General features: G+C 43.0%; 234 protein-coding genes, 7 tRNA genes and 1 pseudogene (1 of these 242 cut by a window edge). 197 read left to right on the top strand and 45 right to left on the bottom strand.

Going from position 1 to position 230,686, the window contains the following annotated elements:
- The 19 genes from MAHAU_RS01785 to MAHAU_RS01875 form a co-directional block, all read left to right on the top strand.
- Positions 1–410: the end of a DegT/DnrJ/EryC1/StrS family aminotransferase gene (locus MAHAU_RS01785; protein WP_013780010.1), read on the top strand. It extends 709 nt beyond the left edge of the window; only the last 410 of its 1,119 coding nucleotides appear in the window; the start codon falls outside the window, past its left edge; it ends in the stop codon at positions 408–410.
- A gap of 2 nt (positions 411–412) precedes the next feature.
- Positions 413–1,246, top strand: coding sequence for a diaminopimelate epimerase (gene dapF, locus MAHAU_RS01790; protein ID WP_013780011.1), 834 nt, complete (start codon positions 413–415; stop codon positions 1,244–1,246).
- Between the two features lie 14 nt (positions 1,247–1,260).
- Positions 1,261–2,499, top strand: a complete 1,239-nt coding sequence (locus MAHAU_RS01795; protein WP_013780012.1) for an LL-diaminopimelate aminotransferase — start codon at positions 1,261–1,263, stop codon at positions 2,497–2,499.
- Entirely contained in the window at positions 2,480–3,946 is a 1,467-nt protein-coding gene (locus MAHAU_RS16000) for an aminotransferase class I/II-fold pyridoxal phosphate-dependent enzyme (RefSeq protein WP_041643771.1), read from the top strand. The genes MAHAU_RS01795 and MAHAU_RS16000 overlap by 20 nt, the downstream gene beginning before the upstream one ends.
- Positions 3,939–4,577, top strand: coding sequence for a dTMP kinase (tmk, locus tag MAHAU_RS01805; protein ID WP_013780014.1), 639 nt, complete (start codon positions 3,939–3,941; stop codon positions 4,575–4,577). The genes MAHAU_RS16000 and tmk overlap by 8 nt, the downstream gene beginning before the upstream one ends.
- A gap of 29 nt (positions 4,578–4,606) precedes the next feature.
- The gene (locus MAHAU_RS01810; protein ID WP_013780015.1) at positions 4,607–5,830 is read left to right on the top strand and encodes an O-antigen ligase family protein; all 1,224 of its coding nucleotides are present in this window, start codon (positions 4,607–4,609) and stop codon (positions 5,828–5,830) included.
- 24 nt (positions 5,831–5,854) lie between these two features.
- Positions 5,855–6,184, top strand: a complete 330-nt coding sequence (locus MAHAU_RS01815) for a cyclic-di-AMP receptor (RefSeq protein WP_013780016.1) — start codon at positions 5,855–5,857, stop codon at positions 6,182–6,184.
- 3 nt (positions 6,185–6,187) lie between these two features.
- Complete coding sequence (locus tag MAHAU_RS01820) at positions 6,188–6,637, top strand: YaaR family protein (protein ID WP_013780017.1); 450 nt, start codon at positions 6,188–6,190, stop codon at positions 6,635–6,637.
- Positions 6,638–6,642: 5 nt separating this feature from the next.
- Positions 6,643–7,602, top strand: a complete 960-nt coding sequence (holB, locus tag MAHAU_RS01825) for a DNA polymerase III subunit delta' (protein ID WP_049783321.1) — start codon at positions 6,643–6,645, stop codon at positions 7,600–7,602.
- The gene (locus MAHAU_RS01830) at positions 7,574–8,425 is read left to right on the top strand and encodes a PSP1 domain-containing protein (RefSeq protein ID WP_049783382.1); all 852 of its coding nucleotides are present in this window, start codon (positions 7,574–7,576) and stop codon (positions 8,423–8,425) included. The genes holB and MAHAU_RS01830 overlap by 29 nt, the downstream gene beginning before the upstream one ends.
- 103 nt (positions 8,426–8,528) lie before the next feature.
- The gene (locus MAHAU_RS01835) at positions 8,529–8,699 is read left to right on the top strand and encodes a 4Fe-4S binding protein (RefSeq protein WP_013780020.1); all 171 of its coding nucleotides are present in this window, start codon (positions 8,529–8,531) and stop codon (positions 8,697–8,699) included.
- Positions 8,700–8,769: 70 nt separating this feature from the next.
- On the top strand, positions 8,770–9,789 hold the full coding sequence (locus tag MAHAU_RS01840; protein WP_013780021.1) for a zinc-dependent alcohol dehydrogenase family protein: 1,020 nt from the start codon (positions 8,770–8,772) through the stop codon (positions 9,787–9,789).
- A 72-nt stretch (positions 9,790–9,861) separates the two neighbouring features.
- Positions 9,862–12,090 carry a SpoIID/LytB domain-containing protein gene (locus MAHAU_RS01845; protein WP_013780022.1) on the top strand — a complete coding sequence of 743 codons (2,229 nt, stop codon included), beginning with the start codon at positions 9,862–9,864 and terminating at the stop codon, positions 12,088–12,090.
- 222 nt (positions 12,091–12,312) lie between these two features.
- Positions 12,313–12,969 carry a redox-sensing transcriptional repressor Rex gene (locus MAHAU_RS01850; protein ID WP_013780023.1) on the top strand — a complete coding sequence of 219 codons (657 nt, stop codon included), beginning with the start codon at positions 12,313–12,315 and terminating at the stop codon, positions 12,967–12,969.
- Complete coding sequence (locus MAHAU_RS01855) at positions 12,966–13,700, top strand: PRC-barrel domain-containing protein (protein WP_013780024.1); 735 nt, start codon at positions 12,966–12,968, stop codon at positions 13,698–13,700. Before MAHAU_RS01850 ends, MAHAU_RS01855 begins: the two co-directional genes overlap by 4 nt.
- A gap of 122 nt (positions 13,701–13,822) precedes the next feature.
- Positions 13,823–15,262 (top strand): VanW family protein, encoded by a 1,440-nt coding sequence (locus MAHAU_RS01860; protein ID WP_013780025.1) that lies wholly within the window; start codon positions 13,823–13,825, stop codon positions 15,260–15,262.
- A gap of 123 nt (positions 15,263–15,385) precedes the next feature.
- On the top strand, positions 15,386–15,877 hold the full coding sequence (locus tag MAHAU_RS01865; RefSeq protein ID WP_013780026.1) for an Lrp/AsnC family transcriptional regulator: 492 nt from the start codon (positions 15,386–15,388) through the stop codon (positions 15,875–15,877).
- Positions 15,874–17,058, top strand: coding sequence for an aminotransferase class I/II-fold pyridoxal phosphate-dependent enzyme (locus MAHAU_RS01870; RefSeq protein WP_013780027.1), 1,185 nt, complete (start codon positions 15,874–15,876; stop codon positions 17,056–17,058). The genes MAHAU_RS01865 and MAHAU_RS01870 overlap by 4 nt, the downstream gene beginning before the upstream one ends.
- A gap of 431 nt (positions 17,059–17,489) precedes the next feature.
- The gene (locus MAHAU_RS01875; protein ID WP_013780028.1) at positions 17,490–18,602 is read left to right on the top strand and encodes an NAD(P)H-dependent flavin oxidoreductase; all 1,113 of its coding nucleotides are present in this window, start codon (positions 17,490–17,492) and stop codon (positions 18,600–18,602) included.
- A gap of 42 nt (positions 18,603–18,644) precedes the next feature.
- Here MAHAU_RS01875 and MAHAU_RS01880 read toward each other — a convergent pair whose 3' ends face one another.
- Positions 18,645–20,144 carry an L-fucose/L-arabinose isomerase family protein gene (locus MAHAU_RS01880; RefSeq protein WP_013780029.1) on the bottom strand — a complete coding sequence of 500 codons (1,500 nt, stop codon included), beginning with the start codon at positions 20,142–20,144 and terminating at the stop codon, positions 18,645–18,647.
- 465 nt (positions 20,145–20,609) lie between these two features.
- On the opposite strand from MAHAU_RS01880, the gene MAHAU_RS01885 reads away from it, so the two are divergent.
- The 4 genes from MAHAU_RS01885 (at position 20,610) to MAHAU_RS01900 (ending at position 24,051) form a co-directional block, all read left to right on the top strand.
- The gene (locus MAHAU_RS01885) at positions 20,610–21,251 is read left to right on the top strand and encodes a V-type ATP synthase subunit I domain-containing protein (RefSeq protein ID WP_013780031.1); all 642 of its coding nucleotides are present in this window, start codon (positions 20,610–20,612) and stop codon (positions 21,249–21,251) included.
- A 74-nt stretch (positions 21,252–21,325) separates the two neighbouring features.
- On the top strand, positions 21,326–21,739 hold the full coding sequence (locus tag MAHAU_RS01890; protein WP_013780032.1) for a hypothetical protein: 414 nt from the start codon (positions 21,326–21,328) through the stop codon (positions 21,737–21,739).
- A 42-nt stretch (positions 21,740–21,781) separates the two neighbouring features.
- A complete protein-coding gene (locus MAHAU_RS01895) occupies positions 21,782–23,161 on the top strand; it encodes an ATP-binding protein (protein ID WP_013780033.1) in 1,380 nt (459 codons plus the stop codon).
- Positions 23,162–23,331: 170 nt separating this feature from the next.
- Positions 23,332–24,051, top strand: coding sequence for a hypothetical protein (locus MAHAU_RS01900; protein ID WP_013780034.1), 720 nt, complete (start codon positions 23,332–23,334; stop codon positions 24,049–24,051).
- A 5-nt stretch (positions 24,052–24,056) separates the two neighbouring features.
- Here the strand turns inward: MAHAU_RS01900 and atpC are convergent, their stop codons facing one another.
- From atpC to MAHAU_RS01945, 9 genes are read right to left on the bottom strand one after another with little or no spacing between them, the layout of a single operon-like run.
- Positions 24,057–24,476 carry an ATP synthase F1 subunit epsilon gene (gene atpC / locus MAHAU_RS01905; RefSeq protein WP_013780035.1) on the bottom strand — a complete coding sequence of 140 codons (420 nt, stop codon included), beginning with the start codon at positions 24,474–24,476 and terminating at the stop codon, positions 24,057–24,059.
- A gap of 1 nt (position 24,477) precedes the next feature.
- Entirely contained in the window at positions 24,478–25,896 is a 1,419-nt protein-coding gene (atpD, locus tag MAHAU_RS01910; RefSeq protein ID WP_013780036.1) for a F0F1 ATP synthase subunit beta, read from the bottom strand.
- Positions 25,896–26,774, bottom strand: coding sequence for an ATP synthase F1 subunit gamma (gene atpG / locus MAHAU_RS01915; protein WP_013780037.1), 879 nt, complete (start codon positions 26,772–26,774; stop codon positions 25,896–25,898). The genes atpD and atpG overlap by 1 nt, the downstream gene beginning before the upstream one ends.
- The gene (atpA, locus tag MAHAU_RS01920) at positions 26,758–28,296 is read right to left on the bottom strand and encodes a F0F1 ATP synthase subunit alpha (RefSeq protein WP_013780038.1); all 1,539 of its coding nucleotides are present in this window, start codon (positions 28,294–28,296) and stop codon (positions 26,758–26,760) included. The genes atpG and atpA overlap by 17 nt, the downstream gene beginning before the upstream one ends.
- Positions 28,297–28,312: 16 nt before the next feature.
- Positions 28,313–28,867, bottom strand: coding sequence for an ATP synthase F1 subunit delta (atpH, locus tag MAHAU_RS01925; protein ID WP_013780039.1), 555 nt, complete (start codon positions 28,865–28,867; stop codon positions 28,313–28,315).
- Positions 28,868–28,871: 4 nt separating this feature from the next.
- Positions 28,872–29,354 carry a F0F1 ATP synthase subunit B gene (gene atpF, locus MAHAU_RS01930; RefSeq protein WP_013780040.1) on the bottom strand — a complete coding sequence of 161 codons (483 nt, stop codon included), beginning with the start codon at positions 29,352–29,354 and terminating at the stop codon, positions 28,872–28,874.
- Between the two features lie 21 nt (positions 29,355–29,375).
- Positions 29,376–29,591 (bottom strand): ATP synthase F0 subunit C, encoded by a 216-nt coding sequence (gene atpE / locus MAHAU_RS01935; protein WP_013780041.1) that lies wholly within the window; start codon positions 29,589–29,591, stop codon positions 29,376–29,378.
- Between the two features lie 16 nt (positions 29,592–29,607).
- Positions 29,608–30,276: a F0F1 ATP synthase subunit A gene (locus MAHAU_RS01940; RefSeq protein ID WP_013780042.1), complete on the bottom strand. Its 669-nt coding sequence runs from the start codon at positions 30,274–30,276 to the stop codon at positions 29,608–29,610.
- Positions 30,254–30,667, bottom strand: coding sequence for a hypothetical protein (locus MAHAU_RS01945; protein WP_013780043.1), 414 nt, complete (start codon positions 30,665–30,667; stop codon positions 30,254–30,256). Before MAHAU_RS01945 ends, MAHAU_RS01940 begins: the two co-directional genes overlap by 23 nt.
- Positions 30,668–30,912: 245 nt before the next feature.
- Here MAHAU_RS01945 and MAHAU_RS01950 point away from each other — a divergent pair, with 245 nt between their 5' ends.
- From MAHAU_RS01950 to ychF, 3 genes are all read left to right on the top strand, one after another.
- On the top strand, positions 30,913–32,250 hold the full coding sequence (locus tag MAHAU_RS01950) for an ISNCY family transposase (protein ID WP_013779793.1): 1,338 nt from the start codon (positions 30,913–30,915) through the stop codon (positions 32,248–32,250).
- 456 nt (positions 32,251–32,706) lie between these two features.
- Positions 32,707–33,600 carry a beta-1,2-mannobiose phosphorylase gene (locus MAHAU_RS01955; protein WP_013780045.1) on the top strand — a complete coding sequence of 298 codons (894 nt, stop codon included), beginning with the start codon at positions 32,707–32,709 and terminating at the stop codon, positions 33,598–33,600.
- Positions 33,601–33,672: 72 nt separating this feature from the next.
- A complete protein-coding gene (ychF, locus tag MAHAU_RS01960) occupies positions 33,673–34,767 on the top strand; it encodes a redox-regulated ATPase YchF (RefSeq protein WP_013780046.1) in 1,095 nt (364 codons plus the stop codon).
- Here ychF and MAHAU_RS14815 read toward each other — a convergent pair.
- Complete coding sequence (locus tag MAHAU_RS14815; RefSeq protein ID WP_083809810.1) at positions 34,764–37,928, bottom strand: DEAD/DEAH box helicase; 3,165 nt, start codon at positions 37,926–37,928, stop codon at positions 34,764–34,766. The two genes, ychF and MAHAU_RS14815, sit on opposite strands and share 4 nt — an antisense overlap.
- 152 nt (positions 37,929–38,080) lie before the next feature.
- Between MAHAU_RS14815 and MAHAU_RS01970 the strand changes: the two genes are divergently transcribed.
- The 7 genes from MAHAU_RS01970 to sigF all read left to right on the top strand — a co-directional run bounded on the left by MAHAU_RS01970 (position 38,081) and on the right by sigF (position 42,123).
- Positions 38,081–38,317, top strand: coding sequence for an alpha/beta-type small acid-soluble spore protein (locus MAHAU_RS01970; RefSeq protein WP_013780048.1), 237 nt, complete (start codon positions 38,081–38,083; stop codon positions 38,315–38,317).
- 124 nt (positions 38,318–38,441) lie between these two features.
- Positions 38,442–38,966: a DUF4364 family protein gene (locus MAHAU_RS01975; RefSeq protein WP_013780049.1), complete on the top strand. Its 525-nt coding sequence runs from the start codon at positions 38,442–38,444 to the stop codon at positions 38,964–38,966.
- A gap of 10 nt (positions 38,967–38,976) precedes the next feature.
- Entirely contained in the window at positions 38,977–40,125 is a 1,149-nt protein-coding gene (locus MAHAU_RS01980; protein ID WP_013780050.1) for a glycerate kinase, read from the top strand.
- A 74-nt stretch (positions 40,126–40,199) separates the two neighbouring features.
- Entirely contained in the window at positions 40,200–40,424 is a 225-nt protein-coding gene (locus MAHAU_RS01985; protein ID WP_013780051.1) for a hypothetical protein, read from the top strand.
- A 106-nt stretch (positions 40,425–40,530) separates the two neighbouring features.
- Entirely contained in the window at positions 40,531–40,899 is a 369-nt protein-coding gene (gene spoIIAA, locus MAHAU_RS01990; RefSeq protein WP_049783322.1) for an anti-sigma F factor antagonist, read from the top strand.
- The gene (gene spoIIAB, locus MAHAU_RS01995; RefSeq protein ID WP_013780053.1) at positions 40,899–41,384 is read left to right on the top strand and encodes an anti-sigma F factor; all 486 of its coding nucleotides are present in this window, start codon (positions 40,899–40,901) and stop codon (positions 41,382–41,384) included. The genes spoIIAA and spoIIAB overlap by 1 nt, the downstream gene beginning before the upstream one ends.
- Positions 41,353–42,123 carry an RNA polymerase sporulation sigma factor SigF gene (gene sigF / locus MAHAU_RS02000; RefSeq protein WP_013780054.1) on the top strand — a complete coding sequence of 257 codons (771 nt, stop codon included), beginning with the start codon at positions 41,353–41,355 and terminating at the stop codon, positions 42,121–42,123. Before spoIIAB ends, sigF begins: the two co-directional genes overlap by 32 nt.
- A 56-nt stretch (positions 42,124–42,179) precedes the next feature.
- Here sigF and MAHAU_RS02005 read toward each other — a convergent pair whose 3' ends face one another.
- Positions 42,180–42,605 (bottom strand): FMN-binding protein, encoded by a 426-nt coding sequence (locus MAHAU_RS02005; protein WP_245543933.1) that lies wholly within the window; start codon positions 42,603–42,605, stop codon positions 42,180–42,182.
- A gap of 188 nt (positions 42,606–42,793) precedes the next feature.
- On the opposite strand from MAHAU_RS02005, the gene cysK reads away from it, so the two are divergent.
- Positions 42,794–43,717, top strand: a complete 924-nt coding sequence (cysK, locus tag MAHAU_RS02010) for a cysteine synthase A (RefSeq protein WP_013780056.1) — start codon at positions 42,794–42,796, stop codon at positions 43,715–43,717.
- 99 nt (positions 43,718–43,816) lie between these two features.
- Here cysK and MAHAU_RS02015 read toward each other — a convergent pair whose 3' ends face one another.
- Genes MAHAU_RS02015 through MAHAU_RS02035 form a run of 5 tightly spaced genes read right to left on the bottom strand, consistent with a single transcriptional unit; the run spans position 43,817 to position 50,090 of the window.
- Positions 43,817–45,025: a Gfo/Idh/MocA family protein gene (locus tag MAHAU_RS02015; protein WP_013780057.1), complete on the bottom strand. Its 1,209-nt coding sequence runs from the start codon at positions 45,023–45,025 to the stop codon at positions 43,817–43,819.
- A gap of 13 nt (positions 45,026–45,038) precedes the next feature.
- Positions 45,039–46,127, bottom strand: coding sequence for a zinc-binding dehydrogenase (locus MAHAU_RS02020; RefSeq protein ID WP_013780058.1), 1,089 nt, complete (start codon positions 46,125–46,127; stop codon positions 45,039–45,041).
- A gap of 31 nt (positions 46,128–46,158) precedes the next feature.
- Positions 46,159–47,145, bottom strand: a complete 987-nt coding sequence (locus MAHAU_RS02025; RefSeq protein ID WP_013780059.1) for a LacI family DNA-binding transcriptional regulator — start codon at positions 47,143–47,145, stop codon at positions 46,159–46,161.
- A gap of 3 nt (positions 47,146–47,148) precedes the next feature.
- On the bottom strand, positions 47,149–48,930 hold the full coding sequence (locus MAHAU_RS02030) for an FAD-binding protein (RefSeq protein ID WP_013780060.1): 1,782 nt from the start codon (positions 48,928–48,930) through the stop codon (positions 47,149–47,151).
- 2 nt (positions 48,931–48,932) lie between these two features.
- On the bottom strand, positions 48,933–50,090 hold the full coding sequence (locus tag MAHAU_RS02035; RefSeq protein WP_013780061.1) for a 4Fe-4S binding protein: 1,158 nt from the start codon (positions 50,088–50,090) through the stop codon (positions 48,933–48,935).
- 133 nt (positions 50,091–50,223) lie between these two features.
- Between MAHAU_RS02035 and MAHAU_RS02040 the strand changes: the two genes are divergently transcribed.
- The 9 genes from MAHAU_RS02040 to MAHAU_RS02080 all read left to right on the top strand — a co-directional run bounded on the left by MAHAU_RS02040 (position 50,224) and on the right by MAHAU_RS02080 (position 60,700).
- The gene (locus MAHAU_RS02040) at positions 50,224–51,093 is read left to right on the top strand and encodes a nucleoside hydrolase (RefSeq protein ID WP_013780062.1); all 870 of its coding nucleotides are present in this window, start codon (positions 50,224–50,226) and stop codon (positions 51,091–51,093) included.
- A gap of 350 nt (positions 51,094–51,443) precedes the next feature.
- Positions 51,444–52,337: an aldo/keto reductase gene (locus tag MAHAU_RS02045; protein ID WP_013780063.1), complete on the top strand. Its 894-nt coding sequence runs from the start codon at positions 51,444–51,446 to the stop codon at positions 52,335–52,337.
- 9 nt (positions 52,338–52,346) lie between these two features.
- Positions 52,347–52,763, top strand: a complete 417-nt coding sequence (locus MAHAU_RS02050; RefSeq protein ID WP_013780064.1) for a DUF3842 family protein — start codon at positions 52,347–52,349, stop codon at positions 52,761–52,763.
- Positions 52,760–52,954 (top strand): CooT family nickel-binding protein, encoded by a 195-nt coding sequence (locus MAHAU_RS02055; protein WP_013780065.1) that lies wholly within the window; start codon positions 52,760–52,762, stop codon positions 52,952–52,954. The genes MAHAU_RS02050 and MAHAU_RS02055 overlap by 4 nt, the downstream gene beginning before the upstream one ends.
- Before the next feature lie 239 nt (positions 52,955–53,193).
- Entirely contained in the window at positions 53,194–54,591 is a 1,398-nt protein-coding gene (locus MAHAU_RS02060) for an NAD(P)/FAD-dependent oxidoreductase (protein ID WP_041643775.1), read from the top strand.
- 17 nt (positions 54,592–54,608) lie between these two features.
- On the top strand, positions 54,609–55,892 hold the full coding sequence (locus MAHAU_RS02065; RefSeq protein WP_013780067.1) for an adenylosuccinate synthase: 1,284 nt from the start codon (positions 54,609–54,611) through the stop codon (positions 55,890–55,892).
- A gap of 87 nt (positions 55,893–55,979) precedes the next feature.
- The gene (locus MAHAU_RS02070; protein WP_171804953.1) at positions 55,980–57,254 is read left to right on the top strand and encodes a sensor histidine kinase; all 1,275 of its coding nucleotides are present in this window, start codon (positions 55,980–55,982) and stop codon (positions 57,252–57,254) included.
- Positions 57,255–57,359: 105 nt separating this feature from the next.
- Positions 57,360–58,934, top strand: a complete 1,575-nt coding sequence (locus tag MAHAU_RS02075; protein ID WP_013780069.1) for a M1 family metallopeptidase — start codon at positions 57,360–57,362, stop codon at positions 58,932–58,934.
- A gap of 164 nt (positions 58,935–59,098) precedes the next feature.
- On the top strand, positions 59,099–60,700 hold the full coding sequence (locus MAHAU_RS02080; RefSeq protein WP_013780070.1) for a M23 family metallopeptidase: 1,602 nt from the start codon (positions 59,099–59,101) through the stop codon (positions 60,698–60,700).
- Here the strand turns inward: MAHAU_RS02080 and MAHAU_RS16005 are convergent, their stop codons facing one another.
- Positions 60,701–61,171 (bottom strand): methylated-DNA--[protein]-cysteine S-methyltransferase, encoded by a 471-nt coding sequence (locus MAHAU_RS16005; RefSeq protein WP_013780071.1) that lies wholly within the window; start codon positions 61,169–61,171, stop codon positions 60,701–60,703.
- Between the two features lie 151 nt (positions 61,172–61,322).
- Between MAHAU_RS16005 and MAHAU_RS02090 the strand changes: the two genes are divergently transcribed.
- From MAHAU_RS02090 to MAHAU_RS02145, 12 genes are all read left to right on the top strand, one after another.
- Positions 61,323–61,398, top strand: a tRNA-Val gene (locus MAHAU_RS02090).
- Positions 61,399–61,404: 6 nt separating this feature from the next.
- Positions 61,405–61,482: transfer RNA gene (locus tag MAHAU_RS02095), tRNA-Asp, on the top strand.
- A 9-nt stretch (positions 61,483–61,491) separates the two neighbouring features.
- Positions 61,492–61,567, top strand: a tRNA-Phe gene (locus MAHAU_RS02100).
- Positions 61,568–61,585: 18 nt separating this feature from the next.
- Positions 61,586–61,660: transfer RNA gene (locus MAHAU_RS02105), tRNA-Gly, on the top strand.
- A 45-nt stretch (positions 61,661–61,705) separates the two neighbouring features.
- Positions 61,706–61,780, top strand: a tRNA-Cys gene (locus tag MAHAU_RS02110).
- 64 nt (positions 61,781–61,844) lie between these two features.
- Positions 61,845–62,627, top strand: coding sequence for a DUF6873 family GME fold protein (locus MAHAU_RS02115; protein WP_013780072.1), 783 nt, complete (start codon positions 61,845–61,847; stop codon positions 62,625–62,627).
- Between the two features lie 47 nt (positions 62,628–62,674).
- Positions 62,675–63,496 carry a putative sporulation protein YtxC gene (gene ytxC, locus MAHAU_RS02120; protein ID WP_013780073.1) on the top strand — a complete coding sequence of 274 codons (822 nt, stop codon included), beginning with the start codon at positions 62,675–62,677 and terminating at the stop codon, positions 63,494–63,496.
- Positions 63,497–63,561: 65 nt separating this feature from the next.
- A complete protein-coding gene (locus tag MAHAU_RS02125) occupies positions 63,562–64,122 on the top strand; it encodes a glycerol-3-phosphate responsive antiterminator (protein ID WP_013780074.1) in 561 nt (186 codons plus the stop codon).
- A gap of 117 nt (positions 64,123–64,239) precedes the next feature.
- Positions 64,240–65,694, top strand: coding sequence for an NAD(P)/FAD-dependent oxidoreductase (locus tag MAHAU_RS02130; protein ID WP_013780075.1), 1,455 nt, complete (start codon positions 64,240–64,242; stop codon positions 65,692–65,694).
- On the top strand, positions 65,681–66,949 hold the full coding sequence (locus MAHAU_RS02135; protein WP_013780076.1) for an NAD(P)/FAD-dependent oxidoreductase: 1,269 nt from the start codon (positions 65,681–65,683) through the stop codon (positions 66,947–66,949). Before MAHAU_RS02130 ends, MAHAU_RS02135 begins: the two co-directional genes overlap by 14 nt.
- Complete coding sequence (locus MAHAU_RS02140) at positions 66,946–67,338, top strand: DUF1667 domain-containing protein (RefSeq protein ID WP_013780077.1); 393 nt, start codon at positions 66,946–66,948, stop codon at positions 67,336–67,338. The genes MAHAU_RS02135 and MAHAU_RS02140 overlap by 4 nt, the downstream gene beginning before the upstream one ends.
- Entirely contained in the window at positions 67,329–67,760 is a 432-nt protein-coding gene (locus MAHAU_RS02145; RefSeq protein ID WP_013780078.1) for a 2-thiouracil desulfurase family protein, read from the top strand. The genes MAHAU_RS02140 and MAHAU_RS02145 overlap by 10 nt, the downstream gene beginning before the upstream one ends.
- Positions 67,761–67,969: 209 nt before the next feature.
- Here MAHAU_RS02145 and MAHAU_RS02150 read toward each other — a convergent pair.
- Positions 67,970–68,046 (bottom strand) — tRNA-Pro (locus MAHAU_RS02150).
- Positions 68,047–68,184: 138 nt separating this feature from the next.
- On the opposite strand from MAHAU_RS02150, the gene MAHAU_RS02155 reads away from it, so the two are divergent.
- Both MAHAU_RS02155 and MAHAU_RS02160 read left to right on the top strand, forming a co-directional pair.
- Positions 68,185–69,216: an efflux RND transporter periplasmic adaptor subunit gene (locus MAHAU_RS02155; RefSeq protein WP_013780079.1), complete on the top strand. Its 1,032-nt coding sequence runs from the start codon at positions 68,185–68,187 to the stop codon at positions 69,214–69,216.
- A gap of 12 nt (positions 69,217–69,228) precedes the next feature.
- Positions 69,229–72,105: an ABC transporter permease gene (locus MAHAU_RS02160; protein WP_013780080.1), complete on the top strand. Its 2,877-nt coding sequence runs from the start codon at positions 69,229–69,231 to the stop codon at positions 72,103–72,105.
- Between the two features lie 3 nt (positions 72,106–72,108).
- Here MAHAU_RS02160 and spoVB read toward each other — a convergent pair whose 3' ends face one another.
- Complete coding sequence (spoVB, locus tag MAHAU_RS02165) at positions 72,109–73,674, bottom strand: stage V sporulation protein B (RefSeq protein WP_013780081.1); 1,566 nt, start codon at positions 73,672–73,674, stop codon at positions 72,109–72,111.
- A 175-nt stretch (positions 73,675–73,849) separates the two neighbouring features.
- On the opposite strand from spoVB, the gene hydE reads away from it, so the two are divergent.
- The 7 genes from hydE to radA all read left to right on the top strand — a co-directional run bounded on the left by hydE (position 73,850) and on the right by radA (position 81,517).
- Positions 73,850–74,881 (top strand): [FeFe] hydrogenase H-cluster radical SAM maturase HydE, encoded by a 1,032-nt coding sequence (gene hydE, locus MAHAU_RS02170; RefSeq protein ID WP_013780082.1) that lies wholly within the window; start codon positions 73,850–73,852, stop codon positions 74,879–74,881.
- Entirely contained in the window at positions 74,874–75,479 is a 606-nt protein-coding gene (locus MAHAU_RS02175; RefSeq protein WP_013780083.1) for a class I SAM-dependent methyltransferase, read from the top strand. Before hydE ends, MAHAU_RS02175 begins: the two co-directional genes overlap by 8 nt.
- A 163-nt stretch (positions 75,480–75,642) precedes the next feature.
- The gene (locus tag MAHAU_RS02180) at positions 75,643–76,104 is read left to right on the top strand and encodes a CtsR family transcriptional regulator (RefSeq protein ID WP_013780084.1); all 462 of its coding nucleotides are present in this window, start codon (positions 75,643–75,645) and stop codon (positions 76,102–76,104) included.
- A gap of 17 nt (positions 76,105–76,121) precedes the next feature.
- Positions 76,122–76,658, top strand: a complete 537-nt coding sequence (locus MAHAU_RS02185) for a UvrB/UvrC motif-containing protein (protein ID WP_013780085.1) — start codon at positions 76,122–76,124, stop codon at positions 76,656–76,658.
- Positions 76,659–76,679: 21 nt separating this feature from the next.
- Entirely contained in the window at positions 76,680–77,708 is a 1,029-nt protein-coding gene (locus MAHAU_RS02190) for a protein arginine kinase (protein WP_013780086.1), read from the top strand.
- A gap of 5 nt (positions 77,709–77,713) precedes the next feature.
- Positions 77,714–80,161, top strand: a complete 2,448-nt coding sequence (locus MAHAU_RS02195) for an ATP-dependent Clp protease ATP-binding subunit (protein WP_013780087.1) — start codon at positions 77,714–77,716, stop codon at positions 80,159–80,161.
- Positions 80,162–80,164: 3 nt separating this feature from the next.
- Positions 80,165–81,517 carry a DNA repair protein RadA gene (gene radA, locus MAHAU_RS02200; protein WP_013780088.1) on the top strand — a complete coding sequence of 451 codons (1,353 nt, stop codon included), beginning with the start codon at positions 80,165–80,167 and terminating at the stop codon, positions 81,515–81,517.
- A 3-nt stretch (positions 81,518–81,520) separates the two neighbouring features.
- Here radA and MAHAU_RS02205 read toward each other — a convergent pair whose 3' ends face one another.
- Positions 81,521–81,916, bottom strand: coding sequence for a nucleoside triphosphate pyrophosphohydrolase family protein (locus MAHAU_RS02205; protein WP_041644262.1), 396 nt, complete (start codon positions 81,914–81,916; stop codon positions 81,521–81,523).
- A gap of 660 nt (positions 81,917–82,576) precedes the next feature.
- Here MAHAU_RS02205 and MAHAU_RS16115 point away from each other — a divergent pair.
- From MAHAU_RS16115 to MAHAU_RS14820, 7 genes are all read left to right on the top strand, one after another.
- The gene (locus MAHAU_RS16115) at positions 82,577–82,771 is read left to right on the top strand and encodes a DUF6431 domain-containing protein (protein WP_425357402.1); all 195 of its coding nucleotides are present in this window, start codon (positions 82,577–82,579) and stop codon (positions 82,769–82,771) included.
- Between the two features lie 560 nt (positions 82,772–83,331).
- Entirely contained in the window at positions 83,332–84,207 is an 876-nt protein-coding gene (locus MAHAU_RS02215; RefSeq protein WP_216086252.1) for a DDE-type integrase/transposase/recombinase, read from the top strand.
- Between the two features lie 287 nt (positions 84,208–84,494).
- Entirely contained in the window at positions 84,495–84,641 is a 147-nt protein-coding gene (locus MAHAU_RS15820; RefSeq protein ID WP_216086253.1) for a hypothetical protein, read from the top strand.
- Between the two features lie 15 nt (positions 84,642–84,656).
- Positions 84,657–85,448, top strand: a complete 792-nt coding sequence (locus MAHAU_RS02220; RefSeq protein WP_013780090.1) for an ExeA family protein — start codon at positions 84,657–84,659, stop codon at positions 85,446–85,448.
- A gap of 338 nt (positions 85,449–85,786) precedes the next feature.
- A complete protein-coding gene (gene ltrA / locus MAHAU_RS02225) occupies positions 85,787–86,974 on the top strand; it encodes a group II intron reverse transcriptase/maturase (protein ID WP_013780091.1) in 1,188 nt (395 codons plus the stop codon).
- 651 nt (positions 86,975–87,625) lie between these two features.
- A complete protein-coding gene (locus tag MAHAU_RS02235; RefSeq protein ID WP_013780093.1) occupies positions 87,626–89,302 on the top strand; it encodes an ABC transporter ATP-binding protein in 1,677 nt (558 codons plus the stop codon).
- 135 nt (positions 89,303–89,437) lie between these two features.
- Complete coding sequence (locus MAHAU_RS14820) at positions 89,438–90,067, top strand: helix-turn-helix domain-containing protein (protein WP_013780094.1); 630 nt, start codon at positions 89,438–89,440, stop codon at positions 90,065–90,067.
- A gap of 318 nt (positions 90,068–90,385) precedes the next feature.
- Here MAHAU_RS14820 and MAHAU_RS02245 read toward each other — a convergent pair whose 3' ends face one another.
- The 3 genes from MAHAU_RS02245 to MAHAU_RS02255 all read right to left on the bottom strand — a co-directional run bounded on the left by MAHAU_RS02245 (position 90,386) and on the right by MAHAU_RS02255 (position 93,828).
- Entirely contained in the window at positions 90,386–90,964 is a 579-nt protein-coding gene (locus MAHAU_RS02245) for a nitroreductase family protein (RefSeq protein WP_013780095.1), read from the bottom strand.
- Positions 90,965–90,977: 13 nt separating this feature from the next.
- Complete coding sequence (locus MAHAU_RS02250) at positions 90,978–92,624, bottom strand: NAD+ synthase (protein ID WP_013780096.1); 1,647 nt, start codon at positions 92,622–92,624, stop codon at positions 90,978–90,980.
- Positions 92,625–92,691: 67 nt separating this feature from the next.
- Positions 92,692–93,828: an aldo/keto reductase gene (locus MAHAU_RS02255; protein ID WP_013780097.1), complete on the bottom strand. Its 1,137-nt coding sequence runs from the start codon at positions 93,826–93,828 to the stop codon at positions 92,692–92,694.
- Between the two features lie 174 nt (positions 93,829–94,002).
- On the opposite strand from MAHAU_RS02255, the gene MAHAU_RS02260 reads away from it, so the two are divergent.
- The 9 genes from MAHAU_RS02260 (at position 94,003) to MAHAU_RS02300 (ending at position 106,476) form a co-directional block, all read left to right on the top strand.
- Positions 94,003–94,701, top strand: coding sequence for an L-ribulose-5-phosphate 4-epimerase (locus tag MAHAU_RS02260; RefSeq protein WP_013780098.1), 699 nt, complete (start codon positions 94,003–94,005; stop codon positions 94,699–94,701).
- Between the two features lie 90 nt (positions 94,702–94,791).
- A complete protein-coding gene (locus MAHAU_RS02265) occupies positions 94,792–96,462 on the top strand; it encodes an ABC transporter substrate-binding protein (protein ID WP_013780099.1) in 1,671 nt (556 codons plus the stop codon).
- Between the two features lie 19 nt (positions 96,463–96,481).
- Positions 96,482–98,266 carry a sensor histidine kinase gene (locus MAHAU_RS02270; RefSeq protein WP_013780100.1) on the top strand — a complete coding sequence of 595 codons (1,785 nt, stop codon included), beginning with the start codon at positions 96,482–96,484 and terminating at the stop codon, positions 98,264–98,266.
- The gene (locus MAHAU_RS02275; RefSeq protein ID WP_013780101.1) at positions 98,259–99,023 is read left to right on the top strand and encodes a response regulator transcription factor; all 765 of its coding nucleotides are present in this window, start codon (positions 98,259–98,261) and stop codon (positions 99,021–99,023) included. The genes MAHAU_RS02270 and MAHAU_RS02275 overlap by 8 nt, the downstream gene beginning before the upstream one ends.
- A gap of 125 nt (positions 99,024–99,148) precedes the next feature.
- Positions 99,149–102,061, top strand: a complete 2,913-nt coding sequence (locus MAHAU_RS02280) for an extracellular solute-binding protein (RefSeq protein ID WP_013780102.1) — start codon at positions 99,149–99,151, stop codon at positions 102,059–102,061.
- A 4-nt stretch (positions 102,062–102,065) separates the two neighbouring features.
- The gene (locus tag MAHAU_RS02285; protein ID WP_013780103.1) at positions 102,066–103,007 is read left to right on the top strand and encodes a carbohydrate ABC transporter permease; all 942 of its coding nucleotides are present in this window, start codon (positions 102,066–102,068) and stop codon (positions 103,005–103,007) included.
- 1 nt (position 103,008) lies between these two features.
- On the top strand, positions 103,009–103,878 hold the full coding sequence (locus MAHAU_RS02290; RefSeq protein WP_013780104.1) for a carbohydrate ABC transporter permease: 870 nt from the start codon (positions 103,009–103,011) through the stop codon (positions 103,876–103,878).
- A gap of 15 nt (positions 103,879–103,893) precedes the next feature.
- On the top strand, positions 103,894–106,005 hold the full coding sequence (locus MAHAU_RS02295) for a YIP1 family protein (RefSeq protein ID WP_013780105.1): 2,112 nt from the start codon (positions 103,894–103,896) through the stop codon (positions 106,003–106,005).
- 18 nt (positions 106,006–106,023) lie between these two features.
- A complete protein-coding gene (locus MAHAU_RS02300; RefSeq protein ID WP_013780106.1) occupies positions 106,024–106,476 on the top strand; it encodes a hypothetical protein in 453 nt (150 codons plus the stop codon).
- A gap of 418 nt (positions 106,477–106,894) precedes the next feature.
- Here MAHAU_RS02300 and istB read toward each other — a convergent pair whose 3' ends face one another.
- Together istB and istA are read right to left on the bottom strand one after the other, a co-directional pair.
- Entirely contained in the window at positions 106,895–107,653 is a 759-nt protein-coding gene (gene istB, locus MAHAU_RS02305; protein WP_013780107.1) for an IS21-like element helper ATPase IstB, read from the bottom strand.
- Positions 107,646–109,142: an IS21 family transposase gene (istA, locus tag MAHAU_RS02310; RefSeq protein ID WP_013780108.1), complete on the bottom strand. Its 1,497-nt coding sequence runs from the start codon at positions 109,140–109,142 to the stop codon at positions 107,646–107,648. The genes istB and istA overlap by 8 nt, the downstream gene beginning before the upstream one ends.
- 152 nt (positions 109,143–109,294) lie before the next feature.
- On the opposite strand from istA, the gene MAHAU_RS02315 reads away from it, so the two are divergent.
- From MAHAU_RS02315 to MAHAU_RS02430, 25 genes are all read left to right on the top strand, one after another.
- Positions 109,295–111,421 carry a DUF5696 domain-containing protein gene (locus tag MAHAU_RS02315; RefSeq protein WP_013780109.1) on the top strand — a complete coding sequence of 709 codons (2,127 nt, stop codon included), beginning with the start codon at positions 109,295–109,297 and terminating at the stop codon, positions 111,419–111,421.
- Entirely contained in the window at positions 111,418–112,341 is a 924-nt protein-coding gene (locus MAHAU_RS02320; RefSeq protein WP_013780110.1) for a carbohydrate ABC transporter permease, read from the top strand. Before MAHAU_RS02315 ends, MAHAU_RS02320 begins: the two co-directional genes overlap by 4 nt.
- Positions 112,342–112,358: 17 nt before the next feature.
- Positions 112,359–113,363, top strand: a complete 1,005-nt coding sequence (locus tag MAHAU_RS02325) for a carbohydrate ABC transporter permease (protein ID WP_013780111.1) — start codon at positions 112,359–112,361, stop codon at positions 113,361–113,363.
- 110 nt (positions 113,364–113,473) lie between these two features.
- Entirely contained in the window at positions 113,474–114,913 is a 1,440-nt protein-coding gene (locus MAHAU_RS02330) for an ABC transporter substrate-binding protein (RefSeq protein ID WP_013780112.1), read from the top strand.
- A gap of 61 nt (positions 114,914–114,974) precedes the next feature.
- The gene (locus MAHAU_RS02335; RefSeq protein WP_013780113.1) at positions 114,975–115,976 is read left to right on the top strand and encodes a glycoside hydrolase family 5 protein; all 1,002 of its coding nucleotides are present in this window, start codon (positions 114,975–114,977) and stop codon (positions 115,974–115,976) included.
- Positions 115,976–116,209, top strand: coding sequence for a glycoside hydrolase family 9 protein (locus MAHAU_RS02340; protein ID WP_041643785.1), 234 nt, complete (start codon positions 115,976–115,978; stop codon positions 116,207–116,209). The genes MAHAU_RS02335 and MAHAU_RS02340 overlap by 1 nt, the downstream gene beginning before the upstream one ends.
- A gap of 9 nt (positions 116,210–116,218) precedes the next feature.
- Positions 116,219–117,361 carry an endo-1,4-beta-xylanase gene (locus MAHAU_RS02345; RefSeq protein ID WP_013780114.1) on the top strand — a complete coding sequence of 381 codons (1,143 nt, stop codon included), beginning with the start codon at positions 116,219–116,221 and terminating at the stop codon, positions 117,359–117,361.
- 31 nt (positions 117,362–117,392) lie between these two features.
- Complete coding sequence (locus MAHAU_RS16010; RefSeq protein WP_281004390.1) at positions 117,393–117,527, top strand: hypothetical protein; 135 nt, start codon at positions 117,393–117,395, stop codon at positions 117,525–117,527.
- 168 nt (positions 117,528–117,695) lie between these two features.
- Positions 117,696–119,483, top strand: coding sequence for an ABC transporter ATP-binding protein (locus tag MAHAU_RS02350; protein WP_013780115.1), 1,788 nt, complete (start codon positions 117,696–117,698; stop codon positions 119,481–119,483).
- Positions 119,484–119,576: 93 nt separating this feature from the next.
- Positions 119,577–120,395, top strand: a complete 819-nt coding sequence (locus MAHAU_RS02355) for an AraC family transcriptional regulator (protein ID WP_013780116.1) — start codon at positions 119,577–119,579, stop codon at positions 120,393–120,395.
- 90 nt (positions 120,396–120,485) lie between these two features.
- The gene (locus MAHAU_RS02360; protein ID WP_013780117.1) at positions 120,486–121,481 is read left to right on the top strand and encodes a uroporphyrinogen decarboxylase family protein; all 996 of its coding nucleotides are present in this window, start codon (positions 120,486–120,488) and stop codon (positions 121,479–121,481) included.
- Between the two features lie 135 nt (positions 121,482–121,616).
- Positions 121,617–122,426 carry an SDR family NAD(P)-dependent oxidoreductase gene (locus tag MAHAU_RS02365; RefSeq protein ID WP_013780118.1) on the top strand — a complete coding sequence of 270 codons (810 nt, stop codon included), beginning with the start codon at positions 121,617–121,619 and terminating at the stop codon, positions 122,424–122,426.
- Positions 122,427–122,452: 26 nt separating this feature from the next.
- The gene (locus MAHAU_RS02370) at positions 122,453–123,151 is read left to right on the top strand and encodes a FadR/GntR family transcriptional regulator (protein WP_013780119.1); all 699 of its coding nucleotides are present in this window, start codon (positions 122,453–122,455) and stop codon (positions 123,149–123,151) included.
- Positions 123,152–123,255: 104 nt separating this feature from the next.
- Positions 123,256–124,290: a zinc-dependent alcohol dehydrogenase gene (locus MAHAU_RS02375; protein WP_013780120.1), complete on the top strand. Its 1,035-nt coding sequence runs from the start codon at positions 123,256–123,258 to the stop codon at positions 124,288–124,290.
- Positions 124,291–124,314: 24 nt separating this feature from the next.
- Complete coding sequence (locus tag MAHAU_RS02380) at positions 124,315–125,139, top strand: transketolase (RefSeq protein WP_013780121.1); 825 nt, start codon at positions 124,315–124,317, stop codon at positions 125,137–125,139.
- A 17-nt stretch (positions 125,140–125,156) separates the two neighbouring features.
- A complete protein-coding gene (locus tag MAHAU_RS02385) occupies positions 125,157–126,083 on the top strand; it encodes a transketolase family protein (RefSeq protein ID WP_013780122.1) in 927 nt (308 codons plus the stop codon).
- 29 nt (positions 126,084–126,112) lie between these two features.
- Complete coding sequence (gene garR, locus MAHAU_RS02390) at positions 126,113–127,000, top strand: 2-hydroxy-3-oxopropionate reductase (RefSeq protein ID WP_013780123.1); 888 nt, start codon at positions 126,113–126,115, stop codon at positions 126,998–127,000.
- A gap of 140 nt (positions 127,001–127,140) precedes the next feature.
- Positions 127,141–128,481, top strand: a complete 1,341-nt coding sequence (locus MAHAU_RS02395; RefSeq protein ID WP_013780124.1) for a GntP family permease — start codon at positions 127,141–127,143, stop codon at positions 128,479–128,481.
- Between the two features lie 51 nt (positions 128,482–128,532).
- A complete protein-coding gene (locus MAHAU_RS02400; protein ID WP_013780125.1) occupies positions 128,533–129,951 on the top strand; it encodes a GntP family permease in 1,419 nt (472 codons plus the stop codon).
- 325 nt (positions 129,952–130,276) lie between these two features.
- Positions 130,277–132,610 carry an AraC family transcriptional regulator gene (locus MAHAU_RS02405; protein ID WP_041643789.1) on the top strand — a complete coding sequence of 778 codons (2,334 nt, stop codon included), beginning with the start codon at positions 130,277–130,279 and terminating at the stop codon, positions 132,608–132,610.
- A 142-nt stretch (positions 132,611–132,752) separates the two neighbouring features.
- A complete protein-coding gene (locus tag MAHAU_RS02410; RefSeq protein WP_013780127.1) occupies positions 132,753–133,697 on the top strand; it encodes an ABC transporter permease in 945 nt (314 codons plus the stop codon).
- 15 nt (positions 133,698–133,712) lie between these two features.
- Positions 133,713–134,588, top strand: a complete 876-nt coding sequence (locus MAHAU_RS02415; RefSeq protein ID WP_013780128.1) for a carbohydrate ABC transporter permease — start codon at positions 133,713–133,715, stop codon at positions 134,586–134,588.
- A 46-nt stretch (positions 134,589–134,634) separates the two neighbouring features.
- Positions 134,635–136,218, top strand: a complete 1,584-nt coding sequence (locus MAHAU_RS02420) for an extracellular solute-binding protein (RefSeq protein ID WP_013780129.1) — start codon at positions 134,635–134,637, stop codon at positions 136,216–136,218.
- A gap of 141 nt (positions 136,219–136,359) precedes the next feature.
- Positions 136,360–138,447, top strand: coding sequence for an AMP-binding protein (locus tag MAHAU_RS02425; protein ID WP_013780130.1), 2,088 nt, complete (start codon positions 136,360–136,362; stop codon positions 138,445–138,447).
- Positions 138,448–138,471: 24 nt separating this feature from the next.
- On the top strand, positions 138,472–140,868 hold the full coding sequence (locus tag MAHAU_RS02430) for a Lon protease family protein (RefSeq protein ID WP_013780131.1): 2,397 nt from the start codon (positions 138,472–138,474) through the stop codon (positions 140,866–140,868).
- 82 nt (positions 140,869–140,950) lie between these two features.
- Here the strand turns inward: MAHAU_RS02430 and MAHAU_RS02435 are convergent, their stop codons facing one another.
- On the bottom strand, positions 140,951–141,613 hold the full coding sequence (locus MAHAU_RS02435; RefSeq protein WP_013780132.1) for a peroxiredoxin: 663 nt from the start codon (positions 141,611–141,613) through the stop codon (positions 140,951–140,953).
- A 306-nt stretch (positions 141,614–141,919) separates the two neighbouring features.
- On the opposite strand from MAHAU_RS02435, the gene MAHAU_RS02440 reads away from it, so the two are divergent.
- Genes MAHAU_RS02440 through MAHAU_RS02450 form a run of 3 tightly spaced genes read left to right on the top strand, consistent with a single transcriptional unit; the run spans position 141,920 to position 144,243 of the window.
- Positions 141,920–142,765, top strand: a complete 846-nt coding sequence (locus MAHAU_RS02440; protein ID WP_281004399.1) for a DUF5685 family protein — start codon at positions 141,920–141,922, stop codon at positions 142,763–142,765.
- Between the two features lie 15 nt (positions 142,766–142,780).
- Positions 142,781–143,719, top strand: coding sequence for an L-lactate dehydrogenase (locus tag MAHAU_RS02445; RefSeq protein ID WP_013780134.1), 939 nt, complete (start codon positions 142,781–142,783; stop codon positions 143,717–143,719).
- The gene (locus MAHAU_RS02450) at positions 143,716–144,243 is read left to right on the top strand and encodes a hypothetical protein (RefSeq protein WP_013780135.1); all 528 of its coding nucleotides are present in this window, start codon (positions 143,716–143,718) and stop codon (positions 144,241–144,243) included. The genes MAHAU_RS02445 and MAHAU_RS02450 overlap by 4 nt, the downstream gene beginning before the upstream one ends.
- Here the strand turns inward: MAHAU_RS02450 and MAHAU_RS02455 are convergent.
- The 8 genes from MAHAU_RS02455 to MAHAU_RS02485 all read right to left on the bottom strand — a co-directional run bounded on the left by MAHAU_RS02455 (position 144,191) and on the right by MAHAU_RS02485 (position 150,202).
- Positions 144,191–144,895 (bottom strand): ABC transporter ATP-binding protein, encoded by a 705-nt coding sequence (locus MAHAU_RS02455; RefSeq protein ID WP_041644270.1) that lies wholly within the window; start codon positions 144,893–144,895, stop codon positions 144,191–144,193. The genes MAHAU_RS02450 and MAHAU_RS02455 overlap by 53 nt on opposite strands.
- Positions 144,896–144,906: 11 nt before the next feature.
- The gene (locus MAHAU_RS02460) at positions 144,907–145,680 is read right to left on the bottom strand and encodes an ABC transporter ATP-binding protein (protein WP_013780137.1); all 774 of its coding nucleotides are present in this window, start codon (positions 145,678–145,680) and stop codon (positions 144,907–144,909) included.
- The gene (locus MAHAU_RS02465; RefSeq protein WP_013780138.1) at positions 145,655–146,611 is read right to left on the bottom strand and encodes a branched-chain amino acid ABC transporter permease; all 957 of its coding nucleotides are present in this window, start codon (positions 146,609–146,611) and stop codon (positions 145,655–145,657) included. The genes MAHAU_RS02460 and MAHAU_RS02465 overlap by 26 nt, the downstream gene beginning before the upstream one ends.
- Positions 146,612–146,614: 3 nt before the next feature.
- Positions 146,615–147,499 carry a branched-chain amino acid ABC transporter permease gene (locus tag MAHAU_RS02470; protein WP_013780139.1) on the bottom strand — a complete coding sequence of 295 codons (885 nt, stop codon included), beginning with the start codon at positions 147,497–147,499 and terminating at the stop codon, positions 146,615–146,617.
- A gap of 84 nt (positions 147,500–147,583) precedes the next feature.
- Entirely contained in the window at positions 147,584–148,780 is a 1,197-nt protein-coding gene (locus tag MAHAU_RS02475) for an ABC transporter substrate-binding protein (RefSeq protein WP_013780140.1), read from the bottom strand.
- A gap of 138 nt (positions 148,781–148,918) precedes the next feature.
- On the bottom strand, positions 148,919–149,056 hold the full coding sequence (locus tag MAHAU_RS15500) for a cyclic lactone autoinducer peptide (RefSeq protein ID WP_013780141.1): 138 nt from the start codon (positions 149,054–149,056) through the stop codon (positions 148,919–148,921).
- Between the two features lie 29 nt (positions 149,057–149,085).
- The gene (locus MAHAU_RS02480; RefSeq protein WP_013780142.1) at positions 149,086–149,706 is read right to left on the bottom strand and encodes an accessory gene regulator ArgB-like protein; all 621 of its coding nucleotides are present in this window, start codon (positions 149,704–149,706) and stop codon (positions 149,086–149,088) included.
- Positions 149,707–149,710: 4 nt separating this feature from the next.
- Entirely contained in the window at positions 149,711–150,202 is a 492-nt protein-coding gene (locus MAHAU_RS02485; RefSeq protein ID WP_013780143.1) for a hypothetical protein, read from the bottom strand.
- Between the two features lie 152 nt (positions 150,203–150,354).
- Here MAHAU_RS02485 and MAHAU_RS02490 point away from each other — a divergent pair, with 152 nt between their 5' ends.
- Together MAHAU_RS02490 and MAHAU_RS02495 are read left to right on the top strand one after the other, a co-directional pair.
- A complete protein-coding gene (locus MAHAU_RS02490; protein ID WP_013780144.1) occupies positions 150,355–150,945 on the top strand; it encodes a TatD family nuclease-associated radical SAM protein in 591 nt (196 codons plus the stop codon).
- Positions 150,946–150,950: 5 nt separating this feature from the next.
- Positions 150,951–151,430: a COG2426 family protein gene (locus tag MAHAU_RS02495; RefSeq protein WP_013780145.1), complete on the top strand. Its 480-nt coding sequence runs from the start codon at positions 150,951–150,953 to the stop codon at positions 151,428–151,430.
- A 3-nt stretch (positions 151,431–151,433) separates the two neighbouring features.
- Here MAHAU_RS02495 and MAHAU_RS02500 read toward each other — a convergent pair whose 3' ends face one another.
- Positions 151,434–152,300 (bottom strand): cation diffusion facilitator family transporter, encoded by an 867-nt coding sequence (locus tag MAHAU_RS02500; RefSeq protein WP_013780146.1) that lies wholly within the window; start codon positions 152,298–152,300, stop codon positions 151,434–151,436.
- Positions 152,301–152,520: 220 nt separating this feature from the next.
- Here MAHAU_RS02500 and MAHAU_RS02505 point away from each other — a divergent pair, with 220 nt between their 5' ends.
- The 6 genes from MAHAU_RS02505 (at position 152,521) to MAHAU_RS02530 (ending at position 162,261) form a co-directional block, all read left to right on the top strand.
- Positions 152,521–155,085 (top strand): PD-(D/E)XK nuclease family protein, encoded by a 2,565-nt coding sequence (locus tag MAHAU_RS02505; protein ID WP_013780147.1) that lies wholly within the window; start codon positions 152,521–152,523, stop codon positions 155,083–155,085.
- 16 nt (positions 155,086–155,101) lie between these two features.
- Positions 155,102–158,083 carry a UvrD-helicase domain-containing protein gene (locus MAHAU_RS02510; protein ID WP_013780148.1) on the top strand — a complete coding sequence of 994 codons (2,982 nt, stop codon included), beginning with the start codon at positions 155,102–155,104 and terminating at the stop codon, positions 158,081–158,083.
- A gap of 605 nt (positions 158,084–158,688) precedes the next feature.
- Complete coding sequence (locus tag MAHAU_RS02515; RefSeq protein WP_013780149.1) at positions 158,689–159,453, top strand: ABC transporter ATP-binding protein; 765 nt, start codon at positions 158,689–158,691, stop codon at positions 159,451–159,453.
- Entirely contained in the window at positions 159,422–160,189 is a 768-nt protein-coding gene (locus tag MAHAU_RS02520; RefSeq protein WP_013780150.1) for an ABC transporter permease, read from the top strand. Before MAHAU_RS02515 ends, MAHAU_RS02520 begins: the two co-directional genes overlap by 32 nt.
- Positions 160,190–160,212: 23 nt before the next feature.
- Complete coding sequence (locus MAHAU_RS02525) at positions 160,213–161,370, top strand: tetratricopeptide repeat protein (protein WP_013780151.1); 1,158 nt, start codon at positions 160,213–160,215, stop codon at positions 161,368–161,370.
- A 303-nt stretch (positions 161,371–161,673) separates the two neighbouring features.
- A complete protein-coding gene (locus tag MAHAU_RS02530; RefSeq protein ID WP_013780152.1) occupies positions 161,674–162,261 on the top strand; it encodes a hypothetical protein in 588 nt (195 codons plus the stop codon).
- A 171-nt stretch (positions 162,262–162,432) separates the two neighbouring features.
- On the opposite strand, the gene MAHAU_RS16120 is transcribed toward MAHAU_RS02530, so the two are convergent.
- On the bottom strand, positions 162,433–162,570 hold the full coding sequence (locus tag MAHAU_RS16120; RefSeq protein WP_083809817.1) for an AraC family transcriptional regulator: 138 nt from the start codon (positions 162,568–162,570) through the stop codon (positions 162,433–162,435).
- On the opposite strand from MAHAU_RS16120, the gene MAHAU_RS15675 reads away from it, so the two are divergent.
- The 14 genes and pseudogenes from MAHAU_RS15675 to MAHAU_RS02605 all read left to right on the top strand — a co-directional run bounded on the left by MAHAU_RS15675 (position 162,570) and on the right by MAHAU_RS02605 (position 175,756).
- A complete protein-coding gene (locus MAHAU_RS15675) occupies positions 162,570–162,785 on the top strand; it encodes an MBL fold metallo-hydrolase (RefSeq protein WP_049783324.1) in 216 nt (71 codons plus the stop codon). The genes MAHAU_RS16120 and MAHAU_RS15675 overlap by 1 nt on opposite strands.
- 67 nt (positions 162,786–162,852) lie before the next feature.
- The gene (locus MAHAU_RS15680; protein ID WP_083809818.1) at positions 162,853–163,110 is read left to right on the top strand and encodes a ComEA family DNA-binding protein; all 258 of its coding nucleotides are present in this window, start codon (positions 162,853–162,855) and stop codon (positions 163,108–163,110) included.
- Positions 163,111–164,452: 1,342 nt separating this feature from the next.
- Positions 164,453–165,088, top strand: a complete 636-nt coding sequence (locus MAHAU_RS02545) for a zinc metalloprotease (RefSeq protein WP_013780153.1) — start codon at positions 164,453–164,455, stop codon at positions 165,086–165,088.
- A 166-nt stretch (positions 165,089–165,254) separates the two neighbouring features.
- Positions 165,255–165,941, top strand: coding sequence for a hypothetical protein (locus MAHAU_RS02550; protein WP_013780154.1), 687 nt, complete (start codon positions 165,255–165,257; stop codon positions 165,939–165,941).
- A gap of 98 nt (positions 165,942–166,039) precedes the next feature.
- Positions 166,040–166,390, top strand: coding sequence for a hypothetical protein (locus MAHAU_RS02555; RefSeq protein ID WP_041643795.1), 351 nt, complete (start codon positions 166,040–166,042; stop codon positions 166,388–166,390).
- Between the two features lie 128 nt (positions 166,391–166,518).
- Positions 166,519–167,043: a S8 family serine peptidase gene (locus tag MAHAU_RS02560; RefSeq protein WP_049783326.1), complete on the top strand. Its 525-nt coding sequence runs from the start codon at positions 166,519–166,521 to the stop codon at positions 167,041–167,043.
- A gap of 234 nt (positions 167,044–167,277) precedes the next feature.
- On the top strand, positions 167,278–167,889 hold the full coding sequence (locus MAHAU_RS02565) for a hypothetical protein (protein ID WP_013780155.1): 612 nt from the start codon (positions 167,278–167,280) through the stop codon (positions 167,887–167,889).
- 835 nt (positions 167,890–168,724) lie between these two features.
- A complete protein-coding gene (locus MAHAU_RS02575) occupies positions 168,725–169,558 on the top strand; it encodes a hypothetical protein (protein ID WP_013780156.1) in 834 nt (277 codons plus the stop codon).
- 563 nt (positions 169,559–170,121) lie between these two features.
- Positions 170,122–171,162: a hypothetical protein gene (locus MAHAU_RS02580; protein ID WP_013780158.1), complete on the top strand. Its 1,041-nt coding sequence runs from the start codon at positions 170,122–170,124 to the stop codon at positions 171,160–171,162.
- 126 nt (positions 171,163–171,288) lie between these two features.
- On the top strand, positions 171,289–171,807 hold the full coding sequence (locus MAHAU_RS02585; protein ID WP_013780159.1) for a type 1 glutamine amidotransferase domain-containing protein: 519 nt from the start codon (positions 171,289–171,291) through the stop codon (positions 171,805–171,807).
- A gap of 201 nt (positions 171,808–172,008) precedes the next feature.
- Positions 172,009–173,541 (top strand): annotated as a pseudogene (gene metG, locus MAHAU_RS02590) (methionine--tRNA ligase); the annotation flags it as partial.
- Positions 173,542–173,559: 18 nt separating this feature from the next.
- On the top strand, positions 173,560–174,348 hold the full coding sequence (locus tag MAHAU_RS02595) for a TatD family hydrolase (protein ID WP_013780161.1): 789 nt from the start codon (positions 173,560–173,562) through the stop codon (positions 174,346–174,348).
- Positions 174,341–175,471 (top strand): anaerobic sulfatase maturase, encoded by a 1,131-nt coding sequence (locus MAHAU_RS02600; protein WP_013780162.1) that lies wholly within the window; start codon positions 174,341–174,343, stop codon positions 175,469–175,471. Before MAHAU_RS02595 ends, MAHAU_RS02600 begins: the two co-directional genes overlap by 8 nt.
- A gap of 6 nt (positions 175,472–175,477) precedes the next feature.
- Positions 175,478–175,756 (top strand): DUF503 domain-containing protein, encoded by a 279-nt coding sequence (locus MAHAU_RS02605; RefSeq protein ID WP_245543949.1) that lies wholly within the window; start codon positions 175,478–175,480, stop codon positions 175,754–175,756.
- Here MAHAU_RS02605 and MAHAU_RS02610 read toward each other — a convergent pair whose 3' ends face one another.
- Positions 175,757–176,251, bottom strand: coding sequence for an acyl-CoA thioesterase (locus tag MAHAU_RS02610; RefSeq protein WP_013780164.1), 495 nt, complete (start codon positions 176,249–176,251; stop codon positions 175,757–175,759).
- 289 nt (positions 176,252–176,540) lie between these two features.
- Between MAHAU_RS02610 and trpE the strand changes: the two genes are divergently transcribed.
- From trpE to MAHAU_RS02675, 12 genes are all read left to right on the top strand, one after another.
- On the top strand, positions 176,541–178,013 hold the full coding sequence (gene trpE / locus MAHAU_RS02615; RefSeq protein WP_013780165.1) for an anthranilate synthase component I: 1,473 nt from the start codon (positions 176,541–176,543) through the stop codon (positions 178,011–178,013).
- The gene (trpD, locus tag MAHAU_RS02620; protein WP_013780166.1) at positions 178,010–179,047 is read left to right on the top strand and encodes an anthranilate phosphoribosyltransferase; all 1,038 of its coding nucleotides are present in this window, start codon (positions 178,010–178,012) and stop codon (positions 179,045–179,047) included. Before trpE ends, trpD begins: the two co-directional genes overlap by 4 nt.
- Before the next feature lie 8 nt (positions 179,048–179,055).
- Positions 179,056–179,865, top strand: coding sequence for an indole-3-glycerol phosphate synthase TrpC (gene trpC / locus MAHAU_RS02625; RefSeq protein ID WP_013780167.1), 810 nt, complete (start codon positions 179,056–179,058; stop codon positions 179,863–179,865).
- Positions 179,858–180,469: a phosphoribosylanthranilate isomerase gene (locus tag MAHAU_RS02630; protein ID WP_013780168.1), complete on the top strand. Its 612-nt coding sequence runs from the start codon at positions 179,858–179,860 to the stop codon at positions 180,467–180,469. The genes trpC and MAHAU_RS02630 overlap by 8 nt, the downstream gene beginning before the upstream one ends.
- Positions 180,462–181,646 carry a tryptophan synthase subunit beta gene (trpB, locus tag MAHAU_RS02635; RefSeq protein ID WP_013780169.1) on the top strand — a complete coding sequence of 395 codons (1,185 nt, stop codon included), beginning with the start codon at positions 180,462–180,464 and terminating at the stop codon, positions 181,644–181,646. The genes MAHAU_RS02630 and trpB overlap by 8 nt, the downstream gene beginning before the upstream one ends.
- Complete coding sequence (trpA, locus tag MAHAU_RS02640) at positions 181,639–182,451, top strand: tryptophan synthase subunit alpha (protein WP_013780170.1); 813 nt, start codon at positions 181,639–181,641, stop codon at positions 182,449–182,451. Before trpB ends, trpA begins: the two co-directional genes overlap by 8 nt.
- A complete protein-coding gene (locus tag MAHAU_RS02645) occupies positions 182,414–182,917 on the top strand; it encodes a hypothetical protein (RefSeq protein ID WP_013780171.1) in 504 nt (167 codons plus the stop codon). Before trpA ends, MAHAU_RS02645 begins: the two co-directional genes overlap by 38 nt.
- A gap of 85 nt (positions 182,918–183,002) precedes the next feature.
- The gene (locus tag MAHAU_RS02650; protein ID WP_013780172.1) at positions 183,003–183,704 is read left to right on the top strand and encodes an ABC transporter ATP-binding protein; all 702 of its coding nucleotides are present in this window, start codon (positions 183,003–183,005) and stop codon (positions 183,702–183,704) included.
- Positions 183,640–184,929, top strand: a complete 1,290-nt coding sequence (locus MAHAU_RS14835) for an efflux RND transporter periplasmic adaptor subunit (protein ID WP_049783327.1) — start codon at positions 183,640–183,642, stop codon at positions 184,927–184,929. Before MAHAU_RS02650 ends, MAHAU_RS14835 begins: the two co-directional genes overlap by 65 nt.
- A 12-nt stretch (positions 184,930–184,941) precedes the next feature.
- On the top strand, positions 184,942–187,854 hold the full coding sequence (locus MAHAU_RS02665) for an ABC transporter permease (protein WP_013780174.1): 2,913 nt from the start codon (positions 184,942–184,944) through the stop codon (positions 187,852–187,854).
- A 12-nt stretch (positions 187,855–187,866) separates the two neighbouring features.
- Entirely contained in the window at positions 187,867–188,772 is a 906-nt protein-coding gene (locus MAHAU_RS02670) for an ABC transporter ATP-binding protein (protein ID WP_041644277.1), read from the top strand.
- 39 nt (positions 188,773–188,811) lie between these two features.
- Positions 188,812–188,887, top strand: a tRNA-Thr gene (locus MAHAU_RS02675).
- Positions 188,888–188,957: 70 nt separating this feature from the next.
- Here MAHAU_RS02675 and MAHAU_RS02680 read toward each other — a convergent pair.
- The 3 genes from MAHAU_RS02680 to MAHAU_RS14840 are packed head-to-tail and all read right to left on the bottom strand — an operon-like array spanning position 188,958 to position 190,941.
- On the bottom strand, positions 188,958–190,082 hold the full coding sequence (locus MAHAU_RS02680; RefSeq protein WP_013780176.1) for a site-specific integrase: 1,125 nt from the start codon (positions 190,080–190,082) through the stop codon (positions 188,958–188,960).
- A gap of 51 nt (positions 190,083–190,133) precedes the next feature.
- Positions 190,134–190,559, bottom strand: coding sequence for an ImmA/IrrE family metallo-endopeptidase (locus MAHAU_RS02685; RefSeq protein ID WP_013780177.1), 426 nt, complete (start codon positions 190,557–190,559; stop codon positions 190,134–190,136).
- A gap of 16 nt (positions 190,560–190,575) precedes the next feature.
- Entirely contained in the window at positions 190,576–190,941 is a 366-nt protein-coding gene (locus tag MAHAU_RS14840) for a helix-turn-helix domain-containing protein (protein WP_013780178.1), read from the bottom strand.
- A 231-nt stretch (positions 190,942–191,172) separates the two neighbouring features.
- Here MAHAU_RS14840 and MAHAU_RS02695 point away from each other — a divergent pair, with 231 nt between their 5' ends.
- From MAHAU_RS02695 to MAHAU_RS02935, 54 genes are all read left to right on the top strand, one after another.
- The gene (locus tag MAHAU_RS02695; RefSeq protein ID WP_013780179.1) at positions 191,173–191,397 is read left to right on the top strand and encodes a helix-turn-helix domain-containing protein; all 225 of its coding nucleotides are present in this window, start codon (positions 191,173–191,175) and stop codon (positions 191,395–191,397) included.
- Positions 191,398–191,411: 14 nt separating this feature from the next.
- Positions 191,412–192,092 (top strand): helix-turn-helix domain-containing protein, encoded by a 681-nt coding sequence (locus tag MAHAU_RS02700; RefSeq protein WP_013780180.1) that lies wholly within the window; start codon positions 191,412–191,414, stop codon positions 192,090–192,092.
- Positions 192,093–192,104: 12 nt separating this feature from the next.
- Positions 192,105–192,503, top strand: coding sequence for a helix-turn-helix domain-containing protein (locus tag MAHAU_RS15295; RefSeq protein ID WP_013780181.1), 399 nt, complete (start codon positions 192,105–192,107; stop codon positions 192,501–192,503).
- Between the two features lie 4 nt (positions 192,504–192,507).
- Positions 192,508–192,681, top strand: a complete 174-nt coding sequence (locus MAHAU_RS15685) for a hypothetical protein (RefSeq protein WP_013780182.1) — start codon at positions 192,508–192,510, stop codon at positions 192,679–192,681.
- Positions 192,682–192,750: 69 nt separating this feature from the next.
- The gene (locus MAHAU_RS02710; RefSeq protein ID WP_013780183.1) at positions 192,751–192,996 is read left to right on the top strand and encodes a hypothetical protein; all 246 of its coding nucleotides are present in this window, start codon (positions 192,751–192,753) and stop codon (positions 192,994–192,996) included.
- A 15-nt stretch (positions 192,997–193,011) separates the two neighbouring features.
- Positions 193,012–193,263 carry a hypothetical protein gene (locus tag MAHAU_RS02715; protein WP_013780184.1) on the top strand — a complete coding sequence of 84 codons (252 nt, stop codon included), beginning with the start codon at positions 193,012–193,014 and terminating at the stop codon, positions 193,261–193,263.
- Between the two features lie 155 nt (positions 193,264–193,418).
- On the top strand, positions 193,419–193,637 hold the full coding sequence (locus tag MAHAU_RS02720; protein WP_013780186.1) for a hypothetical protein: 219 nt from the start codon (positions 193,419–193,421) through the stop codon (positions 193,635–193,637).
- 13 nt (positions 193,638–193,650) lie between these two features.
- A complete protein-coding gene (locus MAHAU_RS02725; protein WP_013780187.1) occupies positions 193,651–194,205 on the top strand; it encodes a host-nuclease inhibitor Gam family protein in 555 nt (184 codons plus the stop codon).
- Between the two features lie 19 nt (positions 194,206–194,224).
- Entirely contained in the window at positions 194,225–194,968 is a 744-nt protein-coding gene (locus tag MAHAU_RS14845; protein WP_013780188.1) for a hypothetical protein, read from the top strand.
- Between the two features lie 203 nt (positions 194,969–195,171).
- Positions 195,172–195,474, top strand: coding sequence for a hypothetical protein (locus MAHAU_RS02735; RefSeq protein ID WP_013780190.1), 303 nt, complete (start codon positions 195,172–195,174; stop codon positions 195,472–195,474).
- A 4-nt stretch (positions 195,475–195,478) separates the two neighbouring features.
- Complete coding sequence (locus MAHAU_RS14850; protein ID WP_013780191.1) at positions 195,479–196,420, top strand: DnaD domain-containing protein; 942 nt, start codon at positions 195,479–195,481, stop codon at positions 196,418–196,420.
- Positions 196,417–197,754 carry a replicative DNA helicase gene (locus tag MAHAU_RS02745; RefSeq protein WP_013780192.1) on the top strand — a complete coding sequence of 446 codons (1,338 nt, stop codon included), beginning with the start codon at positions 196,417–196,419 and terminating at the stop codon, positions 197,752–197,754. Before MAHAU_RS14850 ends, MAHAU_RS02745 begins: the two co-directional genes overlap by 4 nt.
- Complete coding sequence (locus MAHAU_RS15520; protein ID WP_013780193.1) at positions 197,693–197,890, top strand: hypothetical protein; 198 nt, start codon at positions 197,693–197,695, stop codon at positions 197,888–197,890. Before MAHAU_RS02745 ends, MAHAU_RS15520 begins: the two co-directional genes overlap by 62 nt.
- A gap of 102 nt (positions 197,891–197,992) precedes the next feature.
- On the top strand, positions 197,993–198,364 hold the full coding sequence (locus MAHAU_RS02750; protein WP_013780195.1) for a RusA family crossover junction endodeoxyribonuclease: 372 nt from the start codon (positions 197,993–197,995) through the stop codon (positions 198,362–198,364).
- 1 nt (position 198,365) lies between these two features.
- Entirely contained in the window at positions 198,366–198,569 is a 204-nt protein-coding gene (locus tag MAHAU_RS02755) for a hypothetical protein (protein WP_013780196.1), read from the top strand.
- Complete coding sequence (locus tag MAHAU_RS15690) at positions 198,559–198,708, top strand: hypothetical protein (RefSeq protein WP_013780197.1); 150 nt, start codon at positions 198,559–198,561, stop codon at positions 198,706–198,708. Before MAHAU_RS02755 ends, MAHAU_RS15690 begins: the two co-directional genes overlap by 11 nt.
- Positions 198,698–198,982: a hypothetical protein gene (locus MAHAU_RS02760; protein ID WP_013780198.1), complete on the top strand. Its 285-nt coding sequence runs from the start codon at positions 198,698–198,700 to the stop codon at positions 198,980–198,982. Before MAHAU_RS15690 ends, MAHAU_RS02760 begins: the two co-directional genes overlap by 11 nt.
- On the top strand, positions 198,982–199,176 hold the full coding sequence (locus MAHAU_RS02765) for a hypothetical protein (RefSeq protein ID WP_013780199.1): 195 nt from the start codon (positions 198,982–198,984) through the stop codon (positions 199,174–199,176). Before MAHAU_RS02760 ends, MAHAU_RS02765 begins: the two co-directional genes overlap by 1 nt.
- Positions 199,173–199,349 carry a nucleoside triphosphate pyrophosphohydrolase family protein gene (locus tag MAHAU_RS15695; protein WP_171804955.1) on the top strand — a complete coding sequence of 59 codons (177 nt, stop codon included), beginning with the start codon at positions 199,173–199,175 and terminating at the stop codon, positions 199,347–199,349. The genes MAHAU_RS02765 and MAHAU_RS15695 overlap by 4 nt, the downstream gene beginning before the upstream one ends.
- Positions 199,321–199,767 (top strand): DUF1492 domain-containing protein, encoded by a 447-nt coding sequence (locus tag MAHAU_RS02770; RefSeq protein ID WP_013780200.1) that lies wholly within the window; start codon positions 199,321–199,323, stop codon positions 199,765–199,767. The genes MAHAU_RS15695 and MAHAU_RS02770 overlap by 29 nt, the downstream gene beginning before the upstream one ends.
- A 362-nt stretch (positions 199,768–200,129) precedes the next feature.
- Positions 200,130–200,642 (top strand): terminase small subunit, encoded by a 513-nt coding sequence (locus MAHAU_RS02775; RefSeq protein WP_013780202.1) that lies wholly within the window; start codon positions 200,130–200,132, stop codon positions 200,640–200,642.
- Positions 200,635–202,020, top strand: a complete 1,386-nt coding sequence (locus MAHAU_RS02780) for a DEAD/DEAH box helicase family protein (protein WP_013780203.1) — start codon at positions 200,635–200,637, stop codon at positions 202,018–202,020. Before MAHAU_RS02775 ends, MAHAU_RS02780 begins: the two co-directional genes overlap by 8 nt.
- A complete protein-coding gene (locus MAHAU_RS02785; protein WP_013780204.1) occupies positions 202,013–203,524 on the top strand; it encodes a phage portal protein in 1,512 nt (503 codons plus the stop codon). Before MAHAU_RS02780 ends, MAHAU_RS02785 begins: the two co-directional genes overlap by 8 nt.
- Positions 203,525–203,527: 3 nt before the next feature.
- Positions 203,528–205,207 (top strand): toxin glutamine deamidase domain-containing protein, encoded by a 1,680-nt coding sequence (locus tag MAHAU_RS15300; protein WP_013780205.1) that lies wholly within the window; start codon positions 203,528–203,530, stop codon positions 205,205–205,207.
- A complete protein-coding gene (locus MAHAU_RS02800) occupies positions 205,208–205,432 on the top strand; it encodes a hypothetical protein (protein ID WP_013780206.1) in 225 nt (74 codons plus the stop codon).
- Positions 205,433–205,445: 13 nt separating this feature from the next.
- The gene (locus tag MAHAU_RS02805; protein ID WP_013780207.1) at positions 205,446–206,894 is read left to right on the top strand and encodes a hypothetical protein; all 1,449 of its coding nucleotides are present in this window, start codon (positions 205,446–205,448) and stop codon (positions 206,892–206,894) included.
- Positions 206,891–207,076: a hypothetical protein gene (locus MAHAU_RS02810; protein WP_013780208.1), complete on the top strand. Its 186-nt coding sequence runs from the start codon at positions 206,891–206,893 to the stop codon at positions 207,074–207,076. Before MAHAU_RS02805 ends, MAHAU_RS02810 begins: the two co-directional genes overlap by 4 nt.
- Positions 207,077–207,090: 14 nt before the next feature.
- The gene (locus MAHAU_RS02815) at positions 207,091–207,474 is read left to right on the top strand and encodes a DUF2190 family protein (RefSeq protein ID WP_013780209.1); all 384 of its coding nucleotides are present in this window, start codon (positions 207,091–207,093) and stop codon (positions 207,472–207,474) included.
- Between the two features lie 19 nt (positions 207,475–207,493).
- Positions 207,494–208,537 (top strand): phage major capsid protein, encoded by a 1,044-nt coding sequence (locus tag MAHAU_RS02820; protein WP_013780210.1) that lies wholly within the window; start codon positions 207,494–207,496, stop codon positions 208,535–208,537.
- 177 nt (positions 208,538–208,714) lie between these two features.
- Entirely contained in the window at positions 208,715–209,059 is a 345-nt protein-coding gene (locus MAHAU_RS02825) for a hypothetical protein (RefSeq protein WP_013780212.1), read from the top strand.
- Positions 209,060–209,061: 2 nt separating this feature from the next.
- Positions 209,062–209,442 (top strand): hypothetical protein, encoded by a 381-nt coding sequence (locus tag MAHAU_RS02830; protein ID WP_013780213.1) that lies wholly within the window; start codon positions 209,062–209,064, stop codon positions 209,440–209,442.
- 1 nt (position 209,443) lies between these two features.
- On the top strand, positions 209,444–209,770 hold the full coding sequence (locus MAHAU_RS02835) for a hypothetical protein (RefSeq protein WP_013780214.1): 327 nt from the start codon (positions 209,444–209,446) through the stop codon (positions 209,768–209,770).
- Between the two features lie 2 nt (positions 209,771–209,772).
- Positions 209,773–210,603, top strand: a complete 831-nt coding sequence (locus tag MAHAU_RS02840) for a hypothetical protein (protein WP_013780215.1) — start codon at positions 209,773–209,775, stop codon at positions 210,601–210,603.
- 4 nt (positions 210,604–210,607) lie between these two features.
- Complete coding sequence (locus tag MAHAU_RS02845; RefSeq protein WP_013780216.1) at positions 210,608–210,835, top strand: YqzN/YkzM domain-containing protein; 228 nt, start codon at positions 210,608–210,610, stop codon at positions 210,833–210,835.
- Entirely contained in the window at positions 210,835–212,286 is a 1,452-nt protein-coding gene (locus MAHAU_RS02850) for a phage tail sheath family protein (protein WP_013780217.1), read from the top strand. Before MAHAU_RS02845 ends, MAHAU_RS02850 begins: the two co-directional genes overlap by 1 nt.
- Before the next feature lie 13 nt (positions 212,287–212,299).
- Positions 212,300–212,719, top strand: a complete 420-nt coding sequence (locus tag MAHAU_RS02855; protein ID WP_013780218.1) for a phage tail tube protein — start codon at positions 212,300–212,302, stop codon at positions 212,717–212,719.
- Positions 212,720–212,722: 3 nt separating this feature from the next.
- Positions 212,723–213,148: a phage tail assembly chaperone gene (locus MAHAU_RS02860; protein ID WP_013780219.1), complete on the top strand. Its 426-nt coding sequence runs from the start codon at positions 212,723–212,725 to the stop codon at positions 213,146–213,148.
- 17 nt (positions 213,149–213,165) lie between these two features.
- Positions 213,166–213,324, top strand: a complete 159-nt coding sequence (locus MAHAU_RS15700; protein ID WP_013780220.1) for a hypothetical protein — start codon at positions 213,166–213,168, stop codon at positions 213,322–213,324.
- Entirely contained in the window at positions 213,314–216,691 is a 3,378-nt protein-coding gene (locus MAHAU_RS14855) for a tape measure protein (protein WP_013780221.1), read from the top strand. Before MAHAU_RS15700 ends, MAHAU_RS14855 begins: the two co-directional genes overlap by 11 nt.
- Before the next feature lie 70 nt (positions 216,692–216,761).
- Positions 216,762–218,039, top strand: coding sequence for a DUF4190 domain-containing protein (locus MAHAU_RS14860; protein WP_013780222.1), 1,278 nt, complete (start codon positions 216,762–216,764; stop codon positions 218,037–218,039).
- A 70-nt stretch (positions 218,040–218,109) separates the two neighbouring features.
- Positions 218,110–218,745: a LysM peptidoglycan-binding domain-containing protein gene (locus tag MAHAU_RS02875; protein ID WP_013780223.1), complete on the top strand. Its 636-nt coding sequence runs from the start codon at positions 218,110–218,112 to the stop codon at positions 218,743–218,745.
- On the top strand, positions 218,742–219,716 hold the full coding sequence (locus MAHAU_RS02880) for an XkdQ/YqbQ family protein (RefSeq protein ID WP_013780224.1): 975 nt from the start codon (positions 218,742–218,744) through the stop codon (positions 219,714–219,716). Before MAHAU_RS02875 ends, MAHAU_RS02880 begins: the two co-directional genes overlap by 4 nt.
- Positions 219,706–220,041: a hypothetical protein gene (locus MAHAU_RS02885; protein ID WP_013780225.1), complete on the top strand. Its 336-nt coding sequence runs from the start codon at positions 219,706–219,708 to the stop codon at positions 220,039–220,041. Before MAHAU_RS02880 ends, MAHAU_RS02885 begins: the two co-directional genes overlap by 11 nt.
- A gap of 1 nt (position 220,042) precedes the next feature.
- Complete coding sequence (locus MAHAU_RS02890; protein ID WP_013780226.1) at positions 220,043–220,492, top strand: DUF2634 domain-containing protein; 450 nt, start codon at positions 220,043–220,045, stop codon at positions 220,490–220,492.
- On the top strand, positions 220,492–222,060 hold the full coding sequence (locus MAHAU_RS14865; protein WP_013780227.1) for a baseplate J/gp47 family protein: 1,569 nt from the start codon (positions 220,492–220,494) through the stop codon (positions 222,058–222,060). The genes MAHAU_RS02890 and MAHAU_RS14865 overlap by 1 nt, the downstream gene beginning before the upstream one ends.
- Positions 222,057–222,626, top strand: coding sequence for a putative phage tail protein (locus MAHAU_RS02900; RefSeq protein ID WP_013780228.1), 570 nt, complete (start codon positions 222,057–222,059; stop codon positions 222,624–222,626). The genes MAHAU_RS14865 and MAHAU_RS02900 overlap by 4 nt, the downstream gene beginning before the upstream one ends.
- On the top strand, positions 222,626–223,687 hold the full coding sequence (locus MAHAU_RS02905) for a hypothetical protein (RefSeq protein ID WP_013780229.1): 1,062 nt from the start codon (positions 222,626–222,628) through the stop codon (positions 223,685–223,687). The genes MAHAU_RS02900 and MAHAU_RS02905 overlap by 1 nt, the downstream gene beginning before the upstream one ends.
- Positions 223,671–224,837: a Kelch repeat-containing protein gene (locus tag MAHAU_RS02910; protein ID WP_013780230.1), complete on the top strand. Its 1,167-nt coding sequence runs from the start codon at positions 223,671–223,673 to the stop codon at positions 224,835–224,837. Before MAHAU_RS02905 ends, MAHAU_RS02910 begins: the two co-directional genes overlap by 17 nt.
- Before the next feature lie 12 nt (positions 224,838–224,849).
- Positions 224,850–225,182, top strand: a complete 333-nt coding sequence (locus tag MAHAU_RS02915; RefSeq protein ID WP_013780231.1) for a hypothetical protein — start codon at positions 224,850–224,852, stop codon at positions 225,180–225,182.
- 2 nt (positions 225,183–225,184) lie between these two features.
- Complete coding sequence (locus tag MAHAU_RS15305) at positions 225,185–225,319, top strand: XkdX family protein (RefSeq protein WP_013780232.1); 135 nt, start codon at positions 225,185–225,187, stop codon at positions 225,317–225,319.
- 14 nt (positions 225,320–225,333) lie between these two features.
- Positions 225,334–225,570 (top strand): hypothetical protein, encoded by a 237-nt coding sequence (locus MAHAU_RS02920; protein ID WP_013780233.1) that lies wholly within the window; start codon positions 225,334–225,336, stop codon positions 225,568–225,570.
- Positions 225,571–225,576: 6 nt separating this feature from the next.
- Entirely contained in the window at positions 225,577–226,341 is a 765-nt protein-coding gene (locus tag MAHAU_RS02925; protein ID WP_013780234.1) for an N-acetylmuramoyl-L-alanine amidase family protein, read from the top strand.
- 15 nt (positions 226,342–226,356) lie between these two features.
- Positions 226,357–226,557 (top strand): hypothetical protein, encoded by a 201-nt coding sequence (locus MAHAU_RS02930; protein ID WP_013780235.1) that lies wholly within the window; start codon positions 226,357–226,359, stop codon positions 226,555–226,557.
- A 14-nt stretch (positions 226,558–226,571) separates the two neighbouring features.
- Entirely contained in the window at positions 226,572–226,817 is a 246-nt protein-coding gene (locus tag MAHAU_RS02935) for a hypothetical protein (protein WP_013780236.1), read from the top strand.
- Between the two features lie 620 nt (positions 226,818–227,437).
- Here MAHAU_RS02935 and MAHAU_RS02940 read toward each other — a convergent pair.
- The 4 genes from MAHAU_RS02940 to MAHAU_RS15525 all read right to left on the bottom strand — a co-directional run bounded on the left by MAHAU_RS02940 (position 227,438) and on the right by MAHAU_RS15525 (position 229,493).
- Entirely contained in the window at positions 227,438–227,797 is a 360-nt protein-coding gene (locus tag MAHAU_RS02940) for a hypothetical protein (protein ID WP_245543934.1), read from the bottom strand.
- Positions 227,798–227,946: 149 nt separating this feature from the next.
- Positions 227,947–228,276 carry a hypothetical protein gene (locus MAHAU_RS02945; RefSeq protein WP_013780238.1) on the bottom strand — a complete coding sequence of 110 codons (330 nt, stop codon included), beginning with the start codon at positions 228,274–228,276 and terminating at the stop codon, positions 227,947–227,949.
- Positions 228,277–228,367: 91 nt separating this feature from the next.
- Positions 228,368–228,862, bottom strand: coding sequence for a hypothetical protein (locus MAHAU_RS02950; protein WP_013780239.1), 495 nt, complete (start codon positions 228,860–228,862; stop codon positions 228,368–228,370).
- A gap of 319 nt (positions 228,863–229,181) precedes the next feature.
- Entirely contained in the window at positions 229,182–229,493 is a 312-nt protein-coding gene (locus MAHAU_RS15525) for a hypothetical protein (RefSeq protein WP_171804956.1), read from the bottom strand.
- A gap of 255 nt (positions 229,494–229,748) precedes the next feature.
- Here MAHAU_RS15525 and MAHAU_RS02955 point away from each other — a divergent pair, with 255 nt between their 5' ends.
- A complete protein-coding gene (locus MAHAU_RS02955) occupies positions 229,749–230,375 on the top strand; it encodes a hypothetical protein (protein ID WP_148258372.1) in 627 nt (208 codons plus the stop codon).
- Positions 230,376–230,686 lie beyond the last annotated feature (311 nt).

The following is a 230,686-nucleotide window of genomic DNA, read 5'->3' on the forward strand; positions in this document are numbered from 1 at the left end:
GCGTGCAAATAGAGCGCATAGAAGAGATAATAGATAAAAGAAACAGAGTGGCTCAGCGTTACAATAACAGGCTTAAGGGTATAGAAGGTCTTACGCTACCATATATTTCTCAAGACGTAAATAAGATGAGCTGGTTTATATATGTTGTAAGGCTGGATAAGAGGATAGATCGGAATGCCGTGATGCAGTATCTTTTGGATAACGGTATAGGTTGCCGACCGTATTTTACACCTATACACCTTCAGCCTTATTTTAGAGATATGTTTGGCTATAAAGAGGGGGATTTTCCCATAACGGAGGGTGTAGCCGAGTCTACCGTCGCCTTGCCGTTTTTCAATAATCTAAGCGATGAGCAAATGGATTACACTGTATATAATCTGAAAAGAGCTATAGAGCGTTTTGGGAGGTAAAGATGCATTTTGTGAAGATGCACGGTTTGGGCAATGATTTTATCGTTGTAGACGAGTTCAATGCCCAATCCGACAGGGATTATAATAAACTGGCGCCGATGCTTTGCGACAGGCATTTTGGCATAGGCGCCGATGGCATAATAATAGTATTACCGTCCGATATAGCTGATGCGCGTATGCGCATAGTCAATGCTGATGGCAGCGAAGCCGAGATGTGTGGTAATGGCATACGTTGCTTTGCTAAATATGTGTATGAAAGCGGCATAATAAAAAAACAGGTATTGTCAGTTGAAACATTAGCTGGTATAATGAAGCCGGAACTTTTTGTAGAGGGGGATGAGGTGCAAAAAGTAAAAGTAGATATGGGCAAACCTGATTTTGAGCCAGGCGCTATACCAGCATTTATGCCGGGCACAAGGATAGTAGAGAGGCCACTTGAGGTGGACAGCCAGCCGTATGCTATAACGTCTATGTCCATGGGAGTGCCGCACACTGTGATATTTGTCGATGATGTAGACGAGGTGGATATAATAGGATTAGGGCCTAAGATAGAGAAGCACCCTATATTTCCCAAAAAAACAAATGTGAATTTTGTAGAGGTATTAAACGATCATGAGATAAAGGTGCGCACGTGGGAGAGAGGTGCCGGGGCCACATTAGCCTGTGGTACCGGTAGTTGTGCATCGGCGGTGGCCGCAGCTATAACGGGACGCACAGGGCGTGCGGTGACAGTACATTTGATAGCGGGACAGCTTGAAATACGGTGGGCTGAGGACGATACGGTCTTTATGACCGGTCCAGCCGCAAAGGTGTTTCAAGGAGACATAGAATTTTAGAGAGGAGCTAAAATATGTCCGAAGAGAGTTATATACAACAATTATTTGCTGATAGGATAGGCGGTGCTAATTTCGGCAAAGAAACCGTGTTATATAAATTCGAGAAAATAAAGCGCGCTAAAGCTGCCGCTATAAAGGCTCATCCGGATATGGAGGTCATAGACTTGGGCGTGGGTGAGCCCGATCAGATGGCCGATATGAAAGTAGTGAATGTGCTGGCTGAAGAGGCGGCGCGTCCGGAAAACCGTGGCTATGCTGATAACGGCATACAGGAGTACAAGGATGCGGCGGCCAGATACTTAAAAACGGTGTATGGCGTTGACATAGACCCTGTAAATGAGGTGAATCACGCTATAGGTTCCAAGTCGGCATTGGCTTTGCTGCCCTATGCGTTTATAAATCCCGGCGACGTAACGCTTATGACAGTGCCAGGGTATGGAGTGTTGGGCACTATTACCCAGTGGCTGGGCGGCGAAGTGGTAAATCTGCCGCTATATGAGGAAAATGGTTTTTTACCTGACCTCGATGCCGTACCTGAAGATGTGTGCAAGCATGCTAAACTGATGTATTTGAATTATCCGAACAACCCTACCGGAGCGGTGGCTACGATAGATTTCCTGGAGAGAGTGGTAGACTTTGCCAAGAAAAATCATATATTAGTAGTGTATGATGCCGCATACGCTGCATTGGTGTATGACGGGGAAAGGCCGTTGAGTTTTTTATCGGTACCGGGAGCGAAGGAGGTAGGGGTGGAGATCCATTCCATGTCCAAGGCTTTCAATATGACCGGCTGGCGCCTCGGTTTTGTTGCCGGCAACGAACGTGCGGTGAGGGCGTTTGCTACGGTGAAGGATAACAACGATTCAGGCCAATTCAAGGCCATACAGAAGGCCTCGATTTATGCACTGGATCATCCCGAGATAACCGAGCGCATATGCCAAAAATATTCCCGACGTCATGATATGCTCTCTCAAGCCCTTGCCGGATTGGGGTTTAAGGCCAAGAAACCGCGGGGTACCTTTTATGAATATATGCCGATACCCAAAGGCATCGAGGGTGGTCCGCAATTCAAAACCGCGGAGGACTTCTCGCAATGGCTGCTCACAGAAAGGCTTATATCCACAGTGCCATGGGATGATGCAGGGCATTTTATCCGTCTTTCGGTTACCTTCCAAGCCAACGGAGAGGATGACGACCGCCGCGTAGTAGGCGAGATAGTGCGGCGTTTATCTGATGTCAGGTTTGAGTTCTGATCAAAACCGTACGCCTATATATGACATGCTGAGGCGCTACGTCGAAGAACATACAGTGAGATTTCATATGCCCGGCCACAAAGGCCGACTGTGTGGCGATGATGCTGCTGGTCTGACGCAGGATATGTGGCAGATGGATATCACAGAACTGCCCGATACGGATAACCTGCACATGCCGCAAGGTCCGATTGTGGAGGCTCAACGACTCATGGCTGAGGCGTACGGTGCCGATCAAAGCTTTTTGATGGTGAATGGCAGCACTGGAGGTTTATATGCCATGATGCTGGCGGCATGCAAGCCAGGAGACAGCATCGTGGTAGCACGCAATTGCCATAAATCGGTTATAAATGGGTTGATATTGGCAGGTTTGAGTCCCATATACATATGGCCGCTGGTGCTGCAGGATTGGCATATTGCTGGCCAAATAAGGCTGGAACAGGTCAGAGAGGCTTTAGAACAACATCCCGAAGCCGCTGCTGTGCTTATAACCAGCCCGGACTATTATGGCTTATGTGCCGATGTGGCAGGGATAGCCGATGCATGTCACCAACGCGGCGTGCCGTTGTTGGTCGATGAAGCACATGGCGCGCATTTTGTCTTTCATGAAGGCCTGCCGCCGTCGGCAGGGTATTGCGGGGCCGATATATGGGTAAACAGCATGCATAAAACACTGCCGGCTTTGACACAGACGGCGGTTTTGCACGTCAAGAGCTGCCTGGTCAATATGGATAGGATTCGAGATGGATTGCAGATGGTGCAGACGACCAGCCCGTCTTATATATTGATGGCTTCTATGGACATAGCCAGGCGTTATATGACCAACGAAGGATGGAACGATTTGGATGACTTGTTGGGGCACATCCTGGATTTAAGCCAATGGGTATACGGTATAGGCGGCGTGAAGATGATGGATGAATCGATAAAGGGTAGATGCGGCGTAGCTTTTAAGGACCCAACTCGTCTGTGCTTCGATGTAAGCGGTTTGGGGATAGGAGCAATTCGAGCAGAAGAATTGTTAAGAGCCGAGGGCGTGCAGGTAGAGATGGCTGACTTATATAATGTTTTGCTCATAACCACTGCAATGGATGACGCAGAGGATTTTGTTGCTCTAAAGGAGGCGTTTGGTCAACTTGCGGCATCGGGGCGCAACGCAAAAGCCGTATGCTATCCACTTTTTATGACATTGCCGCGCCCGGTACAATCCTTGCTGCCCAGGGAAGCCGCACTTAGCGCAACAGAACGTATACCTCTCAAAAATACGGCAGGTAGGATAGCGGCTCAGCCGATAGGTTTGTATCCGCCGGGCGTACCGCTCGTATGCCCTGGTGAGATCATAGATGAAAATACAGTAGAAGTATTTCTGGAAATGTCGGCACTGGGTTGCCGAGTTTTTAATATAGGAGAGGACAAAATGATAGCGGTGGTACGGGAGAAGTCATATGAGTAGAGGTCTTTTCATAACGATAGAAGGGATAGACGGCAGCGGTAAGAGCACGCATGCGTCTATGCTGGCCGATTATTTGAACGAACGTGGTATACCGTCGGTGTTGACAAGAGAGCCGGGAGGTACGCGCATAGGCGAGCAAGTGCGCTCTATACTGCTGGATAATGTCAACAGCGATATGGCGGCTATGACTGAGGTTTTGCTCTATGCTGCTTCCCGCGCGCAGCATGTGGCGCAGGTTATAAAGCCTGCTTTAGAACAAGGCAAGGTAGTGCTGTGCGACAGGTTTGTGGATTCCAGCCTGGCATATCAAGGTTATGCCAGAGGACTCGGCCTAGATACCGTAAAGACTATAAATGAACATGCCCTAGGTGGCGTATGGCCTGATATAACTTTGCTTTTGGATATATCCCCTGAAATAGCGTGGAAAAGGATATTAAAAGATGGATTTAAAGATCGGTTAGAATCAGAAGGCCTAGAATTATTGAAAGTTGTTTACGAGGGGTACAGGAATATTGCGCGCCTGTACAGCGATAGGTTTTATATCATAAGCGCCGCAGATGGGGTAAATGATATACATAAAAAAATATTATCTATAATTGAACCGAAATTGAAAAAATATCGTCTAATATAAAGGAGGAGTTTAAGGAGGCAGGATTACAAATGAGTATTGAAATAGGAAAACGGCCGTTAAATACGGCTGTTGCGATGTCGGGATTCAGCAGTAAGACTGATATATACGACAAATATATGTATTACAACATAATAGTACTGATGCTTGGGATATTATCGCCATATACGGCACCATTTATGGTACTCTTTATATCAGTTCAGTACATAATAAGCAAGATAAAAAGCAGGGATATAGACTTAAGAGCGATTCCATTGGGGCAGCCGTATATACTCATGTTTATAGCTGCGCTTATAAGCGATATCTACTCACCTGACTTTATTGAAATAATAGCGACTATAGGGTTTATGCTGCCTTATGTTATCTATGGCATGTATACCGAAGAGGTATTCGATAAACGTTTTGCTACGCGTATGGTCAGCCTTATAGTGTGGACCAGTTTGCCGATATCCTTGTTCGGCATATTACAGAAAATTTTAAGCGATAACAGTATATTGTTTCACTTATCGGGAGGAAGGGTGGAATCCACATTTGCCAATCCCAATCTATATGCGCTCTATCTTGCGGTTGTCATATTCGTGACGCTTGGATACACGTTTTATACGACTGGTGACAAAAAGCGCCGTGCATTAATGATAGTGCTATGTTTAAATGCTTTGAACCTGTATCTTACCAATTCACGCACAGCACTGTTCTCGGTACTGATAGCCGCTATATTTTTCTTTATACTTTGCGGCAAGCGTCATGTGGCACACATACTGTTTATGTCGGCGTTTATAATAATGATGGCCATTCTGGTATATCCTCAACTTATACCGCGTTATGCTGTTTTGGACAAAAATTTGGAGACGCGAATGGAAATATGGCAAACAGCCCTTATAGGTATAAGCTATAGTCCTATTATAGGCAGAGGGTTCCTGTCCTTTATGGATTTTTCGGCCATGTTTGGCGTAGGGCAGCTCCATGCTCATAATATACTGTTGAATACATGGTTTGAATGGGGTATATTGGGGGTTATATCGATCGTATGGTATGTGGTGGTGTTGTTTAAGAGAGGGCTATCAGCATTGAAAGATTCGCCGCACAGGCCTATAATAGCAGGTATACTGGCTGCTGTTATAGCAGCCTTTATACAGAGCATGACCGATAACCCAGTGATAAATATACAGACCGGGCTTATATTTATCATGCTGGCTTCGATATTAGTAGCGCTGACGCCAAATAACGCTTGCCCGGCCGCTCAAGAAAAGGTATAATAAAAGAAAAAAGGGGGCTTGACTATGAAACTTATTATAGCCATAGTGCAGGATGAAGATGCCAACAAGCTTATAGCCACGCTTATGGATGCGGGCTTTAGCGTTACCAAGCTTGCCACCACTGGTGGTTTTCTGCGCTCAGGGAATACGACACTATTGCTCGGTATCGATGACGATAGGGTACCTGCAGCCATGGCGTGTATAGAAAAGGTGTGCAAGAGCCGTAAACAGGTGGTAACTTCTCCTATGCCAATGGGTGGGGCCGGCGAGGTCTATATGCCTTACCCGGTCGAAGTGGTGGTTGGAGGAGCTACGGTATTCGTATTGAATGTAGAGGAATTCCGCAAGCTGTAGCCTATGAAGGTAAATGATATAAGAGGCGGATATGCCTATAATAGCCAACCTTCCGATGCGGTGCATATAGATAAAAATGCCCCGGGGGGCGCATTCTCGCAAGCATTTGGCAATGCTGCAGGCCGCGATGCTAAAGAGTGGCTAAACGGTATGCTGTCGGATATCAAGGTTCAGGGCCAAAGATTAGAAAAAAACACCGATTTGGCCGGGCTTTTGCACTATAGGCGCACTATAGCCATATTTTTAAATGCTGTGACATCATCCATGTTGCAGTTCTCAACGTCTGAGGTAGTGGATAAACGCGGCCGACGCAAGAGATATACTATCATAAAGCGGATCGATGAACAGCTTGAGCTTCTTACCGAGCAGGTCATGATGGATGAGACGGATCATATAGCTATATTAAAACTTATAGGCGAAATAGAAGGTCTATTGGTAGACCTTCTAGCGTGATTAGTATGTTTACATTTGACGATATTATCGGACAAGATTCTATAATAAAAGAGCTTAAAGAGGCGCTCGTTCGCCAAACTATATCTCACGCCTATATATTCGAAGGTCCGGACGGTGCAGGCAAAAGTACATTGGCCAACGTATTTTGCCAGGCCGTCGTTTGTGAAGACAATCAACATAAGCCGTGCGGCGTATGCGGTGCATGCAGACGCTTTGAGGCGGGCACACACCCGGATTATAAGGTCATAGCGCCCGAAAAGAATACGATAGGAGTGGATAGGATAAGGGAGCTCATAGACGATATATATATAAATCCATATATGGCAGACCGAAAGGTATATGTTATAGATCAAGCGCAGTCTATGACTGTACAGGCCCAGAATGCGCTGCTCAAAACGCTGGAAAATCCGCCGCCTTATGCAGTCATTATACTGCTTACAACCAGTGCTGATAATCTTTTACCCACAGTGGTATCGCGTTGTCTTATCTATAAATTAAAACCTGTATCCCTCCATCATATTGAAGATATCCTAATATGCCGATTCAATGTCAGTGCCGATGATGCCAAAAAAGCTGCTGCTGCTTCGGACGGTATAGTAGGCAAAGCAATATCCATAGCAAATGATACAGCGTGGCAGGCGCTGTGGCAGAGCGCGCTGAATAATTTGCAAAATTTAATTAGGGATAGATGGAATGCTTTCTTTGCGGTAGAGGAATTTTTGGTCCAATATAAAGATGATATAGATGTTATACTGGATTGCTGGGCAGACTATATAAGGGGCAGGTTGTTGAATATGGAGGTATCGGACTTTACATTGTTTCGATGGAGTAGTATCATGGAATATGTGGATGCGGCACGCAAAGCTTTGGCATCCAACGCTAATTATCAATTAACCGTAGACGTTTTGTTGCTTAATATATTGGAGGTAGTAGATGATGCCCATAGTAGTGGGAGTGCGTTTTAAAAGAGCCGGTAAGATGTATTATTTTGCTCCCGATATTTGGGATTTAAATATAGGAGACTGTGTTATAGTGGAGACGGCTAAAGGTCTGGAGTATGGCCAAGTGGTATCTGGCCCTAAAGAGGTATCGGATACCGATATCGTTGCGCCATTAAAAAAGGTTATAAGGATAGCCACCGATGAGGATAGGCAGATGATGAAGGAAAATGAAATCAAGACGCGTGAGGCTTTTGAAAAATGCTGCCAGAAGATAGCCGAGCATGATATCCATATGAAACTCATAGATGCCGAATACACATTTGATAGAAATAAATTGATCTTTTATTTTACAGCTGAAGAACGCGTGGATTTCAGAGATTTGGTTAAAGAATTGGCAGGTATCTTTAAGACGCGCATAGAGTTGCGGCAGATAGGCGTAAGGGACGAGGCCAAGATGCTGGGAGGCTTGGGTCCTTGTGGGCGCCCGGTATGCTGCAATGGTTTTTTGGGTGAATTTGAGCCGGTATCTATAAAGATGGCCAAGGAACAGGATCTGGCGCTTAATCCGTCAAAGATATCGGGTATGTGCGGGCGCCTTATGTGTTGTTTAAAATATGAAGAGTCGTTTTATGAACAGCAGCTGAGAAAATTGCCAAAATGCAATGCTAGTGTGATTACCCCAAAAGGTACGGGCATAGTAACCGAAGTTAATGTGATCCTCGATAAAGTGAAAGTGAAATTGGAGCGGCCGGATGATAGTTTTGAATTGGAAGTTTTTGATGCATCTGATGTAAAGCTTGTACCGGGATGTGGCAAAACGCATTGCCCTCGCATAGCGTCAAAATAGTCGGAAAATTATTTCTTTAACGAAAGTATTTGCATATAACACAATCCATGTTACAATGGAAACGGACATCTTTAAGATGTACGAGGTACGAGGGGGTGAATATATGCCTTATAGAATTACAGATGATTGCATAAGCTGTGGCGCCTGTGAGCCGGATTGCGAAGGAGGTGCCATATCTGCCGGCGATGATATATACGTAGTGGATCCAGCGCTGTGCACCGAGTGCGGTAACTGCGCGGATGTGTGCCCGGTAGATGCTTGTGTTTTGGAATAGTAATACAATAGAGGATCAGGATACTTTCTGGTCCTCTATTTTTTAAATGCACAATTATGGAGGCGATATTATGAAAGCAGCTGTATTTTATGGTACAGGTGATATACGGGTAGAAGAAGTGGAAAAACCTAAGATAAAAGAAGGACATGTATTAGTCGAGGTTAAAGCGTGCGGTATATGCGGTACCGATATGCATATATATTCGGGAGGCATGGGACCGTCAGCGGTTGAACCGCCTACTATACTGGGCCATGAATTCGCCGGCCGAGTGGTGGAGATAGGCGATGGCGTGTCTGATATAGACGTTGGCGATAACGTGGCCATAGATCCAAATATATACTGCGGGCATTGCCATTACTGCAGAATGGGTAAAGTGCATCTGTGCGAGAATCTGAAAAATATCGGCGTAATATTAAACGGAGGGTTTGCCGAATATTGCTTGGTACCTCAAAGCCAGGCCTATAAACTGCCGCCTAATATGCCATATGAGGTAGGAGCTATGGTGGAGCCATTAGCATGTTGTCTTCATGGCACAGATTTGGCCCAAATAAAGCCGGGTGACAGCGTAGTGATACTCGGTGGAGGGGCTATAGGACTGATACATGCTCAGTTGGCTCGTTTGGCCGGAGCTTCATCGATTATAATAAGCGAACCTTCGCAAGGGCGGAGGCAATTGGCTGAAAGACTGGGCTTTGACATGCTCATAGACCCGACTGGTTGCGATGTAAAAGCCCGTGTGGAGACCCTGATGCGTTACGGCGCCGACGTCGTAATAGAGGCGGCAGGCCTTGCAAAGACTGCCAGGCAGGCATTTGGTCTTGTAAAAAACGGCGGAACCGTATTGCAGTTCGGCGTGGTGGATGAAACAGCCGAGATACAGTTGAAGCCCTTTGAGATATATCAAAAAGAGATAAAGTGGATAGGCTCATTCATAAATCCGTATACGCATGCCAGAGCCCTGGAGTTGCTGGCTAAAGGTCGCATAGAGGTATTGCCGCTTATAACCCACCGGTACTCACTGGATAATATGGAAGTAGGTTTAAAGCCCGATAAACGTGGTGATAGAGTAAAGGCTATGGTAATAATATAGTAAAATTAAAGGGAAAATGATTTTTTTGTCGAATATAAATAATATAGGGCAATGAAAGGGGGTGAGAACCAAATGAGACGTATAACAGCAGTGCTTTTATCAATTTTGCTGGCGTTTACACTGTTGTTACCGTTAGCCGATCAGGCAGAAGCGGCCAAAAGTGAACCCGCTGTGATAAGGGTGCAATTGCGCAATTACATAAGCAACAGATCGCAGATATCAGTGAAAATAGATAAAGGCAGTTACAGCGTGGCGGGTAATCCGTTGTTAATATTGCGGCCTGGTCATAACTATGAGGTGAAGATGGTAAGTGGGCAGTTGAGCCTTTATGACGGCAGTACGCTTATGGGCTGCTATGGTACGGCATTTGAGCTTATACCCGCGCGCTACGGTACCGACAATGTTATTAATATTAACGGTAAAGCGTATATAGGTGCTATGACGTTTAGTATCGACGGCGCATATGTGAGGCCCATAAACAAGCTCATGCTGGAGGATTACCTGAAAGGAGTCGTACCGTATGAGATGCCCGCGTCATGGGGTAAAGAGGCACTGAAGGCTCAAGCTATAGCGGCCAGGACGTATGCCATGCGCTGTCTTAAACCGTCTAACAGCTACGATGTGCTTGATACCACTGCTAATCAGGTTTATGGAGGCTATATATGGAACAGTTCATCATATAGCAACAGTAATGCGGCAGTGGAGGAAACGCGCGGCATAGTGCTAGAGTACGATGGTAGCCCTGCTTTGACGGAGTATTCGTCCAGCAACGGCGGATGGGTTGAACAGAGCGCATATTCTGCGGCCAGACAGGATCCGTATGATCTTTGGAATCCGCAAGGAAAGCTGTGGACGGAGTGTCCGTGGGCGGTGACATATAGTAAGGCACAAATAGATCCGGCACAGATCAATGTGGCCAATGTATATCTGGCTCAAAACAATACCGCTGCGCTCGATGCATGGTGGAACAGCATAGAAAATACTACATATGCATCCAGAGCTGATGAGAAGGCTATGATAGCTGGTCTAAAATCATTGCTGGCATCAAAGTGTCCCGGCAAAGATATACGCATAACCGAGATAACCGATATGACCATGGATCTAAGCAAGCGTACGGCGGGCCAGCGATTAGAGGCGAACAGCTCTGTTACGATGACTGTGAAATTTCTTGCGAGAGATGCTAAAACAAAAGCATACGATTTAGAAACTGTTGTGCCGCCACAGGATCCAAATAATCCGTTGCCAGAAGGACAGATACCTCAGCCGGTGACTGTGTTAAAAGTAAGCAAGGAAACGCTTAGCTTTACAGTGACACAAATGCGCACGGCTTTTGGAGCAAACAGAATAAAGAGCTATCTTATAAGTAGCTTTACCAAAGACGGCAATGGCTATATTATCGCGGGCAAGGGTTATGGCCATGGCAGGGGTATGAGTCAGTATGGCGCTATGCATAGAGCCAAGGCCGGGGAGAAGTATACCGATATACTGAATTTCTATTATCCGGTAGTCGGTCGTGTTACTTATTCTATACCTGTACAACCGATATCTATAAGCGGTGTATCGGATATACCCGATCCTTATAACGCCAATGCCGGGGATTTGATAATATCATACAGTATTAGCCGTGATGCCAACGTTACGGTTAAAATATGGGACAGCGCCAAACGGCAGGTTGCTGTGGCTGCGAACGGTGTATCACAGAAAGCTGGTACCAACAACGTGCGCTGGGATGGTGCGTCGATGAACGAAGGCAATTACTATTATACCGTAGAGGTTGCAGATAGCGCAGGGAATAAAGCGAATGCATGCGGGAGCTTTCAACTGGTTAAAAACGGTACACCGGGTCGCGGTGAGGATAGACCCACGCCAACGCCGACTACACAGACAGGTACGGTGAAGGTAGGTTCGACGCTGAATGTACGCAGCGGTGCTGGCACCCAGTACAAAGTGGTAGGCAGCTTGAAGAATGGCACCAAAGTAGAAGTATTGGGTGAAAGCGGTAGCTGGTACAAGATAAAGTATGGAAGCATAACAGGTTATGTCAGCGGGCAGTACCTGGTGGTTAGCGGTACAAACCCTGCACCGACACCGACGCCACCATCTACACCGAGCAGTCAGACAGGTACGGTGAAGGTAGGCTCGATGCTGAATGTACGCAGCGGTGCTGGCACCCAGTACAAAGTGGTAGGCAGCTTGAAGAATGGCACCAAAGTAGAAGTATTGGGTGAAAGCGGTAGCTGGTACAAGATAAAGTATGGAAGCATAACAGGTTATGTCAGCGGGCAATACCTGGTGGTATAATAAAGTTCGATAAAGAAGACTACAGAAAATGCTTATTCTGTGGTCTTCTTTTTGTGCGGGCAAGTATATTTAAAAGTCAGCTATGATGTACAGAACTATGGATTACCCTATACCCTGCTTTCGTGGCATTTTTCGTTGACATAGCGGTATATTATATATATAATAGAAGCAAATATACTCTAAATATTTACATATATTAGTGATAAATTAGCAAAGGCAGGGATGCGTATCGTGGCTAAGGAGGAAGGTAAGGTTTCCGATGCGGTCGTCAGGCGCTTGCCCAGGTACTACAGATATGTACGCGAGCTTATGCGCAACGGGGTAACTCGCGTATCGTCTGCAGAGTTGAGCAAAAGGATGGGGCTGACTGCCTCGCAAATACGCCAGGATTTTAATTGCTTTGGCGGTTTTGGGCAGCAGGGCTACGGTTATAACGTCGAGGAACTCTACGAGCAGTTGACAAGAATATTGGGGCTAGATGAGCAATATAATACTATAATAATAGGAGCTGGGAATATAGGCCAGGCTATAGCCAATTATACCGATTTCGAGAAGGATGGTTTTATATTGCAAGCGTTATTTGATATAAACCCGCGGTTAATAGGGCTGGCTATAAGGGGTATTGAAATCCGCGATATAGATGAGCTTGGAGCATTTGTGCAGCAACATCCAATAGATATAGCCATAATAGCTACGCCCAGGGCGAAGGCGCAGGAAGTGGCCGATATGGTGGTTAGATACGGTATAAAAGCTATATGGAACTTCGCTCCTGTGGATATAGTGGTGCCGTCCGATGTAGTAATAGAGAATGTCCATCTCAGCGATAGCTTATATACGCTTTCGTATAAGATAAAAGAATTGAGGAGTGATCCAGATTGAAAGCGAGCCATCAGATTATAGGGTTGCCGGTTATATCAGCTCAAGAGGGTATTGAAGCTGGCAATATAAAAGAGCTCCTAATAGATCCTCAAAAGAGGGCGGTGCGTTTTGCAGTGGTAGATGATGGACAATGGTACTTTGGTGCAAATATAGTGGATATAAGCGATATACTTGGTATAGGAGATGATGCCATTGTTATAAAAAGCCGCGATGCTATAAAGAAGATAACTGAGGTAGAAGAAGCGGTTCGACTGGTTAAAGTTGAGCCGCCCTTATTAGGTCAGATTGTAATGACGCATAAGGGCAAAATCGTAGGTACTGTAGAAGAATATTTCGTACATGAGGATAACGGCCATTTATTGGGCTGCCGGATTCAATCATCATCGGAAACTGAGGATGCAGATTTTGTGCCTGATGACAACATATTGACGTATGGAACCAAGGCTGTGGTTATAAAGTTGCCGCACGAAGAAGAGAGTGCTGCTGAAGAAAGGCAGCCGGAGGTTGAAATCGGGCAGGAAGCCGCTGCTTCTGATGGGAAAGAACAATATAAAAATGTCTTTATAGAGCGTCAGAAAGCTTTTTTAATAGGTAGACGCGTTACAAAAGATATAAATGATATGGATGGCAAGATAATAATATCCAAGGATACGATGCTGGATGAAGAAATTATAGAGATTGCTGCCCAAGCGGGCAAACTAGTAGAACTTACCATGAATAGCAGGCCATGAAATGTTAAGCTTTTTTTACAGATGTTATAAATGTATTAAATTTCACATATTTTCTTTACTTTTTCTATTCTATAAATTATCATTTATATATGAACCATGAAACATAGGTGGGAGGAAACTATATGTCCGTACAGGCTTCGAGTGTTCCCGTTCACAAGAAAAAAACGTGGATAATATGGTGGATTATAGTATTTGTTTTGCTTGTAATTGCCGGTGCCGCGGCCGGCATAGGTATGGCCAATATAAAGGGAATACTGGATGCTCAAACGTTTTATTGGAATGTCAGCGTAGATGGGATAGACCTGACGGGTATGACAAAGGATCAAGCTATGGCGATCATAGGTCAGGCAAGACAAGCTGACTTAGACAAGATAAAGCTTCAATTACAATATCAGGATAAATCATGGGGGTTTGATTATAAAGATATAGCGGCCAGTTATGATGTGGAACAACAGATCGAAAAGGCTTATGCTGTAGGCCGACAAGGCAATGCTATTGAAAGATTAAAGGAAATATACACTGTAAAGCAACAAGGGGCAGCATTTCATACTACATTTACCTATGATATTTCTTTGCTTAAAGATGATGTAGAGGCAATAGCCAAAGAACTCGAGATAAAGCCGGTGGACGCTACCGTGAAGTTTACGCCGAATGTATCAGCGGCTAATCGTTTTAAGTTTACCGAAGAACGGATCGGACGCAAAATGGATGTTGATAAAGCTATGGAGGCTTTATCGGCGGCAGTAAAGAATAACCGATATGAGCCTATAGAATTGGTAGTTAACAAAGTACAGCCAAAGGTTTTCGTGAATGACTTAAAAAAGGCTACATCGCTTGTGGCAGAGTTCTCTACTCCACTTGGTAACAGCACTCCAGACAGGGTGACCAATATAAGGCTTGCATCGGGTGCTTTTAACGGAGAGGTAGTTCAACCCGGAGAGGTTTTCTCGATAAATGAGGCAACCGGTGAGCGTACTCGAGCCAAAGGATACAGGGATGCTAAAGTGTTTAAGGAGGGCGGTAAAGTAATCGAGGATGATCTTGCCGGTGGAGTATGTCAGGTCTCATCTACGCTATACAATGCCGTGCTTATGTCGGGTTTGGAGATAGTAGAACGCTATCATCATTCTCGTCAAACATCCTATATAGATCTGGGCCGCGATGCTACTATAAGCTACGGAGCAGCTGATTTTAAGTTTAAGAACAACCGCAAAACACCGGTGTTTCTTGAGCGTACGGTGGCTAATGGTAAATTAACGGTTAGAATATACGGAGAACCGTTACCTAACGGGCAACGCATAGCTATACGCTCGGAGATCTACGATGTAGTGCCGGCGCCGGCGCCCAAGATGATAGTCGATAAGACGCTAAAGCCAGGCGAGAAGGTAGAAGAGGTGGTGGGCACCGATGGGTATCGCACACGGACATACAAGATAGTGTATGATAAAAATGGAAGGAGATTATCATCTACTGTTATAACTAAAGATTATTATAAGCCTATACAGGGTGTTATACGATATAATCCTGAAAAACCGCAACCTCAACCGGAAACGGATCAATAACAAGATTTATTGTGCCTTCCGATTAGTGGAAGGCATTTTTTAATTGCTAGCGTAAGCGATAAGGCATATAATTATATAGAAAGCTATCATTCAGAAAGGTGGTGCAGGCATTTCGCCGCATATATGACTGAATTAGAAAATAATATCTTGGAAATTCTATCTGATGATCATAGGGTTACTGCTGAGCAAATATCAGCTATGCTCGATGTTGATGTAAAAGATGTAGAGGCTACTATAAAAGCATTGGAAGATCGAGGCGTGATAGTGAAATATAATACTATCATAAATTGGGAGAAAACCGATAGGGAGTTCGTTACGGCACTTATAGAGGTTAAGGTAGTGCCTCAGAGGGATCAAGGATTTGACGTGATAGCCGAACGCATCTATCGTTTTCCCGAAGTGCAATCAGTATATTTGATGTCTGGCGATTACGATTTGGCAGTTACGGTAGAAGGTAAGACCATGAAGGATATTGCCTATTTTGTAGCTGAGAGATTATCGCCGCTGGAGTCGGTGCTGAGTACAGCAACACACTTTATATTGAAGAAATATAAAGTTGAAGGTATCATACTGGAAGATCACGAACAGGATCACAGACTGGCGGTGAGTCCGTGAATATAAAGGATATGATATCTCCGGTTATCAGAGATATGCCACCTTCAGGTATAAGGCGTTTTTTCGATTTGGTAGACGAGATCGAAGGAGCAGTATCCTTGGGTGTAGGTGAACCGGACTTTATAACGCCATGGCATATAAGAGAGGCCAGCATACATTCTTTGGAAGAGGGTTACACGCATTATACATCCAACTGGGGATTACCTAGCCTGCGCAGAGAGATCGCGCGTTACCTATCCCATCGCTTTAACGTCACTTATAGCCCTGAGGACCAGATAATCGTTACTGTAGGGGCCAGCGAGGCTATAGACCTGGCATTGAGAGCGATAGTGACCACAGACGATGAGGTATTGGTTCCTGAGCCCTCCTATGTGTCTTATATGCCTTGTGTGGAGATGGCGGGCGGTCGCGTGGTGCCCATAGTGACCAAGGCTGAGGATGAGTTCCGTCTTACAGCACAGGCATTGCGGGAGACTATAACGCCCCGTACCAAAGCGCTTATACTGCCTTATCCTAATAATCCTACCGGGGGAATAATGCTGCGTTCCGATCTTGAGGCTATAGCTGATGCATTGAAGGATACTGATATACTCGTATTATCGGATGAGATATATGCAGAACTTACATATGGCGATACAACGCATGTCAGCATAGCGTCTTTGCCGGGTATGGAAGAAAGAACGGTAGTTATAAGTGGATTTTCCAAGGCTTTTGCTATGACGGGATGGCGTGTCGGCTATGCGGCCGGGCATAAGGATATAATAGCAGCTATGGTCAAGATACATCAATACACCATGCTCTGCGCACCTATTATGAGCCAAATAGCCGCAACAGAAGCGCTGCGGGCCGGTTATAATGATGGCTATGAAGATATAAAACGCATGCATAGGGAGTATGACAGGCGGCGGAGACTTATGGTTAAAAGCTTTAATGATATGGGGTTAGAGTGCTTTGAGCCCAGAGGCGCGTTTTACGTGTTTCCGTCTATACAGCGTACTGGTATGAGCAGCGATGAATTTTGCGAAAGGCTGTTGCAGGAACAAAAGGTGGCTGTTGTACCGGGTAATGCTTTCGGTGCTAGTGGAGAAGGTTTCATACGTTGTTCCTATGCTTATTCTATAGATGCGTTGACAGAAGCGTTAAAGCGCATCAAAGCATTTGCTGAAAAATATGTGCGTTAAATTTGAAAACATATATTGTATAAAATACTATCATTCGTATGTGACATGACTGTTCAGTTATCCCACAGGCGTGGTAACTGATTAGCCTCCGGCTCATGTGTTCCGGATATCTGGTGAAACTAAAGCTCGTTTCGGGAATTTCCAAAGCGCCGATAATCCCTCGTTATCTTGTTATTCTAGGGCGGGATCGTCTTTAGCATTGTTTAGATATTTCGTTGCGCTGGGAAATTCTTATCCTACACTTCGCTAAGTTTCACCAGATATCCTTCACAAAATCGTCTTGAGGCTAATAGTTACCTTCCCCTATGCAAATAACACTGAATAATCACTATGTAATATGCGAGGTGTGGAAAGCTTCATAATTGCTATTGCTAGGTGTATAACCACATGGTATAATGTACAAAAGTTTATTTTTTGAAAAGGAAATGTTTATGAAATTACCCAAACTGAGGATAGGAAATTTAATAGCCAGGATACCGATTATACAGGGTGGAATGGGCGTTGGTATATCGCTGTCAGGATTGGCGTCGGCTGTAGCTAATGAGGGCGGCATAGGCGTCATATCGGGTACTGCAGTAGGATTTCGTGAGCCCGATTTTAGGTTGCATTATCGTGCTTCATCGATAAAAGGCCTTAAAGAAGAGATACGCAAGGCGCGAGAGTACAGCCCTGATGGAATAATAGGGTTAAATCTTTTGTCTGCTATGACCAACTTTGCTGAACTGGCTAAAGCTGCAGTGGAAGAGGGTATAGACATAATATTTGCGGGAGCAGGTCTGCCAATGCGCCTGCCCGAGGTCACAAAAGGCACTGATACCAAGGCTGTTCCTATAGTATCATCGGCCAGAGCTGCGGTACTTATATGTAAAAATTGGGATAATAAATATAGCGTTGTACCTGACGCTATAGTTGTCGAGGGTCCTTTAGCAGGTGGACATCTTGGTTATTCTGCCAAACAGCTGGATAATATTGATGATATTGATGTGGAAGATATTGCATTGGACGTAAAGAAAAACCTTGTGCCATTTGAACAAAAATATGATAAGCATATACCGGTAGTGGTGGCTGGTGGTATATATGACGGAAATGATATAGCACGAGTGCTGGCTAAAGGATTGGATGGCGTGCAGATGGCCACGCGTTTTGTGGCGACTGATGAATGTGATGCTGATGAACGATTTAAGATGGCTTATGTAAATGCAAAAAAAGAGGACATAATATATATACAAAGTCCAGTGGGGCTTGTGGGCAGGGCTATTAGGAATAAATTTCTGGATGATGTGGCTATGGGCATAAAGAAACCCATACGCTGCCAGTACAATTGTTTAAAGACATGTGATCCAAAAGCGTCGCCATATTGCATAGCCGATGCATTATTAAATGCCAGGCAGGGTGATTTGGATAATGGTTTTGCTTTTGCGGGGGCCAATGTATATAGGATAGACCGCATAGTATCGGTAAAAGAGCTCATAAACGAGCTGGTGGAATCGGCGGAGGCAGCGCTGGATGAAATGGCAAAGCTTATCGAGAGCAATACAGTATAAAATCTGAGTAAATTAATAAAGCCGGGCCTGGGCCCGGCTTTATTAATTCATCATCTCCCATATAGGCTTTAAACGTTGCTGGCCTTCCGGTCCAAGTATTATAGACGGAATGCCTATGATCTCGCATAGATAGTTTAAGGCGCGTACATAGTTGCCTTTTACACCCAGAACATGATTAGCGGGGAATACATTCAAAAATTCCTGGAAATTGCCGTGCACACGTGCATGGACGTGCGGCCAGGTGGGATCAGTTTGAGCATTTATAGCTTTGCGTTGCTCGGCAGGAAGTTCTACATTCTCTCCAGCCATTATAACCATAAATGGTTTGTCATCCCATAAGCCCAATCGCGCAAATGTCATCTGAGCGGGTCCGGCGTCGAATGCCACAGATGCTCCGCCGGCTTTGAAGTAGAACTCAAGCGCCGGATGCAATGTCAGCTTCTTAAAGTTATCAGCGGCATTCATGCTGTAGTTGGCATAATAGCTAGAGTGATTGCCTGAATTACACCAATCCCAAATATCCAATTCAGGATGATATAAACGCACATCCATGAATAATGTGGGCAGGCCACCGCTTATATATTTTAAAAGCTGCATTGTCATAGCTGCATATGAATCCCCCTCAGTGGCACATACCATAGGCTCTTTCGAGCCGTTCCAATCGTACGGATCGTTCATCAGCATCTCGGCTATATCGCCCAGGCATACGTTTTCAGTAAGCTCTCTTTGGCCTTTAAGCCCGCAAAAATCGAAACCTTCCTCTTCATTCACCAGCTTCATGGCCAGGTAAAGGCGTATCTGTGTTTTCAATGTTTCCGGCGTCAGCATATGGCCATCATACAATATACGATCGCCTAAGAGGTCGTTAAACCATTTGAAGCCCTTCTCAACCTCAGCCTCATCGACCTCTTTCTCCATCTTTTTAAGCAACAGCAATTGATCCACGAAAAATACATTAGTGCCAAATGTCTTGACGTTGGGGACAAGGTGAAAATAGCCTGTATCCATGCCCATAGACGGACCGCCGTATATGCCGTATACCTCATTATGCATCGTGGTATAAGCTTCACTGGCGCGCAGCCAATCTAGTACCTGATCTTGAGTGCTTTGATCATTCATATCACCTACTATCCGGTGGGTGCGTATACCAGCCTGGCGCAAAGCGCCATCGGTAGCCAAAAGGCCGACATTTCCCGGATACTGGCCATTGTTGTTAGAAAGGCTTAATATCGGTACATCTCTACCCAGAGAATTGATGAAGGGCCATACCAGATACGGGAAATCCCATACATTGTAGCACATGATTACCTGGCGACAATTGGCTCGGCGTAATTCCTCGCCTATTTTCTGTGCAACCCGCACGCCGGTGATGGTTTCCGAAGCAGTTATTACTTCCGGTGAGGATCCATCGACGTTTTTAAAACGCTGGCGAATTACATCGGCCCAGCCATGCACAACAGCCATATTTTCGGCGTTGTTGAGATTATATACATGTGGGCGCGCGTCGTTCATCATTACTATGCCAATGGGTGTGGAACGCATAAAACAACATCTCCTTTTATGTAGTAACATTATTTGCACTGTATGTAATCGTATTCAGAAAACACATAAACATACAGCGTAACGTTTATAGGATATATATAAATTATACCACGATTTTGCGGTGATGCAACGGTAAAATAATATTTCTTCGATTTGTGATATGTGACTGAAATATGTGATATAAAGCGGAGCAAGTGATATAAAGCCGGAGAACGCCTTAAAATATTGCGTAGCGAATTGCCGGCGTTAACTTGCTCAAGCGAAACGAGTTGTAAGTACGCAATCATTACGTGGAATAAGGCTTGACATATATGTTAAGCCGTAACAAAATCGTCTTGAGGCTAATCGTTACCGTCGCCTACGTGCAACAGCGCCTGTTTGCTACATTTATACCATACTTGCCTAAGTCTAATTTAAGTGATATAATACAAAAAAACGGTAGCATAAAAGAGGGGAAAATATATTATGGATAAGAAATCTATGTCGGCAGTGGAAGAGGTAATTGAATTTGCCAAAGCGAAATTGGAGGAGAGCAAGCAAAATGTTGGAGAAACTTTAGAAGATGAAAGCAAGCGCATGGAAGAGGTAATAAACTTCGCCAAATCTAAGCTTGATGAGGCCGCTGAAGATTCAAAAGCTCAACTTAATGATATAATAAAGTATTCAGAATCAAAACTTGAAGAATTACGCCAAGAAGCTGAAAAAACGAAAAATAAAGTGGAAGATCAGGTGGGAGAAAGTGGTATAGGCGATACTATTACATCGGCAGCCAAATCCTTAAGCGGGGTAATCACTAACTTTGCTAAAAAATTTGGTAAGGAAACGAGTAAGGTTTCTAGAATAATCAGTATAAAATCCGAAGTTGGAACCCTTACTAATACAAGGAAAGATAAGATTGTGGAGCTTGGTGAGGCTTGCCTAAAGATCTATAAGCTCAAGTCATATGATGTGGTATTGCCTTATGAGCTAGAGCATATTATAGATGAAATACAGGATATAGAAAGTCAAATAGAAAATAAAAATGCTGAATTGGAGAAGATACGAAAGGAAGAGGATCTGACGCCTGATGAAATGAGCGAGATAGAGAAAGAAATAGAGAAGAAATAAGCGAATGTTTTTATAAGTTTACTTTTGTACTGGCGTGTATGTTCCCTAAATTTTTTTAAAGGCGGTGAATAATTATGGCGACAAAAAAGCAGGTCGAAGCAGCAAAGGAGAATATTAAGAAAGCTCAGGAAGCGTGGAAAGAAATGTCCCATCGTGAGCGAGCTGTTGCTCAACCTGAGGGTAAAGACAGGGCAGAGCCAGGGGAAGGCGGCGAGGGCGATTATTACCGTATTATTGTGAGACCCAAAGAAGACTTTGTTACCTTCCGTAATCATGATGTGGGTGAACCGGGGCATATTATTCGTTTGGCCGGGAAACGCCGTAATGGTTCATGGGATACACATGCTTGGTTGATCAGTAAAAAAGATGCTCGCATTGAAGGAGAATCGCTTATCCCTGTTACTCAAGATGCTAAGGAAGTAATTGAAGCTCTAGCATCAAAACCCAAACGCATTGAAGGAGACATATTTGAAGCTAAAGAGTCATAACGGTGCTGTAATATATGAAATGGTAATAAGTAAAGGGAGACTATGAACAACGAATATATATATGATGTACGCAATGCCAGGCTGGCAGCGGCGGGATTAACGGTCTATAAAAGCATAACGGAAGATGAAACGGTCAGAAGTTTTCTTGATTTATTGGAGATGATAGATGACGAGTCGTCTATGCCGTATGATATAGTCAACGCTTATCATTGGCTGGTTCACGATTTATTGTCCATTCAAAGCGGTGACGGCGTCAATCCGTGGAAAGACCATATACTAGATCTTGTGCTAAATGATGAAAATGCTTTCAGTAAATATTGCCAGAGCATGGAGGATAATGCCGATATACCATACGCAATACAGCAGGCGGTTAAGAGCGATATGCAATACTTGCAGACATTATGCAGTATAGACAGCGATGTATTAAAGCAAAATATAGGCATGAGGACGGGCATGGTGGCACAGCATTGGCCTGGGTGGGATATACTATATAATCCAGGCTATTCACGTAAAGATGAGCAGCCAAATCAAGCAGATGACAGCTTACAGTGGCTGCAAAACCAACGCATATCGATAAAACGGCGCATAGCGGATAGCGCTTGTTGGTCCGATATGATAGATGCTCTAGCTGAGTTTTATAAAAAGATGGGGATAAGCATTCTCAATAAATATCTCACATTCAGATGGGTTGGAAGTCGCGCAGGATATGCGGGTTATTTAACAGGCGTGGCCAAGCCCGATCCCATACGATTGGATAACCTTATAGGGTATGATGTACAGCGCAAGCAGGTCATAGATAATACCGAAAGATTTGTGGCCGGTTACCCTGCCAATAATATGTTATTGTATGGTGACAGAGGTACAGGCAAGTCTTCCACTGTAAAAGCGCTTATACATCGTTATGGCAAAGATGGTTTACGGCTTATAGAGGTATCGCGCGATAACCTGAATGATTTTTATGATATACTTGATACTGTCAGGCCGTTCAAGCAACGGTTTATACTGTTTGTCGATGATTTGGCATTTGACGCTGATGAATCGGCTTATACAGGGTTAAAGGCCGTATTGGAAGGCGGCATAGAGGCTAGACCGGATAATGTTGTTATATTTGCCACATCCAACCGCCGTCATCTGGTAAAGGAATACTTCAGCGACAGGATAGGTAGCGACGAGCTGCATGAGGGCGATACCAGGCAGGAGAAATTGTCTTTGGCCGACCGCTTCGGCATTGTGGTGACATTTCTACAGCCGGATCAGGAGGAATATCTTGAGATAGTGGATGGCTTGGCTCGTCAACATGGCATTGAGATGAATATCGGTGAATTGCACAGCATGGCGCTGCAGTGGCAGGCCAAACATAATGGACGTTCCGGACGTACGGCTGCTCAGTTTATAACGTATCTGTTGGCACATAAGGCATAACGTTGCATAGCAGGGCACATATATTAAGCTATGTCCTCCGTAAAATTGCCTTGAGGCTAATCGTTGCCTTCGCCTATGCAAACTGCACTGAACAATCACCCCCGAATAGTCACGATAATAGGTGCTGAAAGCGGGTTAAGATAAAGAAAATTAAAGGGGGAGCGTATGATTTGAAGTCGAAAGAACGTGTGGTGCTAATAATACTTTTGTCGGTATCCTGTTTTATCCCAATGGTTGCTTATGCCAATTCAGCCGAGCCGCCAACATTGATAGTAATTATGAAAAATGCTCCTGAAGATGTTTCCGTTTCAGCAATTTCTGCAGGGAGAATAACGGAAGGCGAGAAAATTGAGAGAGCATGGGAGACGTATTATGTTTTTTATAATGAAGACATCATGGATGATAAAGAAATCACGCTTAGAGTATGCGGAAACGGCACAAGTTATGATCAAGTTATAGAGCAGCAATACTTGACCGGTTACAATAACATCGTTACGTTGGATTTTTCCAAGCGGACCATAACAGAGGGGAAACTACTGTCCCGCTCCATAGTCCTTGTAACGTTACGAGTATCTTTGACTTTGGTCATCGAAGGCATTATATTCTTTTTGTTCGGATTTCGCGATAAGAATAGCTGGATAGCCTTTTTGATTATTAACTTGCTGACACAAGGTGCCTTAAACATTGTTATTAACAGTGTTGCCCCTATCGCTGGCTATATGATTTTAAGCCTTCTTTTTATAGAATTCTTTGTATTTATAGCCGAAATTATAGGAGTACTTGCTTTTATAAAAGAGTATGGAATACTCCGCCGAGTTTCTTTTGTGGTAGTCGCAAATTTGGCAAGCCTTGTTTTAGGCGGCTATTTGATTACTGTTTTGCCCATTTGAACATGCTATACCTTTCTATTTGATATGCGCAAACGGGTCAGAGCGCGGGCAAGGGCCGCCTGTGAGCGGAGGTATTCCTCTTGGCTTAGGCGCTGGCGCAAACGCTCCTCGGCTCGGCGCCGGGCGGCTTCGGCGCGCCGAGCGTCGATCTCTTCTGGCCATTCTACTGTGTCGGATAGTATCGTTACCTTTTGAGGGCGTATCTCTATAAATCCGCCCGATATAGCAGCATCCCTCCATTGACCGCTTTGCTTTATGCGCAGCACGCCTATGCCTATAGGGCATACCAGCGGCTCGTGGCCGGCGAGCACGCCCATATACCCGTCGCTGGTGTAACCGTTGGAAACAGGAAATATTATTTCTTCTACGTCGCCGTCGAAGAACTCGCGATCGGGCGACACTATGTCCAAGTGAAAGGTCAGCATATCAGTGCCCTCCTTGTTTCAGTCTTTCGGCTTTTTGATACACTTCTTCTATATTGCCTACCATTAAAAATGCTTCTTCAGGGACATCGTCCATATGACCGTCGACTATCTCCTTAAAACCCCTTATAGTTTCGTTGAGTGGTACATATTTACCCGGTATGCCGGTGAAACTCTCGGCTACAGAGAACGGCTGCGATAAAAAGCGCTGTATTTTCCTGGCGCGATAAACGGTCAATTTATCATTGTCGCTCAGCTCCTCTATACCGAGTATCGCTATTATATCCTGGAGCTCTTTATAGCGCTCCAGTATCTCTTGTACGTGCCGAGCCGTATTATAATGCTCTTCTCCGAGTATGCGGGCGTCTAATATGCGGGATGTGGAAGACAGCGGGTCGACAGCTGGATATATGCCCATTTCCACTATGTCTCTCGACAGCACGGTCATAGCATCCAGATGGGCGAATATAGCGGCCGGAGCAGGGTCGGTCAAATCGTCGGCCGGCACATATACGGCTTGGACAGATGTAATAGAGCCGCTTTTTGTTGAGGTTATGCGCTCCTCAAGAGAGCCTACGTCTTGAGCTAATGTGGGCTGATAACCCACTGCCGATGGCATCCTGCCCAAAAGAGCCGATACTTCCGAACCCGCCTGTACATATCGAAATATGTTGTCTATGAACATTAGGACATCCTGGTGCTCTACATCGCGAAAATATTCGGCCAACGTAAGGCCCGTCAAAGCCACGCGCATGCGCGCACCGGGCGGTTCATTCATTTGACCGAATACCATGGCGGTTTTATCCAACACGCCGGATTCTTTCATTTCGTTCCATAGTTCATTGCCCTCGCGCGTGCGCTCACCGACTCCGGTGAATATCGAAAACCCCCCGTGCTCAGTAGCTATATTGTGTATAAGTTCCATTATGAGGACGGTTTTACCCACACCAGCACCACCGAATAAGCCTATTTTGCCACCTCTGGGATATGGTGCTAACAGGTCTACTACCTTTATACCGGTTTCAAATACCTGACTGACCGGTTGCTGTTCTGAAAATGCAGGGGCCTCCCTATGTATGGGCATGTAATCAGTAGCTTCTACATCGCCGCTGTCATCTATGGGCTGTCCCAATACATTAAATAGGCGGCCCAGCACACCTCGCCCTACCGGTACTTTTATTGGTCCGCCTGTATCAGCGGCTTCCATGCCGCGCTGTAAACCGTCAGTGGAGGCCAAGGCTATGCAGCGGACTACGTCGCTGCCGAGATATTGTGCTGTTTCTACTACTACCTTCCTGTTATCAGCGCTGATCTCTAAAGCATTATTCAGATTGGGCAGATATCCGTTATTGAACCGTATATCCACTACCGGTCCTATAATCGATATCACATGCCCTATATTATTGTTCGTACTCAATGTCATTACTCCTTTGCAATAGCGTTGGCGCCGCCTATAATTTCGGCCATTTCCTGTGTGATGGCCCCCTGGCGTACGGTGTTGTAGGTCAATGTAAGGTCTTTTAACAATTCATCTGCATTATCTGTAGCAGTCTGCATGGCTAACATGCGGGCACTGTGCTCGCTGGTGAAAGACTCTACCAATGCGCCGTATATGAGGCCTTTTATATATTCAGGCACCAGTACCCTGAATACCGCATGGCGCGACGGTTCATATTTTATAAATTCTCTTATGCCGTTATTATCCTCATCCAACTTTAGGCGTTCGGTCTCCAGCGGCAGCAGACGCAAAGTCCTTGGTTCTTGCCGGGTACCGCTTACCAATTCAGTATATATTATATATATCTCATCCAGCAACTGCTGATTATATAGTCTTACCATCATATCGGCTATATCCCTGGCATTATATATACTCGGGTCTTGCGCCGTGTATAAGAATTCAACATCTATAGTATAACCGTGGCTTACAAAGTAACGCCTGCCAACTTCACCTACGACGAATAGTGAGCGCTTAGGCTTATCATTCATCTGAGCCACCGCTTCTTTTATAACATTGTGATTGTATGCTCCGCATAAGCCCCGGTCTCCAGTGATTACTATATATCCTATTCTTTTTGGACGGTCACCTATGTCGCGCCATATAAAATGACTGGTTACATCGGGCGAATGCTGGAGGATATCGGTCATGGTTTCGCGTATCTTATGGTAGTAGGGCAGAGTTGCATTTAGTTGTGCACGCGCCCGCCTCACCTTTGTGGTGGATATGAGATACATGGCCTTGGTTATTTGCTGTGTTTCTCCGACACTCTTTATATGCTCCAGCAACTCACTTCTGCTCGGCATTTTTGTCACTCAGCCTTTGCTTATATTCTTCTATAAAATCATGCAATGCTTGTTTTATACTTGCTTCGGTATCATCATCTATTGTACCTGTTTGTTGTATAAACTGCATGGCTTGTGCCGCATGGAGCTCCATGTACTCGATTAATGACGGTTTTAGGTCATTTATAGCCTCCACAGGAATACCTTCGAGATAGTTGTTTATAGCTGCATAGAGCAGTACCACTTGATGGCTGACCGGCAGGGGTTTATATTGTTCCTGCTTTAACATCTCCGTGATTCTTTCGCCGCGTGCCAGGCGCCGGCGCGTGTTATCGTCCAGCTCGGCTCCAAATTGAGCAAAGGCGGCCAGCTCGCGGTATTGTGCCAGCTCCAGACGGAGTGTACCGGCGATTTTTTTCATCGCTTTGGTCTGAGCGGCGCCGCCTACCCTGGATACCGACAGGCCGACATTTACGGCCGGTTTGACACCAGCTAGGAACAATTCGTTTTCAAGATATATCTGACCGTCGGTTATGGATATAACATTGGTCGGTATGTAAGCCGATATGTCGCCGGCCAACGTTTCTATAATAGGCAGAGCGGTCATAGATCCGCCTCCTAATCTTTCATCCAAACGCGCCGACCTTTCCAGCAGCCGTGAATGCAGATAAAATACATCTCCAGGGAATGCCTCACGGCCTGGTGGACGGCGTAATAACAGGGAAAGGGTACGGTAGGCTACGGCGTGCTTGGACAGGTCATCGTATATTATCAGCACATCCTTACCATTATACATGAATTCTTCAGCTATGGCACAGGCTGCATATGGGCATACATATTGCAGTGCTGCGGATTCGCTTGCCGATGCTAGTACCATGACGGTATAATCCATAGCGCCAAATTCGTCAAGCGTATGTGCTAATTGTGCCGTAGATGACGCTTTCTGGCCTATGCCCACGTATATACATATGACATCCTGATCTTTTTGGTTCAATATGGTATCCAATGCTATGGCGGTTTTGCCGGTTTGTCGGTCCCCTATGATGAGTTCGCGTTGACCGCGGCCTATAGGTATCATCGAGTCTATGGATACGATGCCGGTCTGCAGTGGTACCGATACAGGTTGCCGATCTATAATGGGCGGCGCGGGATTTTCTATGGGTCTGCTTTTATCGGACAGTATTGGGCCTTTGCCATCTATAGGGCGGCATAGTGCATCTACTGTTCGTCCTATTAGAGCATTACCGACCGGCACGGACATAACGCGGCCGGTGCGCTTTACCCGTGTTCCTTCTTTTATATCCGATGACATATCCAAAAGCACGGCTCCTACGCTATCCTCATTCAGATTCATAGCCAGACCATATACATCGTTTCCGAAATCCAGCATTTCATTGCTCATGCAATGTTCCAAGCCGTATATTATGGCTATGCCATCATTGTATTGGGTAACATAGCCGGTATCTTCAACATGAGTCTTTTGTTCAAAGCCCTCTATCTCCTGACGGAGGATAGAGGCTATTTCATTTGCTTTTATGGGCATTTAAACACCTCGCTTTCTAAATGGAAATATTGGCTGCAAGCCTTCTGGCGGCCGATTTTATGGCGCTTAAGCGCGAAGCGATGGAGCGATCTATCGTACGATCGTCTATTTCCAATCTTAAGCCTCCTATTATGGATGGGTCTATGATATTTTCGATATATGCCGATTTGTCATACGTTTTTTCCAATTGCTCCTTTAACATAGCCATTATATCAGGGTTCAACGGGCGAGCAGTGATGGCTCGTACCTCGAGTATACCTGCATGGCGGTGATACAGATGAGCATATTGCTTTACTATGTCATCCAGCCGATTCAAGCGGCGGTTCTTTATTATTATATCGATAAAGTTTATTATCTCTTCATCGCATATATCGGAAAATATCCTTCTTATGACACGCTTTTTTTCATCCATGGATATTACAGGACTCATCAGCGCCTTGATGAGATCAGAGCTAATGCTTATAGTTTCCATAAAGGCTTGTAGTTGCTGCATATATGTCTCTGTGCGATTTTTATCCACAGCGGTTTCGAACAATGCAGTGGCATAGTTTTCAGCCACGGAATCGGGCATATTTCTACCCCCTTATGCCTTGCTGTATAATGGACTTTACAAGCTGTTCGTCGGTTTCAGCATCCAGCTCGCGCTGCAGTATTTCAGATACCGCTGTCAATGCAAGCGCGGCGATCTGTTCTTTGGCCTGCTCTATGGTTAGCTCTTTTTGCTTTTGTGCCTCAATTTGGGCCTTGGTCAATATGGATTCGGCTTGAGCTTTGGCATCGTTTAGGATGGCGTCCATCTGCTGCTTGGCTTTATCCCTTGTTTCTTTTAACAATTGATCGGAACGCTGCTTTATGTCATTTAATTGTTGCATATACTGCTCATGAAGCTCTTTGGCTTGCTGTTCCCGCTTTTTAGCCTCATCCAACTGGCTCTGAATGCTTTTGCTGCGGTTTTCCATAAAGTTCATAAGAGGCTTATAGAGCAGCTTTTTCAATATATAGTAGAGTATGAACAGGTTTATGACCACGAATAAAGGCGTGGACAGTATCTGCCACATAGCATCATTTCCTTTCGTGTATCATTTTCCAAGTATTAGTATAAGTATAGCTGTCAGCAGACCGTATATGGCGGTAGCTTCGGATAATGCCGCGCCTATAAGAAGGTTGCGGAATATAGCATCTGCTGCTTCGGGCTGACGCGCTACGGCATCCACAGCTTTACCTGTGGCCATGCTTATACCTATACCTGCTCCTATACCCGTTAATGCTGCTATTGCAGCGCCTATTGCTGTCATAATATATGTCTCCTTTCTATTCCAATGCTTCTCTTAGATATATCATGCTTAAAAATAGGAATATCACTGTTTGAATGAGGCCATCGAATAAATCGAAATACAGGCTCAGTATCGGCGGTAACCCTATGGGTATGAACGAGAATACCAGATCCATTATTATCATGGATGCCAGTATATTACCGAATAGTCGAGCAGCCAACGATAACGGCCGTATAAAATAATCCATGAGATTAAAAGGTACCATTATTGCTATCGGTTCGGCTATGCTATGCAGCCATCCGCTCACGCCCTTGTATTTTATTGAACCGACTATAATCATCACCATGGTCATTATGGCAAGCGTAGCTGTGAGCGTTATATCGCTTGTAGGCGGGCGTAAGCCCAATAAGCCCAGCATATTGGCTATACTAAGGAATAATGCTACAGTAGTAAGATAAGGGATAAACGGATCAGCTTTATCACCGAGGTTTTGCCTTATAAAGGATGATATCATATCCCAAAGGGCTTCTACAGCGTTTTGTATTCCATGGGGCACAGTCTCCCACTTGATCGTAAGACGTATGGCCAACGCCGCGGCTATCAATATGGCCATTACTATCCACATATTTACCACCGTTTGAGTGACCGGTATACCGCCCAATATCGGTATGGTAAAGACGGTTTTAGCCGTTATCTCGATGTCCATCTGGTTTTGTCACCTCCTTTCGCATATATATTATTACTGTAACAGGCATGACAATACCATACACGCCAAGGCCTATTACAAAACCAAAGGTGGCGGCGGGCTTTAAAAGATAAACCATACCGGCAGCCACTATTAAAAGCAATATATTCCATAGCGGATATATCATGGCCTTAGATATTATATTTGCCATAGATGTGGGTTTTATGTACCCGCTTATGAGCGATAAGAATGCGCCGAAACGCCATATCGCGAGGGCGGTGCCTATAACTATGCCCAGCGGTATATATATATTGCGATTTACAATATATATTATTAGTGCGACCAGTGCAGCGACAATTATTGTTGCATTAGCGGCTTTACGGCGTATTTTCGTTGTATCATTCGTATGCATCGCCTCTTTTCCTTAGCCATTTTATACTAATGATAATACTTTTCCAGAACAATTTCAATAGCAATTTCAATGCCAAATAAAAAACCGAAACACATGGGCCAGAGGCTAACCGTTATTATTTGCATGCGCTGAATTTGTCATATTACGAATCGCAGTTATTTTTATTTCTGTTATTATTCTATGATATTGTCATAGTAAAATTATTCTGCGATAATGTCATTATGAGGAGAGAGGAACAGTATTGTATGACAGAGAGCGAAATGCAAAAACTTGTTGTTATTAATAAAGTCATCGATGGGACGTTAACCGCAAGTGAAGCTGCGCAGGTTTTAGACCTCAGTGTTCGTCAAATATTTAGACTTAAGAAGGGGGTTAAAGAACAAGGTGCGTCTTTCGTTATTCATAAGAACAGAGGCCGTAAACCTGCTAATGCTTTAAGCGATGAGCTAGTAAACCATATCCTCACTTTGAGGAAGGAAAAGTATTTTGATACGAATTTCTCTCATTTTAGAGATTTGCTTGAGGATGATAAGGGTATTATTCTTAGTAATTCCTCGGTTTATAGAATCCTTGATAATGCCGGTATTCAAAGCCCTAGAAAGCATAGACGCCCTCGTAAGATTCATGCTAGAAGGGAACGTATGCCTCAGGCTGGCATGTTGGTGCAAATCGATTGCACCTCTTTTGAATGGATTCCTTCTGTAGGTAATATGGCTCTCCACGGTGCCATAGACGATGCCACCGGTCAGGTCCTCGCGCTCTATTTTACTGAAAACGAGTGCATGAATGGCTATTTTGAGCTCATGCGTACCATCATTGGCCAATATGGTATCCCTATATCTCTATATGCCGATAAGCATACTATATTTGCTTCTCCTAATAAGGGTAAAATCTCTATCGAGGAGCAGCTTGAGGGTAAAGTGGTAAATGAAACCCAGTTCCAAATGGCTATGAGTACATTGGGTATATCTATCATTAATGCCAGGTCCCCTCAGGCTAAGGGCCGCGTAGAGAGGCTATGGAATACTTTGCAGGATAGGCTCAGGGCAGAATTGAGGATTTATGGCATTGATTCTATGGAAAAGGCCAATGAGTTTTTGCCTAAGTTCCTGGAGAGATATAATAAAAGGTTCGCCATAGAGCCTCAAGATCCCGAGCCTGCTTTTAGAGAATTACCGCCGGATATCGACTTAGATAATATACTTTGTGTTAAGTTATCTAGAAAAGTTGATAATGGCGGCGTATTTTCTCTACACAGCCAATATTATCAAGTTGTATGTGATGATGGCAAAACCGTTGCACCTATCGTTCCTAGAGCTAAGATAACGGTTCTTACCAGCCCTAGGATAGGTATACGGGTGCAGTATGGCAATAATATATATGCTGTGAAAAAGCTCGATGAACCGCCTAAGAAAGCTCAGAAAGCTAATAAGGCAAGTTCATCGAGCACAGCTAAGCCTTATAAGCCTTCTCCCACTCATCCTTGGAAACAAGGTTGGCAGAAGGCGCCATCATATTGGTATGAGGAATCAGACAGAGAGATTTTAGAGGCTCTGTATAATTCCTCACGCGCCTGGCACTAGCCAGTATTAAGGCTTACAGCCTAATTATATAATAGCTGCGAAATGAACGTGCGTCAAGGGCAAGCGGAGCTTGTTTATTTTACCCTTTACGCACGGGAATGGAGCAGCTAGAATTTAGCAAAGCAGTAAGCCTTAAGATAGTATTATCTTTTTTGCTCATCTGGTGGTAATATATGTTCTCATATCATATTAATGTAAGTTGCTAAAGTTATATAACCAGCTTACTGTAATATAATCTATATTTAATGTTCCAATTATAGTAAATCCATACATCGCTATGAAATTTTCGTTGAATAAATATCAGCCATTTACTATGACATTTTCGCTGACTATTGACATTATTTTTATTTGATACTTGACAAACGCGTGGACTATGAGTAAAATTCATATCGAGAAACAAAATATATTACCCGGTTTATGCTGTAATGACCGGGCAACGGGTGGGAGAAGAGATATATGATAAAGCTTGAAAGGCTTACTGATCAGCCCATACTTAGGCCGAGACAAGAATATGAATGGGAAAGATCCGCGGTATTTAACGCTGCTGCTATATACCACGACGGTCTGTTCCATTTGCTTTACCGCACTACCGATAATCCGCCGCATGCCAAGTATGGCACATATATCTCGCGTATAGGCTATGCGGTGTCCTCTGACGGCATAAACTTTTACAGAGGGGAAAGGCCTATATTTGAGGGAGAACATGTGCAGGAACAAAGAGGCGTAGAAGATCCTCGTGTGGTGAAGATAGATGATATGTTTTATATGACATATACCGGCTTTGGCGGTAGATTTGAAGGCGATTACAGGATAATGATGGCTTATTCCAAAAACCTGGTACAGTGGGAGCGTATGGGTGTCGTTATGGACGAGCCTAACAAAGATGCCGCGTTATTTCCTGAGAAGATCGGTGGCCGTTATGTGATGTTTCATAGAAGGTATCCGAATATATGGGTGGCTTTCTCCGATGACCTTATACACTGGACAGACCATCATGAGGTCATAAAGATATGTCCTGATACATGGGAAAGTGCCAGAGTAGGCATAGCGGGTCCGCCGATAAAGACGGATGAGGGGTGGCTGGTCATATATCATGCTGCAGATGATAATAACGTATACAGGCTTGGAGCAGCATTGCTGGATTTGGAGGATCCTACTAAGGTGCTTTACAGGCAACCGGAACCTATATTGGAACCGGAGCTGCCTTGGGAGATTGAAGGCTATATACCAAATGTCGTTTTTAGCTGTGGACAGGCCGAAGTAGGCGATGATATATGGTTGTATTATGGAGGCGCCGATACTGTAATAGGCGTCACCAAAACAAATAAACAAAAGCTTAAATTCGCTTGATGTCTATTACGGAAGCGATCTTAGGGCATAAGGCATCTAAGGTCGCTTATTTTATGAATGGAGGTATTACTGTTGAAATTGGGTATAGTGGGCTTACCAAACGTGGGTAAGAGCACACTTTTTAACGCCATAACTAAAGCAGGAGCCGAAGTCGCAAACTATCCTTTTTGTACCATTGAGCCGAATATGGGTGTTGTGCCGGTACCGGATGAGCGCTTGGATAAACTGGCTGAAATATTTCATCCGGAAAAAGTTACGCCGGCGGTAGTAGAGTTTTTCGATATAGCCGGCTTGGTAAAAGGGGCCAGCAAAGGCGAAGGATTAGGCAATAAATTTCTATCCCATATACGGGAGGTAGATGCCATAGTACATGTGGTGCGCTGTTTTGAGAACCCTGACGTTGTGCATGTTGAAGGCACGGTAGATCCCATACGCGATATAGAAACTATAAATATAGAGCTGATATTGGCCGATATAGAAGTACTGGAAAGACGTATGGAACGGACCCATAAGGCGGCGCGTGGCGGCGATAAACAAGCACAGTGGGAACTGGATATTCTGGAAAGGATAAAGCACGTGCTGGATGAGGGCCAGCCGGCTAAAATGTGCCAATTGGACGGCGACGAACAGGAATTTGCGCGCCAGCTTCAACTATTGACATATAAACCGGTCTTATATGTGGCTAATATAGATGAGGATAGTATAACCCAGCCGGAATCTAATCCTTACGTGAAAAAAGTTATGGATTATGCTAAAAATGAGGGTTCGGAGGTTATACCGTTATGCGCCAAGCTTGAGGAGGAAATCGTACAGTTAGATAATGAAGAAAAGAAACTTTTCATGGAAGAGATGGGTTTGAAACAATCCGGATTAGAGAGACTGATAAAGGCCAGTTATGAATTACTCGGGCTCATGAGCTTTCTTACGGCAGGACCTAAAGAAGTACGCGCATGGACTATAAAGCGTGGTACCAAGGCTCCCCAGGCAGCAGGCGTTATACATTCGGATTTTGAAAGAGGATTTATAAGGGCTGAGATAGTTTCGTACGAGGATATGCTGGCATGCGGTTCGCTGGCAGCAGCCAGAGAAAAGGGGCTTATGCGCTCTGAAGGCAAGGATTACGTAATGCAGGATGGCGATGTGGTGTTGTTCAGGTTCAACGTCTAGGCAAACACCTCGCGTATATCATCCCAGGTCAGCTTTTTGATAAGGTCGTTATTTTCATCGACGACATTATCGAAAAGCGCTTTTTTCTTTTCCTGCAGTTTCAGTATTTTTTCTTCTATGGTGCCCCGCGTTATCAAACGGTACACATTGACCGGATGAGTCTGTCCTATACGGTAAGCCCTATCCGTGGCTTGCATTTCCACCATTGGATTCCACCATGGATCGAATATTATGACTGTATCGGCAGCCGTAAGGTTTAAACCAAAGCCGCCGGCCTTTATGCTTATAAGGAACACCTTTATATTCTCGTCGTTGTTAAATCGTTCTATCACGGCCTGTCTATTGCGCGTCTGGCCGTCCAGATAACAATATGGTACGCCTTTTTTGTCTAGATGATTGGACAATATCCCAAGCATTTGTACGAATTGGCTGAATACCAATACTTTATGGTCGCCTTCCAACGCTTCGTCCAATAACTCATCGAATTGATCAAGCTTGCCAGATGATAGCTTTTTGGTCGTCGCTGGTGTATTTATTGTCAATAAAGCTGGATGATTGCATATCTGCCTTAAACGCGTTAAGGCTGCAAGTATCTCTATCTGCGAATGTTCAAACCCTTTTTGCTCAACAATGGCGAAGACATTGCTTTTTACTTGTTCAAGTACAGAGGTGTACAGTGCCAACTGATCGGGTGTGAGGTGAGCATAGCTTACCTGCTCCATTTTTGGCGGCAATTCTTTTAGCATCTCCTTTTTGGTCCTGCGCAATACGAATGGACGTATACGACCCAATAGCGAATTCAACGCCGATATATCGTTATTTTTCATTATGGGCGTATCATAGCGCGCTTTGAACTCGCTGTCGCTGCCGAGGAACCCTGGCATAAGGAAATCAAATATGGACCATAGTTCCATAAGGTTGTTTTCTATAGGGGTACCGGTAAGCGCTAAGCGATACTTGGCGCGTATAGCCTTGATGCTTTTGGCTGTTTTGGTCTTGTGGTTTTTTATATATTGTGCCTCATCGATGATGCAGTATTCGAACGTTTTATCAGCAAGATACTCGATATCCTTCTGTATGACAGGGTATGAAGTTATAATAAGGTCATAGTGCTTTATATCATTTATCAACTGGATGCGTTCTGCACCCTGACCTTCTACTATAAGCGTTTTTAATTGCGGTGTAAATTTTTGGACTTCATTGTACCAATTATATACAAGAGTTTTCGGGCATATCACAAGCGATGGCCTATCGCTGTTGCTTGCGGATATGAGCACCAGCGCCTGGATGGTCTTTCCTAGCCCCATATCATCGGCCAATATGCCTCCGAAGCCATATTTTCTCAGGAAGTGCATCCAATTTATGCCTTCTTTTTGGTATTGCCTTAATATATTGTCAAAAGGCTGAGGCAAAGGGATATCCTCTATAGGCTTTGCACTTCTTATCTCGTCTTTAAATTGCAAAAACTTGTTATTACCCTTTGCGTTCCAGGCCCTGTTTTTTTCTATCAACCTATCCAGCTCCGGGAAATTGAATAATTTGCTGCGAAAATGGCCTTCCCCTTCGGCGGGTAGGTGTAACAGAGCATCGAAGAGCTCCTTTAGTTCATTTTTATTGGATATCTCGATGAATTTTCCGTTTGCCTCTATAAAGCGCTGATCTTCCCTTATATATTGTTCCAATTGTTGGCGGGTTATATTAAGATTCTGGCAATGAAAGTCGACGTCAAATTCTAGAAAATCATAACCGTCATCCAGGGAAAAATCGAAATCCACCGCGACTTTAGCCTTTTCTAATTTAAGATTTTGCAATCCGTCCTCATAATGTATCTTCCATTCCGGTAGTATTGCATTGTCAAAATCTTTTATAAAACGGTAAATACGTTCTTGACCGCTGAATTCCATGTAGCCGTGTTCTGGGTCGATGCCGTACCATAGATAGCGCATAAGCCTTTCGTTTACCGTGGTTTCAAGCTCGTATTGTCGGGGTATGACCAATACCTTTTGCCCATCTTTTACCTTATATGACTCATGGGCCGTACTTGCATCATAGTAGTTATAATTCAAAAGCCTTTGGGATACATAGTTTTCATATTCAAGATAGGCTTCTAATATTATACTGGATTCCGTATTTCCGCGGTGTACGTATAGATGCACCTCGGGCTGTATAGGCCGCTGTTCAACTTCTGGCAAAGCAGGCGCGGTAACCGGAAGTTGCTGCTTTAAATGAGGAAATACAGCCTCAATAAATGAAGGAACGTCCCGCTGTGCTATGTTTATATGCCCTTTATTGTCGTACAATGCTTTGTAAAATGACAAAGGTATATGCGGCCATAGGCGCATTATAGTATCATCTTGTATGGTATAAGCGCTCTTTCTACCGAAAAATACTGGATTATTGGAACGTACAGTTATTATCATATTTTCATTCTGTGCCTGCTTTATATCCAGCATGGGCTTAAAATAATCATCGGAAAATTTTATAGCGGTCTGCCCGTCAAAGGCAAATACATTATCAAAGGATGATAGAAGATCCAACACCTTGTCGAGTATGGTGCCGCTTAAATCAAAGCTACCATCGGAATACCTATAAGCCTTTGCCAGATATGAATTTAAAGTGGTATAACGCCACGGAAGCATAGCTGGATCCATTTGTTCAAGTTCTTTGGATACATAAAGCAGCAGATGATTTTGTGAGCCGTCTATAACGCGCAGCTTTATTGCATATGTTTGATTTTCCAAAGGCTGTGCGTTGGTTGATTGCTCAAAATCCTTTATTAGTTTATTGAGGCTTATGCTCGAATCCTGTTCCGCGGCGGCTTTATGAGATTTAGCCATGTGATCCATGAAGGCAAGGCCAGTGGCCACTATATGCTTGCATATCCCTCCATAATTATAAGGACAGGTGCATACAGCGTTTGCTATGCTATCATCTTTTATATTTATATCCATCGCAACGCGATAGTGTTCACTGCCTTCCACGATACTCTTGACGGTATAGATATAAGGCTTTATCTTCTGCACTTCTATATCATGGACAGCTTTACCTCTATAGTATGCTATACCCCTTGAATAAGAAGCTGAGGTAGAAGCGTCCTTCAAAGCCTGCCTTGTAAACATGATTTTTGTATTTCCACTCCTATTACCAGTATTACCTTTCATTATACACTATAATCACCAATATTTAAACATGGAAAATTGCAATATTGCAATATTGCATTTGTGTACATACTTAAAACAAATGTATAATTTAATGCTTTTGAGGTAAATTATATTATGTAAATACGATTTCTGTTTTGGAGGTGATATGCGATATGGCAAAAGGAAGCGCTAATATAGGGCCTAAGGTAGTGCCTGAGGCTCATGCGGCTTTGGACAATATGAAATATGAAATAGCATCTGAGTTAGGATTACCGGTTAAACAAGGTTCAGAGGATTATTGGGGTAATTTATCAGCTCGCGATTGCGGTGCTGTGGGTGGTCATATGGTGCAGAGGATGATAAAATTTGCTGAGCAAAATATGACACAAGGGACTATGCCTAGCAAATAATAAATAATGACTGACAAAGGAGCATCGCCTGATGCTCCTTTTTAATTGACACTTGCTATTATATACATGCGATGATACAATTTAAATGTAAAAATTCTTGATGATAAAGAGTTGAAGTAATTGTATGTATATAAATGAATCCCAAGCAGATGTTAATAGGTTAGCTATATTATACTTTATAGATAAGATGCATATACCGATACCCAACGCCCAGATAACCCATTTCATGGTCGGGGCCAATGTAATGAATTACTTTGATTTGCAGCAGTTGCTGAGCCAATTGGTGCGCGATGGCCTCGTAGATTATATGGAATCACAGGGAAGGTACTTTTACTCCATAAATGATAAAGGGAAAAGCATAGTGGTTCGGTTATATGATGATATTCCCCAGTGGATGGTCAACCTTATAGATGATTATGCCAAGGGCAAACATATAGATTTGCCTGGTGAAAGCGAGATGCCGGCTTTCTATGAGAAAAAGAACGAAGAAGAATATATAGTGCATTGCAAGGTTATAGAAAACGGTATGATGCTTATGGATCTGCGCATCAATGTACCTAATAGTGAACTGGCGCAGATCATTTGCGATGGCTGGCCTGCTAAGGCAGCCGACGTATATAAAGCGGTAGTGGAGAATATATCGAGTTAGGAGGCACATCATGAAAATTTTGATAGCTCCGGATTCATTTAAAGGAAGCTTGAGCGCTGTAGCTGTGGCCGACGCTATTGAACAAGGGCTGAGAAAGGTTGTCTTAACGGCCGATATAAAGAAGATACCTATGGCAGATGGAGGAGAGGGAACGGTAGAGGCCATTATAACGGCTGTGGGAGGGAATATACGCTGTCAAAATGTTATAGGCCCATTGGGAGAAGAGGTAAAGGCATTCTTCGGAGTGCTAGACGATGGAACAACGGCTGTTATAGAAATGGCTGCGACATCAGGCCTTCCGCTTGTACCAGAGGATAAACGTAATCCCATGAATACTACTACATATGGAACCGGTCAGCTCATTAAGGCTGCCATTGATAAGGGCTGTAATCACATTATAATAGGTATAGGCGGTAGTGCTACCAACGATGGCGGCGTAGGTATGGCACAAGCTCTGGGAGTTAAGTTTTATGATGCCGAGGGACGCATTATAGATGGATTTGGAGGGAAAATCCTAGAGCACATAGCACGTATAGATATGAGCGACATAGATAAGCGCGTAAAAGATATGGATATAACGGTGGCTTGCGATGTAACAAATCCTTTGTGTGGCCCAAACGGTGCGGCAGCGGTATATGGTCCGCAAAAAGGCGCCACGCCTGAAATGGTGGAAGAGTTGGACCATGGTCTAGCTAATCTGGCGATGGTTATAAAGAAAGATCTGGGTATAGATATAAAGGATATGCCTGGAGCAGGGGCTGCCGGGGGCTTGGGAGCAGGTCTTGTGGCCTTTTTAGGAGCTTCACTCAAACCCGGTATGGATATAATGATCGATGTTACACATATGGATGAGCTCGTAAGCCGATGTGACTTGGTCATAACAGGCGAGGGGAGGACCGACGAACAGACGGTCTTTGGCAAGGTACCTGTTGGGGTGGCAGGCGTAGCTAAGCGCCATGGTAAACCCGTGGTTTGCCTGTCTGGTAGCCTGGGAGATGGTGCTGAAAAGGTGTACGAGCATGGTGTGGATGCGTTATTTAGTATAATCGACAAGCCTATGACTTTAGCTGATGCTATGAGCCATACCTCGGAATTGCTGGAACGTTCGGCCATATCAATCTTGCGTTTGTTCTTAGCGGCAAGAAGTATTAATAGTTGACAAAAATCTTGAAATTTCTCCAGCACGGTATTAAACTATATATGTAAATGAGCGAGCAAGAGGAGGAATGGCAATTGAAGTATGTATACGGCGTGCTTACCGTATTGGATAATAAACCTATTATGCAAATGCTGGTCAGCGATGCGCGTTTAACCGGCAGAGATGTATTGGATAGGGTTATATTGACTGAGGATGAGCGTAAAAAGTACACAACATGGCAAGATGAAAAGGCAATAGTGAATGATTTGAATAAGAAGATTCCTATAAAGGTGGAGATTCAAGAAGTGGAGATAAGCTGACCGCATTTTTAATGCGGTTTTTTTATATTCGACAAAAAACAATTTTTTTCTATGCAGGAGATTTTTGAAAATCAGCGAATATAGATAATATAACTGCGAAGGAGGTATGGCCGCTTTGAACGTTGAACTGGAAACAAAAAATAATGTCTTGATCGTGCATATGGATGGTGAGCTGGATCACCATAGCGTCGATTATGTAAGACAGCAGATAGAAGACGCTATAAATGGCGATGTTTTTATAAAGCACCTGTTGATCGATGTTAAAAATCTTGTATTCATGGACAGTTCGGGTGTGGGCATGCTTATAGGGAGGTATAAGACCATTTCGGCACGCGGTGGTAAAGTAGCGGTTATAGGGATCTCACCGCATACTAAGCGCATATTTGAAATATCCGGTCTGTTCAATATATTCAGTGTATATGAAGACCAGCGAGAGGCTATCAAAAATCTGACGCAACAAAAGGGGAGTTTATGATGGAATTGCTCAATGAGATGCATATGGAGTTCTTAAGCCGTTCACAGAATGAATCTTTTGCAAGGGCGGCGGTGGCCGCTTTTGCATCGCAGTTGGACCCTACATTGGAAGATATAGCTGATATAAAAACCGCTGTTTCAGAGGCCGTGACCAATGCTATCATACACGGTTATGAAAACGGACAAGGGTATGTCAAGATAAATGTTAGGTTGTACGGCGATAGGGTGGAAATAGATGTTATGGATAATGGTAAAGGAATAGAGGATATAGAAAAGGCACGCCAGCCGCTTTATACTTCCCGGCCGGACTTGGAGCGTTCAGGTATGGGCTTTACTGTTATGGAGACTTTTATGGATGAAGTGCATGTTGATTCGGCATATGGTAAGGGCACTAAGGTGACGTTAATAAAGTATATTGCCTCTGCTTCGAGCCGGATGCAGGAGGGGAATGCCGATGGCGGAGCCGACGACTACACCAGCCAATGACAAAAACAGAGGTCTTTTGACGCAACAGGAAATAGAAGATCTCATAGTTAAAGTGCGCCAAGGCAATAAACAGGCAGCAGAGATATTAGCTGAGCGCAACCTGGGCTTGGTACATAATGTTGTAAGAAAATTCATGAACAGGGGTTATGAGTATGACGACCTATTTCAAGTAGGAAGCATGGGTTTGGTTAAGGCGATAAATAATTATGATTTATCGTATAATGTAAAATTTTCTACGTATGCTGTGCCCATGATAATGGGAGAGATAAAGCGTTTCTTGCGCGACGACGGCAGCATAAAGGTAAGCCGATCGGTTAAGATAGCGGCATATAAGATCCATAATGCTCAGGATCGCATAAAAAAAGAGTTGGGTAGAGAGCCAAGCGTGCAGGAGTTAGCTACGGCATTGGATATGGAGCCGGCCGATGTGGTATATGCTATGGAGGCTGATACTGTACCAGTATCATTATATGATAGTGCCTATGAGGACGGTGAAAGCTCTATATCTCTTATAGACAGAATATCCGATGGTGATGAACTGGATACAGATGTTATAGACAGGGTAGCGCTTAAAGAGTGTATAGCGCAGTTGGACGCCAAGGGCCGTCAAGTCATATTGCTAAGGTATTTTAAGGATAAAACCCAGTCCGAGGTTGCACAGATGCTGGGCATAACCCAAGTACAGGTATGCAGAATCGAAAAAAAAGTCTTAGAGTTCATGCGCCAATATATAAAATAGAGAGGGGTAATCCCCTCTCTAAATTTTTAACAATCTTAGTCTTTTTATTAACGAGATTATTTGGCCTGTTCTAAAGCGTTTTTGGCTGCCTCTTTGAACATATCGGTAGTGCCGGTAGCTTTGCTTATGGTGTCTACCTTGTCAGGATCCTGTACCTCTATAAGCTTCTGTGGCAGTGCTTTTATGGCGTCTATAGCTTCTTTGTAATTATTGTCGTTTTCCAAAGTTTTTTCGCTGCCGTCTTCCATGATTTCCTTGTATTTCACATCGGTTATTTTGCCATCTTTTATGGTTATCTCTATATCGCCGTACTGCCCATGTTCGTTCTTGGACGATTGCCCTTTGTAAGTACCATCCTTATAAGTAATAGTTTCCGACGACGTATCGCCACTCGATTGAGTGCCCTCATTAGAAGAACAAGCAGCCAATACGAATAGAGCCATTACTGCTACTAAGGTCAACGCTAATACCTTTTTCATCATCTCACCTCCCCGCTTTTATCTGTTAATATATTAACAGATGCTATCATAAAAATCAAGAGTTTTGCAAAAATCAACAATATAACGATTATGACTGCAATTTAGGAAAAATGCTTGACAAGTGTATCTGATACAAATATAATATACATATAAACAGATAAGTTTACTTGGAATATGAAAGGAGAATAAATATGAAAGCGGTTGATAACGTGTTGGAATTAATAGGCGGCACGCCCATAGTTAAGTTACATAGGCTAGTAGAGCCAAACTATGCTGACGTATATGTGAAGCTTGAGTCGTTTAATCCTGGCGGCAGTGTTAAGGACAGAATAGCTTATAGTATGATACAAGCGGCCGAAGAACAGGGGTTACTCAAGGCGGGTTCTGTTATAGTAGAGCCCACGAGCGGTAATACCGGCATAGGTTTGGCTATGATAGGAGCTGCCAAAGGCTATAAGGTTATATTGGTTATGCCCGAAACCATGAGTTTAGAGAGGCGAAGTCTTCTTAAAGCATACGGTGCGGAGCTTGTGCTGACTCCGGGTACTGAGGGTATGTCGGGAGCTATAAGAAAGGCGGAGGAGTTAAAACAGCAACACCCTGAGTATTTCATACCGCAGCAATTTGAGAATCCGGCCAATCCCGATATTCACAGGAAAACCACGGCTATAGAAATATTTGAGCAAATGGACGGGCATATAGATGCCTTTGTAGCAGGTGTTGGTACCGGTGGTACCATAACCGGCGTTGGCGAAGCGCTTAAACAGCGTATACCCAGTATCAAAATCATAGCGGTAGAGCCTGCAAAATCACCGGTTTTATCTGGCGGGAAACCGGGTCCTCACGGTATACAGGGCATAGGAGCCGGTTTTGTGCCTAAAGTATTGGACAGAGATATAATAGATGATATAGTGGCCGTCAAGGATGAGGACGCTATGAATACTGCACGCCGTATGGCGCATGAAGAAGGCATATTGGTAGGCATATCATCGGGAGCTGCGGTATTTGCTGCACTGCAACAGGCTAAGGCTTTGGGCAGTGGGCATAGTGTAGTGGCGGTGGCTCCGGATACCGGGGAAAGATACCTTAGCACACCGCTCTTTAGAGAAGAATGAAGGTGGTAGGTCGGGCGTTTACGCCCGACCTACGCTTGCTCTAGGCTGCACTCGTTGAGTACGCCTACGCAATATTTCAAGGCGTTCTCTATCTTTATATCATTCGAAGCGGTCGTAACCTGCAAGCGATACCGGCTTACCGGATTTAGCCCAGGGTATGCCTGTTTCAGAAGGGAGTTTGTTTTCGTTGAAGCATTGCATCATAATATTCTCCAACGCTTTTACGTGGGTTATCGCAGGTTGTCCCTCTTTTATAATCAATTCGCTTGGGAAATCAACGATGTTCGGCATGGATTGATGAGCACCATTTATGCACAGCGTGTGCGGCAGCGCTGCTTCGGGCGGACAGGGTACCGGTGTGCCGTTGCGTATGGCATCTATGACTGTCCACAGCTTATACATGCCCTGATGATCAGGACGACCATAATCTTTTATACGGTTATTTCTAAAGACAGCTATAATATGATCAATGCTCTTAAGAAAGGACGGATGGTTATAATAGACCGATGCATTTTCAAATTCATAACAAAACATGGGGCCTATGCTCTCTTTTACCGCATGGCTGGCATAGAACAATATTTCAGCACCATTATCTGCAAAAATACGCATAGCGGATGTATCGAAATTTTCTATCGCGTTGGCTCTATATAATTCAGCCGTTATCTCTGCCGGTTGCACGCTTTGGCAAAGCTCTTTTCCTAAGACAAAGAGCATATTATGCAAATAGTGAGCTGTGGCATTGTTGGCCACGCTATCCAGTACCCATCGTCCTTTTTGGTCTTTCTTTTTGCCTGCCCATCCGCGGCTATAATAATCAGCATCTCTTGGCCAAAGCACCAGCGTCTTTAAACGTTTAGGCCGTTCTAAGCATCCAGCTATTATATCTTTTTTTAAGCTCTGATATACAGGATCATATGCCCATTGGAAACCGATGGCTAAAATGCGTTTAGCCTTGTCGCGAGCCTCTATCATTTGACACGCTTCTTGAACCGTAGCTGCTATAGGCTTTTCGCATAATACATGGCTGCCGTGGGCTAGAGCCAAGCACGTTTGTTCGCAATGAAACTGTATGGGCGATGATATAATGGCCAAATCGGCTTTATGTTCGGCATAGAATGATTCTGCACTTTCATATATAGGTATGCTGTTAGCCTTTAATTCATCCAGACAGCTACAACTTTCAGGGTGAGGGTCTGCCACACCTTCTATATATACGTCGTTTTGAGTACCGTTTTTTAGCAATTCCTTTACGTAGTTATTGCCGTATCCTCCGATTCCGGACAGAAAAACCGATATATTATTCTGCATTTTTATACACCTCTCAATTCGTTAATACTACTTTAAGGGCTTTTTTGGAAGCCATGAGCTCTAGGGCTTGATTAGCGTTGTCCAATGGCATTGTATGTGTTACCATATTACTAAATAAAGGGGGATTCTTGGATATAAGGTGTACGGCGTCGTATAAGTGCGATGTATCGCTGACCCATACGCCTTTTATGATAGCATTTTTCCTTACTATTTGACTAAAAAAATCTATCTGAGCGTAGCCAGTAAACTGCGCAAAGCCCGTAGAAAGATATGTTCCCCCCATGGCCAGGATATCCAATCCCTCCTTAGCGGCATCCGGATATCCTGCAGCTTCTATTACTATATCGGCTCCGCGGCCACCAGTGACCTGCATGATCGTATCGAACCTGTCCTTCTTGGATACCGATTTTCTATCCAGCACCATATCCGCGCCGAATTTTTTACACATATCCAATCGGCTGGCCGTGCCTCCTATAACGATTATAGTACCAGCTCCCAAAGCGCGGGCGAAAGCCACTGCAAATAAACCCAACGGCCCAGGCCCCTGCACAGCTACAGTGGATCCCGGCTTTATCCGACACATATCAAAGGCATGGGCTATCGTAGCGCCCGAACACGATGCTGATACCATGGTTACAGGGTCTGTGCTGTCGTCCAACTTGATTATGTCTGTGTCGGCTGTCAATATTATATGATGAGCATAACAACCGTTAAGATATGGAGGCGTGTCACATGGGTTATTTATGCCGTATGTGATCCGCTCTTGACACAGTGACGGCTGTTTAAGCACCTGACATGCATAGCATCGACCACAGCTTATGCCGCGGTTCCATATTATTAGGTCGCCGGGATGAAGTATTTGGCCATCTACGCTACAATGCTGGCCTTTAATATCCTCAATATATCCGACACCTTCGTGCCCCGGTATCAGCGGTAATTTAACCCTTTTATCCTCCCCATGCCATATATGCACATCGGAGCCGCACACACCAGACGCGGCCAACCTGACCAATACTTGGCCATTTTCTAAATGCGGCACCTCGATTTCTGTTAGCTCCAGCGATTTATTGAAATCTGTCATCACCATAGCTTGAGTTTTCATTAAAGTTTGCTGCTTGGCAGCTTCCCCCTTTCTATCTTACCGATTGCCTTACTACCAGATGTGTATCCAACACGATTGGCTTGGCGTTTTGATGTCCGTCTATCAACCTTATAAGCGTATCCATCGCAGTGGTACCTATATCATAGGCTGGTTGCGCTATGGTTGTCAGCGAGGGTTCGACTATAGTAGCTATATCTAGGTCATCGAAACCTATGACCGATATATCGCCGGGCACCGATAGCCCTCTGCTTTTTATAGCCTTTATGGCATTTACGGCTTTTGGGTCACTGGCGGCGAATACGGCATCCATCTTTATGCCTTTATCCAACAGGTTTAACATGGCATGATAGCCGTTGTCCTGATCGTTTACATCGTTTACTATCAAGCGGTCATCTATGGGAATGCCATGTTCCTTTAAGGCATTTTTATAGCCGTCGAGACGCTGCCTGTATAAGTCTATATCGAGAGGGCCGTTTATGAAGGCGATCCTCGTGCATCCGCGGCTTATCAGATAATCTACAGCTTTATAAGCACCACCTCGGTTATCGACTGTCACAGTGTCCGAGTGGTTGTCGATGCTCCTTATCATAAATACCACCGGTATACCCTGTGATTTTAGCTCCATGATGTGGCTGCTGTCATCTCGTGCTGTAGCGAAGATAAAACCATCTACCCAGCGGTTGGTCAATTTATCTATATAATCTTTTTCTACCGAGAGATCTTCATCTGTATTGCACAATATCAACGTAAAACCATTTTTGCGTGCGGTATCTTCTGCGCCGCGCGTGACGGCAGGAAAAATCGGGTTGCGTATATTGGGAATTATGAGGGCGACGGTGTTCGTGCGCCCTTCTTTAAGGCTTTTGGCCAATATATTTGGCTTATATTTCAATTCTTTTATGGCTGCCCATACTTTTTGCTGGGTTTGTTCATCTACATGGATATTGCCGCTTAACGTACGCGATACTGTGCTGGCAGATACGCCGGCCAGTCTGGCCACATCCTTTAGTGTAGCCATAATTCATCGCCCCTTTCCTACATGCCATCCGTTTTGACCGTAGCTTACCGTAAAATAATGCTGATATTCAGGCAAAGAAGGCAAGGGTATTAAGTCATCCATACTATTGAAGTAGAGATGAGGCCCCCTGCTTTCTTTACGTGCTGAGGCTGATAGTAGCACAGCGATAGCTGTCATTATGCTGTTTTTGACTTCAAAATAGCCGTAAAGCGATTGACCTTTCATATCCGGTTTTATATCAGTTAGCTTATTTATTTTGGAAAGAGCATCGGCCAGTCCATCGCCCGTCCGCATAACCGATGCCTGACGGTTCATAATTTGCTGTACTGCATCGAGTTGTTCCGAGAGCGAAATATCGCTGCGCATCTCTTTCAGCGCTTTTGTGTGTAACTGTTGTCGTTCCAGCCATGATGAGCCAAGGGCCGGAGGCTTTATGGTTTGGCTGCGTGCGGCGGCGGCTTCGCCAGCTATCTTGCCGAATACCTGACCATCGAGGAGTGAATTGCCGCCGGGGCGGTTGGCTCCATGCTGGCCTCCGGCGCACTCTCCGGCAGCAAATAGACCGGCTATAGGTGTATCGGCGTTTGTACGTATTTTTATACCGCCTTGGAAATGCTGCGCAGCGGGCATTATTTCCAACTTTTGCCCGCTTTCGAGATCAATGCCCCGGCTTTTGAGCCACTGTACGGCATTTGGGTTTATTTCCTTCAGGCGCGCTAAAGGATTGTCGTTCCTGTTGCCTTTCATACCAGGTATTTGTATCTCGTCGTCGTAGCGCTTACGATTATCGGGCGATAAGTGGCTAAAATCAAATCCCACGGGATTCTTGGAAAAATCGAGATATACCTTATGGCCCGCATTTATCTCCTTAAAGACGGCTATATCTATAACGTGAGATGGATGTTCATACGAGAGCGGCCAACTGGCCCCTTTTTGGAATACTATATCGTAAATATCATCGTCCGGAATATAATCCGGTAAAAATTCGTGCCCTTCTTCATCTATAAACCTTGGCACTGCACGCATCATGCTGCCTGAACACGCGAGCTTTGTAGTACGCGAACATAGTCCTATCTGTATGAACTCCATATTTACCAAAGGAGCTCCACATTCCAGTGCCAGTGCATAACCGTCGCCTGTGGCACCTTTGGGGAATACATTATCTTTATAGATACGGCCGGCGCCACCGGTAACCATGACTATCGACGATGTATTTACGGCAAAAACATCGTCATCTTCGGTAACGCCGAATGCACCGCATATGCCGTGCCTATTTACCGCCAGCTTATATATCATGCTATGGTCCTTAAACGGCATGCCCAGTTCCAAGAAACGGTTTAACAAGGCTTTTTCTATATCTATTGCAGTATCTGGTCCAGTATAACAAGCTCTCGGGTATATAGAGCCATCGGTTAAGAATTGAACGGGCAATCCGTTCTTTTTGACAAACGGCACGCCCAGCCTGTCGAGGTAATAAAATGCCTCGGCCGAATTTTTAGCCAGTATCTCGGCCAGATCATAGTCCGATACCATGCCGCCTATACGGTATATATCATCCGCATGGTATTTCCATGCATCCGGTCCGCCCGGTAGCGTATGCTCAAGCGTTGCGTGAAATGCCATCCTGTCCGAGCGGGCGTTGGCTGTAGTGCCGCTTTTGCCCAAAGTACCTTTGGTAATCAACAGGACGGAGGTTTCCGGATATCTTTCCTTAGCGGCTATAGCGGCCCTCAGAGCGGCACCTCCGCCGCCTATTACCAACACATCGCAATTGAATACTTTCATGTTCATACCTCGCGCATTTCTACGGCACTTATCGGGCATACCTCGGCACATAGGCCGCAGCCGTCACATATATCCTGCACGATGCGATACGGTTCTGTACTGCTATCTATGGCGTCGAATATGCATAGCGGCGCACATATGCCACATGATGTGCATTTGTCTAATATATGAGCCTTTTTATAGTGACGGCGATCGACGTCTTTAGTGCCCTTTATTGCACCGTTGCTGACCTTGCCGCGGAATTGGTCGACAGCATTATAGCCTTTTTTATTCATCCATGCAGCTAAACCATTGTTCATCTCGTCGATAACACCAGAGCCCTTTAGCATAATGGCCGTGCATACTTGCACCGTTTTAGCACCTGCCAGTATGTATTTTACTACATCGTCGGCGGTCACCGCGCCGCCGCTGGCCGATATATCGACGTGCAATTGCGGATAGGCTTCGCTGATCCATCTTAATGCGTAATATATCGCCCATGGCCCGCCATGGCCTGCGTATCCTCCATGCAGTATTGGAGATTCGACATCGATGTCTATATCCAGGCCGGTAAGACGGTTAAACATAACCACGCCTTTGGCGCCGGCATCCTCTACGGCTTTGGCTATTTGTAAGGGTGCGGTAAGTTGCGGGCTAAGTTTTACTATGACGGGTATATCAATCTCGTTTAAAACCAGCTCGGTTACGCGGATTATCTCACTGGCGACATCGGTACCGCCGCGAAATACTATCGAGCCGTGAGGGCATGATACGTTGAGTTCCAGCGCTGGTGCCCCGGCTTGCTGCATTAAGGCGGCGTAACGTTTCCAACCGTCATCGGTTATGCAGTTGATGCTCGGTATAATAGGAATACTTAGCTCGTTTACCGCTTTTTTTACTTCCTGGGCATATCGATCAGGTCCCCATACGCTGGCCTGCTCATAAGAATAGAATGAAAAAGTTCTATATTTGCCGCCCATATCATGGCGCAATACCTTGTAGCGCGGAGTAGGGGCCTGGCGGCAAATTTCTTCCTCGAAGAGAGATTTCATCACTATGGCTCCTATGCCATGCTGCTCAAGGTTTTTCATAAGCTCCACCGTTTCGGTGATACCTGATGATGCAGCTATGATCGGTGTTTTTAACCTCAATCCTGCGTATTCTACTGAAAGGTCTATCATTGTTAGCACCCCTTTGCAATCGATTGCAACCATTATATCACCGCGCCTAATCAAATGCAAGAGTGAAAAACACTTGCTCTCGGCGGTAGTATGATATATTATTGTCTTATAAAATTATGAGGAGTGAATTGTTATGGGACGTCTTATTATAGATACCGACATAGGGGATGATATAGACGATGCTTTAGCTATTGCTTTAGCGTTGAATTCATCTGAGGTGGAGCTGATAGGTATAACAACTGTGTTTCGCAATGTGAGAGAACGGGCGCGTTTAGCTATAACTGAGCTTAAGGTGTACAATAAAATGAATATTCCTGTACATATGGGTATGGGTCACCCTCTGATAAATGATGTTGATGAAGATGCCATACCGTGCCAATGTGCAGCTGCTGATGATAGTATAGAAGTATTTGATGATAAAAATGCAGTGGATTTTATAATAGATACCTGCATGACCAGTAACGATCCTATAACCTTAGTACCAATAGGGCCGCTGACCAATATAGGCATGGCGCTTCGCATGGAACCGAAATTAGCGCATAAGGTAAAGATAGTGCTTATGGGAGGTTGTATAGGCAAACCTCAGCCTGAATGGAATATAATGTGTGACCCTGAGGCTGCCCATATAGTAATGTCCAGCGGGGCTGATATCACTATGGTAGGCCTGGATGTTACTACAAAATGCCAGATGACGTTGAAGCAGTTGGAGGCTTTTGAACAGAGCTCCAGGGCCGAAGTAAAGTTTCTCTTTGAGTTGATAAAACTATGGGATAAGGCTTTTAATTTTCATATGCCGGTGTTGCATGATCCCTTGGCTGTGGCAGTTGCGTTGGATCCATCGTTGGTAACGGTGCAGCCCATGGATATTGGGATAGAGCTTGGCGGCATATATACGCGCGGTATGACGGTACCGAGAGAGGGCACATCTGTAAAAGCGGCAGTAGATGTAGATGTGGAACGCTTTATGGAGCTCTTTATGACCCGTGTTGCAAAGGACATATAGGTTAACTGTAATTCGTAATATGACAAATTCAGCGTGTGCAATGATATAAATCCTACGCCCGCTACAGGCTTGACATATATACCTCGCTACGGCTGTGAAGCTGGACCACTACGCAATCAAAGATTGCTGTGGTCCTACGCTTCAAAAGCCCGCTCAGTATATATGTCAAGCCTTATGCCACGTAATGATTGCATACTTACAATTCGTTTCGCTTGAGCAAGCTAACGCCGGCAATTCGCTACGCAATATTTTAAGGCGTTCTCCGGCTTTATATCATTTGCATCGCTTTATATCGCCTGTTTCAGTCATATATTACGAATTACAGATAGGTTAAAAAAAGAGGTGTGATTATGTATAGAGGGTTGGAAAAACGAAAGTTGGGTAATACAGGCAATGGGGTTACGTTTATAGGATTCGGCGCCTTGGAAATAGGACGCGACTGGGGATTGGGAGATGATGCCGAAAGGAGCCGTCCCGATGAGCCAAGCGCCTGCATCGTATTAAACGGCATATTGGATCTGGGTATAAATCTCATCGATACAGCTCGGGCTTATCATAAAAGCGAGGAACGAATAGGCAAGTGCATATCGAACAGGAGGGCTGAGTATTTTCTGGCATCCAAATGCGGAGAACATAGCGATGAACCAGGCACGTATTACGATTTTAGCTATAAGGCAGTTAAGGATTCTATAGATTATAGCCTAAAAATGCTCAAAACCGATTGCATAGACCTTATGCAGGTACATTTTGGTCCCAATCCCCAGAAGGTACTAGATGACGGAGAAACGGTGGCAGCTATGAAAGATGCGCAAAGAGAGGGTAAGATACGTTTTTTGGGAGCCTCAGCCGGCGGCGATATAGCGCGTCAATGCATAGAATCTGGCGATTTTGATGTGATGCAGATGGAATATAATCTTATTAATAGAAGCGACGAGAAACTTATAGAATTGTGCGGCCAAAAAGGGATAGGTGTATTGGTAAGAGGAGGACTGGCAGCAGGGAGGCTTACATCGCGGGTTATACCTCATCTTTCGGAGGACATAAGCGATAAACAAGAGATAATGCGCTTACTGGCTTTAGTGGATAACGATGGCGATAAACTGGCCGCTATGGCACTTGCGTTTCTATATAGCAATCCTAATATAAGCTCGGTTATTCTAGGGTCCAAAAATCTTGACCATATACGCCGCAATTTTGATCTGCTGGAACAAGGCATAGATCAAAATCTGCTGGCGAGGTTGTGAGATGGTTTTATGCGTATAGCCGTTGTGGATGGGCAAGGTGGTGGCATAGGCAGGCATATAGTAGATAAGCTGCGGCGGGAGTTGCCTGATGAAACAGAGATATTGGCACTGGGCACAAATGCATGGGCTACTGCACAGATGCTAAAGGCCGGGGCCAATGATGGTGCTACCGGCGAAGCTGCTATAATATGGAATGTCGATAAGGTCGATGTTATAACGGGCACTGTAGGTATATTGATGGCACATGCCATGATGGGCGAGCTTACACCTGCCATAGCGTGTGCTGTTGCTGCCTCCTCAGCCCGGAAGATATTGTTGCCAGTAAATCGTTGCGGTGTGGATATAGTAGGCGTGGAGGCTAAGCCTCTTCCTCATTTGATAGATGATATGGTCGAGATGATAAAAGCCGTGGCGGAGGTGAGATGATCGTGTGCGAAGCCGATGTGTATATACTGGAAGATGGTGAGGAAATGCTGTTTATAAAAAGTGCCGATACCATTACGCCTTATGATGACCGCCTTATAATAAAGGATATATTCGGTCACAAGGAGATCATAAAGGCGCGCATAAAAGAGCTGCGATTGGTAGATCATCAGATTATCATAGAGAAAATTTAAAAAACCAAAGGAATATAGTTAATACGCCCTTGATTTCTTTATCAAAAAACAGCACTGTGGCGATGTGATATTTCATCGTCACAGTGCTGTTTTTTGCTGAACCATTCATGATGGATAATCAATAATATTCGTATTTCGATTGACGAAAACACATCGAGATGATATTATATACAAGGATAATTTTGTGCATTATCCCCGAACGTATTATACTCCGTGCCTTAAAGAAAGGGGATAAAGACATGGATAACAGATATGATGTTATCATAATAGGTGCCGGTCCAGCCGGCATATTCGCTGCTATAGAGCTTGTAGAACGCAGGCCCGGCATTAGGGTGCTCATGCTGGAAAAAGGTAAGCCTATAGCCGACAGACAATGCCCCAGCGGCAATAAAAGTTTGCAATGCGCTCAATGTCGTCCTTGCTCCATAGTGAGCGGATGGGGTGGAGCAGGTGCTTTTAGTGATGGCAAGCTTACACTTACTACTGAATTTGGCGGCATGCTGAATGAGTATATATCAGAACAGGAACTGCGAGATCTCATACAGTATGTCGATAAGATATACGTGAAGTTTGGCGCTCCTAAAGAAGCGCACCCTTTGGTCGAAGATAAAATAGAAGATATAAAACGCCGTGCTGCCGCGGCCGACTTAAAATTCATACCAGCCATCATAAAACATCTGGGTACCGACCGTTGCTTTCAGATTCTCAAAAATATAGAGGAATATTTGCGGGGGCGCGTGGATATATTGACGTTGACCTCGGTGAAGGATATATTGACGGAGCGCGGACGCGTCGTAGGCGTTAAGACCGAAGATGGCGATGTGTATTGTGCGGATTATGTTATAGCAGGTCCAGGCAGAGAGGGTGCCGAATGGTTCCAAAAGCAAACCAGGAAGTTAAAACTTAAGACTGTAAATAATGCCGTAGATATAGGTGTGCGCGTAGAGGTGCCGGCCGTAGTAATGAAAGAATTGACCGATGCTGTCTATGAATCCAAGCTATTATATTACAGTAGGTCATTTGACGACAAGGTCAGAACATTTTGTATGAATCCATACGGCGAAGTAGTGGTAGAGAATAACGATGGTATACGGACGGTGAACGGCCATAGCTACGCTGATAAACGCACCGATAATACCAACTTTGCTTTGTTAGTGAGCAAGGATTTCACCGAGCCGTTTAATGCTCCTATTGAATACGGTAAATATATAGCGTCTCTGGCTAATATGCTGGGTGAAGGAGTACTGGTTCAAAGACTGGGGGATTTGCTCGACGGTAGGCGTTCTACTCCTGATAGGATAAAAAAGGGCCTGGTGGAACCTACATTAAAGGATGCTACACCTGGAGATCTGAGCTTAGTGCTGCCTTATAGGCATTTAATGGATATAATAGAGATGCTGCAGGCTTTGGATAAGATCGCGCCCGGTGTATATTCGAAACATACATTGATGTACGGTGTGGAGGTAAAGTTTTATTCGGCCAGAGCGGAGTTAAGCCGGCATCTTGAAACTAAAGTGGAGAATCTATTTGCAGCAGGCGATGGTGCAGGTGTTACGCGCGGCCTGGCACAGGCATCGGCATCGGGTGTCGTGGTGGCAAGAGCCATCCTTGATAAAATGGGCTTAAAAAGTTTATAGAGGAGTATGATGAGAATATGGCATGTATGGTAATAATAGGCGCTCAGTGGGGCGATGAGGGCAAAGGTAAAATAACCGATTATATGGCTGCTCGTTCCGACGTGGTGGTCCGCTATCAGGGAGGGAATAACGCGGGTCATACTGTGGAAACCGATGCCGGGCAATTTAAGCTGCATCTGGTGCCATCGGGTATCATGTACAGCGATAAAATATGTATAATAGGCAATGGCCTGGTTATAGATCCGGCAGCCCTTTTAGAAGAGATGGATTATTTAGCAGCGCGTGGCATATCGCTGGACAATCTCTTGATCAGCGATAGGGCACATATTGTATTTCCATATCATAAATTGTTGGATTCGTTATCGGAAAAAAGCCGCGGCGCCGATGATATAGGCACCACCCTTAAAGGCATAGGGCCTTGTTATACAGATAAGATAGCTCGAAGAGGATTGCGCGTATGCGATATGATGGATGAAAGAGTATTTGCAGATAAGCTGAAAATAGCCATAGAAGAGGCTAATCTTCTGATCGAAAGGGTGTATAATGAACAGCCCGTTGATTATGATAAGGTGCTCAATGAATATTTATCCTATGTGGAGCGACTGAAACCGCATGTGGCGGATACATCCGCTATATTATATGACCTTATAAAATCCGATAAAAATGTATTATTTGAAGGGGCTCAGGGTACATTGCTCGATATAGATATGGGTACCTATCCATATGTCACATCCTCCCATCCGATATCAGGTGGGGTATGCGTAGGCGCCGGTATAGGCCCCACCGTGATAGACAGCGTTTTGGGCGTTGTTAAGGCATACACCACGAGGGTGGGCAAAGGCCCGTTCCCTACAGAATTAAATGACAGCATGGGGGATGCCTTGAGGGAAAAAGGCAACGAATATGGTACTACGACGGGTCGCCCGAGGCGATGCGGCTGGTTCGACGCTGTAATAGCCCGCTACGCTGTGAGGGTCAACGGCTTGACGTCGCTGGCTTTAACCAAATTGGACACCTTGGGTGGCTTTGATAAGATAAAGATATGTGTAGGTTATGATAAAGGAGGCAGCATGATAAAAGAATTTCCCGCGTCGTTGGAAGAACTCGCCGAATGCATGCCGCTATATCAGGAAGTGGATGGATGGAAAGAGGATATATCAGATATAAAGAGGTATGATGATTTGCCCGTTAACGCCCGCAGGTATGTGGAGCTCATAGAGTGTTTATGTGATGTGAAAATATCGATGATAGCCGTTGGCCCTAAACGTCAGCAAACCATAGTGCGCCAAAACATTTATTAATTATTGGCTTCTTATATATAGTCGGCCCGGAGAGGATCGATGATCCAAACCGGGTTTATATTAATGCGGTTGATAGGGGGCAAGGGGATGAGTCAGCAGGTTAATGCATCGGTTGTGTATAATATGCGGTTGCTATGGACTGCTATACAGAGGTCTTGGCAGCGTAGCGTAAAAAAGGAATTGCACCCTCGTGAGCTAAAAGGTACTAAAGTCCTATCCGTAAAAGAAATAACGGCTATAAAGAAAGAAAAAGGCCATTTTTTGGACTTTATATCAGCATATTTGGATTATATCGAGTTTTTGGTTATGAGCAAGCCGTATTCTATAATATTTTGTGATGGATATGGTATAACATTGAACCATCGCGCATATGGCATAGATATATTAGTTCAGGAAGGCATGATATGGGGCGAAGATTACATAGGCATTAATGCTATGGGAACGTGTTTGAAAGAAGAAACGCCTACGATGGTTATGGGGGAGGAACACGACTGGGATTTCTTGAAGGATAAAGCTAGCTTTGCTGTACCGTTATTAGACATAGATTGCAATATAATAGGGGCGTTGGGTATTATATTGACGCTTAATGATGGCGATCCTGCTATAATGGCACTTATGATTATGATGGCCGATATGATTTCAAAGCATTGGGCGGTTGATAAGGAATTGTTGTTGCTGAGAGATAGGCTGGCGGCCTCGGAGCGGGCGGAGGAAAATGTGCAGAACAACGCCTCGGTGCTTTCGCACGAGGTGAGAAATTCTATTTCCACGCTGGGCGCTTACATACAGCTATTGCAATTGGACAAGCTGGTAGACGATGAGAGGGCCAATAAAATGCTCCAAGAAATGGCGCGCGTAAACCGCATGATGCAGGATTTTAGGCGCCTAACTAAATATATTAAGTTCAAATTCAGCAACTTTAATATAAATGCTGTGCTCAATAAGGTTATTGAATTTATATTACCTAAGGCGCAATTAAAGGGGATAGAGATTATAACCGAGTTAGACGACCGGGAGATTTACATAAACGGTGATATGGATGCTATAGAGCAGGTATTTTTGAACTTACTGGAGAATGCTATACAGGCTATAGAACGCGACAGAGGCCATATATGGATTAAATCGATGCGCAGCAATGACAGCGTAAAAATTATAATAAGAGATGACGGCTGCGGTATATCCGATGAAAATAAAGCAAACCTGTTTAAGCCGTTTTTCACCACCAAGGCCTCCGGATCGGGCATAGGTTTGGCTTTCTGCAAAGATGTGCTCAAAGCCCATGGAGGCGATATAACAGCGGAAAGCCAGGAGGGAGAGGGCACATCATTTACCATAACATTGCCTTTGGGCAATCGCATATAAAATGCGAATAATCTATGCAAGGTGCTATTATATATAATAGAGCGGTAACTATTCGACATAAGTGATGTAGAACGACTGCGTAATTCTATAAGAAAGAGGGGACATATGAAAGTATATTATATGACTCAGAAAACCATAAAAACCTTATTGCTCATAGCTGTTGCGGTTATATTGGGTATTGCGGCATGGGACGCATGGCATACACACTCAGCTCAAGGCCCGCAATATAACAATGTAACACCGCTTTTACCGTCTGCTGCCTCAGAACGAACAGAAGGCTTGAATCATTACACGATAGACGTGAACCTGGATGCTAAAAATCATAAGCTGCACGCTGTACAAAAAGTAATATATACTAACAAGGAAGATACAGCTTTAAGGGAATTATACTTTCATCTATATCCCAACGCTTACAGGTCTCAAGGGACAGCGCCGTTTGAAAATCAGGATATGGCCAGTGCCTATCCGAATGGCTTTTCAGCAGGTGGTATAGATATAAAATCGGTAAAGATAAACGGTAAGTCGGTTTCTTTTGAAGTAACTGGTCGGGATAATACCGCTATGAAATTGATATTGCCGTCTTTACTTCAAAGAGGGAGGAAACTTGAAATAGATATGGAATACGATATTATCCTCCCTAATAGCGTTGGTCGTTTTGGATATGGGGATTATACGTTTAACATAACCAACTGGTATCCTATATTGGCTGTATATGATAAAGGCGGATGGCATACCGATCCTTACTATGCTATAGGTGATCCGTTTTACAGCGATATGGCTGATTATGATGTGACTATAACTGCACCTTCATCGTTTACAATAGCTTCCACAGGGGCGATAACAGGCACTGATAAACAGGGCGATAAACAGCACTGGACTGTATCAGCCAAAGCCGTGCGAGATTTTGCGTGGGTGGCCAGCGATAACTTCAGCGTTTTGCAAGAGGAGGCAGGCGACACGATGGTGCGTTCATATCATTTTTCGCATCAGTCCGGCCAAAAAGCGCTTGAGTATGCATCTGATGCTTTGTCAATATTTAACGATGCCTTTGGCCTTTATCCGTATGGGCAATTTTCAGTGGTACAGGCGGATTTTTTCATTGGGGGTATGGAGTATCCTAACTTGGTCATGATAGATCAAACCCTTTATACATCTATGACGCGAGACATATTGGAATATGTAGTTGTCCATGAGACGGCACATCAATGGTGGTATGGTGTAGTGGGCAACGATGAGGTCAACGAGCCATGGCTGGATGAAGCGTTAGCTGAGTATTCAACCATAATGTATTTTGAAAAAAAGTACGGGCAGGAGGTGAAAGACAAGGTTTTTAATAATATGGTAAAAGCCAAATATAATACGTTAGATCAATATATCTCTCAGGGGGAGACCGATGAAGCCATATTGCGTCCAGTATATGAGTTTGAAAACGAGTATGTGTATGATATTCTGGTTTACGGCAAAGGGGCTATGATGCTGGATGCTTTACGCCAGAAGGTAGGCAATGATGCGTTTGACAGTATACTGAAAGAATACTATAAGCAATGCGCTTTCACTAATGCAACCACCCAAGACTTTATCGAAATAAGCAAAAAAATAAGTAAAATGGAACTGGATGATTTCTTCGATGAATGGCTTATTCCTCGGGGCGATGATCAAATGTATATTTTGGCAAGTTAGCGTTTACATTATATATAATAATAAATTTTGATAAAAAGAAGGATTTTTTAATTTTATGGCGAATTAATAATATTGTAATATCGCGCAATAATTTTGTAATATTTGAAAGGGGTAAAATAAAATAAACTATGGATACTGAAAGATGGAGGGGATACTGGCGCTCTATGAGAATATGGTTCAAGAGTGGTGCAGATTTTCTCATCAACAGGGATACATGGAGTAAACTGAGAAAAAAAATATCAGATACATATAAACAATTGAAAAATTATGGCCAAACTTTGTACATAAAATATAAAAAAACGATAATAGTTGTTAAACCTAAAATTATTGCTAAGTGCTCCAATATAACGTCGAAAATATATGCTAAAATCATTGCCGCTGGCAAGTTTTTATGGGAATCATGGCCCCAAAAGCCTTCATATAAAAAGCTTATTTCCGTAGGAATATTGGCTGCTTTTTGCTATGGCAGCATGTTTGCATATAATAAAGCTGAGGCGTACAAAATAGCCAACACCCCTATAGCTGCCGTGGAGGTACTGTTTAAGGGGAAAAGTGTAGGTATCGTAGCATCTGAAGAGCCTTTACAACAGGCTTTAGAAGATATGGAGCGTCAAATAGAAGATTATTATAAGATGGACGCTGTATCGGTGGAGGATGTTGTGTTTTTACCGACAGCCGCTAAGCCAGATTTAATAGAAGATAACGATGCCGTTTTAAATGTTATAAAAGATGGTATGCATTTTAAGGTTAAGGCTACAGCCTTATTTGTCAATGGTCAGCAGATAGCTGTTGTAAAAGATGAATCTGAGGCTCAGAGTGTATTGGATAGAATAAAGCAGCCATATATAGATAAAGCTAAAGATAATCCAAATATTAAGGAAGTGCGCATAGCCGACGACGTACAACTGGTAGAAAAACTTGTAGAATATAGCGATATAGAGGATGCTGACGATGTATACAAAAGAATCAAGGACGGCGATGAGGGTAAAAAAGTATATGAGATAAAGGACGGTGACACCATATGGGCTATAGCCAAGCGCTATAAGTTGTCACTGGACGATATACAGAAAGCCAATCCCAATATGACATCGCTTGATGACTTGCAGATAGGGGATAAAATAAATCTTACCGTACCGAAAGAGATCATAAATGTTGAAACGGTGGAACGTATAGAATACACCGAAACCATACCTCATGAGACCGTTTATAAAGAAGACAGCAAGCTTTATAAGAACCAGTCCAAAGTTTTAACAGAGGGTTCAGATGGGCAACGGGAAATAGTGGCTGATGTTATAAAAATCAATGGTGTAGAACAAAAACGGACGATAATTTCAAATAATGTTATAAAAGATAAGAGGGATCAAGTAATAGCAAAAGGGACCAAACCGTTGCCGTCTATTATTGGGACAGGCAGTATAGGGCTGCCCGCGCGTGGCCGCATAACATCGCGATTTGGTTACAGAGGCAGAGAGTTCCATACAGGTGTAGATATAGCAGCGCCATATGGCTCACCTATATATGCGGCCGATAATGGCAAGGTTATATTCGCTGGCTGGGACGGCAATTATGGCAAATTAGTCAAGGTAGACCATGGTAACGGTATGGTTACATACTATGCGCACACCAGCCGCATTGCTGTAAAAATCGGACAAGCAGTGGCTAAAGGGCAGCTAATAGCTTATGTAGGCACCACTGGTAGAAGCACTGGTCCGCACGTTCATTTCGAAGTGAGGAAGAACGGCAAACCAATAAATCCAATGAGATAATCAGCTTCTTTCAAGCTGCAGGAGCCGTGCCTTTAACTCTACTCCGCCGGCATAGCCTGTAAGGCTGCCGTTTGAACCGATCACGCGGTGGCAGGGGATGATTATGGCGATAGGGTTTTTGTTGCAAGCCATTCCTACTGCGCGGAAGGCTTTCGGTTGTCCGATCGCCTCAGCTACCTGCTTATAACTTCGCGTTTCGCCATAGGGTATGGTTTGAAGCGCGGCCCATACCTTTTGCTGGAAAATAGTGCCTTTCGGTGACAACGGCAACGCGAAAGAGCAGCGCTCTTTTTTGAGGTATTGATATATCTGTCGTGCTGCTTCCTCTATCAGCGGTGTTTCATTCAAATCGCCGTGGCTTGCCATGTTCGTATCGCCAAAAGAAACGGCAACTATGGCATCGCCGTTATCTGCTATAATAATTCGTCCTATATCGGTTTCATAAAAGAATATGTTTTTCGTTTCAATCACCTACCGATTATATGATATCATATAAAAAGCATTCAAACAATCTACTATTGTGCTTAATCAGCTACCAAGCAAAAAATCTTTAGCATAGCTATTGACAGAAGCCATATGATATTGTATACTTATAATCGTCGCCGGTGAGGCAATCGCGAGTGGGCGCATAGCTCAGCTGGAAGAGCACTTGCTTTACACGCAAGGGGTCACAGGTTCGAGCCCTGTTGTGCCCACCATAACGCGGCCCAGTAGCTCAGTCGGTTTAGAGCGCTAGCCTGTCACGCTAGAGGTCGAGGGTTCGAGCCCCTTCTGGGTCGCCATTATTTTATGCCTCGGTAGCTCAGTCGGTAGAGCAGGGGACTGAAAATCCCCGTGTCGGTGGTTCGATTCCGCCCCGAGGCACCATATATAGAAATCCAACATGCGGGAGTGGCTCAGTGGTAGAGCGTTGCCTTGCCAAGGCAAATGTCGCGGGTTCGAATCCCGTCTTCCGCTCCAGAACATATGAGGCCGGCTGCATAATAAGCCGGCGTGATTTTATGCGGCGACGTAGCCAAGAGGTAAGGCGGAGGTCTGCAAAACCTCTATTCCTCGGTTCGAATCCGGGCGTCGCCTCCAAGGGAACAAAAAGGCGGGTACATATATCCCGCCTTTTTGTTATATCAGTGCAGAGGTTTAATTTATGTTGGAAGAAACTTTTCTATCGATTCCCTTTTTACCCGATGGAAATGTCACGCTCATGCTGGTGGATGGTCGCATAAACAAGGTCATGGAATATAATCTCAAGCAAAAAGGTATACGTATAATAAAAACGCAACCGTTACCTCAATTACTGCCTGCTATCGCTTATCATCCCGATATGATGTTATACCCTATAGAGGGCAATACCGTAGTTGTAGCACCGGATATAAGCCCCGATGTCGTAGCACAGCTAAAAGATGAAGGTTTCAATATATTATATGGAAAGACCGCATTATGCGGCAACTATCCAAAAGACGTAGCATATAATATAGCTAGAATTGGCAATAATGCCATGCATAATTTTAAGTATACCGATAGTATGACGCGTGAGTTATTGCAACAGCAAAAGCTGAAATTTATCGATGTAAAGCAAGGATACACGAAGTGCTCTGTATTGGTAGTCGACACAAACTCTATCATTACAGAGGATATAGGCATAGCTAAAGTGGCTGCAAAGAATGGCATAAACGTGCTGCTCGTAGAGCGTGGCCATGTAAGTCTACCAGGTATGAACTATGGCTTTATAGGTGGTAGCGGAGGTCTTATATCAAAATCGGTCATGGCGTTTGCCGGAGATGTATCCACGCACCCCGATTACAACAAAATAAAGAATTTTTTGAGCGAAAGAGAAATTGAAATATATAATTTATATAATGGCTATATTTGGGATTTGGGGAGCCTAATTCCCTTGAAGCAACATGAATGGAATAAAGCGGTAGTATAGCCCGATAGTATTGTTATCATACTATTGTTCGAAGGGAAGTGATTGCAGTGGAAGTAATTTCTATCGGTATAGAGGATGAAAATTCCCCGATAAAATCGATGCTGGATTTATGTATGAAAGCGTCGATGGAAAGAAATAAAGATTATGCTCTACTGGGATGTGAAGAATTAGGTACTCACATCTTTTATAGGTATAATATAAATAAAGAAGAAATGGTCGGTATTATAGGCGATGCCATATGGCACTATATGATCGATTGCTTGTTAAAGCAGATAATAGAGCGTGAATATGTATATTTTGATCAGAGCGATCGCGATGAGATATGGGTAGCGGCCGTTAATAAGATTAAATTCGAAGATATGGTGGCATCTTCATCTATGCACGACACTATAACTGCAAAGGTACGCGATTATATGGATTATAACGATGAGATACTGATAGATGGATTTATAAAATTCCGCTTAAAAGATGAGATCGTGCGGTTAATAGACGCAGTGGACAGCGCTGTTGAGGATATAATGATGGAACGGGAGTACAATGAATTTGTAAAACTGCTTCGATATTTCGTAGAAGTTCAGGAACCGAAGATAGATGAGATACATGTAGTGGTGGAACCGGATAACAGCTATAAGCTCATGGATGCTGATATGCATCTGATAGACAATCATGACATGATGGAAGAGATGGCCCGCGAAGTAACCGATAGGAATATAAGTGGAGATGACATACTTATAAGCTCGCTTATAACTATGGCACCCAGCAAGATAGTATTGCATAACGTGGAGTATATGAATAACCTGGAGTTGCTCAATACTATAAATAACGTATTTTACGGCAAAGTGAACATAATGCTGAGCAAAAATCTATAGGCTGTTTTCTGTCCATGGCAGTGGGTGTATAATAATAGGGTGAACAATATGAAAGGTTTTGTAATATGGATATATCGGAAATATTGGCCATCGACCCTATTATCGCTGCTGTAAGGAACGAAGATCGCTTAAAAGCAGCGCTTATTGCCCCGGTTAGAGTTATTTTTTTATTGCATGGCAATATATGTGCGCTGGCAGATACCATAAAAAGTATAAAAGATGCTGATAAAATGGTTTTTGTACATCTCGACCTGATAGATGGACTGGGGCGGGATCAAGCTGCAGTACAATATATGGCGGATTATATAAAACCGGATGGTATCATAACCACGCATAATAATTTAGCCAGATATGCTAAAGACTCAGGTTTGCTCATAATACAGCGAATATTTTTGCTGGACTCTATGTCGTTGGACAGGGGCATAGCAGGGATTGGCCAAACCGGCCCCGATGCAGTGGAGATACTACCCGGCACGTTGCCGAGGGAAATAGCATACTGCCACACGCGTCTGTTGTGCCCAATAATAGCCGGCGGCCTCATACACACCAAGGACGACATAATAGCGGCATTAAATGCCGGAGCAATGGCGGTATCTACATCCGACGAAACGTTGTGGGAAGCTTGAAAAATCGTTGCCGAGGGTATATAATAATTATATAATCACGCGGTGGAGAAAATGAGAACCGTGTCAAGAGGATAATTATGTCCTTTTGGCACGGTTTTGTATTATGGAGGAATTGTTATGTACGATGTAGTTGTAATAGGCGCCGGCGTGGTCGGCAGCTGCATAGCGAGGGAGTTATCGCGCTATAAGTTATCTGTATGCCTTCTGGACAAGGAATGGGATGTTGCATCAGGTACGTCCAAAGGCAACAGCGCCATAGTTCATGCCGGCTATGATGCTAAACCAGGTACGCTTCAGGCCTACCTTAATGTAAAGGGCAACGAACTTATGGGACAATGGTGCGCCGAGTTGGACGTACCTTTTAAGCGAGTAGGGTCGCTGGTTCTAGCTTTTAACGATGACGATATGTGTGAACTGCATAAGCTGATGGAGCAAGGTCAGGCCAATGGGGTACAGGAACTGCGCATAATATATAAAGACGAGCTGCATGCTATGGAGCCTTATATCTCAGATGATGCTATAGCTGCGCTATATGCGCCTACCGCCGGTATAGTATGCCCCTATGAACTTACCATAGCCGCAGCCGAGAATGCGGTGGTAAACGGTGTCGATATAAAGCTCGGGCAGACTGTGCAAAGCATTATGCGCAAGAGCGATGGCTTTGAAGTAGTGACGACCGAGCACACTATACGTGCTCGCTATGTGATAGATGCTGCCGGTGTATATGCCGACGATGTAGCCTCTATGATAGGTGATAATTCATTTAAGATAACACCGCGCAAAGGCGAATACTGCATACTGGACAAATCAAAAGGATACTTAGCTAAGCGCGTCATATTCCAGCCACCGACGGCTATGGGCAAGGGTGTGCTGGTAACACCTACCGTAGACGGAAATATATTAGTGGGTCCTAATGCTCACGATGTCAACGATAAAGAAGATACGGCCACCACAGCCGCAGGCCTGCAGGAGATAATGGATACTGCGCGCAAGTCAGTACCCGGGGTATCTGAGCGCGACGCCATAACTTCATTTGCCGGATTGAGAGCAGTATCGGGCAGTGATTTTGTGATAAAACCGTCTGATGTAGATAACCGCTTTATAATCGTAGGCGGTATATGTTCGCCTGGTCTTACATCAGCGCCTGCTATAGCGGTTATGGTAATGGGTCTTTTATATCAAGCGGGTCTGACTATTGATGTGAAAGCCGATTTTAATCCTATAAGGAAAGGTATACCGCGTTTCCGAGAAATGAACGATGATGAGCGCAAACAACTTATAGCGGTTGATCCGGCTTTTGGAAGGGTTATATGTCGTTGTGAGATAGTGACCGAAGGGGAGATAATAGAAGCTGTAAACCGGCCTATACCGGCTGTAACGCTAGATGCTATAAAAAGGCGGGCAAGGGCAGGCATGGGGCGCTGCCAGAGCGGATTCTGTACGCCTAGAGTAATGGAGATAATTTCAAGGGAGAAGGATATACCTGTGGACGCTATAACAAAAAAAGGCGGCCGGTCGCTCATATTGGCTGGCGCGTTGCAAAAAGGGGATGCGTACGATGACAGAGTATGATGTTGTGGTAATAGGCGGTGGCCCGGCTGGATTGGCTGCGGCTGTGGCGGCGCGACAGGCCGGTGCCGAAAATGTATGCATTATAGAGCGCGATAAGAGGTTGGGCGGTATACTGCAGCAGTGTATACACAATGGTTTTGGCCTTCACATATTTGATGAGGAACTGACTGGTCCTGAATATGCCCAGCGTTTTATAGAGATGGCGCAGCAGTGGAACGTGCATAGCATGCTGGATACTATGGTGCTGGATATCACGCCTGACAGAATGATAACGGTTGTCAATAATAGAGACGGTTTGCAGGCTATTAAAGCCGGAGCTGTTGTACTGGCGATGGGTTGTCGAGAACGCAGTAGAGGGGCATTAAATATACCTGGTACCAGGCCGGCAGGCATATTTACAGCTGGGACAGCGCAGCGGTTTGTCAATATGGAGGGCTTTATGCCAGGTAAGCAAATAGTGGTGCTGGGGTCGGGTGATATAGGCCTTATTATGGCGCGGCGCCTGACGCTGGAAGGTGCTGATGTGAAGATGGTATGCGAGATAATGCCCTATTCCAGCGGGCTTAAACGTAATATAGTACAATGCCTCGATGATTTCGGCATACCGCTTCGCATGAATCATACTGTAACCGAGATACATGGTAAGGAACGTGTAGAAGGTGTTACCGTAGCTGCGGTAGACCAAAACCGCAAGCCTATAGCTGGCAGCCAAGAATATGTTCCATGCGATACCCTGTTGCTATCGGTTGGCCTTATACCGGAAAATGAGCTTTCGCGTTCGGCCGGTGTTCAGCTAAATCCTATTACCGGTGGACCTGTGGTGGATGAATCGATGCAGACCAGCATAGCGGGTGTATTCGCATGCGGCAACGTTGTGCATGTAAATGACCTGGTGGATAATGTGAGTACCGAGAGCGCTATAGCCGGCAGAGCGGCGGCCATGTATGCTTCGGGCGTGCTAGATGAAAGCACAGCCGATATAAAAGTCAAAACCGGCTCTGGCGTGAGGTATATTGTTCCCAATGCCATAAATTTGACTCGAGTGGACGATGCGGTGACATTATATTTTCGAGTAGACAATGTATATGAGAATGTTATGCTGCGTGTATCGACCGACAAGGGCATACTCTTCAATATAAAAAAGAAAATAATGGTGCCAGGTGAAATGCAGCATATAAAGCTGAAAAAATCTCTTTTAACCAAGCAGGGCGATATATCCGAGATAACAGTAGAAGTGGCAGGTGGCGATAAATGATGACGAGAAATATAACATGCATACTATGCCCGCAAGGATGCAACCTTGAGGTTACAGTGGATGGCGATAGCGTGGTGCAGGTTAAAGGCAACGGTTGCGGCAAGGGTAAATCCTATGGCGCGGAGGAATGTCTCAATCCTAGACGCGCTGTGACCAGCAGTGTCAAAGTTATAGGCGGCGAGTATCCCTTGGTTTCGGTCAAAACAGCAGCCCCTGTACCCAAAGCGGCAATATGGGATTGTATGAGAGCCATAAATGCTGCCAGTGTAAAGGCTCCGGTGAGCATAGGGCAGGTTATAATAGAAAATGTGGCAGGTACCGGTATAGATGTGATAGCCACGCGCGATGTGGCAAAAGCAGAGGATATGAAGGCGAAAATATGTATATAGTCAGCGCTTGTTTGGCCGGGGTAAACTGCAAATATAACGGTGGGCATAATGCCGATCCGCACATAAAGAAATTGATCGAAGAAGGCAAGGCCATACCGATATGCCCGGAGCAACTTGGTGGCCTTGCCACGCCGCGTCGGCCGGCCGAGATAAAAGGCGGTACAGGCAGCGATGTATTGATTGGCAAGGCACGTGTAATCGATGCTGACGGCTTGGATGTAACCGAAGCTTTTGTAAAGGGTGCTCAAGAAGTGCTGAAATTGGCTCGCTTGGCCAAGGCAAATAAAGCTATATTAAAGGCCAAAAGCCCTTCGTGCGGCTGCGGCTTTATCTATGACGGCAGCTTTAGCGGCAAGCTGATCGAAGGCAACGGTGTTACGGCCCAAATTTTGATCGATAACGGCATAGAGATCGAATTGTAAGGCTCTGTTGCGAAGAGATTATCATTATACAGTGAAAGTCGGCTTCATGCCATGTATGCGTAGCTGCATAAGGCTGCTTTTTTTATGCTCAAATATTTGTGTGTTACGTGTGTATTACCGCCCGAATTTCTGGCGTTCTAGCATGTATATATTATATGTTCTCACACAAGGCAAAAGCCCGAGAAACTCGAATTTCTCGGGCTTTTCTTTGGTCTGGGTGAGAGGATTTGAACCTCCGACCTCTTGAACCCCATTCAAGCGCGCTACCAAGCTGCGCCACACCCAGATTGGCTTCAACGCTTATTATTATACTGCATGAAAAGATTTTTTGCAAGATGCGGGCTGATTTTTTTGGCCCCTTGCTTTTTGTAATCTTACGCGCTATAATGTGATAAAAGTACGAGGCGAACGGGGGTTATGTGCATTGAGGTGGGTTAAAGGAATATTACTGATATTAGCGATGGCGTTTTTATCGGCTTGCAGCATATTGCCTGAAGAAGAGGAAACACTAGCACCACCATTGGTGGAACCTGTTAAAATAGAGTACGATTTATATGAAGTAAAAAAAGATACTATAACCACCGAGTTACGGGGAAACGGCACGTTTGTATCTACGAAGGATTACAGCTTATCTTTTAAAAATACATCAGGTAGACTTAAATCCATTAATGTGAAGCTAGGCCAAGAGGTGAAAAAAGGCGTAGTAGTGGCTGAACTGGATACAGGAGATTTAGAGAACAGGATAAAGCAACAAGAGCTCAGCGTAAAAAAAGCTAAGTTGCTGCTGGACCAAAATCAAATAGAACTTGAACGATTAAAAAGCAGTGGAGCCGATCAGTATCAGGTAGATAAAGCAAAAAACGATGTGGCTATGGCCCAGATCGATGTGGATATGGCCAATCTTCAACTACAAGGGCTTAGGATTGAACGAGAGCGTGCAAAGCTTCTCGCACCAGTGAACGGGACGGTGGTATATATAGCCAAAGTCAATGCGGGAGATCCTATAAGCGCTTATCAGACGTTGGTACAAATCGCTGATCCCTCCAGCCTTCAATTGAGTTATGAAACCAATGATGCGTCAAAATTTCAGGTCGGGATGAAGGCCACTGTAAAGATAGATAGTAAGGATTATCAAGGTATAGTTGTGGCTATGCCTGCCAGCGTAGATCCTGAATTAAGAGAGGAAATGCAGAACAAGATTTATTTAGAGGTTAAAAACAGACCTGCTGATGTGAAGATGGGAGACATGGCTGACTTCACCATTATTACTGCCAAAAAGGAAAATGTGATAGTAGTGCCGCGAAATGCCGTTAAAAATTATATGGGTAACGACTATGTTGAGATATTAGAAGGCGGTAGCAAGAAGGAGAGATACATAGAGAAGGGATTGCAAACCCCCACGATGGTAGAGGTGGTAGACGGCCTTAAAGAGGGCGATAAGGTTATACTGCGGTAGGGGGGTGAATTTATGACGCTTCTGATAATGGTTTTTCGCAAAATGTTCAATAACCGCCGGCTGGTATTGGCTCTGTTACTAGGCCTTATAATATCTGTGGCTCTTATAAGCAGCATGCCATTATACGTTGAGGGTGTGCTGCAGCGCCTTCTGACTAAAGATATGGAAGCCATTCAGGCTGACAGCGGTTATTATCCAGGACATTTTTTATATAAAGGCGATCTTTATAATACTATAGAGAAGGACAAACGTTGCACATTATATGATCAATTAAACGCATATCTTTTGCAAGATGTGCCTGTACTGGCAGGAGTGCCTCATCTAGCCCAAGCACGGTTCGTTGAGATGGGGTTCATGTCCATGCTGCCCGATGGTTATCAGGGTGATGATAAGAATGAAAAACGCATCGTATCTTTGGGTGCCAAGACAGATTTACAGCGGCATATAACTATAGTAGACGGACGTATGCCATCTGATAAGCCGGTGGATGGTGTTTATGAAACATTGGTCACCGAGGGGGCTTTGAATAAATTTCATACGGTGCTAGGTAAGACCTTTGTAGTGACCAATGGGTTTGATGAGAATATGAAACCCATAAGGGTTAGGCCTGTAGGTGTATTTCAGCCAAAGGATGAACGGGATCTGTACTGGTTTGAGAATTTGTCATCTTACAATGAGAAGATGTTGATGGACTATAACCTCTTTCAACAGGATTTTATGAGTGATACGGCATTCTATGCTACAGCCGGCCAATGGTATTATGCGTTCGACCATACTAAATTTTCACTGGATAATATCCATCGTTTTCTTGATGGATATAAGATCATATCTAAAAAGCTTGTTTTTCCGGGATTTTCTCTTCAAGTTCCCGCTGCTCCGATATTGGAGCAGTATTTTCAGAAAGAACAGGAATTGCGGACACTTCTATGGGCTATGAATATGCCGGTTATACTCATGCTGTGTTTCTATGTGTTTATGGTATCCAGCTTTAAGGTAAATAAGGAAAAAAGTGATATAGCAGTATTGCAAAGCCGCGGTGCTGACCGAGGTTCCATAATGCTGCAGTATTTAGTGGAGGGCTTATTGCTGGCCGGTGTGGCTTTGCTAGCGGGACCTCCTCTGGGCTTGTTATTATGCAGGATGCTTGGTGCGTCCAACGGATTTTTGGAATTCATACAGCGCAAGGCGTTGCCTGTAAGGATGACGCCTCTGGCATATAAATACGCAGCCGTGTCGGCATTGGTATTTATAATCGCTATGTTGCTGCCGGTTTATTTCGCCGCCGGGACTACCATAGTCAACCGCAAACAGGAGATGGCAAGGGAAACCAAGGCGACGGCATGGCAGCGATATTTTCTTGACGTTATACTTTTGGCTGTATCAATATATGGTCTCTATACCTTCGAATTGAGACAAAAGAACCTTGAAATTACAGCTGCCGAGGCTTCTCAATTGCAGATAGATCCATTGCTGTTTATAGCATCGACATTGTTTGTATTGGGCATGGGCCTTTTGCTAATACGGATAGTTCCTCTGTTGATACGCATTGTATATGCTGTGGGCAACAAATTATGGTCTCCGGCGTTGTATGCCACTATGCTGCGCGTAGGCAGGTCATCGCATCAATATCAATTTCTAATGGTATTCCTTATAATGACCATAGCTATCGGTATATTCAGCGCTAATGCCGCGCGAACCATAAATACCAATGCCGAGGACAAGGTCCGCTACGCTAATGGTGCCGATATGGTGATTCAGGCCAAATGGCAGGATAATGCTCCTCCGCCAGGTAGTATGGATCCGTCGGCTCAACAGCAAATGGAAATAAATAAAAAACCGATACAATATGTGGAACCGCCATTCGAACCATATACCAAATTGCAAGGCATAGAAGAGGCGACCAAAGTTTTCACCAAGGATAAGGTGGCTATACGGTTTAATAATGAAGTCATAGGCGGTAACTCGCGTTTTATGGCTGTAATATCGGATGAATTCGGTAGAATAGCTTTTAGACCGAGTATAATATCGGAGAGTTACTGGAATAGCTATCTCAACCTTTTGGCCGTAGAGCCGAGTGCTGCTCTTATATCCAGATCGTTGAGCGAGGCATATAATATAAAGAGGGGTGACTACATCAGCGTAAGCTGGCAGGACCAAAATGATCTTCAGATGGTGGTGTTTGGGATAATAGATTATTGGCCTACATGGAATCCAAAGCCGCCAGTCGGTTCCACTCCTGATCCGGAGAATCCTCATAAAAGCGATCCTTTCCTGGTAGTAGGGAATCTTTCTTATTTCCAATATAATTCGCCTATCCAACCGTATCAAGTATGGTTGAAGAAACAGCCCGAGGCTACCAGTGCTCAGGTATACGATGGTATAAGGGAAAATAGAATGGAGATAGTGAGCATGGTCGATACCGAGCAGGATCTCATAAGGCTTAAAAATGATCCATTTCAATTGGGGATAAACGGCACTATGACGTTGAATTTTGTCATAAGCATGGTGATAAGCCTTATGGGTTTCATCTTGTATTGGGTTATATCGTTGAGCGATCGAGCGTTTGAATTCGGTGTGCTCCGTGCGATAGGGCTGTCATTTAAGGAACTGGTCGGCATGATGGTATGGGAACAGCTGTTGAGTTCGGGTGTAGCTATGATCATAGGCGTTATAGTTGGGCAACTTACCAGTCGTCTGTATGTGCCGATGTTCCAGATAACCTATAGTGCGGCCGAGCAAGTACCGCCATTCCACGTAGTATCATTGGCTACCGATCAAATTAAGGTATACGGTGTAATGATCGGTATGCTGTTAATAGGCGTGGCAGTTTTGACCATGCTGTTGCGCAAATTGCGCATAAACGAGGCACTAAAGATGGGTGAAGAGTAACAGCTATTTTACATGTGTGAATCGCTTGATCTCCTCTATTGTGAGGACACCCATGCGTATGTTTAAGAATAGATATATCAAAAGGCCGATGAGCAAGGCAATGCCTAGAGATGCCAATGTCGGCATGCCTGCATTATCCATGGCTCTGTAGATAAAAGATGAACATACGCCCATAATGATAAAAGAAACTGATGGTTTAACTAACCAATTCGATATATCAAAGGGCATTGAGGTAAATCTACGCAACGCTTGGTAATTTAATGCTGTGTTGAAAATAACTGTACCTATAAAGCCTATAATATAGCCGTTTATCTCAATTGATGGAATGGCTACTAATATATACGTGCACGCTATGCGCAATAGTGAGCATAGCACCGAATTGGCTACCGTTATATTTTGCTTGCCGAGGCCATTCAATATGCTTGCCAGTATGCCTTCTACATAAAGAAACAGGCATAAAGGGGAGGTGTATAAGAGAAATTGTCCTACTTCCTGCGAATTATAGAGTGCCTGGCCTATCTGATAAGGCATGAACATAAAAGCTGAGGCTGCAGCGAAGGATACCATCATAGTGAGTTTTATGCTTTCCGAGGCTCTATAATTGATCGTGGCTTTTTTGCCGAGCGATTGCGCTTCGGTAATGGCAGGTAATAACGTCATGCTAAGCGACATGGTTATGGTAGATGGAAACATCAAAAGTGGCATGGCCATACCTGTGAGATGCCCAAATGTGACCAGCGACTGTTCTACCGTATATCCTGCTGCCTGGAGACGCTGCGGTATTAATACCGAGTCCATGCTTTGCAACAGTGTCGTTAATGTCCGCCCGCCTGAAATAGGCAAGGCTATGGATATTACTGATTTGCCTATATGAAATGAGCTCTCGTTTGCTCCGGTCTTATTAGTGAATTGATTGTTCTTTTTATACCGATGCAGAGTTTTGCTGTAAAAATACATGAGCGTTATAAAACCGGCTACATCGCCTATTACCATTCCGAGGACCGATATGCTCGAGGCATATTCTATACTTATGCCTATAGCGTATCTTATGAGGCTTAATACCAGGGCCATGCGGGCAAATTGTTCCACTATCTGCCCGATCGCCTGGGGCACGATGTTTTGTATACCCTGGAAGAAGCCGCGTATAACTCCCGAATTCGCCGTTATGAATAATGCCGGTATGTAGACCATCATGGGATAGTAAACCCCGGGACTGTGAAGTATATTTACGGCGATGGGGCGGGCATATATAAATAATACGGCTGATATTGCTATACTGGCTGTTACGGCTATAACAGAACTTACCAGTACTATCTTGGGCAGCATTTTATAATTACCCTTAGCCTTTTGTTCAGCTGTCATGCGAGATACGGCTATGGGTATACCCGAGGCTAAAAATGAAGCGGCTATAAAGTATACCGGCAGGGCCAACTGAAATAGGCCCATACCTTGAGCGCCTATTATGTTGGACAAAATAATTCTGTATATAAACCCCAGTATACGCGTGGCAAAGCCCGCTACGGTCAATATGGCGGCATTGCGTACGAAAGAGGATTCGTTCTGCTCCATATACACCTCATCCTTTACATGCTGCTAACAATATATTAATTAAAATGTGGAAATAGAATTCGATATAAAATCGTAAGGTATTGAATAAGTGAGGCAAAGTATGTTAAAATTATATCAGGTAATGCTGAGGCCGAGGGCATATACTGAGGCCTGAAGGAGGATTTTTATTAATCTTATGGTTGATATATTAGACAAAGCTATGCGGTCCCACGATTTGGATAAATGTGAAATAGTGAGATTGCTTTCTATAGATGACGGCGTACAGCAAGAGGTGCTTTTCAAAGCCGCCGATGAGACAAGACAACAATATCTTGGTACCGATGTGCATCTGCGCGGCCTTATTGAATTCTCTAATTATTGTATGAATGATTGCATGTACTGCGGCATAAGGCGCGGGAACAGGACTCTTGAGAGGTACCGCATCCAACCCGATGAAGTCATAAAAGTGGCTGCCCAAGCTTATCGACTGGGTTATCGTACCATAGTTCTCCAGTCTGGCGAGGACGGTTACTACACCGGCGACGTTATGTGCTATATTATCCGCGGTATAAAAGAGGCGGCCGATGTTGCCATAACGCTCAGCATAGGCGAAAGAAGCTATGATGATTATAAGCGCATGAAGGAGGCTGGAGCGGATAGATACCTGATGCGCTTTGAAACGTCCAACAGGGAGCTTTATAAAAAGCTGCATCCGCGTATGGACTTCGATAACAGGATACAATGTTTAAAAGATATAAAGTCATTAGGGTATGAATTGGGATCGGGATTTCTTGTGGGTTTGCCCGGGCAAACCGTGGAGGACATAGCCGATGATATATTGCTGCTTAAAGAATTGGGCGCAGACATGGTGGGCATAGGTCCATTCATACCGCATCCGGATACGCCGCTGCGGAGTTGCAATAGTGGTTCTCTTGACATGGTACTGAAGGCAGTAGCAGTATTGCGACTTATCATGCCGGATATAAATATACCGGCCACCACGGCGGTAGGGACATCTGATCCTTTTGGTAGGCAAAAGGCATTGAAAGCAGGAGCCAATGTCATAATGCCCAATGTGACGCCGCTAGAATACCGGCAACTTTACCAGCTCTATCCCGGTAAAATATGTATTGGCGAGAACCCGCAGGATTGCCGCATATGCGTAGAAGGTCTTATACGTTCTGTGGGCAGGACTGTTGGAACAGGTTACGGAGGACATAATGGCTGAGCATTATTATTCTGAAAATCCTACTTCCGGACATGATATAAAACGCATAAGATTCGATTTTAAAGGATGTACCCTCGAGTTTATAACTGATGCCGGTGTTTTTTCCAGAGGAAAGATCGATACCGGTTCCAGTGTTTTATTAAATGCTCTGCCTGACCGTTTATCCGGCAGGGTGCTAGATATGGGCTGTGGTTATGGGGCCATAGGTATTTCTATTGCCAAAGCCTATCAAGACGTCGAGGTTGTCATGGTAGACATAAACAGCAGAGCTGTAGAGCTTGCGCAGGGGAATATAAAACTGAACAGTATAAATAATGCCACTGTTTATCAGAGCGATGGTTTTGCTCAAGTAGAAGGCCTGTTTGATATCATCGTATCTAATCCGCCTATAAGAGCGGGCAAAAGGGTCGTATATGCGATATTTGAACAATGCGCTATATACTTAAAAAGCGGCGGAGAATTTTATGTTGTAATCCAAAAGAAGCAGGGTGCCGAGTCGGCTATGGCCAAACTGGCCGAGATTTACGGCAATTGTGAAAAGGTTGCGAGAGATGGTGGTTATTGGGTACTGCGTTGTGTCAACAGCTATGGCAACTGAAGCTAGCTAAGGATTGAAGAGATATAAGGAGATTCAGAGAGTTTAAGCGAGAATGTTAAATATAATCGGGCGTAATAAGCTAAAATAACCATTGCGTTTTTAAAATAAACAATTATACTATAAATAAAGGTCAAAGAAAGTCAAAGTCAAAAGAGGTGAAACGATGGTCCGGTTAAGCGATGTAATAGAGGCCTTTATAAAGGATATGTTGAATACCAGCCAGGATGGGGTGCTGGAATTACAGCGCAATGAACTGGCCGCTCGTTTTAGATGTGCGCCATCGCAGATAAATTACGTTTTATCTACGCGTTTTACCATAGAAAGAGGGTATTATATAGAAAGCAGACGCGGTGGTGGTGGCTGCATAAGGATAATGCGCATGAATGTTGAGAAGGACGATTATATACTGTATCTTTTGTTCAATGCCGTCGGGGATTCTTTATCCCAGGCCTGTGCTGATAATATAATCGATCAATTGAGCGAGAATGGAGATATAAACGATAGGATAGCTGCATTGATGAGATCGGCCGTAAGCGATAAAGCTATAGAAGCTCCTTCGGCTGACAGGGATAAAATCAGGGCCGGCATTATGAAAAGTATGTTGGTGGCTTTGTTATCATTTTAATAGAAGAGGTGTTTTGTATGAATTGCGATTACTGCAAGAGTAAGCCCGCTACCGTGCATTTGACCAAGATCATCAACGGTCAGAAGACCGAGTTGCATCTATGCGAGGACTGTGCCAAGCAAAGCGGGGAAATCAACTGGTTCAATACATTTTCGTTAAATGAGATCTTCCAACCGTTTTCGGTGAATGACCTCCTATCAAGTTTCTTGGAAGGAGCTAATGGGAATAATGGAAGCATGGGATATGGCGTAAATGTTTCAGCTAAGTGTGATACATGCGGCATGACATATGATCGATTTAAGCAAACTGGTATGTTAGGTTGTTGCCATTGCTATGAGGCTTTTGGAGATGAATTAACGCCTCTCATAAGGCGTATACATGGTAACGTAAAACATGTCGGCAAGGTACCGCGCAAGGCGGGTAGCGAATTACGAGTGCGCAGGGAGATAGAACGTTTAAAAGAGCAACTCGACAGAGCGGTGAAAGAAGAGGCTTTCGAAAGAGCCGCGGAATTGAGAGATAAGATAAAAGAACTGGAAGGCAAATTAAATTGAAACTAGTAAAGGGGTGAGATAGTGGATAATTGGATAAGCGCTAATGGGCCTGATAGTGATATAATAATAAGTAGCAGGATAAGATTGGCCCGGAATCTTGATAACGTACCGTTTCCCACTATGATGGATGATAAGCAGGCTGAAAAGGTGGTCGATGATGTCGGCAAAGCGATTCTCGACAGCCACAGTGTGCTGGCCGGGCATTTCAAGCTTGTGCGTATTAAGGATGTGCAGCAGTTGGATAGACAGATGTTGGTCGAAGAATATCTATCCAGCCCGGACCTTGTCAAAAACGATAAAAGCGGGGCATTGCTCATGAACGACGACAATACTGTGAGCATAATGATAAACGAAGAGGATCATGTGCGCATACAATGTCTTGCGCCAGGATTACAATTAAGGGAGGCATGGGAATTAGCCGATAAGGTAGATGATCTGCTGGAGGAGAATTTATCGTATGCTTATGACGAACAATTGGGTTATCTTACCACATGTCCTACCAATGTGGGTACGGGCATGAGGGCGTCGCTCATGATGCATCTGCCTGCATTGGCTATGACAAACAATATACGCGAGGTGCTCCACGCGGTAGGGCGCGTGGGTATAACGGTAAGAGGTATATACGGCGAGGGCAGCGAGGTTAAAGGCGATATCTATCAAATATCCAATCAGATTTCTCTAGGGCAGAGCGAAGATGATATTATAAACAATATTATAGCTGTAGCCCGCCAGATAATTGATAAAGAGCGCAAAGCTCGTCAGGTGCTTATGGATAACGGCAGGTTGCAACTCGAGGATAGGGTATACAGGTCGCTTGGCATATTTACCAATGCGCGCATGCTTAATACGGAGGAGGCATTGGAGCTGATATCCAATCTGCGCCTTGGCGTGTCATTGGGTATATTAAAGGATATGGACTTAAAGCTGCTTAACCAACTGCTTTTTATGATACAACCGGCCCATGTGCAAAAGCATAAAGGCAGGGAATTGCAGCCGCTAGAGAGGGATATAATAAGAGCCGAACTGATACACGAAAAGATAAGGAGGTAGTGATTATGGCATTTTTTGGACGTTTTACTGAGAAAGCTCAAAAGGCGCTTATATATGCGCAAGAAGAAGCAAGAGCATTAGGGCATAACTATGTAGGTACCGAGCACATGTTGCTTGGATTATTGAGGGAAGAGGATGGTATAGCAGCCAAGGTTCTAAGGAACATGGGTGCTGATATAGAAAATGTCCGCCAAGAAGTAGTGAATTTGGTTGGAAAAGGCAATTTTAACTTTAATGAAGGATTCGGATATACGCCTAGGACCAAGCGCGTTATGGAACTGAGCTTTTATGAAGCACGCAATCTCGGACATAATTATATAGGCACAGAGCATTTGTTATTAGGGTTGTTGAGAGAAGGCGAGGGCGTAGCGGCCAGGGTGTTGATGGATCTTGGGATAGATCTGCAACGTGCGCGTGATGAGGTGATAAAAATGTTAAAGGAAGAAGGAGGAGCCCCTCAAAAAGGGCAGCCCAAGAATACCAATACGCCGAACCTCGACCAATTTGGCAGGGATTTAACCGAATTGGCCAGAGAAGGTAAGTTGGATCCTGTTATTGGCAGAGAAAAGGAAATAGAGAGGGTTATACAGATATTGAGCCGCCGCACCAAGAATAACCCGTGTCTGATAGGAGAACCCGGTGTAGGCAAGACCGCTATAGCCGAGGGGTTAGCGCAGCAGATAGCCGAAGGCAATGTGCCGGAGCTGCTAAAGGATAAACGTGTAGTGGCGTTGGATTTGCCGGCTATGGTGGCCGGAACCAAGTACCGCGGCGAGTTTGAGGAACGCCTTAAAAATGTGCTCAACGAGGTGAAAAAGGCCGGTAATATAATACTGTTCATAGACGAGCTCCATACTGTTATAGGAGCAGGTGCGGCTGAGGGTGCTATAGACGCATCCAATATATTGAAACCTGCTTTGGCTAGAGGCGAGATGCAGGCGATAGGTGCCACTACTTTGGACGAATACAGGAAGCATGTTGAAGGTGACCCGGCTCTGGAGCGCCGATTCCAGCCTGTTGTAGTAGGAGAGCCTTCCAGGGACGATGCGTTGTTGATATTAAAGGGTTTGCGCGATAAGTATGAGGCCTATCATCGCGTCAGGATAACCGATGAAGCATTGGAGGCAGCTGTGGACCTGTCCATGCGCTATATTACGGATAGATATTTGCCGGATAAAGCCATAGACCTCATAGATGAAGCGGCTGCACGTGTCAAATTAAGGACAGTGACGCCGCCCGATGATATAAAGGAATTAGAGGATAAGCTGGAGGATATACGCAAAGAGAAGGAAGAGGCTGTAGCCAATCAGGATTATGAGAAGGCTGCTAAACTGCGCGACGATGAACAGAAGCTCAAAGAAGAAATAGAAAAACTTAAAGAAAGTTGGAGCAGCAATGCAAATACAACGGCTGCTGTAGTAACTGCCGAGGATATAGCTCAGATAGTATCGAGTTGGAGCGGTGTACCGGTCAAGCAGCTTACCGAGGCCGAAAGCGAGCGCTTGCTTAACTTGGAGAAAATATTGCACGAGCGCGTTATAGGCCAGGATGAGGCTGTAGAGGCGGTAGCCAAAGCTATCAGGCGTGCCAGGGCAGGATTAAAGGATCCGAAACGACCTATAGGTTCGTTTATATTTCTTGGACCTACTGGAGTCGGTAAGACCGAACTGGCTCGGGCATTAGCGGAAGCTATGTTCGGAGACGAGAATGCCATGGTGCGCATAGATATGTCCGAGTATATGGAGAAGTACAGCGTATCGCGTCTTATAGGCTCGCCTCCGGGTTATGTCGGCTATGAAGAAGGCGGCCAATTGACGGAGCATGTAAGGAGAAAGCCTTATACGGTTGTGCTGTTCGATGAGATAGAAAAAGCGCATCCCGATGTGTTCAATATACTGCTGCAAATATTGGAGGACGGGCGTTTAACCGACGGCAAAGGCCGCACGGTCGATTTCCGCAATACCGTGATAATAATGACGTCCAACGCGGGAGCTCATCTTATAACAAAACAAAAGTCGCTGGGATTCTCAGGCGGACAAGACGAATCCAAGACGGAATATGAGAAGATAAAGGACAACGTCATGGAAGAATTGCGACGGACTTTCAGGCCGGAGTTCTTGAATCGTGTCGATGAGATTATAGTATTCCATCCGTTGGATGAAGAAAATCTGAGGGCTATAGTTGATCTCATGCTCAAGGATGTCGGAAAGAGGTTGGCCGAGAAAAACATATATATGGAGGTTACGCCGGCCGCTCGTGATTATCTGGCCAAAGAGGGATTTGACCCAATATATGGTGCCAGGCCATTGCGCAGGGCTATACAGCGCATGGTAGAGGATAACTTATCCGAAGAATTGCTCAAAGGTACTATAGCACCAGGCGATTCGGTGATAGCCGACGTGGAGAATGGGCGCCTGGTATTTAAAAAGAAACAAGTAACAGTAGGGGTATAGAGCATGCCTAAGGCTAAAAGCAATTATGTGTGCCAAGCCTGCGGATATGTATCGCCTAAATGGATGGGTAAATGCCCGGGTTGCGGACAATGGAATACCATGGTGGAAGAGATATATACAGCGCCGCAGCCCAATAAGGGCATTTCGGATGAGAAACCGTTGGCGTTGAATAGCATAGCAATAGTCGATGATGAGCGTTATGCCAGCGGCATAAAGGAACTGGATCGAGTGCTGGGCGGCGGTATCGTCAAGGCGTCGCTGGTACTGGTGGGCGGAGATCCGGGTATAGGTAAATCCACATTGCTCATGCAGATGGCCGGCCATGCGGCAACCTCGGGACTTAAAGTGCTTTATGTGTCGGGAGAGGAGTCACCGCAGCAGATAAAGCTGCGGTCACTTCGCCTCGGCATAACCGATCCAGGTCTTCTCATATATGCGCAGACCGATCTTGATGTAATAGAACAGCAAGCGCACAGTATAATGCCTGATATAATGATTGTGGATTCCATACAGACTGTATATGATCCAGAACTTTCATCGGCGCCAGGTAGCGTAAGTCAGGTACGCGAGGCCACCGCCAGGCTTATGCGGCTGGCCAAAGGGACGGGTATCACCGTCTTCATAGTAGGGCATGTGACCAAAGAAGGTGCTATAGCCGGCCCTAGGGTGCTGGAGCATATGGTTGATACGGTGCTGTATTTTGAAGGGGAGAGGCATCAGGCTTACAGAGTTTTGAGGGCTGTTAAAAACAGGTTTGGTTCCACCAATGAGATAGGGGTCTTTGAAATGCATGATGCCGGCTTGCGTGAGGTATCCAATCCTTCTGAAGTGATGCTCTCCGATCATCAGCAAAATGCCACCGGTTCGGCGGTGGTATGCAGCATGGAAGGCACAAGGCCGGTGTTGGTCGAGATTCAGGCCCTGATCAGCCCGACAGCGTTCGGTATGCCTCGCCGCATGGCTACTGGCATCGATTATAATCGCGTGGTCATGCTCATGGCGGTGCTAGAGAAACGCGCCGGTCTAATGCTGCAGAATCAGGATGCATATGTAAATGTAGCTGGAGGTTTGAAATTGGACGAGCCGGCGGCCGATCTGGGCATAATAATGGCCATTGCATCCAGTTTCCGAGAGAAACCGGTCAACGGCCTTATGGTATTTATAGGTGAGGTAGGACTAACCGGCGAAATAAGGGCGGTCAGCCGCTTGGATCAGCGATTGAATGAATGCGCGCGCATGGGATTCACGCATTGCATGGTACCTGCTGCCAACAGCAAGGACCTTCGTAAATACGGTACTCTATCCGTTATACCTGTGCGCACCGTATATGAGTCCCTGGATATGGGGCTGCTTTGATAATCATTTCATATTGAAATAGCCCAGCGTATCCAGCTCTTCTTTTTCCTTTATCAGAATATCGTACATATTAAGCCCCAATGTATTGCATATATTAGCCAGGTAAAAGATATTATTGCCCATCTCTTTTTCTATTATGTCGCGGCAGTCGTCGCATAAATGACCTTTTAGGTGGGTGTCCATCAATTCCGCTAATTCTGACAGTGTTGCATCAGGGGGTATATTCTGTTTTTTGGCGTCGATCTCTATGCATCCGCATGTGGTAACGGCTTTAACAATGGCACGGTTGACGCGGGCAGTGGATTCCTGATACTTAGATAATAGATCCAGAATGCTTTTATGGCGTACCAATAATTCCCCTACAGCATCCTGAAAATCTTCAACAAGCAAATCTTTCATAGCCATACACTTATCGTCTCCTATTTTTGATACTTTTATTATAGGCAATATGGCTAAATACGTCAATAGCAAAAAATGAGAAATGATCTTTAAAGTTGCTATAAGCATAGATGTGCGACTGTCAAACTCCGTGCTTACAAACGAAATAATTCTCTTGGAGCTAATTGCGATGTCCGGAACTAGAGATAAATAGCACGTTTGCGGGCACAATAAAAAACATTTTACCCCACACATATGCCTGAAAATAGTTGATTGTTAAATAATGGGACGGCAAAAGACGAAGATTCACCCCAGAGAAGAAAATGGAAATACCCCCTCGTTTATTGTATAATAAACATAGAAAAAATAAAAAGAAGAGAGGGGGTTATCCTACATTGTTAAACCGCATAATATAATAACCCAAAGTAAGCGAAAAAACGCACAGTAAAATAATCTGCCACCATTATATCAGGTTAAATAATCCAATACAATAAGCATTATTTTGTATCATCCTGGTAATAATGCCAATAGACGTGATTAGAAGTTATTGGACAAAAAAATAAAGGGAAAGCAAATAAGTTTCAATACAACCGCTTTCCCTTATCCAATAACTCAACAATGATTATTATTTACCACTTTGGCATAAATATTCAACAATATGCTAAGTTAGGCAGGGAAAACATGTTCCCATCTATATACGGATGTAAGGATTGCCCATATGAGGGTAAGCTGTATCGTCATGGATTCTATGAAAGAGGGGTTATTACACCTTCCGCTTATTACAGAATACCTGTCTTGCGCCTAAAATGTCCTGTGTGCGGTAAAACTTACAGTGTTATGCCGGATTGGCTTATCCCATACTTCCAATATTGTTAGGCTATAATTTTGTATACATTGATATCAGTGTTCTTAAAACAGTGGTCTTTTAGTCATATCGTCTCGGCATTTAATAAAGCACCATGTTATATGAGTATCCAATCTGTATCTTCTTATGTTAAGCGCTTTAAGCTGTCTTACAGACAAATCCACTTATTCTTTATGCAACTGCAATATTATTATGCCGATAATATGAATATCAATGCCTTTCTTCCCTGTTGTGCCTGCTGTAAGGTCATCGGCGGTATACAGAGTTTTGAAAAGACTTACAAGCGGTTTAATGTAAGTTTTTACAACCATATGCCATGCTATTTCTTCGCACCGGTGCGGCATTAGAGGGTTTGTAATTGTATGTGGGACCACTATGTCTTTTTGCGTTCTTTTTGCTACTTTTAACAGCTAAATCGGACTAAAATCATTGTGTTTCGTCCGTAAGCATTATGGTTCACACCTTCTTGGCGAGCATTTTAATACTCCACATAAGTATTTATGTATTTGTCTCCATTGGATGGATATCATTAAGCGTATCAAATAATATCTAGAAAACGGAGGTAGATACCGTGGATAGTGAGTTGAAGAAAAAGGTAGCTTTGTTCCGGTATGGGTTGATAGCGCCGCTTATCAACGATGCTTTTTCTGAAAACACGGCTAAGAAATATCTGGAGATTGTGTGCGCTAAAAGCTATGATGTTCCTTATTACGGACAAAAGGGCTTCGCACCTACTACGCTCAAGACATGGCTCAGGTTGTATCGGCTGCATGGCATAGATGGATTGTATCCAAAAGAACGCAACGATAAGGGTAACTGCCGGACGTTATCCGATCAGGCCAAGCAGTTTATCATCGATGCTAAAAAAGATAATCCTGCCAGACCGGTTAAGTCCATTTATCATCAAATGTTAGCCAATGGGTTAATAGAATACAATCAGGTATCTTTGTCTACAGTACAGCGTTTTGTCAGCCAAAGTAAATTGAGCAAAAAGTTATTGGAGCCTAAGGATAGACGGACTTTTGAGATGGAATATCCCAATGATTGCTGGCAATCGGATATATCAACAGGCCCTTATCTTTATCTGGATAACCGCAAGGTTAAGACATATATCGTTGCTTTCTTGGATGATGCTTTAAGGTTGATAACCCACATAGAATGCTTTACGCAGGACAATCTTTTATCTGTTCTATCAGCTTTTAAGAAGGCGGTGAGTAAAAGAGGAATTCCTAAGAAACTGTTTGTTGACAATGCCAAAGTATACCGCTCGGATCAGATGCAGCTAATATGTGCTTCTTTAGGAACGGTTTTATCTTATGCGCAGCCTTATACGCCAGAAGCGAAGGGCAAAATCGAACGTTTCTTTAAAACCCTGCAGGAACAATGGTTATGCCTTCTTGATATACAAAAGATATCGTCTTTAGACGAGTTGAATGCATCACTATAGAAGTATGTAGAGAATACATATCATCAAACATTGCATTCGGCTATCGGTATGAAACCTATCGATAAATTCATGAAATATATAGATCACATACGGTTTATACCCTCAAAGGAGGAGCTAGATAATATATTCTTGTACAGAGCATCGCGTAAGGTCAATAACGATGCCACTATATCGCTGTTCAATACATGGTTTGAAGTACCGGCTCAGCTCATAGGACAGCGAATAAACGTTTGATACGACCCTATCGATGGTGATAAGGCCTTTTTGTTTATGATGATCAACAGCATATGGCATGTACCATACGCCCTGTAAACAAGATAGATAATGCTCATGTTAAGAGACAGACCGATGTAAAACCTATGAATTTCTCATCCTTTAACCCTGAGCATGACCAAAACGACGGTGAACAAGCTGCCGATATTGCTATATCATGAGGAGGAAAGCAAGATATGAACGCGTTTATGGCATTCTACAATATGAGTTTCAACCCTTTTGATAAAGACATCAATGTAAAGTATGGTTTTAAGTCCAATGATTTTAGTCAAGTAATGGACAGGCTAAACTACTTAAAACAGATAAAGGGTATGGGGCTTATCACCGGAGAACCAGGCAGCGGTAAAACCTTCATACTACGCTCGTTTGTAGAAACGCTAAATCCCAGCTTGTTCAAGGCGGTATATATACCCATAGCTACATTGACAGTCATGGATTTCTACAGGGCCCTATGTCATGGTTTAGGGATTATACCGCCTTTTCGCAAGGTGGACATGTTTAGAGAGATCCAGCAAGCTATATATAGTTATTCGGTAAACAAGGGTGTTACACCGGTTATCATCATCGATGAGGCCCAGTTTATCAGCAATGCTATATTGAATGATTTACGCCTTATATTGAACTTTGACATGCTGATATTATCGGGCCAAACACCTCTTATCTATCAGCTAAACCGTCAAACTCATGAGGCGCTGCGCCAAAGGAGCCTCTTGAATTATACCATAGGAGGACTATCTAAAGATGAGACCAAAGCATATATTGAGTACATGCTTAAGGCAGCTGGTGTGGCGGTACCCATCTTTAATGATAGCGCTATAGAGTTATTATTTACCACCACCAATGGTTATATACGCAAGATAAACAATCTTGTTACAATGTCACTGGTGGCAGGCAGCCAAGCGCAACGCAGAACCATTGACGGTGAATTAGTCTATCAATCACAAAATGAACTAAGCATTAAGTCATAATGGTTTAGGCTGAGGCGATTCTTCTCAACCGGAGAAGACAGGGCAATGCAGAGGTGCAACTCGAGGGCTGCGGTTGGACGAGAAACCGATGTTCTTTCCTGGTTCTCCGGGGGAGGAGGGTCGTCTCAGCCTATTTTATTGGTTTCTTGTCGTAATCCGATAAACCTTAGGGGGTAGAGTCCCCTATGATAAGATGGTACAACTTGCATTTTTACAGTTTTAAGCCTGTTAGTGACTATTCAATCTGCATATTTTATATCTTAAAAAGCTGAATTTGAAATCAGTTTATTTTGATTTTTTGAAGTCACTTTATTGTGCGGTTTAACAGGATAGACGGAATGACGGTTGAAGAGGCCTTACCGTGGTTACAGGAACACAGAGAAGAACTATTGCAAAGCATCCGGGAAGGCAAATACAAGCCGAATCCAATACGGCGCAAAGAAATTCCCAAACCAGAAGGAGGAGTGCGAAAGCTGGGAATACCAACGGTCATAGACCGGATAATCCAGCAGGCAATGGCCCAGCAAATACAACCAATCTACGAACCACTTTTTGCGGAGGGAAGCTATGGCTACCGCCCAAAGCGGAGTGCACAGCAAGCCATGCAGAAGGTAAGGGGTTATGCACAAGAAGGATACACATACGCGGTTACAATAGACCTAACCAAATACTTTGACACAATAAATCACGAGTTACTGATGAACCTATTGCGAGAACAAATACACGATAAGCGAGTAACAGAACTGATAAAGAAGTATTTGAAAAGCGGCATCATGGAAAACGGAATTATCTGCAAGACAGAAGAAGGCTCACCACAAGGAGGACCATTATCCCCACTGTTAGCCAATATTTACTTAAACGAATACGACCAAGAGATGAAAGAGCGGGGAGTAAAAGTAATACGGTATGCAGATGATATCGTGGTACTGGCAAAGAGCCAACGAGCAGCACAAAGGCTGTTGGAATCCAGCCGAAAATACCTTGAAGGAAGACTAAAGCTCAAGATAAATATCGAAAAGAGCAAAGCAGTCAGCGTATATTCCCAGAAGTACAAGTTTCTGGGGTTCTGCTTAGGGAAGAATGGGAGCGGAATCTATATCCGAGCACATAAAAAGACAATAAAGGAAGCAAAACAGAAACTAAAAGAACTGACTAGACGCAATCAAGGTAGGAGCACACGAGCGGTGATGCAGGAGGTAAAGGTCTATATACGGGGGTGGATTGGCTACTACTACATAGCCGATATGCGACGAATCTTACGAAGCTGGAACCAATGGTTACGACGCAGGATACGCATGTATATCTGGAAGCAATGGAAGCAGCCAAAGACAAGGGTGAAGAACCTGCAAAAGCTGGGCATATCCGAAAGGCAAGCCTATCAATGGGGGAATTCCCGGTTGGGCTATTGGCGGATAGCCGGTAGTCAAGTATTAGGGTGTTCCATAACGAACGAAAAGCTCGCACGGGCAGGATACTATGATTTCCCAGCCCAATACGAACTTCTTCATAGGCACTTAAGCGATTGAACCGCCGTATACCGAACGGTACGTACGGTGGTGTGGGAGGTCGGTAGATAAAATAATTATCTACCTCCTACCCGATTAAAATAAAGGAGTACTTTATAATGCTTACAACTTATATTTATAAAGAAAATGTAAAGAAAATGAACACATTGCTTATAAAGAAATTCAAATACTAAACAATGAAATACGAATTATGACGAATTCATCAGCAAATGATATGTGTTGTAATATCTTAGAACAGATATTATTTGAGGATAAAAATTATTGTCTTTCCGAGTATATGAATAAAAGTGGAAGCTTATTGATCGAATCGTGGAAATATGTGAAAGGAGAGTTGTTTATACCCAATTCAAGATTTCCTCAGTATAGACTTTACACTGCAGATGATGCATATACTTATTCGCAACTACTTCTTTTGTTGCCACTTATTATTAAGAACAATACAATACCAATTGTCTATAATGCTAACAATTGCATATTTACAAGGGTTTTCTATAAACTACTGCCCTCATTAGATAACATCGTAATGTATAAGCTATTGTCTCCTATGGTAGCATTTGTAGAGTATAACGCAAAGACACTGATGTTACAAGAATACAGAACAGCAAATGTGATAATGAAGGCGTTATAATAAACATGAAAAGAGGTTAAGCAATGCAAGGGGATACTTTTACTAATTATTTAAAGTTTATGCTAAGTAAGACCAGAAAAAAATACAAACTTATCGTACTTTTTTTGCTTTCTCTTTGCATTTCATGCTTTACGTTGATCTCAGCAACAATAAGCAAAAGCGTAATTGATAATGTATTTATTGAGCTGAATTCGAATTATTTATACAGTATTATCCCTCTTCTGATTGCTATATATTTGATTGGTTCGTTGATTTCAGTAATTTATATATATATTAATGCGTCAATTAAAACAAAATTTAACAGTAATCTTAGACTTGATTTCTTTGATAAACTCCAGAAAGCCTCCTATGATTTTTTGTGTAAAATAGGAGCAAATGATTTATATTATCGCATTTTTCAAGATACCTCAACTATGGTATCTTACTTTTTCTCTATAATACTGTCTTTCCCGGTAAATATTATATCTATTATTGCTACGTCCACTTTAATGTTTTACTGGTCTGCTCCTTTGACTTTATTTGTACTTGCATTTTTGGTTATAGAAGTAATCGTCGTATTCTTCTTTAGGAAACCCATGAGGAAATCGTTTGAAGATCTCAGAGTCGCAGAGCAATCGTTAGCCAGAAATGTAAACATACATTTTTCTATTATTGATTCTATAAAAATACTTGGTTTGGAGAATAATTCATATTATAATTTTCAATCACAATTCGGTACGCTGAATAAATGTTCAATGCAGAATGTAGTATTAAGCTCATATTATGGCATCGTTATTGGATTATTAAATCAGACTTGGATGTTGTTTACGCTTATTATTGGTTCTAAATTGGCTGTAACTGGTAACTTATCTGTAGGTGCGTTTATGGGAGTATATATGTTGTCAAATACCTTGTATACTCCACTATCTTCTTCTATCGAAACAATTCTAAAGTATCAGGAAACTAAAGTTAGTTTTAAGCGTTTTCTAGAGTACTACTCAAAATATGACGAAAAACAATATACGGGAAATATTCCGTTCAGTTTTAAATACCATATGGAAGCGACAAACTTGACTTACTCTTATGATTTTGCTAATTATGTTCTGAACAACGTCTCATTTGATATACCTAAAGGAGCATTCGTATTACTTTGTGGAGAGAGTGGCTGCGGTAAAACGACTTTAGCTAAGCTTGCATCCAGATTGCTGTATCCTATTGGCGGACGGATTCTAATTGATAATATAGATATAAGTGAATTTGATTACATCAGCTTTAGGGAAAACGTATGTCTACTTACACAAAATACGATAATTATCAACGATACATTCATCAAAAATATCTTTTTAGATGCAGATGTTGACTACGATATATATAAAGAATTAATCACCAAGACCGGATTGATTGAAGTTGTAGAAAAATTGCCACAAAAAGAATTCACGCTACTTGGTATTGGTGGATATAATTTGTCTGAGGGTGAAAAGCAGCGGCTTTCTATTGCCAGAATACTCCTAAAACAACCACAAATTTTAATTTTAGATGAACCAACGTCTGCTTTAGACACAAAAAACCGTGAACTTATAATTAAAACGCTTTGTGAATATAAAATTGAAAACCACGTCTTAATTATGACTATATCACATGATCCATGTTTTTTTGATGCGGCCGATTTTATAATGGGATTTGACTCTACCGGTTCAATTTCAATTAAGAAACCGACATGAGCAAACGTCAAAAATAATTGTCATGAAGATGCAACATATTTTGTCTTAAATGTAAAGTTCCTTTGGTTGATTGATATTTGAGAAATAGTATAATTAATTATGTCAGATAAAATAAGATATAAGGAGAATCAATTTATGGACGATTTTGGAAAATTGCTTATGGACTTGCGTAATGCAAAGCAACTTACCCAGGAAGATGTGGCTGAAAAGTTAGGAGTTTCGCGCCAGACTATATCAAGCTGGGAAACAAATCGAACTAAGCCTAATTACGATCAAATAAAACAAATTTGTGCCATTTTGGAGGTCGATATGAATACATTATTAGGCAATGGTGCTGGCTCGAATAAAAAAAGCGCGAAACAGGTCAGTAATATTTTTCCGATACTTGTCACATTGATATTCCTATTTCATATGATTATGGGCATCTTAAATATAGTGCCAATTTTTTGCGTTATTATTACAGCAGCTTTTATATGGGCATTTTATCTAATAATTAATACAATTTTTCGATCAAGTATTAAAAAGAACGATTATTCTATGATAGCTGGATATAAAGCTGGTGTGGAGAGTTTTGAAACTACACGCCGAAAACTTGCATCAATTGATTTGTTCAGCGGTATCTTCTCTCTACTCTGTGAGCTGCTATTCTTTATGGTCTATTTTGACAGAAGACAGATGATGATTTGTATGGTGATCCTTGGTGTATTTCTATCTTTTGAAATAGTAATTAACCTGGTGGTCAATATGAAATATGGACGAAAATAGTCTTATTTTCACGGAACTTAACGGTTAGAGAAGACCGGCGTAATGTAATCACTAACCCGGAGCTTTCCTACTGGGCAGAATTGGGCCAATGATACTGCCATCTGGTAAAATGAAAACGAGCACAAAAGTGCTCGAAATTTTAGCAGAAGAAGGCCATCGTATGGCCAGAAAATTCAGGTTAAATGCATCATGCGACGCTGCGCAATAGGCCTGTCCCAAAGTGAAATCGGGCGAAGCCACCAATACGGAGTCACGCTGAAATTGCTGTGGAATGCATTTCACCCTTGCAAGGGTGAAATATGGTATCGTTGCTATCTGCTATATCTTATTCCAAAAGGTTATATTTTCTAACTTGCGTTTAGGAACGTGTAACACGCCATTTTCGTCTTTATAATACTTTATATCATCGCCTTGAGCATCTTCCAGTACGGGCTGTTCAGCACGGTAACCCATAGCTACGGCATCGGTTATCACATATTTGTCTGGGATGGTGAACAAGGCTTTTATTTTATCCCTATCTATGGAACCCTGTATACAACATCCTATACCTTCCTCCCATGCCGTTAATATGAGGTTTTCCAATGCCAAACCTATATCTATGGCATAACCGTCTTCGCGTATATCTTTATCGGCCAATACAATTATATATACAACTGGCTTTTCGTTGGAAGAGGGTGTGCCTTTGCCCTCCAGATAATTGGCCCATGATGTGGTTTGAAACACCGCATCGACCAGTGCTGGTTCATCTACCACGAGATATTTTAACGGCTGCATATTGGAAGCCGACGGAGCCACGCGGGCAGCGTTGAGCAGCTTATGCAGTGTATCCCGTGATATAGGCTTTTGTTGGAACTTTCTTATAGTCCGTCTCTGCAAAATGATATCATATACTGACATTTGATATTCCTCCTTATATTATGGATCCCGTCCAACGTTGAGCTATAGGCATACGGCGGCCTATGCCAAAGGCTTTGGTGGTAACCTTAAGGCCTGGGGCGGCCTGGCGTCGCTTGAATTCGGCTCGATCCACTTTATGGATTATATCCTTAACGAGATCGGGTTCATAGCCCATCGCTACTATTTGGGCAAAGGATTTATTTTCTTCTATATACGCGTGCAATATAGGGTCCAGTACACTGTATGGTGGCAACGAATCCTCATCTTTTTGGTCAGGGCGCAGCTCCGCCGAAGGTGCTTTGGCTATAGTGCTCTCGGGTATAATCTCGTATTCCCTGTTTATGTACCGAGCCAGCTCGTATACCATTGTCTTGGGCACATCGGATATAGGAGCCAGAGCACCGCACATATCGCCATACAAGGTGCAATAGCCCACTGCTAATTCGGATTTATTGCCAGTAGTCAAGGCCATGCGGTTTTCGCGGTTGGCTATAAACATTATGAAATTGCCGCGTATGCGTGCCTGTATATTTTCTTCTGCCAGATCACCCTTTGGAGGAGAATCGCCGTTGAAGGTTCTCAAGCATGCTTCAAAGACGTCTTCTATGGGATATGTTCTGAACTCGATATCGAGGTTCTTAGCCAATACGTAGGCATCGTCGCGGCTGCCGGTTGAAGAATAGCGCGATGGCATGGATAGGCCCAGCACATTTCGCTTGCCCAGAGCATCTACCGCCAAAGCGCATACCACCGCCGAATCTATACCGCCACTCAGTGCGACGACGGTTTTCTTGCATCCAGTCTTGTGGAAATAATCGCGTATGCCCAGCACAAGGGCATCATGCATCCATGCTATATCCTCATTAGGATCATAGCTTGAATATGTGCCTTGCATTAATTTTTGACTGTCTATCGTTATTATATCCTCATCGAAAACCTTAGCCTGCAGAGCCCTATTTCCTAGAGCGTCTATGCAAAAACTGCCGCCGTCAAAGATCAATTCATCATTTGCCCCTACCTGATTGGCGTATATTATAGGGGTATGATATTTTTTCGCTATGTTTTTTATCATGTCCGACCGCAGTGCAAATTTGCCGTAGTGATAAGGCGACGCCGATATGTTTATAAACATATCCGGTTGCTGTAATGCCAGCTCGGCTATAACATCCAAGGGATAGCGAGGGCGATCCCAGAAGTCTTTGTCATTCCATATGTCTTCGCATATACTGACGCCGAGCTTTAGATCGCCGAACTGCATGCACTGCCGTGTATCAGCCGGTATAAAATATCTTGCTTCATCAAATACGTCATAAGTGGGGAGCAGGCTTTTATCCTGTCGGCTTATAATATCGCCGTTATAGGCCAACAAGGCCGAATTGCACAGCATACCTGATATGTTGTCATATGTGACGGTACCGAACAATATACCTATATCGTGAGAAACAGGCAGGAGCAATCGCTCGGTCAGATCGTTTAACGCTTCTATAAAATCGGAATTGAGCAGCAGGTCTTTTGGAGGATAACCTATGGTTGCCATTTCCGGGAAAACCACAAGCTCAGCACCTGCTGCTCGACTTTTGTCTATCATACCGATCATCTTATCTATATTGCCATTTATATCGCCTATTGTAGGATTTGACTGGGCTATCGCTACTTTCATTTATCGCGGCTTGTAAAAGCCGTCCTCCCTTCATGCCATAAACTATATAGATTATAGCACGAAGATGTCATCTTTCAAAGTATTCTTTTACTTCAGCCATTCTGTCGGTTATTTCTATACCCTGAGGGCATACGCCTTCACAGGTACCGCACGCCTCGCAAGCGCTGGCCCGATCGGCCTCGTTCATATGCATATAGGCTTTCTGGAAACGCTCAAAATCATTGTATATATGGGCATTATTGTATAATTCAAAGTTTCCCGGTATATTCACGCCTGATGGGCAAGGCATACAATAGTAACAACCGGTGCACGGAATGGGCGACAGTTTCCTATAGGTTTCTTTGGCCTTGGTCAATATATCTAATTCTTCTTGAGTGAGAGTATTTACGCCTGAACGGTTAGCGCTCTCTATGTTTTGCTTTACCTGCTCCATGTTTGACATGCCGCTCAATACAATGGATACCTCGGGTTGATTCCATACCCATTGCAGGGCCCAGTCAGCCAGAGAACGCTTTGTCGGGGCGCTGTTTAAAATATCTATTATCTGCGGAGGCAGGTTGTTGACCAAACGTCCGCCTCTAAGAGGCTCCATTACCACAACGCCCAACCCTTTGGATGCAGCATACTGGAGGCCTTTTTTACCAGCCTGGAAATCCTCGTCCATATAATTATATTGTATCTGGCAAAAAGTCCAGTGATCGTATGCATTTATAATCTCTTCAAAAAGGTCGTAATTATCATGGAAAGAGAATCCCATATATCTTATTTTACCCTCGGCATGTACCTTGTCCAGCCAACCGAAGACGTCGACTTTGGTTATCTGTTTCCAGTGATCCTGGCTCAGGGAATGCAGAAGGTAAAAGTCTATATGGTCGGTATCCAGCCTGGTTAATTGTTCATTTAAGAGCCTGTCCATATCTTCGTAAGTATTCACCAACCAAGTGGGCAGTTTGGTTGCCAACATAACTTTGTCGCGATAACCATCTTTTAAGGCTTTCCCAACCACTACCTCGCTATTGCCTCCGTGGTAGCCGTAGGCTGTGTCCACATAATTTACACCATTATTGATGGCGTATCTTATCATTTCTATAGCCTGGGGCTCGTCTATCCTATTGTGATCGTCGCCTATTATGGGCAGGCGCATGCAGCCGAAGCCCAACGCAGATGGTTTCCATTCCAGTCCATCCATTATCCTGTATTGCATAAATATGTACCTCCTCATAATTTTCTTGAGTACGAAATAAATTATAGCATGATTATTTATAGATGTAAATATGTATATATTTGAATATAAAAACAAGGGGATATGCGTTAAGCTGTCACACTTTATTAAGAAAGTGGCATGTGCTATAATAAAAAAACGAAGGAGGAGAAAGAATTGTTAGAATTGCTTAAACAAGCAGTACTCGATGCAAATAAAGAGCTGCCTAAGAGGGGTTTGGTTACATACACATGGGGCAATGTCAGCGGTATAGACAGGAGTAGCGGCCTTGTGGTCATAAAGCCCAGCGGTGTGCCATATGATGAGCTGCACATAGAGCATCTGGTCGTCGTGGATCTGGAGGGCAATAAAGTGGAAGGGCGATTAAATCCGTCGTCTGATACGCCTACGCATCTTATACTGTATAAGGCCTTTCCCAATATTGGCGGAGCAGTGCATACACACTCGCGTTGGGCTACTGTATGGGCACAGGCCGGCATGGATATACCAGCTCTTGGCACTACTCATGCGGACTATTTTTATGGTAGCATACCGTGTACCAGACAGATGGAGCGACAGGAGATAGAGCAAGCGTATGAAGAGAATACAGGCAAAGTCATAGTCGAAACCTTCAACAATATAGATGCGGATGATGTACCTGCTGTATTGGTAAATAGCCATGGGCCGTTTGCCTGGGGAAAGGATGCGGCAGAGGCGGTGCATAATAGCGTTGTGCTGGAAGAAGTGGCCATGATGGCGTATCACACATTGACGCTGAGCAATATTGCAGGGGTTACCTCTATAGATCAGGCTTTGTTGGATAAGCATTTTTTGAGAAAGCACGGTAAAAACGCGTATTACGGTCAGAAGCAATAGATAGAAGTTACTGCCCAGTATATAAGTTAAGTCGTTGCTTTATAACTGGGCAGCAACGATAAAATAAAAGTTCCGAGGAAGTGTTAAAACATGAGCGGAAGAAAGCCTGTAGTTGTTTTGATGTGTATAGTGGCATTGTTGTTGCAGCTTGGCTGCAGTAATTCACTGGACAATGCTGCTATAGAACAGGCAGATGCATATTATAACAGCGATGCCGATTATACGGAGTTTTCACTTTTCGTTATGGATTCAAATCAAGAACCTATAGATCTATCCACTACTGCCGTCGGCAGAAAGGTTTCAGAATTGACCGGGGTTAAATTAAAGACCGAATATATAAGTGGCAGTGATGAGAGAACAAAGGCTAGCTTTATGGTGGCTACCAAAGATTATCCAGATCTTATAGCCCCGCATAATGAATACGCCACATTCAGGGCTGCTGATGCACTGGTGCCACTGGATGATTATATAGATAAATATGGACAAAATATAAAAAGGATTTACAGCGAACAGGAACTGAATATGTTGAGGGATCCTGTAGATGGTCATATATACTACTTAACGCCATATAGAAAAAATAGTAGGCTTCTTTATCCTTCGTCGGGCTTTTATCTTCCTATAGCAGTGCTCAGGGGCCTTGGCTGGCCCAAGATCACCTCATTTGATCAATACTTTGAGATAATAAAGAATTATGTAAGAGCCAATCCTGTCTATAACAGCGAACCGACGATAGGCTTTACCGCATTAACCGATAATTGGAGGATATACACATTGTTTAATGCTCCAAATTATCTGGCTGGCAATCCTAATACGGGCGGGGTATGGGTCGATGAAAATTATGAGGCACACTCTTTTATGTTGAGCGATTGGGCATATAAGTATTACAAAAAACTCAATGAATTTTGGAATGAAGGCTTATTGGATAAAGATATGTTTACCCAAAATTATGATGCTTATAAGGCTAAGATAGCATCAGGCAGAGTCATAGGCTTTTATGATGAGAGATGGCAGATAGAGGATGCAATAGATGTATTGGAAAAACAAAGCGTGTTTGATAGGGTGCCTATAGCTATGCCGGTTGTGTTTGATGGTGTGGATAACGAGGCATATAATGGTATAAGTGTGATGGGGACGGGTGCTGGCGTGTGTATAACCCGGAATTGTAAAGACCCAGAAACCGCATTTAAGTTTATAGATAAAATGGCATCTGAAGAGGTGCTAAAAGTGGTCTATTGGGGATTTGAAGGCGTAGATTATACTGTTCAAAATGGGAAATTTAATTTAACAGAGGGACAACTTAGACGAATAAATGATCCGGATTATGTACACAAAAGAGGGTTGGGTTCTTTCTGGTTATTTCCTCACCCGGATGGAGGGGCTAAGTTCTCCGATGGCAACTACGTATTTCCTCAAGACACGGTAGAATATATGGATTATAAGTATAAAGACTATGAAAAAGAAGTATTGGAGGCATATAAGTTAACGAGTATGGCTGATCTTATGGCGCCACCTTTGGAGACACCTTATGGTTTCGTTTGGGATATACCTATACCTGACAGTGAACCTGAGATAAAAGCTGCAAACCAGAAGGCTTCTGACATAGCTCGGAAGTATATAGCTCGTTTAATAATGTCTACTCCCGAACAATACGATCTATTGTGGCAGGAATACGCCAACAAAATGAAGGATGCTGGGTATAATATGGCTGATGAATTTCTCACTGAAGAAATAAGGCGAAGGATAGCCGAGCGCAATAAATGAGCGCAGGTGGATGGTATAAATGATAAAAAAAGCAATTAAATTTTTTGGGCTAGATAATATAAAAGTCAAAAATAAACTGCTTTTAATATATGTTCTATGTGTGCTGTTGCCCATAGTAGCCACGGATTATGTATTTTTCAATTATACTAAAGCCCAGGTCGAACAGCAGCAGCTTCAACAATATAAGGCATCGTTACAGCGCCTAAGCCTTGCAATAAATAAGCAATTCGAAGATGCTGTTTATTTAGCTTACAACATAATGACCGATCGCAGATTGAATGATTGCCTTGAACGCCAGTACCGATCGCTCGATGAATTTTACGACATATACGATGATTACATGAGGGATATGCTCCAAACAAATACGTATATGCTGAACCAGATAGATTCTATAACTATATATACAAGTAATACCACTATACCGGAAAGCACGGGATATAAACATTTGCCAATAAATGTCCAAGATGAGGAATGGTATAGCTATGCTGTGGAGGATCCATACAGCTTTTCGATCGTCAGTTACTATCAAGACGGCCACTGGTATGTGAGCCTGATAAAGGATCTTAATTATTATAAGAGGAGTAATATACAGAAAATATTAAAAATTAATTTCAAACATTCTGAGTTTATCGACATGTTGAAATCGGAAAAGCAAGAAGGCATAGTATGTGTTATAGACGGTTTCAATAAAATTATTTATTCCAATGATGATAAATATAATAATGGATTCTATACACTAAATGATATACATACAGGCAGTGATGATAGTGTATTGGAACAGGATTTGGATAAGTCAATAGGGATGGGTTTATGGAAGATGATAAAAATAGTAAATGATGAAGACATAGCGGCAGCTATGGTACAACCTACAAGATTCATATTTATGTTGGCGCTTTTAAATCTTATTATAGCATCTGCAGCCATATACGCTTTATCGTATTCTTTGGAATATAGAATTGATATTGTTCATTCTCATATAAAAAGGGTAAGACATCAGCGTTTTGATATCATAGAATGTGATGAGGGAAAGGACGAGATAGGGGATCTTATAAGGGAGTTTAATAGGATGGCATCTACTATTGAAAGCCTTATAAGGGATGTATATGAAGCTGATCTGCAAAAGAAGAACATTGAGGTTGAGAAAAAGCAGGCTATGATAAATGCCCTGCAAAGTCAAATAGACCCGCATTTTCTTTTCAATACACTGGAAAGTATACGCATGAGGAGCGTTGTTAAGGGTGAAGCTGAAACGGCGCAGATGATTAAGTACTTATCTAAGATTTTCAGACGTATACTGAGTTGGGGGAACGACAATGTTACTATAAAAGAGGAATTGGATTATATAAAGTATTTTTTAGAGATACAAAAATACAGATTTGGCAATAAACTAAACTATAAAATGCATGTGGACGAAGATGTTTTGAATTATATCATCCCTAAAATGGTCATACAACCGTTTGTAGAGAATGCGTGTATACACGGTATAGAAGGCAGCAGCGACAATGGATTGGTCATCGTAGAGATAAAAAAATCCAATTCTTTTGTTGTTTTTACAATAAAAGATAATGGCATAGGGATGAGCGAGCATACGCTTAATAGTATTTACACAAGCCTAGGGGAGATAGAGAATATTTCAGGCAGTGTAGGAATAAAAAATGCATATAGAAGGTTAAAGCTTTTGTATGGCGACGACTTTAGATTTCGCATGGACAGCCAGTGCAATGTGGGCACTGTCGTAACTTTGATGATTGGCACAGACAAATTAGCGGGATTTCAAAATGGGGAGGTTGAGCAGAATGTATAAGGTAATGATAGTAGACGATGAACCTTACGTACGCGAAGGTTTAAAAGCTATAATCGAATGGGAACGTTATGGCTTTCAGATATGTTATGAATCGGAAAATGGTATTGATGCCATAAATAAAGTGAAACAGGAGAGGCCGGATCTTGTTATAGCGGATATAAAAATGCCTAGGATGAATGGCTTGGATATGATAAAATACTGTAGAGAAATGCTTGATGTACACGCACAATATATATTGCTCACCGGATATGGTGAATTTGAGTATGCCAGGCAAGCTATACGCCTTGGCGTGGCCAGATACTTGTTAAAACCCGTGGATGAAGATGAGCTGATAGAGGCGCTGGCAGATATAGCACGAGAAATTAAGCGACAACGCAAAGCCAATGTAATTAACTTTAACAAGACAGTTTATACGGGAAGCAGAGAAGCTATATGCTCTGATGATATAATGGATAGAGTGGAAGAATATATAAGAAATCATTTTAATGAGGATTTAAACTTAAAAAACATAGCTGATCGTTTTTATGTTAATTCTGTATATTTAGGGCAGCTATTTAGGAAACACTTCGGCCTTTACTTTAAGGACTATTTACATAGGCTGCGCATGGAAGAAGCTAAAAAACTTTTAAAGGGCACCGAACTTAAAGTATATGAAATAGCTGCTGCAGTAGGATACAGCGATCCAAATTATTTTGTGAGCAAATTTAAAAAGATTACGCAATACACACCATTGGAATATAGGGAGCATGTACTATAAAGATCTTTAATTTTCAAAGGACTTTATAAACTTTTTCTAGTTTATAAAGTCCTTTATTATTCTATAATATTACTAGATTTATTAATCAAATTGGCCAAAAACTTAAAGTTGCGTAGGGGGCGAGAATGATGAGCTTGGGAAGAGCAACGAAAATAGCTGTTATTTTGATTCTGTTGGCTTTTTCATTAACGATATCTAACTTCATAGTTCCGCAAGCCAATGTTTCAAAGGCGCAGGATGAGGATGGACAAGGATTCACAGTAGGAAATATAAGAGATGATTATGAAGTATATCTGTCCGAATATAAAAATGCACCGCGTCCGCAAGAGAGCATAAACATAAGCGCAACCGATTTTATCGATGCCAATCCAACTGTCGAAGTAGTGACGGGTCTGGGTAATACCCCGGCTAAAGCGGTTAAAACGGGAGAAGAGGGTTACATCGAGTGGGACGTAAATATTGAAACCGCCGGGTTGTATAACATCAAAATCGAGTATTATCCTATCCAAGGAAGAGGCTCATCTATTGAAAGAGAATTGTGGATAAACGGCCGATTGCCGTTTTTTGGGGCCAGTCATCTTACGTTTTCGCGTATATGGGCTGATGAAGGGGATGTAAAGCAGGATAACCGAGGTAACGATATACGTCCAAGTCAGATAGAGGCTCCTAGATGGCAATGGAGCTATCTCTGGGATTACATGGGATATTATAATGAGCCTTATTATTTTTATTTCAAAGCTGGGAAAAACACTGTGAGGCTGGTATCTGTAAAAGAGCCTATGGCTATAAAATCAATTACTATAGAGCAGGCCCCTAAAAGTTTGCCTTATGAACAAATAGCTGCTGCATATGAACAGCAAGGGTATAAAAACTATGAGGGAAAACCTATCAAAATTCAGGGGGAGGATGCCTATTTAAAATCTGATCCTACGTTGTACCCCTTAAATGACAGAGCATCGCCTACTACTGAGCCGTATGACCCTTCTAAAATACGTTTGAATACAATAGGCGGATACAGATGGAACCTACCAGGTCAGTGGATTATGTGGGAGATTGATGTGCCTGAAGACGGATTGTACAGGTTGGCCTTCAAAGTAAGACAGAATATGGTTAGGGGCTCGTTTAGCAATAGGCGGCTTTTAATCGACGAAAAAGTGCCGTTTGACGAAGCGGGGGATTTAAAATTCGAATATAAAAACGACTGGGTAATGTATGAACTAACCAAAAACGCTCAGCCATGTCTATTTTACTTGACAAAAGGCAAACATGAAGTAAAACTTGAGGTTACGCTGGGTGATTTAGCGGAAATTATACGTACTATAGAATCCAGCTTATATCAGCTTAATGAGGCTTATAGAAAAATAATAATGGTAACCACCCCTACGCCGGATCCTTACAGGGATTATCAATTAGACCTGCAAATACCTGATGTGATAAAGGAACTGGATAAGCAAGGGAATATAATAGATGAGATGGCGCAGCAGCTCATAGCTTATACCGGCCAAAGAGGCTCTCAAAGCGCCATACTTTATCGTTTATCTTATCAACTGAAAGACATGGCGAGAAGGCCTGATAGAATTCCCAGGATGCTTAACGATTTCAAGACCAACATAGGAAGCTTGGGTACATGGATACTTTCGGCCAGGGAACAGCCATTGGAGATAGATTATATTTGGCTTGGTTCTCCTACTAAGCAGCTTCCAGAAGTTGGCACGAGTTTAGGACAAAAGGCGCTTCATGAAACGAGGGCACTTATAGCATCCTTTACCGAGGATTATAACAGCGTAGGTAATGTATATGGCGGGGAGGCTTTGAAGGTGTGGATCCAGACCGGTAGAGATCAGGCCCAGGTATTAAAGCAGATTATAGACGACACATTTACGCCACAAACTGGTGTACCTGTAAATCTGGAGCTGGTACAACCAGGTACGCTGCTGCCTGCTGTCGTGGCAAATATAGGGCCGGACGTGGCATTGCAATTGGGCATTAGCGATCCTGTTAACTTTGCTACCCGTCATGCCGCTATAGATCTGACGCAATTTGATGAATTTGATGAAGTGGCGAAACGCTTTCATGACAGCGCTCTGGTACCATATGAATTTAATGACGGTGTTTTTGCTCTTCCGGAAACGCAAAGTTTCCCCATGTTGTTTTATAGAACTGATATACTAGATGAACTGAATTTACAGGTACCACAGACGTGGCAAAATGTTTTTAACATACTGCCAGTTATACAAAAGAATCATATGGATTTCGGGATTCCTATATCTACTACACAAACACCCGGTGCCGGCATGACGTCATTTACGATGTTTTTATATCAGATGGGGGGTAAACTCTATAAGGAAGACGGTATAGCCACCGCACTAGATGAGGAGGAAGCTATCGAAGCGTTTAAGATGTGGACGGAGCTCTATGTGAATTACAAATTTCCGGTGCAGTATGATTTCGCTAATAGATTTAGAATAGGGGAAATGCCTATAGGTATAGCCGATTATCAGACATATAACTTTTTATCGGTGTTTGCCCCTGAAATAAGAGGGTTATGGGATTTTGCGCCAGTACCGGGAACGGAAAAACTGGATGGCTCTATCGATCGATCGGTACCAAGCGGTGGTACGGCGGCTATGATGGTAAGAGGCGTAAAAGATAAAAATGCAGCGTGGGAGTTTTTGAAATGGTGGACTAGCACTGAGACTCAGGAGCGTTTTGGCAGGGAAATGGAAAGCCTGTTGGGTGCAGCAGGAAGATATCCTACTGCCAATATAGAAGCTTTAGAGAAATTACCGTGGCCGGTTAAGGATTACAAGAACCTTATGGCACAATGGCAGTGGGTTAAAGGTAATCCCGAAGTGCCTGGCGGGTATTTTACGCCAAGGCATCTTGACAATGCATTTAGAGAGGTTATATACAGTGGAGAAGATCCAAGGGAAACTATACTCGATTATGTCCGAGTTATAAATGATGAGATTACCAACAAGCGCATCGAATTCGGCTTACCGACGCTCGAAGATTTGAAAGATAAGACGGGAAGGTGATAGAATGGCTGCTAATGTTATGCCTAGCATAAAGACCTCGTTTAAAACCAGGATGAGCAATGCGTGGTTAGAGGCGAAGAAAAATAAAATTTCATATATATTTCTCGCACCATATGCAATAATATTTGCTATATTTACTATAGTACCAGTGCTAACTTCTATCGGTTTGAGTTTCACTTATTATAATATACTTGAGCCACCCAAATGGGTTGGATTTCAGAATTACATAAATTTGCTTTTGGATGATGAAGTATTTTTAATAGCTATTAAAAATACATTTATATTTGCAGCTATAACCGGGCCCATAGGATATTTCGCCGCCCTGTTTTTCGCATGGATGATAAATGAGCTCCCACCCAAGATAAGGGCGATAATGGTAGTGATATTCTATGCCCCTACCATCTCTGGGCAGGCATATGTGGTGTGGAATACATTATTCAGCGGAGATGCTTATGGTTATATAAATGGCTTACTTATCAATTTGGGCATTATATATGAGCCAATTCAGTGGCTTACCGATCCAGCATATATGAAAACAGCTGCTATAATAGTAGTACTATGGATGAGCTTGGGAACAGGCTTTTTGGCATTTGTAGCAGGGCTGCAAGGGATAGATAATACACTTTATGAGGCAGGATATGTAGATGGTATTCAAAACAGGTGGCAAGAATTATGGTATATAACGTTGCCTTCTATGAAACCACAGCTACTGTTCGGTGCTGTGATGTCCATTACGTCATCATTTGCCATACACGAAGTGTTAGTACCGTTAGTCGGTTTTCCGAGCACGGACTATGCTGCGCACACTGTAGTATCACATTTGGTAGACTATGGGAATATAAGATTCGAGATGGGGTATGCCTCAGCTATAGCTACGTTGCTATTTATAGCGATGGTGGGCACTAACCAAATAGTCCAGCGACTATTAAGAAAGGTAGGTAGCTGATATGGCTAAAATAAAGGTCAAAGCAAGGCAAAGGAAACCTAATCGCTCTCTGGGCGGCGATATAACAAATATAGTGATACTGGTGTTGTTCGGCTTATTTTTTGCCATGCCGCTGATATATGCCATATCCAATGCTTTTAAGCCTTTGGACGAAATATTTCTGTTTCCGCCGCGTTTTTTTGTAAGGAATCCTTCTCTGGAAAATTTTCAAGATCTATTTATATTGATGCAACAATCATGGGTTCCTTTTTCCAGGTATATATTGAATACCGTATTTATAACGGCTGTAGGAACTGTTGGCCACGTGATAATAGCATCTATGGCGGCTTATGTCTTGGCAAAGCATAAATTCCCAGGTAGGATTCTATTTTTCAATATAGTAGTACTGTCGCTCATGTTTTCTTACCACGTTACTGCTATACCGAGCTACCTTACCATGTCGTTTTTGGGTTGGATAGATACCTATTATGCCATAATAGTACCTCAACTGGCATATTCCCTCGGCTTATTTTTGATGAAGCAATTCATGGAACAGATACCCGATTCCCTGTTAGAAGCGGCTAGGATAGACGGTGCCAGTGAATTCCGTGTATTCTGGCAGATAGCTATGCCTACGGTTAAACCGGCATGGCTCACGCTGGTTATATTTGTATTTCAAAACTTATGGAATACGACGGGCGGCACCTATATATACAGAGAAGAGTTAAAAACGCTACCTTATGCATTGCAACAGATACTGGCGGGTGGTATAGCAAGGGCAGGCGTAGCAGCTGCTGTGGCTTTGCTTATGATGAGCGTTCCTATAATGCTATTTATACTGACGCAGAGCAATATAATTCAGACTATGACCACATCGGGTATAAAGGAATGAAGGAGGGGTGCGGATATGACGAGAAAAATGTGTGTTTTATTAATTGCGATAATATGTTTATCGATAATTTTCCCTGGTTTTGCTTCTGCAACTCCACCATATGAAAGTTACACGTATGATTATTGGGGAAATGTTTTATACGCTCCTCACGCATATCTTCCCGACAGAGTGATAGACGGGTCAAGCTTAGGTATAGGGAATTTTAATACACCGGGAGATTTATTTGTTAGTAAAGACGGCAAGATATATATAGCCGATTCAGGGAATAACCGGATAATTATAGCTGATAGTAATTGGAACATATTAAATGAACTGAAGACATTCGAGCATGATGGCAAAAACGATACATTTAAAAACCCTCAAGGCTTATATGTTACCGAAGAAGGGCATATATATATTGCGGATACCGACAACGGGCGGTTAATAGAGTTCGGGCCTTCAGGGGAGTTTATAAGGGAGATAGGCGCACCTGAAGCGGATATAATACCTGCCGATTTCATTTATAAACCTATGAAGATTGTGTTGGATAAGGCCAAGAGGATATATGTTATAGCTCAGAATGTTAACCAAGGTATAATAGAGCTAAATGCCGATGGTACGTTTCAGGGGTATATGGGTGCCAGCAGGGTAACGCCTAATATGGTCGACTATATATGGAAGATGATATCGACCCGGGAGCAACGTGCCGGAATGGTTTTGTTTGTACCTACAGAATACAATAATATTTATATAGATGATGAAGGATTTTTATATGTTACCACAAGCGCTTTAAGCGATGCGGATATACAGAATGCGATTAATTCGAGGAGTACAGATGATAGAGTTGCGCCTATAAGACGCTTAAATCTCACCGGTACCGACGTGTTGAGAAGGCGCGGTTTTTTCCCGCCGGTAGGAGATATAAGATTCCCGTATATAGGATCAGTGAGAGGACCTTCTACATTGGTCGATGTGTCGGTAGACAGTGCTAGCGGTATATATAGTGTTTTAGATAGAAAAAGAGGGCGTGTATTTACATATGATGATGATGGTAATATCCTCTATATTTTCGGAGGCATAGGGGAACAGGCAGGAACATTTAAAAGTCCGACAGCTATTGAAAGAATAGGGAATCAAATATTGGTATTGGATTCCAAGCTAAACAGCGTAACGGTATTTTCCATAACGGAATATGGTTCCCTTATAAATGAGGCCCTTTCTCTACACCACAAAGGCGAATACGATAAAGCAGCCGATCGATGGCAACAGGTTCTCCACTATAATTCTAATTATGAATTGGCTTATATAGGTCTCGGTAAATCGTTGCTAAGGCAAGACCGCTTTGCTGAAGCTATGGAGAATTTTAAATTGGGCAATAAGCGAGACCTTTATTCCAAAGCATTCCAGTACTATAGAAAAGAAATGGTCGAACAAAGCTTTAGTTGGATAGTAGGGGGAATAGTACTTGCTATAATAGCCATATGGCTCATATCAAAATATAGAAATAAGATATTCAAAAAGGGCAATAAACTTCTGGATAGCCTTGGTTATTCGTTTCATGTGATATTCCACCCATTTGACGGATTCTGGGATCTAAAACATGAGAAAAGAGGAAACTTGCCGGTTGCTTTTATAATGATCATACTGCTTATAGTGACCTTTGTTTTAAGAAGACAGCTTACCGGCTTTGCGTTTAATACTAATAATCCCAGAACGCTTAATATATTTACTGAAATAGTTAGTGTTGTAATACCGTATGGGCTTTGGTGCATAGCTAATTGGTGTCTTACAACATTGATGGATGGAGAAGGCAGCTTTACTGACATCGTTATAGCCACAGCTTATGCGACGGTGCCACTTGTATTGATAAACTTGCCGCTTATACCACTTAGCCACATCATAACGGTTGAGGAAGGGGCTTTCTATACATTTTTTGCTCAGCTTGCTGTGTTCTGGTGTGGACTGCTTATAGTGCTTGGTACTATGGTTACACATCAATACACTATGGGTAAAACCATAGGAACATCAGTGCTTACAATTGTAGGCATGGGCATTATAATATTTATCGGATTATTGGTGTTTGACTTACTCCAACAAATGATAACCTTTGTATATACAATATACAGAGAAATAGCGTTTAGAATCTAAAAAGGGGGTGGACTATATATGAGAAAAAGTTTAGTAGCAATAATCATCGCTATAGCATTTATCACATTATCTACAAATACAGCTCTTATGGCTCCTGATTCATCTATGCAACAGCAGACAGGCGATGCGTCGGCCATGCAAAATCCGGTGCCATCTGGAATGGAACTTGTAGCAGAAAATGAATTTTTGGCTATGTATTTTAATCCAGTTACTACCGAAGTTGCTATAAAAGATAAAAAATCTGGACATATATGGTATACCAATCCGCCTGATAGGGAACAGGATGCTATAGCTACGGGTGCTAATAAAGGAAAGCTTGGCTCTCAGTTAAGCATAACATATTATACCCCTACCGCCCAGCAACAGCAGATGGATAATTACAACGACAGCATAGCGCATAATCAATTTAAGGTGTCAAAAATAGATGATGGTATAAAGATAGTATATATGCGATCGTCAACGAAATTTTGAGCCACTCGCTAATGAAATTTTGAGCCACCTTCGCTAACGAATTCGTGAGCCACGCGCTAGCGAAATTTTGAGCCACCTTTGCAGGATTTAAAAGCAAATCTTGCAAAATAGCTCATTTTGCTTCTCTTTTTCAGCCCGAGGCAGGCTAACCAATCGAGTTCTACGATTTCATCGGGGGAGCCGGTCAGGTAAAAAGCGGGAGGGATAAATTCCCCAAGGCCTAACCCGCCAAGTCTTTATGCTCACGCTTTTTACCGGCGCTTGACAAGACCGGGTCCCAAAGGGATATAATATTTTAGGCGAGGGTTGGGCTGTTTGGATTTTTGCTTCCCTTCCGTTGCCCTCGGTATTTTTTGCCTATCCATTTGGGTGGTCTTGTCAAGAGAGACCGGCGACTCCCGAGTGCTAGACTCTGACTCTATCCTCGCTGGGCTGCTGCTTGCTGCTTGAACCGGTATGATGTACCGTTCATATTGAGTATGTGAGCCCTAAAGGTTAAGCGGTCTACCAGCGCTGCTGTCAGTACGGTATCTTGAAAAAATTCTACCCAACGGGAGAACTCTAAGTTAGTGGTTATCATTACGCTGGCTCTCTCTGAGCGTTCGGATAAAACCTGAAACAAAAGCTCCGAATGGTGCTTATTGAAGCTCAGGTAGGAAAGCTCGTCAAGTATGAGAAGATCAATTTTAGACAGTTGCTTCTCTATCTTGCTCAAGCGATGGTACTCCTGAGCTTCGGCCAGCTCGTTAGCCAACTGGGCCGCTGTGTAAAATCTCACCTTGTATCCGGCTTTGCATATTCTCATGCCTAAGCCGATGGCCAAGTGGGTTTTGCCGGTACCCGGGTTGCCTATCATGATGACATTCTCCCGATTTGCTACAAAATCACCTGTAGCCAGCTGCCAGACCAGTGCTTCTTCGACATGCTCCAACGCTTTGAAATCAAACTCATCCAGCGATTTAGCGAGTGGAAAGCCTGCTGCTTTAATCCTGCGCTTTAGCTGATTTTCCTGTCGTGTAGCCACCTCGTTGGCCAATAACTCGCATAAGAAATCCTCATAGCCCATGCCGTCCTCTGTGGCGTGACGCATAATCGGTTCGTATTTGGCTATGGTAGGCAGGCGAAGCTGCTTGGCATATAGGCGTATAAGTTCCTTTTTGGGATTTATCTCACTCATGGTTCTTATCACCTCCTGCCAAGAGCACGTCATAAGCGTTTAACGATACCTCTTTAACCGATACATCATTCGGAAAGGGTATAACATTATCCACGGCACCATTATCGTCGCTATCGGTTAATCTGCTCCTTAAAAGCTCAATGGTAGGCGATGATATATCCAATGCTTTGATCTCTTTTAGTATGCGTTCTGTGCCATAGTCTACCACCAGCCTGAGCAGTTTCACCATATCGCGGTTACCTGCCGGCAATCTTTGTCCCCATCGCAGTATTTCCTGAGGTATATTGGCTTGCTTAACTGGTTTAGCATTCAACACCGCTCTGGGACGCTTCTCCAAAAGGTCAATGTAATGGCTCAACTGATACTGAACAGTATTTGCCGTATAGCTCCTAGGATAGGCAGCCACATCCTCATTATGATAATATATCCTGACCGTTGTGCCGTATCCTTTGACGGTAACATTCTTGCCCACCAAATGAAGAGGGACCGAATACTGGCTGCCGTCAAAACGCACTATGCCAAATTCATTTACACCGGCAGTAACCTGAATGGCAGTATCAAAGGGATATAAGGGCAACGGTATCAAGCTGGCTCGTTCGGTCTCATAGCCTTTACCCACTGTTTGGGAACGGCCCCTTATGGTATGCGAGCGGTACTTTATGCATCTATCCAGTATTATCTGATTTAGCTCTTCTATGCTATCGACGTGCACAAGAGGTACCAGTACATTGCGACGTATATATCCTACCAGGCCTTCTACCAGTCCTTTTTCATGCCCCTCTGCCAGGTTGCAGTACTCAGTTGCAAAGGCATAATGGGCCTTCAATGCCATAAAGCGCTGCTGTTCTTTAACTACATGGGTACCCCAGCCTTCTTTTACAGCAAGCCGGGAATTGTCGAATATCTCCTTTCTTGCTACGCCGCCGAAGTATTCAAAACCGGCTCTATGGCCTTCCAGGAAAGATTCTTCATTTTCCCTGGTAAAAGCCATGACAAAGATATCGCAGCTAAAGCACAAGCGCATACAGAACAAATGTACGGTTTGTTTTACGCCTTTTATATATACCTTAGCCGCTCCCCAATCCACTTGGACCGCTTCACCGGGCTCAAAGGATAAAGGGATATAGGCGTTATTGACGTTTTGCCGCAGTTGCTGGACGTACTGCCTTACAGTGGACTCTCCGCCCATAAACCCTTTTTCCTCTACCAAACGGTCATAAATCCTTTTTGCCGTATGCTGCTGCTTTTTGACGTTCTCTTGTTTATCCTGTTCCAAGCAGGAGTGGATAAACTCGATTACTTCCGTGGTTAGTACCGGGGCAATCCTTCCTTGGTAAGGTTTGCGTTGCCCTGGCATACATGCACCTTGGCAATACTTTTTGACAGTATTGCGTGAGATACCCAAACGCCTGGCAATCTCCCTTTGCGAGCAATGCTCTACAGCATAAAGCTGACGAATTTCTTGATATAGATCCACTTCAATTGTCACACTCCTTAGCCTCCTGTATCATAAGTTTTTCATGTCTATAATACAGGATTTCTAGTCTTTAGTGGATCAAAAATTCGTTAGCGTTTGACCTGTTTTTGGCTCACTTTTATTATAGCGTTTATATATATACAATAGGACGGGTTCAGAAAGTATTGATAGTTCCTCAGGCTATAAGCGCTGAGAGGTTTGAGCAGATACTAGATAAAATACCTAGTGCTTCGGATAAAAGTGTGCTTAAAAGAAGATATAGGCTGATATCATTGAAAAGTATGAAGGATGAAAGCGAGCGGCGGGATGCTTTATCCCAATACCCTGTGCTGGAAGAACACGATATTTATGAATTAAGGCCAAACCTGAACGACCTTGTGATGCAACAGCTTGACGAAATATTCAGGTCGACAGGTTATACAATAGACGACTTAAATAAAGATCATGCGGAGAATAATGTGCCGCCTAGAGAAGCTAATAAAGATATATTTACAATACCGCTTGAATACAAACTGGACGGTGAAGGGCTTATTGTATCTGTAGATGCAAAAGAAATAAAATATGATACATCGTATCCATTGACCCAAATAAGAGTGCTCGAGTTTTTTGGAGCAGGCAATGCCGAAACGAGCGGGTATATGCTGGTGCCTGACGGTTCAGGTGCGATCATAAACATGAATAATGGTAAGAATGATGTCCGCCCATATATGGGGTATCTGTATGGTAACGATCGGGCTATAAGGCGGGAGGAAGTATTTGAAAGGAGTGAACAGGCATATCTGCCACTGTTTGGCATTAAACAGGGAGATAACGCATTATTCGGTATTGTTGAGGAGGGAAGCGCCTTCGCCTCTATTGTAGCCGATGTGAGCGGTAGAATAAATTCATACAATATCGCTTGTGTTGAATTTATGACATTGCCTAATGATACTATAGATCTGACCGCTATGGCAGGTAATAATGTCGTAATGGCGTATCAGCCCAGAATATATCAAGGGGCTTTTAAAATAAGATACAGTTTTTTATCTGGCCAAGATGCCGATTACGTTGGTATGGCAAAAAGCTATAGGGAATATTTATTGAACAAAGGACAACTCAAGAAAGCAAAAAATGGGTCGGGGTTGCCGTTTTATATTGAACTTATAGGAGCTATAGATAGGATAAAACCAGTAGCTGGCGTGCCAGTAAGAGGTATTGAGCCGCTTACAACCTATGACCAGGCTATAGAGATAATAGACAAAATGATAAATAGCGGTATATCCAACATAAAGTTGAAATATACAGGATGGTTTAATGGGGGTATAAGGCATTCTTTGTCCAATAATATAAATTTGCAATCCCAACTAGGTGGCAAGAAAGATTTTAATAAATTAACAAGCTTTGCCGCCGACAATGGTGTAGAGATTTATCCTAACGTAAGCTTTGAATATGCATATAAAGATAAGATGTTCGATGGTTTTAGCGCCCGTTCTGATGCGGCGCGTTTTCTAGACAGAGAAGTGGCGCTTGTATACGACTTTGATCCGGCTACCAATAGATACGATAATACAAAGGAACCGTATTACATAATAAGCCCGACTAGAATAAATCCCATAGTATCATCTTTTTTAGAAGATTATAAAGGACTAAATGTAAACGGTTTATCGCTTGCTACCATGGGCAGTGATCTTAACTCTAACTTCCGCGAGAATGGATTGGTTGATAGGGAGCAGGCTAAAGCTTTAATGGTGGAACAAATGGAGAAATTGACACAGAAAGGTATAAGCCTTATGGCCAGCGGCGTTAACGATTATGCTTTGCCTTACGTTGCTCATATATTGAATATGCCTATGGATTCTAGCGGCTATAATATTACGGATGAAAGCGTACCGTTTTACGAAATAGCACTCCATGGGTATATATCGTATGCTGGTGAACCTATAAACCTCGCGGGCGATTATACTAGGTCAGTCTTGAAAGCCGCAGAAACTGGAGCGGGGTTATATTTTACCTGGATATATGGCGAGAATTCATTGGTGAAGGATTCGGATTATAACTATTTATATTCGGTCAATTATGAAGCATGGCTCGGCAGAGCAGTGGAATTATATAATCGTATGAATGCAGTGCTTTCTGACGTACAGGATAAGGCTATTGTCGATCATCGAAAACTAAGGCAGGATGTTTATAAGGTTACATTTGAAGGCGGCAAGAGCATTATTGTGAATTATAGTGATGCTCCTGTGTCTATAAATGATACTATTATAGAAGCTAATAATTTTAAGGTGTTTGAAGGGAGCAGTAGCAGATGAATATTAAATCTAAACATCGAGTAACATTAGAGGGCAAAAAAGCTATAACGGGTTATATGTTTATAGCGCCATTTTTGTTAGGACTATTTGTATTCTTCCTTTATCCGCTGGTACAATCGATAATATTCAGCTTTAATGATCTGGAGGTAACGGCAACTGGTTATAAACTAACCTATGTGGGACTGAACAATTTTAGAAAGGCGTTTTTCGTAGATCCGGATTTCAGAAGGGTACTTGTAGAAGCTATAACTCAGATGATAACCGATGTGCCCCTCATAGTTATATTTAGTTTCTTTGCTGCTACCTTACTCAATCAAGAATTCAAAGGGAGAGCTTTTGCTAGAGCGGTGTTCTTTTTACCTGTCATATTGACATCCGGTGTAATAGTAGCGATTGAAAACAGCGATATGTTGCTGAGCATGGCGAGAAACAGTTTCGAAGAAGAAGCTACCACTGGTGCGGCTGCTTCTGTGGTACAGGCGTTAGAACTAAGGCGCCTGCTTATGCAAGCGCGACTAGACCCGCGATTTATAGGTTATATAACCGGTGCTATAGATAATATATACCAGGTGGTAACGGCGTCAGGCGTTCAAATATTGGTGTTTTTGGCTGGACTGCAAACCATATCTCCGTCGCTTTATGAAGCGGCTATAGTAGAAGGGGCCACAGGATGGGAAAAATTCTGGAAGATTACCTTTCCGATGGTAAGTCCACTTATATTGGTCAATGTGGTTTATTCCATAATAGACTCATTTACAAGGCCTACCAATCAAGTGATGCAGATGATTATGGATGCAGCTTTTAAGCAATCGTCATATGGTTATAGTTCGGCAATTGCATGGGTATACTTCATAGCTATAATGCTTATTTTAGGTGTAGCCGTAGGTATAATATCTAAATGGGTATTCTATCAAGAATAACGATAGGGGGTTGAAGTATGAGTTCTATAGCGATGGAACAGCGGGATGCGACAATAGCAAGAAAGACCAAGCACAGTTATTTTTCTGTATACAGATTGCGTCAATTGATGTGGTCTATAGTAAGGATGATTTTGGTTATAGGGATATGCTTTGTCATATTATATCCGCTTATAGTAAAATTTTCTATATCAATAATGAAAGAAAAGGATCTTTATGACATAACAGTACGGTATGTACCGAAACATTTTACATTCGAGAACTATCAGACTGCATGGACGTATATGAGATATCCTGAAGCATTTATGAACTCGGTAAAGTTATCTCTGTTGACCAGCTTGGTACAGCTCATATCGTGTACATTGATAGGTTATGGTTTTGCAAGATTTAATTTTCCATTAAAGAATTTACTTTTTGGTCTGGTTATAGTCATACTGGTGGTACCGCCACAGACTATAATGATACCGTTATTTCTACATTTCAGATTTTTTGACATATTCGGTATTATATCTGCTTTGACAGGCAAAACTCTAAACCTCTTGGATACGTACTGGCCGTTTGTTTTGCTATCGGCTACCGGTATGGGCCTAAAAAACGGCTTATACATATATATAATGCGTCAGCATTTTAGAGGAGCGCCTAAAGATCTCGAAGAAGCGGCATATATAGATGGGGCTGGCGCCTTTAAGACGTTTTATAGGGTTATGTTGCCAGGAGCCATACCGATGATGGTTACGGTATTTCTGTTTTCTTTTGTATGGCAATGGACAGATACTTTTTATTCCTCCTTGTTTTTACAGAGGCTATGGGTATTACCTACTGCGCTGAGTTCGCTGGTACCTAATGTGTCGCAAGCTTACTCATCGGCACAACTGGGTATGATGGTGTATTTAAGCCCGGCTTATTCGTCTATGCTCAACAATACAGGTAGCATACTTGTTATAATACCGCTCATTATAATATATCTGTTTGCTCAACGTTACTTTGTAGAGAGCATAGAACGTTCAGGGCTTACAGGAATGTGATTTATCGTTAATTTAAAGGAAAGGGGGTGGTTGTATTGCTTGCATTATATGAAATACCAGTTTAATGCTTATGCCAAGATAAAATACTATTATACGAGGAGGAATTGCAAATGTCAAAGAAAATAGCGATGTTATTAGTAGTTGTTATGTTGATGACGGCTATAATGGCAGGTTGCGGAGGAAACGAGCAACAACCGGATGCTACTAACGATGGGCAGAAAACACCGGATCAAACTGCCGAAGAGCAGCAGTCCGAAGAAGAACCTCCGCAGTTGGATTTTGGCGGTAGGACCATACGCTATACTGCCTGGTGGGATCTTACACCACAGCCCGGTTCTTCTGCAAGTGCTGACAGGCAGATAGCTCGCAGAAATGAGCTGGAGAAGAAATACAATTGTAAGGTAGAGTATGTGAATATACCGTGGGACCAGTATCTGCAGAAGTTTATAACGGCGGCTATGGCGGGCGATTCTATAGGGGATCTGGTTACGCTGGACAGCCGGTGGTTTTACCCGACTGCTGTAGCTAACGGTTACCTTTATGATCTCAATGAATTTGCGGATAAAGGCATCTTTGATTTTACTGAAGAAAAATGGAATAAAGATTTTCTCAAATGGGGTACTTTTGATGGTAAGTTGTATGGTTACGCTATAGGTAGGACGTTCCCCCGAAGCGTATTATTCTGGAATAAATCGTTGTTTGAAAGGGAAGGTTTGCCTAACCTCTATGATCTATTTTTCAACCATCAATGGACATGGGATAAGATGCTGGAGATTGCTAAAAAAGCCACAAAAGATAAAGATGGTGACGGTAAAATAGATCAATGGGGACTATCCGGTATAGATCTGGGGTTTGGCTTCGTGTTCTCAAATAATGCTGAAAGCGTGGACGTATCAGACCCTATTCATCCGAAGTTTGTGCTTAATTCGCCCAATGCATTGGAAGGACTGCAGGCATGGCAAGATTTCATTCAGAAGCATAAAGTGGTGGAGCTAAATCCTGAAGGTGCGGCATGGGATTATCCTAGACAGAGCTTTTCAAATGGCAATGTAGCTATGCTTTATACTCAATGGTGGATGGTGGATGATATAAAAAAGAATATGAAGGATCAATATGGCATAATCATGTTCCCTATGGGCCCCAAAGCTGATGAATACGTATCCCAATATTCCGGTTTTACCATTGATACCATACCATCGACGGTGAAAAATGCCGATCAAGTGGCCATATTCCAGAATGAAATGACCGAGCCTTATCCCGACGAAGATCCGGAAGAATGGAAAGATTACTACACTGAAAGGGTCTATGACGAACAATCTGTACAGGTCATAGAAATGCTGCAGGATAAAGGATTAAGCAAGGTCGATTGGTTCGGCTCATTCGATGACGTTGTGCAGATGTCCTATACTTTCATGTCAGAGATACAAAACGGCAGTAAAACGCCTCAGGTAGCTATAAGCGAGGTGGCGCAGCAAGCGCAGACGCTGCTGGACAATGCGCTTAAAAAGAAGCCCGAGGACCTTATCAAGACTGACGAAGCGGGACAATGAGGCGGTAGAGATCTTATGCTAATATCGGCGTAAGATCTCGTCCCATATGGAGAAGTAAAATATGAAAAAGAGTATAATCTTATATATAATCGTTTTATCGCTTATTTTTATGACGGCCTGTAACGATGGTAATACAGAAAGGAGTGTATTCGGCATGAGGAGAGGCATAAATATAGGAAATGCCCTTGAGGCCCCTAATGAAGGAGAATGGGGTGTCACTGTAAAGGATGAATATTTTAAAATAATAAAGGACGCTGGATTTGATACGGTGAGAATACCTATAAAATGGTCAGCGCATGCTATGGCTGATCCACCATATACTATAGATAAGGCCTTCTTCGATAGGATAGACCATCTAGTAAATCAATCGCTTGAGCAAAAGCTCTGTACTATAATAAATATACATCATTTCGACGAGCTGGTTAAGGATCCGGAAGCCCAGAAAGAGCGGTTTTTAAGCATTTGGCAGCAGATAGCCGAGCATTATAAGAATTATCCGGATAAGCTTTATTTCGAAATTTTAAATGAGCCCAACGGAGCATTGGACCAATACTGGAACGATTACCTTGCAGAAGCGGTAGAGGTGATAAGAAAGAGCAACCCTGACAGGATACTGATAGCAGGGCCGGGGAATTGGAATGGTATATCAGCGTTGGAAAATTTCGAGATTCCAGAAGATGATAAAAATATTATAGTTACATTCCATTATTATAATCCATTTTGGTTTACACACCAGGGGGCAGAGTGGGTCAATCCATCCCCGCCTGTCGGCAAAGAATGGGAAGGAACCGATGACCAAAAGCAATTTATAGAGGATGAGATACTTAAGGCTGTCGACTGGGCAAAAGAGCATAACAGGCAGCTTTTCATGGGCGAGTTTGGAGCATACAGTAAAGCGGATATGGAATCGAGGGCAAAGTGGACGTCGTTCGTAGCCCGCACGGCAGAAAAATATGACATAGCATGGGCCTATTGGGAGTTCTGCTCGGGCTTTGGCGCATATGACCCCGTGCTTAACCAGTGGAGGGAACCGCTGCTGCAAGCATTGGTTCCGTCTGAATAATGCATCCTCATCACAGGCCTTCTGAGGCTGACGGCATAGAACAACCAATACCTGGAATGCTGACTGGCGGACCAAACAGCGGAAGACAGGACCATGATGCGGAAAATAAAACACCTGCGGGTATGCCTCCAGCGAAATGCTATATAGATGACGTAGGCGGCTATTCGACGAATGAGATAGCTATATATTGGAATTTGCCTGCGGTTCTGGTAGCCGCATATTTTGATAAGTAGGTGTATGGTATGCGTAAGAAAATTCACGGTACTATTATAGTATATTGCATGTTTTTAACGCTTTTGTTTACTGGATGTGGCAGTGTACCTGTAAAAAGCAATGATCAAGCAAAACCCAATAAGGATGAGGAGGAAACAGATATGATAGAGGAAGTACCGTCATTAAAAGAGGTTTATAAAGACTATTTTTATATAGGCGCCGCTATAAGCGTTGATTCAGTGTCAAAAAGCCCTGATAAAGAGCTTATAGCCAAGCAGTTCAATATAATTACCCCAGAGAATGCTATGAAGTTTGAACCGATACATCCTCAGGATGGCATATATAATTTTGAACCGGCTGATAAAATCGTTGAATTTGCCCAGCGGAACGACATGAAGGTGATAGGCCATACGCTCATATGGCATAATCAGACGCCAGACTGGGTGTTTAAAGATGCGGATGGTAACCAGGTCGATCGCGATGTGCTCTTAAAGAGAATGGAAGAACATATAAAAGCAGTAGTGGGGCATTATAAAGGCAAAGTATATGGCTGGGATGTGGTGAATGAAGCTATAGAAGATACTGCCCCGTATGGTTTGAGAGATAGCATGTGGAAAAAGATTATAGGCGACGATTATATAGAATGGGCTTTCAAGTTTGCTCATGAGGCTGATCCGGATGCCGAGCTGTACTATAACGATTATAATACCGAGACGCCAGGTAAAAGAGAGGCGATATATAATCTTGTTAAAAGTCTTAAAGGAAAAGGTATCCGCATAGATGCCGTCGGTATGCAGTCCCATATAAATATATATTATCCCTCTGTGCAAGAAATAGAGGAATCCATAAAAAAATTCTCTTCGCTGGGCGTAAAGGTAAATATAAGTGAACTCGATATGGATCTATATAAATGGGATGAAAAAGAAGACAGGTATAAAGACGGCGTCCCTGACGATATATTGAAACTACAGGCCGATAGATATGGAGAGATATTCGCTTTGTATAGGAACTATAAGGATGTTATAGGACGGGTGACATTCTGGGGTTACTATGATGGTGGTTCATGGCTGAACGATTTCCCGATAAAAGGCAGGACCAATTATCCGTTACTTTTCGATAGAGAATTTAAGCCCAAGCCGGCTTTTTGGAATGTGGCGAAATTCGCGCAATAGGGTTCTGTATTTTCAAAGAAGAAACAGATATATGAAAGAACTAACGCAAGGACCGAAACTTCGAGAAATTGCTGATAATGTAAAGGCATCAGAGTGTCAGCTATTTATGGGGTTCAAAGGAATCCATGTTTATTCGTCAGGCGTGGGCCATGAAGAAAAGATATGATACTGCAAAAGCGTTAGGCAATATAGAGGAGCAGAAATAAAAGAAGTTGCATAAAAGGGGAGAAACCGGAGTGGGAGCCTCCTCCGGTCTCCCTGCGTAGAACAAAGGAATGTGAGAATAAGATCTTAGGAGACATGATAACAATATTCAGATTTGGGGTGTAATATAGTGAGGCAACTAAAAGAGATATTTTCTAATATAAAATATATTGCCTTAATAGCAAGCAAATATGAAAGACTATATTTGCCTTTGCTAATTGCCGTGAGTTTGATTCAAGGAACACTGCCTTTTGCAAATATTATAATACCCAAATATATCATAAATGAACTGACTGGCTCAAAAAGAGTAGATCACTTGCTGCTTCTTGTGCTTATATTGGTGGGCATAAATCTTATATTAAGGATAACAAACGAATATATATCCACAATATATATACAAGTTGCCGACGATCACTTGCAGAACAGGGTAGGTATGCTTATGGGATATAAAATCATGGACATAGATTACAATTATCTGGAAAATCCCGAAATTTATGATATGAAAGAAAAGGCTAACCGCATAAATAACGGTGTTATAAAGGACATTGTTGCAGCAGCTTCATCTATACTTTCCAACGTGATCACTTTAGTCGGCATAATATATATAATGGCTAAATTAAATCCTCTTATTATGCTCCTTATACTAGGTACTGTGACTATTTCGGCCAGGTCGAATATGAAAACCCAAAAACTTTTTTATACGATACAGAATCTTTTAATTCCCATCAATAGGAGGCTTAGTTACCTATTCCGTATGATAAATGATTTCACTTATGGGAAAGACATAAGGCTGTTTAACTTGGCAGGATGGTTAACGAAAAAATGTGAATACTATTGGCATAAGACAGTATTAGAAATGAAGCCGAGGATGGTCAAGGTTGCTCATACGAACTCTATAGCAATAATAGTGAGATTTATACAGGAAGGTATCGTATACATATACCTTGGACTCAGAGTAATATGGGCAAATATGACACTGGGCGACTTCGTTATGTACCAGAATGCCGTCAGGAGTTTTACTGATTCATTGAGTGCGATAGCATCGGCATTTGTGGCCATATACCAGAATAATATGTACGTAAGGGATTACAGGAATTTTATGGCATTGGAAAATAGGATCAATGTCGATAGAGATGATACTGTGCCGTTACCTGATTTAAGCAAACCTTATGAAATAGAATTTAAGGACGTATCTTTTAAGTATCCTGGTCAAAATTCATATGCTCTCAAGAACCTGTCTCTGACGATAAAAAGCGGGCAAAAATTATCGATAGTTGGGCTGAATGGTGCAGGTAAGACTACGCTCGTTAAACTGTTAATACGCTTGTATGATCAATGCGAAGGCGTAGTTTTATTAAATGGCACAGATATAAGGAAGTTCAACTATAACGATTATCTTTCACAATTTACTGTGGTGTTTCAAGATTTTAATATATTTGCTTTCAGCTTAAAAGAGAACATAGCACTTACAGAAAGCGAAAAATGTGATGATGAACGCTTGATAAGCGCTATAGAAAAAAGCGGTCTTGACGAAAAGGTCAGAAGCCTTGAAAAAGGGATGGACTCGCAAATATATAAAATATTCGATGAACATGGGATAGAGCTATCGGGTGGAGAAAAGCAAAAGCTTGCATTGGCACGAGCACTATATAGGAAATCTTCTATTGTGGTATTGGATGAACCAACTAGTGCCTTGGACCCGTTGGCAGAGTATGATTTATATAAGCGCTTTGCTGATTTGACAGAAGGGCGAACCACACTCTACATCTCGCATAGGATGTCAAGCTCCAAGTTCTCTGATGCAGTGGCAGTTATAAAGAATGGCACAATGGTGGAATATGGAACACATGAAGAACTGATGCGCAGAAATGGCGATTATACTACAATGTTTGAAGCGCAGGCCCAATATTATATATGATTATGTAAATATTTAGTTATATTAGATGAAATATGATTTTTTATGATAAAATAATATAATCAAAATAATTCCGAGTTGTTAGGAGTGCATAACGTGAAGGCTGATATCGATTATATAATACCGAACATATCATATATGGTGTACAGAAAGTGTACACCTGAATGGCATCTGGCCACGCGGAGCCTGGATTTTTATAATCTAATGATACTTACTGAAGGCCAGTGCGTGTTTGCGTGGAAAGATGGCTTTGCTAAGCTGACAAAGGGGTATGGTGTGCTTATACCACCCGGTACTATGCATTCCGCTGTTACGGATCCAGATGACCTTATGCACTGTTATGCATTTAACTTCCGTTATCACTGTGCTTGTATAGAAAACGATGAGGTTACCATATATGATTATAAAGATGTACCGCTTCCTTTAGACATGGTTTTTAAAGTAACCAACCTTGATAGAATTGTGAATATATTACGTGAACTGAATGACATGTGGGTTCATCAGAGGCAGGGCTATAAGATCAAGGCGAATGGCTTGTTCAATGTGGTAATTGGTGAACTTATGGGGCAGCATAGACTTAAAGGCATAGCTCCGGCCCACATAAAGCGTATAGAGAATGCTGTGGATTATATAAATGAGCATTATGATACGCCTATAACAATAGCTGATTTAGCGGAATGCGCAGGTCTGAGTCCCACGTACTTTGAAGCTGAATTTAAGCGTATTATGGGCTGTACGCCGATAGAGTACATAAATAATTTGAGAATAGATCGTTCTATAGAATTACTTTTGGCTGGGAACTATACCATTGGTGAAATAGCTGAAAAAGTGGGCTTTAGCGATATATTTTATTTCAGCCGCGTATTTAAAAATAAAAAAGGTGTGAGCCCGACTAATTATATAAAGTCATCATAATATAATACAAAAAGAAGTGGTTTTGTCTATAGAAACATGTTATAAAATGTTGTATTATGGAGCTATAATTGATTATTGGAGGTTGGTATAATGACCAGCAGGGAAATAATAAAACGCGTGCTTGAATTTAAAAATCCTGAAAGGATAGGATATGATTTTTTATCGCCTCATCCCAGCGATATAGTTTGGGGAGGAGTAAGTACGGGAAAGGCCACTAAATGGGGCAAAGATCCTGAAATATTGAAGCTTGTGCCTGGTTTTGAGGGCGAGGTATACATGGATGAGTACGGCAATATATGGGGACGTCTGGAGAGTATTACCAAAGGAGAGGTTATACGCGGTGCTTTAGAGGATGGATGGGAAGGCTTAGATAATTATCAACTGCCCGATTATTCGCCGTTGGAACTCTATCAGCCCGCTAAAAAACGTTTTGAAGAGCAGCCGGATAAATACCGATTAGGAGGATTGCCTGGTTTTCCATTCGCTATAATGCGATACATAAGGCGCATGGAGAACTTCTTGATGGATGTATTATTATATAAAGAAGAAGTACTGCGTTTGAATGATATGGTGGTGAATATGCTGCTAAAAGTCATAGACAACTATGCTGCTATAGGAGCCGACGGAGTGACATTTGCAGAAGATTGGGGTACGCAGGATCGACTTCTTATAAGCCCTAAGACATGGCGCGAATTATTTAAGCCATCTTTTAAAGTTCTTGTGGGCAGGGCGCATACGCATGGTATGCACGTTTTGATGCATTCATGCGGTTATATATACGACATCATACCTGATCTCATAGAAGTCGGCATCGATGCGCTTCAGCTCGACCAACCTGAGTTAATGGGTGTTGAGCGCTTAGGAGAGAATTTCGGCGGCAAGGTTACATTTTGGTCACCTGTGGACATACAAAAAATCATGCAGACCGGTAATGAACAACTGATTAAAGAAGAGGCTAAGAAAATGATATATTACTTCGGCCGATATGGTGGGGGCTTTATAGCTAAAGATTATCCACAATGGGATGCTATAGGTGTCAAAGAAGAATGGGCGCAATGGGCCAGGGACGCCTTTATGAACGGTTGACTTAAGCTAAAGAAAAAATTTTTCGCTAATACTTGACTTTACTTGCCGAAGGTTTATAATAATCATATAAGTGGTTGTAATACAAGTAGACAGCATACAGCATATAAAATATTAAGTAAAGAGGTGGTTGGAAATATGTCAATAGGGGAAAACTTGGAGAAATTATTTTCACTTGAGGGCAAGATAATTCTTTTAACAGGAGCTGCCGGAGGAATTGGCAGTGCATTGGCTAAAGGATTAGCTGATGCCGGTGGCGATATGGTGTTGTGCGATATCGCCGAGGAAAGGTTATCCGAGGTAGAAAATGATATAAAATCGAAGGGCAATAAGGCTAAAAGCTATAAACTGGACTTATTAAGCATGGATTCTATTAAAGATTGCGTGAGAGCTGTTATAAAAGATTATGGCAAGGTCGATGTGCTGATCAATTGTGCAGGCATAAACAAAAGAGAAGGTTTTTTGGATGTGGATGAAGCTACATATGACAGAATTATGAATATTAATCTAAAAGGGCTTTTCTTCCTTACACAAGAAGTTGTAAAACATATGATAAAAGAACACAGCGGAAACATAATAAACATATCTTCGCATAATGCTGTAGGTATGCTGGGAGGATGCAGCGTATACGGTGCCAGTAAAAGCGGAGTGGCCGCTTTGACACGCTCTATGGCCATTGAGTGGGCAAAGCATGGTATTAGGGCTAATGCAATTGCGCCGGGCCATATCCTGACTCCTCTTACCACCGAAACATGGGAGCATCCCGAGCGTAGCAGGTACTTAAAAGAACGGATTGCCATGGAAAGACCAGGCAATCCCGAGGAACTTGTTGGCATAGCCGTAATGCTGGCTTCCGATGCATCCAGCTATATGACCGGTACGATGGTGCATGTGGATGGCGGATGCTTGGCAGGCGGGTCGCCATGGCCATACAATACAAAATATTGATATAAGGATGAAACAGAGGTTTTTATATGGGAATTCAGCCGATAAAAAAGGCAAATGTGAGCGAGCAGGTTTATGAACAATTAAAGAAGCAATTGCTGAACGGCGAATGGAAGCAAGGGGATAAAATTCCTTCGGAAAATGAATTGGCAGAGGCTTTTAACGTCAGCCGTATAACGGTACGTCATGCCATACAAAAGTTAACAGCCTTGGGATTAATAGAAACGAGGGTTGGAGAAGGTTCTTTTGTAAGAGAAGTGAAGCCCGGCGTGTATATGAACGCTATAATCCCATTGGCTTATCTTGGCGAAAATTCAACGCTGGAAGTACTGGAATTCAGATACGTGGTTGAATCCGAATCTGTAGGACTTGCGGCTGAGCGAGCGACGCAAGAGGATATTGCAGAATTAAAGGAAATATTAAAGAATATGGAAGATGTTAAAGAGGATGCCCAACTCTTCGCAGAAGCCGACCTGCGCTTTCATTTTAAAATAGCTCAAATTACAAGGAATTCCCTAATAATTGAAACATATAATATTTTAAACGATATTTTAGAAACAGCTATGAATGATATTGTAAAAAGATTAGGCTTTGAGATAGGCATTTATTATCATACAAAGCTGCTTGAAGCTATAGAGCACCATGATAGCGAGCACGCCAAGAAGATTATGAAAGAGCATGTTAATAAGACTATTGAGAATTATAGGAAAGAGAGACTTGTTGAATGAAAAGGAGGGTTTATTATAATAGGACTTGTATGACAACTATCAACAGTTGACCGCTTAATATTTGTATATCTATTGAAACAGGTAGGTTAGAGAGGAGTTGGAAGATGAAGGCATTGATGTATTATGGACCTGAGGACTTGCGAGTGACAGAGGTACCAGAACCTGTACCCTTAAAAAATGAGGCTTTGATAAAGATAAAAACTTGTGGTATTTGTGGCAGTGACGTGCATGGATATTTAGGAATAACGGGCAGAAGGATAGCGCCGATGGTGATGGGGCATGAATTTTCAGGCGAAATCGTGCGTTTTGGAGAAGGTACTGTGTGCGATTACAAGATTGGCGATAGGGTAACGGTGCAGCCGGTCGACTTTTGCGGTGAATGCGAGAATTGTAAAAACGGCTATACAAATGTATGCTTGAATAAAAGGTTTTTTGGCGTTATGGATGTCAACGGTGCTTTTGAAGAGTACCTAGCTGTACCAGTGAAGCTTCTATATAAGCTACCGGATAATATCAGCTTTGATGAAGGAGCATTAATAGAGCCATTGGCTGTTGCATACTGTGGCGTAAAGAAAGCAGGTGACATTACTGGCAAAAATGTGCTGATCGCAGGCGGCGGAACTATCGGACAAATGATATTGAGCGTTGTTAAAGCAAAGAATGCGAAGAACATCATCGTTTCTGATCTAAGCGAGTTTAGGTTAGATATGGCAAAAAAGCTCGGCGCCACGCATGTAATCAATCCTAAAGATAAAAATACAGATGAGTTCCAAAGAGACATTCAAAATATTCTGGATGGTAGACTTGTGGATGTGGCCTTTGAAGCGGTTGGAATAGCTCCCACTGTTACACAGGCTCTGAGCAGCCTTAAAACGCAAGGAACGTGCATATGGGTAGGCAATAGCGCAAAGATGATAGAACTTAATATGCAGGATGTAGTGACGAAAGAGCTTAAAATATTTGGTACTTACATTTATACCCATGAGGAATTCGGCGAAACTATTGATTTCCTTTCCGAAACAAACTTAAATTTGAATACCCTTATCTCAAAAGAAATTGATTTAGAACAGGCGCCGGCAATGTTTGCAGAATTAGCTAAGACAACGGATAAGTATCTGAAGGTAGTCGTGAAGTTTTAATAAAAATGAATGGAGGATATTCTTATGGATAAACAAGAATTGATAAAAAAATTAGAGGAGCAGGCCAAGGTTTTAAGAAGAGATATCGTTGAGATTGTTGGTGTAGGCTTGCCAGGCCATATAGGTGGCTCATGTTCTTCTGCAGATATTGTGACAGCTTTATACTTCTATAAAATGCACCTAGATCCTAAAAACCCGAAGAAGGTAGACCGTGACAGATTTTTATTTAGCAAAGGTCACGCAGCTATAGTGCAATATGCGGCATTGGCGGAACTCGGCTATTTTGATAAAAGCGAATTAAAAAAATGTAAATCATTGGGTTCTATGTTGCAAGGGCATCCCGATTATAGGAAGACTCCTGGCGTTGAAGCTAATACCGGTTCACTTGGACAGGGCCTATCCATTGGCCTCGGTATGGCATTAGGTCTCAAGCTGGACAATATCGATAGGAAGGTTTATGTAATTGTAGGCGATGGCGAAATTGCAGAAGGTCAGATTTGGGAAGCCGCTATGGCGGCCTCTAACTTTAAGGCGGATAACCTCATAGCTATATTGGATAATAATGAGCTTCAGGCCACCGGCCCTATAGCCGAAAGGTTCAATACTAATCCATTAATTCCCAAATGGGAAAGTTTTGGATGGAATGTGATTGAGATAAATGGCCATGATATGGGTCAGATAATCGATGCACTGGATGAGGCTGATAATGTGAAAGGCAAACCTACTATTATCGTTGCTCATACTATAAAAGGCAAGGGCATCAGCTTTGCTGAAAATGCGGTAGAATACCATAATGGTGCCTTAACGCAGGAAGCGTACGAGAAAGCATTAACGGAATTATCATGTTAAGGAAAGGATGATTTGATATGAGTTATACGAATCAAAGGATAGCTTATGGCAACGCACTTGTTCAATTAGGCAGGGAGAATAAAAATATAGTGGCGTTGGAAGCGGATCTTGGAAAATCAACTATGTCCAATATGTTTCAGCAGGAGTTTCCCGACAGATATTTTGAGATGGGTATTGCAGAGCAGAATATGGCATCTACTGCAGCAGGTCTATCCTTAACTGGCAAAATACCATTTATACACTCATTCGCAGTATTTTCAACGGGCAGGGCGTTTGACCAAATACGCCAAACGATATCCATAGGTAGGCTAAACGTCAACATTTGCGGTTCTTCCGCCGGTTTGTCGGATTTTGGCGATGGTTCGACCCATCAGTCGGTGGAAGATATAGCGATTATGAGAGCTATACCTAATATGACCGTATTTTGCCCGGTTGATGCCAATGAAACGGGTAAAGTGGTAAGGGCTATGGCGGAAATTGACGGGCCGTGTTATATCCGAATAAACCGCAATGATTATGAAAATGTTATATCAGAAGATACGCCATTTCAGGTTGGTATGCCTACTGTATTAAAAGATGGCAGCGACATAGCAGTTTTTACAATAGGCATAATGGCGATTAAAGCGTTGGAAGCGGCAAAAGCATTAGAGGGCAAAATTTCTCTCAAGGTCATCAATGTCAGCACCATTAAGCCGTTAAATACACAGGTGATCATTGATATGGCAAAAAATTGCAAAGCCGTTATTACAGCTGAAGAACACAGTATCATAGGCGGGCTGGGCAGTGCTATAGTGCAGGCCCTTTCTAAAGAATGTAAACCCATAGAATTTATTGGTATAAACGATACTTTTGGTTGCAGTGCGCGGGGCTACGACGAATTACTAGATTATTTCGGTCTCACATCAGAGGCTATTATTCAAGCAGCACAAAGATTAAACAAATAAAAAGTATGATAAAAGGAGATGTGGTATTTATGAAAATAGGGTTTATAGGACTAGGTATTATGGGCAAACCTATGGCAAAAAACCTCTTGAAAGCAGGGCATGAGGTGGTTGGCTACGATATAGTTAAGGAGAACGTAGATAATGTGGTAGCTGCAGGTGCAAAGCCTGCTTCATCTGCTAAAGAAGTGGCCGAGCAGTGCTCGATTATTATTACCATGCTTCCTAATTCACCTCATGTAAAAGAGGTAGTCATGGGGGAAAACGGTATATTGGAAGGGGCTAAGCCAGGGACTATATTAATAGACATGAGTTCTATAGCGCCGTTGGCTTCCCAGGAGATATGTAAGGCGTGCGAGGCCAAGGGTGTCAAAATGATAGATGCACCGGTTAGCGGAGGAGAACCCAAAGCTATCGATGGCACGCTTTCCATCATGGTAGGGGGAGATAAAGCGGTATTTGAGCAGGTATATGACATACTTATGGTAATGGGCAGCAGCGCTGTACACTGTGGCGACATAGGGGCAGGCAATACTACAAAGTTGGCAAATCAAGTCATTGTGGCTTTGAATATTGCGGCTGTTTCTGAAGCCTTCATGTTGGCGACAAAGGCCGGAGTAGATCCGCAGTTGGTGTTTGATGCTATAAAAGGCGGGTTGGCTGGTTCTACCGTTATGAATGCAAAAGCACCAATGATTATGGAAGGTAACTTTGAACCCGGTTTTAAGATTGATCTTCATATCAAAGACTTAAATAATGTCTTAGAAACAGGGCATAGCGTGGGCTCTCCGCTTCCGTTGACCGCTGCAGTGATGGAAATGATGCAGACACTTCACGCCGACGGTTATGGGCAAAAGGATCACAGCGCTTTGGCAAAATATTATGAAAAGCTGGCTAATACGGAGATTAGGAAAAGATAGTTTCTACTGCTCTTGAATCTCGACGCAACGCTCAAGTATTGGCTAAATATTAGCTAATACTTGAGCGTATATTACCATGTAAGTTCTAACATTTAGTAAATTTGTAAATTTTCATATTAAATATAACGGGGAAATTGAGTATGGGAGTTAGTGGGTATCAGTTAATTATAGGTCTTGCCATAGGCATTACATTATTAATCCTTATGATTGTAAAAACGAGAATTCACACATTTTTTGCCTTGATCATATCATCTGTTGTGACAGCTGCGCTATGCGGGGTCCCGATGGATAAGATAGTAAGCATGGTTACCACTGGTTTTGGAAACACATTAGCAAGTATAGGGATTGTGGTAGGCTTGGGTATTTTAATTGGAGAGGTATTTGAAATGTCAGGTGCGGGCGAAAAAATGGCAAATACCTTTATAAAGATATTCGGCGAAGGAAGAGAAGAATGGGCGCTTGCTATTACGGGATTTATAATTTCCATTCCTGTATTTTCAGATACGGCAATGTTGATTTTATTTCCAATTGCAAAAGCGCTTTCTAGAAAAACAAAAAAGTCCATTGTTTTGCTAGGTATGTGCCTAATGTATTCGGCCGTTATTACTCATACTTTAGTGCCGCCCACGCCGGGGCCGTTAGCAGCAGCGGAGCAATTTGGAGTGCCGTTGGGGAATATGATACTCTGGGGCGTTATTGTTAGTATTCCTATTATGATAGCCATCATATTCTACTATAGGTATATGGGATCTAAAATATATATTTTGCCTGAAGAAGAGAGCGAAAATGTTATAAAAGACGAAAAAGAACTTCCTTCTACTATAGCTTCTTTTACGCCGATTTTATTACCGATTCTTTTAATCGTAATGAATACCGTACTTACCGCTACGGGAATAGAAAATTCTGTCGTGGAGATATTAAAATTTATCGGTACGCCTGTTATAGCGCTTTCTATTTCGTTGCTGGTTTCTCTCTTCTTGCTTACTAAAGGTATGAGCAGAAAAGAAGTGCTTTCACGAATGGATAACGGAATCAAAAATGCAGGTATTATTTTACTTGTAACCGGTGGAGGCGGCGCTTTGGGATACATATTGAAAGAAAGCGGGGCTGGAGATTATTTGGCTCAAACTATAGCGAATACAAGTATCCCGCCACTTTTAATTCCATTTCTAATTGCAAGCGTTGTTAGAGTGATTCAAGGCAGCATTACTGTATCTATCATTACTGCTGCGTCTATTTCCGCCCCTATTTTGCTAAATATACCCGGTGTTAGCATGACATTTGCGGCTATATCTTGTTGTGTTGGCGCACTTTCGCTATCATATTTTAACGATAGCGGTTTTTGGGTACAGTCTAATCTGATGAAATTAAGAAACACAAAGGAACAGGTGCTTGCTTGCTCGCTGCAAAGTCCGATCGCTTGGATTACGGGCTTTATAATGCTTATGATATTGAATGCTTTATTTGGGAATATAGTGTAGATATACTACTATAATATTTATAAAATATAAGTGAAGTAAGGAGAAATTATAATGTCTGGAGGAGCTTTTTTTATAGTCCTTGCTATAGGAATAATAGCATTAATGTTGCTTATAGCAAAATTTAAGGTGCATGCTGTGCTTTCTCTGTTGTTTGTTGCTTTCTTTATTGGTGTGGCTATGGGATTTTCACCATTGAAATCGGTGGAATTAATAGCACAAGGATTTGGGGATACGTTGGAAGGGGTCGGTATCCCTATTATACTAGGTGCTATATTGGCTATGGGTATTCACGATACGGGTGCAGCAAAGTCTATTGCTAATTTTTTCATTAAGCTATTTAGGGGCAAAAATCTTGAATTGGCCCCGGCACTAACGGCATATATTGTATCTATTCCTGTATTTGGTGACATCACTTCGGTATTAACTTCAAATATAGCTTCTGTATTATCAGCCAGGAAAAAGATATCAATGTCTACCATGGCTTCTTTTACTGCTTTAGGTTTAAATCTAACTCATGCTGTTGTACCGCCAACACCTGGGATATTGGCGGTAGCGATATTGATGAAGGCTGATCTAGGTTTGGTGATTTTTTGGGGTATAGTTATTACCTTTATTGCTTTCATAGCAACCTGGTTATTGCTTAAAAAATGGACTGAGAAAGAATATATAGAACCTAATCCCGAACTTGTAAAAGGGATTAAGCCGGCTGATACGAATGATATTGACGACCTACTCATAAAAGGCGAGAATTTGCCAGGAACCTTAGAATCATTACTGCCTATATTTATTCCAGTAATATTAATATCAATGTCTTCATTTATAGGTATGATATTGCCGGAAGGAAATATTTTCAGAGAAGCCTCTGCGTTTTTGGGCAACAAAATAGTAGCGCTCTCTTTAGCCGTAATATATACAATGTTGTTGGGGCTAAAATATAAAAAAGCGGTTATTCAAAACAATAAAGATATGAGTGTGAATTATGAGAGCGAAAATATCAAGGATGTATTGTTAAATAGTTGGGTAGTAAGAGGATTAAATGTTGCTATAATAGCGTTAATTGTTACTGGTATGGGAGGCGCTTTAAGTACCATAATTAAGTCAGCTCCTGCAGTAGCTCAACTTAGCGGATTTGTAGATGGGCTTAATATACCATCTATATTGATCCCATTCTTTTTAGGTACGATAATGATGACAGCAGTTGGTTCAATGACTACAGCCGGTATGACTGCCGCAGCTATTGTTTTACCAATGCTGCCAGCACTGGGCTTATCGCCATTGGCAGCTACTTTAGCTATAGGGGCCGGTACTATGGCGATCAATCATGTCAACAATAGTGGTTTTTGGGTAATAACACAATTTTTCAATTTGAATACAAAGCAGGGTATAAAATACATTACTATACCGGAAATAGTGGCAGCCATAGTTTGCATAATTTGTGTTGTAATATTAAATGCTGGGGGATTACTTTAAAAATATATTATTCTATGATTGTTTATAATAAATCATTTTAAGATATTATAAAATTTAATAGTTGATTAACCTCGTGTTGAATTCTAACATGTGTTCTTCGTAACTTGTGCTGAGGTTAATCAACTATTTTTTGATTATCATATAGTAATGTCTGAGTTGTAGCTGCAATCTTTTAAAACGCATAATAAGTTTAACAGGTATTTATTACCTTATATATGCAATAAATTCCTTGCAACGCCACACTAGATCATGTAAAATATATAATATAGAATAGATATTGTGAAGACTAGAAACTCGTTGCGAATTTTTTAAGGGAGGGGAAAATTTGAGTACGAGGTTTTATAGCAATATGTATCTCTCGTTTGTGTTGATATTGTTGATCGGTGTGATATGCTCAGCGTTAATATTCGGTTATTTTTCCACAAAGGTAGTGATGCAGGAGATATATAGTGCCAATATGAAGGCTCTCAATTATGTAGTTGATAATATGAATGTTGCATTTGAGAGCATAGACAATATAACATTGCAATTATCAAGCGATCCGGGTGTGAATTTTTTCTCTTATAGAGCTTTTTCAGACGATTATTTTGGATTAAAGCGTTTATCACAAAATATAGATAGCCTTAAGGTTGCCAATTCCTACCTTGACTCTATATATGTTTATTATAAAAATAATGACGCTGTTATTACATCTCCGGACGGGAAAATGAGCTTGGAGAGTTTTTATGATACGCTATGGATGAAGCAGTTATCCTTTCAAGGAGAAATTCAATGGATTTTTAATAGAAAATTCAACAGGCCTAGAGGGATGAATGGATACGAAAATAAGGCCGTTATATCATATGTACGCTATATGCCTTCAGGCTCCGCATATAAAAATGGTGCAGTAATAGTGAATATAGACGTAAATAAATTAAATACCATGCTGGATCAAAATGGTATAAACGCCGGTGGTGTAATGATAATGAATGATAATGGAAATATAGTGGCATCATCGGTTAAAGGCCTAAATATAGATTCCAAAACGATTTTGACAGATATCAAACAAAACAAAACTCTTAACGGTTATAAGAAGGCAAATCTAGATGGCAAATACTATATAACGTCCTACCTTAAAGACGATAGGGATTGGATATATATTATGTTTACTCCTATGGAAACATTGATGGATACACAAAATATGATAAGAAATATCATATTTATAAGTACGCTGCTGGCACTATTTATAGGAGTTATACTTTCGTCGACATTTTCTAAACGTTTATATACACCGTTAAAAGAGTTGATGAGTGCAGTTATCGATGGAAATATAAGGCAAAACGAGGGCTGTCGTGGCAGTTACTGCCGATTTGAAGAATTTAAGGCTATACAAGACTTTGTTAGCAATGTGATTGAAGACAATGAATTATTAATTGAGGAAAATAAACATTTTGAATCATATGCTAAAGAAGGGATTATATTAGGCCTATTACATGGCAATGTAGCCATAAACGATTTAAAAGCCGATAACCTCGACTTTATATCTAAAGGATTTAGTAAATTGATAATGCTGGTTATAGATATGGATGATTATGAAGAACTTATACAGCGTTATACTGACGATCAACTATTCCAAATCCAACATTTAATAACGGAGATATGTAATTCCAATATTTTAACTGATGATAATATCAAAATAAATGTTGTCAAAACCTATCCCCATCAATGGGCGTGTATAATAGTATCGTATGATGATAGTATCTGTGATGATCCATATATATTGAATATTGCATTTAGGGTCGCAGAAAATCTGAAGGCCATCGTGAATACGCAACTAAATCTTCGTATTACTATAGGTATAAGCAAATCAGCAACTGATATAAGCCAGATACATGATATGTATTTGCAGGCTTGTGAGGCTATAAAATACCGTATAACACAAGGGGGAAATAATATAATATATTTTGGGCATACTGCTTTGGCTGCTAAACCTTTATACACTTACCCACAACACCAAGAAGAAGAATTAATAAGCGCTTTAAAGGCGATGGATAAAGAGGCTGCCCATAGAGCTGTGCATTCCTTTATAAACCATATAAACTGTTATAAATGGATAAGCCATAATCATGTATATTATGTATTTGCACAATTAATAGGTAGTGTGATGAGATTAATATATGGATTTGGAGCTAGTGCTACTGAGATATGGGATAAAGGTAACATATTCGAAGATTTATCAAAATGCCAATTAATGGAGGATATAGAAAATATACTTATAAAATTTATAGATGAGACTATCCTGTGTATAGAAAGTAAGCAGAACAATAGATATGCAGTCCTCATTGATTCGTGCGTGGAATACATAAACAAACATTATAGCGATAAACAATTATCGGTTGAGAAGCTCTCGAGCAAAGTGTACCTTAGCCCAGCTTATTTAGAAAAAGTATTTAAAGAGATGAGAGGGCAGACCGTATTGGATTTTATAAATACTGTTCGCATGGAGAAGGCGAAATTAATGTTAAAGGAAACAAATCTAAAAATAGAAGATATTGCCGATAAAGTGGGTTATAATACGGCTCGCGGGTTTATAAGAGCTTTTAAAAGACGCGAGAGTATGACACCGGGGCAATACAGACATCATCTATTGGAGCAAAAAACCGATGACATCCCTGTGTAATTCTATATTATATTATTGTAATGGTCTATAATAAATAAATCTGTCTATACGTTAATTCATGATATTTTGTATAGTCTATTTACTGATAAGTTGGGCAGTTGTATTATTCATAGTATCAAATAATCGGAGGAGGAGAGCTACTATGAATGATATAACTATTGCTAATACAATGGTTGCTAAACATCAAAATCCATTTATAGCTAATATTTATAAATATAGGTATCTTTACCTGCTGCTGTTACCTGGCCTTGTATGGGTAATAGTTTTTAAATATGCGCCTATGTACGGCATTATTATAGCTTTTAAGGATTACAATATTTTCAAAGGTATAAACGATAGTCCATGGGTAGGAATGGCTAATTTTAATCGTTTCTTCCAAGACAATTACTTTGGGCCTCTTATGCGCAATACACTGCTTATAAGCTTGTATAAGATAATGTTTGGTTTCCCCCTACCTATAATAATAGCACTCATGTTAAACGAAGTTAGGAATGTTTCTTTTAAAAGAACGGTCCAAACGATCATATACTTCCCCCATTTTTTATCTTGGGTAATAGTAGGTGGTCTTATAGTAACGCTTTTATCTCCGGACGGGTTGATAAACGGTTTAATAACGATGATTGGAGGGGAAAGTACTACTTGGATGGCTCGACCGGAATACTTTCGTACAATATTGGTGTTATCGGATATATGGAAGGAGTCAGGGTGGGGTACGGTTATATATATGGCCGCACTTGCTGGAATAGATCCACAACTATATGAAGCGGCTGTTATAGATGGTGCTAGTCGGCTACAACGTATGAGACACATAACTTTACCGTCCCTGATGCCTACCATCATTATCATGCTCATATTGCGCATGGGCAGTATAATGGATGCAGGTTTTGAACAAGTATTCCTTTTGCTCAACCCTAGTGTAATGCAGGTTGGAGATATTATAGATACATTTGTTTATAGAGTGGGTTTGGAACAGCAACAATATAGTTTTTCTACTGCTGTAGGCCTTTTTAAATCTGTTATTAACATAATATTTGTGGTTGGCACAAATTATATAGCCAAAAAAGCTGGCCAAGAGAGTTTGTTTTAATAGGAGGAGAGAGAAGTGAAAAGGGAAAGCTGGCAGGATAATATAACGCAGGTTGTTATATATGTTATATTGGTTGTAATCTCGCTTATAGTGATAGTACCGATATTATATACCATATCGGTTTCATTGACGCCATATGCCGATACGCTTAAACGCGGAGGGGTTATACTTTGGCCTACTAATATAACATTTGAATATTACAGTTATGTTTTTAATGAAAATTCTCCTGTTCCAAGAGCGTATCTTATTACAGGAATAGTTACGATTATAGGAACAGCTATAAGTCTTTTGGTTACGGCATTTACGGCATACCCGCTATCAAAAAGATATTTGCCGGGACGAAATGGGATAATGTGGATATTCTTCTTTACTATGCTGTTTGGTGGCGGTTTGATACCGACGTATCTCGTAATACGGTCACTCGGATTGATAAACACTTTATGGGCGTTAATGATACCATCTGCAATGTCAGTATATAACATGATAATTATGAGGACATTTTTTTCTGGGATACCCGATAGCCTTGAAGAATCGGCGAAATTAGACGGAGCCAATGATATTACTATATTATTTCGCATAGTATTACCCTTATCAACGCCGGTATTAGCAACCTTGGGTTTGTTTTATGCTGTTGGCAAATGGAACATGTTCTTTGATGCGTTAATATACATAAATGATCGTAGTAAGTATACATTACAAGTGGTTTTAAGGGAGATATTGCTAATGAGCCAATTGACCGAACTTATGCCCGAGAGAGCATCGGTATTGCCGCCGCAACTTCCATTGCAAATGGCAACTACAATGGTTGCGGTAATACCAATGCTATGTCTGTATCCGTTCTTGCAACGATACTTTGTACAAGGTGTTATGATCGGGGCCATAAAGGGGTAGACCCTTGACAATAAATATATTTATTATTAGAGGAGGAATTTATACTATGTACAGAAAAACATTGATGTTGTTTATGGCGCTTGTTTTGGTCGCGGGCATATTGCTAACGGCTTGTTCGACTGAACAGACAGGGGAGAAAACGCAAGATAACGCTGCTCAACAAGCAGAAGAAACAGACAACGATAAAAGCCAAGGTGAAATCACCGAACTAACGCTTTTTTGGAACAGAGCTAATGAAAATCCGGCTCCTGATAATATAATAATTAAAGAAGTGGAGAAACGTACTAATACAAAGCTTACTATAATTGCGCCTTCCACACAGGAATATATGCAGAAGCTCAATATAACCATGGCATCGGGTGATTTGCCCCATATAGTGATGTTTCCCGGAGGGAATCTTACTGATATGAAGTCATATGCTAAACAAGGAGCATTAGTGGCGTTGGATGAGATGCTAAATCAATATGCTCCAAACAGCGTATCTTATGTTCCGCAGGATGTATGGCCGTTTATGAAGTGGAGCGATAAAACGTATGCTATACCTTCGTGGAAGATAAAAAATAAAAATACGGTGTATGTAAGGCAGGATTGGTTGAACAAATTGAAGCTTGAAATACCCAAGACTTTAGATGAATATTATGAGGTAATGAAAGCTTTTGCGAAAAATGATCCTGACGGTGATGGTAAAGCTAATACTTATGGCTGGGGTGGCTCAGGTATAGGAGCATTCAATTCTATATATGGTGCATTTGGAGTAATGCCTACGCTATGGTATTGGGATGATGCTTTACAACAACTTTTGCCTTACGATATACATCCGGCAATGAAAGATGCTTTAAGTTTTTTGAATAAAGCATATAAAGAAGGCTTGATCAATCCTGATTGGATGGTAGTAAAAGGGCCGGAGGCGGATGCCCTTATCGATAGCGGTAAAGTCGGGATATTTAATGGTTGGTGGACATATGGACCGGATAGAGAAGTGAAGCTAAAGGGAGTGGTTCCGGATGCGGTAATAGAACCGATAGCACCTCCTGTAGGACCGGACGGTAAGAGTGGTAATATGCCATCTGGTCGTTTGGGACGCATGTTTTCTATCACCGTGCAGGCTGAGAAGGAAGATAAGGTGGAGAGTGCGCTGAAGTTTCTGGACTTCTTCCATACACCAGAAGGTATGCTTCTAGGGCGTTATGGGGTTGAAGGGGTACATTGGAAATGGAAGAGCGGTCAACCTACGCCTGATACGCCAGCGGAATTAGATAAACGAGTGGATGATATAGAGTTTTTGAATCAATATACAAAGGATCGCGAATGGATAGAAGTGATGAACTTTTTTGAACCGCAACTTAATATAACATCTTTCCCTGGCTGGAGCGATAGGCATGTGGCAGCACAGCTGTTTGCCAGAAAACAGCCCATAATAGAGAATGATGGCGATGCCATAACGTGTGATGCTCGTATACAATACGGTGCATCGCTGGATACTTTGAGAGATGAAACTTATGCTAAGATAGTGACAGGTGATCTTCCTCTAAGTGCTTTTGATGATTTTGTAAAGCAATGGAGAAGTTCTCATGGCGATGAGGTTATAAAACAGATGACCGAACAATATAAGATTATTTATAATAAATAGTGAATGTTAACAGAAAACGACCACGATATAATCAACTTATATCGTGGTCGTTTTTTCTCCATAATATATAACCCTACTTAGCCTAATTGTGGTATAATAACGTTATACCGTTTGTTTATGATGGAGGACTGATAACTGATAATGGACAGTGTATTTGAACAATTGTTAGAGGATATACATAGCATCGTATCCTCAAGTTATGATCGGGATTATGTGTGCGATGCCGTAGTGCAATTGCTGTATAACAGGATACCCTATTACGATTGGGTAGGCTTTTATTTTATGGAGGACAAGGCTCTGGTTTTAGGGCCATACCGAGGCCGCCCCACCGAACATGTGCGCATAGAGGTAGGGCAGGGTATATGCGGCCAAGCAGCGGTCAAGGGGCATACAGTGGTTGTAGATGATGTTAGTATGGAAGATAATTATTTGGCATGCAGTCTGCAGACACAGTCCGAGATAGTGGTACCTATAAAAGTGGATGGCTATTTAATAGGCGAAATAGATATAGACAGCGATACGCCGAAGGCTTTTGGTATACAGGATAAATCCTTTTTGGAAGAGGTGGCCCAGGCCTTGTCGCGGCTTTTTAAGCACGATTATCCGGAATATTTTGCAAAATTTAAGCTTGATGTGCCGGAATATTTCAATTTTGCTTGCGATATAATCGATCGCAGGGCCGATGAGAACGATAAACAGGCTATGTTATTTGTGGATAGAGAGGGCAATGACTTTAGCTATAACTTTTCTGATTTTAAGCGCTTGTCCAATAAAGCTGCTAATCTATTGAAAAAACATCATGTTCGCAAAGGGGCTAATGTCTTTATAATGCTGCCGCGCATACCCCAGTGGTGGGAATGCATGCTGGCATGTTTTAAGGCGGGCGTCATAGCTATACCGGGTACGTCGCTTTTAATGCCGGAAGATATAGAGTATCGCATAAATGCTGCGCACATAGAAGCAGTGGTAACTGATAGCGAAAATGCTTATAAATTTGAAGAAATAAAAGGCCGCTGTCCTACGCTGAAAACGCTTATTCTAGCCGATGGGGTAAGGGATGGATGGATAGATTATCGACGTGAGATGAAGGATATGCCGGATACATTTAAGGCGGTTAAGAGCCGCAGCAGTGATCCAGCTATGATGTATTTTACGTCAGGTACTACAGGATTGCCTAAGATGACGTTGCATGCACATTCCTATGCTTTAGCACATAAGATAACAGGCGAATTGTGGATAGATTTAAAACCTGAAGATCTTCACTTTAATTTCTCGGATACAGGCTGGGCCAAGGCTGGGTGGAGCAGTATATTCGGCCCATGGAATGCCGGAGCATCGGTATTTATCCCTGATCTTAGAGGTAAATTCAACCCTACAAAGGTATTGGAACTTATAGAGCAATATGATATAACGACTTTTTGCGCGGCTCCTACCACCTATCGCATGCTGGTGCAGGAGGACCTATCAGCGTACAAATTTGCAAAACTGCGCCATTGCGTAGCTGCTGGCGAACCGTTAAATCCTGAGGTTATACGCAAATGGCAGAAGGCTACTGGCATTACCATACGAGATGGTTATGGTCAATCCGAGTCGGTGGTGCTGATAGCTAACTTTCCATTCTTGGATATAAAACCTGGCTCTATGGGTATACCATCGCCTGGATTCGATATAGCGGTGGTAGATGAGGATGGCAGACGCCTGCCGCCTGATCAGGAAGGGGATATAGCTGTAAATATAACACCTGTAAGGCCGGCCGGTTTATTCAAGGAATATTGGAAAGATCCAAAAGCCAATGCTGAGCGTACCAGAGGCCATTGGTATCTGACCGGCGATAAGGGTTATATGGATGACGACGGTTATTTTTGGTTTATAGGAAGGGCCGATGATGTTATAATAAGTTCGGGATATCGCATAGGGCCATTTGAAGTGGAAAGCGAGCTGCTCAAACATCCTGCTGTAGCGGAAGCCGCGGTTGTAGCCAGTCCTGATGATGTCAGGGGCGAAATAGTTAAGGCATTTGTAGTATTGGCGCCGGGTTACGAGCCATCAGGGCCGTTGACAAGGGAGTTGCAGGAATTTGTAAAAGCCAATACTGCGCCGTATAAATACCCGCGGGCTATCGAGTTTGTGAACCATATACCGAAGACTATAAGCGGCAAGATAAAAAGGGCCGAACTCAAGGCTATGGAATATAATAAGCATAATCCGATGGATGCGTCGGTTTCATAAATTAAACATTAAAGGGGGAGTATCATGGCTTACGAATTAAAGCCAGAGCAATTGAAAAAGACTATTGATCCGTCTATGTTTTCTTTTAATACGACGGACGAACTGGAGCCAAGAGAGGGCATTATAGGGCAGGAGCGCGCGGAGAGGGCCATGGAATTTGGACTTCAGATGGATAGCAAAAACTACAACATTTACATATCAGGTTTAACGGGCACCGGCCGTACGAGTTATGCCATGTATGCTGTTAACGAAGCTGCAAAGGACAAACCGACGCCTAAGGATTGGTGCTACGTTTTTAACTTTGATAATCCGACGCGTCCGATAGCATTGAGTTTTAAAGCTGGGGTAGGCGCTAAATTTAAGAAAGATGTGGATGATGTTATAGAACGTTTGAGGGTTCAGATACCTAGAGCATTTGAAAGCGACGAATACGATGAGCAGAAAAACACGATAACCAAAAAATATCAGGATATGCGCGTTAAAGCAATTGAGGAATTAAACGAAATAGCGCGGCGCCGCGGTTTTGCCATCGAGATGGGGCCGGCTGGTGTTGTAACCATACCGCTTATAGAAGGGCGCAAGATGAGTCAGGAGGAGTTTGAAGCTCTGAGCGACGAGGCCCGACATGAGATAGAGGATAGACTGGGAGAATTGCAAATAATAATAGCTGATACTTTGAAGCGCATGCAGATGATGGAAAAACAATATCGCGAAGAGCTGGATCAATTAAATAAGCAGGTAGGCTTATTTGCCATAGGCCATGTCATAGACGATCTTAAAGATACTTACAGCGAATATCCTAAGGTATTGAAGTACATAGAGGATATGCAGGAAGAAATGCTCAATAACCTGCAGGAGTTTTTACAGCCTGTTAATGCTAGCGATAAGGACGATATGTATGCAGCTTTTATGAAAAGAAGGCGCGGTGATTATTTTGTTCGCTTCCGCGTAAATCTTCTAGTGGATAACAGCAAGACCAATGGAGCTCCAGTAGTGGCAGAGTTTAATCCCACGTATAATAACGTAATGGGAGCAATGGAATACGTCAGCGAATTTGGTGTGGCGGTTACTGATTTTATGCATATAAAAGCCGGTGCGCTCCATAAAGCCAACGGTGGCTATCTTATAGTGGATGCTAAAGACGTACTGTCTCTTCCTTTGGTATGGGATGGCATAAAGAGGATGCTCAAAACCGATGAGATAGCCATAGAAAGCCCTCAAGACAGGTTAGGCCTAGTGTCAATGAGTTCTATGCGGCCGGAGCCCATACCGTGTTCAGTTAAGATAGTTATAATAGGCAATCCTCTTATATATCAGATGCTTTATATTTACGATGAGGATTTTGAAAAGTATTTTAAAGTCTTGGTCGATTTTGATGCCGATATGCCACTGGAGGACTTTAATGCGCTACGTATGGCCGATTTTATAAGCTCGTATGGAAAACAGCATAATTTCAGGCCATTTGATCGCAGTGCAGTGGCTCGCATATTGGAATTCAGCTCACGCATGGCTGAAAGTCAGAAAAAACTCTCTACCAGGTTTAATGAAATAACTGAGGTATTGCACGAAGCCAATCTATGGGCTAAACTTGACGGCGGTGATGTGATAACCGGACAGCATGTAAAACAGGCTATCGAGGAGAAAGAGCGTCGTTTCGATAAATACGAGCAGCGTATGTTGGAAATGACGCTGGATGATCAGATAATGATCGACGTAGAGGGCAAGCGCGTAGGCACTATAAATGGGTTATCGGTGATAGACATGGGCGATTATACCTTTGGAAAGCCCAGCCGCGTTACCGCTTCAGCCTATGCCGGCCGCGAAGGTATAGTCAATATAGAGCGCGAGAGTAAGCTGAGCGGCAAGATACATGATAAAGGTGTTATGATAATAGTAGGGTATATGGGTGAGAAATATGCCAGAAAGAGGCCTCTCAGCATGTCTGCGCGTATATGCTTTGAGCAGTCATACGGTGGGGTGGATGGTGACTCGGCTTCCAGCACCGAATTGTATGCTTTGCTTTCAGCTGTAAGCGGCATACCGCTGCGCCAGGATATAGCTGTTACCGGCTCGGTTAATCAACATGGTGAAATTCAGCCAATAGGCGGCGCCACATACAAAATAGAAGGATTTTATAAATTATGCAAAGCGCGCGGGTTGACTGGTACTCAAGGCGTCATGATACCTTATAGGAATTTGCAGGATATCAACCTCAAGGACGAGGTGATAGACGCCGTTAAAGAGGGATTGTTCCATATATATGCGGTAAAGACCATCGACGAGGGCATAGAACTGTTAACAGGATTGCCTGCCGGCGAAATTGATGGAAATGGCGAATATCCAGAAGGCACAGTCCATCATGCGGTGAAAGCGGCACTAGATGCTTTTATGGAGTCGATAAAACAAGATGATAAGGAATAAAGAATGATACTTTAAAGCATAGAAAACTATAATAGGGATCCGCAAGGGTGTAGGCCTGCGGGTCCCTATTACTTAATACAAGCTATAGCTTTTTATAACAAAGCCACCAATCGTAGCATTCGATTTCCTTGTTTTTAGCTTTTTCCAATCTTTCTTTTACTGCTTGTTCTGTAGGCGTTATAGGTACTATCACCTTATCGCCTATCAATTCATTATTTGGCCAATTTGCAGGCATTGCTACTTTATTGGCATCTCCAACCTGCAAGGCTTTAACCGCTCTTAGTATTTCACTGATATTTCTTCCTATTTCTTGGGGGTAATACATCATAAGGCGCAAAATACCTTTATCATCTACTATGAAAACAGCCCTTACGGTATTAGTGCCTTTACTTTCATGGATCATTCCCAACGTTTTAGCTACATTGCCCAGCTCATCCGCAATTATGGGAAAGGGTATTTTTACGCCCAGATTTTGTTCTATCCATTCGGCCCATTTTATGTGTGAAAATACTTGATCGACAGATAAACCTATTAGGTCTACATTAAGCTCTTGGAACTTGTCGAAGTTTTTAGCAAAAGAAACAAACTCTGTCGTACACACAGGTGTGAAATCGCCGGGATGGCTAAACAAGATAAACCACTTACCACTATAATCTTCAGGGAGTTTTTTAACGCCATGAGTAGTTTTTACTTCCATGTGAGGAAACGGTTCTCCTAACAGTGGCATAGTATATAGATTCTCCATAATTCATACCTCCTAAATTATTTGTATTTGATAATCATTATTATATCATATATATTATCAATGTCAAGTATGTATGTTGTATTAAAATTTTATATTTTATACGAGCATCATTATGATATAATATTTTATACGAGCATCATTATGATATAATATTTTATACGAGCATCATTATGATATAATATTTTATATAAGAGACCATATCAATAAGGTGATGTGTGTCTAAGACATGCAAACGCCGGAATATGGCTGAGATGGATAGAATGTTCACAATATTGCAATTAGGAGGAGACGTACCTGTTCGGTTATATAAAGCCCGATAAACCGGAGCTTAAGATAAAAGAATATCAGCATTTTCGCTCATATTACTGTGGCTTATGCAAAGCGCTAGGCAAAAATTTAGGTCAGGTTTCCCGCTTTACCGTAAGCTATGACCTTGCTTTTGCTGCGCTGTTATTTGCTTCGCTGCATGAGGGACGGGATGAAATAGCGCCTGAACGATGCATTGTGGATCCGATTCACAAGAAGCCTATAGTTAAAAACAACCGTTTTGTGGATTATACTGCGGACATGAATGTTATACTCATGTATCATAAATTGCTTGATGATTGGCATAATGAGCATTCATTACCTGCAAGAACAGTAGCTGTTGTTTTATATCGTAGCTTTAAATCAGTTAAGTCAAAATATCCGGATAAAAGCTGTTATATCGCAAATAAGCTAACCGAACTGGATGTATTAGAGAAAGCTGGATGTAGTGTCGTCGATGAGGCGGCCGAGCCATTTGCTGGCCTTTTAAGAGAAATTTTGACCTATCCATGGAATGACGTGCCGGCCGAACAATGCCGGCATCTACAGGATATGGCCTATGATCTCGGGCGCTGGATATATATCTTAGATGCTTATGACGATGTGGAAAAGGATGCTTCTTCAGGTAATTATAATCCCTTGCTTCTTCAATTTAATTATGAAGGACGGGATATAAAAGAATTTAAAGCAGGCATAAGGGAGTGGGTGGAATTCAATCTGACATATACTTTGAGCAGGGTGGAAGAAAGCTATAGATTGCTGGATATTAAACGAAATAAAGCCATATTGGATAATTTCATATATCTTGGGTTATATAAATCTATGAGCGAGGTACTGAAAGTTTAAGCAGGAGGTAAAGATATGAAGGATAAAGTGGTAATAGTAGGAACGGGATTTGTCGGAGCAACATCGGCATATGCGCTTATGATGAACGGTGTGGCTGAGGAAATAGTATTGCTTGATGTAAACCGCGATAAAGCCGAGGGAGAGGTCATGGATTTAAACCATGGCATACTTTTTGTGCCGCCGGTTCAAATAAGAACGGGGGATTATAGCGACTGTAAGGATGCACGGCTTATTATAATATCGGCAGGAGCTAATCAAAAACCCGGAGAAAGCAGGATGGACTTGCTCAAAAGGAATGCCTCTATATTTAAGGATATAGTGGCTCAAATAAGCAAGTATTTGGGAGAAGCTATAATATTAGTGGTAACTAATCCAGTGGATGTGCTGACGTATTTTACATTGAGAGTTTCTGGGTTACCTTCATCCAGGGTATTGGGTTCTGGTACTGTGCTCGACAGCTCTCGTTTTCGTTTCCTTTTAAGTCGTCATTGCGGTGTAGATGCACGCAATGTACATGCTTATATAATAGGAGAGCATGGGGATAGCGAAGTTCCGGTATGGAGCCTGGCTGATATAGCAGGTATGCCGATAGATTCATATTGCCTGCAATGCGGAAGGCGATGCGCTGGCAGCGAGAAGGAAGCGATATTCAGAGAAGTAAGGGATTCAGCTTATAATATAATATCGAAAAAAGGAGCTACATATTATGCGGTTGGCCTTGCTGTACGTAGAATAACCGAGGCTATCCTGAGAAATGAGAATTCGGTGCTCACAGTATCTACCCTGGTAGAAGATTATTACGGTATAAAGGATGTTTGCCTAAGTTTACCTAATATTGTAAATGAACATGGGGCAGCTAAACTCTTGGAGATCCCGTTGAATGAGCGAGAAATATCATCCTTAAAACAGTCGGCTGAAAAAATAAGGCAGGCTATCCAGCAGCTCGGGTTATGAACACGCTGAGGATATATAAACGTGCGTATCATCTCATGGATGTGCCGATTGAAGGCGGCGATTGCGGCCGATTATGCGGCCGCATTTGCTGTACTGCAAGAGAGGGTTGGGGTATATACCTTTTGCCAGGCGAGAAAAGAATGGTTCATACAAAAATGTTTCATATGAAAAAACACAGGCGAAGGCGATACAACATTCCTCGCGATATACCGTATCTGTATTTTGCATCATGCGATAAAGTATGCGGTAAGGACAGTACGGCACGACGCTACAGACCTATACAATGCCGCACATATCCTCTTATGCCGTATATGAGCGGTGGAAGATTAATGCTTATAAAAAATCCCATAGGGCAGTGTCCTTTATCTATAAAGCAATTGAACAAAGAATTCATAAATCGATGCTTCCGAGCATGGGAGATACTGATAACAATACCTGAGGTTGAACATCTTATAGAACATGACAGCCGGCTTATCCGCCAAGGTAAGCCTTTTGCACCTGAGGATTGTCGGCCAGTTCATTAGCCGGACCCTCCAGCGCTATATGCCCGGTTTCCAGCACATATGCGCGGTTGGCTATCGATAGGGCCATACGCGCATTTTGTTCAACCAGCAGTATTGTAGTGCCCCCGTTGTTTATTTCCTTTATTATCTCGAATATTTCTTTGACCAGTATGGGTGCCAACCCCATGGACGGCTCATCCATGAGCAGTAATCTAGGGCGTGCCATAAGTGCCCTGCCTATGGCTAGCATCTGTTGTTCGCCGCCGCTGAGCGTACCGGCTATCTGGCGCTGGCGCTCTTTCAAACGCGGAAAGCGCCTGTATACGTCTTCTATATCCTGTCTTATGCCATCTTTGTCAGTGCGTTTATAAGCCCCAAGTTCGAGATTTTCCAATACTGTCATATTGGTGAATATGCGGCGTCCCTCCGGAACCTGGCTTATACCGAGTTTTACTATATCAGGCGGCGAGAGATGGGTGATGTCATTACCCATAAAGGTTATGCTCCCGTTTTTTGGTCTTATCAAGCCGCATATTGTATTCAATGTGGTGGATTTTCCGGCACCGTTGGCTCCTATAAGTGAAACTATTTCACCTTCTCTTACGGTAAGCGATATGCCCTGTATAGCATGTATCGCACCATAGAATACATGTATATCGTTTAATTCAAGCATAGCAGCCATGTTTAATCCTCCCCCAAATAGGCTTTTATAACCTGTGGATTATTTTTTATCTCATCTGGCGTTCCTTCAGCTATCAACTTGCCGTAATCCAATACATATATGCGTTGGCATATACCCATAACCACCGACATGTCGTGCTCGATAAGCAATATGGTAAGGTTAAACCTATCTTTTATCCACATTATAAGCTTCATAAGATCAGCGGTTTCCTGTGGATTCATACCGGCAGCCGGTTCATCCAGCAGCAGCAGCTTCGGCTGTAATGCCAGCGCACGTGCTATCTCCAGGCGGCGCTGTTGGCCATATGGCAGATTTTTAGCTGGTATATCCTTTTTATTAGCCATATCGAATATGTTCAGCAATTCAACAGCTTTGCGCCTTAATTCGGCCTCGCTTTTCATATAAGAAGGCGTATGGAATATTGCATCCCATAGGCTGTAATCTATATGCACGTGATAAGCCAGCATGACATTATCCAACACCGTCATTTCCTTGAATAAGCGTATATTTTGGAATGTCCGGGCTATGCCCATACCGGCTATCTCATGCGGGGAGGCCTTAGCCAGGTCTACTTCCACCTCGCCGTGCAGCTTAAGCTGACCGCCCGACGGTATATATACGCCGGTAATGAGGTTGAATAAAGTAGTTTTTCCTGCCCCGTTAGGCCCTATAAGGCCGACAATTTCGCCTGGATGAACTTCTATATTTATGTTGGCTATAGCATTCAGCCCGCCAAAATTCTTGCTTACATCATTTGCTGTTAGTAGCGGCGGCATCTTTATCACCTCGTTTCAACAGTTTCCATGATAATTCAGCATTACCCAATAGCCCTTGAGGGCGGTACAACATTATGACCAGCAGCAATAAGGCATATAATATCATGCGCAAGGTAGGCAAATCCTGCAGTACCATGGATAGCAAAGTCAGCGCGGCAGCACCTACTACCGATCCGGTAATACTGCCAAGGCCGCCGAAAACCACCATGACCAGTATATCTATGGATTTCATGAAACCAAAAGCGTTTGGCTTAAGGAAATAAAAGTAATTCGCATATAACGAGCCGGCTATTCCGGCGAAAAAGGCTCCTATAGTGAAAGCCAGTATTTTATAGTGTGCTATATCTATGCCCATGGATTCGGCTGCTATATCGTCCTCGCGTATAGCTATGCAGGCTCGGCCATATGATGAATGAATAAAATTGTATATTATTATGATGGTACCGGCTGTCATGGCGAATATCCAAGGCCAATTGACGTATCTGGGTATATCAGCCAGCCCGCTTGCACCGCCTATATAATCTATATTCAACGCTATGATCCTTATTATCTCACTCAGGCCGAGAGTGGCTATAGCTAAATAATCGCCCCGTAATCTCAGTGTGGGTATGCCTACCAACACACCGACTATAGCGGCCGATATAGCCGATGTTGCTATGGCTAGCGGAAATGGCAGATGCAGTTTGAGCGTCATAACCGCCGATACGTACGCACCTATGGCCATAAATCCGGCGTGACCCAGCGAGAATTGACCGGTAAAGCCAGTTATGAGGTTTAGGCTGACGGCTAAAATTATGTTTATGCATAGGAGAAATAAATTCAACTGCAGGTGCTGATCGATGATATCGAAGGATATCAGCAATTGTATTATAGCATATATGGCGGCCAGCGTTACTATATTGCGTATTAGATTACGCCGTTTATCGGCCATCGCTCACACCTTCTCTCTCGTATTTTTACCCAACAAGCCGGATGGCTTAATGAGCAATATTATGATAAGTATAACGAAAGCCACGGCATCCCTGTAATTGGAATCTAAATAGCCGCTGACCAACGTTTCTATCATACCCAGCAGCAAACCACCTACCATAGCACCGGGTATACTGCCTATGCCGCCGAATACCGCTGCTATAAAGGCTTTGAGACCGGGTGTTATACCCATTAGTGGGTCTATCGAATTATAATATATGCCAACCAGTATGCCGGCAGCACCGGCGAGAGCTGAGCCTATGGCAAAAGTAGCCGATATAGTGGTGTCCACGTTTATACCCATAAGCTGTGCCGCATCTTTATCCATTGAGACTGCGCGCATGGCCTTGCCTATCTTGGTGCGCTGCACTATGAATTGTAATAATATCATAAGTATTATAGATATAATTAATATATATAATTGCATGCTGCTTATATTGACCTGACCACTCATGAAGCTGTATTGGCGGTTAGTCAATACAGTAGGGAAACTACGCGTGTCCGGTCCGGCTATATACATTGTGGTATACTCGAGCAGCAGCGACACACCTATAGCTGTTATAAGGAGGGCTATCCTCGATGAATTTCTTAAGGGACGGTAGGCTACTTTCTCTATAGCCATGCCGAGTAACGCGCTTATGGCCATCGACAATAGCAGAGCCGGGATAAAGCCCAGGCCCAATAGCGCCGTGGCTATAAAACCTATATAGGCGCCTATCATATAGACATCGCCGTGAGCAAAGTTTATCAGATTTATTATGCCATATACCATTGTATAACCTAATGCCAGCAAGGCGTATATACTGCCCAAGGATATACCGTTTAATAATTGCTGTAAAAGTACTGCCAAGCCTTTCTCACCTCTCCTATAAATATAAATACTGCCAAACAGGTTAGCCCCCGTTTGGCAGATATATGAGCCTATGTTCTTGGGTTAAGGCTCAATTCTGGTAACGAATTCTTGTTTATCGCCTTTCCACTGTACTATTACCACAGATTTGACAGGGTTATGATTCTCGTCTATGGATAAAGTACCGGTTACGGCCTTAAAATCCTTTGTAGATGCGAGGGCATCCTTTATTTTTACAGGGTCTGTTGAATTGGCGCGTTTTATTGCATCGGCCAGGAAATACATCTCATCGTATCCTGATGCATGGAACGCATTGGGATCTTTATTGTATTTGGCATTAAATGCCTTACGGAAGTCTACGACTTTTTGATCGGTATCATCCGCTGAATAGTGGTTAGTGAAATAAACATCGGTCAAAGCTGCAGCACCAGCTTCTTGAGGGACAACGTTTGAGTCAAATCCATCGCCGCCCAGTATGGGAGCGGTTATACCCATTTCTCGAGCCTGCTTTATGATAAGGCCTACTTCGTTATAATAACCGGGAACGTATATTACATCGGCGTTATAACCCTTTAATTTGGTCAGCACGCTGCGAAAATCCTTGTCCTTGCCCTGATAATATTCTTCAGCCAATATCTGCCCGCCATTTGATGTAAATACATCCTTAAAGCTTGTAGCTAAGCCTTTGCTATAATCCGATGTGGTTTCCACATATATGACAGCGGTTTTGGCATTTAGATCGTTCACCGCGAATTTAGCCATGCTGCCGCCCTGAAATGAGTCGTTGAAGCATGTGCGGAATATATATTCGGCCACGCCATTTTCGGTTACGGTTACGTCGTCGGCTGTGGCCGAGCCGGATATAAGCGGTATTTTATTCTCAGTTACAACCGGCCTTACAGCTTTGACATTACCGGACGTAGCCGGGCCGAGTATAGCCACTACCTTGTCTTTGGCCAACTTTGTTGCCACATTTGTAGCTTCGGCAGGATCGGACTTGTTATCCTGTTTGATTAATTCTATTTCTTTGCCCAATACGCCACCGGCCTTGTTTATCTCCTCTACCGCCAATTCGATACCCTCTACCGATGCCTGGCCGTATTGTGCAAGATCGTTTGACAGCTCGTAGTTAAGGCCCACCTTTATCGTATCGCCTCCCGATGAACCAGTCGTAGATGTATCGGCACCGCACCCCGCGGCTATGGGGATTAACAGTATTATGGCCATCAATAATATAAATAGCCGTTTCAATATGAAACACCATGCCTTTCTAAAACACATTTGTACTTTGCTCGTGTATAGATATACTATAGCAGTGCGCTAAAGCCTTGTCAAATGGAAATTTGAGAAATGATGATGGGCAGGCGAGCGGCTGGATATGCATAGAGGCGGTATATACCGCCTCTATGTAGGGGACAATTACTTTTCCCTCAACGCCTTGGGCAACTCCGGCTGATACCATGTCCATACACATGCTGATGCCACATTTATGCTGGCAAATACCGTTAAAGCGGCGGCAGCCAGTGAGAATGCCCATTTCACCATCTTACGCCTCATATTTCTCACCTCCTTTATCATGATGCGGCTTATATATTGATCCAACGGCTTAATAGGTTGTCTACAGAACTTACAAAGCCATGACCTGCAGGCAAAAGCGTGAAACACTGCCACAGCATGCCCAGAGCTATAGATACACCCAGCCACGGCATGTGAGCGGTCATGAGCAAGGATGAAGCTCCCAGAGCCATAACCCATAGCATAGAGCGTTTATGCAATACGGGCTTGCGCCTGGCCGGTATGGGCTTTTCCGGGGCCTCATCGGGTGCATATTTAAACATTATATATAAGGAGATAATGGTGATCAGTGCTATGAGTGCATAGTTCCAATTGCCCATAATCTTTGCTCCATATAGCGCTGTAAGGCCGAGCAGCGGGGCGGATACAGCACCCGCTACGGCGCAGCGTCCGGCGCTGGAACAATGAGCGCCGCCTGAAAAATTCCTGAGCCAGGCTGACGATGATGCGGCAACTATGGTCGGCCAGAAGGCCCCGACCAACCAGCCGGTTATAGCCGTAAGCCCGGCCGATAATGCAGCAGCTAGCGCCATAGTAAGTGAGTATTGTATGACCTGACGCGATGGCTCGTCCAGCCTCAGGTTTTTTTGAAAGCTGTATGATATCCTTTTGGCGGTATCATCGACGTTCATATTATTATCCTTCCTCCGTCATATGCCTATCTTTTATGATACGCTGTTTTCTTACCTTGTCCATATAATTTCCGCCGAACCATCCTATAGCGAGCATGATCATTAGCGAGGGCAGACCATATAGCAGCTGGAGCAGCGTGCTGTTTTCTAATGCTTCCATGGATGTACCGAAAAGTTCTATAAGGGGATTGGTTATAAGCTCGGCTATGCCGGAAGATATAAATCCTGCAAAAATGACATTCATGGTTTTGTTTAGATCAAGATGTAAAAGCAGGCATATTATAGCTATATATGAAAAAAGCAAAATTAAGGTATGTGCCCCGAAACTTAGAGGCAAAAAAGCACGCACAGCGAAATTGACGATCCCTTGAAGGAGGGCTGCATGTATGAGGCTTTTCATGTCGAATTTTATGCCCATGAGGCGAAGTCCTACCCATATCATTATAAAGGCCTCCGGCACGGCCCTTATTGCTATGCTCAATACCGTAAGTTTCACTATATTATTGCTCCTTTCGGTCGAATTATGTTGCAATAATATTATACATCATATATCGGCAAATGGATAGTTTTTCATTGCAATATGTTAATTTATCAATTTGTAGTATAATAGGAATGGTTCATGAATAAATAAAAGAAGGGATGTTCTGCGTGCAGCAAACAGTATATGAAGTTGGAAAGAATCTTTATATAAACCTTACCAATCGATGCACCAATCGATGCAGCTTTTGCCTGAGAGAGAATGAGGATGGTTACAAAGGGTATGACTTGTGGTTGGATAGAGAACCGAGCGTGCAGGAGGTTATAGAAGCTGTGGGCGATCCGAAAAAATATAAAGAAATAGTGTTTTGCGGATACGGGGAGCCGATGATGAGATTGGATGAACTTTTGGAGATCAGCAGGGTTTTAAAGAGTAAAGGAGCACGTGTACGGATAAATACCAACGGTCAGGCCAATCTTATACATGGCCGCAATGTGGTGCCGGAATTAGCTGGTCTCATAGATGCCGTATCTATAAGTCTTAATGCTCCGGATGCCGAACGTTATGTTAAAGTATGTGATCCGAAATTCGGCGAGCGGTCCTTCGATGCCATATTGGAATTTACAGCCGAGTGCAAAAAATATATACCTGATGTTACGCTTACGGTGGTAAATGTATTGTCGCCTGAGGATATAGAGCGATGCAAGGCTATTGCCGATAAACTGGGAGTCGGCTTCAGGGTGAGAGAATATGAGCGTTAGAGAGGATGGAAGGGGTTAGTGTGGATCTGAGCCGCATATTTGATATATTAGGAGAAGAGCTTGTAGTTATGCTTTCAGCTATGTTGCCGGTATGGGAGCTTAAAGGCGCTATACCGATGGCCAGGGCTTTCGGCATGGATTCGCTTAAGGCATTTGTGTTGTGTTATATAGGCAGCGGCATACCTGTGCCGCTATTGCTGATGTTTTTGCGGCCGGTTATGGATTATCTGGATCGCACCAAGCTGTTTTCTCGATTTTCTCAATGGCTTAAGCAGCGATCGCTTAATAAAAGCAGCGTGGTGCGGCGCTACAGCCTATTAGGCCTTTTTGTATTTGCGGCTATACCATTGCCCACCACAGGGGTATGGACAGGTTCTATCATAGCTACGCTTCTAAGATTGCCGCTATTGCCGGCTATGGCTGCGATACTGGCCGGCAACGCCGTGGCGGGTTTTCTTATCGTATTCGTGTTGCATTGGGTATAGCATTCAGGCGGAGTAAGGCTCTACGTGCACCTGCACATCCTTGACCTCGGGTACAGCTTTCATAATAGAAGCTTTGACCTCTTCGGCTACATCATGCCCCTGTGCCACAGTCATATCTTCATTTACCGATATCGATATATCCACCATGAGCGTTGAACCGTACTGCCGCGTTTTTATATCATCTATATGAACCACGTCGGATACACTCAAAACAACCTGCTTTATCTTATCCACCACGTCGGAACCTGCAGAAGAATCCAACAGCTCATCGACTGAACGATGCAACACCTTTATTCCAGCTCGGATGATTATAAGGGCCATTATAATACCGGTTACAGGATCCAAAAAAGTCCACCCTATCATGGCCCCTGTTATACCTACCAGTACACCGCTGGTGGCCAACACATCGGAACGGTGATCCCAGGCCGTAGCCATTAAAGCGGTGCTCTTGGTTTCATCAGCTACTTTTATGGTATAGCGGTATAGTGCTTCTTTAACTATTATAGTTATGACGGCCGCTATTATTGCCATCATACCTGGTATTTGTGGGCCGGAGCTTAAAGATGTTACGGCCCTGTATATTATCATACCGCCGGTTATAATCAATATTATGGCCAAAATCCAAGCGGCCAGCGATTCGGTTTTCTCGTGGCCGTAAGGGTGTTCATCGTCAGCCGGATTGGCGGCAGTCTTTACTCCCCATAGTGTTATTAGGCCGGTTAATATATCGCCGATTGAGTTGGCTGCATCGGCTATCATGGCCGTGCTATTGGCCAATATACCGGCCATAAGTTTTAATATAGCCAGCATGATATTAGCTATTAGCGATAAACGCGAAGCCCGCTGGTTTTTGGAATGTTTGTCTTCCATACATTGTCCTTCTTATCAATTGAAATATAATAATTATTTAATTATACGATAATAATAACAAAAATGCAAGAATAATAAACGATGATGATTATCAATTGACAATAAATAATGTTATCAATTGAATCGAATCTTCTATTCTACAAAACAAAAATTGCAACTGTTAACACAACGGCTATGTGCTATAATGTTATAAAGATAAGGTTTTCCAAAGGAGACACATATGGATAGTGGTACATTTATCATATTTCCGACGCGCCATTTGGTTAGACAGTACAGGGACAAATGCATTAGAGAAAGCACGGCAGGGTTTGCTGCGATAAACGCCATGACATTCGATGACCTTGTTGACCGATGTATGCCGCGAGCAAATAATATGACATACATAGATGATATGTACAGGCGCTCTGTTGTGGATGCTATTATGCACAAAGAAAATTTATCTTATTTTAATCGGATTTTGCCGGGTTATGTATGGACTGTCGCCGAGGATATAGGCGAGCTCAAAATGGCCGGTATAACGCCCGACCGATTCAAGAGCTTGTGGCCGATCGACAGCGCTGCCTGGGCTGCCGATATGTACCATATATATGACAACTATGAAGAAATATTGAGTAGAAATCTGCTGTATGACAAAGAGGATCGATATATATTGGCAGAGCAAACTTTGTTAAAGGGACTGCCGACTTTTTTATGCAGTGTAAACGAAACGGCATTTATGTACTTTTTCGATGCCACGCCGCTTCAGCAGCGTATTATAGACGCTGTAAAAAAACATATACCGTGCAAAGTGGTGGACGGTATTGTGCGCCAAGATGATCATGTGGCGCATATAAAGGCATTAAATATAAGCATGACCGGTGCATGGGACAGGCGCACCGAGTGTTTATGGATAGCCGGTAAGGTAAAAGAGCTTTTGCGAGCGGGGTATAAACCTTCGGATATATGCATAGTAGCGCGTGATGTGGTTGCTTATAGGGAAACGATGGGGTGGGCTTTTAGGCGAAGGGGCTTGCCTGTACCTGGCGATAACGCGAGTTTACTAGATAACCCTATGGTTTCGAGTATACTGCGCTGGTTGGATAGCCTGTGGGACGATAACGTATCGACAGAAGCCATAAGCGATGGCTTTTATTTGAAGCCCTTGAACTTAGAAACGATGGATCTGTCTCTGCAAGATACGCTTGATGCCTATGCGCAAAAACTTATTGATATGCTGAAAAACTCCGGCTTGCGGTTTTCCATTGCGGAACGCGGGCGTTTAGGAGATATAGAGCGGATGGCGGCCGATATGAAAGCCTATGAGCAGTTTGTATATATTCTACAGTCGCTGGTGTCGGCGCAACAATGGAACGGCATGGCAAATGCTGTAGGCTTGGGCGAGTTTTGCCGTACGTTGCGCGACATGTGCGGGCGCGCAGTTTATTGCGACAGCATATCCTACGGCAGTGTACCTTCTCTGCTTATGCCCAGTACCGCGCGTGGGCTCGCTTTTCCTGTTATTTTCATGGCAGGCATGGTGGAAGGCGAATTTCCCAGGGCTATACGAGCCGATTGGCTTATGAAAGACGATGAGCGCTTAAAGGCTGAAGTTATGCCGACGTCGCGCGGCTTGCTGGCACAGGAGCGCATCTTCTTCAATCTAGCCGTACAAGCGGCACAACGCATGCTTTTTATGACATATCCCAAAGTAAAGCCCGATGGTACGCCTGCGCTTATATCATCGTTTGCGGAGGATATAAGCGCCTTATTGCCTGATATGCCCGTATACGAGGTATCTGTGAGCGATGTACTGGATATGCCGAGCGAGATGCGGCCGGATGAGGCTAAATCGGTCGGCTATACGGCTTGCGGCGATATGCAGGTATACATAAAAAGCAAATTTCAAAACAGTCCATTCTCGGCCACGGCTTTTAACGAATACGCGATGTGCCCGTACAAGTTTTTTATGGGCAGGCTGTTGGAATTGAGGGCTGAAGAAGACGAGACGAGGCCCTCGGCATTGGATATAGGCAGTATATATCATGCGGCGCTGAAAGAATTTATGCAGGATTATATAGGCGTCGGCCTTGTGCCGGATAAGCGCGAGCGATATGCGGAGCGGTTGGCCGACATAGCCATAAGGCATATCGATACATCCGGTATAAAGTCGAAGTATGTGACAGAGGCGCTTTACCATGTGGAAAAACAGCGAATGGTCGCTTTGCTGCTTGCATGGTTGGACGCCGAGCTGGCGCTTGAGCAGAGGCATAAAGGTGCTTATAAACCATATAGATTGGAGCAGGCTTTCGGCATGGACGGCGCACCGCCGCTTATATTGAGCGATGGTCGATACGACATAAGGCTTATAGGGCGAATAGATAGAATAGATACAGCCCAAGACGGCCGATTTATTATATACGATTATAAAAAGGGCAAGAGCACGCCGGATGCGGACGATATAGCCGACGGCATGGATTTTCAATTGCCGGTATATATATGGGCGGCCGGCAAAATGCTCGAGCATGAAGGCTGCACGCCTGCAGGTGCAGCCTATTATTCGATAGAGGGAGCGGGACTGAGCGGTATGATGGTTAAGAAAGACAGCGGTATAAATACGCCCAGGCAGAGGAAGGGCGTGCTGGATGATAAGGAATGGGATGATATGTTGGAGCGGCTCAAGAGCGAACTTTTTAAGCATTTCGATTACATAATGCGCGGCGTATATCCAAAACAGCCGAAAAAATGCCCGTTGCGCGATGCTTACAACGGGGGATTTTGCGATTTTACAAACATATGCAATGCTTAGATGTGGAGTGTGACCTATGGAATATACCGATGCCCAGAGAACTGCTGTATATACGATGGATAGGGATATTGCCGTGACAGCGGGAGCCGGCGCCGGCAAAACCCGTGTGCTGGTCGATAGATACATATATATATTAAAGGAAAGGCTGGCCAATATAGATGAAATAGTGGCCATAACATTTACCGAACGTGCGGCGGCCGAGATGTCGGAGCGCATACGCAAAGCGGCGGATGACGAGATGAAGTCCGGCGATAAGGATTATTGGTCGGATGTAAAAGAGCGTTTGACCACTGCTTATATTTCCACCATACACAGCTTTTGCGGCAGGCTGTTGCGCGAGCATCCGGTGGAAGCCGGAGTAGACCCATTTTTCGATGTAGTGTCGCCGGCGCAGGCTGATATATGGTTGGACGAAGCCATAGCCAAAGCTGTTGCAGATGCATTAGAGCCGACTGGGGCTCCGGATGTCCGTCCCCTTATAATGCGCTATGGGTTCGATAAATTATGCGTAAATATAAAAGCCTTGTATAAGCAGATAAGGGATTGCGGTTTTTTGATAGCTGAAGCAGCGAAAAATACCGATATGGGACAGCCGGATGCAGAAGCCGTCATATACATTTTGACTGCATCGGAAGAGAACTATTCGGAAAGGAAACGCGTCGCCAACAGCCTCGATTATGAGGATATGCAGCGCAAAGCGGTGGAGCTTTTGCAGATGCCCGCCATGAAGGATCTATATAATCATCGGTTTAAATTTCTCATGGTAGATGAGGGCCAGGATATAAACTATATACAATATAGATTAATTATGAGCATAGCGGGTAATGAGGGATGTCGTCTTTTTGCCGTAGGTGATGCCAAGCAGTCTATATACCGATTCAGGGGTTCGCAGGTGGAGCTGTTCGATAAGATAGCTGAGGATATCTCCGCCAATGGAGGCCGAAGATTGACGATGGCTGAAAATTTCCGCAGCGTCGGCGGTATAATAGATTTCGTGAACCGGCGGTTTGATAGTTTGATGGATCGGTACGAAGCGGTTAAGCCGGCGAGAAAGGATCACGGCTATATATCGGTGGAAATACTGCCCGTTGATGTTAAAGGCTCTATAGACAGTCGCAAACAGGCTGAAGCCGACGCTTTGGCTCGACGAATAGCGCATATGGTGGAGCGCAGGGAAGCGGTGATATACGATGATGCATCAGGAACATTCCGCGCGCCACGGTACGGCGATATAGCCGTGCTGTTTCAAAAGCGGACGCACCTTTTGCCATTTGAGGATGCATTTGAGCGTTACGGTATACCGTATCAGGAGATAAGCGGCGGCAGTTTTTACGATTGCCAGGAGATAAAGGATATGATAAATGTTCTGACCAGCATAGCGCATCCGTCCGATATCATAGCGCTGGTCGGTACGCTGAAGGCTTTTTTCGGCGTCAGCGATGAGGCGCTGCTGGTCATGGCAAATTGCGGCGGCATACCATATGTGCTGGACGATACCGATCGATTGCCCGATGCATACCGCATGCCTATAAGCCGTGCGGCCGGGTATATGGCTAAGTGGCGAGGCATGGCAGATACTATGAATATATCAGATATTGTTCAATTGGTATTGGATGACAGCGGATATGAGAAGCGCCTGGCATCACAGCGGGGTGGCGCCCACATGATCAGTAATGTGTGGAAATTCTGCGATATGGCGACGTCGGCGGCCCATAGCGGTATGCTGATCGATGAATTCTTAATGCGCATCAGGGCTATGGCCGATACGGCTGACGAAGGCGAAGCACCGCTGGAGCTTGATGGCAATGACGCCGTTTCCATAATGACCGTTCATTCGGCCAAGGGCTTAGAGTTTCCGGTGGCAGTCATACCGGACATGTCATCTATGTTCCGCAATGACAATCCGCCGATGATTTTTGATGTTGATAAGGGCATAGCCATAAAGCCGGACGGGGATAGCAAAGGTTCAAAATGGCAGGATATAAAGGATAAATTGTCGAAGGAACAGCAGCAGGAGTATATGCGCCTTATGTATGTGGCGTTTACGCGGGCGAAAGATCGGCTCATCCTGTCCAGCGATGATGTGGACACGACGAAACAAAGACAGCCATCGTGGTGGAAGTGGCTCAAAGACAGCGGCATATTGCCGGCACAAAACAACCCGCTGCCGGAGACAGCGGCCGCGCTGGATGGCGCTGAGGCACCTGTAAAACATGATGGCATTGATCAAACGGTTATTATAGCAGAAGGAATCGCACCCGAGCTGGTGTACAGGCCGGTTACACCGCTTATCACATATATGCAATGCCCGCGCCAGTATTACTATGAATACGTACTGCAGCTTGATTCCGAATGGTTTGCCACGCCCGATACCGGTGTTATAGGAGGCCATGCAGAAGGGCTGAGCGCCGTCCAGATAGGGGATATAGTGCACAGTATATGCGAGAAATTAAAGAAGGCCGATGAGATAGATGCTTTAATAGACGAGGCTTTGAACGGTCTGGATGCAAGCATACAACTTCGCGAAAGGATAAGGAATATGGTAGTCTCCTATGCGGAGAGCCCTTATTTTAGCGGTGATACCGATGAGGTCAAGGTAGAGCTGCCATTTATAATGAGGCTGGATGAAAACATAGTGCTGGTAGGACGAATAGACCGCATGATCATAAAGGATGGGCATGCCACCATTGTGGACTTTAAGACCGGCTTTGTCGATGCTGATAATATAGAAAGCATATCGATGGAATACATGCCGCAGCTTGCGGCATATGCCATGGCCGCTCGGCAGGTATTTGGGTTTGTCGTGGACGATGCTGTCATATACTACCTTGAGCCCAATATTGCATATAAGGTGGATATAAGTCCCGAAGCTATAGATGAGGCACGCCGGCGCTTTGTTGATGCCGTAAAAGTTATAGAATCAGCAAAAGGAATGGATGATTTCCCTCCATCCTATAGGCACTGCGGCCGTTGCGGGTATAAAATATGCGGGAATTAAAATTAACGATAACTCTATATATGTGCGGAGAGCTTATAGTTTTGCCGCCTATAAATGTATCGTTACCATAAAACTGGAGTGTAGAATATTATTTCTTGAAAAAGAAGGATTTTTTTGTTTTATATAGAATATCTATAATAGGGAATAAAAACCAAAGAGTACTTTCAAAAACTAGCTATGACTTCCATATGATTCCAGCATGGTTGAAGTAGCTTTTGGTAAAAAGCCTAACAAGAGGCAGGGGCCTAACATAATATACCATATGTTGGCATTATTGCACGTTGACAGCCTCATAATTGTGTGACTGGCTCAAAGATAAGCTGAAAAAGGATGTAGCAATGCTAGTCTACCCATATTGGACGGATTTGAAAAAGGCAAGATAGAATGCTGACATAAATGGGATATGATGGGTAATAAAATTTTTATGAAAATTAAGAGTGGTGATAGATGGAGACGGCAGCAGGTAATAAATACCTGGGAATAAAAATGGGTATGTATAGTGAATGTTGGAGGTAAGACGGTAACAGCTGAGCCTACAACGTAGGTTTCAAGGGCTTTCGTAGTTTTCGAAAGCACTCTATGAAAAATGAAACGAGAGCTTTGATATGGATAAATGCATTGCTGTAAGAAATGTCGTTAAAAAGATTAAAGGCAAATACATATTGAACAATGTAAATTTTAGTGTTAATCGTGGGGAAATCATCGGTATCATCGGACAAAACGGCGCAGGTAAAAGCACATTATTGAAAATAATATGCGGTTTATCAAGGCCTACAGCCGGAGAGGTATTGGTAGAAGGTTTGTCCGTAACCCAAGAACCCAATAAAATAATGGATGAAGTCGGATTTCTTATAGAGGAACCGGCTCTGTACCCTTATCTAACAGCCAAAAATCAATTGGATATGTGTTTAGCTCTACATCGTAAAAAAGAAACGACATACAGCGATAAAATTATTCAAAGATTAGGCATTCATGAATTTCTAGCTGAAAAGATTAAACGATATTCCTCAGGTATGAAACAGAAGTTGGGGATTGCGTGCGCTGTAATCCATGATCCGTCCATAATAATTCTGGATGAACCGATAAATTCTCTGGATGTGACGGGTATAAAAGCTCTGAGGGAATTCATCAAGGATATCAATGAAGAGGGTAAGACAGTTATCATCTCGAGCCATATACTTACGGAGATCGGATATTTATGCGACCGCATTGCTTTAATGGATAAAGGCACTATTATCGAAACAGCTTCTGTTGAACAAATAAATAGAGATTCAATAAGCAATGGGGATCAAAACGCTTTAGAAGAATATTATTTTAGGAAGGTGGGGATTTATAACGATGATCGACATTCTGAAAATAGAGATAGCTAAAATAGTTCGTTCAAAAAGCTTCCTTTGGATGATAATTTTATTAAGCGCTTCAATATCATTAACCTTGCTGGGAGAGTATTATTTTATTGTCACAAATAAAAATGAGCAGCCTAATCTGGTGCATCTTATTTACTCTTTGTATGCCGTAAATGCGACGACGTTCTTTCCACTAATTATAGCGTATTTCTTTATATCCGTATTAAATGATGAGTTTAAGCTTAAAACCATAAAGATTTTATTCGGCAGCATAATGGATAGAGAAACGATCTATATGGCTAAATTCATAGCGTCAGCCGTCATATTCGTATCGATATTTTCTATAATGATCCTCGCGAGCACCGTTCTACTTTCCATTGTTACCGATATAAACAGGATTAATATTGAGTATTATGCTATCACTTATCGGGAAGCATTATGGAGAATTATAATAACTACGATTATAGGTGAAGTATATTTTTTGTGTATCGGAAGCTATTCTATGCTCATAGACGCTATCTTTGAGAATCAAGGAGTTGCGGTAATTATATTTTTTATGACTGTTTTATTATGCTCCGTTATACCGTTACCTCAATGGCTTACAAATTACTTCTTTTTAAAAGGACAAACATTTTTTGCTTTTTTGGATATGTTTGAATTCGATTGGCTAGAATTCATGAAATACGTTGCATTGTTTATAGTCTATATAGCGGCTTTTAGTGGGATAGGCTGTTTTATATTCAGCAAAAAACAAATCTGATTCTGCGGCAAGGAGTAAAGAATATGGCTTATACTATAGATAAAAGGATAATATATTCGGTTATTATTGCTGTTATAATTGCAGGTATTTTGGGAATAACAGCGATAAATCACATGGCTGAAAGCAGATATAACGATCCGGAATATGCTCAGATGTATAAAACCGATGAGCTTATACGGCGCATGGAGATATACATACAAAACAACCCTGAGGATATAGATGCTATTTATGAATTGGCGTTGAGATATTTCAGGGATAAAAGGCAGTATGAAAAAGCCGATGCTTTATTAAAGAAGGCTTTACAGATAGACCCTGACAATACAGAGATCATGTCTTTGCGCGCGACCGTTATGGAAAATAGCGGGGCTCTGGATGATGCGGAAAAACAATTAAGGGATATTTTAACTATTAATCCCAACGACGGAGTTATATGGAGCAGATTGTCTCAATTGTTGTTCGTTTCGGATCGTAAACAGTCACTTGTCTGTGCTCAAAAGGCTCTTGATATAGTGAAAAACAGCGGCGGAGACATCAAACATTACGCCGATTGGATTGAAGCATTAACGCTGTTTGAGAAAGATGTCCGATCAAAACCTGCAGAGGCTTTCATGCGTATATTGGATTTTTATGTCGCTCAAGAACGTTTGCAGTTGGAAATATGCGATATGGCACTAAAATACATCGATGATGTTGATGTGAGCGGTATAACACCGATATTGGAGAAGAAGGGTAAATTAGAGATTTACTATAATGATAACGAAAATGCCGTTCAAACATTCCTAAAGCTTATAGACATCAATCCCCAATATGGGTATGGTTATATATTGTTGGGGGATCGCCTGAGTATAATGGGCAAAACGACCGAACTGGAGGAACTCGATAGAAGGGTTCTACTTTTGGGCAATGATACTCCTGAGAAAAAGATCATAGATGCGATGCTGCTGGAAGCCAATGGTTTAACGGTTGAATCGATAAAAGCTATGGAAGGCTTGCTCGGCCAAGGCAAATATAAGGATGTAATTCGATATCATCTCGGCATGATGTATCAACAAACGGGCGATAATGGGAAAGCATTGGAATGCTTTTATTTGCTGTTAAAATCAACAGATAAAACCGATTTTGATTATATAAACGCTATCAAATATGATGTTGACTCAAGAAGAGAATCATTGCTATATTAAGCCAACTAAGAGTTCTTATTCTCCTAATCGTTTACGATCGCAACGTTGGCTTTTAGAGGTATACTTTAGAGTGTTTTAAAAAGTGCCTATTTTCGATAGGCAAAAATGAGTCCTATAACTTGCTCAAGAAGAATATTCGTGATATCAACGTTTGTGAAACCAGCTTCACAAACGCTGACGATGATTGTGGCGCGCTTTCGCAGGATGACTTTTCGATGCCTTTAGAAGATATAAGGATAATAGAATAGGAGTTATACTATATACTCAGAATAATTATCAATATATGTAAGGGAGGAGATTCTAGTGAAATTAAAGTTTTTATGTCTGATTCTTTCAACAATGTTTTTGCTTACTTTTGTATCATGTAGTCAGAACAACTCTAATGTAAGTACATCAGGGGACGCGAATGATCTCGTTGAAGAAGATATATTCGGGAATGTGGTCACTAAGACAGATAACGGATTTAAGTTTCAAAATATTGAATGGATGTCCAATCAAGCAGTAATAAAAGAGAAAGCGCCCGAGGCATCCTACGAAGAAAAATTAGACAGGTTGGAAACGCACAAAAAATATGATGATAGAGAGATCGTAGTGCTTTATCACATGCAGGATGATAAGTTTTGTGGCGGTGAATTTCTTATTAAATTCAACAATGAATCCGATTATGAGGCGTATTTACCGAAAATAAAAGAACAGGCAGAAGATTTCTTCAAAGAACCGCCAATGGGCAATTCTTTGGATGATCTTTTAGATGGAAAAGAAGTCGTATGGGAAGGCAAAGATAAAAGCTATGTTAGGATAATACCTTCCGGGGAAGGGGATTATTATAAAAATGTGATTACCATAAAAGTAGATGCGCCAATGGATATAGCGCCAAGAGATATAGATTAAAGCACTAATGTGTGCTATGTAAACTAGGTAGGAGAAGAAGCTGACCGTTATTTGGCCAGTTCCTATTCTAATAGTTTATCCGTTTTTGCAGCGCTATTTCATACATGGCGTGATGATAGGCAGCATTAAGGAGTAGTACGATAATAGCAGGGTATGAGTATTCATGCCCTGCTATTGATGCGTTTTTCTGAACGCGCCCGGCGTCATGCCTTCATATTTGCGAAATAAAGAGCAAAAATAGCTCACGTCATTATATCCTACGGCATGGCTTATTTCTTTTATATTAGATGAAAGAACGATACGGTTCAATGGAAGAGCTGAATAAGCGCTGGTATACTAACTTTTGGGGGCATACCGCTAAAGCCGGCACATTGTTGCCTTTAGACGGGGGTATAAGTGCTGCTTTTTTGGCTCCTGTGGGCGATAAATACGAAGATCCGAATCAGTACTCAGCGGGGCTAAAGATACAGTATGGTCAAATGCGTTTCCTGTTTATGGGCGATGCTGGGCTGGTGTCTGAATAGCAAATGCTCAAGTCTGGGCAAGACTTGACAGCTGATGTTGTGAAAATAGGGCATCACGGTTCAGCCGATGCCACATCCTAAGAATTTTTGGATGCTGTACGGGCAAGGGGCGGCAATCATATCTGTAGGTCGGGGCAATGATTATGGCCATCCCGATCAATCCACGCTGGATAAACTACCCGGCATAGGATCGGCTAAAGCCCAAAGTATCATTGATTATAGAGAACGAAACGGGCCGTTCAAGGCCGTAGAAGAGATACAAGAGGTATCGGGTATAGGGCCTGCTACCTTTGAGGATATAAAAGATCATATAACAACCAGATAATGTGCTATATGACTTCTTGGATTTTAACATTTCACCAATCATTCGGGCTTTCGAAAGTTACTCATACATTGAAAATCAGCAACAGTTATGGTATATTACTCGAGTTTGACAGTAAAATAAGATAAAAATAGCCACAAACTTCGGATATACAAGGGTTTGTGGCTGTCGTCGTTGGATATAGTAAAAGGAGTATAAATAATTTTGTGTATAGTGGGCTTAATAGAAATCATATACCTTCGCATGTCCTAAAGCCTCAAATGTATCCCGAAGTGGTTTTCCGCCAACAGTCAAACCGTCTTCCAGAAGGATATTTGTCTCGCTTAAAGTGAGAGCATTCCCTTTGAGAGCATTGCTTGACCATGTGAGGCCAATGCGGTAATAGTTTCCTAATTTCATTTAGCAGGTATACCTCAAAGGGGCGCAATTCATCGATAGCCATCTTATAACGGTCGACTTTTTCATATATTGTCATCAATTAGCGCCATCCTTTCATGTGCATTAACTTGGTCCATAAAACGCCATTGCAATAGGCAAAGGAATATATCAAATCCAGATTATTGATATTATGCGATCGTCCGCTATATTTCTGCACAATTGTTAGCTCCAATGACCATAACAAGGATGATGGGCGTTACTAATATGTATAAATATGTGGCACAAAGGATGTCGAACATTTACATAATAAAATTCCAAGATATCAAGAGATATATTAAGATAATGGAAGTATTCGGGAGCATAGAAGGTAAAATCATGGCTTGAACGGTATTTATCGCCTATTTTGGGAATTAACTTAATTGGTTATATAAGCTATATTATAAATAATTGATATATTGATATAGAAAATGATAGTCAATTTGAGATATATGTGTTGTGGATATAACAAATAGTGACAGTCAAAAAGATGCGGGGAGGATGTAAGCATGATTCAGAAGAGCTGTATGCGGAAAAACCGCACGTACGGTTCCGTGAGGGGTAGTAAACAATCCCTTCATGATATAAAATATCATTGAAAGAAGTGCCGAGACTGTCTACTCGACGGATATGATATGAATGAGAGTATATGGCTAAATATAGTAGAACATTTATAGAGCTAATTAAGAAAGTAGGTATGGACAGCTAAGTCTAGAGCACGAAGTGAGAGCAGTTTATGGAATATGTGAAACAATACCAGCTGTCCAATCAAAAAATCATTTATAGTATCTATATCCTTGGTGAAAATGCATGAATGAATATTTCGGTGAAAAGCCAAATGAGAGAAAACTTCAAGTATGGTCTCGTGAAGGATATAGCGAACCTCTCACGTTGTTAGTTAGAAATTATTACGGAAGGAAGAGATTTAGATATGTATACTCCACGGAAACTTAAAGCTTTTAGATGTATGCTTTTTATAAGCATTGTTCTAATGTTATATGGTAGCACTGCGTTTGCTTCAGGTCCTTATTATAATACGTTTAATCGGCATGTTAACTCTAATGGCGTTGGGGACTGGGGGAATGATACTCTTTATTATCACGTAAATAGTTCTTCAACATTATATGATGCTATAATTACAAAAGCCGTTAATTCATGGAACGCGACATCTACGCCAATATACTACAAAAAGGACTTAACTGATGGCTTGATAGAAATTTATTCCGTTCTAAACATTCCACCAGCACCTGATGGTTCTGTTGAGTTAGCAGAAACTCGATTTTTTCATTGGCTACAAGTAGATCCAAGCTCAAGTAATTGGTTTTGGACAGAAATTCATACAAACCAAAATTCTCATGGGTATCCATCATTATCTACTGTTAATAAGCAAGGGACAATGGCTCACGAATTTGGCCATAGTTTTGGATTGGCACATCTGACTAGCACTCAATTAAGCGAAGTTAAGAGCAAAGGAATACAAGTTATAATGTTGCAAATAGCACAAGGCCGCACAACATATTTACCGCAAACTGATGATTGTACGGGCATCAATTCATTATATCCATAAATATTAAGAGTCTAGGAATACTATTATTATACTATGTCCTGTAAGACATGATAGGGAGTAAATGATGGAAACAAAAAAGTAGATGTCTATCCGGATAAAATAGATAAAATAAATGATATAAGTTGCCATATGGCAAGCCATGATTTAAGAGAGGAGAAGTAAAATCATGAAATTGAAATTCGTATTTATGTATATGCTAATCGTAAGCTTTACGGTTTTATTTGGATGTATTAGCACCTATCAAAGTTCTAATGCAAATAGAGAAGTCTATTCGAAAGATGTAAGTAATTATATCGCTACTGTGACTACGACTATGGATAAAAGTCGCATATATAATGATATAGATGAATTAATTAAATACTCTGATGCGATTTTTGATGGTAGCATACAGGAAGTTTCGTATTTTGATAAGGGAAATTATACATATTCCAAATTAAAGATTTCTATTACTAATTCATATTATGGAGATCTAAAGATTGGCGACATAGTTACGGTCGTTGAACCGGGTGGAGTAACAACACTGGCTAATTATAAAAAAATTGTCGGTGATAAAAAATTTAATAATATAGCTGAACAAGATGCCGACGAACAGTATGTGAAAATAAGTTATAATGGTACTGAATTGAGTAAAGATAACGACAATGTATTAATTTTTACATGCAAAGATAAAAATAACTATTGGGATTTACCTAATGATTACTATTTTATAGTAGGATATAAAGATGGCAAATTTGATATTGATACTAATAGTGTAAAACGTAATGGGAAAGATCCTAGTCTAGAACCTCTTAGCATGGCGAAAGAAAATTATAAAAATATAATAAAAGATAAAATTAGTAAAAAAATTAGATAAAATTTTTATCCTGAGAAAACACAAACTAGATCATCAAGGGATATTATTCCAATATCATTGAAAGGAGTAGCGAGGCTGTTTACTCGGTAAATATTTAAATGAAGCTTAAAAAAATAATATACACCTATTTACTTATAGCTTTAGCTATTAACTTTATTGGGTGTACACAAAAAAACATGCTAAATCAGGATTCTGATGATATACGAAAAATTGCTTGGGATCAGCTGAGTGAAGAATCTAAAAAAGAGATCGTTGGCGATTGGCAAGATGCAAAATTAGAGAAAGTAATTGCGAACGGAAAGAGTATTAATTTACTAGATTTAGATTATGATAACAAAGAAGTTTATCACGTTACATTTAAAACAAAAAATGAAGAACTTTTGGGACCGATAGGTGTTTATATTTCCTTAGATACACATAAAATTATTGGGGCTGATTATAGAGAGTAGTTTTTACTATTATTTTTTGCCATAGAAGTCATGCAAAGGATAAACGGTTCCATTATATCGGCCGATGCGACGCAGGTATATAAATATATGGATATAGCTTGTCAGTCGATGAGATGAATACCTCATCTTTGGTAAAAGCAATAGAAACTGCCCTAAGTTGGAATGTAGATATTATTAGCATTAGCATGGGAACAGATATAGGAAATAATGATCTTAGAAATGTTATTCTGAATGCAGTAAATCATGGGATTGTTATTATATGTTCTGCTGGAAATGATCCATATGAAGCAAATTATCCTGCTTCTTTTAATATACCTGGAGTAATCTCAGTTGGGGCTATTGGGAATGACTACAATATTCTTCCATATACCAATATTAATCCGCAAATAGATATTTATGCTCCAGGTGAAGATATAGCTTCACTTATTAACGATAACTCGAAGATTATAGGATATTCAGGTACTTCAGTTTCTGTTCCATTTATAACTTTTGCTTGTATTTATATTAAAGCATATTATTCTTCATTAAAGCCTAAAGAAGCAGAAAATTTTTTAATCAAACAGACTGATACTTATCTGGCTAAGTGGAGAAACGAACAAAGGGAAATTAAGGTATTAAATATGGCAAAGTTAATGAAGTCTTTAAGTATCTGAATAAAGATGGTCATGGACATCAAGGAAATGGTCCAACAAGGTGTACATTACACCGATATAACCGAAATAATGAGCGTAGACCCAAGAAAGGTCAATGGCATACTCGGGCCGAAGAACAAAATATCCCAACTGTGATAATAACTTGCGTGTAGCAAAAATGTGGCGTATACTAATACAGAAGATTAAACCCTTATAAAGATTGATTTTACTGTAAAAATGAATAGGAGGATTGTGATGTTTAAAAATTTATGTATTACTTTCATAGATGTGAGTTTACTTCTATTACTTTTGGTAGGATGCAATACTACTCAACAACCAGCAAATACGGCAGGTTCTTATACTACAAAATATGAGCAGATTCCGGCATCATCTTCTATTCAAGAATTAACGGAGAGCACTATTAATAGTAGATATAAGAATGTAGCTGACATTTGCTTTGAAGATTATGAAAACATTGACAACATAGGTTATTTGGCGTTTTCTTATAAAAACAAGCAGTTACCATATTGTGGTTTTACCGTGGCACAACAAGATGGAGAACAATATAAATTATCTTATTTTGAGGACTATTCTATTGCCGAAAAAGAACCGGTTAGTATTACTCAGTTTATTGGGACTTATCCCGGTACAAAAGATCGGAAATTCCATATAACTATAGGATATATTAACAACGATCGAATAAAACAAATAATCCTTTATTATCCCCAGTCTAACGTAAAGGTTATACAATTAGGGGAAGACCAACATGTTTTTCTTGATATTAATGTAAATTCTAAAGATTCATTATTGAAAATTGAAGGCAGAGCAAGCAATGGGAATATCGTTTATAAAAAGGATTCCGATTAAAAGGGATTTCGATAAAGATGAGTCTCAACACTAAACTTTGTGATATTAAGCTAGTTCCATAAAATGGAGTATAAATAATTTTGTGTATAGGGGGCTTAATAGAAATCATATACCTTCGCATGTCCTAAAGCCTCAAATGTATCCCGAAGTGGTTTTCCGCCAACAGTCAAACCGTCTTCCAGAAGGATCTTCGTCTCGCTTAAAGTGAGAGCATTCCCTTCGAGAGCATTGCTTGACCATGTGAGGCCAATGCGGTAATAGTTCCCTAATTTCATTTAGCAGGTATACCTCAAAGGGGCGCAATTCATCGATAGCCATCTTATAACGGTCGACTTTTTCATATATTGTCATCAATTAGCGCCATCCTTTCATGTGCATTAACTTGGTCCATAAAACGCCATTGCAATAGGCAAAGGAATATATCAAATCCAGATTATTGATATTATGCGATCGTCCGCTATATTTCCGCACAATTGTTAGCTCCAATGACCATAACAAGGATGATGGGCGTTACTAATATGTATAAATATGTGGCACAAAGGATGTCGAACATTTACATAATAAAATTCCAAGATATCAAGAGATATATTAAGATAATGGAAGTATTCGGGAGCATAGAAGGTAAAATCATAGCTTTAACGCTATTTATCGCCTATTTTGGGAATTAACTTAATTGGTTATATATGCTATGTTATAAACATGGGTAAAGTTAGGGAATTAAAGCCATGCGTCTATCATATGGGGTATGAGAAAAATTATTTGCTTGCTCTATATGATTGATGATTATGTATATATACAGATGAGCATTAAATAATCAATAGCGGGGTAAAGCAGTATGTTTTTTCGTTTGTTAAATCATGAGTTCGGGAAATTATTCAAAAGGAATGAATTCAATATTGCGCTCACCGTCGAATTTGCAATGGTTTCGGTAATATTCATCGTATCGTGCAGTGTTCTCTATAAAAGTTATACTTCTCAGTTGATGTCTGCTTATCAGTTATGGATTGGTTACGATACCTCACAGTTTAATTTCACTAAGTATATTTATTTTTTATTCTTTATCACGCTGCCTGCCAGCATTGCTTTTTCCGATTCCTATTTGGAAGATAAAAAAGAAGGAGTTATAAATTTCATTGTATCGCGCTGCAACAGAGGTTTGTATATTTTCAGCAAGGGTATAGCGGTGTTTGTTTCAGGTTTTATAATAGCTTTTTTGCCTTTGTTGATACATCAGATCATGTGTATGACCTCTGTTCCTCTATTTTCCGTTTCGGAAGCAGCGACGGGTAACCCTGCTTATGACAGATATTATCTTACCGCTTTTATGTTAAAGGATTTGCATTCCGCCAATCCTTACTTACTTAACGTTGTATATATGATTTTCGATGGCATGTTCGGCGGCTCGATTGCTTTATTATCATATTCGTTCTCATTTTTCAAAAATGTCAATAGATATGTCGTAATTATATTGCCTACAATCTTATTTTATATGGAAAACTTTGTATCACAGTTAATGGGCAAGCCTAATTATAGCATTATGAATTACTTATATATTACGGCAGGCATTAAGAATATGAATATAGACGTATTTTTATTTGCTATTATGTTAACTATATCAGCCAGCATAATTATTATTATATTGAATAACCTATCCGGAGATGAGGTTTGAAGATGCGTTTGGGCAGCATATTGTCAGGGCACATGAAAAAACGCATCATTGCATACTTGCTTGTATGTGTTTTTGTTATGATTATATTATCTGTCGTGTTAACCGTCCTACGTCCTACAGGCAATATAGATATAATTAATATATATCAATTTATTTAGGACACACGGCGGGAATCCTCTTCAATTTATTGGAGAGATGAGAGCCGTGTGTATCTTGCCAATTGAAATAGTTCATTGTATAATAACAATTGTAGTCCTGCAGCCTGTACACAGGTGCTTGCTATGTGGAATGGTGTACCGTATATCCACATGTTGCGCTAAATGGCAGAGTAACTACAGTACGCAACGTTGTACATTGATAGCTGGATATTTGGTAGTTGCAGCAAGTAATCCTTTGCTGCGTAAAATATTCAAGGTGTCGTATTTCAAAAGTATCTGTGTAGGGTTTACCCAGCAGTAGTGGCGTTGGACACGCCGGAGATGTACCGATGGAATGGATATAGTTTCATCGGGAATCCAAAGCTCGCCAATTTATTGGTGATGTAGTTCACAGGAGGATAGGTTATGCTGGTTAAAGATGCTAAGGATATCGCTCGTAAGTGGGTCATTGATGAAGGTAGTAAATTGCCGGGTTTTTATGGAGCTTTCTATCATGGTTCGATTAATTGGCTTTCTGATAGTTCTATTCTTTCTACAACTTCGGATGTAGACATAATGGTTGTACTTGACGATTCCAACCCATCAGATAAGCTTGGGAAATTCATCTATCAGGATATTATTTTAGAGGTTTCATATCTTCCATCTAATCAGCTTCTATTACCTGATCAGATATTGGCTCAATACCATCTAGCAGGTGACTTTCGAACGCCGAGCGTTATTCTGGATCCATCGGGTCGATTGAGCAATATACAAACAGCTGTAGCTGAAGATTATGCCAAGCGCAAATGGGTTTACAAGAGATGCGAACATGCGATGAATAAGATTATGAAAAATCTTCAGAGTTTGAACGATTTGGGACCGTTTCATGATCAGGTTGCTGCTTGGCTGTTCGCGGCAGGTGTAATGTGCCATGTATTGCTTGTGGCCGGTCTTAAGAATCCAACTGTGCGACGTCGATATCTAGCGGTGAAAGAACTTCTGGAAGAATACGGTTACACAAATTTTTACGAAATTTTGCTAGAAGTATTGGCATGTGCCAGGATGAATCGTACTGATGTTGAATGCCATCTTGCAAGACTTGCCGATGTATTTGATGTAGCCAAGGGAGTAATGAAGACGCCTTTCTTTTTTGCGTCCGATATAAGCGATATTGCCAGGCCGATCGCTATCGATGGAAGCAGAGAGTTGATTGAGGGTGGCTATCATCGGGAGGCCGTGTTCTGGATAGTGGCTACTTATTCCAGGTGTCAGAAGATACTTTATCATGATGCGCCGGCGGAAATGCAGGATAGGTTCACCCCGGGCTATTTACAATTACTTGCCGATCTTGGCATTGCTTCGCCGTTGGACCTTCAACAGCGCGGTGAGCAGATCAAAAAGCTTCTCCCGCAGCTCTGGAATATGGCGGAAGTTATAATTTCAGCTAACCCGGCAATCGAAGGTTAAAAACTATAAAACGTACTATATGGATGAAAGAGGCTTTGGGTATTTATACAAAATTGGCCGTATCTACCATGAAGGCTGGATATATGATATAATATATAAAAATCAATACAAAAGGAGCTGATTTATATGGCTTTGGAAGGAAAAAAACTCGTAATGCTTGCAGCTAACGATTATGAGGATCTAGAGTTATGGTATCCTGTTATAAGGTTGCAAGAAGCCGGAGCTCAGGTTATAGTAACTGCAGCCAAGCCGGGTACAGTGATGAGCAAACATGGGTATCCTGTAGAGGCGACGGTAGCATTTGCCGATGTAAAAACCGACCAAGTGGACGGGGTGTTGATACCGGGCGGCTGGGCTCCCGATGGCATACGCAGGCATAAAGAAGCTCTTGATATTGTACGCGAGATGAATAGGGCCGGCAAATTAGTGGCTGCCATATGCCACGCCGGATGGGTACTTGCATCGGCCGAGATTTTACAGGGCAGAACAATGACATGCGTATCAGCTATAAAGGACGACGTTATACATGCCGGGGCCAAGTACCTCGATCAACCCGTGGTAGTGGATGGCAACCTGATCACGTCGCGTACGCCGGCCGATTTGCCGCAATATATGAAAGCAATAGTGGAATTTCTTAGCAATTAGAAGGTCATAAAAACTTATATATAATAAATCGACAATAGGCCCGGTATATATCTCAAACCGGCTTTAAAACCGTAATTGAGGATATATACCGGGCCTAATCTTATTACTAATAAAGGAAGAAGCTATATAATTGCCAAATGCAATGAAATGGGGTATACTACTGGTAATAGTTTAATTTGTTTATTCCGAAAGGAGCTAAATATGTCCAAGGATAAAACCTATTATATAACTACACCTATATATTATCCGAGCGATAAACTGCATATAGGGCATTCCTATACTACAGTGGCGGCTGACGCTATGGCGCGCTTTAAGCGGATGACCGGCTATGATGTGTGGTTTCTGACCGGCACCGACGAGCACGGCGAGAAGATAGAGAGAGTGGCCAGGCAGCATAACGTGACGCCGCAGCAGTATGTGGATGATATAGTATCATGGATAAAAAATCTGTGGGAAACAATGGATATATCATATGACCAATTCATACGTACTACAGACCCAGAACATATGAAGATAGTGCAGACTATATTCAACCGCCTTTATGAGCAGGAAGATATATATAAGGGCGAGTACGAGGGCTGGTATTGTACGCCGTGCGAGGCATTCTGGACTGAGCTGCAGTTGGTTAACGGCAAATGTCCGGACTGCGGCAGGCCGGTGGAGAGGGTGCGCGAGGAAGCTTACTTTTTTAAGCTCTCAAAGTACCAGGATAGATTGATAGAGTATATAGAAACCCATCCTGATTTTATACAGCCTGCATCGCGGCGAAATGAGATGTTGAATAATTTTCTGCGCCCAGGATTAGAGGATTTGTGCGTATCGCGTACATCTTTCAGCTGGGGTATCCCGGTGACCTTCGATCCTAAGCATGTAATATACGTTTGGATAGATGCTCTCAGCAACTATATAACAGCACTGGGCGCGTTTACCGATCATGACGAGGCATTTCGAAAGTATTGGCCGGCTGATGTGCATTTGGTAGGCAAGGAAATAGTGCGCTTTCATACTATAATATGGCCTGCCATATTGATGGCTTTGGGTCTAGAGCTTCCCAAACAGGTATTTGGCCACGGATGGCTGGTCATGGATGGCGGTAAGATGTCCAAGTCAAAAGGCAATGTAATAGATCCGCTCAAATTGGTCGAACAGTACGGCGTAGATGCTGTGCGCTATTTCCTGCTGCGCGAGGTACCATTTGGGGCAGACGGTAATTTTTCAAACGAAGCGCTGGTCAATCGTATAAATTCCGATCTGGCCAATGATCTGGGCAACCTGGTCAGCCGTACGGTAGCTATGGTGGAGAAATATTTTGGTGGCGTGTTACCTGTGCCCTCTACTGCTCAATCTATGGACGACGGCTTAAAATCCATGGCTTTGAGTACCCCAAAGAAAATGGAGGAGCTGATGGATAAACTCCAATTCAGTAACGCCTTGTCGGAGATATGGGCACTTGTCGCCCGAAGCAATAAATATATAGATGAAACCATGCCGTGGGTATTAGCCAGGGACGAAGCACAAAAGGAGCGTTTGGGTACCGTGCTCTATAATCTGACCGAGGTCATACGCATGATATCCGTCATGATACAACCGTATATGCCCAACACATCGCCCATGATATGGAGACAAATAGGACTTGCCGAAGGCCCAACTACATCCTGGCAGAGTTTATACGATTTTGGCGCAATAGAACCCGGGACAATGGTCAAAAAGGGTCCGGCGCTATTCCCGAGGATACAATAGGGAGGTAGGACATTGCTTATAGATACTCACGCCCATTTAGACGATGCACGCTTTGACGAGGACAGAGAGCATGTAATACAACAGCTAAGGCAGGACGGCCTAGACTGCGTTATAAATCCCGGAGCCGATATGGTCTCCTCACGCAAGGCTATAGAATTAGCCCATGCATATGAGTTCATATATGCCGCGGTGGGCGTGCACCCTCAGGACGCTGAACATTTAAACGATACAGATTTGGCCGAATTAGAGAGATTAGCTGAAGATGATAGGGTAGTGGCTATAGGAGAAATAGGGCTGGATTACCATTATGATGAACCCGGACGTGATATTCAAAAGGCTTGTTTTAAGAGCCAACTGAAATTGGCCGATAAATTGGGCAAACCGGTTATCATACATGACCGCGATGCCCACGGCGATATGATGAGCATATTGAAGAATCGCGGTAAAAATCAAAAGGGCGTATTGCATTGTTTTTCCGGAAGCGTGGAGATGGCTGAAGAATGTTTGAAACTGGGATTTTTAATATCGTTTACCGGCAATATAACATTTAAAAATGCCCGCCGGCTTATAGATGTGGTCAAAGCGGTTCCCATAGAGCGCATAATGATAGAAACCGACAGCCCTTACTTATCTCCGGAACCGCATAGAGGGCAAAGGAATTACCCGGGTAATGTGCGTTACGTTGCCCAAAAGATAGCAGAGATAAAGGGGATGCAATACGATGACGTCGTGCGCATAACCGGACACAATGCCATAAAGCTGTTCGGCCTGACCGAACTGGGTGCAGAGCGCCATGCCTGAAGATAAAAAATTATTGTTTGAAGGACTCAGCCTGCTTGTAAAGCCGGCCTCGGCCGATTGCAATCTGGCCTGCCAGTACTGTTTCTATATGCCCAAGCAACAGCTTTACCCCGGTATAACGCGCATGAATGTGGAAATATTGGAACGGATGATAGCTCAGTATATGGATGTGGCCGGCCCTGTAGCTACCTTGGCTTGGCAAGGCGGAGAACCCACGCTTATGGGCTTGAATTTTTACAAAACGGCTGTAACTTTAGAACAGCAGTATAAAAAAGATGGGCAACAGGTTAATAATGCCTTTCAGACCAACGGCATATTGTTGGATGACGATTGGGCTGAATTCTTTGCCGAAAATAATTTTCTCATAGGCATCAGCATGGATGGTCGGGCCAGGTTTCATGATATTTATAGGAAGGATCGAGGTAGCAAGCCTACCCATGATAGGGTATTGCGAGCGGTCAAGTTACTTCAGCGGCATGGGGTGGAGTTCAATATATTGACAGTTATAAATGACGTCAACGCCAAGAAACCCGAGGCGCTTTTCAATTATTTCTTCGATATGGGTATAAGGTATATGCAGTTCATACCGTGTTTGGAGACGGATGAGCATGGTAATGTAGCGCCATTTTCTGTATCGAAGGATGATTATGGTGAATTTCTTTGCCGCATGTTTGATAAGTGGTATAATATGGGGCAACCTGAGTGCTATATACGCGATTTCGACGAGTTGATGATATATTATGTGACTGGGCGGCATCCATCATGTACCTGCTCGCCTTTTTGCAATAGTACTGTGGTAGTGGAATATAACGGGGATATTTATCCTTGTGATTTCTTTGTAGAACCTCGATGGCATTTGGGCAATATAAGCGATAAGCCTTTGAAAGAGCTCTTGCTGTCGGATAAATACGAAGCGTTTCGTAACGGTAAGCAGCCCATAACGGATGAATGTCAAAATTGTGAGTATTTATCCATGTGCTGGGGAGGCTGCCGTAAGTTCTACTGGAGTGAGAGTAGGATAGATCAACATCGCACATATTATTGCGATGCCTATAAACGGTTTTATAAATACAGCCAAAGCAGATTCGAACGCTTGGCGTCGAGGTGGAAGGAGGCGCGATGATTGCCTGTGGCCGTAGCTATGGTTGAGATAGCCATACCTTTTGCTCATTCGCTCAAGGATAAGAGACACGTGGTCAAGGGTATAATCGCTCGCCTGCGCAATCGCTTCAACGTTTCTGTTGCCGAAATGGAATATATGGATATTTGGCAGCGCGCGGTCTTGGGCATAGCGTGTATATCCAATGATGGAAAGTTTGCCAACGGCGAGATAGATAAGGCCATAGATTATATTGAAAGCGGCGAAGGCGAATATCAGGTGATAAATATAGATGTTCAGATACTGTGATTATTCTCCCGAACGACGCTTTAGGCGCTGCTCTCGCCTTATTATCGCATCTTGAAACGCTTTATGCTCATCCGGAGTTTCTGGCGATACGCAGGGCACGGGTGTAGGATGCCCGTCGTCATCTAACGCCACGAAAGTCAGATAAGCCTCATTAGTCAGGCGGCGCTGGCCGGTGGTCAGATTCTCGCCGTAAACGTCTACCGCTACTTCCATGGAAGTACGGCCGGACCATGTTATTTTGCCTCTTAATATGACTAATTCACCCACTTTTATGGGTTCTTTAAAGTCTAAACTGTCGACTGCTACCGTTACCACTGTATGGCCGGAATGTCGTGAAGCCACTATGGCACCGGCTATATCTATCCAGTGCATAAGCCTGCCGCCTAAAAGGTTGCCAAGCCCGTTGGCATCATTGGGTAATACCATCTCTGTCATTTCCACTTTCGATGCCGATGGCGGCTTAAATCCCATATTCGGATCACATGCGTTTATCATTGCATTTCCTCCTGCTATTATGTACGATGTCTGCTGTTGCTTATAATTTAACATATTTGTATATGATGTTCAAGCATAGAGAAATTATCAAGATAAATACTCCCTGCAAAAAAATTTGACACACTCTTGTCCAATAGTGTATTATAATAACAAGATTGAATTAGACGAGACGAGTTTAGATGAGATGAGCCGAGAAGAGCATAGGAAATGAATTTATGACTTTTCGGCCGGAATGATATTCCGGCCTTTTGCATATCTTTTCGGCCTCTCTGGAAAGGAGAGAGCGTATTTGTACTATCCAGACAGACGAGATTTTTGCGAAATGGCGGCTCAATACGATGTGGTGCCGATATGGGCCGAATTCATGGCTGATACCATAACACCCATATCCATATTCTCACGCTTTGCTGACAGGCGTGGCAGCTTTCTGCTCGAAAGCGTTGAAAGTGGGACGAAATGGGGACGCTATTCCTTTATAGGTATCAATCCATCGGCATCATTCGAATTCAAAAATGGTTTGCTTAAAACTGATGCTGGTCAAGTGTCGTGCTCCGACCCCATAGCCTATATGAAGGATTGGATGCACCGGCGCCGCTGTCCGCAGATAAAAGATTTACCGCGTTTTTCGGGTGGATGCGCTGGTTATTTTGCCTATGATATCGTAAGGGTGCTCGAACCATTGCCCGATGTGCCTGAAGATGACCTTGAATTGCCCGATGCGCACTTCGTGTTGTGCGATGACCTCATAGTATATGACCATTTAAGGCAAAGGGTTATTATAATAGTTAATGTTAATGTTGAACATGAAAGTGATGCCGCTTATGAGCGAGCCATAGGCAAAATAAAGTTAATGTACGACGAGATAATGTTGCAGCAAGCATCAGCGTCTGTCGAACTGCATAAAAACACAGAGAACATATCGCCTGTAAGCAATGTATCCCGGCAGGAATATGTAGAATGGGTTGAAAGGGCCAAGCAATATATACTCGACGGTGATATATTTCAGGTGGTGCTGTCACAGCGATACGAAACGGTGACTAGTGCTCATCCATTCGACGTATACAGGGCGCTGAGGACGCTGAATCCATCACCATATATGTATTACTTTAATTTCGGGTATTACCGGATAGCTGGTTCATCGCCGGAGTCGTTAGTCAGGGTGGAGGACGGTGTTGTGGAGACCTGTCCCATAGCAGGAACCCGCCCACGCGGCGATACGCCTGAACAGGATGCTGAACTGGAAAACGAGCTGCTCAATGACGAGAAGGAGAGAGCCGAACATATCATGCTTGTGGATCTTGGCCGCAACGATATAGGCAAGGTGGCTGAATACGGCAGTGTGAGGGTTGAAAACATCATGCATATAGAAAAATATTCCCACGTTATGCATCTGGTAACCAATGTTAAAGGTAGGCTCAAGGGTGATAATGACGCCTTCGATGCGCTGGCTGCATGTTTGCCGGCGGGCACGGTCAGCGGTGCTCCGAAAGTTAGAGCCATGCAGATAATAGACGAAATGGAGCAGGTGCGCCGCGGGCCATATGCAGGGGCCATAGGGTATATAGGTTATAATGGCAATATGGATGTGTGTATAACCATAAGGACGGCTATATTCGTGGGCGAGAAGGTATATGTTCAGGCAGGGGCAGGCATAGTGGCCGATTCGGTGCCTGAGCGCGAATATGTGGAAACAGGTAATAAGGCCAAAGCCTTGCTACAGGCTATAGCATCAGTCGAGAAGAGAGGAGTTTTGATGAGATGATAAGGGAAGCTATCGATATGTTGGTGAAGGGACAGGACTTGTCGCTGGAACAAGCCATGCAATGCGTTGATATGATAATGAGTGGTCAAGCGACGCAGGCTCAGATAGGCGCGTTTTTGGCAGCTATGAGCCTCAAAGGCGAAACGGTGGATGAGATAACGGGTGCGGCGTTGGCCATGCGCAGCAAAGCCCAAAGGTTGGAACTTGACATGTATTGCGTGGATACATGCGGTACAGGCGGAGATAAGGCCGAGACGTTCAATATATCGACGGCGGCGGCTTTTGTTGCTGCGGCAGCCGGCGTGCCGGTGGCTAAACACGGTAACCGTTCGGTATCCAGCCGCTGCGGCAGCGCCGATGTGCTCGAAGCATTGGGTATAATAACCGATATGCCGCCGTCTTACACAGCCCAATGCATAAAAGAGGTGGGTATAGGTTTTATGTTCGCGCCGGTATATCATACAGCTATGAAGCATGCTGCTGGCCCAAGAAAGGAACTCGGCATTAGAACCATATTCAATATTTTAGGTCCTCTGACCAATCCGGCGGGTACCAAAGGGCAGGTGTTGGGGGTTTACGATGCTGTAATGGTGCGGCCGATAGCACAAGTGTTGGCTAAACTCGGTACCGACAGGGCCATGGTGGTTCATGGTACAGACGGGTTGGATGAGATAACGGTAGCAGGAGAAACCATGGTTGCTGAAATAAATGGCGACAGTATCGCTGAATATACCATAGCACCCGAGCACTTTGGGCTGGAAAGGGCAACAAGGGAGGCATTAAAAGGCGGAGATCCACAGCACAATGCTGCTATAATAAGGTCGGTATTCAATGGGCAAAAAGGCGCTTACCGCGATGCTGTCATTTTAAATGGCGCCGCTGCGATATATGTTGGCAAAAAAACGGAGACATTGGAAGAGGCCGTGGATTTGGCGCAAAAGCTCATCGATGACGGCAGTGCCGGTGCAAAGTTGAATCAACTTATTGAATTTTGTAACCGCTACGATAAACAGCGGCGACAAGCAATGGTATGAGGTGCATTATGATATTAGGAGACATTGTGGCGGCCAAGGTTATACAATTGCAAATGGAAAAACAACATATATCGCTAGATGGCATGAAATATATGCTCAAAAATATGCCTTCGTATAGGAGGTACAGCTTCAAAGAAGCTTTAAAAAGGAAGGGCGGTCTCTCCATAATAGCTGAGGTAAAAAAAGCCTCACCATCCAAGGGCGTTATAGCCGCTGAATTCAATGCGCTGGAAACAGCAAAGGCGTACCAAGCAGGGGGTGCTGATGCCATATCGGTTTTGACCGAAAGGCGTTTTTTTGAAGGCAGCGATCAATATCTGAGCATGATAAAAAGCCAGGTTGCCGTACCTGTACTGCGCAAGGATTTCATAATAGATGTATGGCAAATATATCAGTCGCGTCTTCTGGGGGCCGATGCCATATTGCTTATTTCAGCTATACTTGATAAAACGTTGCTCAAAAAGTTCTGCATTATAGCCGATATGCTGGGCATGGATTGCCTTGTTGAGGTCCATAATGAAATGGAGCTTGATGCAGCGTTGGAGGCCGGGGCTTCTATAATAGGCATAAACAATCGTAACCTCAATGATTTCAGCGTAGACCTATCCACTACTCAAAGGCTTATGAAAGGTATACCGTCAGATAAGATAGTGGTAGCCGAAAGTGGCATACGAGATGCGGATGATGTCCGTTATATGGCATCCTTAGGCGTTGATGCGTTGCTGATAGGGGAAACACTTATGCGCTCCGATTGCCCGGGAAATACCATAAAGCAGTTCAAAAAGGCCGCTGGAGGTCTGATGGAAAAATTTGGTTAAAATAAAGATATGCGGCTTGACTGGCGAACGGGATACAGCGGCGGTGAACTTATATAAGCCGGATTATGTGGGCTTGGTATTTGCTCCAAATAGCCGGAGACGCCTTACAATAAAGCGTGCGGCTGAGATTTGTGATATGCTGGATGGTGGTATAAAGCGCGTCGGCGTATTTGCCGATCAGAGCATGGGCTTTATAAATGAAGCCATACAAAGTTGCAAGCTCGACGTTGTGCAGCTTCACGGCAGCGAGGCATCGAATTTCTGCAGCAAATTTAAAGGCGTAGAGGTATGGAAAGCGATAAGAATTAAGGGCTGCGATGACCTTAAAGGATTGGATGCATGGCCTGTGGATGCTCTATTGCTGGATGGGTCGATGCCAGGCAGCGGCCATGCCTTGGATTGGAATTTATTGCACGATATAAGGGTCAAGAATCATATAATACTGGCAGGCGGGCTAAATCCATATAATGTAAAAACAGCTATAGCTGTGGTTCAGCCTTATGCTGTAGACGTCAGCAGTGGCGTAGAGACCGACGGCTACAAAGATGCGGATAAAATACGGGAATTTATAGAAGCAGTAAGGGGGATGGAGGATAATGAATAAAGGACGTTTTGGGCGTTTTGGCGGGCAATATGTGCCCGAGACGCTTATGAATGCGCTGGACGAACTGGAGAGGGCATATAACGAAGCCATGGCCGACAATTCATTCATGGAAGAATTAGGTTATTATTTGGATAAATATGTAGGCAGGCCGACGCCGTTGTATTTCGCTGAGCGGCTTACAGAATACCTGGGTGGTGGCAAGGTATATCTTAAACGCGAAGACTTGAACCATACAGGCGCACACAAGATAAACAATGCATTGGGTCAGGGGCTATTGGCCAAGCGCATGGGGAAAAAGAGACTGACGGCTGAAACAGGCGCCGGACAGCATGGCGTGGCTGCAGCTACGGCGGCAGCGCTTTTGGGCATGGAGTGCGATGTGTTTATGGGGCGCGAGGATATGGAGCGACAGGCCCTGAACGTATTTCGCATGGAATTGCTGGGGGCCAGGGTGGTACCTGTAACCTCCGGTACGGCTACATTAAAGGATGCTACCAATGAAGCCATACGCGATTGGGTATCAAATGTGGAGCATACGCATTATATTATAGGCTCTGTGGTAGGACCACATCCATATCCGACCATGGTACGCGATTTTCAGCGTATTATAGGCGATGAAACCAGGCAGCAGATAATACAAGCCGAAGGGTGCCTGCCCGACCATATTATAGCCTGTGTAGGCGGCGGCAGTAATTCCATGGGTATATTTTATCCGTTTGTAAGCGATGATGTAGTCAAGTTATATGGTGTGGAAGCAGCCGGTCTGGGCCTCGATACCGATAAACATGCGGCTACTATAAGCAAGGGCAACGTGGGAGTGTTGCATGGCATGATGACGTACTTATTACAGGATAAATACGGCCAGATACAGCCCGTTTATTCCATATCCGCCGGTTTGGATTATCCTGGAGTGGGTCCGGAACATGCATACCTGTATGATATCGGACGTGTGCATTATACTTCCGTCACCGATAATGAAGCGGTCGAGGCTTTCGAGATGTTGTCTCGCCTGGAGGGGATAATACCTGCTCTGGAGAGCGCTCATGCGGTGGCGTATGCCGCGAAGCTGGTGCCCCAGCTATCCAAAGACGATATCATAGTGATAAATATATCGGGCAGAGGGGATAAAGACGTACAATCCATTGCCAAATTAAAGGGGGTAAACATCGATGAATAGGATAGATGAGCGGTTTGACGAGCTAAGACGGCATGGGAAGAAGGCGCTGATACCGTTTATCACAGCCGGGGATCCAGATGTGAAATATACGATGGATGCCGTCAGGGCCTTAGAATCGGCTGGCGCCGATATAATAGAGCTTGGCATACCGTATTCCGACCCATTGGCCGATGGACCGGTGATCCAGGCATCATCGCAGCGCTCCTTAAAAGGTGGGATGAACCTGGACATAGCCTTCGATATGGTGCAAAACCTTCGTGTAAATACTTCCATTCCTTTAGTGTTTTTGATATACTATAACTGTATATATCAATATGGGTTGGAGAAATTCATTGAACAATGCGGTAAGACAGGCGTGGATGGTGCGATAGTACCCGATCTGCCTTATGAAGAACGCCAGGCGTTAAAGCCACTTTTGGATGATGCGCCGGTATACTTTATATCCATGGTGGCGCCGACGTCAGCGCAGCGTATAAAGGAAATAGCCTCGAGTGCCAAGGGCTTTTTGTACTGTGTATCATCGCTGGGGGTGACGGGCGAGAGACAGGCTTTCGACAGCAATATAGACGCCTTTATGGAAAAGGTAAATCTATACAGCGTGGTGCCCACAGCCCTAGGCTTTGGCATATCCGAGCCGCAACATATGCGCCGCTTGGGGTATTTGGCCGACGGCCTCATAGTGGGCAGCGCATTGGTACGGCGGATAGAACAAAAAGCCTCCGATCGAGATATATATGAATTTATGAGGGGATTGAGGATGGCTCTCGATGAATGTATGGAACAGACTATGGAGAATAATAGTTGAGATATTTATGCCGGTCAGCGGCCATTGGCTGCGCGAGGGATTGCGCTTGATGGCCGCTAGCTGCGCTTATTTGCTTGCGGCCGCTGTTATATGGGCGGCCGTATATAGATTGGTGGCAGCCCTCCAGGCATTATACATACCTATACCGCAGCCGGTAGGATTATTAATGCTGCTGCTTGGCATACCTTATTTTGTAATATGGTTTATCTTTGGCAAAAAATTCGGTTCTCATCTAGATGCCAAACCAGCCCTGTATGGTTTATTTATAGGCATTATAGGTATTATACCTGATACTGCCTATGTTATATATGTATATATGCAGTTGGTGAAATACAGCTATGCGACCGAACTTGAACGCATATCGATTATTATCTTAAGTGTATTTTGTATAGTTCTCCCTATTATGTCCATGTTGGGTACAGTAGATGGATTTAACGATGCTAAAAAAACATCCCACCATATTTGATTTTGCGTATCCGTAGTAGTATAATTATTCCTAGTAATTAAACTCTTTATATATGGCAAGGGGGAAGGTGGGGAGAATTACTGCTATGAAACCTGTTATAAAAACCGTTTCTATTAAAAGGGTGTTCAAATCCGGAGGGGAGAACGTGTATGCCTTAAATGATGTTTCCATTTCTGTTATGCCGGGTACTTTTGTGGCACTTCGCGGACGCTCCGGTTCAGGCAAAACTACACTCATGAATATACTGGGTGCATTGGATAGGCCTACCGAGGGGCAAGTATTTTTCGAAGGAACAGAAATAGGCGAACTTCCAGAGAGCCAAAGAGATGAATTGCGAAGGCGTAAACTGGGGTTTGTATTTCAAGCATCAGCCCTTATACCATTGATGTCTGCTTATGAAAACGTGGAATTCAGCCTCAGGATAGCCGGAGTGCCGGCTGCTCAAAGGCGCAAGAGGGCTGAGGAAGTATTGGCACTGGTTGGTTTGTCCAAACGAATGAAACACAGGCCTATGGAGATGTCCGGCGGAGAGCAGCAGAGGGTAGCTATAGCCAGAGCTATGGCCCATAATCCCAGCGTCATATTGGCAGACGAACCTACGGCACAATTGGACAGCCGTATGGGATTGCAGATAATGAAATTATTTAGGGATCTGGTAGATAAAGAGGGTATAACGATCGTAATGGCTACCCACGATCCCATAATTATGGAGGTGGCGGATCATGTTTATACCTTGGAAGACGGCAAGGTCGTGGATGAACAGGAGCAGCGGAGCAAAGCGCTTTAGAGAGATACTTGTTTCATTGGCCTTGATATTTATAAGCGTGTTATCAGGTTGTGCCATGTTTCCGGAGGAAGAAGAGGTACTGGCTCCTCCGCTTGTTAAGCCAAAGCAGGAAGAATACAAACTGGCAGAGGTTAAGAGGGGCGATATAGTAAATAGGGTGAAGAGTATAGGCACACTCGTGTCAGCCAAAGATTATCCTCTTTATTTTGAAGCCGGCGGACGGCTGGATACTATAGCCGTCCGGAGCGGAGATAAAGTAAAAAAAGGACAGATATTGGCCCAATTGGATATAGGTGACTTGGGTACTCAGATAGAATTGGCCAGAATAAATTTACGTAACGCTCAAATAGAACTTAATAAAGCCAATGACAACCTGAAGGCGGCGAAGGCTGCTCAAAATTCGGCACCGGCTCAATTAAATCAGGCTAAGGCGAATTTAGAGGCCGCTAAGAAAACAATGGCGGCTGCGGAAACTGCCGCAAATGCTCAGGATGCTCCTATCAGCGCCTTGGTGGATGTAATCACAGCAAGAGAAGCCCTGACAGCAGCCGAGCAAGCCGTAAATAATGCTCAAGCGGCTGTAAATCAAGCCTCCGATAATGTAAATAACGCTCAATACAATGTGGAACAACGCCAAATCGATTTAAAAGCGGCGCAGATCAGGCTGGATGCACTACTGGGCCAAATGTCTAATTCCCAATTAAAGTCACCCATAGATGGCATCGTGGTATTCATCGATATGAATATAAAAAAAGGTGATGTGGTGCAGCCGTTCCAGACATTGGTGCAAGTGGCTGATCCCAATGATCTTCAGCTAAGCTATGATGCCAGTCTCCTTAGCGACCCCATGCTTATAAAGCCCGATATGAAGGTGCAGATAACAATACGCAATAAAAAGCTTACGGGGAAAGTGACTTCATGTCCATACAGTATGCCGGCCGATGTAGACCCCAAAAACAAAAACCAGGTTATTATAAAAGCCGATAACCTTCCTAAAGAAGCGAAACTAGGCGATAGCGCAGACATAGAAATAGTGCTTCAACAGAAATCCAATGCGCTTATAGTGCCGCGCCAGGCAGTGCGCAGTTATATGGGGAGAGAATACGTGCAGGTATTAGATGGCAGCAGCAAAAAGGAGATAGATGTAAAGACGGGCATAAAATCTCCCACAGAAGTAGAAATAGTATCAGGCCTAAAAGAAGGTCAGAAGGTTATATTGAGATAAGGGGATGGCTTAATGGCAGCGGTTGTAATGGTTTTGCGTAAGATGATTAAAAACCGGTGGCTGGTGCTATGCCTGCTGCTGGGTTTGATAATATCTGTCGCGCTGGTAAGCAGTATACCGATGTATAGCAGCGGCGTATTGCAAAAGTTATTAACCAAAGATTTGGAAGAATACCAAGTTTCATCAAATAACTATCCGGGTTCATATCAATTCAGCCTATACTATAAAGAAGAAACCAAGGCTGAAGACAAACTCGGTATATATAATGAGCTAGACAGATATATAAAACAGAACGTACCTGGTATAATAGATAAGCCTTATTTGATATATACACAGAACGTTTCATTGGATCCATATAAAATGACGCCGGAAGATCCCAATAAAGTAGACCCAAGGCCCAACCGTTATGGCAAAATACAGGCATTAATGGATTTCGAGCAACACATAAAGCTAATAGATGGCCGAATGCCTGCCAAAGATAAAGTGGACGGGGTGTATGAAGCGTTGGTTACCGAAGGCGCGCTCAATAAACTGGATATGGTTTTAGGCAATGTATTTATAATTAATGATCCGGGGGATGAGCAGTTTAAGCCCATAAAAATCAAGCCGGTTGGCGTCTTTGAACCGAAAGATGAGAGGGATTTATACTGGTTTAGAGCTCCATCGGTTTACAACGAAAGCTTTATTATCGATTATGACCTTTTTAAGAGGGATTTTATAAACCAAACGCATGCATTGATAAAGAGCAGCAACTGGTATTATGCGTTTGATTATAATACTATACTGGTGCAGGACATAAATAAGCTATTGGCGAACCATGTTTCCATAATAAAGGATTTAAACAACATATACAACGGTTTTACCGTTAATGTACCTATGATAGGTATACTCCAGAAATATACCGAACAACAAAAGCAGGTCAGCATGCTGCTGTTGGCGTTAAATGTACCTGTGCTGCTTATGCTTATCTTTTATATATTTATGGTATCGTTTTTAATAATCGATTCGGATAAGAATGAGATAGCGATATTGCGCAGCAGAGGCGCCGGCCGATTCCATATCATGGTCCAATATTTGATAGAGGGTATTATACTGGCCGGAGTAGCCTTTATACTAGGGCCGCCGTTGGGGCTCTTGCTTACCAAATTTCTGGGTACGTCCAACGGGTTCATGGAGTTTGTTAACAGGAAGGCTTTGCCGGTGGCGTTGAGTGCTAGCGCGTATAAGTATGCTTTAATCGCTGCGGCAGCTTCCGTTATAATGTTGTTGATACCAGCCTATTTCGCTTCCAACATAAGCATTGTTGTCCATAAACAACAGCTTGCCAGATACACCGGGAGTTCGTGGTGGCAAAAGTCGTTTATAGACGTCATACTTATGCTCATAGCGGGATACGGTCTATACGCTTTCAATCAACATCAGCAGGTACTGGCTATAACCAATGCCAATGCAACGGAATTGCAAGTTAATCCTTTGCTGTTTTTTGCATCTACATTATTTGCACTGGGTATCGGCTTATTCTTCCTGCGCATATATCCGTTGATTGTAGAGGCTATATATAGATTGGGCAATAGGTGGTGGCCGCCTTCGTTATATGAAACATTAACGCAGGTTAGCCGCTCATCCAGGCAATATCAGTTTTTGATGGTCTTCCTTATAATGACTATAGCCACCGGTTTATTCAGCGCAAACTCTGCGCGTACTATCAATAAAAATATAGAGGACCGTATATATTATGAAATAGGCGCCGATGTGGCCATGATGCCGGCTTGGGAGAGCAATGCTCCGCCAGCCGGGGCAGCGGTACCGTCATCAACCCCTCAGCCTACTCCGACACCGGCCTCAGGAGCCGAAAGTCAAGCGGAAACACCTGAGAGGATACAATATTCCGAGCCGCCATTTCTGAGCTATCAGCAATTACCCGGCGTAGAGCATGCTACCAGAGTATTTCAACGCGGTATGGTGGATGTGACGGCAGGCGGGCAAAGGGTGAGCGATGTGCAGTTGATGGCGATAGAACCGTATGACTTCGGATTGACTGCATGGTTCAGGGATGATTTGCTGAAGCCGTATCATATAAATAATTATCTTAATTTGTTATCTCAGGAGCCTAGCGCAGCGTTGATCTCTAGATCTATAAGCAAGGCTTACGGTATAAATAAAGGAGATTATATATATTTAAGCTGGGACGGTGTGGATGCCGCCAGTTTTATAGTATATGAGATCATCGATTATTGGCCGTCGTGGAATCCTAAAAGAAATCCTGAAGAGAGCTTAAACGCGGAATATCTCCCCAACGATCCCATGCTCGTAGTGGCTAATCTTCCATATGTACAAAATCACCTTGCGTTGGAGCCTTATGAAATATGGCTAAAAATGAAGCCAGGGGCAACCAGCGCTGAATTGTATAAAGGCATAGAGGATAAAAAGCTTGAAGTAAGTGATTTGAGAGATGCCAGCCAGGAGATAATAAAAATAAAGAATGATCCTATGCAGCTTGGGCTTAACGGTGCTATGACATTGGGATTTATTATATCGTTAGCCATAACGTTTTTGGGCTTTTTACTGTATTGGATACTGTCGATGCGCGGCAGGACATTTGAATTCGGTGTATTACGTGCTATAGGAATGTCATTGCCGCAACTTTTAAGCATGATGGTATGGGAACAAATCCTGACTTCAGGTATGGCTATAATAGCGGGTATATTGGTCGGAGGACTGACCAGCACGTTGTTTGTGCCGCTGCTTCAGGTAGCGTACAGTGCCGTGACTCAAGTGCCGCCGTTTAAGGTAATCTCGTACTTTAGCGATAGAGCGAAGCTTTATATAATGGTAGGTGTAATGTTGGGATTAGGCCTGGCTATATTAGGCAATATACTATCTCGAATAAAGATAAGTCAGGCCATAAAGATGGGGGAGGAGTAAAAGCGGATGTTGATGATAGAATGTGAAGAACTGGTCAAAATCTATAAAGTGGCGGATTTAGAAGTGGTAGCTTTACAGGGCTTGGACTTGGAAGTAGAAGAAGGAGAATTGTTGGCCGTTATAGGTAACAGCGGCAGCGGTAAAAGTACATTGCTCAATATGCTGGGCGGATTAGATAGGCCTACAGCCGGCAGGCTGTTTGTCGACGGTAAGGATTTGCTCAAAATGAGCGATAAGGACCTGGTAAAATATAAGAGGGATACGGTAGGTTTTATATGGCAGAACAGTGGCCGAAACCTCATACCATATCTTACAGCATTGGAAAATGTCGAATTGCCGATGCTTATAGCCGGTAAACTCCTGAAGGAGCGTGCTAGGGAGCTGCTGGAGAGGGTAGGTATGGAAGGTAAGATGAACCGTAAGCTGGGCGAATTATCGGGCGGTGAACAGCAAAGAGTGGCGATATCCATAGCGCTGGCCAATAATCCGCGCTTGCTGTTGGCCGATGAGCCGACCGGCTCAGTAGACACCAAAATGGCTGACCAGATACTCGATTTATTGCGTGAACTCAACCGAAGCATGAAGATAACGACCGTCATAGTCACGCATGATATGCGCTTGGCCAAGAAGGTGGATAGGGTAGTGGCTATAAGGGACGGCAAGACCAGCAGCGAATTGATACGGCGCAAGTCCTATGCCGAAGAGCTGGCTGAGATAGAGGCAGGTATAGAGCAAAACGAAGAAGAAACTCATGAGGAGCTGGCCGTATTGGACAGAGCGGGCAGACTTCAAATACCGAGAGAATACCTAGAGGCATTGGGCTTAGACGGAGTGAAGAAGATAAAAGTGGAATTGGAGGATGGCAAAATAGTATTGATACCACCGCAAGATGTGGAAGAAGCGAAAAAAGACGCTTGAAATTATAGAGCTTTTATGGCATAATATAATATGTGATAAGCTTTCGTAGCTCAGTTGGTAGAGCAGCTGATTCGTAATCAGCAGGTCAAGGGTTCGAGTCCCTTCGAAAGCTCCATAAAATAGGCATTTTTAAAGGGCGGTGCTTCAAGTCAGCCGCCCTTTGCAAACATTTTGCAAACATCCATTTACTGGAGCAGCGTCTCCAGTTTTTTTATTGCGTCTTTTTGTAGTTCTATTGGCACATGCGAATACAAATCCATCGTTATTCCTATTTGTGAATGTCCAAGTCGTTCAGAGACCACTTTCATATTTGCGCCACTGGCAAGCATAAGGCTGGCATGGGTATGGCGCAGATCGTGAAAGCGTATCATGGGCAGCTCCGGTGTAGCAGCCAGCATCTTATGAAACTTCTTGCTCACATAATCAGGCTCTTTGAAATGTCCATCTTCCCAGACGCTTATATACCCTTCATAATTATTGTCATATGCCGACCCGAGGAGTATTTTGTTTTCTGCTTGTTTCTTTTTCTCTTGCTTTAACATCTCAATTATATTTTGCGGGAGGGCCACAACACGGGTACTGGTATCTGTCTTTGGCTCTTTGAATATTAATTCTTTATCTACGCGCTGAGCGGTCCGCCGGATAGTGCAGGTACCATCTTTGAAATTGATATCCTCCCATCGCAGACCGCATAGCTCCCCTTCGCGCATGCCTGTATATATGGCCAGCATAACATGAATAAATATAGGCGAATTGGCAAATACCTGCTCGGCCTTTTTGACATTTTCTATATTCCATATCTTCATTTCCACATTACGCTTTTTGGGCGTATCAACAGCATCGCACGGATTTTTGCTTATATATTGCCACTTTACCGCCTGCTTTAGTGCCTTACTGAGCAAGCGATGATGATAATTTATCGTCGTATCGGACAGCTTGCCTTCTTCTTTAAGCATATTATAATAACGCTGTATTGTTATTGGCTTAAGCTTTGCAAGCTCAATACGCCCCAGAATCGGCTTAAAGTACAACCGGATAGTGTCGCTGTATGATTTATATGTCTTTGGAGCTAACTTTGGCTTGCAATACTCCTCTAGCCATTCATCCAGGAATTCGCCGATGGTCATATTCGTTGGTTTGACATATTCGCCTTTCTCGATTTCGGCCAACAGGAGGTCAAGTGCCTTTTCTGCTTCTTTTTTGGTCCTATATCCTGAATACCATTTCTGTTGCCGCTTGCCATTTTCATCGCGGCCGATGTCAACCACGATGCTATATGTGCTACCGCGTTTTCTTATATGTCCTCGCATGATTTTACCTCCTTAAAATTTTTATAGGCGTAAAGCCTATTATGTACATTGCTAAATTTGTTTAAGCGCAACAAGTTCTTTGCTAACTCCTAAAGTTGCTGCTATGTACTCCACGGATTCTTCTCGTAATTCAAATAATGTTTCATTGGGTATAAGAAGCTCGGCTGCAAATTCATTAGCTTCACGTTCATATGTACCTGGCCGCTGATATGTATGTTCAACCATAAAGAAGAAGCCAATGCCCTTATGCATAATGGCATGTCCAACTTCATGTGCTAAAGTTTCGCGTTTCCTGCATTCGTTTAAATGGGAATTTAGGCCTATTGCTATATGCCCTTTGAAGTACAGAATAATTCCCCTTATAACATCAGGCAAGGGAAACTCTATCACTATATAGCCTAAATGTTCTGCAATTTCTACAGGTTCATTCGTGCCATATTTGGATATAACATTGCGTGCAACCTCACGTCCATACATGATACTACACCCACTTTTATTCTTTTGTTTCTTTTTGATTTATGAGTTTTATAGCAGTTTTCACAAATTCTAATATACTTTGCCTTTCCTCCGGAGTAAGAGATAATGGCTCGCCGTCGAACATTACGTTCTCTTCTAATATTGCCTCCGCTAAATCTATAGCTTCTTGCCTATTTTCATAATCTGTATCTCTTATAATATCTGTAATAGATACGTTTAAGGCCTTCGCCAGAGCGTCTAACGTGTCCAAAGAAGGATTGCTGCGCCCTGATTCAATATCTGCTATAAATGAATGAGAAACGTTAGCAGCTTTGCCCAATGCTCGAAGAGTTAAGCCTCTCTGTTTTCTTATACTTTTTAATTTTGCACCTATGCTTTCCATTAAAGATCAACTCCTTGTTCGCTTATCTCGTACAATGTTAATTATATACCATATAAGCAATAAAATATACATTTTTAAGCTCGTTTATAACGAACGTGAAAAACATAGATAATGCGAGATATGGCTAGAAAAATGGAGATAATCGCGCCTAATTGGTCGTTATCCGCGATTATGGCGCTTTACTTTTGGTCGTAAATAACATACAATAATACATAGAAAGGAGCGATAATAATGATAGGCAAAAAGTTAAAATCCATTCGCAATAAGCGTGGCTATACGTTGCGGCAACTAGAAAAATTAAGCGGCGTATCGCACGGATTTTTATGTGATATAGAACATGATAGGAGCGATCCTTCACTAGAAACACTCCATAAGATAGCGAATGCGTTGGAAATAGAACCCGCATATTTCCTAAACAACGCAAATACCGACGAGCAAACCAACAAGACGGCATGAAAGGAGATAAGAAGATGAGCTTCAATTATATTGACCACTATACAATGAAACAAAACAGGTTAAAAGTTTTAGAGAAAAACAATTATAGATGTGCAATATGTGGCATGGAGGCTACTGAAGTCCATCACCAAGATCACTCATATAGCAACCATAATATAGACAACTTGTTACCAGTTTGCCATAAATGCCACATGCAATTACACGTACAAAGCAGGAGTAACAATGAGCCAAAAATTAACAGTGATGCAATTGAATATCTCTTGATGGTTAGAGGCATGAACAAGCAAGAATTAGCACAGAAGATCCATATGTCAAACTCTGCAATAACAACTATCTTAAAGAGAAAAACCACAAAAAATAGTACATTAAAAAAGATAGCAGAAGTGCTTGATTGCTCGATAAAAGAAATTGTTACTGACCCTAGTCAATTGATTGATTGGGAAGAGAAAGAAAACAATGAGGAAAAGATACTAGTAGAATCGATTAATGAACGAATTAACCAGTTAACCAATGATAAGCGTTTGACAAAGCTCTATAAGATATGGCTTGAAAAAGAATTAAGAGAGTTTTTTAACGTTAAAAGTTACGGATTAATTTCAGGTAAAAATATCGTAATTGCAATTAAAATTATTAACAAATGGGAACCTGGGGCAGATATCTCTAAATTAGCAAATCAAGCCAATGAAACGGCATAAGGAGGTAAAATCATGACAAATCAGGAAAAAGATTTGCTCATCCATCTTTTGGCGCAATATACAGTTCTATCACCTGAAGAAAAGCAGAGCGAGAAGTTGCTTATGCAGGCCAAGGCCGATGTTGAGCATACACTCGGCTATGATGTTCTAAACACAAAGATAGACGATGGCAACGACGGATTTCCAACGGTCATGACCATCCCGCAGATGGCAAAGTTCCTGCAAATAGGCATATCCAAAGCATATGAAATGAGCCATTGGGTAGGTTTTCCCGCAGTGCGGATAGGCCGGCAGGTACGGGTACCAAAGCATGCCCTGCTTGAATGGCTAGAACAACAGCAGCATGCAGAACAACAGCAGCATGCAGAACAAGAGCAGATGCAGCTTAAAACTGTATGGGGAAGGAGGTGAAATCATGTCCATATATGATGAAATTCGGGAAGTTGAAGCCGATATCAGCACGCTTGAGGAGGAGCTCACGCACCCGTGGAGCATGGCCGACCAGCTATTTCTCGAGACCGAGCTCGAGCGAATGCTGCGCTACCGGCATAAACTCAAGCTCCAATTGCAGTTGGCGAGCAAAAAATAAAGGCGCTATTAGAGCGCCTAGCAAACTTATCTATGTATAGTATAACACACGAGGAAGGAGAAATCAATCATGCGGACTATGTCTTTGATTGAAGCCGGAATGCTAACTTTGATTAAAGAAGGTTTTATCATTCTAGGTATAGTCATGGCAGGGATGCTGCTGAACTTGAAGTTATGGATATTTTATATCGTAGGCACTGTAGTGATAGTGGCAGCAGAGATTATATTCGTTTATCCACATGATATTTTTGCAGGATTGTTAGTCGGATTAGTTATGGGCTTTATTGCATGTTTTATATATGTGCTGTATCAATGAAAGGAGGAAGAATAAATGTTAATAATGAGCCAAGACGGAGAATTTTTAACCGACGTCTCAACCGGATATATCACCTTTATTAACAAATACGAGAACAGGTTCCAGCTATGCATGTCTTTAGCCGGCAATGAAGCTGCATGGTTTTATAAATTAGGCGAATTCCCAACACTAGAAGATGCACAGGCCGTTCTTGAGAATATTGCAGAACTGGCTAATGCGCACCAAATACCATATGTTAACAATATAGGGAGGAATAAATTATGCTGATAGTCAGGTTTAATACTAACGTTAGTCGGGGACTTTACACTGGTATTTGGTCTGATATTTGGTGTTGGGCTTGTCTGCCTTGGCCTAGAAAGGCCTTTAATGATGATACTTTGGGAAATGATATCATCTCTAAGATAAAGAAGGAGGAAGAATAAATGTTAGTAATGAGTAAAAACAAGCGGATACTAGCTGATATTACCGGAGCAGTTCTGGCGGTAGATGAGTGCGGAGACGACCAGTATTATATATGCATCGAACCCGCAGGGCGAGATAAGGAAATATTGGGTATGTACGAAACGTATGAAGATGCAGTGCTCATGTTAACACGCATTGCTGAACAAGCGCAAAACGGTGCAAATATAGTGTATTTATAGAGGGGGATAAAAAATGATAGAAGAATATGAAACCGAAAATATGCTGATAGACGAGGAATTAGGGCAGACAGACGAAGGCTGGCGCATAACAGATGATAATCAGGCGGACTGGGCGCTGGAGAAAATAGCTGCGATAGATGCCGAGTATAGACGAAAAGAGGTTGTAGCGAAGAATAAGATAGCGCAGGTGCAGGAATGGCTTGATAAGCAAAAAGAGCAGGCGGAGCAACAACGCAGTTTCTTTTGCGCCCTGTTAAAGCAATATTTTGAATCGCTGCCAGCTACGGCTGTTAAGCAAACGAAAACTCAAAAGATATATAAGCTGCCCAGTGGCGTATTGAGATTGAAACAACAACAGCCGGAATATCTAAAAGACGAAGATAAGCTGCTCGAATGGGTAAAGACAAACAAGCCGCAGTTTGTCAAAATTAAGGAATCTGTTAACTGGTCTAGCCTGAAAGAACTGGTTGCCACAGCCGGCGATAAAGCTGTTGACACGCAAACCGGCGAGGTTATAGACGGTATCGAAATCGTGGAACGTGAACCAAAATTTGATGTAGAAATATAAAAAAATGGAGGATATAAAGATGGATATTCAAGAAATAAACAGTTTATCGTTAATTGACAGTGTATCGTTGCAACAGGTGCAGGCAACGATGCAAAAAATATCACAATTTCAGCAAATCATACAAAAAACACTGCATCAAAATCATGATTACGGCGTTGTCCCTGGGACGGACAAACCGACATTGCTTAAGCCCGGAGCAGAAAAAATATTAATGATGATGGGCTTAAGAAGCGAATTTGAAATAGTTGATAGCACTAGAGACTGGGAGACGGGATTTTTCCAGTATCAAGTCCGATGCAAACTATATAAAGGAGATATTCTTATAACCGAAGGCCTCGGATGTGCTAATACTAGAGAGTCCAAATATGCTAAACAGAATCCATTCAGCATTGACAATACAATTCTAAAAATGGCTAAAAAGCGCGCTTTGGTTGACGCTACTCTGTTAGTCGCCAGCCTATCCGACATATTTACGCAAGACCTGGAAGATATGGATCTCAACGGTGAAGCAATCGAGCGTAAAGAACAGTCGCGTAGTTATAGCAATACTAATGAGACTACATCTGCATCGCAACAGCAAATTAAAGCTATATTTGCCATAGCCGGGAAATTAGGATGTAATGGCGAGAATGAAGTATTAGCATTGTTAGAGGCTATCGGCCATCATGTCGATAGCTTAAAAGACCTGTCAAAAAAAGAAGCAAGCGATATAATAACAGAGCTCAATACAAAGCTGGAGGAATCCAGAAATGCGCAAGCGTAAAGCATGTTTACTTGACAGGTTGAGTTGGCTTGCATTGGGCTTTACCACGTTTTATATGATAGCCCAGATAATACGGGCAATCGTTAGTTAGGTAACACGGCAGGCGGATATCACATACCCCTTTTAACATAACATATGCATGATACATCTCCTTTCGATGAAACAACCACCGCCTGCCTATTTTAAGAATTGGAGAGATAACTATGAAGATTACAAAAATAGAAAGCGGCGCATATAAAGCCGGAAAGCTAGTCGCAGTGCATGATAAGGATGTGCATGGCCGGTATTTCTATGAAGTATCGCACCCTGACCGGATGCCGCGCATAGAAGAAATAGAAGAACTGATAAAAGAAGCATACGGCTATGAAGGAAAACTAGTAGCTATATTGGATACGGAGGCAGACGAATATATAGGCTATGATGCTTACGACAGCTTGCCATATGCCATTCGGTTATACGAAGTTTGTGATGACGGTGCGGCTTGCCCTGTTTGTGGGAAGGAGTGATAAAATGCGCAAGCGTATACTTAACCCAGAGTTTTTTACAGATTCTGATATAGTATCCAATCTTGATTTTGCTGGAAGATTATTCTACGAAGGCTTATGGTGTGTAGCCGATGATTCTGGCTGCTTATCTTTAGACGCCTTATCCCTGAAAATGAAAATATTCCCGGGGGATAATATTGATATTAGCACTATACAAAAATATGTAGATATACTTGTAAAAATCGGCAAGATAATTCCTTACGAAGTGGATGGCAAACAATACGGATGGGTAAAGAACTTTTGCAAACATCAGCATTTAGATAGGCCATCACCGCCCACAGTACCCTTACCACCATTTATCATATGGCACGGCGATACAAAAGAACGCCACAAATGGTATTACGAAGTACTGGACACATCTCAGAATCAGCAACGACAATTCGACGACTTGTCGTCGACAAGTCAACGAACATACAACGACTATGACACGATAGAAAAGAAAAGAATAGAAAAGAAAAGAAAAGAAGTGGAAGTGGAAGTGAATAGAGTTGTCGATGACGAAAAAGAAACACTACCACAACCACAATTGGATATTGCTATTCCTTTAAGCGCAAAACTAGACGATAGTGGCTTTAAGAAGGTAGCCAGCTTTTATGAACATAACTTTGGCACGTTATTATCACCGGTCCAAGCAGAACGATTATCAGCGTTTTTAGAAGATGGCATGGATCCAGATCTAGTTACCGAAATTATGGGAATTACCATAATGGGCAATATTTATGACTTGCGATATGCGGAAAAAACACTTACAAATCTTGAAACGCAAGGGATATTCACATTGCAGCAATACAAAGAACACGAAGCTAAACGTGAACTAGCTAAGAAGAAAGCTAGCGGTGTGGATAGTCGCGCAGCACCAGATAATGTTTATTCAGCCTATAACAACTTTACGGAGGCGATAACATGATACAGGCGATTGAAGCAGAGCAAGAGGTTTTGGCGGCGATACTATTAGAACCCAATTTAGCTGTATATCTTGATGAGCTGGAAGAAAGTTATTTTAACGATAATGCCAATTTAGACCTGTTCAAGACGATGCTTGATATATATAAACAGGGAAAGCCAGTTAACACTGTAACAGTTGCAGCAGCCAAACGCGAATTAGTAGGTCACGCGCTTAAGATTACCGGCGATGCCTTTGTTGCCGGATTTGAACAGCACTTACAAGTATTGAAGGACGCAGCCACAATGCGGCAAGCGTACTTGCAAGCGCAAAAAATAGCAAACATGGCAGAAAAAATGGACGACGCAAACGAGGTCCTTTCATATGCGCTCAATGTATTTAATGGGCTGGTGCCGTCAGACAAAAAAGCAGAGGATTTTAAAGATGTCGTGTTGCAGACGTTAGAAGAGATAGAGGACCGGTACCGGAACAGGGATAAAAAAGAATACTATATGAATTCGCTGTCTGCTTTCAATATCATGACGGCGGGGCTGCACAGATCCGAGTTCCATATCATAGCCGCCCGGCCAAGCGTAGGCAAAACTGCTTTCGCATTGCAACTGGCTGAGGATATAGCGAGAAATGGAGTAAAAGTATTATTCTTCAGTCGGGAAATGAGCAAAACGCAGCTTGTTGAACGTATGATAGCGCGGAGGACAGGCGTTGGCCATTGGAACATCAGGACAGGCAATTTAAACGATGACGATTGGGAGAAATTATCGGCATTAGGGTTGCCGCTTGGCACTTTGCCGCTTGTCATTGATACCGAGAGCGCAACTGTTGAGGATATGAAGCTTAAAGCCATGAGCATGCCCGATGTAGGGCTGATAGTTATAGATTACTTGCAGCTAGTTAGCACTAAAAGGCGGTATGATTCAAGGTCGTTGGAAGTAGGCCATATCAGCCGCGAGCTAAAAGAACTGAGCATGAAAATGAACATACCGGTAGTGGCATTGGCGCAGATAAACAGAGACGCGGCTAATAAGCGCCCGGGGCTTGAAAATCTGGCTGAAAGCGGCAAACTTGAGCAAGACGCGGATAATGTGTATTTTTTACATAGGCCAGACGAACAACCGCTATGGCAGGAGAAGAAACTGCTATATATCGAACTTATAGCGGCCAAGCAGCGGCAGGCGCCAATCGGAATGATGACGATTATCTTTAATCCAGACTGGCAAGCATTTTATGACCTGGATAAAACCAGGGAAAATTCGCAAGAAGAGGAGATTAAAAGTCATGAGAGAAGAGAAAATGCTGGAAATCATAAACGAGCTTACGGTTCACGCGGCATTGGTTGAGCTTGAAAACGATAGGCTAAGAAAGCAGAACGAGCGTAAGGACAAAACAATCCAGCAGCTAGTGGAATTATGCAATAAATGGTATGCGGAATTAAAGCAATACGAAACTAATGCAAGTTACCAATGGAGGTGGTAACGATGGTGCAATGGTGGTGGCTGATAATAGCGCTATTTGCAGGCAATGCAATAGGCTTCTTTATAGCGGCATTGCTGGCGGCAGGGGAAGAGGGCAAAAACGATGGAATATAAGCTAATCATCCCGGGTGTGCTGCCGGGCTTGAACGAATACATAAACGCGGAGAGGCGAAACAAATACCAGGCGGCGCAAATGAAGAAGCAAGCGGAACACCTTGTCATAACGTTATGCCGGTCGCAGCTTAAAGGTGTCCATATAGAAAAGCCGGTTTTTATCAGCTATCGGTGGATAGAGAAGAACAGGCGGCGTGATAAAAGTAACGTGGCGTTTGCTAAAAAATTCCTTGAAGATGGGCTTGTTAAAGCTGGCGTACTGAAAAACGACGGCTGGAACGAAATAGCGGGGTTTGCGGACGAGTTTGACGTGGACCCAAAGCGACCGAGAATAATTATTACGATAAAGGAGGTTGAATGAAATGGATATAAACCATGTTACACCAGAAGAAGAATTGGTTGAATTTGCAACCGATGTATGGTTACAGTTTGGCTATAACGGCGTAAAAGACAGAACTGACGGCGGATTAAGCACTTTAGAATGGGCTAGAGAAATATTGGAACGATATGGGCTGATAGATGAGAATGGATTGTTTAGATGGGAGAGGGACAGCAATGACGTATAGAGTATCAGGCATAGCAAATGTTGTCGTAGAGGCAAACGACAAACGGGAGGCAATTGCAAAAGCAAGGGAGGAAAAACCTAGCGTTGTGTGGGTAGAAGCAGACGAAATCAAAGATGGAGGGGATAACAATGACGATTGAAGAAGTTAAGGCAAGAGCCGTTGAACAGCTAGAAAGCGTTGGCTATACGGTACTAGAAACGCATGGCGAATTTGATATTATCGCAATTAATAGGCTTGGGTTACGGTTTATAAAAGTAATCAAAGAAGAACAGGGCTTGGAAAATGAATATTTGGGAATAAGAGACAGATTAAAATATATACCGCACCAACCGAGGGCAACATATGAGATATGGGTGTATAGCGACGAATACGGGTGGAAAATGCAAAACGTAATAGAGGAGGTAGCAAAATAATGGCTAGAATAACGGTATGGTTGAACAATGATACTATGGAATGGTATCGGGAGCAGGCAACCCAAAAAGGCAAAAGCATTAGTCAATATATTAGTGAGGCGCTAGAAGCTAACAAAGAGGAAACACGGGAGATACTAGAAGAGCATGGGTTGATAGATAAGAACGGATTATTTGATTGGGAGGCAGCGGAATGACAATAACCGAATTGGTACAGGAAATACATACAAACGCAAAAAAGCATGGGTGGTGGGATGAAGATAGGAGCTTTGGCGATGTTATAGCTCTATGTCATTCAGAATTATCTGAATTTTATAAAGAGGCGATTAGGAGGGGCTACTATGGGCGTAGTGCCAAAATGGGTATTTAGATGTATTGAGCATTATCTTTATAACTACTTTGACGAGAAACGGCAGCTAGAGCATGATAAGCAGGATATAATCGAAAGTTCGCCGCCGGAACTTGAGCCTGGAGGTAACGGCAAAAGCCGGCATGGAGATCCGACAGCGATTAAAGGTATAAAAGTATCATCTGGCGATATACGTATGAGAGAGCTATGGTTGAGCATTGTAGATGATATTTTGGCTGATTATCGCGGAACTGAATATGAAGCGTTGATACAGAAGAGGTATTTTGACCAGCTCGGCTATACTCAGATATGTATGGAGCTCAATATATCGCAGCCGACATTTTTCAGATGGCGTAATGAAATTGTAGAACATGGAATTAATTTGGCAATATCTAAAGGGTTAGTAAGATACAATGATTTACGCAGAAAGGATATTTAGGACATGGAAAATAAAGAAAATGATAAGTGCTATGGTTGTATTTACAATAAGCCTCTTGAGCTAGATGGAGAAATAATTGACGCTTGTTGGCACGGCGGGATATTATATGGCGACGATAATTCATGTTCAGGTTATACTGTGGAATGTTCACATAAATTATGATAAAAAATATATAGTTAAACGGTGTATAATAGTATTGTGAGGAAACGTATTGATCCCCCTTTAACGATACTCCCTTTCACGATGCGGCCGCCATGGGTTCTATCCATGAGCGGCCATACGATTATATCGGCCCGTGGCATTCCCTCCTCTATGCCGCGGGCCATTGCTATACATATGTGATTATAAGCGAGGTGGTGATAATGACTAAGAAGCAACAACGGTTTGTTGAAGAATACTTAATCGATTTGAATGCAACACAAGCCGCGATTCGGGCGGGATATTCAGTTAATACAGCTAATGAACAAGGTGCAAGGTTGTTAGCAAATGTTAGCATTTCTAAAGCAATAGAAAAAGCACTTGCCGAACGGTCAAAAAGAACTGGTGTTAGTCAAGACAGAATTATCTGTGAACTTGCGAAAATTGCATTTGTCAATGCAGCCGATGTTATCAATATGGATGATGCCATGGTCCGCGACGACGCTAACCGAGAAGATACCGCAGCCATCGCCAGCGTAAAGGCTAAAATGGTGCCTACCGAAACAGGCGAGATCGTGGAACGAGAGGTTAGGATGTATGACAAACTCAAGGCATTAGAGCTCTTGGGCAAGCACCTCGGTATGTTTAAGGATAAAGTCGATGTAAACCTTGATATAAACTTAGCAGATATTTTGAAACAAGCGTGGGGGCAAAAAGCAGAGGATAAAAATGGATGAGTTAGTCCAGGGAATGGTTCAATACATTAAAAGGCCTGTGCTATTTGTCAGAAATGTACTTCATGCTGAGCCGGATGATTGGCAGGCAGAAACACTGCAGGCTCTGGCGGATAACCCAAGAGTAGCTGTAAGGTCAGGCCATGGCGTCGGCAAGACAGCGCTTGAAGCATGGGCACTTCTATGGTTTTTATTCACAAGGCCATATCCAAAGATACCATGTACAGCGCCAACAAGAGAACAACTGCATGACATACTATGGGCGGAAGCGTCGAAATGGCTTGAGAGAGCGCCGGCCTTAAAACCATACTTCGAGTGGCAGAAAACAAGAATTGTCCAAAAGCAATATCCGGGGCGTTGGTTTGCAACAGCCAGAACGAGTAATAAACCAGAGAATATGGCGGGGTTCCATGAAGAACACCTGCTTTTTATTATAGATGAGGCCTCTGGTATTGCTGATAACATATTTGAGACCATAGAAGGTGCGCTTACAACGTCAGACGCAAAGCTGCTGATGTGCGGCAATCCGACCAAGAACAGCGGTGTATTCCATGATGCATTTTTCAAAGACAGGTCCTTATATTGGACAAGAAAAGTATCATGCCTTGATAGCCAAAGGGTTACGCTAGAATATGCGGAGAGGCTGAAACGAAAATACCATGAGGATAGCGATGTATATCGTGTCCGTGTCCTCGGCGAGTTCCCCAAAGCCGAACCTGATACATTTATATCGCTGGATATTGTGGAGGCGGCCACAATGCGAGATGTGGAGCCTGATGGCGTTTTAGAAATAGGTGTGGATGTCGCAAGATTCGGTGATGATGAAACGGTATTAGCTGCAAGAGCAGGATTAAAGTTGGTATATCTCAAAGCATACACCAAACAGGATACAATGACTACGGCAGGTTATGCCATAGCGCTAGCGAAGGACCTTATGAAAGAATGCGGCAAGCCAAAATGCACCATAAAAATTGATGATGATGGCGTCGGCGGCGGTGTTACGGACCGGTGCCGCGAAGTTGTGAGGGAAGAAAAGCTTTATATAGATGTAATTGATTGCCACAACGGAGGAGCGCCGGAAGATAAAGAGCACTACGAGAATTGGGGCACTGAAGCTTGGGCTTATTTACGAGATTTGTTACAAGATGAGCAAGCAGAATTGATTAATGACGAAGACCTCATCGGTCAGTTAACGACAAGGAAATATCGCATTACAAGCAAAGGCAAGATTGCATTAGAAAGCAAGGATGAAATGAAGAGGCGAGGACTGATGTCGCCTGACCGTGCCGATGCGGTGGTTTTGGCATATGCAAAAGCTACTGCGGGCAATTATGACCCAGCAGCTATAAACATATTAAAGGGTGTGAGGATATATGGCTAAACCCAGGTGGCTTAATTGGGCTACAGGTGAAATATCAAAATTAAGAGATTTATTCAGCTTTACTGGTTGGAGATTATACACTGGGACTTACACGACAGCGTACAAGCTGGATTCAAGCCGAGTAGATTACAACAAGGCAAGAGAACTGTATAACAATACAAATGATGCATATAAGCTTGGCGCCGGGTTTGCAAAGCCGATAATCAATACTGCTGTGGCTTTCATGGGCGTGCCGCAGTTCCGCAGCGAAGATGAGGATGCGCAGGCCGTGTTGGATGATTTTTTTGGCGACAATGTTAGCCGTATGCAGCAGGTGCACCGTAATGCTATGCGGGATGGAGACTGTTTTGTGTGGGTTACGAGGGAAGAAACAGGGGAGGCAGCCTTATATCCTGAAGCAAAAACGAGGCTTAATTTTAATATTATTCCTCCAGAACAGGTGGTACAAATAATAAGGAGCCCGATTACTGGGTTAGTACTTGAATATGTGCTTAAGGCTGAACATATATGGTTAGATGAGAATGACAATACTCGTCGATGCATCGTTACACAGCATATCAGCAAAGAACGGCGATTAGTGCAGATAACCGGAGATATGCCACCAGATGTGCAGCCAGGTGAAGAAAAAAATCCTTGGGGATTCATTCCTATCGTTCATTTTAAGAATGAGGGAGACGAAACAAGGGAGTTTGGTCAATCGGATCTGGAACCGGTCGAACCGTTCTTAAAAGCGTATCATGACGTCATGCTACACGCTATGCAGGGTAGCAAGATGCATTCAACGCCACGACTGAAGCTTAAGCTTAAAGATGTTTCACGATTTTTAGCAAATAATTTTGGCATTACAGATCCGGCAGACTTTGCAGCAAAAGGAGGAACAATCAACCTTGACGGCCACGAACTTTTAATATTCCAAGATGAAGAAGACGCTGGATTTATAGAGGTTAATTCGGCTATAGGAGATGCGAAGGATTTATTGCAGCTCCTTTTTTATTGCATCGTTGATACTTCGGAAACACCGGAATTCTCTTTTGGTGTTCATACGCCAAGCAGTCTTTCGTCCGTCAAAGAACAGATGCCTATATTGGTGCGTAGGATTGCAAGGAAGAGGGAACACTTTACCGAGGCATGGCAGAGATTGGCTCGAATCGTATTGGCCATGACTGCCCAGGCTGAAGGTAAGAAATTCTCAACATATGCAACAACACTCGAATGGGACGATATAGATCCGAGAGATGGTAAAGATGTAGCCGAAGAGCTGAATTCGGTATCGCAGGCTCTTAACACAGCAATCCAGGGAGGATTTATAAGCATCCAGGCAGCGACTGATTTTCTCAAGAACTACATTACGACGATGCATGACTTTATCAGCGATGATCCCGAAATACCGGGTGAACGCGAGAGGATAATACAAGACAGGATAATGCAGGCGAGGCTGGAAGATGGACAATTATTACAAGATGAAAAGAATGTAATAGACAATATAATAAATAGGCAGGTGTAATAAATGAGCCTGTCGGGAGAGAATGCGAGAAGAATTGTCAAAGAGATACAAGATACAGCCGGTGATTATGGCAAATGGGCACTGGAGGCGAGAAAGCAATATGTAGATTTGAGATTGCGCCAGGATATAGAGATACGCAATCTTTATATCAGGTCTGCTGACAGGGTAGCAGAACAGATACGTTCCTACAATGCTAAAGGTTCAGGTTATTTATATAAACGGCATCTGCAGGAGCTTGAAGTTTCACTTCGGCAAGAGGCTGAAAGAATAGCCGGCGATCTCACAACGAAAATGGAAGAATACACGCAAAAATCGGCGGCGGCTGGGAGCGGATACTCAAAAGCAGTGTTATTTGATTTGGTTAAACAAGCCGGAGTGGATAATATTATCACTGAGGCCGGTATGCAGAAATTATTCGGCAGAGTTAATACACAAGCAGTTGAGGCAATATGGGCAAGGACAAAAAACGGGATGAAGCTATCAGATCGCATATGGGAAACTAGTGGAAAATCCAGAGACACAATCCGCGATCTCATACAGGAATCGGTTGCAACAGGCCAAGATGCAGTCAAAACCGCCAGAATGTTGGAAAGATACGTTCGAGGTGGTGCAAACACATTAGCTGCTGAATATCCCAACATGATGAAACGAATGAAGGGAAGAATACCTAAGGACATATCATATGAGGCATTGCGTTTAGCGAGAACAGAAACAACGGCAGCGTTTGGAGAAGGCACGATATCAGCGGCCAGAGTCACACCAAGCTATAAGGGGATGAAATGGATATTAAGCAAAGCGCATCCATTGGAGGACATATGCGATACGCTTGCTACAGCAGATGGCTGGGGGTTAGGGCCTGGAGTATATCCTCCAGGTGAAGAGCCAATTTATCCAGCACATCCTAATGACTTGTGTGTTTTGGTACCAGTACATGAACAACCGGAGGATTTTGTTAAAAGGCTAAAACAATGGGTTAATGTCCCTGATAGTGAGCCTGATATTGAGAAGTGGTATAATGATATATATAAAGTTGGAGCAAAAACAGGTAAATCTGTTGCGGCAGGAAAGACGAAAGATTTTACACCAGATGAAATAGCTGGTATAAAACGTGGCAAACCGATGACGAGAGATGAAGCTGACAAAGGCAGGCCAAATCCTAATTATGAATTGAACGAAGCGTATAAATCGAATTGCCAATCCTGCGTTGTATCTTACGAAGCAAGACTACGAGGCTATGATGTTATGGCAAGGCCATATGGAGCAGATGATATAATGGATGAGCTGGCAACACATACTAATTTGGCATGGATTGATCCAGTAACCGGGAAACATCCGGAATATATATACGATGACAAAATAGACACAGCTAAAAAGTTTTTAAAATTTCTCGAAGAGAATGTGGAGAAAGATAAGCGGTATACGTTGCAGTTTAGTTGGAAAGGGAAGTCAAGAATGGGTCATATAGTGAGTCTGGATAGAGATGAAAATAATTTATTACGTATATATGACCCACAATGTGGAAAAACTTATTCAGGCGATATTGTTGGAAGGTATTTGCAACAAATTAAATATGTCCAAACAGTACAAGGCGTTAAAATGCCTACAAGGCCAAAGATCATGAGGATTGACGATAAGGAATTTAATTTAGACGTTGTGAATAGGGTACTGGAGGGAGCAAAATAAATGGACAAAGCTGCTATAGTACAGTTTGCTAAAAGCAAAGGGTATTATGATGTAATATATAACGGCGAATGGAGAAGTTACGATGTTTATGAACCGGTATTCCAAGGAAATGAGGTACATTATGTGGGTCCGCCGCTAGCTATATTGGTGAAAGGCGACGAAATAAGGATGTCTACAGTAGAAGAGGCATTTGAAATTTTAGATGAAATGGAAACAGAAGAGTAAAGGAGGTGAGAGCTTGAAGTTTACGATATCAGAGTCCGTTTCTAATACAGCATGGAGTAATGTAGATAAAGGCCAAATATGGAGAATACTTAAGCAAGGCATAGCTGATAAGGCTGCAGGTGTGGCAGAAGCCGTGAGAGAAGTTTATGCAGTAGTAAAAGCATCGGTGGATGATAACTTAACAGAAGCTGACTGCTGGGGGCCACACCATGAAGTAAGAGAAGATGGAACAGTGGTTTTAAATCGTGCCGGGCTTATAGCTGCAGTGGCAGCATTATCCGGCGCCAGGAGCGAACCAAATTTAACGCCTCAACAAGCAGCGGAAGCAAGGCAGCATTTGCTAAGGCATTATAAAGAACTTGAGATGCCTATACCTGCGACATTAGTCTCTGGTGAGATTGGCCAAGTGCAAGCCACAATATCAGGTGAAATAAGCATTAACGATGTGCCTCTTGCATCATGGGCTAACCTTGATACTCTAAAGGCTGGAGATCAGGATCCACTTGAAGTAGTAGTAGAGATACCGGCTGGGAAAAGCAAAAGAGGCTGGAACTATAAACCCGAAGCGTTAAAAGCCATTGTAGGCGAGGTTATGTCTCAAGGTCTTCCGGGGTTTTTAGGGCATCAGAAGCCAGAAGATGTGGATCATGAATTTCCACCGCCGGTTACTCATTGGGTAGGTGCGAAGTGGGATCCAATAACCAACAAGGCATATTTTAGAGGCGTAATTGACAAATCAGCAGAAGACTTAAAGCGCTGGATAAAGTCCAATGTGGTCAGGACTGTAAGCATATTCGGCATTCCGAAACTACAACAAAGCATGGGCGAAACTCAGGTAGTAGATTATCAACCCTTAAGCATTGATTGGACACCGCTTGGAAGGGCAGGCATGCCCACAGCGGTTATTGCTGTTGGGGAAATGGATGAAATTATTAACGGAGGTGTAAAAATGAACTGGAGAGAATTAGTAACTCAACTTAAACAGGCACTAGCAAACAAGGATGTGACATTAAGTCAGGTAGTAGGCGAGATGGGCTTTACAACCCAGGACTTGGCCAACGAGGTTGAAGAAATCAAAGAGGCGTTGGCTGCTAAACAGACGCTGGGCAAAGTAAAAGAGGTATTGGCGGTGTCAGGCGAGATGGATATAATCGAAGCAGCTGGAGAAGCCAGAAAGGCGCTGGACGAGAAGGCAAAAGCAAAACATGAAAAACTCATCAATGAAGCAATCGCAGAAAAAGTTACCGGGGAAATGACGCAGGGTTTAGTCAAGAAAATGCTGCATGTTGCCGATGATGCGACTAAGGAACAGATAGTCGGAGAAATAGACGCGCTGCTTAAAGACGAAGCGTTAAAAGATACGTTTAGCAAGCTGCACACAGACAAACCGGCTGGCATAGGCATAACCAGTGATGGTTCAAAGCCTAACGCTATGCTTATAACTAGGAAGGTGGCAATATGAGTATAGTTAGATACAACCCGCAGACGCGAACTTACGTAAGCCAGAAAAGCGATGGTACGTTTGAAACAAAGATGGTATCACGTCAAGGCATAGTCTCAAATAGGCCACAACAGAAAGATGGACCGCAGATAATAACACAATATCAAATGACCGCTAATCAAGCGGTTAAAATTTTGCCTTAAGGAGGTAGTAAAATATGGGAAGAAAAGTTAGTGACGGGCTGTCTGTACGGGTAACAGTACCGGCAAGCACTGTTGTAGAGCAGGGTAAATTCTACGTTTTAGATGGCTTTTTTGGCATGGCAATACAGTCAGTGACGACTGGCGCCGGAGAGACTGCACCTGTTATATTGAATATAGAACAGGCGGAATATGAGACGTCACAGATTACGACTGCAGATGCCTTTAGCAAAGGCGATAAGGTGTATTGGAACGCATCAACGAAGCTGTTAACAACGCAGGCCAATGCGGATGCAAGTGGCAATCCACAGAATAGGCCAGTCGGCAGGGTTACAGTGGCGAAAGATGCTAATAACGTTATATGGTTTGTACTTGGGCCACAAGTCCAGGCACACGCTTAATAATCAGGAGGTGGGTTAGATGAAGATAGTTAGTGTTGACACGATAAAAGAAGAAAGACGCAAAAAGACCATCGAAGAAAACGTACCGTATTTTATCGATGGCGAGATGAAGAGTGTAACAAAAAAAATAGTTAATGGCGAAATGGAGACGTTGGAGTTTTCCAAGCCGGTTGGTGAAATGTTAACCACGCCTGCTGGATTGGACAGTATTGTACAAAAAACCGTTATGGACCTTGAACTAGGCCGCGAGGCAGTGCCGCTGCTATATGCTCCGATATATCGTACGGTAAACGACCCGAACTTTACCGAATACGTCGACATAGCACCATTTACACATGCTCAAGTGGTTTTCTTAGAGCATATGGAGCTTGAAGAAGTTAAGTTCGGATCCAGAAAGATAGGGCCTAAGGACACTGTCCCGATAATCACATATGCAGCAGGGATACAGTGGACGGAAGACATGATTGAGTATGATAAGACATGGCAGATAGCAGAGGCAAACAGGGCATTAGGCGAGGCATACAACGCGTTGCTTAATCATGTCCATCTGTCCCCAATATTGAGCTACGCTTATACGGCTAAAAACCGAACAGCAGCTGACACTACAGGCGCGACGATGCTTGAGAAGCTGCGCAATACGATTAAGGCGGGGTTAATACATGCCAGCTTGGACAAGAACACAGATACCGGCACGCCCAGGAGGCCTACAATGTTATTGGCACACAGCTCACGCAGATGGGATATAGAAGAATGCTTACAGAGACTGCAGATCGGCGGAACGGTGTATCCGGCAATCAGCCAGATCGACACGCTCATATTCTACGATGGGTGGAGCACAGTAGTAGGTGAGAAGTCATATAATTATCCAGGTGTTGACCCGAATAAGGCGTATCTTATCGAACCGCAGAAATATTTCAGGGAACTTGTGAAACATGACCTGCGCATTGATGCAGGCGGTGCCGATATAACAAGACTGATTGAAAACGCCATAGTAGCAAGGGCACGCAGGGGTGTTGTAGCTTCGCCGGCGAACTCAGTCGAAGAATTAACACTGCCCAGTTAAGGTGGGTGATCTTTATGTCAAAGTGTGAAAATTGCGCTTGGTACCCGTGGGTACCCGGCGCAGATCTCTCAATGCTGCCGGTTATGAGATGCAGCCCAAGGTTGGCAGCGAGAAGATGGACAACAGAAACAATAGCAATGGAGAACAATTGTCCAGAATTTAAGGCGGTGATAGAAAGTGACGTCAACACCGGAACTGATAACGAGGTTAAGAAAGCTCCTAAACGAGCCAATACCACCAGGCGGAAGTGAAGAAGACACAAATTTTCTTGACGCAGACATTGAGACACTGCTCATGGAGGCGGCGAACATCTATTCTGCTGCAGCGGCAGGTTGGACAATGAAAGCAGGCATGTTGCAAGGGCAGATAGAAAGTTATACTGTCGGGCAGGAGCGATACGATATGACAGGCCTTAAGGACCAGCTTGAACATGCTCTTACTATGGCGCGGCAGTATGCGGACATGGCTAAAATCTCTGGCGGAAGTATAATACTTAAGATAATGCCGCCGGAGGTGCTGTAAAAATGGATTTGGTCAATATTCGCAGACAGCACGTTACATGGGCTATAGAGCAAAATCCTACCGTAATTACGATTAAACGTACAGAAAAGATAGACGCAGGCGGATATTTTGAAGAAGTTATAAGCAATATTGGCCCTGTCACTGTTCGGATATTTCAGGCTGGCACTAGTATCCCGCAGGATATATCCACGTTGGCCGGTACGAAACAGATAGACAAAAGTTATGGTCTGCTGGCTGGCTATAGTGCTGATATTAAAGCCTGTCCAAACGTATTGGATGAATTCGATGCACCGGCAGGGCATTTCATCATCAAAGCTGTGTATCCACAGTACGTACAAGGCCAAATAGCTGGATATCAAGCCGACTTGGAGAAGGTGAGCTAGCATGAGCGAGATGGCAGATCGCGTACAGGAAGTAATAGACCGAAAGATAGCGGGCTCATATGCCCTACTGGAGGATTGGGCTGGTACGCTGGAAGGCTACGCAAAGGAGAATGCACCATGGACAGACCGGACGGCGAATGCGAGGCAAGGGCTGAATGGAGGCGTCGAGGTATACGACAACCATTTTGTGCTATATCTGGCGCATGGCGTTGAATACGGCATATGGCTCGAGATAGCCCATGGAGGCAACTATGCAATAATCAGGCCGACGTTTGATGCCCATATGAGCCGCATACGCAATACTGTCCACGAATATTGGAGCGATTAAATATGAGAGCAGCGATAAGACAAAAACTGATCAGTGATATACCCGATATCCAAGGCAGATGCTACGAGCCGCAAGCCGCAGGCGCAGATACGCAAAAGCCGTATCTGATAATAAGGCAGGGCGTGGATAGCGAGGACAGTTTGTGGACGGGATTCAGGCGCATTATTGAAGTATGGCCGTACGTGGCTAGAACAACGTTCCAAAAGGTAGACGATCTAGCAGACAAGGTGGTAGAGTCTTTAGACAAGCAGCTTATAACCGATACGCAAGCAGGCGAAGCTTTTTCATGCCAATACCTTGGTACTGTCGGGCAGGACTATGTGGACGAGGACTGGGATGTTATCACAAGAGGCCTTCGTTTTGCAGTATTAGCATTGCAGCCTGTGGATATTGTGGACAGCACGCCGCCCGATCCTTATATTGAAACATTGGCCGCGTGGACTGGGAGCCAATATCCGGATTGGCATGTGTATAGACAGCTATGGCCGCTCGGATATGAGAAACCGGCTGTAATGTGGCGCATATCAAACGAACGATACGAAGCAGTCAATGCTCACAACAGCTGGCGGTATGCCGATATAGTCGGACATGTTGTCAGCGCTGCTCACGGAGAACAAAACGCAATGGTGTTTGAGTTGGCAAAAGCATTACAGCTCGCAGTAAAAATATCCGGTGACGGCGGGCATTTAACCGTGTTGGACGTGCGCTCGGATTTGCGTGTAGATGGATTCCGACAGGGGCAGATCAGGCTTACGTTACGAGGCATTGCAAAACCAGTTGAAGAAGCAGGAGTACTAATGCAAGAAGTTCAAACCAATGGACAGTGGAGGTGATTATATGGCTGATAAAAAAACAGCCGCTCAGGGGAACAGCGGAGAAGCGGTTCAAGAGAGCGTATATCCTAAAAACGTGCTTGTCGCAAGTGCCAAAGCCATATTTGGTGTTAACCCAGAGGTGGCGGCTGGCGCGCTATATGGCAATGCAAAAGACGAATTAACCAAAACGGAAGCACAAGAGGCAATAAATAAATTTTTGAAAAGTAAGCCAAAAGGAGGTAATAAATAATGGCAGGTGGAACTTGGACTGCTAGCGAGCCGAAGGTAAGGCCGGGCTTTTATATCAATTTTCAGGCAGCGGCCACAGCACAAATAGGCGGCGGGCCGCGTGGCATAGTAGTCATGCCGGTTAAGGCAAACTGGGGGCCTGTACGTCAGTTTGTTGAGATAACAAACGAAAAGGAATTGGTTGACGCATACACGGCAAGCGCCGCTAACGGAGCTACAGCGTATACTGAAATACGGTTCGCGTTATTAGGTGCTCCACGGAAAGTATTGGGGTACAGGTTGGCTGATGCATCGGCAGCCAAAGCGTCAATAACGCTCAAAGATACCGCCGCTACTCCGGCCAATGTACTGACGCTTACCACAAAATATGAAACGGACAGACCTTTTAAAGTAACGGTCAGGGAGAATGTGGTAGACGCAAATAAATACGATATAGTTCTGCATGAAGATACTGTGTTATTGTATGTGTTTACATTCGACAAAGGCGCATCTGTAGCCGATAATGCAGTGGCGGCAATAAACAATGATGCGGGTAACAAATGGATAACAGCCGCAAAAGTAGCGGCTGGTAATGGATCGCTAGCGCTGGTATCTTCGCAGCCCTTCGCTGGTGGCAACTCAGGCATATCTGGTATAACTAATACTGATTATACTAATGCCCTAACAGAGTTTGAGGGCATAACGTTTAACGTATTAACGCTTGACGGAATAAGCGATAGTTCATTGCAAGCATCTATCAAGGAATGGGTTGACAGGGTGCGTAACGACGGCAAGAAAGCATTAGCAGTCGTGGGCGGTTCTGCAGATGATGACCAAGACGTAGCTGCTGGGAATGCGCGGTCTGCCGGTTTCAATCATGAAGCTATAGTAAACGTGACCGTTGGCGGCATGCTTGACGGAATATCTTATTCCAGTGCTGAAATAGCTCCGTATATAGCTGGGTTAATTGCCGGACAGAAGCTAAATGAAAGCATAACCTACCATGTAACGCCATTTGAAGACGTTACAAAGAAACTTACCAACAGCGAGGTTATAGCGTCACTCCAAGCGGGGTCGCTTGTATTAGTCAACGACGGTGAGAAAGTTATAATTGAGCAAGGTATAAACACGCTGACGTCGTTAAGCGAAGATCAGAATAACCAGTGGAAGAAAATCAGAGCCATCCGCGTAATGGATGCTATCAATGATGATCTGCTCAAGGCTGCACGCGACAGCTATATCGGCAAGGTAACCAATAATGATGACGGTAAAGTGGCGTTGATTTCCGCATGCAAGCAATACATGGAGAAATTAGCGGCGGACGATGTTATTATGCCGGACTTTACAGTGCAGATAGACCCGCAGTATCATGGAGAACCTCCAATAGCGGCGCCGGATGAGGTATATCTGTATTGGGAAGCGGCTATAACGGACAGCATGGAGAAAATCTACTCCACGTTTATTGTTAGGTAAGGAGGCGTAACAAATGGCATATCTCGAACCAGATAGAACGATATTAGGCAGCTATGGCGAGGTGTATATTGACGGCGAGTTGTTCGCGAATTTCAATCATCTTGAAGCAACCGACAACTACAACTTAATCACATTTAATGTGGCTGGCAAGGTCAGAACGCAGCATAAAACCGGGCCGATTGAAGGCACGGGAACGTTAAGCGGTTTTAAGGTAACCAGCCGGATGCTGCAGATGCCTCATAACTCCAGGTTTGAAATCATATCGAAGCTGGCAGACCCTGAGGCGTACGGATACGAACGTGTCCGGTTCCGCTCGTGCAGGGTAAGTCAGAGACAATGGGCTAATTGGACATCAGGAGAGCAGGTAACCGAAGAGGTGCAGTTTGTATATGATGATGACCCGGAACTGCTTGACCCAATAGTAGAGGTGTAACGTATGGGATACGAAGACATGACGGATGCACAGATATTAGAAAAACTGCTTAACGCCGACGAAGCGCCTATCCCGCAAAGGACTGTTTTTATAAAGCGGTTAGGCATTCCGGTTGTGTTGCAAGGCATATCCGAAAAGCAGTTGGCAGCGCTCCGAAATAAATACACGTACACTATAAGAGGCAAAAGAGGCGGGCCGGATACAAAAGAATTCGACAGTGAGAATTTTGCGTTAGCGCTTATAGCGGCATGCGCAGCTAAACCGAATTTCAAGGATGAAGCGCTGCTAAACAAGTACAAGGCAAGCGGGCCTGAAGAAGTATTGAAAAACATATTCCTCCCAGGCGAACTGGATCAGTTGTCGAACATCGTATATGAGTTGTGCGGGTTCGACGAAGGCGTCGAGGAAATCGAAGAAATAAAAAACTAATCAAAGAGCGTCCAAAGTTGGCCCTAATTCACCAGATATTCCAGCGTACCGGGATAACACCGGATGAATTCTGGGGCAAGCCGGACGGCGCTCGCAAATTTATGTTGGCTAGTATGATGCTGCAAATCGAATCGGAAGAAAAGCAGATGAAGGAGGCGGGCAAGAGTGGCAGATAGTGAATTGTACAGGGAAGAAATAGTAATAGATGTACAAGATGGGACAGCGGTATCAAACGTAAACAAGTTTGAGCAGAAGTTTAAGCAGTCGATAAATCGCATGGACAAAATGGCACAGGGGCTTGGCAACAAAAAGATAGAACCAATGATACAGGTGCGCGATAAATTAACCGCCAGCGCTGTAAAGGCCGACAGGCTCATCAAGAAACTGGATGCCGCTCATGCCTCCCCCGTTATAGCTGCCCAAGACAGGGTTACGAACGTTGTAACGCGAGTTAATGCCATGATTGACGCTATAAACCGCAAAGATGCGAAAGTAGTGGCTGAAATGAAGGGGCCGCTTGCCGATGAGCTTGTACGTGCTAAAAAGGCAGTAGCAGATCTGGGCGATGCCAAAGCCGGTCCTGTAGCAGATCTTAAAGGCGAGCTGTTCTCTCAGCTGTCAAGGGCTCAAAGCATGATGCGCAACGTTGACAGAATGACCGTCAGACCTAAGGTGCGGATATGGGATATGGCGACGAGCAGTATAAGATATATAGACAGAGGCTTAAGGTCGCTAAGTTCTAAGGCTTGGAGCATAACGGTAAGAGTTGCAGGCGGTGCTCTGAATACTGTTAAGAATATGCTCGGCTCGGTGGGGCGCCTTATCACATCGCCACTTGCTATGCTCGGAGTTGGTGCCGGCGCTGCCGGTGCGATTGCAGGTGGAATCGTAAAACCGCTGGGGCTAGCAGGTGACATGGAGCAGACCCGTATAGCTTTCGATACCATGCTCGGCAGTGCAGAAAAAGCACAGAGTTTCTTGAAAGAGATGCAGGATTTTGCAGCTAAGACGCCGTTTGAATTCCCTGAATTGCAGGAGAATGCAAAGCTAATGCTGGCTTTTGGGTTCAGCACCAAAAGGATAATGCCGATGCTTGAAACTGTAGGCGATACGGCTGCAGGGCTTGGGGCAGGCAGCGAAGGCATACAAAGAATGACCAGGGCTCTTGGCCAAATGCAGGCGAAAGGCCGCGTTCAGACCGAAGAGCTGATGCAGCTGCAAGAGCTTGGAGTGCCTGTAAACGAGATATTGCAAGAAGAACTAGGGCTGACCAGCGAACAGATAGCGAATATCGGTAAGGAAGGTGTAGCATCCGGCAAAGTAATTGATGCTGTGCTACGCGGTATGGATAAACGTTTCGGCGGCTTAATGGATAAGCAGTCAAGGTCCCTCAAGGGGCTTTGGTCTACAATAAAAGATACGTTCAATATGAATGTGTTGCTAAAATGGGGCGACGGCATACGGAGAGCTGTGGAGCCTCGGCTGCAAAGCTTAGTGGATTGGTTCGGCAAGAATGAAAAGAAAATAGAAGAATGGGGCAACAAGCTGGAGAAAATAGCCGGAGAAGCTAGCGAATGGGTACTGAAGAAACTGGAAAGTACGTTCAAGTGGCTTGATACAAACTTCTTTAGCAATGAAGATTTTATGAAGTTAGACTTTAAAGGCAAGGTAACATTTGTATGGGATACGATAAAAGGCGAGTTCGACAGCTGGTATGAGACTAATGGCAAGGGGCTGATTACAGAATGGGGCGGAAAGCTTGGCAGTGGTTTGGGGTCTGCTATGGGCGCCGCGTTAATGACATTTGCCGGAGTACAAAAAGTAGACACTGGCGAGATGCTGCATACGCCCATGTCTAATCCAGAAGTAAATACTAATCCGTTTGTCGAGGCAGGGACCACAGCAGCAGAATCGTTCATTAAAGGTTTTACCGATAATTTTGATTTCGGGGCTATACTAAAAGAGCTGATAAATAAAAATTTACAGGTCGTTAAAGAACCATCGTGGGAGAATTTCGCAGGCGCCGTCATACGAGATACCATAATAGGCGTAATTCTTAATAAGCTTGGCGTATTCAAGTTTTTTGGATGGATATTTAAACATGTCCCTAAAAAGGCAGCAGCAAACGTAGGCAAGAGTATTGCAACAGCCGGGAAGAGCGCAACTGCAGGCGGTACAGCAGCGGCAGGGGGAGCGGCGGCAGGTTTAGGCGGACTATTCAAAAACTACACAGCAGCGTACCAGCTTGCTAGGGGGACAGGCGCTGGACCGATATCTTCGATATTTAAAAGTTTTGGAATAATGAAAGAGACTGCACCGGCAGCAGCCGCCGGCTTTAACGTCAGCAATTTGCTTAAAGGGCTGGATATACCAATGTTAGCATTGGGATTGTCGGAACTGGTGAGCAGGTATACAGAGCATAGGTTATCAACTAAAACACCACAAACAATGGGGTTCCTTGATAAAGCGCTTTCGTGGATAACAGGCATAACACAGCAGAATGCAGCAGAGAAAGCAGCAGCGCGAGAGCTGCCCGACAAGGGAGCTAGTATAGGAGAACAAAGATTAGAATACCGGCAGCAGTTCGAGCAATGGGCTAGCTTAATGGGGTATGGAAAAGGCAGAACCCCAAGCGGCAAATTCATCTGGAACCCGTGGTCTAGCGAATTCGACGTAGCGCAGGCGAGAAATCTAGGCAATTGGAGCGAAGATATAGTAAAACAATTTGAATCACAGGCAGGGATAAAATGGCCGGTAGTTGACGCAGTAAAAGATTATAGCAAACAAGCGCAAGTGGCAAAAGCGGACACCGACAAGATGAATAATCAAATGCAGCGCTTATACGGCGTATCAACCGAATTGGCAGGCGGATATGGTAAAGTGGGAGAATCTGCAACAGTTTCTTCCGATCTCGCTAAAAGCGGCATGGACAGTATGGCAAGCGCTGTAAACGATACGATGAATAATGTTGTAAATATTGCAGATATTACAGCTGCCAGGCTTACTGACCCATCATTTGCTGCTGGATACAATCTTGGGAGCGGCGTAACGAGCGGAGTGTATGCGGCATACAGTCAATCTAGTCCAATAGTGCGTTGGATTTTGAACACTATTGCAGGTGGAAGGAACATAACGGCGAAAGTGGCCGAGATCAGCCGAATGAATATTCAAACTAGCCGACTGTATGGAATACCGGGGCACGCGACGGGTGCCATAACAACCAAGCCACATTTGGCTATGGTATCCGAAGAAGGACCGGAAGCAATAATACCGTTGTCCAGGGCTCGCAGAAACAGAGGGTTAAAGCTTTGGCAGGAAACCGGCAGGCATCTTGGCGTTGAGGGATATGCCGAAGGCGGATATACATCAGTACCCGTAGCAGCTACAACAAACCAATCTGGCTCGGTGGTAAATATATATATGAATGGGCTAATCGGAACAGTTAGCGTCAACGGTATTGGAGACATACAAAAAGTAGCAAGCATGGCAGCCGACGCAGTTGCGCAGCAGCTAACGGAAGTTTTAGAGAATAAAGCTTCTTAATGTTATTGTTTTTCACCTCTGATATGATATTATAATAGCAAATAATTCTTTATATCGGAGGTTGAATAAAATGGATGAGTTACAACAACCAGTACCTGAAGATTCTATTAAACCTAAAAAAGACCACGCTATGCTATCGTTAATCTTAGGCTTAATAGGTATTATAGCATGGATAATTCCGATAATCGGGTTCCCTGTAACAATTATAGGCCTAATTTGCGGAGTAAACAGCCTTAAAGGCAATAGAAGGGGCATCGCGCTTGCTGGCACGATATTATCTGTGATTTTCTTATTAGCTACGACTGTTAACTCAGTTTCAGGCGCATACCAAGGAGCGACAGGGCAGTTAGAGCAAACGCCGGTGTGGCATATGCTCGACCTTAATTTTGAAACCAATGGGAACGTTGCCACAGCCGTAGAGCTGCTCAAGAACATGACAGCGGAACAATTACGGCAGGATGCTATTACTGTTGATTCTGGATTGGCTACGAAAGAACTGTTGAAATATTATGGGAAAGTCTTAAAATTTAGCGGCACGGTTGCGGTTGTCCAAGATTACTCGCCTGGCAGCCGTGCTGCAGCCTTTTTTAATGAAGGCGATCAATGCGGCGAAATTGTATTTCATTCTGATGATGCAGCGAAGGCTCCCATCAGTTACATACACTTAAATAATATAGGCGATCTGACAGCTGGCGAATATGTAACTGTGTACGGTTTTGCTGTAGGCCATCTTAATGTAGAAAATGAGCTAGGAGGGGAGACGACTCAATTGGTCGTAATAGGGAAGGCTTTTGACAAACAAGCCAATCCTTCACCAGCTCAAGAACAAAGTTCGGGAGAAAACGAACAAGCAGTTTCGCAGCCTGATCAAGAAACTGAAAGCAACGAAGAAAATATATATATTCCTGGTCTTATGTCTGGCGATATTAAGGTTAACCTGGAACAAACATGGGGACTTCAATTTACAGGCCCAAAAATAGGGGAAGAATTTGCGCAAGATAACGGTGAAGCATTAGATCCTGATACAGGGGCAATTTTGACATGTACCATATTTGAGGATTCGCCATTGAATATCAAATGGGTTGATTTCATGATTGACGCTTCTCCTGTCATCGGATTAATCGATGCAGACACTATAAATTCTTTAGCCGAGGGATACTTTGGGTATTGTGCCACCATCCCTTATGATGGTGCGGATCCGGAAAAGGCCAAGCAATGGGTTGAAGACAACGCAAAAAAGGCAATTAAGCCCGGCACTGTGTTATCGACACAGATTGGATCAGCGAGCTTTGAGATGTTTGGAACAGAGTATATGCGTACTTTGCGGATTAAGCCTTTTACGGAATAACATCTTTAATAAACGAATTTTGCAGTTTGTTTAATTTTTTACAAAGCTTTAATTTTAGGCAGGTGGTTTTATGGATTTTTACTTAATTAACACCGCTAACAATGAAACATTCCGTTTTCCGGTTAACCCGGAAGAGATGCAGGTGCAAAGCGAAAAAGACATAGAAACGGTAGAGATATATCAGCTAGGCGAAATAGATTTCCCACAAGGTGAAAAGAGAACGAACATATCGTTCTCTTCTTTTTTGCCTTTGCAATATGATACTTATTGCCAGTATACAAACGTACCTAAACCAGTTGAAGCTATAAACAAACTGGATGCATGGCGCAAAGCTGGGAAACCGTTGCGGCTGTTAATAACCGATACACCTATAAATACGCTGGTAATCATATCAACGTTGAGTTGGAGCACAAAAGGTGGAGAAGTCGGGGACATATACTTTGACATTGCGTTTAGGTCGTGGCAGGATGTTAAGGTGCGTACCGTTGCAATCTCCAAAGCACCAGCTAAAAAGAGGCCGGATACAAAGCCAGTTCCTAAGATATACGTCGTAAAATCAGGCGATAGCTTATGGAAGATCGCAAAGACACAGCTTGGCAGTGGCAGCAAGTGGACTGCTATATATAACATACCCGAGAACAAAAAGACCATCGGGTCAAACCCGAATCGTATTTATCCTGGGCAAAGGCTGGTAATGCCGGCATGAGTTATCAAGTGATAGTAGGTGGCAAATACGATATAACTAGCGTATTGCAGGAAGGCAGCTTAAGCTTATCCGACGCCATTGATGATATTGCCATGCGGTTTAAGGCAACTGTAAGTTATGTAGCTGGATTGCCGGATATGAAACCGCCGACACCGATAGTGCTGAAAGGTACGCCTACCAACGGCTCTGGGATGGCAACGCTATTCGACGGGATTATATGGGATGTAAATGATAGATATGGCGGAGCTCACGAGTGCAGCATAACAGCGTACGAGCGTATAAAATACATGGCCGAAAGCGAAGATGAATATCTGTTTAACGCAGGAATGACGGCTAGCAGCATAATAAGAAAAATAGCGGGCGACTGGAGTATCCCACTAGGAAGCATTGCAGATACAAAGATTAAACTGGCAAAACAAATATTCAGAGGCGGTAAAAACCTGTACAGTATTATGCGCGATGCGCTCATCGAAACTGTAGACAAAGGCGGGGGTATGTATATACCGCGTATGGCAGGCGGCAAGCTGGAATTGGTGCCTATAGGGAATAATTCTACCGTTTGGCTGTTAGAAACATTTGAAAGTGTTGATTACACCACGACGATGGAAGGCATGGTAACAAAAGTGAAGGTCGTCGGTAACAGCGATAATGATAAGAAGCTATCGCCCGTATTGGCGGTGGTAACAGGAGATACGGCAAAATACGGTACTATCCAGAAGGTGCATAGTGATAGTCAAATTAAGAATGCTAGTCAAGCCAAAACAGCCGGTGAGAAGTTACTGTCAGGACTTACGGCAACGTTTTCGTACAGTGGAATTGATATAAATACTATACGGGCGGGCGATAAAGTAAAGTTTGACGGCAGAGATTTGATAGTTGCATCAGTTGAACATGCCCTCGGGGAACCGGGGATGATGAATATGGAGATCATGCCGGCGATAGGGGTGAAGAAAAAATATTATGCCAAATAATCCATATAAAGAAATAGCTAGGCTCATAGACGATAGATCAAGAAAAGGTATAACAGCTGCGACATCGGTTATATCTGCCGAACTAGGCACAATTACATCCAGCGGGCTTAAATTGGACAGATTTAAATATGAGATACAAGATTACCTTGTAGCAGAATATCTTATATTCCCAACAACATTTATGACAGAAGCAGCTGGCGCGGATAGCCATACGCACATGATTGAAACGCCAGAACAAATGCAGCCGATAAACGAAGGCGACAGAGTTATGGCAGTGCCGGTAAATGGCGGTACGGACTTTGTAGTAATAGCGAAGGTGGTGTGATATGCCTAATTTATTTCCGATAGAAGAGGAAACGGTTGGTGAAATCGCAGCTGAAGAGCAGATGCAAGAATATGGTCGCTCTTGGAAATTTGATTTTGCCAAGGGCGATTTTGTTTTAACCCCAGCAGGTAAGGTTATGGGAACATCAGGAGCCGAAGCGTGGGTTGAATGGTGTCAGAAAACTATTGCAACAGCCAGATACCGTTATTTAGTTTATTCTAGGGATTACGGACAGGAATTCGATGATTTAATATCGCAACATTTAACTAGAGAAGCCAATGAAAGTGAAATCAAGAGGATTACAACTGAAGCGTTGATGGTAAATCCGCTTACTGCGTCGGTTGATAATTTTACTTTTGATTGGGATCATGATACTGTTTATTTTACGTGCGAAATAACAAACACGCGCAGCGAAACAGTGCTTATTAACGGACAGGTGGTGATTGGATAGTGGCAACGCTACCGGATTATTTAACAGACCAAACTGAAGAAGAGATAAAACGGCGGATGCTAGATGCACTGCCGGATGATTTAGACAAATCCGAAGGAAGCTATATATGGGACGCACTGTCGCCTGCGGCAATAGAACTTGCTCTTGCTGCACTGTGGGTACAAGAAGTCTTGAGGCGAGGCTTTGCGACGACAACATTTGGCAGTTATCTTGATTTACGATGTGACGAACATGGCCTTACGCGGTTACCCGCAGTAAAGGCTACCGGACAGGTTATATTTTTAGGAACAGCTGGAACAGTAGTACCGAAAGGTACATATGTTAGCACAGCAAGCGACGGGATATCCCCTATAATATTGTTTGAAACGATCGAAGATGCAACGATAAACGATGCAGGGACAGCATTTGCAAACATTGCGGCAGTTGAAGCTGGAGTTTCAGGGAATGTACCGGCAGGCGCAATAACGATGCTATCATCGCCGATCTCCGGAGTATCGTCAGTGACTAACCCAACAGCCACGACTGGAGGGCTTGATACAGAAGATGATGCAAGTCTTTTAACTCGATATCTGCAAAGAGTGCGATCTCCGTCAGCCAGCGGCAATAAAGCCGATTATGTTAACTGGGCAATGGAAGTTCATGGCGTCGGCGGGGTTTCCGTAGTTCCTGCCCGAGATGGGCCAGGCACAGTAAGCATATCTATTATAAACACCACAAAGGTTCCTGCGGAGCCGGAACTGGTAAAAGCGGTACAGGACTATATCGCACCGCCTTGGGTTAATGAAATTGAAGCTGAGGATATGACGCTAGGAGGATATGGAGTCAGTATCGACGATACGCAGGCAGATGATATCGGCAGCAGCGTAAAAATGATATATGATGCCTCTGGCGCTGGAACGATTACGCATACTAATACGATGGGTATCCTCAAGAAACCGGGTATCTGGCAGGCTAGGACAAGAATAAAGGTTAACAGTGCGGATGAAACATCTGACTTAATCCAAATAGGCGTATGGAACTTTTCTACTAATTCATGGGCTAAAACACATCCGAATGGAATTGTGGATGCTGTAATTACTTGCAAAGCAAGCGATTTGTCTACGGGATTTGAAGATAAGATTGTTGAGTTTTACTGGGACGGGCAAGATCAGATTGAGCTGCGGATTACTCGTCTTACTAGTGATGCAGCCACCGTAGTATGGGTTGATCGAATAATTTACCGCAGCACATTTTCCAAGGATACGGGTGAAGGAAAAGCACCAGTAGGAGCTCGGGTGACAGTAGAGCCGGCTATAGCAGTCTTAATTAATGTTTCAGCTACATTGAGCATTATGCCCGGTTATGATGCAAATAGCGTAAAAAGCGCCGTACACGATAATATTGCAGCCTATATCAGGTCACTAGCATTTACATCAGACAATGATGTGCGTTATGTCCGCATTGGTCAAGCTATCCTAGACACACCGGGAATAATGGATTATCAAAACCTGATGGTAAACGGTGATGTCGCTAATATTGCGATAGACAGCCAAGAAGTAGCAGTGCTGGGGAGCGTGAATTTTTCATGAGCGAGATAACCAGCATCCGTGGACAGGAAATGCGAACATATCTTCCTCATTATTATGAGACCAGCCGAGTAATGAAATCTATCCTACAGGCAGAAGGCATGGAGTTTGATAAGATTCGGAAAGCTTTAGATGAGATACTGAATCAATTCTTTGCCCGTACGGCTACTTGGGGCTTGGATAGATGGGAAGAAGAAGTCGGCCTCCCAATAATGCCAAACCAGCCCGAAGATGAACGGCGCGACAAAATCATATCCCGGCTGCGCGGCTATGGTACAGCGACAGTGTCAGTTGTTAAACAGGTAGCAGAGTCCTACGATAAAGGGAGCATAAATATTATAGAAGGGTTCCCGGATTATACTGTAATAGTCCAATTTGTGGACACAGCCGGTGTACCTCCGAATTTGGGAGATTTAATGGCGGCTATTAGGTCGGTAGTACCGGCGCATTTAGAAATTCTATACGAATTTAACTATTTCTTATGGGATGAGTTGGACAATAAAGCATGGACATGGGATACATTGGACGGCATGAACATCACTTGGGATGAATTGGAGGTATTGAAATAATGCCAGAATTAACGCCAAAATTAGGTATCAAAAAACCGCTAGGTAACGAAACAGTCAGCCGAGCGGCGTTCAACGAGAATTATGATATTATAGACGCACAAGCGCAAAAGAACATAGCACAACGCGCAACAGCACCGGCGCATCCAGTCGAAGGCGACCTTTGGATTGATACCAGCGTTACTCCTAATGCGCTTAAGAAATACAATGGCAGCACATGGGAAAAGGTCGGGGCTGTTTCTCCTGGAGACATCGGAGCGGTAGCTAATGCAGGCTCTGCACCTTCTATCCAAGCAGGGACAGATAATGGCAAGCCAGCATCTGGTATTGTTGGGCGCATTTATATAGCTACTGATACGCAAATCATTTACAGGGACACTGGTACAGTGTGGGCTAAGGTTGGCGCTGTAAGATGGAGCGATATAGACAGCAAGCCTGTTAGCTATACTCCCAGTGCACATAAGGCGACTCACGCGTTGGGTGGCAATGATGCGCTTACTCCTACAGACATAGGAGCAGAGACGCCAGCGGGAGCTCAGGCTAAAGTAGACACTCATGCGGGTTTAACCACTGCACATTCAGCTACTTCAGCTGCTGTAGCTAATAAAATAATTTTAAGAGACGCTAGCGGGAGAGCCAAGGTAGCAGCTCCAAATGCTGCTGATGACATTGCTAGGAAGGACACCGTGGATGCGCATGCTACAAGGACGGACAACCCGCATGTGGTCACCGCTGCTCAAATAGGAGCAGCTAATATATTGACACAGGTCAAAACTGTAGACGGTGCAGAAAGCGGACTGGATGCTGATTTGCTAGATGGTTTAAACTCTGGCAATGCTGCTGGCAATATACCAATATCAAACGGCACCGTTAACGCTAACCTAAATGCCGATAAGGTAGATGGTGAAGACGCTAATACCATAAAGGCTAATGCTAGAACATATAATTCTAAAATAGTAATGGAGGTGAATAGTTCCGCTCCATCTAGTCCTACGAATGGTCAGATTTGGTACGATAGTGTCAATCACAAGTTCAAGGGATATGCTAATGGAGCGTGGGTTTGACTTATTTGGCGACCAAGCTACTCTAACATATAATAATTATACAGCAGGGTTACCTGTTACATTATGGGGTACAAGTGGTGTTCCTGCATTATCAGCAGCAAGAGGTTATTTAGCGGCTACTTCAGTAGGTAATTATGCACTGTTTGGGGGCGGTACTACTGGTAGTTATTCATCTGTGGTAGATGCTTATGATACATCTCTAGTTCGTTCTACTCCAACAGCATTATCAGCAGCAAGAGGTTATTTAGCGGCTACTTCAGTAGGTAATTATGCACTGTTTGGGGGCGGTGCTACTGGTAGTTATTCATCTGTGGTAGATGCTTATGATACATCTCTAGTTCGTTCTACTCCAACAGCATTATCGCAAGCAAGGTATTATTTAGCGGCTACTTCAGTAGGTAATTATGCACTGTTTGGGGGCGGTGCTACTGGTAGTTATTCATCTGTGGTAGATGCTTATGATACTTCTTTAGTTCGTTATACTCCAACAGCATTATCAGCAGAAAGGTATTATTTAGCGGCTACTTCAGTAGGTAATTATGCACTGTTTGGGGGCGGTAATGCTAGTAGTTATTCATCTGCTGTAGATGCATATGATACATCTCTAGTTCGTTCTACTCCAACAGCATTATCAGCAGCAAGGTATTATTTAGCGGCTACTTCAGTAGGTAATTATGCACTGTTTGGGGGCGGTAATGCTGGTAGTTATTCATCTGTGGTAGATGCTTATGATACATCTCTAGTTCGTTCTACTCCAACAGCATTATCGCAAGCAAGAGGTTATTTAGCGGCTACTTCAGTAGGTAATTATGCACTGTTTGGGGGCGGTACTACTGGTAGTTATTCATCTGTGGTAGATGCATATGATACATCTCTAGTTCGTTCTACTCCAACAGCATTATCAGCAGCAAGGTATTATTTAGCGGCTACTTCAGTAGGTAATTATGCACTGTTTGGGGGCGGTAATGCTGGTAGTAATTCTTCATCTGCTGTAGATGCTTATAAGCCTACTACAATAGGTTTTACTCTTGCGGCCGGCTCGTCATATAGCATAAATGGCAAAGAAGGTACTATATCAACTGCTGGTTATTATGAGTTTACTATTCCATTCACTGGATGGATTAAAATTAAATCAGGAACTTTTAATTAGGAGGGTTTTATAATGGTAAGATATGAATTATTTGACGGCACAAAAACATATATGTTCCCAAACGGAGCATTAGCCACGCCTGAAACAATTCGGTCGCAATTCCCAGCGGTCGACACATTCCCGCATTTGCTTGAGCTCAATGGTAATGTCGTTCAAGCAGTTATGGAGTTTGGCGCAGTAAAAGGTATATATCAGATAGATGAGAGTTTGTCTGATGAGGAGGCTATAGCGGAAATTACGTATAAAGCCAACAATCCGCCGCCTCCTGAGCCTACGGCAGACGAACGTATCGCAGCTGCTCTAGAGTATCAAAATATTATGTCAATGCCAGATGAGGGGGTGTAATAATGTTTGAAATAATTAAAAAGAATTATGAACGTGGTCTATGGTCAAAACAAATGGTGGCGACTGCGGTTAGAAAAGGTGTTATAACCGCAGAACAATACCGTGAAATTACTGGCGAAGATTACAATTTACAATAGGAAGGATAGCGGCAATGGACGAATGGTATGATAACAAACAAATCTACGAGATGCTCCAGCAAATGAAAGCTGACATGTCCGACCTCCGGAAGGAGATGGCGGAAACTCGGGCAATGATAAGAGATTATAATGGACTTCGGCAGAAGGTCGAAGATACAGCAAGCAAATTATCAACATTAATGTGGCTCACACCGGTGGCAATCGCCGGTATGGGCTTACTTTTTACGATACTAAATTATATTGGGAGGTGAAAAAACATGGCTTATAAAGTATATATCAGCCCATCAACGCAAGAGCACAATCAGTATGTAAATGGCAATACGGAAGAATATTGGATGAATAAAATTGCTGATGTGGTTTGCAATTTGCTCGTTAAAAGCGGCATAACAGTATACCGCAATAAACCCGAAATGGAACTAAAGCAGGTTGTGGCTGACAGCAATGCAAAAAAGCCGGATATACATTTTGCTATACACAGCAATGCCGGAGGTGGTAGAGGTTGTGAAGTATATGCATTGCTTGTCTATGATGATAATGGCAAGATAAAGCCAACAGAAGGTTATAAGCTGGCGCAGGCGGTATATAACCGTGTATCAGCATTGACGCCGACCAGCGACCGAGGAGTAAAGCAAGGTAATCATCTATATGAGATTAAGAATACCATTGCCCCTGCGGCCTTAATTGAAGTAGCCTTTCACGATAATCCGCAGGATGCTGCATGGATAACGTCAAATATAGAGCCTATCGGCAAGGCTATAGCTCAAGGAATATGTGACTATTTTGGCGTAAAGCTAAACACCAAAGATGATGAGGGGGAAGATGATATGTTAGATAAGATTGTAGTATATTATGGCGATATAGACGCTTTGCCGGCTATAATCGTTGGGCAGAAGTTAAAGGCTCCGGTTATGAAGGAAAGCGACTTTAAATCTAGCGGATTAAAAGCAAAAAACATAATACGCGTTGGCGGCGGCGAAGGAGATAGGTTTGATACTTTCAAGAGGGCGGCACAACTATTGTAAAAGGGGGCTATTCAAATGGCCGATGAACAGCGCAAACCTTTGGTGGATATGTCCAAAGAAGGCGAAGTGGTACAGATGCTTGCAGATGTATGGAGACGTTATGTAGATTATTTTGTAGCATCTAAACGTTATGATGCATTCCTATATCACATACAAAAATGCCAACAGATACTGTTCGATGAAATGGCCGATAAAGAAAGTCCTTATCATAAATGAATGGAGGTGAGAAAATGGAAATATATGATGTGGCAATAATACCATTGATAGTCGGCATTACCGAGTTATTTAAAATGCTTGGGCTGCCTACAAAGTTTGCTGCGGTGGCAGCGGTTATATCCGGAGTGGTTATAGGAATAGTTTATGTTGCGCCGGGAGATATAGCGAAAGGAATATTCGTTGGACTTTCTCTAGGCTTGGCCGCTAGCGGGCTATATAGCGGAGTGAAAAATACTGTTGAAGGCGTAAAAGGAGAATAATTTGAATGATGAAAACCAATGCAGATGTGGTATAATATAAGCAAGCTACAGCATATGTAATGCACCATAGCAATACGTAAACCAGCTTGCTCCTACTCATGATAGATACCTCCTTTCATGATCAAGACTCCCTTTATAGCAAGGCGTGCCCTCAAAAGCATGCCTTATTTTTTATGTCCATTACTAAACTCGGTTATTGACTAAATCTATGGAATAGTATAATATATATATAGGCCTTCTATATGCGAAAGTCGGCTACATGCCGTGCGTACCTAATACGGTACCTAGCTATAGAGGGAACTAAGATAGCGCCATTGATATCCGAAACCTGCACCAAGGCGTGCAGCGCATCTGAAAAGATAGGACTCAAGGCGCTATTTTATTTTTCACTTATTAGATTTTTTATGTCCACTATCTCTATTGCTATTCACGCTAAACCGTCCGCCACAGTTTAGATTTGAGGCTTTCTTTTAATGCTGGACATGTAATCATACTAGCGGCACGGTTCAACTCAATACAAGCCATTCTGGCGCGTCTGAAGCGAAATGGCAAAATTGCCTCTATATAAGCATAAAAAATGCCGGATACAAAGCCTCCGGCGTGGCTATATATGGTAAATTCTATTTTATTAGCTTTAGTAGCCAGTCTTTGGTGGCAGCCTCTAGGAAGTCTCCCCAGACATCGTATCCCCATGCCGGCTGATTGGCAATCTCTTGCCTATCCCTTCCGGCTGTATAGGATACCTTATCGCCGAACAGTATCTCGACCTGATACTCTCCGGCTTTGAACGCCTCAACATCCTCATCGGATGCAGTGTTCGACGGATCCGCCGCCCAAGCCTCTAGCTTTTCTAACAAGTCATCGTACACATCAGGCAGAACTCGTTCGAGCTCTGCACTGGAAATATATATAACGCCCAGGTCCTGCAATATTCGCTGTAATTCTTCCTCAACCCAATCAGCTATAAGCTTTCTAGTCATAGCCGACACATTCGATGCGTGCTCTTCGCAGAGCCGCTGATATATCTCTAATGTTTCTTCACTAATTCTGATACGGATAATTTTTCTTTATCCATCTTTATATCCTCCATTTTTATTACCGGTGTATGTGCCCACCGGCAGGCAAGGCTTTACTCTTCCTTTCTCTTTTTTGCTACTTCCTCAGCTTCATCCGCCGAGAAAGTAACAAATTCTCCACCTTCCAAACAGCCTGGTATGGATGCTCTATCGTCCCTATCAAGCCAGTCAGTACCCGACTTATACCTAAATGTATAAGTGCCGTCATTGTAAGATATTACACGAACCCAATCTGGATTCAGCGGAGAGCCTTCGTACTCTTCATTTTCATACCAAGAGTTTCTGTTCTCGGCATAAAAAGAACCACTTCCAAACTCGTTCTCCAGTGTATACTGAAAAACGAAACCTTCGTTGTCTACTAGAAATACTGTTATTCTATCCATTTTTGTTACCTCCATTTTTTATATTTTGGCTACCGCCGACCGGTCCGCACGGACCGGTTTCGTCGCAATCTTCAGCGACTCATCAGGACGGCTATCTATTTTCTATGTGATACATGAGCGGGTATATTTTCGCTCTAGTTTCTATCGCGCGTATCTCGTGTTCGTTCCATCTCTGGCCCAGCTCGGCGAATTCTGGCTCTACTACATAGTGTATACATCTGTCTACTATATTACCAGCCTGATTAACTAGCGTATATCTGCTGTCGAATTCTGTATGCCCTACATAATATATTTCTATATCGACGCAATCTGTGACCCTGCCTAAATCAATCCTAACTTCATAATCATCTACTACAACAGCCTTCACTGGCCGCGATACTTTCAGCATGTATATTTCGCCCTGTAAAAATGGCCTATCATACGTGAAGCATGTTTCTATCGGCGCAAATGCATCTATCTGGTCATATGTCGAAACATGAAATAGTTCCGTGCCTGCCGGTATAACTGTTTCTTCGTGAACCTCTTCCAGCCACGGCATCCGCGTCCATGTCTTTTTTGTATCTGCCGATATTTTTATCTGCTTCATTTTTATAGCTCCTTTCCTCTCTCTTTCTGGTTATATTGTACCACATTGCCCTACGCCGTGTCAATACTTTTTCAAAAAAATATTTCACAAACTTTATAATTCTTTTTTTGTGCATATTGTATAATCTATGGTTTGCAAACATTTTGCTAACGTAGCAAGCGAAAAGTGATATAAAAATATAATGCAGGACAAAGAAAGAAGCCCTATTCTATCAGCTTTATAGGGCTTTGCAATACGCAGTACAAAAGGATAATATATATATGGTCTGATTCGTAATCAGCAGGTCAAGGGTTCGAGTCCCTTCGAAAGCTCCATTTTTTTAGCATATTGCAGGGTTTAAGCAAGCCGCTAATTTTATGCTTGGGTGCGAGAACGGTATTACTCTATTTATCACAGTAACTTTTATTGTGTGTTGTGCAACAATAATCTTTCCATTTCGTGCATTTGCAGCTGGCGTGATAACTATTGATGCTGATGGAAATGGTGGGGTAAGTGCAAGTGTAACAATATATGATACTGGGAATTCTGGTATATCATCAACTGGTTGGTACTTTAGAAGCATAAATAATCGTTCTTCATCATGGTCAGGCGTAGTGAATTTGTATAGTTTCTTAACAACCAATACAACCAATACAACCAAAGGACCTGCGGGTTCTTAAATAACTGGTTATACATATTTATCAGGTTCTAGCGCTACACTTGAAGCAGTTGTTACAGGACGGACATCCCCAGGTGCGTATAATAAAAATCAAAGACAATCTACTATTTATACTGGATATGATAGACGTGTAATAAAAATGTCGGGCTATTATAATTAACATTAAATGCGGGTAAAGTCTGAAAGAAATACTTTCATGATATTTTGTGTCTCAAGAAAGGAATGGTTGTGAATATGAAAAAAATTCTATTAATAGCTTTGATGTTGGTATTGTTTGTGTTAACAGCTTGTGCGAAAGATGATGCAAGTCGTTACCGACCAAACGACGCTTCTTCTTTTTCCGGAAGCGATAAGGAATTGATTTATACTGTCGCAAATCCAAAGGGCTTAAAGCTGTTTGATGATTATGATGCTGTAACTTCTCTTTGCAGCGATGCCTGCGGCGAATTTGTAAGAGCGATAAAAAATAGTGATACAGCAGACTTCTCACCCTATATCGACAATGCTTTACTGCGATCGTATATGCAATATCGGGTTAAAAATCATGTGTATAAATATTCGGCAGACTCAAAGTACCGCTACTTTATAACCGAGGTCGAGTTTGCGGATGATTACGCGTTGGTTGAGGGAAATCTTGCAACCTATTCGGGGAGTTCCATTTGTATGGAAGGAAACGTATATTTTTTAGTAAAAAATGCCAATGGGAAAGCAGTGATTAACGAATGGTACTGGGATAGTATGGATTCACCAGATGTTGAATATAGAGGAGATTTCTCTATAAACAACAATTTGGACTACTGGAACAATCCTTCTAAGTATGATGCTATTGTAAAACAATTGAGTTTGACGCATTAAGTTATTAGCGTTTATTTAAGGGACAGCAAATATTTGCTGTCCCTTAGACAGATAATCTAGCTTATAACTACTCGTATTATCAGATATGACAAGCAATAAAGCTACGGTAATTTCGCCATAAAATATAAACACACAGTATCTAACTGCTTATAGCAACAATTTAGTCTTTAGCAGTAAAACGACAACCTCCTCTTTAAACTATTTTACAGCTTTTATATGAATCCCGCTATACTTTGTCTACAAAACACGGAGGCGTAACAAAGCTATGTACATTATAATCACAGGCTGCGAAAGATTGGTTCCAATTTGAT

Origin of the sequence: Mahella australiensis 50-1 BON, from assembly GCF_000213255.1 — a bacterium.
Lineage (GTDB): Bacteria > Bacillota > Clostridia > Mahellales > Mahellaceae > Mahella > Mahella australiensis.

Bases quoted from the DNA above. Each gene is read 5' to 3' on its own strand.
- MAHAU_RS02460 (WP_013780137.1), bottom strand. From the start codon at position 145,680: ATGCCGCCGCTACTAACAGCAAATGATGTAAGCAAGAATTTTGGCGGG.
- MAHAU_RS02475 (WP_013780140.1), bottom strand. From the start codon at position 148,780: ATGTGTTTTAGAAAGGCATGGTGTTTCATATTGAAACGGCTATTTATA.
- tmk (WP_013780014.1), top strand. From the start codon at position 3,939: ATGAGTAGAGGTCTTTTCATAACGATAGAAGGGATAGACGGCAGCGGT.
- MAHAU_RS02055 (WP_013780065.1), top strand. From the start codon at position 52,760: ATGATCGTGTGCGAAGCCGATGTGTATATACTGGAAGATGGTGAGGAA.
- MAHAU_RS01880 (WP_013780029.1), bottom strand. From the start codon at position 20,144: ATGCGTTCCACACCCATTGGCATAGTAATGATGAACGACGCGCGCCCA.
- MAHAU_RS01975 (WP_013780049.1), top strand. From the start codon at position 38,442: ATGTATATAAATGAATCCCAAGCAGATGTTAATAGGTTAGCTATATTA.
- MAHAU_RS02695 (WP_013780179.1), top strand. From the start codon at position 191,173: ATGATAGGCAAAAAGTTAAAATCCATTCGCAATAAGCGTGGCTATACG.
- MAHAU_RS01885 (WP_013780031.1), top strand. From the start codon at position 20,610: ATGGATAAGAAATCTATGTCGGCAGTGGAAGAGGTAATTGAATTTGCC.
- MAHAU_RS02160 (WP_013780080.1), top strand. From the start codon at position 69,229: ATGACGCTTCTGATAATGGTTTTTCGCAAAATGTTCAATAACCGCCGG.
- MAHAU_RS02880 (WP_013780224.1), top strand. From the start codon at position 218,742: ATGAGTTATCAAGTGATAGTAGGTGGCAAATACGATATAACTAGCGTA.
- MAHAU_RS02400 (WP_013780125.1), top strand. From the start codon at position 128,533: ATGTCTGGAGGAGCTTTTTTTATAGTCCTTGCTATAGGAATAATAGCA.
- MAHAU_RS15695 (WP_171804955.1), top strand. From the start codon at position 199,173: ATGACAATAACCGAATTGGTACAGGAAATACATACAAACGCAAAAAAG.
- MAHAU_RS02930 (WP_013780235.1), top strand. From the start codon at position 226,357: ATGGCCGATGAACAGCGCAAACCTTTGGTGGATATGTCCAAAGAAGGC.
- MAHAU_RS15675 (WP_049783324.1), top strand. From the start codon at position 162,570: ATGGAAGAGCTGAATAAGCGCTGGTATACTAACTTTTGGGGGCATACC.
- MAHAU_RS02275 (WP_013780101.1), top strand. From the start codon at position 98,259: ATGTATAAGGTAATGATAGTAGACGATGAACCTTACGTACGCGAAGGT.
- MAHAU_RS02950 (WP_013780239.1), bottom strand. From the start codon at position 228,862: ATGAAGCAGATAAAAATATCGGCAGATACAAAAAAGACATGGACGCGG.
- MAHAU_RS01875 (WP_013780028.1), top strand. From the start codon at position 17,490: ATGAAATTACCCAAACTGAGGATAGGAAATTTAATAGCCAGGATACCG.
- atpF (WP_013780040.1), bottom strand. From the start codon at position 29,354: ATGTGGCAGATACTGTCCACGCCTTTATTCGTGGTCATAAACCTGTTC.
- MAHAU_RS02890 (WP_013780226.1), top strand. From the start codon at position 220,043: ATGCCTAATTTATTTCCGATAGAAGAGGAAACGGTTGGTGAAATCGCA.
- MAHAU_RS02830 (WP_013780213.1), top strand. From the start codon at position 209,062: ATGGATTTGGTCAATATTCGCAGACAGCACGTTACATGGGCTATAGAG.
- MAHAU_RS02585 (WP_013780159.1), top strand. From the start codon at position 171,289: ATGGCTTTGGAAGGAAAAAAACTCGTAATGCTTGCAGCTAACGATTAT.
- MAHAU_RS02745 (WP_013780192.1), top strand. From the start codon at position 196,417: ATGATACAGGCGATTGAAGCAGAGCAAGAGGTTTTGGCGGCGATACTA.
- MAHAU_RS02665 (WP_013780174.1), top strand. From the start codon at position 184,942: ATGGCAGCGGTTGTAATGGTTTTGCGTAAGATGATTAAAAACCGGTGG.
- MAHAU_RS02130 (WP_013780075.1), top strand. From the start codon at position 64,240: ATGTACGATGTAGTTGTAATAGGCGCCGGCGTGGTCGGCAGCTGCATA.
- sigF (WP_013780054.1), top strand. From the start codon at position 41,353: ATGGCGGAGCCGACGACTACACCAGCCAATGACAAAAACAGAGGTCTT.
- MAHAU_RS02430 (WP_013780131.1), top strand. From the start codon at position 138,472: ATGGCTTACGAATTAAAGCCAGAGCAATTGAAAAAGACTATTGATCCG.
- MAHAU_RS02645 (WP_013780171.1), top strand. From the start codon at position 182,414: ATGAATGTATGGAACAGACTATGGAGAATAATAGTTGAGATATTTATG.
- MAHAU_RS02115 (WP_013780072.1), top strand. From the start codon at position 61,845: ATGTTGGAAGAAACTTTTCTATCGATTCCCTTTTTACCCGATGGAAAT.
- atpG (WP_013780037.1), bottom strand. From the start codon at position 26,774: ATGCCGAGCAGAAGTGAGTTGCTGGAGCATATAAAGAGTGTCGGAGAA.
- MAHAU_RS02285 (WP_013780103.1), top strand. From the start codon at position 102,066: ATGGCTGCTAATGTTATGCCTAGCATAAAGACCTCGTTTAAAACCAGG.
- MAHAU_RS02265 (WP_013780099.1), top strand. From the start codon at position 94,792: ATGAGCGGAAGAAAGCCTGTAGTTGTTTTGATGTGTATAGTGGCATTG.
- MAHAU_RS16010 (WP_281004390.1), top strand. From the start codon at position 117,393: ATGAAAGAACTAACGCAAGGACCGAAACTTCGAGAAATTGCTGATAAT.
- MAHAU_RS02800 (WP_013780206.1), top strand. From the start codon at position 205,208: ATGGACAAAGCTGCTATAGTACAGTTTGCTAAAAGCAAAGGGTATTAT.
- MAHAU_RS02335 (WP_013780113.1), top strand. From the start codon at position 114,975: ATGAAAAAGAGTATAATCTTATATATAATCGTTTTATCGCTTATTTTT.
- MAHAU_RS02395 (WP_013780124.1), top strand. From the start codon at position 127,141: ATGGGAGTTAGTGGGTATCAGTTAATTATAGGTCTTGCCATAGGCATT.
- MAHAU_RS14850 (WP_013780191.1), top strand. From the start codon at position 195,479: ATGCGCAAGCGTATACTTAACCCAGAGTTTTTTACAGATTCTGATATA.
- MAHAU_RS16115 (WP_425357402.1), top strand. From the start codon at position 82,577: ATGTTCCCATCTATATACGGATGTAAGGATTGCCCATATGAGGGTAAG.
- MAHAU_RS02025 (WP_013780059.1), bottom strand. From the start codon at position 47,145: ATGGCTACACTAAAGGATGTGGCCAGACTGGCCGGCGTATCTGCCAGC.
- MAHAU_RS02185 (WP_013780085.1), top strand. From the start codon at position 76,122: ATGAATTGCGATTACTGCAAGAGTAAGCCCGCTACCGTGCATTTGACC.
- MAHAU_RS15680 (WP_083809818.1), top strand. From the start codon at position 162,853: ATGCCACATCCTAAGAATTTTTGGATGCTGTACGGGCAAGGGGCGGCA.
- MAHAU_RS02885 (WP_013780225.1), top strand. From the start codon at position 219,706: ATGCCAAATAATCCATATAAAGAAATAGCTAGGCTCATAGACGATAGA.
- MAHAU_RS01980 (WP_013780050.1), top strand. From the start codon at position 38,977: ATGAAAATTTTGATAGCTCCGGATTCATTTAAAGGAAGCTTGAGCGCT.
- MAHAU_RS02295 (WP_013780105.1), top strand. From the start codon at position 103,894: ATGACGAGAAAAATGTGTGTTTTATTAATTGCGATAATATGTTTATCG.
- atpC (WP_013780035.1), bottom strand. From the start codon at position 24,476: ATGCTGACCTTTCACTTGGACATAGTGTCGCCCGATCGCGAGTTCTTC.
- MAHAU_RS02770 (WP_013780200.1), top strand. From the start codon at position 199,321: ATGGGCGTAGTGCCAAAATGGGTATTTAGATGTATTGAGCATTATCTT.
- MAHAU_RS02915 (WP_013780231.1), top strand. From the start codon at position 224,850: ATGGTAAGATATGAATTATTTGACGGCACAAAAACATATATGTTCCCA.
- MAHAU_RS02140 (WP_013780077.1), top strand. From the start codon at position 66,946: ATGATGACGAGAAATATAACATGCATACTATGCCCGCAAGGATGCAAC.
- MAHAU_RS02580 (WP_013780158.1), top strand. From the start codon at position 170,122: ATGCTGGTTAAAGATGCTAAGGATATCGCTCGTAAGTGGGTCATTGAT.
- holB (WP_049783321.1), top strand. From the start codon at position 6,643: ATGTTTACATTTGACGATATTATCGGACAAGATTCTATAATAAAAGAG.
- MAHAU_RS14815 (WP_083809810.1), bottom strand. From the start codon at position 37,928: ATGAAAGGTAATACTGGTAATAGGAGTGGAAATACAAAAATCATGTTT.
- MAHAU_RS02135 (WP_013780076.1), top strand. From the start codon at position 65,681: ATGACAGAGTATGATGTTGTGGTAATAGGCGGTGGCCCGGCTGGATTG.
- MAHAU_RS02710 (WP_013780183.1), top strand. From the start codon at position 192,751: ATGCGGACTATGTCTTTGATTGAAGCCGGAATGCTAACTTTGATTAAA.
- MAHAU_RS02945 (WP_013780238.1), bottom strand. From the start codon at position 228,276: ATGGATAGAATAACAGTATTTCTAGTAGACAACGAAGGTTTCGTTTTT.
- MAHAU_RS02820 (WP_013780210.1), top strand. From the start codon at position 207,494: ATGAAGATAGTTAGTGTTGACACGATAAAAGAAGAAAGACGCAAAAAG.
- atpH (WP_013780039.1), bottom strand. From the start codon at position 28,867: ATGCCCGATTCCGTGGCTGAAAACTATGCCACTGCATTGTTCGAAACC.
- MAHAU_RS02445 (WP_013780134.1), top strand. From the start codon at position 142,781: ATGAAGGATAAAGTGGTAATAGTAGGAACGGGATTTGTCGGAGCAACA.
- MAHAU_RS02500 (WP_013780146.1), bottom strand. From the start codon at position 152,300: ATGGAAGACAAACATTCCAAAAACCAGCGGGCTTCGCGTTTATCGCTA.
- MAHAU_RS02125 (WP_013780074.1), top strand. From the start codon at position 63,562: ATGGATATATCGGAAATATTGGCCATCGACCCTATTATCGCTGCTGTA.
- MAHAU_RS02810 (WP_013780208.1), top strand. From the start codon at position 206,891: ATGAGTATAGTTAGATACAACCCGCAGACGCGAACTTACGTAAGCCAG.
- MAHAU_RS02480 (WP_013780142.1), bottom strand. From the start codon at position 149,706: ATGAACGTCGATGATACCGCCAAAAGGATATCATACAGCTTTCAAAAA.
- MAHAU_RS01950 (WP_013779793.1), top strand. From the start codon at position 30,913: ATGACAGAGAGCGAAATGCAAAAACTTGTTGTTATTAATAAAGTCATC.
- MAHAU_RS02765 (WP_013780199.1), top strand. From the start codon at position 198,982: ATGGCTAGAATAACGGTATGGTTGAACAATGATACTATGGAATGGTAT.
- MAHAU_RS02550 (WP_013780154.1), top strand. From the start codon at position 165,255: ATGAAATTGAAATTCGTATTTATGTATATGCTAATCGTAAGCTTTACG.
- garR (WP_013780123.1), top strand. From the start codon at position 126,113: ATGAAAATAGGGTTTATAGGACTAGGTATTATGGGCAAACCTATGGCA.
- MAHAU_RS02220 (WP_013780090.1), top strand. From the start codon at position 84,657: ATGAACGCGTTTATGGCATTCTACAATATGAGTTTCAACCCTTTTGAT.
- MAHAU_RS14845 (WP_013780188.1), top strand. From the start codon at position 194,225: ATGGATATTCAAGAAATAAACAGTTTATCGTTAATTGACAGTGTATCG.
- MAHAU_RS02375 (WP_013780120.1), top strand. From the start codon at position 123,256: ATGAAGGCATTGATGTATTATGGACCTGAGGACTTGCGAGTGACAGAG.
- MAHAU_RS02940 (WP_245543934.1), bottom strand. From the start codon at position 227,797: ATGACTAGAAAGCTTATAGCTGATTGGGTTGAGGAAGAATTACAGCGA.
- spoVB (WP_013780081.1), bottom strand. From the start codon at position 73,674: ATGGAGCAGAACGAATCCTCTTTCGTACGCAATGCCGCCATATTGACC.
- MAHAU_RS15300 (WP_013780205.1), top strand. From the start codon at position 203,528: ATGAGCCTGTCGGGAGAGAATGCGAGAAGAATTGTCAAAGAGATACAA.
- MAHAU_RS02435 (WP_013780132.1), bottom strand. From the start codon at position 141,613: ATGGAGAATCTATATACTATGCCACTGTTAGGAGAACCGTTTCCTCAC.
- MAHAU_RS01890 (WP_013780032.1), top strand. From the start codon at position 21,326: ATGGCGACAAAAAAGCAGGTCGAAGCAGCAAAGGAGAATATTAAGAAA.
- MAHAU_RS02235 (WP_013780093.1), top strand. From the start codon at position 87,626: ATGCAAGGGGATACTTTTACTAATTATTTAAAGTTTATGCTAAGTAAG.
- MAHAU_RS02330 (WP_013780112.1), top strand. From the start codon at position 113,474: ATGTCAAAGAAAATAGCGATGTTATTAGTAGTTGTTATGTTGATGACG.
- MAHAU_RS02175 (WP_013780083.1), top strand. From the start codon at position 74,874: ATGGCTGAGCATTATTATTCTGAAAATCCTACTTCCGGACATGATATA.
- MAHAU_RS01810 (WP_013780015.1), top strand. From the start codon at position 4,607: ATGAGTATTGAAATAGGAAAACGGCCGTTAAATACGGCTGTTGCGATG.
- MAHAU_RS15820 (WP_216086253.1), top strand. From the start codon at position 84,495: ATGGCATGTACCATACGCCCTGTAAACAAGATAGATAATGCTCATGTT.
- MAHAU_RS15500 (WP_013780141.1), bottom strand. From the start codon at position 149,056: ATGAGGCGTAAGATGGTGAAATGGGCATTCTCACTGGCTGCCGCCGCT.
- MAHAU_RS02320 (WP_013780110.1), top strand. From the start codon at position 111,418: ATGAATATTAAATCTAAACATCGAGTAACATTAGAGGGCAAAAAAGCT.
- MAHAU_RS02370 (WP_013780119.1), top strand. From the start codon at position 122,453: ATGGGAATTCAGCCGATAAAAAAGGCAAATGTGAGCGAGCAGGTTTAT.
- MAHAU_RS02935 (WP_013780236.1), top strand. From the start codon at position 226,572: ATGGAAATATATGATGTGGCAATAATACCATTGATAGTCGGCATTACC.
- MAHAU_RS02855 (WP_013780218.1), top strand. From the start codon at position 212,300: ATGGCATATCTCGAACCAGATAGAACGATATTAGGCAGCTATGGCGAG.
- MAHAU_RS02910 (WP_013780230.1), top strand. From the start codon at position 223,671: ATGGAGCGTGGGTTTGACTTATTTGGCGACCAAGCTACTCTAACATAT.
- MAHAU_RS02835 (WP_013780214.1), top strand. From the start codon at position 209,444: ATGAGCGAGATGGCAGATCGCGTACAGGAAGTAATAGACCGAAAGATA.
- MAHAU_RS02685 (WP_013780177.1), bottom strand. From the start codon at position 190,559: ATGTATGGACGTGAGGTTGCACGCAATGTTATATCCAAATATGGCACG.
- MAHAU_RS14820 (WP_013780094.1), top strand. From the start codon at position 89,438: ATGGACGATTTTGGAAAATTGCTTATGGACTTGCGTAATGCAAAGCAA.
- MAHAU_RS02725 (WP_013780187.1), top strand. From the start codon at position 193,651: ATGATAGAAGAATATGAAACCGAAAATATGCTGATAGACGAGGAATTA.
- MAHAU_RS02300 (WP_013780106.1), top strand. From the start codon at position 106,024: ATGAGAAAAAGTTTAGTAGCAATAATCATCGCTATAGCATTTATCACA.
- MAHAU_RS01820 (WP_013780017.1), top strand. From the start codon at position 6,188: ATGAAGGTAAATGATATAAGAGGCGGATATGCCTATAATAGCCAACCT.
- trpC (WP_013780167.1), top strand. From the start codon at position 179,056: ATGATATTAGGAGACATTGTGGCGGCCAAGGTTATACAATTGCAAATG.
- MAHAU_RS02245 (WP_013780095.1), bottom strand. From the start codon at position 90,964: ATGTCAGTATATGATATCATTTTGCAGAGACGGACTATAAGAAAGTTC.
- MAHAU_RS01815 (WP_013780016.1), top strand. From the start codon at position 5,855: ATGAAACTTATTATAGCCATAGTGCAGGATGAAGATGCCAACAAGCTT.
- istB (WP_013780107.1), bottom strand. From the start codon at position 107,653: ATGAGTGAGATAAATCCCAAAAAGGAACTTATACGCCTATATGCCAAG.
- MAHAU_RS15685 (WP_013780182.1), top strand. From the start codon at position 192,508: ATGTCCATATATGATGAAATTCGGGAAGTTGAAGCCGATATCAGCACG.
- MAHAU_RS02145 (WP_013780078.1), top strand. From the start codon at position 67,329: ATGTATATAGTCAGCGCTTGTTTGGCCGGGGTAAACTGCAAATATAAC.
- MAHAU_RS02020 (WP_013780058.1), bottom strand. From the start codon at position 46,127: ATGAAAACTCAAGCTATGGTGATGACAGATTTCAATAAATCGCTGGAG.
- MAHAU_RS02325 (WP_013780111.1), top strand. From the start codon at position 112,359: ATGAGTTCTATAGCGATGGAACAGCGGGATGCGACAATAGCAAGAAAG.
- MAHAU_RS02410 (WP_013780127.1), top strand. From the start codon at position 132,753: ATGAATGATATAACTATTGCTAATACAATGGTTGCTAAACATCAAAAT.
- MAHAU_RS02755 (WP_013780196.1), top strand. From the start codon at position 198,366: ATGGATATAAACCATGTTACACCAGAAGAAGAATTGGTTGAATTTGCA.
- MAHAU_RS02365 (WP_013780118.1), top strand. From the start codon at position 121,617: ATGTCAATAGGGGAAAACTTGGAGAAATTATTTTCACTTGAGGGCAAG.
- MAHAU_RS02060 (WP_041643775.1), top strand. From the start codon at position 53,194: ATGGATAACAGATATGATGTTATCATAATAGGTGCCGGTCCAGCCGGC.
- MAHAU_RS14840 (WP_013780178.1), bottom strand. From the start codon at position 190,941: ATGGAAAGCATAGGTGCAAAATTAAAAAGTATAAGAAAACAGAGAGGC.
- MAHAU_RS01955 (WP_013780045.1), top strand. From the start codon at position 32,707: ATGATAAAGCTTGAAAGGCTTACTGATCAGCCCATACTTAGGCCGAGA.
- atpA (WP_013780038.1), bottom strand. From the start codon at position 28,296: ATGCCCATAAAAGCAAATGAAATAGCCTCTATCCTCCGTCAGGAGATA.
- MAHAU_RS02720 (WP_013780186.1), top strand. From the start codon at position 193,419: ATGTTAGTAATGAGTAAAAACAAGCGGATACTAGCTGATATTACCGGA.
- MAHAU_RS02760 (WP_013780198.1), top strand. From the start codon at position 198,698: ATGACGATTGAAGAAGTTAAGGCAAGAGCCGTTGAACAGCTAGAAAGC.
- MAHAU_RS02875 (WP_013780223.1), top strand. From the start codon at position 218,110: ATGGATTTTTACTTAATTAACACCGCTAACAATGAAACATTCCGTTTT.
- MAHAU_RS02750 (WP_013780195.1), top strand. From the start codon at position 197,993: ATGGAATATAAGCTAATCATCCCGGGTGTGCTGCCGGGCTTGAACGAA.
- MAHAU_RS02290 (WP_013780104.1), top strand. From the start codon at position 103,009: ATGGCTAAAATAAAGGTCAAAGCAAGGCAAAGGAAACCTAATCGCTCT.
- MAHAU_RS01945 (WP_013780043.1), bottom strand. From the start codon at position 30,667: ATGCATACGAATGATACAACGAAAATACGCCGTAAAGCCGCTAATGCA.
- MAHAU_RS02520 (WP_013780150.1), top strand. From the start codon at position 159,422: ATGATCGACATTCTGAAAATAGAGATAGCTAAAATAGTTCGTTCAAAA.
- MAHAU_RS01835 (WP_013780020.1), top strand. From the start codon at position 8,529: ATGCCTTATAGAATTACAGATGATTGCATAAGCTGTGGCGCCTGTGAG.
- ltrA (WP_013780091.1), top strand. From the start codon at position 85,787: ATGACGGTTGAAGAGGCCTTACCGTGGTTACAGGAACACAGAGAAGAA.
- MAHAU_RS02775 (WP_013780202.1), top strand. From the start codon at position 200,130: ATGACTAAGAAGCAACAACGGTTTGTTGAAGAATACTTAATCGATTTG.
- MAHAU_RS02850 (WP_013780217.1), top strand. From the start codon at position 210,835: ATGGCAGGTGGAACTTGGACTGCTAGCGAGCCGAAGGTAAGGCCGGGC.
- MAHAU_RS01970 (WP_013780048.1), top strand. From the start codon at position 38,081: ATGGCAAAAGGAAGCGCTAATATAGGGCCTAAGGTAGTGCCTGAGGCT.
- MAHAU_RS02005 (WP_245543933.1), bottom strand. From the start codon at position 42,605: ATGATGAAAAAGGTATTAGCGTTGACCTTAGTAGCAGTAATGGCTCTA.
- MAHAU_RS02525 (WP_013780151.1), top strand. From the start codon at position 160,213: ATGGCTTATACTATAGATAAAAGGATAATATATTCGGTTATTATTGCT.
- MAHAU_RS02070 (WP_171804953.1), top strand. From the start codon at position 55,980: ATGAGTCAGCAGGTTAATGCATCGGTTGTGTATAATATGCGGTTGCTA.
- MAHAU_RS02555 (WP_041643795.1), top strand. From the start codon at position 166,040: ATGAAGCTTAAAAAAATAATATACACCTATTTACTTATAGCTTTAGCT.
- MAHAU_RS02065 (WP_013780067.1), top strand. From the start codon at position 54,609: ATGGCATGTATGGTAATAATAGGCGCTCAGTGGGGCGATGAGGGCAAA.
- MAHAU_RS02250 (WP_013780096.1), bottom strand. From the start codon at position 92,624: ATGAAAGTAGCGATAGCCCAGTCAAATCCTACAATAGGCGATATAAAT.
- MAHAU_RS02015 (WP_013780057.1), bottom strand. From the start codon at position 45,025: ATGCAGAATAATATATCGGTTTTTCTGTCCGGAATCGGAGGATACGGC.
- MAHAU_RS02340 (WP_041643785.1), top strand. From the start codon at position 115,976: ATGCATCCTCATCACAGGCCTTCTGAGGCTGACGGCATAGAACAACCA.
- atpD (WP_013780036.1), bottom strand. From the start codon at position 25,896: ATGACATTGAGTACGAACAATAATATAGGGCATGTGATATCGATTATA.
- MAHAU_RS02255 (WP_013780097.1), bottom strand. From the start codon at position 93,828: ATGCAATACAGGATAATGGATGGACTGGAATGGAAACCATCTGCGTTG.
- MAHAU_RS01940 (WP_013780042.1), bottom strand. From the start codon at position 30,276: ATGGACATCGAGATAACGGCTAAAACCGTCTTTACCATACCGATATTG.
- MAHAU_RS02600 (WP_013780162.1), top strand. From the start codon at position 174,341: ATGCCTGAAGATAAAAAATTATTGTTTGAAGGACTCAGCCTGCTTGTA.
- MAHAU_RS02455 (WP_041644270.1), bottom strand. From the start codon at position 144,895: ATGCTTGAATTAAACGATATACATGTATTCTATGGTGCGATACATGCT.
- MAHAU_RS15305 (WP_013780232.1), top strand. From the start codon at position 225,185: ATGTTTGAAATAATTAAAAAGAATTATGAACGTGGTCTATGGTCAAAA.
- trpD (WP_013780166.1), top strand. From the start codon at position 178,010: ATGATAAGGGAAGCTATCGATATGTTGGTGAAGGGACAGGACTTGTCG.
- atpE (WP_013780041.1), bottom strand. From the start codon at position 29,591: ATGACAGCAATAGGCGCTGCAATAGCAGCATTAACGGGTATAGGAGCA.
- MAHAU_RS15520 (WP_013780193.1), top strand. From the start codon at position 197,693: ATGAGAGAAGAGAAAATGCTGGAAATCATAAACGAGCTTACGGTTCAC.
- MAHAU_RS02040 (WP_013780062.1), top strand. From the start codon at position 50,224: ATGGGACGTCTTATTATAGATACCGACATAGGGGATGATATAGACGAT.
- MAHAU_RS14860 (WP_013780222.1), top strand. From the start codon at position 216,762: ATGGATGAGTTACAACAACCAGTACCTGAAGATTCTATTAAACCTAAA.
- MAHAU_RS02920 (WP_013780233.1), top strand. From the start codon at position 225,334: ATGGACGAATGGTATGATAACAAACAAATCTACGAGATGCTCCAGCAA.
- MAHAU_RS02610 (WP_013780164.1), bottom strand. From the start codon at position 176,251: ATGATAAACGCATGTGATCCGAATATGGGATTTAAGCCGCCATCGGCA.
- MAHAU_RS02270 (WP_013780100.1), top strand. From the start codon at position 96,482: ATGATAAAAAAAGCAATTAAATTTTTTGGGCTAGATAATATAAAAGTC.
- MAHAU_RS02180 (WP_013780084.1), top strand. From the start codon at position 75,643: ATGGTCCGGTTAAGCGATGTAATAGAGGCCTTTATAAAGGATATGTTG.
- MAHAU_RS02380 (WP_013780121.1), top strand. From the start codon at position 124,315: ATGGATAAACAAGAATTGATAAAAAAATTAGAGGAGCAGGCCAAGGTT.
- MAHAU_RS01850 (WP_013780023.1), top strand. From the start codon at position 12,313: ATGCGTATCGTGGCTAAGGAGGAAGGTAAGGTTTCCGATGCGGTCGTC.
- MAHAU_RS01860 (WP_013780025.1), top strand. From the start codon at position 13,823: ATGTCCGTACAGGCTTCGAGTGTTCCCGTTCACAAGAAAAAAACGTGG.
- MAHAU_RS02860 (WP_013780219.1), top strand. From the start codon at position 212,723: ATGGGATACGAAGACATGACGGATGCACAGATATTAGAAAAACTGCTT.
- MAHAU_RS02360 (WP_013780117.1), top strand. From the start codon at position 120,486: ATGACCAGCAGGGAAATAATAAAACGCGTGCTTGAATTTAAAAATCCT.
- MAHAU_RS02840 (WP_013780215.1), top strand. From the start codon at position 209,773: ATGAGAGCAGCGATAAGACAAAAACTGATCAGTGATATACCCGATATC.
- MAHAU_RS02205 (WP_041644262.1), bottom strand. From the start codon at position 81,916: ATGAAAGATTTGCTTGTTGAAGATTTTCAGGATGCTGTAGGGGAATTA.
- MAHAU_RS02545 (WP_013780153.1), top strand. From the start codon at position 164,453: ATGTATACTCCACGGAAACTTAAAGCTTTTAGATGTATGCTTTTTATA.
- MAHAU_RS02030 (WP_013780060.1), bottom strand. From the start codon at position 48,930: ATGAAAGTATTCAATTGCGATGTGTTGGTAATAGGCGGCGGAGGTGCC.
- MAHAU_RS02735 (WP_013780190.1), top strand. From the start codon at position 195,172: ATGAAGATTACAAAAATAGAAAGCGGCGCATATAAAGCCGGAAAGCTA.
- MAHAU_RS02785 (WP_013780204.1), top strand. From the start codon at position 202,013: ATGGCTAAACCCAGGTGGCTTAATTGGGCTACAGGTGAAATATCAAAA.
- MAHAU_RS02845 (WP_013780216.1), top strand. From the start codon at position 210,608: ATGGCTGATAAAAAAACAGCCGCTCAGGGGAACAGCGGAGAAGCGGTT.
- MAHAU_RS02905 (WP_013780229.1), top strand. From the start codon at position 222,626: ATGCCAGAATTAACGCCAAAATTAGGTATCAAAAAACCGCTAGGTAAC.
- MAHAU_RS02715 (WP_013780184.1), top strand. From the start codon at position 193,012: ATGTTAATAATGAGCCAAGACGGAGAATTTTTAACCGACGTCTCAACC.
- hydE (WP_013780082.1), top strand. From the start codon at position 73,850: ATGGTTGATATATTAGACAAAGCTATGCGGTCCCACGATTTGGATAAA.
- MAHAU_RS01840 (WP_013780021.1), top strand. From the start codon at position 8,770: ATGAAAGCAGCTGTATTTTATGGTACAGGTGATATACGGGTAGAAGAA.
- trpA (WP_013780170.1), top strand. From the start codon at position 181,639: ATGAATAGGATAGATGAGCGGTTTGACGAGCTAAGACGGCATGGGAAG.
- MAHAU_RS01865 (WP_013780026.1), top strand. From the start codon at position 15,386: ATGACTGAATTAGAAAATAATATCTTGGAAATTCTATCTGATGATCAT.
- cysK (WP_013780056.1), top strand. From the start codon at position 42,794: ATGAAAGCGGTTGATAACGTGTTGGAATTAATAGGCGGCACGCCCATA.
- MAHAU_RS02650 (WP_013780172.1), top strand. From the start codon at position 183,003: ATGAAACCTGTTATAAAAACCGTTTCTATTAAAAGGGTGTTCAAATCC.
- MAHAU_RS02505 (WP_013780147.1), top strand. From the start codon at position 152,521: ATGGATAGTGGTACATTTATCATATTTCCGACGCGCCATTTGGTTAGA.
- MAHAU_RS02510 (WP_013780148.1), top strand. From the start codon at position 155,102: ATGGAATATACCGATGCCCAGAGAACTGCTGTATATACGATGGATAGG.
- MAHAU_RS02280 (WP_013780102.1), top strand. From the start codon at position 99,149: ATGATGAGCTTGGGAAGAGCAACGAAAATAGCTGTTATTTTGATTCTG.
- MAHAU_RS02195 (WP_013780087.1), top strand. From the start codon at position 77,714: ATGGCATTTTTTGGACGTTTTACTGAGAAAGCTCAAAAGGCGCTTATA.
- MAHAU_RS02465 (WP_013780138.1), bottom strand. From the start codon at position 146,611: ATGGCCGATAAACGGCGTAATCTAATACGCAATATAGTAACGCTGGCC.
- MAHAU_RS02575 (WP_013780156.1), top strand. From the start codon at position 168,725: ATGTTTTTTCGTTTGTTAAATCATGAGTTCGGGAAATTATTCAAAAGG.
- MAHAU_RS02075 (WP_013780069.1), top strand. From the start codon at position 57,360: ATGAAAGTATATTATATGACTCAGAAAACCATAAAAACCTTATTGCTC.
- MAHAU_RS02900 (WP_013780228.1), top strand. From the start codon at position 222,057: ATGAGCGAGATAACCAGCATCCGTGGACAGGAAATGCGAACATATCTT.
- MAHAU_RS01845 (WP_013780022.1), top strand. From the start codon at position 9,862: ATGAGACGTATAACAGCAGTGCTTTTATCAATTTTGCTGGCGTTTACA.
- MAHAU_RS02345 (WP_013780114.1), top strand. From the start codon at position 116,219: ATGCGTAAGAAAATTCACGGTACTATTATAGTATATTGCATGTTTTTA.
- radA (WP_013780088.1), top strand. From the start codon at position 80,165: ATGCCTAAGGCTAAAAGCAATTATGTGTGCCAAGCCTGCGGATATGTA.
- dapF (WP_013780011.1), top strand. From the start codon at position 413: ATGCATTTTGTGAAGATGCACGGTTTGGGCAATGATTTTATCGTTGTA.
- MAHAU_RS02815 (WP_013780209.1), top strand. From the start codon at position 207,091: ATGGGAAGAAAAGTTAGTGACGGGCTGTCTGTACGGGTAACAGTACCG.
- MAHAU_RS01795 (WP_013780012.1), top strand. From the start codon at position 1,261: ATGTCCGAAGAGAGTTATATACAACAATTATTTGCTGATAGGATAGGC.
- MAHAU_RS02425 (WP_013780130.1), top strand. From the start codon at position 136,360: ATGGACAGTGTATTTGAACAATTGTTAGAGGATATACATAGCATCGTA.
- MAHAU_RS02080 (WP_013780070.1), top strand. From the start codon at position 59,099: ATGAGAATATGGTTCAAGAGTGGTGCAGATTTTCTCATCAACAGGGAT.
- MAHAU_RS15295 (WP_013780181.1), top strand. From the start codon at position 192,105: ATGACAAATCAGGAAAAAGATTTGCTCATCCATCTTTTGGCGCAATAT.
- MAHAU_RS02680 (WP_013780176.1), bottom strand. From the start codon at position 190,082: ATGCGAGGACATATAAGAAAACGCGGTAGCACATATAGCATCGTGGTT.
- MAHAU_RS02450 (WP_013780135.1), top strand. From the start codon at position 143,716: ATGAACACGCTGAGGATATATAAACGTGCGTATCATCTCATGGATGTG.
- MAHAU_RS02565 (WP_013780155.1), top strand. From the start codon at position 167,278: ATGTTTAAAAATTTATGTATTACTTTCATAGATGTGAGTTTACTTCTA.
- MAHAU_RS02035 (WP_013780061.1), bottom strand. From the start codon at position 50,090: ATGATAGACCTTTCAGTAGAATACGCAGGATTGAGGTTAAAAACACCG.
- MAHAU_RS02495 (WP_013780145.1), top strand. From the start codon at position 150,951: ATGGAAGGGGTTAGTGTGGATCTGAGCCGCATATTTGATATATTAGGA.
- MAHAU_RS02925 (WP_013780234.1), top strand. From the start codon at position 225,577: ATGGCTTATAAAGTATATATCAGCCCATCAACGCAAGAGCACAATCAG.
- MAHAU_RS14835 (WP_049783327.1), top strand. From the start codon at position 183,640: ATGTTTATACCTTGGAAGACGGCAAGGTCGTGGATGAACAGGAGCAGC.
- spoIIAB (WP_013780053.1), top strand. From the start codon at position 40,899: ATGGAATTGCTCAATGAGATGCATATGGAGTTCTTAAGCCGTTCACAG.
- MAHAU_RS02780 (WP_013780203.1), top strand. From the start codon at position 200,635: ATGGATGAGTTAGTCCAGGGAATGGTTCAATACATTAAAAGGCCTGTG.
- MAHAU_RS02670 (WP_041644277.1), top strand. From the start codon at position 187,867: ATGATAGAATGTGAAGAACTGGTCAAAATCTATAAAGTGGCGGATTTA.
- MAHAU_RS01895 (WP_013780033.1), top strand. From the start codon at position 21,782: ATGAACAACGAATATATATATGATGTACGCAATGCCAGGCTGGCAGCG.
- MAHAU_RS15690 (WP_013780197.1), top strand. From the start codon at position 198,559: ATGACGTATAGAGTATCAGGCATAGCAAATGTTGTCGTAGAGGCAAAC.
- MAHAU_RS02385 (WP_013780122.1), top strand. From the start codon at position 125,157: ATGAGTTATACGAATCAAAGGATAGCTTATGGCAACGCACTTGTTCAA.
- spoIIAA (WP_049783322.1), top strand. From the start codon at position 40,531: ATGGCCGCTTTGAACGTTGAACTGGAAACAAAAAATAATGTCTTGATC.
- MAHAU_RS01830 (WP_049783382.1), top strand. From the start codon at position 7,574: ATGCCCATAGTAGTGGGAGTGCGTTTTAAAAGAGCCGGTAAGATGTAT.
- MAHAU_RS16000 (WP_041643771.1), top strand. From the start codon at position 2,480: ATGTCAGGTTTGAGTTCTGATCAAAACCGTACGCCTATATATGACATG.
- trpB (WP_013780169.1), top strand. From the start codon at position 180,462: ATGAATAAAGGACGTTTTGGGCGTTTTGGCGGGCAATATGTGCCCGAG.
- MAHAU_RS02045 (WP_013780063.1), top strand. From the start codon at position 51,444: ATGTATAGAGGGTTGGAAAAACGAAAGTTGGGTAATACAGGCAATGGG.
- MAHAU_RS02515 (WP_013780149.1), top strand. From the start codon at position 158,689: ATGGATAAATGCATTGCTGTAAGAAATGTCGTTAAAAAGATTAAAGGC.
- MAHAU_RS02050 (WP_013780064.1), top strand. From the start codon at position 52,347: ATGCGTATAGCCGTTGTGGATGGGCAAGGTGGTGGCATAGGCAGGCAT.
- MAHAU_RS02420 (WP_013780129.1), top strand. From the start codon at position 134,635: ATGTACAGAAAAACATTGATGTTGTTTATGGCGCTTGTTTTGGTCGCG.
- MAHAU_RS02700 (WP_013780180.1), top strand. From the start codon at position 191,412: ATGAGCTTCAATTATATTGACCACTATACAATGAAACAAAACAGGTTA.